The 230,686-nt window shown below is 65.3% G+C and carries 201 protein-coding genes, 2 tRNA genes and 1 other RNA gene (2 of these 204 only partly in view); 146 read left to right on the top strand and 58 right to left on the bottom strand.

The annotated features are described in order from the left end of the window. The 3 genes in view from IPI56_09775 to IPI56_09765 are tightly spaced (each overlapping or abutting the next) and all read left to right on the top strand, a layout consistent with a single transcriptional unit that may run on beyond the window. Window positions 1–349, top strand: the 3' portion of a protein-coding gene (locus tag IPI56_09775; protein ID MBK7546015.1) for a hypothetical protein. 2,150 nt of this gene lie to the left of the window's left edge; 349 of the gene's 2,499 nt are visible here — the last part of the coding sequence; its start codon lies off the left edge, out of view; it ends in the stop codon at window positions 347–349. Further along, window positions 346–2,577 (top strand): sulfatase-like hydrolase/transferase, encoded by a 2,232-nt coding sequence (locus tag IPI56_09770; GenBank protein ID MBK7546014.1) that lies wholly within the window; start codon window positions 346–348, stop codon window positions 2,575–2,577. Before IPI56_09775 ends, IPI56_09770 begins: the two co-directional genes overlap by 4 nt. Beyond that, window positions 2,567–3,586, top strand: a complete 1,020-nt coding sequence (locus tag IPI56_09765) for a hypothetical protein (protein ID MBK7546013.1) — start codon at window positions 2,567–2,569, stop codon at window positions 3,584–3,586. The genes IPI56_09770 and IPI56_09765 overlap by 11 nt, the downstream gene beginning before the upstream one ends. Here the strand turns inward: IPI56_09765 and IPI56_09760 are convergent. Genes IPI56_09760 through IPI56_09750 form a run of 3 tightly spaced genes read right to left on the bottom strand, consistent with a single transcriptional unit; the run spans window position 3,555 to window position 8,137 of the window. Continuing rightward, the gene (locus IPI56_09760) at window positions 3,555–4,751 is read right to left on the bottom strand and encodes a saccharopine dehydrogenase NADP-binding domain-containing protein (protein ID MBK7546012.1); all 1,197 of its coding nucleotides are present in this window, start codon (window positions 4,749–4,751) and stop codon (window positions 3,555–3,557) included. The two genes, IPI56_09765 and IPI56_09760, sit on opposite strands and share 32 nt — an antisense overlap. Window positions 4,752–4,754: 3 nt before the next feature. Next, complete coding sequence (locus IPI56_09755; GenBank protein ID MBK7546011.1) at window positions 4,755–6,995, bottom strand: EAL domain-containing protein; 2,241 nt, start codon at window positions 6,993–6,995, stop codon at window positions 4,755–4,757. Next, the gene (locus IPI56_09750; protein MBK7546010.1) at window positions 6,992–8,137 is read right to left on the bottom strand and encodes an FIST C-terminal domain-containing protein; all 1,146 of its coding nucleotides are present in this window, start codon (window positions 8,135–8,137) and stop codon (window positions 6,992–6,994) included. Before IPI56_09750 ends, IPI56_09755 begins: the two co-directional genes overlap by 4 nt. A 58-nt stretch (window positions 8,138–8,195) precedes the next feature. On the opposite strand from IPI56_09750, the gene IPI56_09745 reads away from it, so the two are divergent. The 5 genes from IPI56_09745 to IPI56_09725 are packed head-to-tail and all read left to right on the top strand — an operon-like array spanning window position 8,196 to window position 12,292. Next, the gene (locus tag IPI56_09745; GenBank protein MBK7546009.1) at window positions 8,196–9,002 is read left to right on the top strand and encodes a hypothetical protein; all 807 of its coding nucleotides are present in this window, start codon (window positions 8,196–8,198) and stop codon (window positions 9,000–9,002) included. A gap of 32 nt (window positions 9,003–9,034) precedes the next feature. Next, window positions 9,035–10,078 (top strand): ABC transporter ATP-binding protein, encoded by a 1,044-nt coding sequence (locus tag IPI56_09740; GenBank protein ID MBK7546008.1) that lies wholly within the window; start codon window positions 9,035–9,037, stop codon window positions 10,076–10,078. A gap of 17 nt (window positions 10,079–10,095) precedes the next feature. Continuing rightward, window positions 10,096–10,734, top strand: coding sequence for an adenylyl-sulfate kinase (gene cysC / locus IPI56_09735; protein ID MBK7546007.1), 639 nt, complete (start codon window positions 10,096–10,098; stop codon window positions 10,732–10,734). Further along, window positions 10,731–11,489: a phosphoadenylyl-sulfate reductase gene (locus tag IPI56_09730; protein ID MBK7546006.1), complete on the top strand. Its 759-nt coding sequence runs from the start codon at window positions 10,731–10,733 to the stop codon at window positions 11,487–11,489. Before cysC ends, IPI56_09730 begins: the two co-directional genes overlap by 4 nt. Next, window positions 11,453–12,292 (top strand): 3'(2'),5'-bisphosphate nucleotidase CysQ, encoded by an 840-nt coding sequence (locus IPI56_09725; GenBank protein MBK7546005.1) that lies wholly within the window; start codon window positions 11,453–11,455, stop codon window positions 12,290–12,292. The genes IPI56_09730 and IPI56_09725 overlap by 37 nt, the downstream gene beginning before the upstream one ends. 460 nt (window positions 12,293–12,752) lie before the next feature. Here the strand turns inward: IPI56_09725 and IPI56_09720 are convergent, their stop codons facing one another. The 17 genes from IPI56_09720 to IPI56_09640 all read right to left on the bottom strand — a co-directional run bounded on the left by IPI56_09720 (window position 12,753) and on the right by IPI56_09640 (window position 29,681). After that, entirely contained in the window at window positions 12,753–14,894 is a 2,142-nt protein-coding gene (locus IPI56_09720) for a hypothetical protein (protein MBK7546004.1), read from the bottom strand. A gap of 10 nt (window positions 14,895–14,904) precedes the next feature. After that, window positions 14,905–16,890 (bottom strand): primosomal protein N', encoded by a 1,986-nt coding sequence (gene priA / locus IPI56_09715; protein ID MBK7546003.1) that lies wholly within the window; start codon window positions 16,888–16,890, stop codon window positions 14,905–14,907. 2 nt (window positions 16,891–16,892) lie between these two features. Beyond that, window positions 16,893–17,732 (bottom strand): uracil-DNA glycosylase, encoded by an 840-nt coding sequence (locus tag IPI56_09710; GenBank protein ID MBK7546002.1) that lies wholly within the window; start codon window positions 17,730–17,732, stop codon window positions 16,893–16,895. Beyond that, window positions 17,725–18,369, bottom strand: a complete 645-nt coding sequence (locus tag IPI56_09705) for a hypothetical protein (protein MBK7546001.1) — start codon at window positions 18,367–18,369, stop codon at window positions 17,725–17,727. The genes IPI56_09710 and IPI56_09705 overlap by 8 nt, the downstream gene beginning before the upstream one ends. Before the next feature lie 4 nt (window positions 18,370–18,373). After that, window positions 18,374–18,919, bottom strand: a complete 546-nt coding sequence (locus IPI56_09700; protein ID MBK7546000.1) for a hypothetical protein — start codon at window positions 18,917–18,919, stop codon at window positions 18,374–18,376. A gap of 6 nt (window positions 18,920–18,925) precedes the next feature. Beyond that, complete coding sequence (locus IPI56_09695) at window positions 18,926–19,282, bottom strand: hypothetical protein (GenBank protein ID MBK7545999.1); 357 nt, start codon at window positions 19,280–19,282, stop codon at window positions 18,926–18,928. A gap of 11 nt (window positions 19,283–19,293) precedes the next feature. Then, window positions 19,294–19,899, bottom strand: a complete 606-nt coding sequence (gene gmk, locus IPI56_09690; GenBank protein ID MBK7545998.1) for a guanylate kinase — start codon at window positions 19,897–19,899, stop codon at window positions 19,294–19,296. Window positions 19,900–19,917: 18 nt separating this feature from the next. Further along, window positions 19,918–20,805 carry an RluA family pseudouridine synthase gene (locus tag IPI56_09685; protein MBK7545997.1) on the bottom strand — a complete coding sequence of 296 codons (888 nt, stop codon included), beginning with the start codon at window positions 20,803–20,805 and terminating at the stop codon, window positions 19,918–19,920. Beyond that, a complete protein-coding gene (gene lgt, locus IPI56_09680) occupies window positions 20,802–21,563 on the bottom strand; it encodes a prolipoprotein diacylglyceryl transferase (protein MBK7545996.1) in 762 nt (253 codons plus the stop codon). The genes IPI56_09685 and lgt overlap by 4 nt, the downstream gene beginning before the upstream one ends. Beyond that, window positions 21,563–22,024, bottom strand: a complete 462-nt coding sequence (lspA, locus tag IPI56_09675) for a signal peptidase II (protein ID MBK7545995.1) — start codon at window positions 22,022–22,024, stop codon at window positions 21,563–21,565. The genes lgt and lspA overlap by 1 nt, the downstream gene beginning before the upstream one ends. Further along, window positions 22,021–24,807 carry an isoleucine--tRNA ligase gene (gene ileS / locus IPI56_09670; GenBank protein ID MBK7545994.1) on the bottom strand — a complete coding sequence of 929 codons (2,787 nt, stop codon included), beginning with the start codon at window positions 24,805–24,807 and terminating at the stop codon, window positions 22,021–22,023. Before ileS ends, lspA begins: the two co-directional genes overlap by 4 nt. 44 nt (window positions 24,808–24,851) lie before the next feature. Next, window positions 24,852–26,285 carry an ammonia-forming cytochrome c nitrite reductase subunit c552 gene (locus IPI56_09665; protein ID MBK7545993.1) on the bottom strand — a complete coding sequence of 478 codons (1,434 nt, stop codon included), beginning with the start codon at window positions 26,283–26,285 and terminating at the stop codon, window positions 24,852–24,854. Further along, window positions 26,282–26,785: a cytochrome c nitrite reductase small subunit gene (gene nrfH, locus IPI56_09660; GenBank protein ID MBK7545992.1), complete on the bottom strand. Its 504-nt coding sequence runs from the start codon at window positions 26,783–26,785 to the stop codon at window positions 26,282–26,284. Before nrfH ends, IPI56_09665 begins: the two co-directional genes overlap by 4 nt. 11 nt (window positions 26,786–26,796) lie before the next feature. Beyond that, the gene (gene mtnA / locus IPI56_09655) at window positions 26,797–27,792 is read right to left on the bottom strand and encodes an S-methyl-5-thioribose-1-phosphate isomerase (protein ID MBK7545991.1); all 996 of its coding nucleotides are present in this window, start codon (window positions 27,790–27,792) and stop codon (window positions 26,797–26,799) included. Between the two features lie 17 nt (window positions 27,793–27,809). After that, on the bottom strand, window positions 27,810–28,073 hold the full coding sequence (locus tag IPI56_09650; GenBank protein ID MBK7545990.1) for a YggU family protein: 264 nt from the start codon (window positions 28,071–28,073) through the stop codon (window positions 27,810–27,812). 91 nt (window positions 28,074–28,164) lie between these two features. Continuing rightward, window positions 28,165–28,935, bottom strand: a complete 771-nt coding sequence (locus IPI56_09645) for a pyrroline-5-carboxylate reductase (protein ID MBK7545989.1) — start codon at window positions 28,933–28,935, stop codon at window positions 28,165–28,167. Between the two features lie 26 nt (window positions 28,936–28,961). After that, a complete protein-coding gene (locus IPI56_09640; GenBank protein MBK7545988.1) occupies window positions 28,962–29,681 on the bottom strand; it encodes a YggS family pyridoxal phosphate-dependent enzyme in 720 nt (239 codons plus the stop codon). Window positions 29,682–29,845: 164 nt separating this feature from the next. Between IPI56_09640 and IPI56_09635 the strand changes: the two genes are divergently transcribed. The 8 genes from IPI56_09635 to maf all read left to right on the top strand — a co-directional run bounded on the left by IPI56_09635 (window position 29,846) and on the right by maf (window position 38,089). Next, window positions 29,846–30,373 carry an OmpA family protein gene (locus IPI56_09635; protein ID MBK7545987.1) on the top strand — a complete coding sequence of 176 codons (528 nt, stop codon included), beginning with the start codon at window positions 29,846–29,848 and terminating at the stop codon, window positions 30,371–30,373. Between the two features lie 28 nt (window positions 30,374–30,401). Beyond that, window positions 30,402–31,238 carry a tol-pal system protein YbgF gene (ybgF, locus tag IPI56_09630; protein ID MBK7545986.1) on the top strand — a complete coding sequence of 279 codons (837 nt, stop codon included), beginning with the start codon at window positions 30,402–30,404 and terminating at the stop codon, window positions 31,236–31,238. Between the two features lie 10 nt (window positions 31,239–31,248). Then, complete coding sequence (locus tag IPI56_09625; protein MBK7545985.1) at window positions 31,249–32,520, top strand: PD40 domain-containing protein; 1,272 nt, start codon at window positions 31,249–31,251, stop codon at window positions 32,518–32,520. 22 nt (window positions 32,521–32,542) lie between these two features. After that, complete coding sequence (argF, locus tag IPI56_09620) at window positions 32,543–33,493, top strand: ornithine carbamoyltransferase (protein ID MBK7545984.1); 951 nt, start codon at window positions 32,543–32,545, stop codon at window positions 33,491–33,493. Further along, window positions 33,490–34,002 (top strand): gamma carbonic anhydrase family protein, encoded by a 513-nt coding sequence (locus tag IPI56_09615; GenBank protein MBK7545983.1) that lies wholly within the window; start codon window positions 33,490–33,492, stop codon window positions 34,000–34,002. Before argF ends, IPI56_09615 begins: the two co-directional genes overlap by 4 nt. 71 nt (window positions 34,003–34,073) lie before the next feature. Then, window positions 34,074–35,990, top strand: a complete 1,917-nt coding sequence (locus tag IPI56_09610; protein ID MBK7545982.1) for a GAF domain-containing protein — start codon at window positions 34,074–34,076, stop codon at window positions 35,988–35,990. Next, window positions 35,987–36,409, top strand: coding sequence for a divalent-cation tolerance protein CutA (locus tag IPI56_09605; protein ID MBK7545981.1), 423 nt, complete (start codon window positions 35,987–35,989; stop codon window positions 36,407–36,409). The genes IPI56_09610 and IPI56_09605 overlap by 4 nt, the downstream gene beginning before the upstream one ends. A gap of 960 nt (window positions 36,410–37,369) precedes the next feature. After that, complete coding sequence (gene maf, locus IPI56_09600) at window positions 37,370–38,089, top strand: septum formation protein Maf (protein ID MBK7545980.1); 720 nt, start codon at window positions 37,370–37,372, stop codon at window positions 38,087–38,089. Window positions 38,090–38,099: 10 nt separating this feature from the next. On the opposite strand, the gene IPI56_09595 is transcribed toward maf, so the two are convergent. From IPI56_09595 to IPI56_09585, 3 genes are read right to left on the bottom strand one after another with little or no spacing between them, the layout of a single operon-like run. Continuing rightward, window positions 38,100–38,852, bottom strand: coding sequence for a SurA N-terminal domain-containing protein (locus tag IPI56_09595; protein MBK7545979.1), 753 nt, complete (start codon window positions 38,850–38,852; stop codon window positions 38,100–38,102). A 7-nt stretch (window positions 38,853–38,859) separates the two neighbouring features. After that, window positions 38,860–39,252, bottom strand: a complete 393-nt coding sequence (locus tag IPI56_09590; GenBank protein MBK7545978.1) for a polymer-forming cytoskeletal protein — start codon at window positions 39,250–39,252, stop codon at window positions 38,860–38,862. Window positions 39,253–39,269: 17 nt separating this feature from the next. Continuing rightward, the gene (locus IPI56_09585) at window positions 39,270–40,271 is read right to left on the bottom strand and encodes a peptidoglycan DD-metalloendopeptidase family protein (protein MBK7545977.1); all 1,002 of its coding nucleotides are present in this window, start codon (window positions 40,269–40,271) and stop codon (window positions 39,270–39,272) included. Window positions 40,272–40,392: 121 nt separating this feature from the next. Here IPI56_09585 and IPI56_09580 point away from each other — a divergent pair, with 121 nt between their 5' ends. The 18 genes from IPI56_09580 (at window position 40,393) to IPI56_09495 (ending at window position 57,296) form a co-directional block, all read left to right on the top strand. After that, window positions 40,393–41,502: a hypothetical protein gene (locus IPI56_09580; protein MBK7545976.1), complete on the top strand. Its 1,110-nt coding sequence runs from the start codon at window positions 40,393–40,395 to the stop codon at window positions 41,500–41,502. A 119-nt stretch (window positions 41,503–41,621) separates the two neighbouring features. Next, complete coding sequence (gene rpsF / locus IPI56_09575) at window positions 41,622–42,101, top strand: 30S ribosomal protein S6 (GenBank protein MBK7545975.1); 480 nt, start codon at window positions 41,622–41,624, stop codon at window positions 42,099–42,101. Beyond that, a complete protein-coding gene (locus IPI56_09570) occupies window positions 42,067–42,513 on the top strand; it encodes a single-stranded DNA-binding protein (GenBank protein ID MBK7545974.1) in 447 nt (148 codons plus the stop codon). The genes rpsF and IPI56_09570 overlap by 35 nt, the downstream gene beginning before the upstream one ends. Window positions 42,514–42,524: 11 nt before the next feature. After that, window positions 42,525–42,914, top strand: a complete 390-nt coding sequence (locus IPI56_09565; protein MBK7545973.1) for a 30S ribosomal protein S18 — start codon at window positions 42,525–42,527, stop codon at window positions 42,912–42,914. A 4-nt stretch (window positions 42,915–42,918) separates the two neighbouring features. Next, window positions 42,919–43,371, top strand: coding sequence for a 50S ribosomal protein L9 (locus IPI56_09560; protein ID MBK7545972.1), 453 nt, complete (start codon window positions 42,919–42,921; stop codon window positions 43,369–43,371). A 16-nt stretch (window positions 43,372–43,387) separates the two neighbouring features. Beyond that, window positions 43,388–44,773 (top strand): replicative DNA helicase, encoded by a 1,386-nt coding sequence (dnaB, locus tag IPI56_09555; GenBank protein MBK7545971.1) that lies wholly within the window; start codon window positions 43,388–43,390, stop codon window positions 44,771–44,773. A 36-nt stretch (window positions 44,774–44,809) separates the two neighbouring features. After that, the gene (alr, locus tag IPI56_09550; protein MBK7545970.1) at window positions 44,810–45,931 is read left to right on the top strand and encodes an alanine racemase; all 1,122 of its coding nucleotides are present in this window, start codon (window positions 44,810–44,812) and stop codon (window positions 45,929–45,931) included. Then, window positions 45,928–46,722, top strand: a complete 795-nt coding sequence (locus IPI56_09545) for an ABC transporter permease (protein ID MBK7545969.1) — start codon at window positions 45,928–45,930, stop codon at window positions 46,720–46,722. Before alr ends, IPI56_09545 begins: the two co-directional genes overlap by 4 nt. Next, a complete protein-coding gene (locus tag IPI56_09540; protein MBK7545968.1) occupies window positions 46,719–47,483 on the top strand; it encodes an ATP-binding cassette domain-containing protein in 765 nt (254 codons plus the stop codon). The genes IPI56_09545 and IPI56_09540 overlap by 4 nt, the downstream gene beginning before the upstream one ends. Beyond that, on the top strand, window positions 47,480–48,844 hold the full coding sequence (locus IPI56_09535) for an MCE family protein (GenBank protein MBK7545967.1): 1,365 nt from the start codon (window positions 47,480–47,482) through the stop codon (window positions 48,842–48,844). The genes IPI56_09540 and IPI56_09535 overlap by 4 nt, the downstream gene beginning before the upstream one ends. A gap of 1 nt (window position 48,845) precedes the next feature. Next, complete coding sequence (locus IPI56_09530) at window positions 48,846–49,367, top strand: bifunctional nuclease family protein (GenBank protein MBK7545966.1); 522 nt, start codon at window positions 48,846–48,848, stop codon at window positions 49,365–49,367. Further along, window positions 49,364–50,740 (top strand): DNA repair protein RadA, encoded by a 1,377-nt coding sequence (gene radA, locus IPI56_09525; GenBank protein ID MBK7545965.1) that lies wholly within the window; start codon window positions 49,364–49,366, stop codon window positions 50,738–50,740. Before IPI56_09530 ends, radA begins: the two co-directional genes overlap by 4 nt. A gap of 41 nt (window positions 50,741–50,781) precedes the next feature. Continuing rightward, window positions 50,782–51,807: a PIN domain nuclease gene (locus IPI56_09520; protein ID MBK7545964.1), complete on the top strand. Its 1,026-nt coding sequence runs from the start codon at window positions 50,782–50,784 to the stop codon at window positions 51,805–51,807. A gap of 19 nt (window positions 51,808–51,826) precedes the next feature. Continuing rightward, entirely contained in the window at window positions 51,827–52,489 is a 663-nt protein-coding gene (ispD, locus tag IPI56_09515) for a 2-C-methyl-D-erythritol 4-phosphate cytidylyltransferase (protein ID MBK7545963.1), read from the top strand. Further along, entirely contained in the window at window positions 52,486–52,971 is a 486-nt protein-coding gene (locus tag IPI56_09510) for a 2-C-methyl-D-erythritol 2,4-cyclodiphosphate synthase (protein ID MBK7545962.1), read from the top strand. The genes ispD and IPI56_09510 overlap by 4 nt, the downstream gene beginning before the upstream one ends. Further along, entirely contained in the window at window positions 52,968–54,398 is a 1,431-nt protein-coding gene (locus tag IPI56_09505) for a cysteine--tRNA ligase (GenBank protein MBK7545961.1), read from the top strand. Before IPI56_09510 ends, IPI56_09505 begins: the two co-directional genes overlap by 4 nt. Beyond that, window positions 54,395–55,162 carry a 23S rRNA (guanosine(2251)-2'-O)-methyltransferase RlmB gene (rlmB, locus tag IPI56_09500; GenBank protein MBK7545960.1) on the top strand — a complete coding sequence of 256 codons (768 nt, stop codon included), beginning with the start codon at window positions 54,395–54,397 and terminating at the stop codon, window positions 55,160–55,162. The genes IPI56_09505 and rlmB overlap by 4 nt, the downstream gene beginning before the upstream one ends. A 28-nt stretch (window positions 55,163–55,190) precedes the next feature. Next, window positions 55,191–57,296 carry a hypothetical protein gene (locus IPI56_09495; protein ID MBK7545959.1) on the top strand — a complete coding sequence of 702 codons (2,106 nt, stop codon included), beginning with the start codon at window positions 55,191–55,193 and terminating at the stop codon, window positions 57,294–57,296. A 4-nt stretch (window positions 57,297–57,300) separates the two neighbouring features. Here the strand turns inward: IPI56_09495 and IPI56_09490 are convergent, their stop codons facing one another. After that, window positions 57,301–58,491, bottom strand: a complete 1,191-nt coding sequence (locus tag IPI56_09490) for a trans-2-enoyl-CoA reductase family protein (protein ID MBK7545958.1) — start codon at window positions 58,489–58,491, stop codon at window positions 57,301–57,303. Further along, window positions 58,488–60,329 (bottom strand): translational GTPase TypA, encoded by a 1,842-nt coding sequence (typA, locus tag IPI56_09485; protein MBK7545957.1) that lies wholly within the window; start codon window positions 60,327–60,329, stop codon window positions 58,488–58,490. The genes IPI56_09490 and typA overlap by 4 nt, the downstream gene beginning before the upstream one ends. A gap of 141 nt (window positions 60,330–60,470) precedes the next feature. On the opposite strand from typA, the gene IPI56_09480 reads away from it, so the two are divergent. From IPI56_09480 to IPI56_09460, 5 genes are read left to right on the top strand one after another with little or no spacing between them, the layout of a single operon-like run. Next, on the top strand, window positions 60,471–61,355 hold the full coding sequence (locus tag IPI56_09480) for a hypothetical protein (GenBank protein MBK7545956.1): 885 nt from the start codon (window positions 60,471–60,473) through the stop codon (window positions 61,353–61,355). Continuing rightward, window positions 61,352–61,885: a ribonuclease H-like domain-containing protein gene (locus tag IPI56_09475; protein MBK7545955.1), complete on the top strand. Its 534-nt coding sequence runs from the start codon at window positions 61,352–61,354 to the stop codon at window positions 61,883–61,885. The genes IPI56_09480 and IPI56_09475 overlap by 4 nt, the downstream gene beginning before the upstream one ends. Beyond that, window positions 61,866–62,741 (top strand): bifunctional methylenetetrahydrofolate dehydrogenase/methenyltetrahydrofolate cyclohydrolase FolD, encoded by an 876-nt coding sequence (folD, locus tag IPI56_09470; protein MBK7545954.1) that lies wholly within the window; start codon window positions 61,866–61,868, stop codon window positions 62,739–62,741. Before IPI56_09475 ends, folD begins: the two co-directional genes overlap by 20 nt. 37 nt (window positions 62,742–62,778) lie before the next feature. Further along, window positions 62,779–63,003 (top strand): cold-shock protein, encoded by a 225-nt coding sequence (locus tag IPI56_09465; protein ID MBK7545953.1) that lies wholly within the window; start codon window positions 62,779–62,781, stop codon window positions 63,001–63,003. A 57-nt stretch (window positions 63,004–63,060) separates the two neighbouring features. After that, entirely contained in the window at window positions 63,061–63,723 is a 663-nt protein-coding gene (locus tag IPI56_09460; protein ID MBK7545952.1) for a hypothetical protein, read from the top strand. On the opposite strand, the gene IPI56_09455 is transcribed toward IPI56_09460, so the two are convergent. After that, window positions 63,629–63,976, bottom strand: coding sequence for a hypothetical protein (locus IPI56_09455; protein MBK7545951.1), 348 nt, complete (start codon window positions 63,974–63,976; stop codon window positions 63,629–63,631). The two genes, IPI56_09460 and IPI56_09455, sit on opposite strands and share 95 nt — an antisense overlap. A gap of 132 nt (window positions 63,977–64,108) precedes the next feature. On the opposite strand from IPI56_09455, the gene IPI56_09450 reads away from it, so the two are divergent. From IPI56_09450 to IPI56_09385, 14 genes are all read left to right on the top strand, one after another. Next, the gene (locus IPI56_09450; protein ID MBK7545950.1) at window positions 64,109–64,309 is read left to right on the top strand and encodes an AtpZ/AtpI family protein; all 201 of its coding nucleotides are present in this window, start codon (window positions 64,109–64,111) and stop codon (window positions 64,307–64,309) included. Window positions 64,310–64,314: 5 nt separating this feature from the next. After that, window positions 64,315–65,052: a F0F1 ATP synthase subunit A gene (atpB, locus tag IPI56_09445; GenBank protein MBK7545949.1), complete on the top strand. Its 738-nt coding sequence runs from the start codon at window positions 64,315–64,317 to the stop codon at window positions 65,050–65,052. 52 nt (window positions 65,053–65,104) lie between these two features. After that, the gene (locus IPI56_09440) at window positions 65,105–65,422 is read left to right on the top strand and encodes a F0F1 ATP synthase subunit C (protein ID MBK7545948.1); all 318 of its coding nucleotides are present in this window, start codon (window positions 65,105–65,107) and stop codon (window positions 65,420–65,422) included. Window positions 65,423–65,429: 7 nt separating this feature from the next. Continuing rightward, window positions 65,430–65,936 carry a F0F1 ATP synthase subunit B gene (gene atpF, locus IPI56_09435; protein MBK7545947.1) on the top strand — a complete coding sequence of 169 codons (507 nt, stop codon included), beginning with the start codon at window positions 65,430–65,432 and terminating at the stop codon, window positions 65,934–65,936. Then, complete coding sequence (atpH, locus tag IPI56_09430) at window positions 65,936–66,484, top strand: ATP synthase F1 subunit delta (GenBank protein MBK7545946.1); 549 nt, start codon at window positions 65,936–65,938, stop codon at window positions 66,482–66,484. Before atpF ends, atpH begins: the two co-directional genes overlap by 1 nt. A gap of 13 nt (window positions 66,485–66,497) precedes the next feature. Next, a complete protein-coding gene (locus IPI56_09425; protein MBK7545945.1) occupies window positions 66,498–68,012 on the top strand; it encodes a F0F1 ATP synthase subunit alpha in 1,515 nt (504 codons plus the stop codon). An 11-nt stretch (window positions 68,013–68,023) separates the two neighbouring features. Next, a complete protein-coding gene (gene atpG, locus IPI56_09420) occupies window positions 68,024–68,917 on the top strand; it encodes an ATP synthase F1 subunit gamma (protein MBK7545944.1) in 894 nt (297 codons plus the stop codon). Further along, the gene (locus tag IPI56_09415; protein ID MBK7545943.1) at window positions 68,914–69,147 is read left to right on the top strand and encodes a hypothetical protein; all 234 of its coding nucleotides are present in this window, start codon (window positions 68,914–68,916) and stop codon (window positions 69,145–69,147) included. The genes atpG and IPI56_09415 overlap by 4 nt, the downstream gene beginning before the upstream one ends. Beyond that, window positions 69,116–69,499, top strand: a complete 384-nt coding sequence (locus tag IPI56_09410) for a hypothetical protein (protein ID MBK7545942.1) — start codon at window positions 69,116–69,118, stop codon at window positions 69,497–69,499. Before IPI56_09415 ends, IPI56_09410 begins: the two co-directional genes overlap by 32 nt. 10 nt (window positions 69,500–69,509) lie before the next feature. After that, window positions 69,510–70,178, top strand: coding sequence for a hypothetical protein (locus IPI56_09405; protein ID MBK7545941.1), 669 nt, complete (start codon window positions 69,510–69,512; stop codon window positions 70,176–70,178). Window positions 70,179–70,182: 4 nt separating this feature from the next. Further along, window positions 70,183–71,604: a F0F1 ATP synthase subunit beta gene (gene atpD, locus IPI56_09400; protein ID MBK7545940.1), complete on the top strand. Its 1,422-nt coding sequence runs from the start codon at window positions 70,183–70,185 to the stop codon at window positions 71,602–71,604. 21 nt (window positions 71,605–71,625) lie between these two features. Beyond that, a complete protein-coding gene (locus IPI56_09395; GenBank protein ID MBK7545939.1) occupies window positions 71,626–72,351 on the top strand; it encodes a hypothetical protein in 726 nt (241 codons plus the stop codon). A 102-nt stretch (window positions 72,352–72,453) separates the two neighbouring features. Continuing rightward, a complete protein-coding gene (gene atpC, locus IPI56_09390; GenBank protein ID MBK7545938.1) occupies window positions 72,454–72,798 on the top strand; it encodes a F0F1 ATP synthase subunit epsilon in 345 nt (114 codons plus the stop codon). Between the two features lie 118 nt (window positions 72,799–72,916). After that, window positions 72,917–73,264 carry a hypothetical protein gene (locus tag IPI56_09385; protein MBK7545937.1) on the top strand — a complete coding sequence of 116 codons (348 nt, stop codon included), beginning with the start codon at window positions 72,917–72,919 and terminating at the stop codon, window positions 73,262–73,264. On the opposite strand, the gene IPI56_09380 is transcribed toward IPI56_09385, so the two are convergent. From IPI56_09380 to IPI56_09365, 4 genes are all read right to left on the bottom strand, one after another. Next, complete coding sequence (locus tag IPI56_09380) at window positions 73,265–73,627, bottom strand: arsenate reductase (glutaredoxin) (GenBank protein ID MBK7545936.1); 363 nt, start codon at window positions 73,625–73,627, stop codon at window positions 73,265–73,267. It lies immediately after the preceding gene. Between the two features lie 182 nt (window positions 73,628–73,809). After that, on the bottom strand, window positions 73,810–75,276 hold the full coding sequence (locus tag IPI56_09375; GenBank protein MBK7545935.1) for a glycosyltransferase: 1,467 nt from the start codon (window positions 75,274–75,276) through the stop codon (window positions 73,810–73,812). Then, window positions 75,276–75,527, bottom strand: coding sequence for a zf-HC2 domain-containing protein (locus IPI56_09370; GenBank protein MBK7545934.1), 252 nt, complete (start codon window positions 75,525–75,527; stop codon window positions 75,276–75,278). Before IPI56_09370 ends, IPI56_09375 begins: the two co-directional genes overlap by 1 nt. Beyond that, the gene (locus IPI56_09365; protein MBK7545933.1) at window positions 75,524–76,099 is read right to left on the bottom strand and encodes a sigma-70 family RNA polymerase sigma factor; all 576 of its coding nucleotides are present in this window, start codon (window positions 76,097–76,099) and stop codon (window positions 75,524–75,526) included. The genes IPI56_09370 and IPI56_09365 overlap by 4 nt, the downstream gene beginning before the upstream one ends. A 236-nt stretch (window positions 76,100–76,335) precedes the next feature. On the opposite strand from IPI56_09365, the gene IPI56_09360 reads away from it, so the two are divergent. The 11 genes from IPI56_09360 to IPI56_09310 all read left to right on the top strand — a co-directional run bounded on the left by IPI56_09360 (window position 76,336) and on the right by IPI56_09310 (window position 93,793). Then, the gene (locus IPI56_09360; GenBank protein MBK7545932.1) at window positions 76,336–79,518 is read left to right on the top strand and encodes a carboxypeptidase regulatory-like domain-containing protein; all 3,183 of its coding nucleotides are present in this window, start codon (window positions 76,336–76,338) and stop codon (window positions 79,516–79,518) included. Further along, entirely contained in the window at window positions 79,515–80,054 is a 540-nt protein-coding gene (locus IPI56_09355; GenBank protein MBK7545931.1) for a type II secretion system protein, read from the top strand. Before IPI56_09360 ends, IPI56_09355 begins: the two co-directional genes overlap by 4 nt. Next, window positions 80,044–81,513, top strand: coding sequence for a hypothetical protein (locus IPI56_09350; protein MBK7545930.1), 1,470 nt, complete (start codon window positions 80,044–80,046; stop codon window positions 81,511–81,513). Before IPI56_09355 ends, IPI56_09350 begins: the two co-directional genes overlap by 11 nt. 158 nt (window positions 81,514–81,671) lie before the next feature. Further along, on the top strand, window positions 81,672–84,383 hold the full coding sequence (locus IPI56_09345) for a pyruvate, phosphate dikinase (GenBank protein MBK7545929.1): 2,712 nt from the start codon (window positions 81,672–81,674) through the stop codon (window positions 84,381–84,383). Between the two features lie 263 nt (window positions 84,384–84,646). Next, window positions 84,647–85,453 (top strand): PhzF family phenazine biosynthesis protein, encoded by an 807-nt coding sequence (locus IPI56_09340; GenBank protein ID MBK7545928.1) that lies wholly within the window; start codon window positions 84,647–84,649, stop codon window positions 85,451–85,453. Between the two features lie 6 nt (window positions 85,454–85,459). Beyond that, entirely contained in the window at window positions 85,460–88,993 is a 3,534-nt protein-coding gene (gene metH, locus IPI56_09335; GenBank protein MBK7545927.1) for a methionine synthase, read from the top strand. Between the two features lie 40 nt (window positions 88,994–89,033). Beyond that, complete coding sequence (nifS, locus tag IPI56_09330) at window positions 89,034–90,260, top strand: cysteine desulfurase NifS (GenBank protein MBK7545926.1); 1,227 nt, start codon at window positions 89,034–89,036, stop codon at window positions 90,258–90,260. Then, window positions 90,260–90,613 carry an iron-sulfur cluster assembly scaffold protein gene (locus IPI56_09325; protein ID MBK7545925.1) on the top strand — a complete coding sequence of 118 codons (354 nt, stop codon included), beginning with the start codon at window positions 90,260–90,262 and terminating at the stop codon, window positions 90,611–90,613. Before nifS ends, IPI56_09325 begins: the two co-directional genes overlap by 1 nt. Window positions 90,614–90,627: 14 nt before the next feature. Beyond that, window positions 90,628–91,716 carry a tRNA 2-thiouridine(34) synthase MnmA gene (gene mnmA / locus IPI56_09320; protein ID MBK7545924.1) on the top strand — a complete coding sequence of 363 codons (1,089 nt, stop codon included), beginning with the start codon at window positions 90,628–90,630 and terminating at the stop codon, window positions 91,714–91,716. Beyond that, a complete protein-coding gene (locus tag IPI56_09315) occupies window positions 91,713–92,891 on the top strand; it encodes a tyrosine--tRNA ligase (GenBank protein MBK7545923.1) in 1,179 nt (392 codons plus the stop codon). The genes mnmA and IPI56_09315 overlap by 4 nt, the downstream gene beginning before the upstream one ends. Next, window positions 92,888–93,793, top strand: a complete 906-nt coding sequence (locus tag IPI56_09310; GenBank protein MBK7545922.1) for a YihY/virulence factor BrkB family protein — start codon at window positions 92,888–92,890, stop codon at window positions 93,791–93,793. The genes IPI56_09315 and IPI56_09310 overlap by 4 nt, the downstream gene beginning before the upstream one ends. A gap of 183 nt (window positions 93,794–93,976) precedes the next feature. Here IPI56_09310 and IPI56_09305 read toward each other — a convergent pair whose 3' ends face one another. From IPI56_09305 to IPI56_09290, 4 genes are all read right to left on the bottom strand, one after another. Further along, window positions 93,977–96,460, bottom strand: coding sequence for a hypothetical protein (locus IPI56_09305; GenBank protein ID MBK7545921.1), 2,484 nt, complete (start codon window positions 96,458–96,460; stop codon window positions 93,977–93,979). Further along, window positions 96,457–98,841, bottom strand: coding sequence for a hypothetical protein (locus tag IPI56_09300; protein ID MBK7545920.1), 2,385 nt, complete (start codon window positions 98,839–98,841; stop codon window positions 96,457–96,459). The genes IPI56_09305 and IPI56_09300 overlap by 4 nt, the downstream gene beginning before the upstream one ends. A gap of 84 nt (window positions 98,842–98,925) precedes the next feature. Beyond that, window positions 98,926–100,032, bottom strand: coding sequence for a protease complex subunit PrcB family protein (locus IPI56_09295; GenBank protein ID MBK7545919.1), 1,107 nt, complete (start codon window positions 100,030–100,032; stop codon window positions 98,926–98,928). Then, a complete protein-coding gene (locus IPI56_09290; GenBank protein MBK7545918.1) occupies window positions 100,029–100,562 on the bottom strand; it encodes a sigma-70 family RNA polymerase sigma factor in 534 nt (177 codons plus the stop codon). The genes IPI56_09295 and IPI56_09290 overlap by 4 nt, the downstream gene beginning before the upstream one ends. A gap of 113 nt (window positions 100,563–100,675) precedes the next feature. On the opposite strand from IPI56_09290, the gene IPI56_09285 reads away from it, so the two are divergent. Next, complete coding sequence (locus IPI56_09285; GenBank protein MBK7545917.1) at window positions 100,676–101,314, top strand: 2,3-diphosphoglycerate-dependent phosphoglycerate mutase; 639 nt, start codon at window positions 100,676–100,678, stop codon at window positions 101,312–101,314. Here the strand turns inward: IPI56_09285 and IPI56_09280 are convergent. Next, complete coding sequence (locus IPI56_09280) at window positions 101,311–102,087, bottom strand: M48 family metallopeptidase (GenBank protein MBK7545916.1); 777 nt, start codon at window positions 102,085–102,087, stop codon at window positions 101,311–101,313. The two genes, IPI56_09285 and IPI56_09280, sit on opposite strands and share 4 nt — an antisense overlap. 32 nt (window positions 102,088–102,119) lie before the next feature. Between IPI56_09280 and IPI56_09275 the strand changes: the two genes are divergently transcribed. Further along, a complete protein-coding gene (locus IPI56_09275) occupies window positions 102,120–102,773 on the top strand; it encodes a VTT domain-containing protein (protein MBK7545915.1) in 654 nt (217 codons plus the stop codon). Between the two features lie 254 nt (window positions 102,774–103,027). On the opposite strand, the gene IPI56_09270 is transcribed toward IPI56_09275, so the two are convergent. Further along, window positions 103,028–104,722, bottom strand: coding sequence for a glycogen/starch/alpha-glucan phosphorylase (locus IPI56_09270; GenBank protein ID MBK7545914.1), 1,695 nt, complete (start codon window positions 104,720–104,722; stop codon window positions 103,028–103,030). 67 nt (window positions 104,723–104,789) lie between these two features. Here IPI56_09270 and IPI56_09265 point away from each other — a divergent pair, with 67 nt between their 5' ends. From IPI56_09265 to IPI56_09235, 7 genes are read left to right on the top strand one after another with little or no spacing between them, the layout of a single operon-like run. Next, window positions 104,790–106,202: a class II fumarate hydratase gene (locus IPI56_09265; protein MBK7545913.1), complete on the top strand. Its 1,413-nt coding sequence runs from the start codon at window positions 104,790–104,792 to the stop codon at window positions 106,200–106,202. A 50-nt stretch (window positions 106,203–106,252) separates the two neighbouring features. Further along, window positions 106,253–106,726 carry a transcription elongation factor GreA gene (gene greA / locus IPI56_09260; GenBank protein ID MBK7545912.1) on the top strand — a complete coding sequence of 158 codons (474 nt, stop codon included), beginning with the start codon at window positions 106,253–106,255 and terminating at the stop codon, window positions 106,724–106,726. 42 nt (window positions 106,727–106,768) lie between these two features. Further along, a complete protein-coding gene (locus IPI56_09255; protein ID MBK7545911.1) occupies window positions 106,769–107,908 on the top strand; it encodes a citrate synthase in 1,140 nt (379 codons plus the stop codon). Between the two features lie 42 nt (window positions 107,909–107,950). Further along, the gene (locus IPI56_09250) at window positions 107,951–108,508 is read left to right on the top strand and encodes a thermonuclease family protein (protein ID MBK7545910.1); all 558 of its coding nucleotides are present in this window, start codon (window positions 107,951–107,953) and stop codon (window positions 108,506–108,508) included. Next, entirely contained in the window at window positions 108,505–108,792 is a 288-nt protein-coding gene (locus tag IPI56_09245; protein MBK7545909.1) for a hypothetical protein, read from the top strand. Before IPI56_09250 ends, IPI56_09245 begins: the two co-directional genes overlap by 4 nt. Before the next feature lies 1 nt (window position 108,793). Beyond that, window positions 108,794–109,111: a quaternary ammonium compound efflux SMR transporter SugE gene (gene sugE / locus IPI56_09240; GenBank protein MBK7545908.1), complete on the top strand. Its 318-nt coding sequence runs from the start codon at window positions 108,794–108,796 to the stop codon at window positions 109,109–109,111. Then, window positions 109,111–110,649, top strand: a complete 1,539-nt coding sequence (locus tag IPI56_09235) for a YifB family Mg chelatase-like AAA ATPase (protein MBK7545907.1) — start codon at window positions 109,111–109,113, stop codon at window positions 110,647–110,649. Before sugE ends, IPI56_09235 begins: the two co-directional genes overlap by 1 nt. Here the strand turns inward: IPI56_09235 and IPI56_09230 are convergent. Then, window positions 110,624–111,190, bottom strand: coding sequence for a thioredoxin family protein (locus IPI56_09230; protein MBK7545906.1), 567 nt, complete (start codon window positions 111,188–111,190; stop codon window positions 110,624–110,626). The two genes, IPI56_09235 and IPI56_09230, sit on opposite strands and share 26 nt — an antisense overlap. 226 nt (window positions 111,191–111,416) lie before the next feature. Here IPI56_09230 and IPI56_09225 point away from each other — a divergent pair, with 226 nt between their 5' ends. The 5 genes from IPI56_09225 to IPI56_09205 all read left to right on the top strand — a co-directional run bounded on the left by IPI56_09225 (window position 111,417) and on the right by IPI56_09205 (window position 117,540). Further along, window positions 111,417–112,346: a DmsE family decaheme c-type cytochrome gene (locus IPI56_09225; protein ID MBK7545905.1), complete on the top strand. Its 930-nt coding sequence runs from the start codon at window positions 111,417–111,419 to the stop codon at window positions 112,344–112,346. 18 nt (window positions 112,347–112,364) lie between these two features. Beyond that, window positions 112,365–114,587: an MtrB/PioB family outer membrane beta-barrel protein gene (locus IPI56_09220; protein MBK7545904.1), complete on the top strand. Its 2,223-nt coding sequence runs from the start codon at window positions 112,365–112,367 to the stop codon at window positions 114,585–114,587. 133 nt (window positions 114,588–114,720) lie between these two features. Continuing rightward, window positions 114,721–114,804 (top strand) — tRNA-Tyr (locus tag IPI56_09215). A gap of 101 nt (window positions 114,805–114,905) precedes the next feature. Further along, entirely contained in the window at window positions 114,906–116,606 is a 1,701-nt protein-coding gene (locus tag IPI56_09210) for a 30S ribosomal protein S1 (GenBank protein ID MBK7545903.1), read from the top strand. A gap of 10 nt (window positions 116,607–116,616) precedes the next feature. Next, a complete protein-coding gene (locus IPI56_09205; GenBank protein MBK7545902.1) occupies window positions 116,617–117,540 on the top strand; it encodes a tetratricopeptide repeat protein in 924 nt (307 codons plus the stop codon). Between the two features lie 3 nt (window positions 117,541–117,543). Here IPI56_09205 and IPI56_09200 read toward each other — a convergent pair whose 3' ends face one another. Next, window positions 117,544–118,671, bottom strand: a complete 1,128-nt coding sequence (locus tag IPI56_09200; GenBank protein MBK7545901.1) for a response regulator — start codon at window positions 118,669–118,671, stop codon at window positions 117,544–117,546. A gap of 176 nt (window positions 118,672–118,847) precedes the next feature. Between IPI56_09200 and IPI56_09195 the strand changes: the two genes are divergently transcribed. The 8 genes from IPI56_09195 to serC are packed head-to-tail and all read left to right on the top strand — an operon-like array spanning window position 118,848 to window position 129,932. Beyond that, the gene (locus IPI56_09195; GenBank protein MBK7545900.1) at window positions 118,848–119,225 is read left to right on the top strand and encodes a response regulator; all 378 of its coding nucleotides are present in this window, start codon (window positions 118,848–118,850) and stop codon (window positions 119,223–119,225) included. Window positions 119,226–119,254: 29 nt separating this feature from the next. Further along, entirely contained in the window at window positions 119,255–120,982 is a 1,728-nt protein-coding gene (locus IPI56_09190; GenBank protein ID MBK7545899.1) for an AAA family ATPase, read from the top strand. Between the two features lie 34 nt (window positions 120,983–121,016). After that, window positions 121,017–121,811 (top strand): hypothetical protein, encoded by a 795-nt coding sequence (locus tag IPI56_09185; protein ID MBK7545898.1) that lies wholly within the window; start codon window positions 121,017–121,019, stop codon window positions 121,809–121,811. 44 nt (window positions 121,812–121,855) lie between these two features. Beyond that, a complete protein-coding gene (locus tag IPI56_09180) occupies window positions 121,856–123,109 on the top strand; it encodes a TolC family protein (protein ID MBK7545897.1) in 1,254 nt (417 codons plus the stop codon). Beyond that, complete coding sequence (locus tag IPI56_09175; protein ID MBK7545896.1) at window positions 123,106–126,237, top strand: efflux RND transporter permease subunit; 3,132 nt, start codon at window positions 123,106–123,108, stop codon at window positions 126,235–126,237. The genes IPI56_09180 and IPI56_09175 overlap by 4 nt, the downstream gene beginning before the upstream one ends. Continuing rightward, window positions 126,234–127,466, top strand: coding sequence for a M48 family metallopeptidase (locus IPI56_09170; protein MBK7545895.1), 1,233 nt, complete (start codon window positions 126,234–126,236; stop codon window positions 127,464–127,466). Before IPI56_09175 ends, IPI56_09170 begins: the two co-directional genes overlap by 4 nt. Before the next feature lie 32 nt (window positions 127,467–127,498). Next, window positions 127,499–128,842, top strand: coding sequence for an aminotransferase class I/II-fold pyridoxal phosphate-dependent enzyme (locus IPI56_09165; protein ID MBK7545894.1), 1,344 nt, complete (start codon window positions 127,499–127,501; stop codon window positions 128,840–128,842). Window positions 128,843–128,852: 10 nt separating this feature from the next. Further along, window positions 128,853–129,932 carry a 3-phosphoserine/phosphohydroxythreonine transaminase gene (serC, locus tag IPI56_09160; protein MBK7545893.1) on the top strand — a complete coding sequence of 360 codons (1,080 nt, stop codon included), beginning with the start codon at window positions 128,853–128,855 and terminating at the stop codon, window positions 129,930–129,932. 103 nt (window positions 129,933–130,035) lie between these two features. Here the strand turns inward: serC and IPI56_09155 are convergent, their stop codons facing one another. The 8 genes from IPI56_09155 to IPI56_09120 form a co-directional block, all read right to left on the bottom strand. Continuing rightward, window positions 130,036–130,581, bottom strand: a complete 546-nt coding sequence (locus IPI56_09155; GenBank protein ID MBK7545892.1) for a glutaredoxin family protein — start codon at window positions 130,579–130,581, stop codon at window positions 130,036–130,038. A gap of 8 nt (window positions 130,582–130,589) precedes the next feature. After that, the gene (locus tag IPI56_09150; protein ID MBK7545891.1) at window positions 130,590–131,081 is read right to left on the bottom strand and encodes a tryptophan-rich sensory protein; all 492 of its coding nucleotides are present in this window, start codon (window positions 131,079–131,081) and stop codon (window positions 130,590–130,592) included. Further along, complete coding sequence (locus IPI56_09145; protein MBK7545890.1) at window positions 131,078–131,641, bottom strand: hypothetical protein; 564 nt, start codon at window positions 131,639–131,641, stop codon at window positions 131,078–131,080. Before IPI56_09145 ends, IPI56_09150 begins: the two co-directional genes overlap by 4 nt. Window positions 131,642–131,650: 9 nt before the next feature. Next, on the bottom strand, window positions 131,651–131,968 hold the full coding sequence (locus IPI56_09140; GenBank protein MBK7545889.1) for a hypothetical protein: 318 nt from the start codon (window positions 131,966–131,968) through the stop codon (window positions 131,651–131,653). A gap of 75 nt (window positions 131,969–132,043) precedes the next feature. Continuing rightward, a complete protein-coding gene (locus IPI56_09135) occupies window positions 132,044–133,021 on the bottom strand; it encodes an N-acetyltransferase (GenBank protein MBK7545888.1) in 978 nt (325 codons plus the stop codon). An 11-nt stretch (window positions 133,022–133,032) separates the two neighbouring features. Then, window positions 133,033–133,587, bottom strand: a complete 555-nt coding sequence (locus IPI56_09130) for a hypothetical protein (protein MBK7545887.1) — start codon at window positions 133,585–133,587, stop codon at window positions 133,033–133,035. Window positions 133,588–133,595: 8 nt separating this feature from the next. Continuing rightward, window positions 133,596–133,913, bottom strand: a complete 318-nt coding sequence (locus IPI56_09125; GenBank protein MBK7545886.1) for a hypothetical protein — start codon at window positions 133,911–133,913, stop codon at window positions 133,596–133,598. Beyond that, complete coding sequence (locus tag IPI56_09120; protein MBK7545885.1) at window positions 133,910–134,686, bottom strand: hypothetical protein; 777 nt, start codon at window positions 134,684–134,686, stop codon at window positions 133,910–133,912. Before IPI56_09120 ends, IPI56_09125 begins: the two co-directional genes overlap by 4 nt. Window positions 134,687–135,323: 637 nt before the next feature. On the opposite strand from IPI56_09120, the gene IPI56_09115 reads away from it, so the two are divergent. The 6 genes from IPI56_09115 (at window position 135,324) to IPI56_09090 (ending at window position 139,443) form a co-directional block, all read left to right on the top strand. Then, window positions 135,324–136,265 (top strand): integron integrase, encoded by a 942-nt coding sequence (locus tag IPI56_09115; protein MBK7545884.1) that lies wholly within the window; start codon window positions 135,324–135,326, stop codon window positions 136,263–136,265. 12 nt (window positions 136,266–136,277) lie between these two features. Next, window positions 136,278–136,550, top strand: a complete 273-nt coding sequence (locus tag IPI56_09110) for a hypothetical protein (GenBank protein MBK7545883.1) — start codon at window positions 136,278–136,280, stop codon at window positions 136,548–136,550. Beyond that, on the top strand, window positions 136,544–137,014 hold the full coding sequence (gene tadA / locus IPI56_09105; protein ID MBK7545882.1) for a tRNA adenosine(34) deaminase TadA: 471 nt from the start codon (window positions 136,544–136,546) through the stop codon (window positions 137,012–137,014). Before IPI56_09110 ends, tadA begins: the two co-directional genes overlap by 7 nt. Then, window positions 137,011–137,346 (top strand): PilZ domain-containing protein, encoded by a 336-nt coding sequence (locus IPI56_09100; protein ID MBK7545881.1) that lies wholly within the window; start codon window positions 137,011–137,013, stop codon window positions 137,344–137,346. Before tadA ends, IPI56_09100 begins: the two co-directional genes overlap by 4 nt. Before the next feature lie 389 nt (window positions 137,347–137,735). Continuing rightward, window positions 137,736–138,083: a transfer-messenger RNA gene (gene ssrA, locus IPI56_09095) on the top strand. Window positions 138,084–138,231: 148 nt separating this feature from the next. Then, on the top strand, window positions 138,232–139,443 hold the full coding sequence (locus tag IPI56_09090) for a hypothetical protein (protein MBK7545880.1): 1,212 nt from the start codon (window positions 138,232–138,234) through the stop codon (window positions 139,441–139,443). Between the two features lie 88 nt (window positions 139,444–139,531). On the opposite strand, the gene IPI56_09085 is transcribed toward IPI56_09090, so the two are convergent. From IPI56_09085 to IPI56_09055, 7 genes are all read right to left on the bottom strand, one after another. Next, the gene (locus tag IPI56_09085; protein ID MBK7545879.1) at window positions 139,532–140,566 is read right to left on the bottom strand and encodes an OmpA family protein; all 1,035 of its coding nucleotides are present in this window, start codon (window positions 140,564–140,566) and stop codon (window positions 139,532–139,534) included. A 1-nt stretch (window position 140,567) separates the two neighbouring features. Then, window positions 140,568–141,584 (bottom strand): 4-hydroxythreonine-4-phosphate dehydrogenase PdxA, encoded by a 1,017-nt coding sequence (locus tag IPI56_09080; protein ID MBK7545878.1) that lies wholly within the window; start codon window positions 141,582–141,584, stop codon window positions 140,568–140,570. A gap of 7 nt (window positions 141,585–141,591) precedes the next feature. After that, a complete protein-coding gene (locus tag IPI56_09075; GenBank protein MBK7545877.1) occupies window positions 141,592–142,824 on the bottom strand; it encodes a peptidylprolyl isomerase in 1,233 nt (410 codons plus the stop codon). Window positions 142,825–142,914: 90 nt separating this feature from the next. Continuing rightward, window positions 142,915–143,799 (bottom strand): peptidylprolyl isomerase, encoded by an 885-nt coding sequence (locus IPI56_09070; protein ID MBK7545876.1) that lies wholly within the window; start codon window positions 143,797–143,799, stop codon window positions 142,915–142,917. Between the two features lie 9 nt (window positions 143,800–143,808). Continuing rightward, the gene (gene mfd, locus IPI56_09065) at window positions 143,809–146,931 is read right to left on the bottom strand and encodes a transcription-repair coupling factor (GenBank protein ID MBK7545875.1); all 3,123 of its coding nucleotides are present in this window, start codon (window positions 146,929–146,931) and stop codon (window positions 143,809–143,811) included. A gap of 79 nt (window positions 146,932–147,010) precedes the next feature. After that, complete coding sequence (gene rlmD, locus IPI56_09060; GenBank protein MBK7545874.1) at window positions 147,011–148,399, bottom strand: 23S rRNA (uracil(1939)-C(5))-methyltransferase RlmD; 1,389 nt, start codon at window positions 148,397–148,399, stop codon at window positions 147,011–147,013. Between the two features lie 7 nt (window positions 148,400–148,406). Next, window positions 148,407–148,694, bottom strand: a complete 288-nt coding sequence (locus IPI56_09055) for a DUF1805 domain-containing protein (GenBank protein ID MBK7545873.1) — start codon at window positions 148,692–148,694, stop codon at window positions 148,407–148,409. A gap of 66 nt (window positions 148,695–148,760) precedes the next feature. On the opposite strand from IPI56_09055, the gene IPI56_09050 reads away from it, so the two are divergent. From IPI56_09050 to IPI56_08950, 21 genes are read left to right on the top strand one after another with little or no spacing between them, the layout of a single operon-like run. After that, on the top strand, window positions 148,761–162,056 hold the full coding sequence (locus IPI56_09050) for a hypothetical protein (GenBank protein MBK7545872.1): 13,296 nt from the start codon (window positions 148,761–148,763) through the stop codon (window positions 162,054–162,056). A gap of 55 nt (window positions 162,057–162,111) precedes the next feature. Then, window positions 162,112–162,507 (top strand): succinate dehydrogenase, cytochrome b556 subunit, encoded by a 396-nt coding sequence (gene sdhC / locus IPI56_09045; protein ID MBK7545871.1) that lies wholly within the window; start codon window positions 162,112–162,114, stop codon window positions 162,505–162,507. A gap of 56 nt (window positions 162,508–162,563) precedes the next feature. Then, complete coding sequence (locus tag IPI56_09040) at window positions 162,564–162,914, top strand: succinate dehydrogenase (protein MBK7545870.1); 351 nt, start codon at window positions 162,564–162,566, stop codon at window positions 162,912–162,914. Then, the gene (locus IPI56_09035; protein ID MBK7545869.1) at window positions 162,911–164,644 is read left to right on the top strand and encodes a succinate dehydrogenase flavoprotein subunit; all 1,734 of its coding nucleotides are present in this window, start codon (window positions 162,911–162,913) and stop codon (window positions 164,642–164,644) included. Before IPI56_09040 ends, IPI56_09035 begins: the two co-directional genes overlap by 4 nt. Continuing rightward, complete coding sequence (locus IPI56_09030; GenBank protein ID MBK7545868.1) at window positions 164,644–165,348, top strand: succinate dehydrogenase iron-sulfur subunit; 705 nt, start codon at window positions 164,644–164,646, stop codon at window positions 165,346–165,348. Before IPI56_09035 ends, IPI56_09030 begins: the two co-directional genes overlap by 1 nt. Continuing rightward, complete coding sequence (locus IPI56_09025) at window positions 165,348–165,737, top strand: response regulator (GenBank protein ID MBK7545867.1); 390 nt, start codon at window positions 165,348–165,350, stop codon at window positions 165,735–165,737. Before IPI56_09030 ends, IPI56_09025 begins: the two co-directional genes overlap by 1 nt. After that, entirely contained in the window at window positions 165,734–166,480 is a 747-nt protein-coding gene (locus IPI56_09020; protein ID MBK7545866.1) for a hypothetical protein, read from the top strand. Before IPI56_09025 ends, IPI56_09020 begins: the two co-directional genes overlap by 4 nt. Beyond that, window positions 166,480–166,848 (top strand): aspartate 1-decarboxylase, encoded by a 369-nt coding sequence (locus IPI56_09015; GenBank protein MBK7545865.1) that lies wholly within the window; start codon window positions 166,480–166,482, stop codon window positions 166,846–166,848. Before IPI56_09020 ends, IPI56_09015 begins: the two co-directional genes overlap by 1 nt. 9 nt (window positions 166,849–166,857) lie before the next feature. Beyond that, window positions 166,858–167,619, top strand: a complete 762-nt coding sequence (locus tag IPI56_09010) for a hypothetical protein (protein MBK7545864.1) — start codon at window positions 166,858–166,860, stop codon at window positions 167,617–167,619. Further along, on the top strand, window positions 167,616–168,137 hold the full coding sequence (locus IPI56_09005) for a hypothetical protein (protein MBK7545863.1): 522 nt from the start codon (window positions 167,616–167,618) through the stop codon (window positions 168,135–168,137). Before IPI56_09010 ends, IPI56_09005 begins: the two co-directional genes overlap by 4 nt. Then, complete coding sequence (locus IPI56_09000; protein MBK7545862.1) at window positions 168,134–168,886, top strand: ABC transporter ATP-binding protein; 753 nt, start codon at window positions 168,134–168,136, stop codon at window positions 168,884–168,886. Before IPI56_09005 ends, IPI56_09000 begins: the two co-directional genes overlap by 4 nt. Continuing rightward, window positions 168,883–170,544 carry a hypothetical protein gene (locus IPI56_08995; GenBank protein MBK7545861.1) on the top strand — a complete coding sequence of 554 codons (1,662 nt, stop codon included), beginning with the start codon at window positions 168,883–168,885 and terminating at the stop codon, window positions 170,542–170,544. Before IPI56_09000 ends, IPI56_08995 begins: the two co-directional genes overlap by 4 nt. 40 nt (window positions 170,545–170,584) lie before the next feature. Beyond that, a complete protein-coding gene (gene hisD / locus IPI56_08990; GenBank protein MBK7545860.1) occupies window positions 170,585–171,751 on the top strand; it encodes a histidinol dehydrogenase in 1,167 nt (388 codons plus the stop codon). Beyond that, on the top strand, window positions 171,748–172,377 hold the full coding sequence (gene hisB, locus IPI56_08985) for an imidazoleglycerol-phosphate dehydratase HisB (GenBank protein MBK7545859.1): 630 nt from the start codon (window positions 171,748–171,750) through the stop codon (window positions 172,375–172,377). The genes hisD and hisB overlap by 4 nt, the downstream gene beginning before the upstream one ends. A 29-nt stretch (window positions 172,378–172,406) precedes the next feature. Next, a complete protein-coding gene (gene hisH / locus IPI56_08980; protein MBK7545858.1) occupies window positions 172,407–173,009 on the top strand; it encodes an imidazole glycerol phosphate synthase subunit HisH in 603 nt (200 codons plus the stop codon). A gap of 1 nt (window position 173,010) precedes the next feature. Continuing rightward, window positions 173,011–173,742 (top strand): 1-(5-phosphoribosyl)-5-[(5-phosphoribosylamino)methylideneamino]imidazole-4-carboxamide isomerase, encoded by a 732-nt coding sequence (gene hisA, locus IPI56_08975; protein MBK7545857.1) that lies wholly within the window; start codon window positions 173,011–173,013, stop codon window positions 173,740–173,742. Continuing rightward, window positions 173,723–174,496 (top strand): imidazole glycerol phosphate synthase subunit HisF, encoded by a 774-nt coding sequence (hisF, locus tag IPI56_08970; GenBank protein MBK7545856.1) that lies wholly within the window; start codon window positions 173,723–173,725, stop codon window positions 174,494–174,496. The genes hisA and hisF overlap by 20 nt, the downstream gene beginning before the upstream one ends. A gap of 1 nt (window position 174,497) precedes the next feature. Then, window positions 174,498–174,893, top strand: a complete 396-nt coding sequence (gene hisI / locus IPI56_08965; GenBank protein ID MBK7545855.1) for a phosphoribosyl-AMP cyclohydrolase — start codon at window positions 174,498–174,500, stop codon at window positions 174,891–174,893. Window positions 174,894–174,899: 6 nt separating this feature from the next. Next, window positions 174,900–175,397, top strand: coding sequence for a signal peptidase I (gene lepB, locus IPI56_08960; GenBank protein MBK7545854.1), 498 nt, complete (start codon window positions 174,900–174,902; stop codon window positions 175,395–175,397). After that, window positions 175,394–176,851, top strand: a complete 1,458-nt coding sequence (trpE, locus tag IPI56_08955; GenBank protein ID MBK7545853.1) for an anthranilate synthase component I — start codon at window positions 175,394–175,396, stop codon at window positions 176,849–176,851. Before lepB ends, trpE begins: the two co-directional genes overlap by 4 nt. Further along, on the top strand, window positions 176,848–177,420 hold the full coding sequence (locus tag IPI56_08950; GenBank protein MBK7545852.1) for an aminodeoxychorismate/anthranilate synthase component II: 573 nt from the start codon (window positions 176,848–176,850) through the stop codon (window positions 177,418–177,420). Before trpE ends, IPI56_08950 begins: the two co-directional genes overlap by 4 nt. Here the strand turns inward: IPI56_08950 and IPI56_08945 are convergent. Further along, window positions 177,417–179,681, bottom strand: coding sequence for a methyltransferase domain-containing protein (locus tag IPI56_08945; GenBank protein ID MBK7545851.1), 2,265 nt, complete (start codon window positions 179,679–179,681; stop codon window positions 177,417–177,419). The genes IPI56_08950 and IPI56_08945 overlap by 4 nt on opposite strands. A 107-nt stretch (window positions 179,682–179,788) precedes the next feature. Here IPI56_08945 and trpD point away from each other — a divergent pair, with 107 nt between their 5' ends. The 5 genes from trpD to IPI56_08920 are packed head-to-tail and all read left to right on the top strand — an operon-like array spanning window position 179,789 to window position 185,856. Further along, window positions 179,789–180,823, top strand: a complete 1,035-nt coding sequence (gene trpD / locus IPI56_08940; GenBank protein ID MBK7545850.1) for an anthranilate phosphoribosyltransferase — start codon at window positions 179,789–179,791, stop codon at window positions 180,821–180,823. Window positions 180,824–180,839: 16 nt separating this feature from the next. After that, window positions 180,840–181,631: an indole-3-glycerol phosphate synthase TrpC gene (gene trpC / locus IPI56_08935; protein MBK7545849.1), complete on the top strand. Its 792-nt coding sequence runs from the start codon at window positions 180,840–180,842 to the stop codon at window positions 181,629–181,631. A gap of 3 nt (window positions 181,632–181,634) precedes the next feature. After that, the gene (locus IPI56_08930; GenBank protein MBK7545848.1) at window positions 181,635–182,267 is read left to right on the top strand and encodes a phosphoribosylanthranilate isomerase; all 633 of its coding nucleotides are present in this window, start codon (window positions 181,635–181,637) and stop codon (window positions 182,265–182,267) included. Next, the gene (gene trpB, locus IPI56_08925; GenBank protein MBK7545847.1) at window positions 182,264–183,478 is read left to right on the top strand and encodes a tryptophan synthase subunit beta; all 1,215 of its coding nucleotides are present in this window, start codon (window positions 182,264–182,266) and stop codon (window positions 183,476–183,478) included. The genes IPI56_08930 and trpB overlap by 4 nt, the downstream gene beginning before the upstream one ends. A 41-nt stretch (window positions 183,479–183,519) precedes the next feature. Beyond that, on the top strand, window positions 183,520–185,856 hold the full coding sequence (locus IPI56_08920; protein MBK7545846.1) for a hypothetical protein: 2,337 nt from the start codon (window positions 183,520–183,522) through the stop codon (window positions 185,854–185,856). Here IPI56_08920 and IPI56_08915 read toward each other — a convergent pair. Beyond that, window positions 185,853–186,992: an NAD-dependent epimerase/dehydratase family protein gene (locus tag IPI56_08915; protein ID MBK7545845.1), complete on the bottom strand. Its 1,140-nt coding sequence runs from the start codon at window positions 186,990–186,992 to the stop codon at window positions 185,853–185,855. The two genes, IPI56_08920 and IPI56_08915, sit on opposite strands and share 4 nt — an antisense overlap. A 357-nt stretch (window positions 186,993–187,349) precedes the next feature. Here IPI56_08915 and IPI56_08910 point away from each other — a divergent pair, with 357 nt between their 5' ends. The 21 genes from IPI56_08910 to IPI56_08810 all read left to right on the top strand — a co-directional run bounded on the left by IPI56_08910 (window position 187,350) and on the right by IPI56_08810 (window position 217,958). Continuing rightward, complete coding sequence (locus IPI56_08910) at window positions 187,350–192,116, top strand: hypothetical protein (protein MBK7545844.1); 4,767 nt, start codon at window positions 187,350–187,352, stop codon at window positions 192,114–192,116. Between the two features lie 45 nt (window positions 192,117–192,161). Beyond that, window positions 192,162–192,989 carry a tryptophan synthase subunit alpha gene (locus IPI56_08905; GenBank protein MBK7545843.1) on the top strand — a complete coding sequence of 276 codons (828 nt, stop codon included), beginning with the start codon at window positions 192,162–192,164 and terminating at the stop codon, window positions 192,987–192,989. Then, the gene (locus IPI56_08900; GenBank protein MBK7545842.1) at window positions 192,979–193,818 is read left to right on the top strand and encodes an acetyl-CoA carboxylase carboxyltransferase subunit beta; all 840 of its coding nucleotides are present in this window, start codon (window positions 192,979–192,981) and stop codon (window positions 193,816–193,818) included. The genes IPI56_08905 and IPI56_08900 overlap by 11 nt, the downstream gene beginning before the upstream one ends. After that, window positions 193,819–195,033 carry a bifunctional folylpolyglutamate synthase/dihydrofolate synthase gene (locus IPI56_08895; GenBank protein ID MBK7545841.1) on the top strand — a complete coding sequence of 405 codons (1,215 nt, stop codon included), beginning with the start codon at window positions 193,819–193,821 and terminating at the stop codon, window positions 195,031–195,033. Further along, the gene (locus tag IPI56_08890) at window positions 195,030–195,935 is read left to right on the top strand and encodes an ROK family protein (protein ID MBK7545840.1); all 906 of its coding nucleotides are present in this window, start codon (window positions 195,030–195,032) and stop codon (window positions 195,933–195,935) included. Before IPI56_08895 ends, IPI56_08890 begins: the two co-directional genes overlap by 4 nt. Then, complete coding sequence (locus tag IPI56_08885; GenBank protein ID MBK7545839.1) at window positions 195,932–198,034, top strand: LPS-assembly protein LptD; 2,103 nt, start codon at window positions 195,932–195,934, stop codon at window positions 198,032–198,034. Before IPI56_08890 ends, IPI56_08885 begins: the two co-directional genes overlap by 4 nt. Then, window positions 198,034–199,035, top strand: a complete 1,002-nt coding sequence (gene rfbB / locus IPI56_08880) for a dTDP-glucose 4,6-dehydratase (protein MBK7545838.1) — start codon at window positions 198,034–198,036, stop codon at window positions 199,033–199,035. Before IPI56_08885 ends, rfbB begins: the two co-directional genes overlap by 1 nt. Window positions 199,036–199,042: 7 nt before the next feature. Further along, window positions 199,043–200,350: a UDP-glucose/GDP-mannose dehydrogenase family protein gene (locus tag IPI56_08875; GenBank protein ID MBK7545837.1), complete on the top strand. Its 1,308-nt coding sequence runs from the start codon at window positions 199,043–199,045 to the stop codon at window positions 200,348–200,350. Window positions 200,351–200,426: 76 nt separating this feature from the next. Further along, entirely contained in the window at window positions 200,427–202,220 is a 1,794-nt protein-coding gene (locus IPI56_08870; protein MBK7545836.1) for a thiamine pyrophosphate-binding protein, read from the top strand. Window positions 202,221–202,472: 252 nt separating this feature from the next. Then, window positions 202,473–205,721, top strand: coding sequence for a PAS domain S-box protein (locus IPI56_08865; protein ID MBK7545835.1), 3,249 nt, complete (start codon window positions 202,473–202,475; stop codon window positions 205,719–205,721). A gap of 35 nt (window positions 205,722–205,756) precedes the next feature. Then, on the top strand, window positions 205,757–206,878 hold the full coding sequence (gene ribD / locus IPI56_08860; GenBank protein ID MBK7545834.1) for a bifunctional diaminohydroxyphosphoribosylaminopyrimidine deaminase/5-amino-6-(5-phosphoribosylamino)uracil reductase RibD: 1,122 nt from the start codon (window positions 205,757–205,759) through the stop codon (window positions 206,876–206,878). Further along, window positions 206,878–207,471: a riboflavin synthase gene (locus IPI56_08855; protein MBK7545833.1), complete on the top strand. Its 594-nt coding sequence runs from the start codon at window positions 206,878–206,880 to the stop codon at window positions 207,469–207,471. Before ribD ends, IPI56_08855 begins: the two co-directional genes overlap by 1 nt. After that, window positions 207,468–208,667, top strand: coding sequence for a bifunctional 3,4-dihydroxy-2-butanone-4-phosphate synthase/GTP cyclohydrolase II (locus tag IPI56_08850; GenBank protein MBK7545832.1), 1,200 nt, complete (start codon window positions 207,468–207,470; stop codon window positions 208,665–208,667). Before IPI56_08855 ends, IPI56_08850 begins: the two co-directional genes overlap by 4 nt. 1 nt (window position 208,668) lies before the next feature. After that, the gene (locus tag IPI56_08845; protein ID MBK7545831.1) at window positions 208,669–209,133 is read left to right on the top strand and encodes a 6,7-dimethyl-8-ribityllumazine synthase; all 465 of its coding nucleotides are present in this window, start codon (window positions 208,669–208,671) and stop codon (window positions 209,131–209,133) included. Then, window positions 209,133–209,585, top strand: a complete 453-nt coding sequence (gene nusB / locus IPI56_08840) for a transcription antitermination factor NusB (protein ID MBK7545830.1) — start codon at window positions 209,133–209,135, stop codon at window positions 209,583–209,585. Before IPI56_08845 ends, nusB begins: the two co-directional genes overlap by 1 nt. Window positions 209,586–209,590: 5 nt before the next feature. Continuing rightward, window positions 209,591–211,597: an NAD-dependent DNA ligase LigA gene (ligA, locus tag IPI56_08835; GenBank protein ID MBK7545829.1), complete on the top strand. Its 2,007-nt coding sequence runs from the start codon at window positions 209,591–209,593 to the stop codon at window positions 211,595–211,597. A gap of 24 nt (window positions 211,598–211,621) precedes the next feature. Beyond that, the gene (locus IPI56_08830) at window positions 211,622–212,119 is read left to right on the top strand and encodes a RecX family transcriptional regulator (protein ID MBK7545828.1); all 498 of its coding nucleotides are present in this window, start codon (window positions 211,622–211,624) and stop codon (window positions 212,117–212,119) included. Then, complete coding sequence (purH, locus tag IPI56_08825; GenBank protein ID MBK7545827.1) at window positions 212,103–213,665, top strand: bifunctional phosphoribosylaminoimidazolecarboxamide formyltransferase/IMP cyclohydrolase; 1,563 nt, start codon at window positions 212,103–212,105, stop codon at window positions 213,663–213,665. Before IPI56_08830 ends, purH begins: the two co-directional genes overlap by 17 nt. A 7-nt stretch (window positions 213,666–213,672) precedes the next feature. Then, entirely contained in the window at window positions 213,673–216,330 is a 2,658-nt protein-coding gene (alaS, locus tag IPI56_08820; protein ID MBK7545826.1) for an alanine--tRNA ligase, read from the top strand. A gap of 147 nt (window positions 216,331–216,477) precedes the next feature. Next, window positions 216,478–216,551: transfer RNA gene (locus IPI56_08815), tRNA-Arg, on the top strand. 270 nt (window positions 216,552–216,821) lie between these two features. Continuing rightward, window positions 216,822–217,958 carry an SDR family oxidoreductase gene (locus IPI56_08810; GenBank protein ID MBK7545825.1) on the top strand — a complete coding sequence of 379 codons (1,137 nt, stop codon included), beginning with the start codon at window positions 216,822–216,824 and terminating at the stop codon, window positions 217,956–217,958. Here IPI56_08810 and IPI56_08805 read toward each other — a convergent pair. The 3 genes from IPI56_08805 to IPI56_08795 are packed head-to-tail and all read right to left on the bottom strand — an operon-like array spanning window position 217,943 to window position 225,036. Then, entirely contained in the window at window positions 217,943–220,186 is a 2,244-nt protein-coding gene (locus tag IPI56_08805) for a methyltransferase domain-containing protein (GenBank protein ID MBK7545824.1), read from the bottom strand. The two genes, IPI56_08810 and IPI56_08805, sit on opposite strands and share 16 nt — an antisense overlap. A gap of 2 nt (window positions 220,187–220,188) precedes the next feature. Further along, a complete protein-coding gene (locus IPI56_08800; protein MBK7545823.1) occupies window positions 220,189–221,817 on the bottom strand; it encodes an FAD-binding oxidoreductase in 1,629 nt (542 codons plus the stop codon). 12 nt (window positions 221,818–221,829) lie between these two features. Further along, complete coding sequence (locus IPI56_08795) at window positions 221,830–225,036, bottom strand: AMP-binding protein (protein ID MBK7545822.1); 3,207 nt, start codon at window positions 225,034–225,036, stop codon at window positions 221,830–221,832. Between the two features lie 29 nt (window positions 225,037–225,065). Here IPI56_08795 and IPI56_08790 point away from each other — a divergent pair, with 29 nt between their 5' ends. The 7 genes in view from IPI56_08790 to IPI56_08760 are tightly spaced (at most 59 nt apart) and all read left to right on the top strand, a layout consistent with a single transcriptional unit that may run on beyond the window. After that, a complete protein-coding gene (locus IPI56_08790; GenBank protein MBK7545821.1) occupies window positions 225,066–227,090 on the top strand; it encodes a hypothetical protein in 2,025 nt (674 codons plus the stop codon). Window positions 227,091–227,149: 59 nt separating this feature from the next. Beyond that, on the top strand, window positions 227,150–227,728 hold the full coding sequence (locus tag IPI56_08785) for a LemA family protein (GenBank protein ID MBK7545820.1): 579 nt from the start codon (window positions 227,150–227,152) through the stop codon (window positions 227,726–227,728). A 12-nt stretch (window positions 227,729–227,740) separates the two neighbouring features. Continuing rightward, entirely contained in the window at window positions 227,741–228,649 is a 909-nt protein-coding gene (locus tag IPI56_08780) for a hypothetical protein (GenBank protein ID MBK7545819.1), read from the top strand. Window positions 228,650–228,665: 16 nt separating this feature from the next. Next, window positions 228,666–228,902, top strand: a complete 237-nt coding sequence (locus IPI56_08775) for a hypothetical protein (protein MBK7545818.1) — start codon at window positions 228,666–228,668, stop codon at window positions 228,900–228,902. Continuing rightward, window positions 228,899–230,071: a DegT/DnrJ/EryC1/StrS family aminotransferase gene (locus tag IPI56_08770; protein ID MBK7545817.1), complete on the top strand. Its 1,173-nt coding sequence runs from the start codon at window positions 228,899–228,901 to the stop codon at window positions 230,069–230,071. Before IPI56_08775 ends, IPI56_08770 begins: the two co-directional genes overlap by 4 nt. Next, complete coding sequence (locus IPI56_08765) at window positions 230,068–230,661, top strand: hypothetical protein (GenBank protein MBK7545816.1); 594 nt, start codon at window positions 230,068–230,070, stop codon at window positions 230,659–230,661. Before IPI56_08770 ends, IPI56_08765 begins: the two co-directional genes overlap by 4 nt. After that, window positions 230,658–230,686, top strand: the 5' end (the start) of a protein-coding gene (locus tag IPI56_08760) for a hypothetical protein (GenBank protein MBK7545815.1). The gene runs 115 nt beyond the window's last position; 29 of the gene's 144 nt are visible here — the first part of the coding sequence; it begins with the start codon at window positions 230,658–230,660; its stop codon lies off the right edge, out of view. The genes IPI56_08765 and IPI56_08760 overlap by 4 nt, the downstream gene beginning before the upstream one ends.

The following is a 230,686-nucleotide window of genomic DNA, read 5'->3' as shown; positions in this document are numbered from 1 at the left end:
GCTTTTTGAAAGCGTCGGCGATCAATGGCACGACCGCACAAAATTCGCCTGGATGGAGGGCCCTCCGCCGCCTCTCCCATCGACGGGAACGCTTCCCCTGGTCGCGCTGGGCCGCGTGGCCCGGCCTCCGGCGGTCCTGGGGGAGGCCTTGGCGGCGGAGTGGATCGACGCCTGGGCGCTTGAGGCGCCCCCCCGCGCCGCGCCCCCCGCGGAGAGCCCCGCCCCGGCCGTTTCGGTGACATCGGCGATGGTGCCGGTGACCGCCGTTCCGATGGGCGTGGCCGCGCCGACCACCGCGGCGGTGGCGGTTTCGTCGCCGTCCGCGCCGACTCCCGGGGGAAACCCATGAAAAATTTCCGTCTTTCCGGACTGCCCCTCTGGGAATTGATCCGTCAGTGGGCCATTGTCAGCGGGCGCGACGCCGTGGCCACGACCCGGGCGTCTCTGGTGTCGGTGGAGGCCCGCGTGGGGGCGGTGGCCTTTGTGGTTTTGGCCCTTTGGAGCGGTCTGCGGGCGCCCGCCTGGACGGCGCTCGGACCGTCGATGGGGGGGGAGATCGTCGATGGGGCCCGGGCCTGGTGGAGCGGCCGTTTGATCCTTTGGAATTTGGGTTTGGGGGTCGTCCACGCGGTCCTGGGGGCGGGTTGGGGTTTGGTGGTCAAAAACGCCTGGGGGCTGCTGGGGCGCCTGGCGCCGCGGTGGGGGGCCGCCCGCTTTCGAACGGGACTGGTGGCCAGCGCCACGGCGGGCCTTCTTCTCCTTGCGCACGGGCTTCTGTTGTGGAGGGACATGGGTCGGCACCCGGCATTGTACGAAGCGCTTCGCCCCATCGGCGAGGGCCCCGGGTTTTGGCAGTGGATGGCTTTGGCGGGGGCCCCGGGGCTGGTGTCGGTGGCGGCGGTCCTGTTCGCGGGGGTTTTGGTCGGAGCCGCCCTGGTGTTCGTCGGGTGGAGGTGGCGGATCTGGTTCTGGGGATTCTCCCGTCCCACGCGGTTGGCCATCGGGGTTTTGGGCGGGGCCGCGATCCTGTTCGGCGTCGGGCTGTGGGGCGTGCGCCGCGCCCAGACCGAGCGGAACGCCGGTCCCAACGTCGTGTTGATCACGGTGGACGGCCTTCGATCGGCCGCGTTGCGGGACGCCGGGGCGCCCCGTCTCGCCGCCTGGGCAGCGGAAGGCCAGGTGTGGGCGCGTTGCGTGCCCGGCGTGGAAGCCCGCGCGCCCGCTTTCACGACGGCCCTGACGGGGCTGTCCCCTCTGGCGCACGGCGTCCGTCACGATTTCCCGCCCGCCGCCGATCGCACCCCTCCCCCGGCCGGGGACCTGGGTCCGGCCCCGGACACCCTGGTGGACATCTTTCAACGAAAAGGGGCGTGGGTGACCGTGCGCAGCGCGGCGGGGGGCGAATTTTTCGACCGGCTCGGGATTTTCTTCGAAGACCGCCGGGCGCCGCGCGGCGACCTGGGGTCGGTGTTGCGCCGCCGGTGCCTGGAACGGTCGGTTCATCTGCTCCCGTATTTTTCCGGCCGATGGGGGCGCGCGGTGTGGCCCGGATTGCGGGGCGCCCCGGCCCTCGCCGACCCGGCTCTTCTCGCCGACGAAGTCCGGGGAACCCTGCGCCGCGCGCGATTTCGCCCCCGTTTTTTCCTCTGGGTCCATTTCGCCGATCTCGCGGGCCCGGTGGCTTCCCCGGCCGCCGCCCGCCGTCTTTCGCCCGCCGGCCGCGGGTCCTTCCTGCCCGGGGGCGACGGACGGACGGCCGTCCCCTGGACCGCCGAACGCGAAGCGCGCCGGGCGCGGGTCTACGCCGCGAACCTCGCGGCCTGGGACCGGGCCTTTGGCGTGGTTTTGGACAGTCTGGACCGCTATCGCCTGCGGGATCGAACCACCGTGGCCCTCTGGTCGCCGACCGCGGCCGCTTTGACGGGCGCGGAGGAAGACGCCGCCCGCGCTTTGCGGGGCGGGACATTTCTGGCCGCCCCTTTCGCTTTTCAATCGCCGGGCGGCGCGCAGGGGATCTGGCGCGACGGCCCGGTCCGCGCGATCGACGTGCCCGCCACGTTGGTGGCGGCCGTCGGTGGAGGGATCCCGGAAGATTGGGAGGGAGTCTCCCTTTTGCGCGGGGTGGGCCTTCCCCCGGACGAGCGGGGAATTGTCTACGCGGAATCGCCGTCCCCGGTGACCCGGGGAATTCCCCCCGCGGAGGGGGACCCCCCCGCTCTGGTCGACGCATTGATCGAGGATCGGGACGCCCCCGGCCATTGGCGTGTCGACCCGGGTTGGGAGGACGACTTGATCGCCCGACGGTCCCGCCTCATCCAATGGGGCGCGGAGCGTCTTGTTTATCGCCCCGCGGGCGACCGGGTGATTTTTGAATATTACCGTCCGGGGATCAACGGGGCCCCGGGGCGCGACGAAGCGGCCACCCCCGCCGGCGCGGCGCGGGTGCGGGAACTCAAAGAGGTTTTTTATCGTTATCTGGCCCGCGAAGCGGGGGGCCGCCCCCAAAACGACTATTGGATTCCGGAAGCGTTGTTGCGGTGTTCCCCCGCCGCGAAAGGAACCGCGCATGACCGTTGAACACCCCCGCACGGGCGTCGCGTATTTCGGGAATCGGTTCCCGGGCCACGCCCGCGTGGATTTGCACCGGATCGCCCCGGTGTGCGATTACATCGTGCACACGGTAAGCGAGACCGATTTCTATTTTCACAAGCGCGCCCTGGAACAAATCGTCGGCGATTCGCGGCGATTGGGGCTGGAGGTTTGGGTCGATCCCTGGGGCCTCGGGGGGGTTTTTGGCGGCGAAAGTTTTTCCAAATTTCTTTTGGACCATCCGGGGGCCTGGCAGGTCCTCTCCGACGGGCGGCGTGTGCCCGCCGCCTGCCTTCGACGGCGGGAATTCCGCGATTTTGTCCGGGAGTGGTTGGACGTCGTGCGATCGCTCGGCGCGCAGACCGTTTTCTGGGACGAGCCGCATGTCCATTTCCATTGGGATCTTGAATGGGAGGGGATCTACGGCTGCGTCTGCGGTCTTTGCCGGGAAACGTTTCGCGGCGCGCACGGGCGGGACCTCCCGCCCCACCTGGACGAGGACGCCAAGGAATTCCGTCGAGAAACCCTGGCGGGGTTCCTCCAGGACATGGTGCGCGAAGCCGGCGATCGGGGGCTCAAAAGCGCGCTCTGTCTCTACGCGATCGACGGCTACGCCGAGTACGACCGCGTGTGGGAGCGTCTGGCGGGGTTGAAGGGGTTGAGCGTTTTCGGAACCGACCCGTATTGGCGGTGGCGCCCCACCCACCCGGACCCGGCGGCCCATGTGGCCCATTACACCCAAAAAGCCCTTCGGGCGGCGACACCGCACGGAGCGGGGGTTCAAGTGTGGGTGCAGGCCATGCGCTTGCCCCGCGGCGCGGAAGGCGAGATTGAAACCGCCTGTCGCGCGGCGGTGGCGGCCGGGGCGACCCATTTGGCGGCCTGGAGTTACGACGGGGGCGCTTTGTTGGACCCCGTTCTTTCGGAAGACCCCGCCCGCGTGTGGGCGGAAACCGAACGGGTTTTCAGCGCCCTTCGCCGGCCCAGGTTTCCTTAATCGCCAAGCCCCTTCGACGAAGCGCGTCGATCACGTCGGCCGCCGGAAATTTCTGTTCGACCGCCACGGCGCCGCGGGCGACCACCGCGCCCCCCACCAGCGTTTCCAAAATCACCGCCGCCGCCCCCCCGGCGACTTTCTGCGTGGCGGTCCAATCGGCCGAGCCGCGCTCCCACAAATCGTAGGCGACCGCGGCCGGACGGCCGTTTCGCCGGCCCCGCACCGTGACCCGCAGGACTACCTGATCCCGGTCCCCGGGGAACCGAAGACGCGGTTCGGCCAGGTGTGCGAAAAGACGGCGGGGCACCACCGAAACCCCGTCCACCCGGACGGGACGTTCATCCAACAACCCCAAGTCCTTTAAGGCGCGAATTTTTTCATAGTGGCCTGGGAAACGCAGGGTTTTGAAGACGTAGCTGGCCACTCGCCCTTCGTGGGTCCAGGGCGCCGTGGACGTCGCCCCGCCGGTGACGAAGGCTTCCAGAACCCCCAAAGGGGGGCCGAAATCGATTTCTTCGCGCTCCGAAAAAGGCACCAGATCGGTGACCCGACCGCGTTGCAACGCCACGGCGCGGCCGAAATAGTTTCCCAGCACGCCGTCCAAATTGAAGACCAGCTTGTATCCCAGGGGAGGGCGGGGGGTCTCCGGCAGCCCGCCGCAGTACAGGCGCACGTCCTCCGAGAACTCCATTTGCTCGATGCCGCGGGTCGCCAGAATATTGCAAAGCCCGGGGGCCAAACCGCAATCGGGCACCAGGGCGACGCCGCTCTTCTCGGCCCGGGCCGATAAACTGAGAATTTTTCGGGTGGTGTCGAAAGGACTCCCGAGGTCCACCCAATGGGAACGGGCCGCGATGGCGGCGCGCGCGGCCACGGGATTGAGGGCGTAAGGCAAAGCGCTCAGCACGCCGTCGTGCCCCCGCAGGACCGACGCGAGCGCGCTCGGACGGGAGGCGTCCACCGTTCGGCCCGCGAGGCGAGTGCCGTTGTCGGACAAAACGCGTCCCAGAACCCGTTTCAGGAATGCCTCCCCGGCCCGCACGGTCGCGCGGTCGATGTCCGCCAGCGTCACCCGGGCGGCGCGGCCGTAGACGCACAGGTCGTGGGCCACGGCGAGGCCCTGCGCGCCGGCGCCCAAAACGACGTAGGCGTGGCGGGCGGTCATTGGTTAAGCGGTTCCGTCGGAACCGTTGGCGGACGCTTTGGGCAGTCGGGGGGTGACGTCCTTGGCGCTGAGCGGGCGGCTCAACAGAAAGCCCTGCACCTCGTCGCACCCCTGTTGTTTCAGATAGGTGAGTTGTTCGTTGGTCTCCACGCCCTCGGCGACGACCGACAGGCCGAGGCTGTGACCGATGCCGATGATGGCGTTGGTGATGGAGGAGTTGTCTTTGACCTCGGGAATTCCTTCGACGAAACCGCGGTCGATTTTGAGCGTGTTGAGGGGGAAGAGGCGCAAACAGCTCAGCGAGGAATACCCCACGCCGAAATCATCGATCGAAATGCGCACGTCCATGTCCCGCAGGTTTTTCATGATTTTGACGGACAAATCCACGTCGTGCATGGCGGCGCTTTCGGTGATTTCGAGCTCCAGGGGAAACCCCGAATCCTTGAAGCGCGCCAGAGTGGCCCCCACCGTGGTCAACAGGTTCTGTTGCTGGAATTGGCGGGGCGAAAAATTGACCGCGATCGTCAAGGGCGCGACGCCGGATTGCCGCCAGCGCTTCGCCTGCTCGCTCACTTCCCGCAGGATCCAGTCCCCCAGGGCGAGAATCAGGCCGGTCTCCTCAGCGACCGGGATGAAGTCCGCCGGGGAGATCATGCCGCGCTGGGGGTGCCGCCATCGCAACAGGGACTCCGCCCGGATGATTTTCTGATCCGACAGCCGGTAAATGGGCTGATAAAAAATTTCGAGCTCCCCGCGCTCGGCCGCGTGGCGAAGCTCCGTCTCGATCCGAAGTTTGCTGACGAGATGGGCGTGGGTCTCCCGGTTGAAGAGCTCCTGCCGGTTCTTCCCGGTTTGCTTGGCCCGCTGCATCGCGCTTTCGGCTTCGTTCAGGAGGGTTTCGGCGTCGTTGGTCTCCGGCGAGTTGATGGCGATGCCCAGACTGGCGGTGACGCTGATTTCGTCGGGACTGAGATCGACGGGCGCCGCGATCAGCTCGCGCATGCGTTCAGCGAATATGACGGCGGCCCGTTCGTTGGCGATCCCGTCCAAGAGGACGGCGAATTCGTCGTCGCCCAGACGCGCGACGGTGTCGCCCACCCGCGCGTAGGACCTCAGGCGGGCGGCCACCGTCTGGAGCAGGCGGTCCGCCGCTTCGTGGCCGACCCGCTCGTTGATGGTGGAAAAGCGGTCCAAATCGACGTAGAGAACCGAGAACAAATACCCGGGTTGGCGTTTTACCCGGTCGAGAATGTTCGTGAGCCGGTCCAGGAAGAGGGCGCGGTTGGCCAGACCCGTCACCTTGTCGTGAAACGCCTCGTGGCGGAGTTGCTCCTCGACGGCCTTGTGGGGCGTGATGTCGGTCATGGACCCCACCAGGCGGTGCGTTTGGCCGGAAGCGTTGCGCACGGCGATGGCCCGCGTGGCCACCCACCGGTAGCTGTTGTCCCGGTGGCGGATCCGGTACTCCATTTCCAACGTGTCCCGCCCCGGTTCGCTCAAGGACGCCAAACCCCGCCGGAGGGGCTCCACGTCCTCGGGGTGCACGCGGTCCATCCAAGAATTGGACGTGTTGGCGATGTCCTCGTCGGTGTGACCCAAGATGGTTTTCCAGCGGGGCGAATAGATGATCCGATTCACCGGAAGGTCCCAGTCCCAGAGGCCGTCGTTGGCCGCCCGGGCGGCCAGGGCGAAACGCTCTTCGGCCGTGCGCAAGGCTTCCAACGCCAGGCGGTGCTCGCTGACGTCCCGCACCACCACGAGGACGTGCCCCTCCTCCAGGGGACGCAGACGGGCCTCGTGGAACGCAATTTCGGCGCCTTTGGCCAGGCTGTATTCGAAAGTCGCGGGGGTTCGGTTTTCCCGCACGCGGAGGAAAGCCTGGGAAAATCGGCGGCCGATGTCGGTGTTCGGGAATTCCGCCAGGGGACGGTCCAGCCAGGAGTAGGGCGCTCCCGGGTTCCCGATCGCTCCCGTCGCTTCCACAATCACCCCCGATGCGTCCACGACCAGAAACGCGTCGGGGTACATTTGGAAAACGCTGCGGATCTGCGCCGACCGCTGGGCGATTTCCTGGGACCCGATGTCGAGGGAGCGCTCCAGGACCCGCCGTTGTTCGTCCTCTTGTCGGTAGGTGTCGCTGATGGCCCGCAGGAGTCGGCGCACCATGTGGAAGGGGGAGCCGCGTCCTTCGCGGAAAAGGCGTGTGTATTGTTTTTTGAGAAGACGATGGATGGGGCTGGTCACGCGCGCCCGTCCGTTTCGGCGAAAGTGGTGATGGTCATGGTTTGGTTGTGGAGCTCGCAACGCCCCTGGGGCTTGAGCGGGGAGATCTCCCCGTAGGAATAAAATCCCGCCGCGGGCACGCGCGGCCCCAAAACGGTGCGGACGCCCTCGACCTCTTCCACGGTCCGGTGCTTCAAGACCATTTTCCGGCCCACGCAGCTGATCAGCAACGCCAGGCCCGGTTCCACCCCCAACCGGTTTTTGCCGCTGTCGGCGGCGGCCATCGCCCCGTCGATCAACCGGTCGAAGTTGGCGCGCATGAGGCGAGCGATGTGCCCCTCGGGCACGTCCCCGGCGAACGTCATGCTGCGTTCGTTTTCGTTAATGGCCAGGACCGTCCGCACCAGCCAATCGCGGGTGTCCGGTGGACGGACGCAAAGCGGGAAGAGCAGCGCCGACGCCGGGAGGTCCTGGGCGTGCTCTCCCAAATAGTTTTTGTAGAGGGCCAAAGCGCTTCGCCCGTCCAGTTCGAAGAGAACGTTGTTCTTGGACCGGGTGATGAGGCGTTCGGGGCCGAAGGGGTCCCAGCCCCCGAGGGACCCGTGCCCCACCCGCAACTGGTGGCCGTAAAAACCCGTCGCGACCACCCGGTTGGTTTCCGCCGGACCGTTGGCCATGACGAGGGTTTCTTTGAATCGGGTCCCGTCCCCCGCCAGCCCGCCGGTCACGCCCACGGACGGGGGGAGCGTTTGGACAAGGCCTTCGATCAACGCGGAGCCGTTGACGTGCAGTCCCTCCGCCAAAACGAAGACGTGCCGCAACTCCTCGGCCGGAAGCGTCCGGGCCAGGGCCACCCCCGCGGCGCGGCTGTCGGCGGCGTCGGCCAGGGGGGCGGACGCGCCCACCACGCGGGAGTGATCGAACTGGATCGCCGTGACCACCCGGTGATCGTCCAGCACGTCCGTGTCGAAAATTTCTCCCGCGGTGGAACAACCCATGATGAACGCGTTGGGATAGGCCAGGCGCAATTCATCGAACGCCCGGCGGGGGTGGAGGTGTTCGGGCGATCCGAAAACCAGAACCCACTGGGCGCCGCTCAGCCGCCCCGGGGGCGCCGGCGACCAGCCGCCCGCGGGGGTCCATTTGACCAGTTCCGTTTTCATGGTGTCGGTGACTTTCTATACTTATCCCCGAAGCGGCGATTGTTCAAGGGGGAAACGGATGCGATTGGCGGTGGTGCAAACGAACCCGGTCCCGGGCAACGGGGACCGGAACCGGGCCCGCGCGCGGGTGTGGATGGAACGGGTTCCGGCCGATTTGTACGTGCTTCCGGAACTGGCCTTTTCGGGATACAACTTCGCCTCCCGGAGACAGGTTCGGGCGCGCGCGGAGTCGGCGGACGGGCCCAGCGCCCGCTGGGCGGCGGATTTTTGCCGCGCCACGGGAGCCCATGTCCTCTATGGATTTCCGGAAGCCGCCGCGGGAGGGGTGTACAACGCCGCGGCCCTGGTGGGGCCGCGGGGGCGGAGGGGGGTTTATCGCAAGGTTCATTTGTTCGGCAAGGAAAAGCTTTTTTTTCGGTCCGGCGGCGCGCCGTTTCCTGTCTGGGACATAGGTCCCGCGCGCGTCGGCGTCCTGATTTGTTTTGATTGGTTTTTCCCGGAAGCGGCCCGTTCCCTGGCTTTGGCCGGGGCCGACGTGTTGCTCCACCCCGCCAACCTGGTCCTGCCGCACGGCCCAGACGCCATGATCACGCGGTGCCTGGAAAACCGGGTGTTCGCGGCCACGGCCAACCGCGTGGGTCGGGAGACCGGAGCGGCGGGACCGTTGTCATTTATCGGACGCAGTCAAATCGTTTCCCCGCGGGGGGAGCGCCTGGTCCGCCTTGGCCCCGCCCGGGAGGGCGTCGCCGTCGCGCGGATCGATCCCCGCACGGCCCGCGACAAGCGTTTGGGCAGCGGAAACGATTTGTTCCGCGAACGCCGCCCCGCGCTCTACCGCCTGTCCCCGGGGGGGAATGTTTACTAAAATAGGGGGATTTCATACCGTCAGGAGAGACCATGAGCATTGATGTGCGCGGATTGACCAAATCCTTTGGCCCGTTCAAAGCCGTGGACAACGTCTCGTTTCGGCTCGAGTCCGGGTCCCTGGTCGCCCTCTTGGGGCCCTCGGGATCGGGCAAGAGCACTCTGCTGCGCATGATCGCGGGGTTGGAGCGCCCCGACGCCGGGGACATCCGCCTGACCGATGCCGAGTCCACCACCCAATCGGCCCGGGAACGCAACGTGGGCTTCGTCTTCCAGCATTACGCCCTGTTCAAGCACATGACGGTGTGGGACAACATCGCCTTTGGCCTCGCCGTCCGAAAAACCCCCCGGGGGGACATCGCGGCGCGCGTCGACGAATTGCTGAAGCTGATCCAGATGCAAGGCTACGATCGCCGGTTCCCCGGCCAATTGTCGGGGGGACAGCGCCAACGGGTGGCCCTGGCCCGGGCGTTGGCGCCCCGGCCGCGCGTCCTCCTCTTGGACGAGCCCTTCGGCGCCCTGGACGCCAAGGTGCGCGACGAGCTGCGCACCTGGATCCGCCGCCTGCACGAGGAGGCCCACGTCACGACGCTTTTCGTCACGCACGACCAGCAGGAAGCCATGGAAATCTCCCAAAAGATCCTCGTGATGGCGGCCGGCCGCATCGAACAACAAGGCACCCCCCTGGAAATATTCGACCGTCCGGCCACCCAATTTGTGGCCCAATTCGTGGGCGAGACGAATTTCGTCGACTCGGTCGTGCGCCAGCCGGAACTGGCCCTGTGGGGCCCGTTTCGCTTCACCGTCAACGGACCCGCCGTGGGCTCCCGCGTGCGCATTTACTTTCGACCGAACGACGTTTATCTCACCTCGGCGCCCGAAACCCTGCAGGTCGAGGGAAAAATTGTGTCCAGCCGGTTCCGCGGTCCTTTGATCGAACACGCCGTCGAAGTCGGGGGGGACCGCCCGGTGGTGGCGCACGTGCCCAAAGGGGTTTCGATCGCCAGCGGTTTTGAGACGGGCCGGCGCGTGTACGTGGGCATCACCGCTTACCACGCCTTCGCGGTGCCCGCGTGAGAAAGGCGCGCGGCGGCCTGGCCATCCGGTGGCACGGCGGCGAACTGACGGACGCCGCCCGGGCCCGGCGATTGAAACAAAAAGGCGGCGTGGTGTGGCTGACGGGGCTTTCGGGGTCCGGCAAATCCACCGTGGCCCGGGCTTTGGAAAAAGCCCTGGTGGAACGGGGCGTGCACGCCGCCGTCCTGGACGGCGACAACCTGCGCCACGGCCTGAACCGGGACGCGGAACTTTTGCGGGCGGCGGGGCACACCCCGCGGGCCGCCCGCCGGTTCGGGTTGGGCTTTTCCGCCGAAGATCGCCGGGAGAACATTCGGCGCGCCGCCGAGGCCGCGGCCCTTTTCGCGCGCAACAACGTTTTGGCTCTGGTCGCCTTGATCTCCCCGTTCCGCGCCGACCGCGCCGCCGCGCGGGCCCTGGCGCCGAGGCGCTTCCTGGAAATCCATTGCGCGGCCCCGTTGTCGGTTTGTGAGGCCCGCGATCCCAAAGGCCTTTACAAAAAAGCCCGGGCCGGTGTTTTGCGGCAATTCACCGGACTGACTTCGCCCTACGAGCCGCCCCGTCGGCCCGATTTGACGCTGGCCACGGGAACGGAGCCCCTGGAGCGAAGCGTGGACCGCCTGCTCCGGCTGTTGAAGCGGCGGAGGTTCTTTTGAATTTCTCTCCGGCGGACCTCGCCGCCTGGAACGCCCTCACGGACCCTCGCGCGCTTTTGAAGGCGCTGCGCGACCGTTTCGGGGACCGTCTCGCCATCGGAACGAGCGGCCAGTTGTCGGGCGGCGCCTTGATCGCCCTGTGCGAGGAGGCGGGGTTCCGCCCCCGGGTGTTCACCAACGACACGGGGCGGTTGTTTCCCGAGACTTTGGATTTGTTTGAAAAATGGGAACGCCGCTTCGGCCTCGTCATCGAACGCTTCACCCCGGACCCGTCGGCCGTGGCGGCGATGACCGCGGCCTACGGCGAACACCTTTTCTTTGATTCCAAGGAACGCCAGGAATTGTGCTGCCGGGTGCGGAAAGTGGAGCCCAACGAACGGGCCCTGCGGGGTCTCGACGCCTGGCTGACGGGGCTGCGCTGGGACCAGTCGCCGGGCCGCGCCCGCGCCGCCCGGGTGGAGGTTCTGGACCGCGCGGAGGACGGACGAACCCGCGCGCTGGTCAAGGCCGCCCCCCTCGTCGACTGGACCGAGGCGCGCGTGCGGGAGTATCTGGCCGCCCGCGACGTGCCCGTCCACGCGCTCCTCGACAAGAAATTCCCCGGCGGATTCTATTACGAGTCCCTCGGGTGCGTGCTGTGCACCACGCCCATCGGCCCCGCCGAGCCCCGCCGCGCCGGCCGCTGGCGGTGGTTCAACACCACGGATGATAAAAAAGAATGCGGCCTCCATATGCCGCCCCCGTCGCCCCGGTGACCTTCGAAGACCGCCTCCCCGCGGTGTGCGAGCTGGTGGCCGCCGCGGGCCGCCGCGTCATGGAGCTTTTCCGCCTGCCCCTCGTCGCCGCGCGCAAGGAAGACAATTCCCTGGTCACCAACGCCGACCACGCGGCCAATGAAATCCTGACGACGGGCCTGCGGGGAGCGTTTCCCGGGGACATGATCTTGAGCGAAGAGACCGGCCTCGAGGGCCCGGCCGGCGCGGCGTTGACCTGGTTGGTGGATCCCCTCGACGGCACACGGGCCTACGCCAAGGGCGCGCCGGGATTCAGCGTGATGGTCGGTTTGTTGGAGGCGGGCCGCCCGGTCCTGGGGGTGGTCTTCGATCCTCTCAATCAGCGATTGTTCGCGGCCGCGCGCGGGGCCGGTGCCCGGGAATGGGCCCGCGGCGAATGGATCCCTTTGCGGGTGTCCGCGCGCAACGAGTGGAACGCCATGCCCTTGATCACGTCGACGGGATTCCCACCGGAGATGCGGCAAAATGTCGAGCGCGCCCTGCGGGTGCGGTTCCTGCACCCCATCAACAGCGTGGGCGTGAAAGTCGGTTACATCGTCCGGGGATTGGCCGACTTGTATTTGAACCACCACCCCGTCCACCACTGGGACACGGCCGCGCCCCTCGTCATCCTGGAGGAGGCCGGCGGGCGCATGACCCATTGGGACGGTTCGGCGCTCGATTACGCCGACCCCCGTCGGCTCCACACCCAACCCCCCATCGCTTCCAACGGGGCGCGCCACGAGGATCTCGTCCGCGCGCTCGCCGCCTTGCCCGTCCCATGAAAAAGCCCCTGTCCCTCGCGCGCTACGGGGAAACGGAACTCGCCCGGGCCTTGGCCGACCCCGGGGCGGGTCTGCGCTGGGCGGCGTTTGAGGAGTTGGTGCGGCGGGGGGAGAAGCGGGGGTGGGACGCCTACGGTCTCTTGACGCGCGATCCGGTTTTGGCGGGGCTCTTCGCCTCCCCAAAAAACCCCTTTGAGGCCGTCGGTGTGGTCGTGGGACCGGATCTTTTGGCCCGCGCGCGCGCCGCCTGGGCCGCGGACGCGGGCGACGATGGCGCGCCGGTTTTTCAAATTAAATTTCGCCACCGTCGGCTCGACGTGATGACCCTCGGTCCTGTTCACGGGCTGGAAGGCGAACTTCCGGTGCGCGAGGGCTGGGGGGAGGTGTCGTTCCGCGTGACCGACGTCGACGCGTTTGTCCGCCGGGCGGACACGCCCGCGCCCGAGACCCGGGGTCGCTATTATTTGGTGCCGAAGGGGCCCGGCCCCGACAGCCAATGGTTATTGGTCCACGCCCCCGGGGGACGCGGCGTCCGCACCGTCCTTGTGCGTTTGATTTCCGTCGGGGCCCCCCCCGTTCCGCCGGCCGGATGGTTTAAAGCGTCCAACAGAAGTCCGCGAAACGCCTCGCCGTCCCGCCGTTCCCGCTCGGACAACCCCAAAGACAGATAGGCTTCCACCCCCCGGTAGGCCTTGAGCGGTTTCCCCGCCCGCAGCCAGGCCTGGGTCAGTCGCCAGAGGATGAATTTGTCATCGGGTCGAAGATCCGCGGCGGCGCCCCAGGCCCGCGCCGCGTCCTCGGGGCGGTCCAATTTTTCCAACAGCTCGGCCCACTCCGTTTTAATATCGGCGTCACGGGGGAACCGTTGCGCGGCGGTGGCCAACCGTTCCAAGGCCAGGTGAAGGCGGCCCTCCTGGTATTCGGCCTTGGCGCTTTGGCTCCAAACACGCGGATCGCCCGCGCCCAAGCGCGTCGCGCGATCCAAGGCGGCGGCCGCCCGCGCGGTCTCCCCGTAATCCAGGAACAAACCGCCGAGCGCCGCGTTCAAATCGGGGTCCTCCGATCGGTGAGCCAACCCCTTGAGGTATTCCTCTTCGGCTTGATCGGGAACACGCAAATTGAAAAAAGCGTCCCCCAGGGCGCGGTGGGCGGACGCCAGCGCGTCCGGGTTCGACCCCTCCAGCCCGCTCTCCGCCAGCAACAAGGGCACGCGCCCGGTGGAAAGGGTCGCGGGCGATCGTTGCCGTTCTTCCCCGGGGCGGACGGGTTGTCGGAGGAACCCCACCGGCCGGCCGGTCGCGGCGCGGGAAACCGTGGACCCCCCCAGGACGAAAAGCGCGTCGGGATCGTCGGACGTCCAGCGGAGATCCGGCCGATCCCCCCAGACGCGTTGACGATAAATCGCCGCGGACCGAAGATTCGGCGTGCCCGCCGAAAGTCCCGCGCCGGGCGCCGCCGAGCGGAACACGTCGCCGGCGAGGGCCTCGGGGTCCTCGTGCCGGGGGAAAGCGCGGGGGATGAAGACGGGGAAGATCAAAGGAATGAGAAAAAGCGCCGGCCCCAGGGCCGGACGGATTCGAAGAACCTGTCGGGCGGCGCGCGCAAGCGGCGGAACGCACAACAGGAGCGCCAGGGATTGAAACACCTCCGGGCGGCGGCCGGAGACCAGGCCCGGCAAAAACAGGGCGGAGGCCCCGGCCAGGAGCCAAGCCCCCACGGTTCGGCGCTCCCGACGATCGGCGCCCCAAAACGCGAAAAGGGAAAGGGCGAGGGCGAGGGGCATCCGGATGTCCTCGGGCGACAACGCGGCCCGCGCGCGCGCGCCCCAGGGCGCTTCGGGACCGATCGCGCGGAGCCAGTTTTCGAGGACGACGCGGGCCGCGGTCACGGTTTGGCCGATGGTGGCCGATTCCCGCGCGGCGAGGAGCGCGGCGGGCAAAAGGAAAGCCGCGACGGCCGTCAGGACAAACGCGGCTCCAACGCCCCAACCGCGAAGCCGGGGGGACGGCGCGGGGCGAAGGCGGCCGTGAAGGAACGCCAGGGCCGCCAGCGCGGGAACGAGACAAAGGAACCGGGGGTCCGCCGCGACGGCAAGGCCCAGCGCCCCGCCGGCCGCCGCGGCTCTCAACACCGAGGGGGATCGCGCGACGGCCAGGGTTCGTTCGACCGACCACGCGCCGACGGTCAACAGCAACGCTTCCTCCCATTGGCCCCGGGCGGACAACCACGCGGGGCCGGCCAGGGCCCAGAACAGAAGAACCGCGGTTTCCGCCGTGGTCCAGCGCCGTTGTTCCTCCAGGGCCCACAACGCGGTCCCGCCCTCGGCGTCCCCCCGGGCGTGGCGCAAAAGCCGGGCGGCCACCAGGGCCGCGATTCCGGCCATCGCGGAGGTGGCCGCCGCCAACCGAAACGCGGGGGAGCCGAACGGGAAAAGCGCGAGGGCGAACCGGCCGAACCACACGGCCAACGGACCGGGGACATCGGGCGACGGGGCGAACGCGAGGGCGGCCAGCGCGCCCTGGGCCGTCGCCGCGTTGGGGGGCACCCCGGGGGACAAAGCCAAACCGAAGACGACCATCGACAAAAAAAGCAAAGGGGTCATGGCCGTCCCATCATGTCAAACCTTCGGGGTCCACGTCCACGGTCCAAACCGCCCCCGTCGGCGGCGCGAAGGACGACAAGCGCCCCAGGGTGTCGTCAGAAATCTCAGACGGGAACTTGACCACGACCTGCCATTGGTGCCAGCCCGCCTTTTGCCGGTGGAAGGCGGGCGCCGGCCCCAGGATCTCAACGCCGGGGCGCGGTCCGGCGGCCTCCAAATGATTGACCAACGCGTCCGCGGCCGCCTGGGCGGCTTCTTCGCGGCGCGCGCGAAGGACCACTTGGACGATTCGGGTGAAGGGCGGGTAGCGATTTTCCAACCGGAAACCGCGTTCCGCCTCGACGAAGGCCTCCGTGTCCCGGGCCGCCACGGCGGCCAAGGCGTAATGGTCCGGCCGTCGGGTTTGGATCAACACTTCCCCGGGGCGGTCGGCCCGGCCCGCCCGGCCCGCGACCTGCATGAGTTGCTGGAAGGTCCGCTCGGCGGCGCGGAAGTCGGGGAGGAGGAGCGAGCGGTCGGCGTCGATCACCCCCACCAAGGTCAAACGCGGGAAATCGTGCCCCTGGGCGATCATTTGGGTGCCGACGATGATGTCCACGTCCCCGTCGCGCACGCGGCGGTAGGCTTCCGCGTGGGCGCCCCGCGCGGCCATGGCGTCGGCGTCCCAGCGGAGGCAGCGCGCCGTCGGGAAAAGGGTCCCCAAGTCCGCGACCACGCGTTGGGTGCCGCGTCCGGCCAGGCGCAGAACCGCGTCGCCGCAGGCGGGGCATTGCGTCGCCAGGCCTTGACCGTGCCCGCAGGTGTGGCACCGCAGGGGCGGTTCGCCCGCGCGGTGGTGCACAAGGGGAATCGCGCAATGGGGGCAAACCGCTTCCCACCCGCAGGCCCGGCAGGCCACCCGGGTGGCGTAGCCGCGCCGGTTCAAGAACAGCAACGATTGTTCTTTGCGGTCCAAGCGGTCTTTCAGGGCCGCGACCAGCGCGTCCGAAAGGTACCAGCCCTCGTTGCGGGCGTCGATCCGCCGCACCGTCGGGAAGGGGCGGTCGTCGACCCGCTGGGCCAAAACGATCCGCTCGACCTCGCCGCGCCGGACGGCTTCGCGGGTTTCGAGGGACGGGGTGGCGCTGCCCAAGACGAGAACGGCCCCGTGCAAACGCGCTTTTTCCCGGGCGGCGTCGCGGGCGTGGTAGTGGGGGGCGTTGTCTTGTTTGAAAGAGGGATCGTGCTCTTCGTCCAGGAGGATGGCCCCGAGGGGTTCCACGGGAAGAAACAGGGCGGACCGGGGGCCGACGATCACCCGGGCGCGGCCCGCGCGGACGCGGTCCCAGACGCGCGACCGATCCCCGTCGCTCATCTCGCTGTGCCACAGGTCCAGGGCGTCGCCGAACCATCCCCGCAGACGGTCTTCCATTTGGGGGGTCAATCCGATCTCGGGCACCAACAGGATCGCGCCCCGCCCGTCGGCCAGAACGCGGGAGATCAACCGTCGGTACACTTCGGTTTTGCCCGACGCCGCGACGCCTTGGAGGAGGAAAACGCCGCCCCGCCCGGCCCGGTGCGCGGCGGTCAGGCGGTCGACCGCCCGGGCTTGGTCGTCGGTCAATTGAAAAGGTTCCGGCGGAACACCCGGGCGGAGCGGATCGGTTTTCACGCGACGGGGGGGCGCGCGTTTGCCCAGGGAGCACACCGTGAACAGGGCTTCGCCCAAGGAGCAGAATGTGCGCTCGGCCATCCATCGCGCCAAATCCATGTCGCGGGGCCCGAGCGCCGCGACGGGGTCCACGGCGCCGAGGAGGGATTTCAGGGCTTCCGGCGGCGGACCGCCCGGTTCCGGCGCGTGCAACCGCACCACCATCCCCATTTGGCGGGCGCGGGGACCGAAGGGCGCCCAAACGCGCCGACCGGCCTCCACCGACAGGCCGGGGGGAACGAGATAATCGAATTGGCGTCGAAGGGGGATGGGAAAGGCCACCTCGGCCAGGAGGGGCTCTCCCATGACTATTGAGACGCTTCCAGGGCCGCCTTGAGCTGTTTCATGTCTTCCCACACCTCTTTTTTAAGGTTGGGATTGCGCAGGAGCGCGGCCGGGTGGTACGTGGGCAGGAGACGGATCGCGGGACCGCCTTCGGGGAGCGTGAAATCCCGCCAGCGGCCACGGAACTTGGAAATGCCTTCGTCGGTCTGGAGCAGCGCTTTCCCCGCCGTGTTGCCGAGCGTCACCAGGAACGCGGGTTGAATGATGCGGATTTGGGCCATGAGGAAAGGGGCGCACACCGCCATTTCCTCCGGGGTGGGCGGACGGTCGTTGCCGCGCTTCGTGTTGTCCGTGGGGTCGATCATGGGGTGGCACTTGACGACGTTGGCGATGTACACCCACTTCCACGACGGAACGGCGGGCTGGCGCGACAGACCCGTGGCGGCCAATATTTTATCGAGCAGCTGGCCGGCCGGGCCGACGAAAGGTTCCCCCCGCCGGTCTTCGGCGTAGCCCGGGCCCTCGCCGATGAACATCGCCCGCGCTTGCGGGTTCCCGACGCCAAAGGCCAGTTGGATCCGCGAGGCGCCCAGGGGGCAGCGGCGGCAATCCCCGATGTGGGCGCGCAAGCGCTCCAGGCGGTCCGCGCGCGAAAGGGCGGGATCGTCCCGAAAGCCGGCGAGCACGTCGCCCGCTTTCGCCGGCGGCGGTTCCATCGCGGGGGTCGGGCGCTTTGCCGTCGCTTTGGGGGCCGCGGGGCGCACGGCGCCGCGGGGCGCGCGCAGGGCGTCCGCGCCGCCGTTTTTTACGCGCGCGCGAAGGCGGCGCACGATGTCGAGCATTTCGTCCCGGGGGTCAGTCACGTCGGCGCTCCAAGGTGTTGAGGATGAGGCGGGCCAGGGCTTTCTTGGAACCCGCGAAGGCCCGGACGGCCCCGTCGGTCGTCAGGAGCCAGGCGCGGGTCCGTTCCCCGCCCAAAGCGGCGGGCGGGTTGGCCACGATCAAATCGAGTTTCTTTTTCCGCATCTTTTCCCGCGCCCGGGCCAGCAGGCGGTGGGTTTCGAGGGCAAAACCGACCCGCAGCGCGCCGGGCCGGGCTTCGCGGGACAAGGTCGCCAGGATGTCCGGGTTGGGCACCAATCGCAGGACGGGCGCGGCCCGGCCTTTTTTCAATTTGGAACGGGCGGACCGGGCGGGACGCCAATCGGCCACCGCGGCCGCGCCGATGAGCACGTCCGCCGTTCGGCTCCCCCGGCGGGCGGCCGCGAGCATGTCCCGCGCCGACACGACGGGCACGGTCGTCACGCCCCGGGGGGCGGGGCGGCCGGTCGGGCCGGCCACCAGGGTCACGCGGGCGCCCGCGTCGCGGGCGGCCTCGGCCAAGGCCCAACCCATGGCGCCGGACGATTCGTTGGAAAGGAAGCGGACGGGATCGAGGTGTTCCCGGGTGGGCCCCGCCGTCACCAGGACGCGGCGGCCGCGCCAAAAAAACCGGCGCATAAAGCTAGGCGAGGGCCTTCCCCAGTTCGCGGACCAGATCGGCGGGTTCCATCAGGCGGCCGGCGCCGCGGTCCCCGGAAGCGAGCGCGCCGTCCACCGGTCCGAGAAAGCGTCGGCCGTCCGTCGTCAGGGTCGCGACGTTGCGGCGGGTGGCGGGGTGCGTCCACATGGGTTCGTGCATGGCCGGCGCCAGGAAAACGGGGGCGCGGGTCACCAAGAGGATCGCGCCCAGGAGGTCGTCGGCGGCGCCGTTCGCGAAGCGGGCCAGCGCGTTGGCGGAGGCCGGGGCCACCAGAACGGCGTCGGCCCAACGGGCCAGCTCGAGATGCGGCATTGAGCCGTCGGAGAGATCAAAGGCGTCCGTGGCGGTCGGACGGCCGGTCACGGCCGTGAGGGTGAGCGCGGGGAGGAACTTCTGGCCCCCCGCCGTGATCACCGCCCGGACCACCGCTCCGGCGTCGATCAGACGCCGCGCCACGTCGGGGGCCTTGTAGGCCGCGACGCTGCCGGTGACGCCGAGGAGGATTTTCCGACCAGGGAGGGACGCCACGAGGGGTTATTGGTCGCCGCTCGCCGGTTCCTCGCCCTTGGGGGCGTCGCCGTTGTCTTTCAGGATGATGGTCGGCAGGCCGATGTCCAGATCCTTCTTCTCGGGTTTCGGCGGGGGGGGCAGCTTTTCGATTTCTTCGAGGGACACTTTATTTCCCAAAATCTCCCGAAGGGATTGGGCCAGCAATTCCTGGGGGGGCAGCGCGGTGGCCTGGTCCCGTTGCTTGATTTCCTGGGCCCACCGGGTCGCCAGGGAGATCACGCGGTATTTGTCGTGGGTGACCACCTGCAGCAATTGGCTCAAGGGCGCGTCCAAGGGGATTTCGGCCGGCAATTCCTCAACGAACTTTTTCTTTTGGCTCACACGTTCCTCCTTCAATGAAAAAGCGGTCCCGACGCGCCCGGGGCGCAACGGGCGGTGCGGCGCCTCTCGGCCCGCAGGATCGCCGATAAATCGGCGAAGGCGTTCTCCAGGTCGTCGTTCACGACCAGGTAGTCGTAGCGGGCGGCCTCGCCCCACTCGCGGCGCGCGCCGAGCAAGCGCCGTTGGATGGTGGCCTCGTCGTCCTGGTTGCGGCGGCGCAGGCGTTCCTCCAGGACGGACCACGACGGGGGCGCGACGAACACCGTCACGCTGTCCGGCAGGGCTTGTTTGACCGCGCGGGCGCCCTGGACATCGATGTTCATCACCACGTCGTGCCCTTTGGCCAGATGTTCCTCCAGAGGGGAGCGGGGGGTGCCGTAAAAGTGGCCATGGACCTCGGCCCATTCGAGGAATTCGCCGGTTTCCCGTTTTTCCGCGAATTCGCGGGGGGTTAAAAAATAGTAATCGCGCCCGTGCGCTTCCGATGACCGCGGGGACCGCGTCGTGCAGGAGATGGACAGACGGGTGTTGGGCCGCCGTTCCGCCAGCGCCTGGCAAAGCGTCGACTTGCCGGCCCCGGAGGGCGCGGAAAGCACAAGGACGAGACCGCGGTTCATGGGAATGGAGACGTGGAATTATACCAAAAATGGACGCATATCCGGCGGCGGGGGGGCTTTGAAAATCAATCTTTTTCCCGTGGTCGGGTGGTCAAAGACCAGTTGGTGCGCGTGCAGGAGCGGGCGCGTCCCCGCGGGGCCGCCGTAGAGAGTGTCGCCCACCAGGGGGAAACCCAGGGCGGCGAGTTGGACCCGGATTTGGTGCGTGCGTCCGGTTTTGGGGCGCACTTCGAGAACGGACTGGTTTTTTTTGGGGAAGGTTTTGAGGACCTTGAAATCCGTTTCGGCCCAACGACCGGGCACCGTCGTCGTCATGCGGTGCGGTTCCTGGCGCGAACGGCCGACCATGGAGCGGACACGCCCCGATTTTTCCGTCGGGACACCGGCCACCACCGCCCAGTAGATTTTTTCGACCCGGCGTTCCGCGAACTGGCGGGCGAGGCGTTCGGCCGCCGCCGGGGTCTTGGCCACGACGATCACGCCGGTGGTGCCCCGGTCCAGGCGGTGGACGACCCCCGGGCGGTTTTGGGCGGCGTCGGCGCCCCAGCCGGCCGCGAGTTTCGGCCACAGCCGTTGCACCAGAGTGTCCGTTTGGTGGGGGCCCGCCGGGTGGACGACCCACCCCGCCGGTTTGTTCACCACAATCAGATCCCTGTCTTCGTGAAGGATCGGAACGGACCGCGCGGCGGAGGCCGGCAGGGTGGAAAATTCGGGCAGAACGATGGCGATCCGTTCGCCCGGGGCCAAAAGCCGTCGGCCCGGTTCGGGGTGACCCCCGACGGTGGCCAAGCCTTTTTTGATCAGAGCCTGCAGCCGCGTGCGCGACCAGCCCGGCAGCGACCGGGTTAAGAAACGGTCGAGCCGTTCGGGCGGTCCCGAAAAAACAAAGGCGCGTTCCGGGTTCACGTCGATCGCCGGGATCGCGTCCAGCCCGCCACGCCGAGCAGCAAAAGAACGACCGCGAGCACCGTCGTGGCGTTGAAAGGGCCCAGGAGCCCCCGCGCGTCGTCGCGAAAGGCCTCCATGCCCAAACGCGCCGCCGACGCCAGGGCCAGGTAGCCGAAGGCCAAGCGTCCGTGGCCCCGGGCGAAGCCCGGGCGCCGTCCCCAAAACCAAAGGGCGGCCGCGATGAAAAAATTCGCGGTGGCGTCGTAGAGTTGCGTCGGATGGAGAGGAACGCCCCGGGGCGCCAGGCTTTCCGGGGCGTGGAACGTCACCGCCCAGGGCCATCGGCAGACGGCCCCGTAGCAACACCCCGCGAAGAAACAGCCGATCCGGCCGAAGGCCTGGCCCAGGGCGACCCCGGGGGCCAAGACGTCCGCCGCGGCGCCGAGGGGGACGTTTCTCCGTCGAAAAAAAACGACCCCGGCCAACACGCCGCCGAGCAGTCCGCCCTGCCACATCAACCCGCCGCGCCACACTTTCAAAACGTCCAGGGGGGCGCCCGCGAACTCCCCGGCGTGGAAAAGGACGTAAAAAAGCCGGGCGCCCAGAAGACCGCCCAACAGCAGGGGCGCGCCCGCGTCCTGCACGACGGTTTTGGGCACGCCCGCGCGCGGCCCCCCCGCGGCGGCCAGGGCGAGGCCGGCGATGAAGCCGATCGCCGCGAACAGCCCGTAGGCGTGGAGGGCAAAGTCGCCGAAGCGGACCAGGATGGGGTGCATCACTCTTTCCCGAGACGGGGGGCGAAGTGTTGGACGATGAGGCAGGCGATGCCGACGGTGATGGCGCTGTCGGCGACGTTGAAAGCGGGCCAGTGCCAGCCCCGCCAATGGAAATCGAGGAAGTCGATGACCGCGCCGTGCCGGAGGCGGTCGATCAAATTGCCCAGGGCCCCGGCCCAAACGAAAGGGAGGCCGCTCCGGGCCCAGACGCCCTGCGCGGCGAAATCCTTGCCCATCTTCGCGAGCACCGCGAGAATGACGACCGTGACCCCGATAAAGAGCGCGTTCGATTGGGGGAGGATGCCGAACGCCGCGCCCGTGTTGCGCACGTGGACGAGGTTGAAGAACGGGAACACGTCGATGGCCCCGTGGAGCGGCAGGGCGCGCAGCGCCCATTCCTTCGTGATTTGGTCGAGGGCGAGGACGACGAGAACGAGGACCACCGCGGCGCGGCGTTTCACGCGGGTTGGACGGCCCGTTCGGCGTCGGCGCAGCGCGCGCAAAGGCCGGCGGGGGTGAGCTCGCGCCAGAGCCAGCACCGCGCGCACTTGGCCCCGGGGGCGGCCGTGACCGCGCCGGGAACGGGCGCCTCGACGGCGGCGAATTCCAGGCGGACCACCGCCACGCCCAGGAACGAGGCCAGCGCCGCGGGGGCCAGATCCGCCAAGGGGCCGCCCGCCGGAAGGGTGAGGGGCAGCGCGGCGTCGTTGGCGCTTTTGACCGCGCCGGATTGCCGGGCCTTTTCCACGGCTTCGTTGGCGGCCCGTCGGGCGCGCAAAAATTCGGCCATGGCCGGGGTTCGCGGCAGGTCCAAGGTCGTCGGAAACGGGTTCAGAAAGACGCTCTCGGGGTTGTCGTCGGCGCCGAGTTTGTTTTCCTCGCGCAGGGTTTGCCAGGTTTCCTCGGCGGTGAAGGAGAGAAGGGGCGCCAGGACCTTGGCCAGCCCGCGGGCGATGATCCAGAAGGCCGTCTGGGCGCTGCGGCGGCGCGGCGCGTCGGGCGCGTCGCAATACAGAACGTCCTTGCGGACGTCCAGGTAGAATTCGGAGAGGACGTTGATGCAAAAACCGTCGGCCAGGGTCGCGGTGACCAAGTGGAATTCGGCTTCGTCGTAATGACGGGCCGCGCGTTCGAGAGCGTCGTTGAACGCGCCCAGGGCGGCCAAATCGAGGGGCTCGAGGGCGTCCAGGGGGCGCGCGTGGCGGGCGGGATCAAAATCCCCCAAATTGCCGAGGAGGAACCGCAGGGTGTTGCGGATTTTTCGGTAGGTGTCGATGACGCGGTCCAGGATGTCCTGGGAAAGGCGCACGTCCTCGCGGTAGTCGGTGACGGCGACCCAGAGCCGCACGATGTCGGCGCCGTATTTTTGGATGAGCTCCTGCGGCGCGATCACGTTGCCGAGGGATTTCGACATGGCGCGGCCTTGACCGTCAAGGACGAACCCGTGGGTCAGCACGCGGCCGAAGGGGGGCTCGCCCGTCAAGGCCACCGCCGGCAGCAGGGAGGTCTGGAACCAGCCGCGGTGCTGGTCCGAGCCTTCCAGGTACATGACGTCGGCGCGCTTCGTGCCCCGGGTTTCCGGCCGCTGGCCGAGCACGGCCGCCCAGGACACGCCGGAATCGAACCACACGTCGACGATGTCTTCCTCTTTCCGGTGGCCTTTGTGCCCGCACTTGGGGCAGGGGCCGGTGGCGCCGAAATGGGCGGCGTCTTTTTCGTACCACACGTCGCCGCCGTGTTTGTGGAATTCCGCGACAACCCGGTCGAACACGGCGCGGTCGCGCAGGGGTTCCCGGCATTGTTCGCACAGGAACATGGGAATGGGCGTGCCCCAGAAGCGCTGGCGCGAGAGGCACCAGTCCGGGCGCGTGCGCAGCATGCCCAGGATGCGTTCCTGGCCGTATTCGGGGATCCATTCGACGTGGTTGGTGCTTTGGATGAGCGCCGTGCGGAAGGCGTCCCCCACTTTGAGAAACCATTGGAGCGCGGCGCGGAAGAGGATCGGGTTTTTGCACCGCCAGCAGTGGGGGTAGCTGTGGGAGATTTTGACTTCTTTCAAAAGCGTCTGGGCCTTGGCCAGGCGTTCGACGATCACGGGGTTGGCGTCCCAAACGGAAACCCCGGCCAGATCGTTGGGCAGGACCTCGGGGGTGAACCGCCCGCGGTCGTCCACCGGGGAAAGCACGGGCAGGCCGTAGGCTTTGCCCACGGCGTGGTCGTCCTCCCCGTGGCCCGGGGCGATGTGCACGACCCCGGTCCCCTCCTCGGCGGAAACGAAGTCGGCGAGCACGCCCTGGGAATCGTTGTTGTTGAGGGGGTTTTTGGCCACCAGACCTTCGAGGCTCAATCCCTCGACGGCCGGGGCGTTCGCCTTGCCGGGGCCGAACATTTCCTCCAACAGTTTCCAGCCGGGGTCGCCGACCAAAAAGCGTTCGTGGGTTTGGGCCGATTCGAAAAGCCGGTACCGTCCCTCCGGATGAAACGCCAGCGCCACGTTGGCCGGCAGGGTCCAGGGGGTGGTCGTCCACACCAGCACGGACACTTTTTTGCCCGGCGTCTTTGCCATCCGCTGGGCGTCTTCGTTGGCGGGCCATTCCACGACGGGGAATTTCACGAAGACCGAGGTGGAGGTCTTGTCCGCGTATTCCACCTCGGCCTCGGCCAGGGCGGTCTCGCAGGTCGGGCACCAATAAACCGGTTTCTTGTCTTGAACGATGTAGCCCTTTTCGAAAAGATCGTAGAAGGTCCGGGCGATGCCGGCCTCGTAATCGGGGGACAGCGTTTTGTAGGGGTGGTCCCAGTCACCCAGAACCCCCAGGCGTTTGAACTCCCGCTTTTGGGCTTCGACCCAATGCTCCGCGTAGCGCGTCGCCTCGTGGCGGAAAGGCACGCGGCCCACCTTGCGTTTGTCCCATCCTTTTTCCTTCATCAATTGGTGTTCGATGGGCAGGCCGTGGCAGTCCCATCCGGGGATGTAGGGCGAGCGGAACCCCCGCAGGCCTTTGTACTTAACGATGATGTCCTTCAAAATTTTGTTGAGCGCGTGGCCCACATGGATCGCCCCGTTGGCGTAGGGGGGACCGTCGTGCAGGACAAAGGGCGCTCCCCCGGCGTTGCGCTCCTGGATTTTCTTGTAGAGGTGGATTTTTTCCCAATGCGCCAAAAGGCCGGGCTCTCGCTGGGGGAGGTCGGCCTTCATGGGGAAATTGGTTTTGGGCAACTGAACGTTGAATTTGGGTTTCATGGAACGTTCATTTTAGCCAATTTCGATCATCGCGGGGCTCGGGTTCAAGATTTGCGGCGCGCGCGACGGGCGGCGATTTCGCCCTGGCGGGCGTAGTCGATGGCCTCCCCCAGGACCCGGGCGGCCTCCTGGGGCGCGTGGAACCCCATGGAGTTCTCCGAAGAGATGAAGTCCAGCCGCCACTGGGCCTTGCGCTGGAAATCGCGGGCGGCGGTCAGTTGGGCCTCGGGCACGCCGTCTTTTTTGGCCTCGACCATGGCGTCCAACTGGTCCATGAGGGCTTGAGCCGCCCGCTGCAACAAGGCGTGGTTGCGTCCCTGAATGAGGTCCACCCGTTCCCGTATTTCCTTTTCCGGGATGCGGTGGCAGGTTTGGCAGGCCCGGTTGATGTTCAGAAGCGGGCTGCGGACCCAGTGGTCGGAGACTTTGGTGGCGCCGTCGCGCATGTAAGGCATGTGGCAATCGGCGCAGGACACCCCGCTGCGGGCGTGCACGCCCTGGCTCCACAGCTCAAATTCCGGATGTTGGGCTTTGAAGACCGGCGCCCCGGTTTCGGCGTGTTTGTAATCGAAAAAGGGCTCTCCGTCAGGGAATTTGGACGTGCCCCAAAAATCTTCCAGGTTTTCGGCCCGCAGGCCCTTGCCCCAGGGGAAGGTGAGGGGCGCCTTCGTGCCGCAATAATATTCCACGTGGCACTGCCCGCAGACGAAGGAGCGCATTTCCGTTTGAACCGCCAGGGTGTTGGGGTCGTAGGGCGTCCGGCGGTCGCCGGCGCGCCAGCGTTCGATGGAGGGCAGGTGCGGCGCGGGGGCGTTGGAGGCCGCGAAAGCCTGGATGCCCAGCATGAACCCCGGTCGCGTGACCCGCAGTTTCATGCTTTTGGGATCGTGGCAGTCCACGCAACTCACCGGGTGCGCGTGGCCCAGATCGTGGAGTTGTTTGTTGGCTTCTTGATAACTCAATTTGTGGCTGGCCTCAAACCCTTTCAGGACGTCGCCGTCTCCGAGTTTCCGGTAAAGGGGCATCACGGAGGCGTGGCAATGCAGGCAGGAACCCGACTGGGGTTTCGTGAGCCGTTCGGTCTTTTCCTGGTCGGAAAGCATGTAAGCGTGCCCGCGCCGGTCGCGGTAGTCGATGGCGAAGGCGTAGCCCGCGAACATCCGCTTGAGCCAGGGGTCGCGGTCCAGTTTGTCCTGGGGCATGGCCTCGCTGCCGCCGTGGCCGCCGAAACGGGTGCGCGTCGAGAGCGCGGTGAGCTTGTAGGTGTCGTACTCCTTGGGCCAGTTGACGCCCCATTGGGCGGGGTCGGTGGTGTCTTCGGTGACTTCCACCAGGCGCACATAGGGGCGGCGCGCCTCCCCCTTGCGCTCGAAAATGTTCACGAGGAGCGCGGTCGCGCCGGCCGTCGCGACGACGAGGCCGAGCGCGACGAGCGCGACGGCTTTTTTGGATTTCAAGAGGTCGGGGGAGAGGGTCATGAGGCGGATCCTTTGGTTTCGTTTTCACTGTAAATTCGGCCCATCCCGGTTTTGTCGCCGTGGCCGACGTTGCGGTGGCAATGGACGCAGCGCAAGGCCTGGCGCCCCGCCGCCAGGCCCGTGCCGTGCACCAGGGCGTCGTGGCAGCGGAGGCAGTTGTCCTGAAGGATCGCGTCGTTGCGGGGGGTGACCCGGAGGGGTTCGTGGAAATCTTGAAAGGTGAATCCCTTGGAGTGGCGGTAGCCGTTGTCGGCCTTGGCCAGGTATTTCGGCACCAGCGCGTGGGGCAGGTGGCAGTCCACGCACTTGGCGACGTTGTGGTGGCTGGCTTTTTGCCAAGAGTCGAAGGACGGTTGCATGATGTGGCAGTTGACGCAGGCCTTGGGGTCGGCGCTGAAATAAGACAACCCCTCCGCGTAGCGGAAGGTGTAAGCGCCCACGCCCAAAAAGACGCTGCCCAGCACCAACAGAGCCCACACGCTTTTCTGACCGGTGTTCACGGGGGGCGATTTTACTTAAATCGGAACGGGGGGCGGACGACCCCGCGCTCGGTGACGATCGCGGCGATGAACGCGGCGGGGGTCACGTCGAAGGCGGGGTGACGGGCCCGGGCCCCAGCGGGGGCGACGCGGCGGCCGGCGAAGGACAGCACTTCGGCCGCGGGGCGCTCTTCGATCGGGATGCCGTCGCCGGTTTTTGTGGACGGGTCGATGGTGGACGCGGGGGCCGCGACGTAAAAAGGAACGCCGTGATGGCGCGACGCAATCGCCAGGGCGTAGGTGCCGATTTTGTTCGCCGTGTCGCCGTTGGCCGCGATGCGGTCCGCGCCGACGATCACGGCGTCGACTTTTTCGGTTTTGAGGATGTGCGCGGCGGCGTTGTCGGTAAGAATTTCGTAGGGGATCCGTTCCCGCGCGAGTTCCCAGGCGGTGAGTCGCGCTCCCTGGAGGTACGGGCGGGTCTCGTCGATGTACACTTTTTTTATATTCCCCCGGGCGTGAGCGGAGCGGACGATTCCCAGGGCGGTGCCGTAACCGGCCGTGGCGAGGGCGCCCGCGTTGCAGTGGGTGAGGACGACGGTGTTTGGGGGCAAGAGACCCGCGCCGTGATCGCCGATGAGACGGCAGGCGGCGCGGTCTTCGGCGGCGATGGCGACGGCTTCGTTCTCAAGTCGCGCGGAAAGAGCGCGGGAATCGGTTTTCCAGACCCGGGCCATGCGTTCGAGGGCTCCGAAAAGGTTAACGGCGGTGGGGCGGGTGGCGGCGAGCCGGCGGCGGGCCTTTTCCAGACGGTCCCGGCGAGCGCCGCCGGGGGCTCGGGCGGCCAAGGCGAGGCCGAAAGCGGCGGCGCAGCCGATGGCGGGCGCGCCCCGGATCGACATGTCGCGAATGGCGCGGGCCACGTCGTCGACGGTGCGGCAGGAAATCCAGCGGACCCGCGCGGGGAGGTCCCGCTGTTCCAGGACCTCCAGCCGGGACCCGCGCCAGCGGAAGGGAACGACCGGCACGCGGGTCCCCTTTCCGGTTAAGGGATCGTCTCCATCATGTCTTCGAGCTCTTCTTCGGCGCGGCCGGAGATTTCCACGGTCTTCTCCTTGCCCTTTTGGCCGCGGACGATCTTGACGCTACGGTTTTTGACCTCGAAAAATTCGGCCAGGTAGCTGGTCAGTTCGTTGTTGGCCTTCCCGTCGATGGCGGGGGCCGCGACTTTCACGCGCACGGTGGACCCGATGCGGCCCACCACTTCGCTGCGCACGGCGTTGGGAATCACACGCACTCGAATGATCATCGTTGACACTCCTTCGGGCCGCGCGCGGAGGACCCGGGCTAGAGGGTCGGCCGCGGCGCGGCGGGGATTCCGGGACAATCTCCGGATCGGATCACATCGCCGACAGTTCTTTGGACCGTCGGGCGGCGGCGGCCAGGGCTTTTTTCATCGTCCCCGGCCAATCGCCTTTCAACAAAACCTTCAACGCGGCTTCGGTGGTGCCCCCGGGGCTGGTGACCCGCCGGCGGAGTTCCGCCGGGGCCTCCGGGCTCTCGGTCAACATACGGCCGGCCCCGTAAATCGTTTGCCGCGCCAGGGCCTCGGCGGTGGCGGCCGGCAGCCCCAGGGCCGCGCCGGCGGCGGCCATCGCTTCGGCCAGCAAAAACACGTAGGCGGGTCCCGAGCCGGAAAGGGCGGTCACGGCGTCCATGCGCGCCTCGGTGGTTTTCCACACCGGACCCAGGGCCGACAAGAGCGCCCGGGCCGCCGCTTCGTTTTTGCGGCCGGCGCGGGCGCCGCGGCAATAAACCAGGGCGCCCGCCCGCAGAAGCGCCGGCGTGTTGGGCATGGCGCGCACCACCGGGACCCGGCCCAAAATTTTTTCGATCGTCGCGGTTTTAACCCCGGCGGCCACCGACAGCACGGTCTGTCGCGGCCCCACCGCCCCTCGGAGCCCCCGCAGAACCTCGCCCATAAGCTGGGGCTTGACGCAGAGGACCACCACGTCGGCCCAGGTCGCGGCGGCCCGGTTGTCCGTTCCGGCGCGCACGCCGAATTTTTTTTGCACCGCGCGCCGTTGGTCGTCGTTCGGGTCCGTCACCCAGAGGTCGCGCGGCCGGGCCCGGCGCGCCGCCAACAAACCGCCCACCAGGGCCCCGCCCATGTGGCCGGCGCCCAGAACGGCGATTTTCACGACCGGTCTCCGAACAGCGCCGTGCCCAGGCGAACGAGGGTGGCGCCTTCTTCGATGGCCACTTCGAAATCCGCCGACATGCCCATGGACAGGATGGGGGCGTCGTTTTGGAAAAACGCGCGGTGGTGGTCAAAAAGCTTTTTCAAATGACGAAAGTAGGGTCGCGTTTTTTCCGGGTCCGGGAACAACGGGGGCACCCCCATCAAACCCTCGATGCGGACGAAGGGGAAACGCGTGGCCCGTTCCAAGAAAGCCGTCAAAGATTCGGCCGGAAGCCCCTGTTTGGCCGGTTCCTCCGAGATCTTGATTTCCACCAGGCAACTCACGGGCTGGGCCCGCCGACCGCCTTCCGTGTCCAGCAATTCCATCAGCTTCAGACTGTCCACGGACTGAACGCAATCAAAAATTTCCAGGGCTTTTCGGGCTTTGTTCGACTGTAAATGGCCGATCAGATGCCAGCGGGGGTGGCGATTTTCGGGAAAGCGGTCCCCCAACGCGATTTTTTTGCGCTCCGCCTCTTGAACGCGACTTTCCCCGAATTGCCAAAGACCCAGCTCCCAGGCCTCCCACACACGTTCCGGCGGGAGCGTTTTCGTCACCGCTAGGATATCGATCTCGTTGGGGTTCTTTTTCGCCCGCTCGGCCGCCCGCCGCACGCGCGCTCGGACGTCTTCCAGGGCTTGGGCCAATGCGGGTGCGGTGGAAGGAAGCGCCATGGGAACCTTTGAATTGTATCAAATTTCGGCCATTCCCGAAACCCTTGCCACGCCATTCCGGAAATGGTTTACTCAACCCACATTTTTCCGAAAGCGCGGGATCGGAAATCAAGGAGAAAATTATGAAATCGTTGAATGACAAAACTTTTATTTCCCTGGCGTTGATGTCGCTGGGGTTCCTTTTGAGCGGTTGCCCCAAGGCGAAAGGCCCGGCTGTGGAACCGCCGCCGGTGGAAGACGAAGCCACCGCCCCCGAAACCCCCGTGGACGCCACCGGGGCGGCCCTGGACATCGGCACGGACTTCGCCGCGGTGCCCGGCGTGCTGGAATCCGTTTCTTTCTCTTATATGAGCGCCGAATTGTCCGACATGGCCCGCGCCAGCCTCAAAAAGAACGCCGCGGTTCTGAAGAGCGTTTTGAAAGACCAACCCTCGGTGAAGGTTCGCGTGGAAGGCCACTGCGACGAGCGGGGCACCCTGGAATACAACCTCGCCCTGGGGGAACGCCGGGCCACGGCGGTCCGGGGTTATTACGCCACTCTGGGCCTCTCCAAAGCCGCCCTGTCGACCATTTCCTACGGCGAAGAGCGCCCGGTTTGCACCGAGGCCGACGACGACTGCTGGGCCCAGAACCGGCGCGGAGAGACGACCTTGAAGGCCGCGACCGCCGTTCGGGTGCCGCTGGCCCAATAGGACCCGTCCGCCGTTCGGCGGGGTTGCCATGCGCGTCTCGGCGCTTCTCATCGCGGGTATCGCCCTGCCGGCCCTCTCCGGTTGCCTGGCCACGCGGCAGGAAATCGAAGACCTGCGGGCCGACATCATCCGCTTGAACACCACTCTTCAGTCCCAGCAGAAAAAAGAGGCGGAGTTCCAGTCCGCCCTGCGGGAGAACCAAGAGGGACTGCAGGGGAACCAGGCGGATTTGATGAACAAAATGGGCGAGCTCACTCACAGTTTGGAAGCCCTGTCGTCCCAGCTGGTGGAAAGCGACGACCGCATGACCACCCTGTCGACCCGTCTCGACGATCTCGACAAAAACGTATCGAACCGTTTGGACGCCGTGGTCAAAACCGTCCAAGGCGTCAAAAGCATTCCCGCCCCCTCGCCCTCGCGCTTTTACCAGGCGGGCTACGCGGAGTTCACCAAGCGGCGCTACGCTCAGGCCCTGCAGGTGTTCCAAAATTATTTGGATCAATACCCCGACACCGAGCAGGCGCCCCAGGCCCAGTATTACATGGGCGAGGCCCACCTGGCGGAAAAGAACACCGAGGAGGCCCTCGACGCCTTCGACGCGGTGATCAAGAATTACCCCAAATCCGGTTCCGTGCCGGCCGCCTACTTGCAAAAAGGCAAGATCCTGGAGGGGGAGGGAAAAATTTCCGAAGCCATCGCGATCTACGACGCCCTGGCCCGCAAATACCCGCACCGCAAAGAGGCGCAAACGGCGGCCCAACGTTTGCGGGCTCTGCGGGGGGACAAGGACCCCGCGCCCAAGCCCGCGGCCAAACCGGCCCCCAAACCCGCGCCCAAACCCAGCGACAGCGGCGCCGGCCGCTGACCCGTTTTTTATGAAACCGTTTTCCCTCCGTTGGTTGCTATTGATTTTGGCGAACGCCGCGCCGCTGGCGGCGGCGGATTCGCTTTATCTGGAACTCTCCGCCCGGGGGGAAAAAATTGACCTTGGACTTTCCGTCATCGGCGCCGACCGGGGCGTGGCCGAGGCCCCCGCCCTGGCCGTCGAAATCGCCCGGACCATCAAGAGCGATTTGGCCGTCACCGGCCTCTTCACTTTGATCGAGGGCGGTCCCGTGTACGACGGCCGTGCGGGCCAGGCCGAGGCCTGGTCGCGCCTCGGGGCCGATTTGGTGGCCGCCGGGCGGGTGGACAGGGCCGCGTTGGGCGGGCTGCGGTTCACGGCCACCCTGCACGAAACCAACACCGGCCGTGCGGTGGTGACGAAGAGCTACGCGCTCGGCGAGGGCGCGCGGCGGGCCGCCCACCTGTGGGCCGACGAGATCGTGCGTTATTTCACCGGCCAGGCCGGGTCGGCGGCGAGCCGGGTCGTTTTCGTCAACGACGCCACGGGCAAAAAAGAAGTGTGCGTCATCGACGCCGACGGCGAGGGGTTCCGCCGGTTGACCAACGACCGGTCCATCGCGCTGTTCCCGAAGCTGTCCCCCGACGGGTCCCAAATCCTTTTCACGAGTTTCCGGGACGGCGGGCCCGCCATCCACGTCATGAACGCCGACGGAACCTCCCGGCGCGTGCTGTGCCGCTACCCCGGCCTGAACGCCGCCGCGGCCTGGACGCCCGATGGCCGTTCCATCGTCGCCACCCTCTCCCTCGACCGGGAACCCAATTTGCACGTGGTCGACTTGCAGGGGCGGGTGATCCAGACGTTGACCCAATCGGCCGCCGCCGACACGGCGCCGACGGTGTCCCCGGACGGCCTGCGGGTGGCGTTCACGTCCGACCGGCCGGGCTCGCCCCAGATCTACACCGTGGACACGACCGGCGCCAACATCCGTCGGGCGGTCACCGGCGGACTGTGCGATTCGCCCCAGTGGTCGCCCCTGGGCCACCTGGTGGCCTTCACGATGCTGGAAAAACGTTACTTCGATCTGTGGACCCTCGAGGTCGCCACGGGCAAGACCGCCCGCCTGACCTTCGGCGAGGGGGACAACGAGAACGCCGCCTGGTCGCCCGATGGCCGGCGGCTGGCGTTCACCACGACCCGGCGCGGCAAGCCCGAGTTGTGGATCATGGGCGCCGACGGTTCGAACCCGCGCCCCCTGGCGGCCCTGCCGGGCCGCTCCTTTACACCCCACTGGGGCCGATGACCAAAAAAAGAGAGAGTTTTCCATGAACCCGACGCGCAAAGATTTCCTGTCCATGGCCGACGTTTCGGCCGCCGACATCGACGAGCTGTTGACGACCGCCCGCTACCTCAAGACGCGGCGCGGCGGCCCGTCCCAGGCCCTGGCCGGCAAGACCCTGGGCATGATCTTTCAAAAGCCCTCCACCCGCACCGCCGTGTCCTTCGCGGTGTCCATGTACGAGTTGGGCGGCTTCGCCCTCACCTTAAACGACCAACAACTGCAGATCGGGCGGGGCGAAACCATGGCCGACACGGCGCGCACGCTGTCGCGTTACCTGGCGGGGATCGTGATCCGCGCCCGGCGCCACGACGACGTGGAAGAGTTGGCCCGGGCCGCCACGGTCCCCGTGATCAACGGCTTGACGGAGCGGGAGCACCCCTGCCAGGTGCTGGCCGACCTGCAAACGGCCCTGGAAGCCTTTCGCTTGAAAAAAACGTCGGACCTCCGTAAACTAAAAATCGCCTACGTGGGCGACGGCAACAACATGGCCCAGTCGTGGATGCTGGCGGCCGCCCTCCTGGGACTGGAGTTCGTCGTGGCCAGCCCCGACGGCTACCAACCCCACCGTGAATTTCAACAACGCGCCGCCGCGATGGCGCGCGCGAGCAAGGCCCGGGTGAGCGTCGTCGAAGACCCCGCCGAGGCCGCCCGCGGCGCCGACGTGATCTACACCGATGTTTGGACCTCCATGGGCCAGGAGGCCGAGGCCGACAAGCGGCGCCGGGTGTTCCGCCCCTACCAGGTCAACGAGGCGTTGCTGGACAAGGCCGCGAAGCGCGCCGTCGTCATGCATTGCCTGCCGGCGCACCGCGACGAGGAAATCACCGCCGGCGTCCTCGAGGGGCCGCGCTCCGTCGTGTTCGAGCAGGCGGAGAACCGCCTGCACGCCCAAAAGGCCGTCCTGCTCAAGTTCCTCGGTCGCCGCCGCCGGTGATCCGCCCCCTGGGGGAGGACAGGCCGGTCGTTCCCGCCTCCGCCTTCGTCCACCCGGCCGCCGAGGTCATCGGCCGCGTGCGGCTCGGGGAAAACGCCTCCGTTTGGCCGGGGGCCGTCTTGCGGGGCGACATCGACCCCATCGAAATCGGGGACAATTCCAATATCCAGGACAACGTCGTCTGCCACACCGATCACGGCGTGCCCACGGTCATCGGGCGCGGCGTGACGGTGGGGCACGCGGCCGTGCTTCATTCCTGCACGGTGGAAGACGACGCCCTCATCGGCATCGGCGCGATTGTGTTGGGCCGCGCGGTGGTGCGCCGGGGCGCTTTGGTGGGCGCCGGGGCGGTGGTCCCCCCGGGGGCCGAAATCCCCGCGGGGGTGTTGGCCCTGGGATCGCCCGCCCGCGCCGTGCGTCCGTTGACCGAGGCCGAGCGCGACGGGATGCGCGCGAACGCCCGGAATTACCTCGCCCACGCCGCGCGCCACCGCGCCGCCGCGCAATAAACGCTGATTCTCGCCCGGGTTTTTCGCTACAATAGGAAAACAATGAAACGGACCCGTTCCGCCCCGCGGCCGTGAGCCGCGCGATCTATTTCGAGACGGTCAAGGCGCTGGAGCGCCAGGCCGCCGGCGTTCAAACCCTTTCCCGCTACGCCCGCTCCTCCGCCAAACGCGAGCAGGTCCTCACCGATCTGTTGGCCAAAACCCTCGAGATCGTCGGCGCCGACGCCGGCGCGGTGTTGTTGGCCGACGAGGGCGCGGGGGTTTTCGAATTCGCCGCCGTCCAGTGGGCGGGCCTCAACCCGACGGAAGCCTCCGCCCGGGAAAAAGCCCTGAAACTGTTCCGTTTGAAGCTCAACGACGGGATCATCGGCCAAGTGCATCAAACCCAGGAACCCGTCGCCCTGCCCGACGTCTCCAAAAACGCGGTCTTCCGCAAAGACATGGCCGAGGCCGTCAAATACGAAATCAAAAACCTGCTCGCCGTGCCGATCCAAACCGAGGACGCGCGCCTCGGGGTGCTGGAGCTTTTCAACAAGACACCCAAAGGCACGTTTTCGGCCAGCGACATGGGCATCGCGGTCGCCCTGGGCTATCAGATGGCCCTGGTGCTCGACATTCACCGATCGCGGAACGCCGCCATCGAGCTCGCCACCAAGGCGTCGTCCCCGGCGCCCGCTCCCGGCCCTTCGGCCGCGCCCCCGCCCGCGGTGTTGCCGACCGCGGCCATCGAGTTGCAAGAGGCGCGCCGCATCGCCCGGGACGCCCAGGCCCAATTGCAGGAAACCCGGCAACTCCTCGACACGGCGCTCCAGGTGCAGGAAGAGGCCACGCGCCGCGCCGCCGCTCTTTCGGAGGAATTGACCCGAGCCAAGGCCATGGCGGAAGCCGCCACCCCCGCCCAGCAGATGACGCGGCTGCTTCGTTCCGTGGAGCCCATCGCCTTCACCCTGTCGGTGGACCAAATTTTGAAGAATTTCGCCGAGTTGGTCGGGCGCCTCGTCAACGCCCAAGCCACCCAAATTTTCCTTTGGGACGAACGGGCCGAACAATTCACCCTGGCGCACTCCACCGTGTCCTCGTCCCTCAACAAAGGCCTCGTGGTCGCCTTCAAAAAGGGGGAAGGGCTCGCGGGGTTCGCGGGCGAGCGCATGGAACTGGTCCACGTCGATGACGTCACCCGCGACGACCATTTTTCCAAGTCCATCGACGAAGTCCCGGGGGTTTTGACCAAGGCGGTGTTGGCGGGTCCTCTCGCGGCCAACGGGCGGCTGGTGGGCGTCTTGGAAGTCATCAACCGGCGGGACGGCGAGTCGTTCACCGGGGAGGACGGCGTGTCCCTGGCGGGCATGGCCCTTTTGGGCGCGGCGGCCCTGGAAAAAGCCCTGACCCACCGCGCCCTGGCGGATTCCGCCCGTTTGACGTTGGCGGCCATCAGCGACCTGGTCGACGCGCGCTCTCCCGCGGAAAACGGCCGGGCGGAACGGATGCGGCAGGGCGTCCTCGCGCTGGGCGAGGCCCTTACGATGAAAGACAGGGAACTGAAAGATTTGGAATGGGCGGCTTTGCTGTACAACGTCGGGAAAATCGCCCTGCCCGCGGAACTGTTCACCAAAAGGGGGGAATTGAGCGCCAAGGACCGTGAGTTGCTCCAAAGCGTTCCGGTGGTCAGCGGCCAAATTTTGGGACCGATTCCCGCCCTGGGCGGCGTGGCCAAAATCGTGCGCCACGTCCAGGAACGCTGGGACGGCGCCGGGTCGCCGGACCGCCTGGCCGGTGTGGAAATCCCCGCGGGCGCCCGGATCCTGGCGGTGGTGGATTTGTTGGAAAATCTGCTCGCGGGGGGCCCCGGGCGGAAACCCCTGCCTCTCGAGGTGGCCCTCGATGAAGTCGAGGTTTGCGCCGAAAAACAATTGGACCCCGCGATGGTGGAAACCCTTTTGCGTTTGGCGCGCGCCCACCGCCTGCGCGCCCTCGGCCGCCCGCGGTGAGCGCGGTCGCCGTGTTCATCACGGCGGCGAACGCCCGGGAGGCCCGGCGACTGGCCGAGACCCTCGTGGCCGAAAAACTGGCCGCCTGCGTGACGGACGCCGGTGTCGTCCGTTCGGTGTACCGGTGGAAGGGCCGCGTGGAGCGGGCCCGCGAGCGTTTGCTGATCGCCAAGACCGCCCGCCGGCGCCTCGCCGCCCTCACGGCCCGCGTGAAAACCCTTCATTCCTACGAAGTGCCGGAGACGGTCGCCTTTCCCCTGGTCGGGGGCAACGCGGCCTATTTGGCTTGGGTGGAAAGGGAGACCGACCAGCGGGCCGCAATCCCGTCGGAACACAGGGGGGTTTTTAAGGCCGCCGAGAGGGCGACCACCTCGTCCAGAACCCGCCGTCCCTCCCCGTCTTCCAAAAACCGCGGTTGAAAGTGGACGCGCGCCGCGTCCACGAGCAGGGGGCGCAGTTCCACCTCGGGCGGGCCCTTCGACGGAAACGACAGGAGAAGGAAGAGCGCGTGCCGGGCCTTGGGGTTGCGGGTGCCGAAGGCGAAGTTGCCCAGGCTGTAAAGGACGGGGACGTTTTCGATGACCTCGACGCCTTGGTGGGTGTGGGGGTGGTGGCCGATCACCGCGTCGGCCCCCGCCGCGACGGCCGCCCGGGCCAGGGCCCGTTGGGAGTCGGTCGGGGTCGATTGGTATTCCTTGCCCCAATGGATGGACACGACCACCCGGTCGGCGATTTTTCGGGCGGCGGCCACGTCGGTCGCCACGACGGCCTCGGTGGGAAAGGCCGTTCCCGGTTTTTTCGGTCCCGCGTGGAATTCCATGGGGTGCGTGTGGCTGTAGGCCAGGAAGGCCACGGTCGTTCCGCGCACGACGAACAACGCGGGCGCGCGCGCGGCCGCGGCGTTGCGACCCCCGCCCACGGTTTTGATTTTTAATTTTTCAACGTGGCCCAAGGTGTCCAGGAACACCTCCGGCCCGAAATCCCCCGTGTGGTTGTTGGCCACCGAAAGCAGGTCGAAACCGGCCTCGGCCAACCCCGCGATGTGCGCCGGCCGGGTCACGAACCGGTATTCTTTTTTGGGGTGGGGTTTGCCGCGCCGGTCGGAAACCGGAGTTTCCAGATTGCCGAAGGCGATGTCGGCGGCGGCCAAGGCGTCCCGCGTGGCGGCGAAGGGGTAGCCCGTCCCGTGGGCCTCGAGAAAGGGCGGGGCGCGGTGGGCCAGCATGATGTCGCCCACGGCGGCGACGGTGACCGGCGGCGTCGCCGGTCCGGTGGACAGGGCGATCGGCGGCGGGAGGACCGCCGGGACAGGGCGGGGGCGGGGCGTGGCGCAGGCGGACAATCCGAGAGCGAGAACGATGAAAAAAAACCAAGAACCCATGGATGTTCCTTTTGTGTTGGCGTCGGGATCGCCGCGGCGGCGGGCGTTGCTGGCCCGCGTGCGACGGCGGTTTTCAATCAGGGAAAGCGGCGTGCCGGAACCCGTGCCCCGGCGGCCGGTCAAAGCGCGATTTTACGTTCTTCGCTCGGCCACCCGCAAGGCCCGCGCCGTCGCGCGGCGCGTGCCCCGCGGTTGGGTGTTGGGCGCCGACACCGAGGTGGTGCGGCGGGGCCGCGTTTTCGGCAAGCCCCGGGACGCCGCCGACGCCGCCCGCATGCTGACCGATTTGTCGGGCCGCTGGCACCAGGTGTTCACCGGGCTGGCGTTGATCGAGCGCCCGTCCAATCGGTTGTGGACGGCGGCGGCGCGCACGGACGTGAAGATCCGCGCCCTGTCCCCGGCGGCCATCGCGCGGCACGCGCAAACGAACCACGACAAGGCGGGGGCCTACGCCGCCCAGGCGCGGGGCAATCCGTTTGTGGAAAAGCACCGGGGTCCCTACGACAACATCGTGGGGTTGCCGCTCGCCGCCCTGCGGGCGCTTTTGCGGCGGGCGGAGAAAACGAAAAACCCGATCTTCTCAGTTGGCGCGAGGACCGCGAGGAGCGAGGCCGTGGATTTTTCGACGAAAAAAGCGAAGTCGATGCAGGGACATCGCAAGAACTTTTTGAGGAAGAAAAAGCCCGACATCGCTCCTCGAATTCCGCGGTCCAAATGAGAAATTCAGATTAAGGCGCGGGGGCGGCGGCGGGGGGCGCCGCGGGAACGTTCGACGGGGCCGCGGATTCGAGGAGCACGCGGGTCTTGAGGCGGGTGCTGACGGTGTTGTACCACTCCTGAAAGCTGGCCTGCGCTTCCCTTTGCCGCCATTGGTCCCGGGCGGCGGCGGGGTTTTCCCGAATGGTTTTCCGGTCTTCCTTCGACGCGGCGGCGAGGATGTCCGGCTCCCGGGCGGCCCACTCGAGGGAAGACACCCGGACCGGGGCGGACATCAAATACTGGGTTTTCTGCACGCGGATTTGCCGACGTTGTTCGTCCTCGAAATCGGCGGCGCGCATGCGGATCTGGGACAAGAAACGGCCGTACAATTCGGGATCGAAACGCCCGTCTTTCTGAAACGAAGGGGCCGAGTGGATGTATTGGGCCAGCTCCGCGTCCGTGACCCGCACGCCGAAGCGGTCCGCTTCGGTTTGAAACACCTCTTCCTGTATCAAGGACTGGACGACCTGCCGTTTGAGGAACTCCCGCGCGGCTTCGGGGTTGGCTTGGTACTGGGGGTTGTTGCGTTGTTGCTCGATCGCCTGGTCCAGGAAGAGGGTGAACCGCTTGCGCGTGATTTTGCGGTCGTTGACGATGATGGCCGCGTCCAGGGGCGAGCTTTGGGCGAAATTCAAGCCCAGGCTGCCGAGCACGACGCTGAGCGTGATGAAGACGGCGAGGTAAAGGAAAATCGTCCGCTGACGCTTCTGGAACCATTTCATGGGAGGCTCAGGCCGGGGTGTTTTCGAGGGCGGTTTGGATTTCAACGGCGCCGATCTTCTCGGCGCTCATGACGCAATTCCCCTCAAAGAGGGCGCCTTCGGCGATGGAGAGCTGGGCGGCGCGCACGTCCCCCGTGATCTGACCCTTGGGCTGAAGCTCCAGCGCGTTGGCGGCGGTGACGTTGCCGGTCACGCGCCCCGCGACAAAAACGGATTTGGCCACAATGTCCCCGGTGATGTGGGCCTTCTCCCCGACGATCACGCCCTCGGCCGACACCCCGCCCTCCACCGTGCCGTCGATCCGGACGAACCCTTTGGAGCGGATGTTGCCCTGGAAGCGGCTGCCCGCGCCGATCACGGTTTCCATGTGCGCTGATTCGATTTCTTTTTTTCCGAACACGGGGAGTCCTTTTGTTATTAGGAGGTGTGTTTCTTCAAAAACTTGCCGGGGTTGACGGCGCGGCCATTGTACCACACTTCGTAATGGCAATGGGGCCCGGTGGCGTTGCCGGTTTCGCCCATGGTGGCGACGATCTGGCCGCGTTTGACGCGGTCGCCGGTTTTCACGAGGATCTGCCGGTTGTGCCCGTAACGGGTCGAATAGCCCATGCCGTGGTCGACCACGACGACCTTGCCGTAGCCGCCCGCCCAACCGGCGAGCTTGACCACGCCGTCGGCCGTGGCGCGGATCGGCGTGCCGGGCGGGCCGGCGATGTCCATGCCCTTGTGGGCTTCAACGAATCCGTCAATGGGGGACAGTCGGCTGCCGAAATGGGAAGTCAGATAGCCCAGGGCCGGCCACAGGTTGGGGGTGGACTTGTAAAGTTGGCGCTCGTTTTCGATTTTTTGGGCGATTTCCCGGGCTCCGGCCAACCGGGTTTCGGCTTCCCGTCGGAGGGACTGGATGTCCTTGGCGATGTCGTCGAAAGAGAAATCGGTGTTGCCGTTGAGCATCCGTTCCAGGACGGCCGCGTCGGCGAGGGTGGGACCGCCGGAGGCCCGTGTTTCGTTGGTCGGGGCCGGCGCCCGGATGGCTTCGGTTTGGATGATGGCGTCCCGGCTGCCCAGGGCCATGAGGGCCCGGAGCTCGGATTCCAGCTCTTTGACCTCGTCGAGCATGGTCCGGGACTCGTTGAGCTGTTTGTTGAAAAATTCCAGCTTCAATTTCAGAAAATGGGTGTTGGCTTTGGCGCGCCAATAGTCGAACCGTTCGGACGCGACCAGGCCCGCCCACCCGGTGAAAGCTGTCCAGGCGACGAACATGAACACCACGAAGGGAACCGAGAACGACAGTTGACGTGGGCGGGCGATCCCGTGGGGGATCACCATGATGGTGAGGCGCCGTGAGATTTCCTTCCGCCACTGGCGCACGAGGCGGTCCATCGTAAACCTCCAAATCGGGTTGTCGAATGGCTTCACGCTCTTATGTAACAGATAAGACCCCGCCTGTCAAGGATTTCGCGTTTTAATCGTTTGTTGGATGTTTGAAAGCCCTTGAAAAGGCGATAAACCGGGTTTAAACTGAATAAACCAGACTCCTATGGACGCGCGACAACGACAGCCCCGTCTTTCCGCCCTGCAAAAGGTCAGCGTGCAACAACGCGCCACCCTCTTGGCGCGGCTCCAAACCGTTCAATTGCTCCAAATGTCGGAACGGGAGATCGCCGAGCTGGTTAAACAGGTCGAAGCCGACCCCCTCTTCCAAAAACTCTTATACGCCCCCACGTCCTCCTGGAAGGTCCTGCGCTTCCAGCCCCACCCGCGGACGCGGTTGACGGGATCCTTTTATGAAATGAACGAGGAAACCCTCCCCGCCGGGGCGCGGCCGGAGGCCGGCGCGGTGTTGGCCGAAGGCCGGGAGGCCCTGGCGTTGATCCGCAAAATCGGCCAGGAAAACTTCGAGAGGTACTTCTTAAGGGCCGACACCGATTTGGACCGGAGCGCTCTGGCGCAAACCCTGGGCGTGAACGAGTCGGACATTCAAAAAATCCGCGATTTCATGTTGTCGTACTCCATCCAGGCGGAGTTCTTCGATCCCCCGGCCCGGCCCGGCACGGCCCAGCGGGTGGTGCGTCTGGCCCGCCTGACTTTAAACGCCGAAGGGGAGCCGGAATTCGAGTTCCGTTCACCCCTTCTGGCGCGGGGCCGCTACGATATCCAATACGAGCGCCTGCAGGCCATATTAAAGGGCCCGCAGCTTGTTCCCCAGGAGCGGCGGCATTTGCGGGCCTTTGTGCGTCGCCTGGAACTCATCAATTGGCGGCAAAACACCCTTTATCGAATTTTGGACTATATTTGTCACGCCCAGCGCCGGTTCCTGGCGACCCGGGAGGCGGTTCACAAAACGCCGCTCACCCAGCGTTCCCTGGCGCGCCATCTGGCGGTGGCGCCGTCCACCATCAACCGGGCCATCCATGGGCGCAGCCTGGTCATGCCCTGGGGGGAGGAAGTGCTTTTGGAGGACCTTTTTTGCACCCGCAAAAGTTTGTGTGTGGACGCTCTGGAAATTCTGGAAGAGGAGGACAAGGATTTCGCGCAACGCACCGACGAAGAGCTCCAGGCCCGTTTGAAGGAACGGCTGGGGTTGCCCATCCCGCGGCGGACGGTCAACAGCTACCGGCGCCTGCTGGGCAAATCCACCGACGCTTAAAACCCGCCGTCCTGTTGTGATTTCCAGCCGAATTTGATATAAACTCGCCACTTCGGTTTCGGAAGCAACGCGCCGAAACCCACCCCGGCCCCGCCGGGAGTCCACGAAGGAGGAACACAGTGGTCCATTACGAGACCGTCTTTGTATTGCCCGGGGATCTTCAGCCCCAAAAAGTCGACGAGTACGTCGACAAAGTCAAATCCCTCATCGAAAAGAACGGCGGAGAAATCACCCTGTCCGATAAATGGGGACGCCGGCGCCTGGCTTACCCCATAGAACGCCAGAGGGAGGGTTTCTACACGTTCCTTCAGTTCAAGGCGCCGCCCACCGCGGTTGCCGAGCTGACCCAATTCTTCCGGGTGTCCGAGGAAGTCATCCGCCAGGTCGTGACGAAAGCCCTTAAGGGCAAACCGGCCTCGCCGATGATGTCCGTTCCACCGGCGGGCTTCCACGCCGCCGACGGCGCGCGCCCGGCTCCGGCCGCCTCGACCGCCGTTCCGATCGCCGCGCCCGCCGCCCCGACCGCCGCGGTCCCCGCGGACAGCGCCACCCCGGAGGCTTCCCATGCCAGCGCTCCTGCGCCTGCTCCAGCTCAATAACGCGCAACTGGTCGGCCGGCTCACCCGGGACCCGGAGCTGCGTTTCACCACCTCCGGATTGCCCGTCTGCCGGTTCGACCTGGCCGTCAACCGCCGCTACAAAGACAAAACCGGCGAATGGAAGGACGACACGTCCTTTATTCCCGTTGTCGTGTGGCGCGAAGCCGGCCAGCGTTGCGGCGAAAAATTAAAGAAAGGCAACCCCGTCTATGTGGAGGGGCGCCTTAAGAGCAAATCCTGGGAGACCAAGGACGGCCAAAAACGGTCCGGCCTCGAGATCGAAGCCCTGCGCGTGCAGTTTCTGGAGCGCGCCGAGGGCACCCCCGGCGAACCGGCCCCCGCGAGCGATGAAGCGCCCGCGGACGCGGCGATGGGCGACGCGCCCGTCACCACGGAAGACGTTCCCTTTTAAGGAGAGAAGCCATGAGCGAAACCAATCCCACCGCCCCCCAGGCGGACAAACCGGCGGCGCCGTCCGCGGCGCCGCGCCCCGGCGCCTCCGGCGCCCCCCGACCCGGCGGTCGTCCGGGTTTCGGCCCCCGACCCGGCGGACCCGGCGGTCGCCCCCAAGCGGGCGGTCCCGGCGGACGTCGCGGCCGGCCCCTGCCCCGTCGCAAGGTGTGCCGTTTTTGCGCGGAAAAAACCGCCGATGTGGATTACAAGGCGATTCCCGTCCTGCGCGGCTTTTTGACGGCCCGCGGGAAAATCCTGGGCGGCCGAACCACCGGCAACTGCGCCCGGCACCAGCGCCAACTGACGCGCGCCATCAAGCTCGCCCGCGCCCTGGCCCTGTTGCCCTACACGGGGGAATAGCGCCATGAAAACAAAAATCATCCTTCAACAAGACATTCCCAACCTCGGCGTCGCCGGCGACGTCAAGGAAGTGTCCCCGGGCTACGCCCGGAACTACCTGATTCCGCGCCGCCTGGCCGTACCGGCCAGCGAGCGGGCCCGCCTCATCTGGGACGCCAAGAAAGACAAGGTGGACGCCGAGCGGAAAGAAAAGCTCGCCGCCGCCCAGGAAAAGGCCAAGGGCATCCAGGACGTGACGATCGGCATCACCGCGCGCGCGGGCCAGGACGGCAAGTTGTTCGGCTCCGTGTCCACGGCCGATGTGGCCGACGCCTTCGCCAAGAGCGGCGTCACCGTGGACCGCCGCTGGGTGGAAATCCGCGAAATCATCCGGACCACCGGCGAGTTCCAGGGCGCGGTCCGCCTGCACCCCCAGGTCCGCGCGACCTTCAAGATCCAGGTCCAGGCCGCGGGGTAACCCCCCGCGGGGTCCCGTGGCCACGCCCGACACCTTCGCCCCGCCGCGCGCGCCCGCGGCCGCCGACGGCCTCCCGCCCCAAAGCCGGGAAGCCGAAATGGCGGTCCTGGGGAGCATGTTGGTGGAGAAGGAGTCGCTGCTCAAGGCCCTGGACCTCCTCCGCGAGGAGGACTTTTACGACGAGACCCACCGCCGGGTCTTTTCGGCCGTCCGCGCCCTCCACGACCGCAACGTCACCGCGGACGTGGTCACCGTGGGCGACGAGTTGGAGCGCACCGGCGGCGGCGCCGCCCGCCCGTTCCTTTTCGACCTGACCAACCTGGTGCCCTCGGCGCTCCACGTCGAGCACTACGCCCGCATCGTCCGCGAAAAATCCCTTCTGCGCCACATGATCGCCATCGCCCGCGAGGTGGCGGCCGAATCCCACGCGCCCCAGGACGACGCCCAGACGCTCCTCGACCGGGCCCAGCAGAAATTCTTCATCCTCGCCCAGGCCCGCGCCACCAAGGGCATGACCTCCGCGGGGACCCTCATGCAGACCGCGGTCACCACCCTCGAGAAAATGGCGGAGTCGAACAAGCTCATGACGGGCGTGCCCACCGGTTTCGCCGAGCTCGATAAAATGACCTCGGGCCTTCAGCCCGCCAACCTGGTCATCATCGCGGGCCGGCCCTCCATGGGCAAGACGGCCTTCTGCCTCAACATCGCCGAGCACGTGGCCATCAAGGAAAAACGGCCGGTGGTCTTTTTCTCCTTGGAAATGAGCGAGCAGGAAATCGGCCTCCGGCTCCTGTGCAGTCAGGCGCGCATCAACGTGCGCAGCGTGCGCGAGGGCTTCCTGTCGCGCAAGAGTTGGCCCACCATCACCAACGTCGCCAGCCAGATCGCCTCGGCGCCCCTCTATTTCGATTTTTCGACGAGCCCGTCGATCCTCGATATCCGCGGCTCGGCCCGCCGCTGGGCCCACGAGATGAACCAAAAGAACAACCCCCTGGCCCTGATCGTGATCGACTACATCCAGCTGTTGCACGGCGGCGGGGCCGTCGAGAGCCGCCAACAGGAAATTTCAGAAATTTCGCGTTCCATCAAAGCGCTTGCCCGGGAGCTCCAAGTGCCGGTGATCGCGCTGTCGCAGCTCAACCGGCGGCCCGAGGACCGCGGCCGCGAGGGGCGCCCCCAGTTGTCCGACCTGCGCGAATCGGGGGCCCTGGAACAGGACGCCGACGTCGTGGCCGCCATTTTCCGCGAAGAGGTGTACCGACGCGACGACCCGGACCTCAAGGGCAAGGCGAAGCTGTTCGTCCTCAAACAGCGGAACGGCCCCATCGGCGACGTGGACCTCAATTTCCTCTCGGAATACACCAAATTCGTCGACCCCGCTCCCGAAGGGGAAAATTTCTAGCGGCGCGTTGTTTGCCGAAAAAGCGATAATTCACCCATGGCCTCCTTCTGGCGCCCGACCTGGGCGGACATCGACCCGGGGGCATTCAAGCACAACCTGCGCGCCCTGGCGGCGTTCCTCCCCCGTCGGGTGAAATTGATGGCCGTTCTCAAGGCGGACGCCTACGGGCACGGGGCTTCGACCTTGGCGCGGGCCGCCGCCGGAGCCCAATTGGGCGAACGCCTGTGGGGGTTCGGCGTCTCTTCCGTGGAGGAGGGCGTCGCGCTCCGCGACGCCGGCGTCCGCGAGCGAATCCTCCTCCTGGGCAGCCTCTATCCCTTTGAGAGCTACGACGTCGTTTTGGAGCGGGGCTTGACGCCGACGGTGGCGGGCCGCGCGTCGGCCTTGGCTTTGTCGCGTCGCGCCGCCCGGCGCCGCCGCTCCGTGGCCTGCCACGTCAAAGTGGACACCGGCATGGGGCGGATCGGGCTCGCCCCGGCCACGGCCCGGGACGTCCTGCCCGTTTGGGCCGCCAACCCCTGGCTGCGCGTCGAGGGGGTGTTCACCCATCTGGCCTGCGCCGACAACCCCGCCGCCACGGCCGTCCAGCTCAAATCTTTTGGCGAAGCCGTCGCGGGTTTCTCCGGCGGCCTGCGGCACGTTGCCAATTCCCAGGGACTCTTGACCCAGCCCGCCACGTGGATGGATCTCGTCAGGCCGGGGCTCGCGCTTTACGGCGTGTCCCTGGGCGCGGCGCCCCGGCGGCCTCTGTTGCAACCCGTGTTGTCCTGGAAGAGCCGCGTGGTCTTTGTGAAGACGGTTCGGGCCGGCACCCCCCTGTCTTACGGGTGGGCTTGGCGGGCCCGACGCCGCTCGCGCATCGCCACCCTCCCGGTGGGCTACGCCGACGGCTACGCCCGCGCGCTCTCCAACCGAGGGACGGTCCTCGTCGGCGGACGCCGCTGCCCGGTGGTGGGGCGGGTCACCATGGATCAAATTTTGGTGGACGTGACGGGCGTGCCCGCCGTGGAACCCGGGGCCGAGGCCGTGCTGATCGGCGCCCAGGGCCGACACCGCCTCACCGTCGAAGACATGGCGGCGGCCGCGGGCACGATTCCCTACGAGACGCTCTGCGGGATTTCCCGCCGGGTGCCCCGCGTCGTGCGGGGGAGCGCGTGAGGCCCCTGCTCGCCCCCCTGAAACTGCTCGCCCGGCAGGTTCTGGACCTGGCGGAGACGATCGGCAACGTGGTGGCGTTGTTGCGGCGAACCGTCTATTGGATCGTCAAGGCGCCCCTCGACACGCGCAACATCTTCGCTCAAATGTTGGAGGTCGGCGTCCAATCCTTCCCCGTGACGAGCCTCACGGCGCTTTTCACGGGCATGGTGCTGGCCCTGCAGACCGGGTACTCCTTCGCCAAGGTGTTTAACGAACCCTTGTACGTGGGCTCCGTGGTGGGGCTGTCTCTGCTGAAAGAACTGGGACCGGTGTTGACGGCCGTCGTCGTGGCCGGCCGGGTGGGCGCCTCCATCGCAGCCGAAATCGGCACCATGAACGTGACGGAGCAGGTGGACGCCCTGCGCACCCTGGGGACCAACCCCGTGCGTTACCTGGTGGTCCCGCGCTTTTTGGCCTGCCTCCTCATGGTGCCCCTCCTTACGGTCTACGCCGACGTGATCGGCATCTTGGGCGGCTACCTGGTGGCGCATTTGCGTCTGGATGTGCCCACGTCTGTTTATTGGGACGAGATCAAAGCCATCGAATTGGAGGGCGCCATGCACGGATTGATAAAGTCCGTGGCCTACGCTCTCATCATCGTCACCACGGCCTGTTACAAAGGCCTGCGCACCTCCGGGGGCGCCGAGGGGGTGGGGCAGGCGACCACGAGCGCCGTCGTGGTCAGCATGGTCTTTATCTTGGTGAGCGACTATTTTTTGAGCGCGTTCCTGGTGTCGGTGGGCATCGGATGATCCGGCTCGAAGGGGTCCACAAGGCCTTCGGACAAAACCGTGTGTTGCGCGGTTTGGACCTGGAAGTCCGGCAGGGCGAAACGCTCACCATCATCGGCGGTTCCGGCACGGGCAAGAGCGTGACGCTCAAAATTATGGTGGGGTTGTTGAAGCCCGACCGCGGCCGCGTGTGGGTCGACAACGAAGAAACGACCGACATGGACGAAGAGGCCTTGGCGGCCGTGCAGCGCAAGTTCGGCTTTCTTTTCCAAGGCGCCGCGTTGTTCGATTCGTTGACGGTGGCCGAAAACATCCTGTTCGGGATCCGGAATTTGAAGCCCCAAGAATTGTCCCGCGGCGACGAAATCGTCGAGCGGTGCCTCGGGTTGGTGGGCCTGCGGTCCGAGGTGGCTTTTTTGAAACCGGCGGAATTGTCCGGCGGGATGAAAAAACGCGTGGGTTTGGCCCGGGCCATCGCCCACGAACCCGAATACATTATGTACGATGAGCCGACCACGGGGCTCGATCCCATCATGTCGGACGTGATCAACGATCTCATTGTGGGGATCCGGGAGAAGCTCAACATCACGTCCATCGTGGTCACGCACGACATGAAATCGGCCTACAAGGTGTCCAACCGCATCGCCATGGTGCACGAGGGGCGGTTGGTGCAGGCCGGAACGCCGGCGGAAATTCAATCCTCCGCCAACCCTTTGGTGCATCAGTTCATCACGGGATCGTCCCAGGGCCCGATCCAAATGCCGGTGAGGTCGCACGTATGAGCGTTTCCATAGAGACAAAAGTCGGACTGTTCACCTTGGCGGGGACCATGCTCTTCGCCTTCGGGGTGCTGGTGCTGGGGGACGTTCAGTTCCACGGCACGTACCCCCTGTACGTTCTGTTCGACAGCGCCGAAGGCCTTCCCGAAAAGGGGCCCGTAAAAGTCGCCGGGGTCGAGGTGGGCAAGGTCGAAACCATTGCCTTGGCGGGCAACCGCGCCCGGGTCAAGGTGCGGGTCCGCAAAACCATCGCCGTGCACCAGGGCGCCCGCGCCCGCGTGTCGTCCACGGGGCTGATCGGTTCAAAATACCTGGGCCTAACCCTGGGCGACCCCCAGGGCCGCGTGTTGGCCCCCGGCGAGGAGATTGAGGGCACGGCGTCCTTTTCTTTCGACGAAGTGATGTCCAAGCTGGGGGACCTTCTCAAAGACGATCCCGAGTACGGGTCTTTGACCAAGAACCTCCGTCAAACCGTCAATAATTTCCAGACGGTCTCGAAGGCCCTGGCCGACTCCATCGGCCAGCAACGGACCGAGATCGCCGACATCGTTCGCAACATCCGCGCGCTTTCGGCCAACGCCAACCGCGTCGCGGCGGACCTGCGGGAGATCACCGGCGAACGCAAAGAGGACGTGAAGATCGCCCTGGCCAATTTCCGGTCGATATCGGAACGCCTGGATCGCATCGCGGCCAACGTGGAGAAGGGCGAGGGCTTGCTGGGCCGTCTCGTCAACGACCCCGAGTTGGGCAAGAACCTCGACCAGACCATGAGCAACGTCAACAAGGCCACCAAGGACCTCCAGGGGTTCACCAACCGCATCGCTTCGATACAACTCTATTGGGACTACCGCCAGCGCTTTGATATGGAGGACGACCGCTGGCACCCGGACCTGGGCATTTACATGTATCCCCGCCCGGGCAAGTACTATTACCTTGGCGGAAACAATTTGGGCGAGCGGCAGGACCGGACCGAGCCCGACACCGACCTGGAAAAACGCAACACCATCACCGCCGTCATGGGCCACGAATTCGGGCCGCTGACGTTGTACGGCGGCCTTCTTCGATCGGCGGGGGGCGCGGGATTCAAGCTGCGTCCGTTGCCCGCGTCCACCGGGTGGAACCGGCGTCTCGAGCTGGAAGCCGAGGCCTACAATTTTGGCCGGGATGAGTCCTTCCAGGGCCAAACGTTCGACAAGCCCGTCTACAACGTGGGAGCGCGGGTGAAAGCCATCGACCCGTGGTTGTGGATCGGCGCCCAGGTGGAGGACGTGGCGGAGCGCAAAAATTTCACCGTCAACGCCAACCTGGTGTTCCAGGACAAGGACCTGGCCTTCCTTCTGGCGCTGGTCGGCTTGGCGCGTTGAAATGGCCGTTGAAACCCGTATCTATTCCCTGGCGAATGTTGGGGGACAGGCCGTGCTCGTGTTGGAGGAAGTGAGCGGCCCGCGCCTTCTGCCCGTCTGGATCGGCTTGTACGAAGGCGGGTCCATCGGCATGGCCCTGGCGGGCCAAAAATTTCCCCGCCCCTTGACCCACGATCTTTTGCTCGACGCCCTGGAAAAGCTGGGGGCGACCTTGGACAAGGTCGTCATCACGGAACTCAAGGACAGCACCTTCTTCGCCGAGGTCCACCTGGCTCGCCCGGCGGGACCGCTGGTGCTCGACGCGCGGCCGTCCGATTCCATCGCCCTGGCGGTGCGCCGCAACCGGCCGATCTTCGTGGCCGAGGCTGTTTTTGAGGCGTGTCCCCCGCTCCTTAAACCGATCAGCGACGAAGAGGTGGAGGATTTCAAGAAAAAGCTCGACACCATGACGCCCGAAGACTTTTTCCGCGATTTGAAGAAAAAGAGCGACGCCCCCGGAGAACCCGGGACCGAGGCGCCGTGAAGACCAAAACCCGCACGGTGTTCGTCTGCGGGGAATGCGGGGTCGACACGCCCAAATGGGCCGGGCAGTGCCCCGCCTGCGGGCGCTGGAACACCTTGAAAGAGCGCGCCGAGACCGCCGCGCGCCCGTCGGCGGGGCGTCGCCTCACGGACTTTTCTTCGGCGGTGGCCCCCCTGGCCAACATCCAATCGGTCACGCTGCCGCGGCGCGCCACGGGCCTCGGGGAGTTCGACCGGGTCCTGGGCGGCGGGCTGGTGCCGGGTTCTTTGGTTCTCCTGGGGGGGCCCCCGGGCATCGGCAAATCCACCCTGATCCTGCAGGCGGCGGACCGTTTGGCCAAGGCGGATTTTCGGGTGTTGTACGTTTCCGGGGAAGAATCGCCGGAGCAGGTGCGGGGCCGCGCGGCCCGCGTGGGGGTGGACAACCCGTCTTTGTTGTTCGCCTCCGAAACCGATTTGGGCCGGGTGATCGAAATGGTCAAAGACCTGCGCCCGGGCGCGGTGGTCGTCGATTCGGTCCAGACCCTGGTCAAGGGCGAGGTGCCCGGGGCGGCGGGGTCTGTCGCCCAGATTCGCGAATGCGCCGCCGAATTTGTTCACGTCGCCAAGAGCCAGGGGATCGGGGTGTTCCTGTTGGGCCATGTCACAAAAGACGGGGATTTGGCGGGCCCGCGGGTTTTGGAGCACATGGTGGACACCGTTTTGTATTTCGAGACGGAACGGCAGGACGTGTACCGGTTGTTGCGCGCCGTCAAAAACCGTTTCGGGCCGACCAATGAAATCGGCGTTTTTGAAATGACGGGGCAGGGCTTAATGGAGGTCGCCAACCCGTCCGCGCTGTTTTTGGGCGCGCGCGACGGGGCGGCCCCGACGGGCACCGCGGTCCTCGCCGCCCTGGAAGGCACCCGGCCGCTCTTGGCCGAGGTGCAGGCCCTGGTGGCCCGCACGCTCTTCGGGACGCCGCGCCGCCAAGTCGCGGGGGTGGATTACAACCGGGCGGTGTTGCTCGTCGCTGTTTTGGATCGGCGTTGCGGTTTTCATTTGGACGCGCAGGACGTTTACATCAAGGCGGCGGGGGGGATCGATCTGCGCGAGCCCGCCGCGGACTTGGCCCTGTGCGCGGCCGTGGCCAGCGCGGCTTTGGACCGCGCCGTCCCCGGCGGCGTCGTGTGGCTGGGCGAGGTGGGCCTGGGCGGGGAACTGCGCCCCGTGCCCCAGGTGACGGAGCGCCTCGCCGAGGCGGCCAAATTGGGGTTCACCCGGGCGATCGTGCCCCGGACCGGCGGATCGCGCGCGGCCCCTCCCGGATTGTCCATCGTCCCGACGGCCACCTTGGACGAGGCCCTGCGGGCGGCGGCGTTGTCGCCGCACTGAATTTTATTCGTGCCATTCATTCGTAAGACGGAGGGAACGTCATGATCCTGAACGTGATGCGGGGGTTGTTGCTGTTGGTGGGGCCGTTGGTCGGCTACACCCAGGTGTCGAAGGACGCCAAAGGCATTTTGATCGGCCTGGTGTTGGCGGGCGTGATCATCGGGTTGGAATTCTTGATCGAGCGCATTCCGCTCGACGCGCTGATCTCGGCCATCATCGGGGCCGTGGTCGGTTTGGTGGCCACCAAACTGATTCTGTTCGGGTTGTTCTCGGCGGGTTTGGAACAAGTTTATCAAACGGCCGAAAACCATTCCGTCATCGGCTACGTGGCCCTCGCTTTCCTGGGCATGATGATCGCCGTCCAGAAGCGATCGGAATTGGAAATGCTGGACCGGGACCTCATCGTCAAAGGCGGCAAGAAACGGTCGCTCACCACGTATTTGGTCGACACGTCGGTTTTGATCGACGGTCGCGTCGTGGACGTGTGCGACACCAAATTCATCGCCGGAACCCTGGTCGTGCCCCGGTTCGTTCTGCGGGAATTGCAAGCGGTCGCGGATTCCGGGGACGGCGCCAAACGGGCGCGCGGACGGCGGGGTTTGGACATTTTGACGCGCCTCCAGGAAAACCCCGACCTGCCCGTGCGCGTGTTCGACAAGGATTTCCCGGACATCAAGGAAGTCGACGGTAAATTGGTGGCCTTGGGCAAGGAGCTGGGGGCCCGGGTCCTGACCACGGACTTCAACCTCAACAAAGTCGCCGCGCTCCAGGGCGTGACCGTCCTCAACGTCAACGATCTGGCCAACGCGCTCAAACCCGTCGTCCTGCCCGGCGAGGGCATGAACGTGTTCGTGTTGAAAGAGGGCAAGGAGCGCGAGCAGGGCGTGGCTTATCTCGACGACGGAACCATGGTGGTGGTCGAAGAGGGCCGCCGCGCCATCGGCCAAAAAGTCCGGGTGACCGTCAGCTCCATCCTCCAAACGTCGGCGGGGCGCATGATTTTCACCAAAATGGTGAAAGGCCCCGAAAGCCCGGCGGCGGACGCGCCCGCCCACCCGGACCTGTAGGCGTTCCGTGGCGGTGGGCGTGGTGCTGGTCGCGGCGGGCCGCGGTCGGCGGTTCGGCAAACCCAAACAATTCCAACCGGTGGCGGGACGACCGCTCTACCAATGGCCCCTCCGCGTGTTTGAGCGGATGGCGGCGATCAAAGCCGTCGCGATCGTCGTCCCCGCCGAGCGCGCGGCCGCCGTGCGGCGCGCGGTGGCCCGGGCGGGTTTTCGCAAGGTGACGGCCGTTGTCCCCGGCGGCGCCGAACGCCTGGATTCGGTCCGCGCCGGCCTTCGCGCTCTCCCGCCCGTCGCCGACACCGTTTTGATTCACGACGCGGCGCGCGCCCTGGTGGACGCGGGCGTCGTGGCGCGGGTCATCGCCGGGGTCCGGCGATCGGGCGCGGCGTTGGCCGCGTGGCCCGTTCCCGACACCGTCAAGGAGGCGACGCTCCGCGGCGGACGTCCCTGGGTTCGGCGGACGGTTCCCCGGGCGGGCCTGTGGCTCGCGCAAACCCCGCAGGGTTTCCGGCGGGATTTGGCGCGGGCGCTTTTTGAAGCCGCCGGGCCATTGACGGACGACGCGCAGGCCCTGGAGCGTTCCGGCCGCCCGGTCGAATTGGTGCTCGGTTCGTCGCGCAATTTCAAAGTCACCGTCCGGGAGGACATCGCGCTGTGCCGCGCGTTGTTGCGGAAACGATGAGCGCCCGGTCCCCCGTCGCCCGGGTGGGTTTGGGTTACGACAGCCACCGGTTCAAAAAAGGCCGGCCGTTGATCCTGGGCGGGGTGACCGTTCCCCACGACCGGGGACTGGACGGCCATTCCGACGCGGACGTGGTCCTTCACGCCGTCATCGACGCCGTTCTGGGCGCGGCGGGTTTGGGCGACATCGGAACGTTTTTCCCCGACAGCGATCCCCGCTGGAAGGGCGCGGACAGCCTGAAACTTTTGGAAAACACGCGCGCGCGCCTCGGTCGCCGCCGCGTCGTCCACGTGGACGTGACGCTGTTGGCCGAAGCGCCGCGGATCGGTCCCTACAAGAACCGCATGCGAACCAAAATCGCGCGGGCCCTGCGCGTGCCGCTCGAAGGGGTGAGCGTCAAAGCGAAGACGAACGAAGGCATGGGGTTCGTCGGCCGTCGGGAGGGGCTGGCCGCCCTGGCGGTGGCCGGCGTCGTCGCGTGACCGCGCGCCCGGTTCGCTTCCACAACACCCTCTCGGGCAAGGAGGAGACTTTCCACCCCCTGACCCCGGGCCGGGTGAACATGTACGTCTGCGGCGTCACTCCCTACGACGCGTGCCATCTGGGGCACGCCCGCTGCTACGTTACCTTCGATTTTATCCGCCGGGCGTTGACGCGGTTGGGCCACGCGGTCACCCACGTCCAAAATTTCACCGACATCGACGATAAAATTATTCGCCGGGCCGCGGAGCGGGGGGAACCCCCCGCCGCGCTGGCCGACCGCTTCATCGCCGACTATTTTGAAAAAATGGACAGGCTCGGCGTGCGCCGGGCCGACGCCTACCCCCGGGTGACGGAAAGCTTGCCCGCCATCGTCGCGTTCATCGAGCGCCTGGTGGCGAAGGGCCTCGCCTACGCCGCGGGGGGCGACGTGTTTTTCGCCGTCCGCAAATTCCCCGGCTACGGCAAGTTGTCCAAGCGGTCTCCCGATGACCTCCAGGTGGGGGCCCGCGTCGAGGCGGACGATCGGAAAACCGACCCCTTGGATTTCGCCCTTTGGAAGGCCGCCAAACCGGGGGAGCCGGCGTGGCCTTCGCCCTGGGGGCCGGGGCGGCCCGGCTGGCACATCGAATGCTCGGCCATGAGCCGGACGGCTTTCGGTGCCGACACCTTCGATATTCACGGCGGGGGGCAGGACCTCGTGTTCCCCCATCACGAAAACGAAATCGCTCAATCGGAGGGGGCCAGCGGACGGCCCTTCGCCCGCTACTGGATCCACAACGGTTTTGTGACGGTGAACAAAGAAAAGATGTCCAAATCGCTGGGCAATTTCTTCACCCTCGAGGACATCTTCAAGAAGTTCGCGCCCCGCGCCGTGCGGTATTTCCTGTTGACGCACCATTACAAGGGCCCGCTGGAATTTTCCGACGAACAATTGGCCGCCGCCGCCGCCCGCTTGCGCGAGGTCGACGCCGACCTTCGGCGTCTGGACGCGGCCCTCAAAACCCCCCTGGACGCCAAGCCCAAGGAAGCGAAAGCGCTCGCCGCGGCGATCGACGCCTTTGATCCCACCGTGGACGCGGCCTTGGCCGACAATTTCAATTCCCCCAAGGTTTTGGCGGCCTTGTTCGCCCTTTTGGGGGATTTGAAGGAGCGGGTGGAAAAGCCCAGAGCCATCGACGGGGAAGGGTTGCGGCGTGGTTTGGAATCGGTGCGGGCCACCTTTCGGGATGTCATCGGAATCGAAGTGGGGGGCGGGGCGTCTTCGGACGGCGAAGCCGAGGCGGCCGTCGTCGAACGCGTGGCGCGGCGGGAGGCGGCGCGCAAATCCAAGAATTGGGCCGAGGCGGACCGCCTGCGCGCCGAACTGCTCGCCCTCGGCGTTACCGTGGAGGACACGCCGCAGGGGCCCCGGTGGTGGCGGCAATGACCTTTTCCCATCGAAACGAAGGCGCCGACCCGGCCGACACGGTCTGGGGGCGCCACGCGGTGATCGCGGCCCTGCGCGAAGGGCGCGTCCACAAGCTGTGGCTCCAGCGCGGCGTCGGCGCGGTGGACGACATCCTGCCGTTGGCCCGCGAGCACCGGATCGTTTTCCAATGGGTGGACCGCGCGCGCATCGCCGCCCTGGCGCCGGGCCAGACCCATCAGGGTGTCGTGGCCCGGGTGTCGCCCCACCGCTTGGCGGTGTTGGACGATTTGTGGGCGAAGGGCGCGCCGGGGTTGCTGTTGGTCCTGGACGGCATCACCGATCCGCACAATTTGGGGGCCATCGCCCGGAGCGCGGCTTTTTTCGGCGCCGGAGGGGTCTTGATCCCCCGGTGGCGGTCCGCCGGCGTCACCGGCGTCACGGCGAAGGCCGCGGCCGGAGCCCTTGAAGTCGTGCCCCTCGTGCAAGTGGCCAACACGGCCCAGGCGTTGCTGGATCTCAAAGCGAAGGGGTATTGGGTGTACGGGGCCGACGCGGCCGGGGCACCCGTCCACAAGATGGATTTCGCCCATCCCGCGGCGCTCGTGATCGGGGCCGAAGGGGAGGGCCTTCACCGTCTGGTGCGCGAACGTTGCGACGCGCTCGTCGGCATCCCCGGCGCCGGGGGGGTCCCCTCCCTCAACGCGTCCTGCGCGGCGGCCGCCCTGCTTTACGAATTCCATCGCCGGGGCTTGACCGCGGCCCAAACTCGCCCTAAGCTTTAAAGCGCGGGCGGTTGGCCGCGCCGACACCATGCCCTTGCTCATCCCTTTCGCCGAGGTCCAGGAGCTCACCCCCGCCGAGCTCGAACCGTTTAAAGACGCCTTGCTCGCGCATCTGCGCACGCGCGGCGCGCAGGTCCGTCAGCGGGTGGACTCCCACTTGCACGTGACCCGCGGGGAGCGCGTGCCGGGGTACCGATTTTCCCTCGAAGTCCTTTCCGAAACGCGGACCGGTCAGCTGGAGCGGGTCACCAAACCGCTCACGCCGGAGCTCGCGGCCACGATTCCGCCGGGGCCTCCCCCGGAGCCGCCCAAAGGTCCGACCGACGTCTGGTCTTACCCGTCTGAAAGCCGCGACGATTTCAAACCCCACGCCGAGGCCTATTTCGTCCCCGGGAGTTTTCAGGCCGAGGATTGCCGCGAGTGCTTCCAACGGGGCGAGATGGGATGCAAGACCTGTTTTGGAAAAGGCGAAGAAGCCTGCACGACTTGCCTGGGGGGCGGCGCCCAACCCTGTTTTTATTGCAAGGGGCTTGAAAAAGTCCATTGCATCAAGTGTTCGGGAGAGGGCCGTATCACCGCCGGCGGCGTGGGCGGTCATTCAACCCGCTGCGATGCCTGCAACGGGTCCGGGCGGTTTCCATGCACCCATTGCCAGGGGGGGCGCCTCACGTGCCCGCAATGCCAGGGCGGCGGAAAGGGCGTTTGCCACGTGTGCCAGGGAAAAGGGACCGCGCTTTGCTCCGCCTGCGCCGGCCACAAGAAAGTGGCTTTCGGCCAGGCCTTCCGATCGGATTTTCGCCCCGTGAAACTCGAGGGCCACGCGCTCGTGACCCCGGCCCCGAGGGAAGCCCTCGACATGGCGATGTCCAAAACCGTCCCGGTGGGGACAATAAATTTGCCGGCCGGGGAGCCGCTTGACAAGCAAGTCGCCGCGGCGGCTTTTCCGCCCTCGATCAAGGCCGCTTTTGTCGAATTGGCGGAACGCTTGAAATCCAAAATGCCCTTGGGCGCGCGCGGGGTGAAATACCGTTTGGAAGTCGAGGAGGGGAGCGTCGTTCGCGTCAGCGGGTACTGCGCGGGCCAGGAGTTCAGTTACTGGCTTCAGCCGGGCGACCCCGCGGTCGTGGCCGAAAAAGACCCCATTCTTTCCCTCGGGGACAACGTGGCCATGGCGGCGGAGGAGGCGCAACGGGCGGGCGATTGGCGGCGCGCCATCGATCTGGCCAAGGAAACCCTGTCCTACGCGCCGGAGAACGCCAGCGCCCAATTCATTCTTTCCGAATGGCGTTCCAAGGTGGTCCGGGAAACGGCGATCACCGCGGGGGCGGCCGCGATCGCCCTGGCCGCGGCCAACGCCGCTTGGATTTGGGGCATGGACAGGGGCCTCCACAAAGCCGGGGCCATTTTCCAAATGGCGGGGATGCAAATCGCCGCGGGGCTTCTGGTGGCGGCCGTGCTGCTGTTGCCCTTAATGAAACTTTACCGGGCGCAATTGCGTTGGGCCGTCTTGCTGGGGGGGGTGTTGTTGGGGTTGGGTTCCACCGTGGTGGCGACCCGTTGGGTTTTCGCTTGGAATCCCATCAAAGCGGCCGATCAAAAATCCTTGGACCGGGAATTGAGCGACCGGTTCAAATCGGGCGCTCCGGTCCTGTTTTACGAAAAGGACCTGCGGTTTTTGAATGAGTTGAAAGAAAAATACCGCGACAGCCAAGCCGATTTGTCGGCCGTGCGCGCGGCCATCGACCGGCAAAGCGACCTCAAAGCCAAGCGCGACCGCGAGCAGGCCGATTTCGACGCCCGCGTGGCCCGTGTTTTGTCGGGCAAACGTCCGGCGGCGGACCGGCGGACCCAACTGGAAAGGGCGATGGAAGAGGCGCGGTTGGGATCGCTGGATTTAACCCGCGCGGAAGAGGGATTGACGTGGTTGCGCGAGGAGGAAGTCCGCGAAGGTCTCGCGCGGAACGCGCGCAAACGGAGAATTCAAGTCACGCCGGAGAAAACCACCCGCCGGCCGTCGGCTTTTTCAACCAAAAAGAGCACCGGGAAATCAAAACCGGCGCCCAAGACCCCGAAAAAGACAATTCCGACCAAAAAAGGGACTCAACCCTCAACCGCCCCCGCCGTGTGGTGGTAGTCGCCTATCGGATGGACGGTATGGGCACCGCGGGGTCCAGGTCGGCTTCGTAATCCACCCCCGCAAAACCGAACCCGAACAACTTAAAAAATTCCTCGCGGTATCCGGCGAGATCGCAAAGGCGGTCGACGTTGTCCGGACGAACCTTGTCCCATCGACGGCCGACCTCCGTTTGAACGTCGGCCCTCATTTCCCAGTCGTCCACCCGAATCCGTTCGACTTCGTCCATCGGCGGGGGCGTGGCCGCGTAGAGGTGCTCCCCGAACAGCCGGGCCATCTGCTCCACGCAGCCCTCGTGAATCCCCCGGGCTTTCATGGATTTATAAAGCAGGGAAATGTAGAGCGGCATGACGGGGATCGCGGCGCTGGCCTGGGTCACCAGGGCCTTGTTGACCGACACGACGGCGCGGCCGCCGGTGCGCGCCAGCCGCCCCTCGAGGCGGTGAGCGGTGGCCTCCAAATGGTCCTTGGCGCGGCCGATGGTTCCGCGGCGGTATATGGCCGCCGTGGCCTCCGGGCCCGCGTATGAATAGGCGACGGTCACCGCGCCCGGCGCCAACAGGCCGGCGCCTTCGAGCGCGTCAATCCACAACGCCCAGTCGTCCCCGCCCATCACCGCCACCGTGTGGTTGATTTCGGCTTGGGTCGCGGGTTCGATGGTGACGTCCGCCATCTGGCCCGTTTGAAAGTTCAACGTCTTGGAGGTGTAGCTGCGCAAAATCGGTTTTAAGGTTGAGTTGAACACCTCGCCCGTGCGCGGGTGCGTGCGTCGCGGCGCGGCCAGGCTGTAGACGATCAGGTCGACCGGGCCCATCTTCTCTTTGATGAGCGCGAGGGTTTTCGCCTTCACTTCGTCGGAGTAGGCGTCGCCGTTCACGCTGGCGGCGAACAGTCCGGCGGCCGCGGCCTCTTTTTCGAAGGCCGCCGTGTTGTACCAACCGGGCGCGGCCGTGCGTTTGCCTTCGGCGGCGTTCGCGAAGAACACGCCGACGGTTTTGGCGCCGTGCCCGAAGGCGGCGGCGATCCGGCTCGAGAGCCCGTACCCGGTCGAAGAGCCGATCACCAAAACGTTTTTCGGTCCGGGGCCCTTCAGGCGGGCGCGCACGTGGGCGATTTGTTCGCGGACGTTCTGCGCGCACCCGTCCGGGTGCGCCGTCAAACAAATGAATCCTTTGGACTGGGGTCGAATGATCACGCGGCGTCCTCCTCTTCCTTTTCCGCCTTGCGTCGAAGGCTGTGGTCCAACTCTTTCTTCCGAAGCCGGATGTTTTTGGGGGTGATTTCCGCCAGCTCATCGTCTTCGATGTAGGCGATGGCCTGCTCCAGGGTGAAGACCCGGGGCGGTGTCAGCTGGACGAGGTCGTCGGAACCGGCGGCGCGCATGTTGGTGAGCGCCTTGCGTTTGCAGGGGTTGACCACCATGTCGTTCTCGCGGGCGTTTTGCCCGACGATCATGCCCGCGTAGATGTCGGTGCCCGGAGCGACAAAGAGAATGGACCGCGCCTGCAGGCCTTCCAGGGCGTAGGACGTGCCCAAGCCGGTTTCTTTGGCGATCAGGACGCCCGCGGCGCGCCCGGTGGGGGAGCCCGCCCGGGGGATGTACCCGTGGAAGCTGTGGTGCATGAGGCCCGTGCCTTTGGTTTGCGCCAGGAATTCCGCTTTAAACCCGATCAGGTTCCGCGCCGTGATCACGCCTTCGATCCGCAGGCGGCCGTGGTGGTCGGCGTGCATGTTTTTGATTTCCAATCCGCGCTTGCCGAGGTTTTCCATCACGACGCCCTGGTAGCCCTGTTCGATGTCCACCAGCAGGTATTCGGCGGGCTCCAGGGTTTGGCCGTTTTCGGTTTTGACGATGACCTGTGGCCGGGAAACGGCCAGCTCGAACCCTTCCCGCCGCATGGTTTCGATCAGGACCGACAGGTGCAATTCGCCGCGGCCCGACACCTTGAAGACGTTTTGATCCAATTCCTCCACGCGCAATCCCACGTTGGTCTTCAGTTCCTGTTCCAAGCGTTCGCGCAGGTGCCGGGAGGTGAGGAACTTCCCGTCCCGACCCGAAAAAGGGCTGTCGTTGACCATGAACTCCATCGACAGGGTGGGTTCGTCGATGAGCAGCGGGGGCAGCGCCGCGGGGTTTTCGGCGTCGGCCACGGTGTCTCCCACCCGGGCCTCCTCCATGCCCGCGATGGCGACGATGTCTCCGGCTTCGGCCGATTCGATTTCCCGCCGTTCGAGACCGAAAAACCCAAACAGCTTCGTGACCCGCAGGGGCAACCGTCGACCGTCCTGTTTCATCAGGAGGACGTTTTGCAGCCGCGACACCCGTCCGGCGTGAACCCGTCCGATGGCGATGCGACCCACGTAACTGTTGTAATCGACCATGGTGGTGAGCATTTGCAGGGGTTGGGTCGCGTCCACCGCGGGGCCCGGCACGTGGCGGAGGATCGTTTCAAACAGGGGCTTGAGGTCCGGGGTCGGTTGGTGGGCGTCGAGGCTGGCCCACCCGTTCTTGCCCGAAGCGTAGACGATGGGAAAATCCAGTTGTTTCTCGTTGGCGTCCAGGTCGACAAACAGATCGAACGTGTTGTTGAGCGCTTTCGCGGGGTCGGCGAAGGGGCGGTCGACCTTGTTGATGACGACGATCGGCCGCAGGCCTTGTTCGAGGGCCTTCCGCAGGACGAACCGCGTTTGAGGCATGGGGCCGTCCAGGGCGTCGATCAAAAGCAAAACCCCGTCCACCATCGTGAGGATGCGCTCGACCTCGCTGCCGAAATCGGCGTGGCCCGGGGTGTCGACGATGTTGATGCGCGCGTCCCCGAATTGCACGGAGGTGCATTTGGCCAGGATGGTGATGCCGCGCTCCCGCTCCTGCGGGTTGGAGTCCATGAGGCACTCCTGGGCGGCGTCGGCCTTCACTTTGAATTCGCCGGTTTGTCGGAACATGGCGTCCACCAGCGTGGTTTTGCCGTGATCGACGTGGGCGATGATGGCGATGTTGCGAACGTCCGTTCGGCGGGCCGTTGGCGAAGTCATATTACACCTCGGATAAAAAATGGGCCACCCACCGGGGCCGATCCTCAAGGACAGAAGGAATAGGGGTTTGTTCGGGCGGGACGGCTGTGAAGCGGTCGAATTATAGCACAGTTTCTCCTCGTATGGTTAAATAGGCTCTCTATGGCCGGCGTTTTCCATCTCATGAATCCGTCCTTGCGACAGGCGCCTTGGGTGACGGCGTTGACCACCTTCGGCCGAGACCTTTCGCAGTGGGCCCTGATCGACCGGCAAAACCCCCACCACACCGAAACGCTTTTGGATTGGGCGCTCAAGGCGAACATCGGCCGGTTGGTGGTGTGGGGGGGCGACGGCACCTTTCACCGCGTCGTGCGGGGCCTCTGGCAGCGCGACGCCCTGGACCGGGTGGAGTTGGCCCTTGTTCCGGCGGGGACGTGCAACGACCTGGCCCGTTACTACGGTCTGGCCAAAGAATCCTGGGGCCGCTGGGAAGCCTCCGCGCCGCAGGGGCGCCTCGCCGCGTTGTCCTTGGGGCGCGTGGCCTGGAAAACGTCGGCGCGGGCGCCGGCTTTCGACGGCGAAGACATTTTCATCAACAACGCCGGGTTCGGCCGTCCCCGTCCCTCCTACAATAAGAAGTCGCCCCCCTGGCGCGTCTTGACCGCCATGAAACCCATTTCCATCGACGCCCATTGGGACGCCGGGAAATTGGAGGGGTCCTACTACTTCACGCTCGCGGCGTTGGGGCCCTATTTCTCCGGGGGCCTGCATTTCGAGCGGAACGTGTCGCCGGAGGACGGGCGGTTGCGTTTGTACCTCGTTCCGGCCCGGAACAAGGCGCGCTTGGCGCTGCGGCTCGCGCGCGGGCGGCTCGGGCATCCCCTGTTCGACCGGAAAGTCACCAAAATCACCGCCCGAAAAATCGCCCTGGAGACGGACGCCCCCGTTTGGCCCCAGGCCGATGGGGAACCGCCGCCGGCGAAGGGGGCCTGTCACGTGGAATTTGAGGTTCTGCCGCAAAAAGCCCGCCTCTGGGTGACCCATTGATCCGCGCTTACGTCGATGTTGAAACCGACGAAATGAAGGCCCTGACGGTGGTCGGCGTGTTCCGTCCGGACCGGGGCGCCAAACAATGGGTGCGTCCGAATTTTTCCCGGTTCGATTTTTTGAATTTCCTGTCCGGCGTCGAGTCGGTGATGACCTACAACGGCGCCCGGTTCGACTTGCCTTTGATCAAGGAGCAATTGGGCGCGGACGTGGAGTCGCTCTTCCGCCACCGCGACCTCATGCTGGATTGTTGGGCCAACAATCTTTACGGCGGCCTCAAAAAAGTCGAAGCGCAACTCGGCATTCACCGCGACACCGAGGGCGTGGACGGCCTGCAGGCGATCCGTCTCTGGCACGCGCACCGACGGGGCGAGACGGGCGCTTTGGATTTGCTGTTGCGCTACAACCGCGAGGATGTTGAAAATTTGGAGGCCCTCGCCCTCAAGCTGGGCGTTGTGGGGAAGGTCGGTCCGGCCCCCGCCCGCCGGCCCGCCGGCCAAGGAGACGTTCATGAGCGCGCGCGTACTTGACGGGAAGGCCGCCGCGGCCCGGGTGCTCGACCGGGTGGCGGAAAAAGCGGCCGCGGTTAAAAAACGAACGGGCGTCGTCCCCGGGTTGGCCACCGTGTTGGTGGGCGACGACCCCGCCTCCCACGTTTACGTCGGCCAAAAAATAAAAAAGTGCGAAGCGGCCGGCATGACGTCGATACACGTGCCGCTGCCCGCGAACGTGTCCCAGGACGGGTTACGGGCCGAGGTGGAACGGTTGAACCGCGACCCCCGGGTCCACGGCGTCATCGTGCAGCTCCCTTTGCCCAAACCGCTCGACGCCGAACCCATCCTGTTGGCCCTGGACCCGGCCAAGGACGCCGACGGACTTCATCCTTCCAACCAGGGCCGGTGGATGGCCCTGCGGAGTTGGTCGGAGGTACGGGCCACGGGTCTGCCCCTGCCCTGCACGCCCGCCGGGGTCATGGAGATATTGGAACAGAACCAGGTGCCCATCGCTCGTCGGCGGGCGGTGGTGGTCGGCCGTTCGAATTTGGTGGGCAAACCGCTCGCCGCGCTTTTGCTGGCGGCCGACGCGACGGTGACCGTCGCCCATTCGCGCACCGAAAACATCGGGGACCTGTGCCGGGAAGCCGATATTTTGGTGGCGGCCATCGGTCAACCGCGCTTCGTTCGGGGCGATTGGGTGAAGCCCGGCGCCGTCGTCGTGGATGTGGGCATCAATCGGACGCCGGAGGGCCTTGTGGGGGATGTGGATTACGCGCCCGCGGCCGCGCGCGCTTCGGCGATCACGCCCGTGCCCGGCGGCGTGGGTCCCATGACCGTGGCCATGCTCTTGTGGAACACCGCGCAAGCCGCCGAAAAACAGTTATCATGAGAAAGCAGGCGTCCGTTCAACGCGCCCGGGAGGCTTCATGAAAGGCAAAGTGAAGTGGTACAACAGAGTGAAGGGATACGGCTTCCTGGTTCCGGAAGACGGCAGCCCGGAGGTGTTTGTCCACCATTCGGCCGTTCAGGCGAAGGGGAAAGACAAAGTCCTCGTCGAAGGGCAAGGCGTCGAATTTGAGGTGACCGCGGGCCCCAAAGGACCGTCGGCCGCCAACGTGAAGCCCGAGCCCAAACCGGCCCCGGCCTCTTAACCGGTCTTTTCCATCGGCCCCTTCCCCGCGCGCGGCGGAAGGGGCCGGTTTATTATTGTGTTCTCCCGTCGTCTCCGTTGGCCCGGCCTCGAAGGGCTCCCGCTCATCCTCGTGGGATCCCACGCACTGGTTTATTTGTTTGAAATGTTCCAACCCGGGCTGGTGGAGCGCCTCACGCTCTCCCGCGCCGACCTCGCCGCCGGGGAATGGTGGCGCCTGGCGACGTTCCTCTTTGTGCCTCCTTTTATCGACACGTTTTTGTTCTTTCGCGTCGATTTTCCCGCCAACGCCGTGCTCATGTTTTTCTGGTTCTCTTTCCTGTACACCATGGCGGCGTCCCTGGAGCACGTTTGGGGCACGGAACGGTTCACCTTTTATTTTTTCACGGGCGCCGTGGCCACGGCGGCGCTGGGTTTTTGGCCCGACGGCGGTTTGGTGACGAACGGTTATTTGCAGGCGAGCTTGTTTTTGGCGTTTGCGACCCTGTTCCCGGACACGGAGGTGCTTCTCTTTTTCTTCCTTCCGGTGAAGGTGCGATGGCTGGGGGGGGTGACGTGGTTGACCCTGGCGTGGACGGTGATCGCGGGGTCGGGGTGGTCGCGCCTCGGGGTGGGCGCGGGGTTGGTCAATTACTTTCTTCTTCTGGGTCCGGATCTGTGGACGACTCTTCGCCTTCGCTGGCAAGTCGTTCGGAATCGTCGCCGGTTTCGAGGAGATTGACCGGCTCGTCCTCGTCGACGGGTGGGCGCGGAACGGTCGGTTTTTCGGTCTCAAACTCCTGGATTTTCGCCAGATAGGTGTCGCCCTGGCGGCGCACGCCCTGGCGGCGGTCCACCCGGCGACGATCGGTGACCGCGCGGCGTTTCCCCGCCGCCGGGGCCTTCTTGGCCAAACGCCGGCGTCGTCCCCGGCGGTCGATCTGCCGGCGGTCGCCCAATCGCTTGTCGGTCCGGTTTTTTTTCTTTTTCGCCACGGCCTCGTTTTTACAAAACCCGGCTTCTTTTCGCAACGGTTTTGACACGTCCGGACGGTTTTGGTAATATTTTCGCCACGCCGGTGGTTCGCGGCGCGTTCCCTTTTCATTGTTTCTCGCGAGGTTTCCTCCATGACGATCCCGCCCGGTCCGCCGCCCCACGATCGGTCGGGGTTGTTCCACGGGATGCAGTTCGGGGTGTCCGTGGCGTTGGGGCTCGGCGCGGGGTTGTGGGTCGATCGCCGTTGGTCGACGGAACCTTGGGGGGTCGTCCTGGGGTTTCTGGGGGGGGCGGTGTTGGGCTTTTACCATCTCATTCGCAGCGACCATTGAGGAATATGGATTTCTCGAGTCTCATCATCCATCACCTGGCGGACGCGCCCTTGGCGCGATGGGGCGTTTTCACCTACACCAAGCACATGTTGATGATGACCATCGCGGGTCTCCTGACCGCCGCCGTGGTGTTTGGTGCCCGCGCGGGGGGGCGCCCGCGGGCCGCCCTCGAGGCGCTGGTCGAGTTCCTCCGCGTTGAAATCGTCGACCCCGCCCTCGGTCGCGAGGGGCGCGCGTTCCTCCCCTATTTTGTCACGCTGTTCCTTTTCATCATCTTCATGAACCTTCTGGGTCTGGTGCCCTGGGGGGCCTCGGCCACCGGCAACATCTCCGTCACGGCCGCCCTCAGCCTCACCACGTTTTTTTTGATCCACTTCACGGGCATTCGCCGCCATGGCTTTTTCCATCATTTCGGCAACATGGTTCCCCACGGTGTGCCCTGGCCCCTCCGGCCTTTTATTTTTCTCTTGGAGTTGAGCGGCTACTTCACCAAATCCCTCGCTCTCTGCGTCCGGCTTTTCGCCAACATGACGGCGGGGCACATCGTCGTCCTGGTGTTCTTGGGGTTGATTTTGCTGTTCGGGCAAGGCAGCCGGCCCGTGGGTCTAACGGTGGCGCCGGTGTTGGTGCTCCTCACCGTTGCCATTTATCTCTTGGAACTGATTGTGGCCTTCGTGCAGGCCTACGTGTTCACGATGTTGACGGCGATTTTCGTCGGCGGCGCGGTCCACCCCGACCATTGATCTCACCCCCGCCCCCGGCGGGGAGGTTGCACATCACAAAGGAGCTGTTCCTATGACCGAAATCATCACCACGCAGCAATTCTTCCTCGGGCTGGGCTACTTGGCCGCCGGCCTGGGCGCGGGCATCGTTGTGTACGCCGCCACCGGCGCCATCGCCAAGATCGTCGCCGCCGCGGTGGAAGGCACCGCCCGCCAGCCCGAAGCCGCCGACGCCATCAAAAAGAACATGCAGTTGAACGTGTTCTTGATCGAAGGTTTGGGCGTGGTCGGCCTGTTGGTCCTGATCATGATCGTTTTGAACCTCGGCTTGAAGGCGATCCCGTCCGTCACCGCCGCCGACGCGCCGGCCGCGACCGCCTCGGCCCACTAAGAATCGCGTGGAGCAGCTTTTCACGCCCCATGTGGGCCTCATGGTCTGGACGGTGGCCGCCTTCCTCGTTCTGGTGGGGGTGTTGGCCAAGTTCGGCTGGGGTCCCATTCTCAAAGGCCTGGACGAGCGCGAAGAGAACCTGCGCAAAACCCGGCAGGCCGCCGATGAGGCGCGTCGGGTGGCCGAGGACTTCCGGCGGGATTATGAAGAGCGGCTGTCGCGCGCCGAAGCCCAGGCTCAGCGACTGTTGACGGAAGCGGAAAACCGGGCCCGCGCGTTCAAGGACGACCTGATCAAGGCCGCCCAGGCGGAGAACGAGAAGATGGTCGCCGCCGCCCGCGTTAAGTTGGCCGAGGAGGAGCGTCGCCTTGCCCGGGAACTGCGGGCGGAAATGGCGGAGCTGTCGCTCAAGTCCACCGAGAAATTGTTGCGCCGGGAGCTCGGTGCGGCCGACCAGGAACGCTTGATGAAAGAGGCCCTGGCCGACTTCGAGAGTTGGGCCGCGAAAAAATAGTGCTCAAGCCCCAGGACCGCCCCATCATCGGTCGCTACGCCTGGGCGCTCTTCGCGGCCGCCCGGGCCCGGAAGGCCGTGGACGCGGTGCGCCGCGACCTGACCGACCTATTGAAAATCCTCGTCGACACCCCGGCCCTCGCGGAGGCCCTGCGCCACCCGCGGTTGCCCGGCGCGGTCAAGGCGGAGATCGTGGGAAAAGCCGGCGCGGCGCCCTTGCTGGCCGCTTTCGCCGGGTTGTTGTTTGAAAAGGGGCGCTGGGACGCTTTGCCCGAGATCGCCACGACCTTTGACGCCCTGGCCGATGAAGCGGCCGGCGTCTTGTCCGTGGGGGTCACCGCGGCGGCGCCCTGGACGGCGGTCGAGAGGGATCGTTGGCAAAAAACCCTCGAGACGGCCCACGGGGGTCCGGTGCGGGTGGACGCCCGGGTCGATCCCGCGCTCTTGGGCGGGACGACGATCCGGGTCGGCGACCGCGTGTGGGACAATTCGTTGCGAAACCAGTTGGAGCGGTTGCGGGTGTCTCTTGCCGCGACGCGCGCCGCTTAAAAAGGAAAAGGCCATGACGATCAAACCGGAAGAAATCACGCGCGTCCTCCAGGAACGCCTCGAAGGTTTTCACCTCTCGACGGAAACGAAGGAGGTCGGCACCGTGTTGCAGGTGGGCGACGGCATCGCCCGCGTGCACGGCCTCGACCGCGCCATGGCGGGGGAGATGCTCCAGTTCCCCCACGGGGTGGTGGGCATCGTTTTGAACCTGGAGCGCGAAAGCGTCGGCGCCGTGCTGTTGGGCGAATCCGCCTTGATCAAAGAGGGCGACGAGGTCCGCCGCACCGGCGCGGTGATGAGCGTGCCCGTGGGCCCGGCTTTGATCGGCCGGGTCGTCAACGCCCTCGGCCAGCCCATCGACGGCAAGGGGCCCCTCAAAACCGAGCGGACGCGTCCCATCGAGGTGGTCGCCCCCGGCGTCGTCGAACGCCAGCCCGTGCGGGAACCCCTGCAGACGGGCATCAAGGCCATCGACGCCATGATCCCCATCGGCCGCGGCCAGCGGGAGCTCATCATCGGCGACCGCCAAACCGGCAAGACGGCCATCGCCATCGACACCATCATCAACCAGAAAAGCGAACCGAACCGGCCGATCTGCATCTACGTGGCGGTGGGGCAAAAACAATCCACGGTGGCCCAGGTCGTCCAGAAGTTGACGGATTTCGGCGCCATGGACTACACGGTGGTGGTCAGCGCCACGGCCGCCGAAGCGGCGCCCCTCCAGTTCATCGCCCCCTACGCCGGTTGCGCCATGGGCGAGGAATTCATGTGGGCGGGCCAGCCCGTGTTGTGCGTTTACGACGATCTGTCGAAGCACGCGGCGGCCTACCGGCAATTGTCGCTCCTGTTGCGCCGCCCCCCGGGGCGGGAGGCCTTCCCGGGCGACGTGTTCTACCTCCACTCCCGCCTTTTGGAGCGGGCCTGCAAATTGTCCGACAAGAACGGCGGCGGCTCCCTCACCGCCCTTCCCATCATTGAAACCCAGGCGGGGGACGTTTCGGCGTACATCCCGACAAACGTCATTTCCATCACCGACGGGCAAATTTACCTGGAGTCGAACTTGTTTTATTCCGGTGTGCGTCCGGCCGTCAACGTCGGCCTGTCCGTGAGCCGCGTCGGCGGTTCGGCCCAGGTGAAGGCCATGAAAAAAACCGCCGGCAAATTGCGCCTCGACCTGGCGCAGTACAACGAACTGGCGGCCTTCGCCCAGTTCGGCTCGGACCTCGACAAGGCCTCCCAGGCCCAATTGGCCCGGGGCCAACGCATCGTGGAAATCTTGAAACAGGACCAATACCGGCCGATCCCCGTGGCCAAACAGGTGGCGCTGATTTTCGCCGCCACCAACGGCGTTTTGGACGATCTGGCGGTGGAATCCCTCCGTCGGTTCGAGACCGAATTTTTCGTCTGGTTGGACGGGGCCGGCGCGGGCGTGTTAAAGGCCCTCGGCGATAAAAAAGACGTGGACGACGCCCTGCGAACTCAATTGACCGAGGCGATCGCGACCTTCAAGGCCGGGTTCAAGGCCTAACCCCAAAACCCATGGCCTCCCTCCGGGAACTCCGCCGCAAGGTCAAAAGCGTCAAGTCGACGCAACAGATCACCAAGGCCATGAAAATGGTGGCCGCGGCGCGTCTTCGGAGGGCCCAGAGCCGTATCCTGGGCGCCCGGCCCTTCGCCGACAAAATGCGCGGGCTCCTGGCGGACATCCTTTGGCAGGTTTTTGACGTGAACCAAGACGGCGTGCTGACGGCCGAAGAGCTCGACCACCCCCTTCTGAGGGGAAAAGCGGACGGGCCGCGGGGCCTTTTGTTGATCACCGCCGATCGGGGCCTCTGCGGCGCCTTCAACACGAACCTCGTCAAGAAGGCCTTGGAATTCCTCAAAGAGAACGCCGACCGCAAAGTGGTCCTGTACGTTGTGGGACGCAAAGGGCGGGATTTTTTCCGGCGGGCCGGGGCCGCGGTGAAGAACGAGTACGTCGGCATTTTCAACCAACTCACCTACGCCCAGGCGGAGGTCATCGGCCAGGACCTCATTCACTTTTTCGGCGCGGCGGGCGCGGCGGACGTCACGGCCATTTACACCGAGTTCAAATCCGCCATACAGCAACAGGTCGTCACCGTGCCCCTTCTGCCCTTGACACCGCCCGGGCGACCGGCGGCGAAGCGGTGGGAACCGCCGTTCATTTACGAGCCGGCCGAGCAACAGTTGTTGGAAGGTCTCTTCCCACGGTATCTTAAGGGGCAAATATTCCGCGCGTTGCTGGAGTCCTACGCTTCCGAAATGGGCGCCCGCATGACGGCCATGGAGAACGCCTCGAAGAACGCGCGGGAATTGATCGCCGGTTTGACGCTCACGGCCAATAAAATCCGTCAGGCGGCGATCACCAAGGAGATCTCGGAGCTTGTGGGCGGCGCGGAGGCCCTCGCGTGAAAAAAAACGATCGGTGGATCCAAAAGAATTTCGGCACGCTCATCGACCTCTACGGTGGACGGTGCGTGGCGGTGGACGAAGGCCGCGTGGTCGCCGTGGGCGACCGGCCGGAAGCCGTCGAGCGCCGGGCGCGGGCGGCGGGCTGCAAGGGTCCGTCCCTGGTGCGGGTGCCGTCGGTGGGAAAAGCGGGCGGGACGATTGATCCGTTTCGACTATTCCGTTTTTCGTGACGCCAAGGCCCCGGTCATCCCCGTGGAGTTCTGGGGACGGGGCCGGTGGCACAATTTGTGGGTGTACGTCGATTCCGGCGCCAGCTTGACGGTGCTTCACACCTACGAGGCCCGGCGCCTCGGGATCAATTTGCGCGGGTGCAAAAAGTTTTACATCGTTTCGGCGGGGGACCGCCGCATTCCGATTTATCTCAAAACCCTGCGGTTGCGCCTCGGCCGCCGGGCGGTGACCGCCGAGGTGGGGTTTTGCGCGGCCCTGGGCGGGGCGTTCAACCTGTTGGGGCGCAAGGGCGTGTTTGACAAATTCAAAGTGACGTTCGACGACCGGCGGGAAACCGTTTCGTTCGCGTGAGGAGACTGCGATGAAAAAAACAGTGGGATTTTTGTTGTTGATCGCCGGGTCCGCCCAGGCCGCCTGGTTCGGCGACCCGGGCCGTCGGGGCGAGACGAGCGGTTCGTCCTTGGAGTTTTTCTACGAATCGGGCGACCGGGATTTTGAACAGGACAACAGCGGCGGCGAGGCGGAGCTCTCCTCCCACCGGCTCGTGATTCAATACGCCCGGGGGTTGGGCCAGGGGTTTGAATGGGTTTTGCGGGGCGCCCCCGCCACGGGCCGGCTGTCCCTCAGCAACAGCAATTTCGATCCGGACGTCTGGTCCGTCGGCAGCGGGTTTCTCTGGTCGCCGCCGGAACCCCTCGGCCCCGTGCGGGTGGGGATCTCTTTCACGGGGGATTACCAGGTCGGGCGTGAATCCAACGGCGACACCCTGCACCGGGGGGACATGTATCTGACGGGCGGCGTCGGCTGGCCGTTGCCCCGGGATTTTTCGTTGTACGGCGGCGCGGTGTACTCGAAGGCCGCCCTGCGTTTCGACACGGGCCCCGGCCACGTGAGTTTCCGGGAATCCACGGACACCGGCGGGTTCGTCGGCGGCGCCTGGTCGCCCGGGACGTCCTGGTCGGTGTCGACGGAAGCGCATTTCGGTTTCGAACGGGTCTGGGGCGTGTCCGCCCGGTATCATTTCCAATAGGGAGATCGTCATGAACGTCGGAAAAGTGGTGCAGGTGATCGGACCGGTGGTCGACGCGGAATTTCCCGCGGGGGCGCTGCCGGCGATCCACAACGCGGTCAAAATCAAGACGGGCGACAAGGACGGCAAGCCCCTCACCGCCGAAGTCGCGCAACATTTGGGCGACAACACGGTGCGTCTGTTGACGTTGGGGCCCACGGACGGCCTCCAGCGCGGAGCCCCGGCGGAAGACACGGGCGCCCCCATCCAAGTGCCGGTGGGTCCCGCCTGCCTCGGGCGCCTGATGGACGTGTTGGGCGAGCCCAAGGACTACCGCGGGGCCATCGCCGCCAAGGAGTTTTTCCCGATCCACCGACCGCCGCCGTCTTTCACCGATCAGGAAACGACGCCCCAAATCTTTGAAACCGGCATAAAGGTCATCGATCTGCTGGAGCCCTACATGAAGGGCGGCAAAGTGGGCCTCTTCGGCGGCGCCGGCGTGGGCAAGACCGTCGTCATCATGGAGCTCATCAACAACGTGGCCAAGCAGCACGGCGGCGTGTCGGTGTTCGGCGGCGTGGGCGAACGCACCCGCGAAGGCAACGACCTCTGGCTCGAAATGCAGCAGTCCAAACTGCAGGACGGGAATTCCGTGTTGTCCAAGGCCGTTCTGGTTTACGGTCAAATGAACGAGCCGCCGGGGTCCCGCCTGCGCGTCGCCCTCACCGCCCTCACCCAAGCCGAGTATTTCCGCGACCGCGCGGGTCAGGACGTGTTGCTCTTCATCGACAATATTTTCCGGTTCACCCAGGCGGGGTCCGAGGTGTCGGCGTTGTTGGGCCGCATGCCCTCGGCCGTGGGCTACCAGCCCACGCTTTCCACCGAAATGGGCGAACTGCAGGAGCGGATCACATCGACGAAAAAGGGCTCCGTCACCAGCGTGCAGGCGATCTACGTGCCCGCCGACGACCTCACGGACCCGGCGCCGGCGACGGCTTTCGCCCACCTGGACGCGACGACCGTGTTGTCGCGGCAAATCGCCGAGTTGGGCATTTACCCCGCGGTGGATCCTCTCGATTCCACGAGCCGCATTCTGGACCCCAAGATCGTCGGCGAAGACCACTACGCCACGGCCCGGGCCGTTCAACGGGTCCTCCAGCGCTACCGGGATCTCCAGGACATCATCGCCATTTTGGGCATCGACGAGCTCTCCGAGGATGATAAACTGTTGGTGGCCCGGGCCCGCAAGATTCAGCGGTTCCTGTCCCAGCCCTTCCACGTGGCGGAGCAGTTCACGGGGGTGCCGGGCCGGTACGTGGCGCTTAAAGACACCATCCGCGGGTTCCGCGAGCTGGTGGACGGCAAGTGGGACCACCTGCCGGAACAGGCTTTCTATATGGTGGGCGGCATCGACGAAGCGGTGGAAAAAGCCAAAACGCTGGCGTAAACCGGCGCAAAAGGAGCTCTTATGATCGGCGAAATGGGCGGTTTCAGCGGCGCGCATTACCTCGGCAACCTCGTTGGCCTGTTCCGGACGCCCCGGGAGTTGTTCCGGCGGATGGACCGGACGAGTTCCTGGGGCCCGGTGGTGGTCTACGCGATCGTTTGGCAGGTGTTGTCGATCGTTTTGACGGTGCTCTTGAGCTTCGTTCAACCGCGACTTTTGCCCCTGGGGCTGACGGGAAAATTCGTGTGGCTTTTTGTGGGGCCCCTCGTGGGCCTGGCGGGCCTGCTGATCATTTCCGCGGTCCTGTTTTTCCTTTGGCACGTGATGGGGTCGCCCCACCGTTACGGCGTGGCCCTTCGCGCCGTGGCGTTGTTGACCCCGCTGGAAGTCCTGCGCGCGGTCCTGGGCGTGGTGCCCTTCCTCCACGTGGTGGTCCTGGTGTTGACCGCCTACCTTCTGGTGGTGATCTCCGTTGAAATCCACGGCATCAAGCCGCGGGTGGCCTGGACGGTGTGGTCCACGCTTCTGGGCCTTTTCCTGTTGATCGGCGTCCTGGCCAGCCTGGCCGCGCGCGCCCGGTCCACCCCCTGGGAAAAACTGGGACAGCCCGGGGGGACCATCGAGGGAACGCCGCGTTTGGAGGGCCAGGGCATGATGCCGCCGGATCTCCAAAAACAGATGGAAGCCGAATTGAAAAAACACCAGGAGAATTTGAAGGAAATGCAAAAGGGCCGCGCCGGTCAATAACGTGAAGCGCATCGCCGTCAGCGTCATCACCCCGGACAAGCCCGTTTGGGAGGGGGACGTGGAATCCCTGGTGGTTCCGGCCCACGAGGGTCAATTGGGCGTGTGGCCCGGACACGCCCCCTCCTGGCGCAACTCAAGCCGGGCGCGGTGGTGCTGCGCGCCGGCGGGGAACCGGTGATCTTTTCCGTGTCCGGCGGGTTCATCGAGGTGAATCAGGGGCGGGTGGCGGTGTTCGTGGAAACGGCGGAACACGCCGAAGAAATCGACGCCGAGCGCGCCCGCCAGGCCGAAATGAAGGCCCGGGCGGCTCTTAAGGCGACCCCCGCGGATAAAATGGACCTCCAGGCCCTGGCCGCCCTGGAAAGGGCCTTGGCGCGATTGCGGGCCACCGAATTGGCCGCCCGTCGCGGGGGCAAACGGGGGGCGCCGTCCTCCCCGCAAGACTGAGGCCCCTTCTCCCCGGGTCCTCCGGACCTTTTCCAAAACCCTTCCTTTACAACAAATTTACATTTTCTTAATCAAAACCCAAGGCGGGTTGATTACACTTTTCTCATCGGAGCCGACGATGAGAAAAAAAGCCTTTGTGGTACGAACGCATTCCTTTGACGCGGCCGGGGATCCCTGGTCGGCGGAGGGTTTTGACGTGCGCGTCACGAGCAATTTGGCGACGGCACCGGGCGAGGCGCTCGCTTGGAGTCCCGATGTGGTGGTTTTGGATTTGGAAGGACGCGTGGCGGCGGTGGCGTCGTTTTTGCGGGAGTGGATGGCGCGGCCCGAGACACTGCGCACCCCGGTCGTCTTGATTTCCCCGGAAGAGAGGCGGTGTCTGTCGGACGTGTTGTTGCGGGGCCTGAGCGTGGTGCGGGAGATGGCCGCGGTCGAGGGCGGTCCGTCCCGCTCCCCGGCGGTCTAGCTATTGCGGACTAAAGAGGGTGTCGATTTCCTCCGCGGGGCGCGCCACCAGGGCGCGGCGGGGGGTTTCGACGATGGGGCGTTGAATTAAGAAGGGGTTTTCCGAAAGGATCTTGATCCAATCCTTCCGATCCAATGTTTCCGGATTCAATCCTTTTTCCTGCCAATAGGGTTCTTGAAAGCGCGTGATGACCGCCGGTCCCGCGCCCATTTTTTTTAACAGGCGATCGATGGTTTCCGGGGTTGGCGGGGTTTTTAAATATTCAACCACCCGGGGGTTCACGCCAAATGACGCCAACCGATCCCGCACCCTCAAGCAGGTTCCGCAACCGGGATTGTAATACAACGTCCAATCTTGGCCCATCGCGCCCTCCGGGATTGTATCAGTCAAAAAAAACCGGGGAATGAAAGAATCCTTTCATTCCCCGGGGCAATTAGCAACCGCAGCCAGGACCGAACATGTGGCCTCCTCGTACGTGAAACCGCTAACGATTCTAACGTCCCGCGCGTTAAAAAGTTCCCCGTTCTTTCCTCATTTTACCATATTCAAGCCCCGCGGAATCGATGCCGGAGGCTTAAAAAACCCACGTGGCCGAACCCCAGGACGAACACCGTGACGTAGGGGGCGGGCCACCAATACCCCGTTGAGGCGATCCAAAGCAGGACCGCCAAAAAATATCCCGCCGCCAGCAATTCCAGAGCGCCCCGGCCGCTTCCCCGGGTGCGGTAGCGTTTGTGGAACCAACTTTCCCCGTTCCGTTGAATGTTGAGCTTCGCCGTGCGCTTGAATTCGGTGGACACGTTGAACAGGGCCTCCAAAACGGCCCGGCTGTTGTTGAGGCCCATCCCGACCCCAAAGGCCATCAGGGTGGGCAAATCACGCCAGCGCAAAGGCCGGGAGCGGTCGGGGAAGGCCTCCCGGTGGGCGACGCCGTAGAACAGGGCGATGGAAAAGGCGGTGAGGCCGAAGGCCACGGCCTCGATCGCCGTGGCCCAGAGGGGCCAGCCGAGGGCCCGCCGTGCCAACAGGCTGGGAAACAAAAGAGCGGCAAACAAAATCGCCAGCAGGTAGGCCAAATTGGCCGTCAAATGCACAAGGCTTTCCAGCTTGACGAACCAGGGCAACGGACTGCGCCATAGGGTGGGCAACACTTTTTTCGCCACCTGCAGGGCCCCCTTGGTCCAGCGGTGTTGCTGGTCGCGGAAAGCGCCGATGTCCACGGGCAGTTCGGCGGGGCAGAGGATTTCGGGCAAAAACAAGAAACGCCAACCCTTGAGTTGCGCCCGGTAGGACAGGTCGAGGTCTTCCGTGAGGGTGTCGGCGTTCCAGCCGCCGGCTTCGTCGATGGCGCGCCGCCGCCACACCCCGGCGGTGCCGTTGAAGTTGAAGAAGGCCCCCGAGCGGTTGCGGGCGGTGTGTTCCAAAACAAAGTGCCCGTCCAGAAAGAGGGCCTGCAGACGCGTCAGGAGGGAATGGTCGGCGTTGATGTGGCCCCAGCGGGTCTGCACCATGCCGATCCGGGGGTCGCCGAACCACGGAATGGTTTTCATGAGGAAATCCGCCGGGGGGAGGAAATCGGCGTCAAAAATGGCGACATATTCCGCGTCGCTGAGCGCGAGGCCGTTGTCCAGGGCGCCGGCCTTGAACCCCCGCCGGTTGTCCCGTTGAACGAGGCGGACGTTGTGGCCCGCGGCGCGCTTTTTTTCGACCAGCGCGGCCGCCAGGGTTCGGCTCTCATCGGTGGAATCGTCCAAAAGCTGGATGTCCAACCGCTCGCGGGGGTAATCGAGAGCGGTCACCGCGTCCAAAAGCCGTTCGACCACGTAGTACTCGTTGTACACCGGCAGTTGCACCGTCACCCGCGGCCAGTCCGCCGGCGTCGGCGGCGGGGCGAGGCGGGGGGCGCGTTTGTAGTGGCGCCAGTAAAGGAACAAAATCCAATACCGGTGCAGGCCGTAGAGGGACAAGAGGGCCAGGACGGCCAGGTACGCGCCGAGGATCAGGGACGGCATCACGAAAGGTCGAGAAGGGCCCGAACCCGCGCGCGCAGTTTTTCCGGGCAGGAGCAGGGGGCGCTTTGGCGCAGCCGGTCGAGCAAGGCGTTTTCAAAGGCCGCGAGATCGCCGCAGGGGGGGCAGTCGGTCAAATGACGGCGGACCGTCTCTCGGTCGGCGACGGACAAATCCCGGCGGTTAAGGTAATCGTGCAGGCGGTCCAAAATTTCCTGGCAACAGGGGGCGGACATGGGGTCGTTCGGGGTCACGAGGGCACCTCCACCAGACCGGCGTCCCGGGCGTGCCGAAACAGGCTTTCTTGCATTCGGCGGCGGCCCCGGGCCAGGCGGGATCGGACCGTGCCCACGGGCACCTCCAGGGCCTGGGCCGTTTCATCGTAGGACAAGCCTTGAAGATCGTAGAGAAGCACGGCGGCGCGGTACTCCTCGGGAAGGGCGTCCAACGCTTTTTGAAAATCCTCGTTCGTCAGGCGGGCGACCACGTCTTTCACGGGGTCCGGGGCGCGGGACGCCTCGGAGGCGATCTTGTGGAAAAAATGGAAATCGTCCACCCGATCGTAGGCGTCCATGGACACTTTTTCCGGTTCGCGGCGCTTTTTCCGGAATTCGTTGATGAAGGCGTTGGTCATGATGCGGTACAACCAGGCGCGGATGTTGGTCCCCGCTTGGAACCGGTCGAGGTTTTTCCACGCCCGGGCGTAGGTTTCGGCGACGAGATCTTCGGCGGATTGGGGGTTGCGGGCCATGCGCAGAGCGACGCCGTAAAGCTCGTCCAGCAAAGGCAGGGCTTTTTCTTTGAATTCAGCGCGCGCGTCGGGCAAGGCGGATGTTTCCCATGGGAATGTTTGAGAGGATAACAATTCCCGCGCCGACGGGCAAATTCCGCGTTTAAGGGGCTTAGAACGAAGCTTTTCGTGGCTGAATCATCGCATGTGTTGTTTATGTAGGGTCGGAGACAGGCCGGGTGGAACTTTTCTCGAGGATGAAATGGATTGCGAAAGCGCCGAGTCGGTGATAAGATTGAGAGAGCCGGCCGAGATCGGGTGAGGGAGTTTTTATGCGGAAGGAAAACAGAACCCGTGGTTTGACGTTGACCGAGGTCGTCATTGCGAGCGCCATCATCGCCGTGGTGACCACCGCCGCCATGAAATACTTCACCCGGATCGGGACCACCATTTACCAAAGCCGCACGAAGCAGGTGGCGACCACCCTGGCCCGCGAAAAACTCGAAGCCCTTCAACGATACCCCTATTATCGCCTGCGCCCCTGGAACGATGCCACCCGGGTGACCCACGCCCAAACGGGCATCCAGTACGACTCCATTTTGGGGGCGCCGGAAATGATCAACGTCGGCGGTGTCCGGTACTTCCGGATGTTATCGATCCAAAAGGTGAAGAAAGACCCCACGGGGCCCAATCTCATCGACCTGCTGGATGACATTGCGGAGGGGTCGGACTTGTTGTCCACCCCGTATTATCAGGACACGGGGCTTAAACGGATCAACGTTCACGTGGCCTGGCAATCCGCCAACGGCTGGAAGAAAATACAGGTCGTGGGGTTAAAGGAGAACGCGGTTCGGTTGCAGAACAACTGCGTCCTCTGGGGGCTGGTCAAATCCACTTCGGGCGCGCTTTTGGACCAAATTTCCGTTGAGGTTGTGGAGTCCGGCCACACCGACGCCACCGTGACCGACGCCTCCGGTCGCTTTACTTTTAACGTCTCGCCCGGAACCTACACCCTGCGCGCCGTGGACACGCGCACCCCGGACTGGTTGTATTTCGGCGCGCGCAAATCGGTGGCTATCGACAATGACGATTCCCCGAAACAGGCCCCGGATTTTGAATTGAACGCGGTGGATGTGGTGTCGAGAGCCAACGCCACCTTCTGGTTTAACTCCGCCCCCGTCATCAGTCGAGTGTGCGGGAGTTCCGTCAGTTTCGTGGACCCGACTTTCGATCAGGAATGGGTCGAGATCTTCAATCCCACCACCTGGACCTGGAACGTGAAGGACGATCTGAGCCTGCAATATTACATTCAACACGCCTCGTTTCCGCTCGCGGCCTGGTCGGGAAACTTGTTGAATTCGAGCTTTGCGCCCTATTACCAAACAATCAGTGTGGACCACTTCAACAACACGATACCCCCGGGGGGGTACTACCTTTTCGCCAACACGCGCACGATCAATTTAGCCGGTAGCCCGACCATCTTGGCCGACGCGGTTTGGAAATACGGTGTTAACGTGCCCACAACGTCTTACGTGTGGTGGGATTTTTCTAACAACTATGTCTTTAAAATTTTCGGCCGTTTTGATCCCTACGGTAAGCTGGGCCTTCCAAACCCGGATTTGATCACCACGGCCCAAGTGGGAGTGCCGTTGCGGAACAACGGGTTCTACAACGGCGGCGGCGGCTATTTGCGCCTCGCCTATAAATTTTACGGTTATGACCCGGTCACCTTCAACTGGGTGTATCGAGGTTATTTGGACAGTGTGGGTTGGTTCGGGGGCAGAGACGCTGGCAACCCGGACCCCCCCATGTACGCTTGGATGGGACATTCCGACGCCAACAGAAGGGAAAGGGAAGGGTTGCTTTTGGTGGACAACGACATCGCCACCGGCCTGCGGGATCCCAAGGGGTTGGACGATGGCGAACAATGGATCCGCATCGCCAGCACGGCGAGCTGGATGGAAATGCGGGACGTGGGCCCGGCCTACGACAGCGACAACAACGAGCGCGATTTCGTGAAATTCACCACCGAGGCCGCGGCCGGTCCCAATTACCTGCGCTTTGCCCCGCGCAACAGCCTGTGGCCGACCTACAGCACGCACGTCGTTTCGGGACGGTACGCGGCGACCACCGTGAATCCCGGCGACGGCAATTGGCACAAAACGCCGTGGCACCGACACAACTTCGTTCGCACCTGGGTGGAAGATGGGATTTCCCGTCCCGACAGCGGTTGGAACGGGGCCAGCGGCACCCCTCATTGGATGAGCACCGGTCCTTGGAGCGGGCAGGAGCCCCCCTTCACCAATATGTTCTGTGAGGATTTTACCGTTACGCGGCATCAAAACTGCCGCCCGGGGAGGGCGTCCCTAAGCGTGTCGCGGATCGAGGACGGAACGTGGGCCTGGGGCCTCTACGCCCGGCACTTCCCCAATCCATTTTACGGGTACGTGGCATCGACCCAGGCGATCCTCAACGTGACGCCGGGAAGCTTCCACGGCTCCGCGGCGATTGTGCCCTCCGGGCTTTTGCGGGGCGAAACGGACGTCGTCTACAGTTTCGGGGAAATTCGGGATGTGTTCAGCATTCCACACTCCTCCATTCCCATCCGCCTCATGGCGGCGGCGGTCCTGGCCTCGACGGAAACCCGGGTCAGCGGGGCGTTTACGCTCCACGTCGCGAACCCCCCGACCCGGCCCTCTTCCCTGGATGTCAATAATCCCGCCGCCGTGGGCTACGAGCCGGCCCTGGGGTCCGCGGGACTGAATTTGCTGACGGGGTATCCCTTGCCGCCGCTTTACAAATGGTACGACTCCAACACCTTCAGTTATAAGGACTCCACCTTCACCTGGAAAAACTGGTTCAACGGGATCGGCTACCAAATCGCCACCCGCCTCCACTACGTGGGTTACATCGACGGCCATGTTTTGGATGCCGACACCAACGCGCCGGTCCCCGACGTGTCGGTGAGCGCCTTTAGCGCGGCCGCCGGGGACGAGCGGTCCACCGCCCTAACGAACGGCTCCGGGTATTTCCGCCTCTACGTGTCCACGGGCATGTACCGGGTGCGGGCGGTCCCGGAGTTTGAGGAAGTCGCCACGCCGGAGGTGGCGCCGCCTTTGAGCCTGGCCCCGGCCAACCTCGCCTCGGCGGGTTCGACCATTTACGTCGGGACGATCACCCTCTCGAACGCTTTCGGCAAACGCGACGGGCGTGTGACGCGGGGGGGGCAAAACATCGAAACCGGCGTGCTGGTGATCCTGACTTCCACGACCACGATCTTGGCCTCCACGGCGGCGATCTCGAACCTCGACGCGCTCTTCCGGAGCGGGGCCGGGCGGTATTACATGACGTCGTCCAACGCGGTGGGGACCTATTCGTTCGACGTGCGCAAGGGCACCTACAACCTGTTCGGGTTTTACAACGACGAAACCGCCGGCATCAGCCAGCGGCAGGCCCTGGACCAATACATCAACTCGGGGAACAACGGATCGAATTTCCCCGATCTGGCCTGGTGACGATGCGCCGCGGCGCCTTCCGTCGTTTTCACCCGGCCCCGGGGTTCACGTACATTGAAGTCATCGTGACCGCGGCGGTGATCGCGGTGTTGTTCGGCATTGTGCCGCCCCTCATCATGAACACAACCCGGTTTTTGAACATCAGCATGGCCCGCTTGGAACTCCAGCGGGATTCCCGCGATGTGTCCGAGGCGATCCTTTCGCGCCTGCGCCAGGCGGTGTCGACGACGGTGGTGGTGCGGGCCAAGCCCGACCAGCCCCCCTGCACGTGGATCCAGTTCAAAACACGGTCCGGCAACGTCGTGGATTTTTGGCAGCAGGGCAACGAACTGTGGGGCAGCGACAGCGTGAACTCCGCCGGCGGACGCCGGTTCACGCGCAATCTGCGTTACGTGGCGTTCACGTTTTACGACACCATGGACGACTCCTCCATGGGGGTCAATCTTTGTTTTCAAAAACAGGTGATGCGCATGTTCGGGGATCAACGCATTTACCACGTGGTCAGCGAGCGGGTCCGGATTCTCAATGACGCCTAAACCCACGCGGTCGGGGAAAGGCCGGGGGTCGGTTTTGATCCCGGCGGTCCTTTTGCTCGTGGTGCTCATGATCGTTTTTCCGGCGCTCGTCCGTCTGACCCGGGAGGACGTGCGGTCCTCCGTCCGCCGGGTCCACCGGGAAGAAGGCTTGGCCGTCGCCGAAGCCGGCCTTGACCGCGGCGCTTGGAAGTTGGGGGAATCGGACGTCCTCTGGTTCCAAGCGTCCACAACGACGATCCCCGTCCCCGATTACGATTTTGACCGGGAGTGGACGGACCTCGACCCCGATTACCGCTATAAAATTCGATTCGCCTCCGGCCCCGGCGGGGGGGAAGTCACCGTTCGGTGCCGCGTGCAGTCGGTCAAGAACCCCGATTTTACCCGGGAACTGGCGGGGGTTTACACCCGGGATTTTTCCGAGGCGCTGATTATGAAAAAGGATTTCAGCGGATCTTCCGACAATTTTCCGGAGGTTCATTGGGGGGCGATCAAGAGCTTCGACGATCTCAATGACCCCGCCAACAAACCCATGCCCCGGCACCCCCGCAAGTATTCCCGAAAAGGCATTCGGCGTCGGGACATGGTGGCCGACGCCGTCAACACGGACGGCAACGAATATTGGGCCTATGACAAAAAAGTGGTCACGCCGCCGGTTCTGGACTTGGATTACTACCGGAGCAGGGCAAAGAGATCTTCCGTTCCCGTGGCCCAGGCCACGAACGGTTGGGTCACCATGCGGGACGGGGCGACCCCGGCGTTGGCCGACCCCGTGGGGTCGGGCTATTTTACCTGCGGGAGCAACAACGCGGGGGGCAATCGGGGGATAAAGTTTGTGAGCGCACCCGCCCCCGGCAACAAGTATGAAATTCGGAATTCCTCCACTGTCATTTACATTGAAAACGACACCGCCGTGACCTGCGACAATTACTACGGGGACGCGAACAACCACAAGGTTTTTCTGGAAATTGAAGCGCTCATCCTGACCAGCGCGGGAGGGGGGGACAACCACCTCAATGTCAAAACGGATCAAACCATCGCGAACGGCCTGTTTTACGACATTCAATCTTCCATCCCCGTTCACGCGGAGATGGAATACGCGGTTGTTCCCGGAACCTGGACGGGGACGGGGTGGGGGGCCGGGGATGTGTTTGCTCCAGGAGGGCCCAACGCGGCCTCCATGTCCGCTGTTCACGGCGCCAGCGGATTGTTTACGGTGCCCCGGGTGGGTTTTCGCGGGTTGCTTCACGTTGATCAAGGACGAGTGTTTTTGGATATCAACCGGGATTTTGGACTTCTGGGCGTTGTCTATGTTCAACGGATGAAGACCGATTTTAACGCCGGCAGACAATTCCGCATTTGGCTGGACCCCATTGTCCAAAGCAAGCTCAAAATCCTTTACGCCCCTCTGCGTCGAAAGTCGTACCGGGAGGTCTTGGGCAACCTCTGGAACTCCCCTTGACCCCCGCGGGCCGTTGACCCTCCCCCCCGTCCTTTGCTAATATAGGCTCGAAACGCGCCGGGGGGTCCCCCCGGGGTTTGTCACCCAAGCCGGTCCTCGCTGTCTCTCTCGCGTTCTCGTATCTCAAATTCGCATTTCTTTTAAGGAGTTTCGTTCTTATGGCCACTAAATTCGTTTATTTCTTTGGCAACGGCAAAGCCGAAGGCAACGGCACGCAAAAAGATCTATTGGGCGGCAAAGGGGCCGGTTTGGCCGGCATGTCCAAAGCGGGTGTTCCGGTGCCCCCGGGTTACACCATCACCACGGACACATGCCGTTATTACTACGCCAACGGAAAAAAATTGCCCAAAGAGCTCGCCGCCCAACAAAAAGAAGCCATGGCCAAGCTCGAAAAGAGCCTCGGGAAAAAGTTCGGCGACAACAGCAACCCCATCCTGGTCTCCGTCCGCTCCGGCGCCAAGTTCTCCATGCCCGGCATGATGGACACGATCCTCAACCTCGGCTTGAACGACGAGGCCGTGCTCGGCTTGGCCGCGAAGACCGGCAACGAGCGTTTCGCCTGGGACGCCTACCGCCGCTTCATCTCCATGTTCGGCAACGTGGTCATGGAAATCGAAAAGGGCGAATTTGAAAAGGAACTGGAATCCGTCAAGCACAAAAAGGGCGTCCACCTGGACACGGAGCTCGGCGTGGGCGACCTCAAGAACGTCGTGGACCTCTTGAAGAAGCTGGTCAAACGCGAAACCGGCAAGGATTTTCCCCAGGACCCCTGGCGGCAGTTGGAGGACGCCCGGAACGCCGTCTTCCGCAGCTGGAACAACCCCCGCGCCATCACCTACCGCCGCCTGAACAAGATCTCCGACGACATCGGCACCGCCGTCAACGTCCAGGCCATGGTGTTCGGCAACATGGGCAACGACTCGGGCACCGGCGTGGGCTTCACCCGCAACCCCTCCTCCGGCGTGAAGGAATTCTTCGGCGAATACCTCACCAACGCCCAGGGCGAAGACGTGGTGGCCGGCATCCGGACCCCCAAGCCCATCAAAGAACTCGAGAACGACATGCCCAAAGTGTACAAGCAACTGCGGGACATCACCTCGAAGCTCGAGAAGCATTACCGCGACATGCAGGACTTTGAATTCACCATCGAAAAGGGCCAGTTGTTCATGCTCCAGACCCGCAACGGCAAGCGGACCGGCATCGCCGCCGTCCGCGTCGCCGTGGAAATGGTGAACGAGAAGTTGATTTCCAAGGAAGAGGCGCTCCTGCGCATCGAACCCGACCAGTTGGCCCAGTTGTTGGCCCCCGTGTTCGACAACAAGGAGAAGGCCGCCGCCGTGAAGGGGGGACGGTTCCTCGCGAAGGGCATCGACGCCGGTCCCGGCGCCGCCACCGGCCGCGTGGCCTTCACCTCCGAAAAGGCCGTGACCATGTCCAAGCAGGGCCCCGTGGTTTTGGTCCGCCCCGAAACGAACCCCGACGACATCGAAGGCATGGTCGTCGCGGAAGGCATTTTGACCGCCATCGGCGGCCGCACCAGCCACGCGGCGGTCGTTGCCCGCGGCATGGGCAAGCCCTGCGTGGTGGGTTGCGGTGTGTTGAAGATCGACCTGGACGCCGGCGTCCTGGCCGTGAACGGCACCCGCGTCAAGGAAGGGGACTATCTGTCGATCGACGGGTTCACCGGCGATGTCATCACCGGCCAGGTGCCCACCCTGCCCTCGGAAGTCGTGCGCGTCCTGCGCGGCGAGTTGGACAGGAAGGACGCCCCCCTCTACGGAACCTTTGAGACCGTCATGAAATGGGCCGACGTTTACCGGAAGATCAACGTCCGCGCCAACGCGGACATCCCCCGGGACGCCGTGATGGCCCGGGCCCTGGGCGCCGAAGGCATCGGCCTCTGCCGCACCGAGCACATGTTCTTCGCCCCCGAGCGCTTGCCCTTCATGCAGGAGATGATCCTGGCGGACACCGAGGAACAGCGCCGCGTCGCCCTCGACAAGCTCTTGCCCTTCCAGAAGGACGACTTCAAGGGCCTGCTCAAGGAGATGAAAGGCTACGGCGTGACGATCCGCACCCTGGACCCGCCCCTGCATGAGTTCTTGCCGAAGACGAAGGAAGACGCGACGGAGCTGTCCAAGAAAATCGGCATCCCGACCGACAAGATCCTTCAAAAGACCCAGGAACTCCACGAGTTCAACCCCATGCTGGGGCACCGCGGTTGCCGCCTGGGCATCACCTACCCGGAGATCACCGAAATGCAGGTGCGGGCGATCCTGCTCGCCGCCTGCGAGTTGAAAAAAGAGGGCGTGACGGTGGTGCCCGAGATCATGATCCCCTTGGTCGGGAACGTCAAGGAGCTCAAGGACCAGACCGCCATCGTCCGCCGCGTGGCCGAGGAAGTCCAAAAGGCCCAGGGCGTGAAGGTGAAATACCTGCTCGGCACCATGATCGAGGTGCCGCGCGCCGCCCTGACGGCGTCCGAGATCGCCGCGGAAGCGGAATTCTTCTCCTTCGGCACCAACGACCTGACCCAGATGACCCTCGGCTTCTCGCGCGATGACGCGGGCAAGTTCACCAAGGTCTACCTGGACAAGAAAATCTTCACCGACGATCCCTTCGCGACCCTCGACCAGACGGGCGTGGGGAAACTGATGGACATGGCCGTCAAAGACGGCCGCAAGACCCGCAAGGACCTCAAATGCGGCATTTGCGGCGAGCACGGCGGCGACGCGGCTTCGGTCAAGTTCTGTTACCGGGCCGGCCTCAATTACGTGTCGGCCAGCCCCTTCCGCGTCCCCGTGGCGCGACTCGCGGCGGCCCAGGCGGTCATCGAGGCGAAGTCCGGGAAAAGCTACTCGTCGAAATAACGGTTACCAAAAACGGGGGGCGGGCGCCGGCGAGGGCCCGCTCCCCGTTTTATTTTCTATGATCTACTAACCCGGCCCCGAAGGGGGAGCCCCCTTTTGCTCGGCTTCTGCGTTGCTCCTCGGTTACGATGGCCCGCATCGCGCCCTCGTCGCGCCTTGAACCCGGACAAAATAGGGCTCCCAGAATGTAGCCTAAATCAGGGACGGGTTAGTAAGAAGCACAATTCCTCGGGAGAATCACCGGCCCGGAAGGCGGACGGCGATTGGAATTGCCCTATTTCATTGTGGACGCCTTTACCGACCGCGTGTTCGGCGGCAACCCGGCGGGCGTCTGCCCGTTGACCGCATGGTTGCCCGACGAAACCTTGGCCCGGGTGGCGGCGGAAAACAGCCTGTCGGAAACCGCTTTTTTCGTCCCCGCCGAGGGGGGGTACCAATTGCGTTGGTTCGCCCCCGGGGGAGAGGTGACCCTTTGCGGGCACGCCACCATGGCGGCGGCCTATGTGTTGTGGGAGAAGTTGGGGGTCGCCGGCCCCCAGGTTTTTTTTCAGACCCAGAGCGGTCCTTTGTCGGTGTACCGGTCCAGCGGGTGGACCGTGCTGGATTTGCCGGCCTTTCCCCTGACGGAAACCCTGTCGGTCCCCGACGACCTGGTCGAGGGTTTGTGGGCGCGCCCCACCGAAGTTTACAGGGCCATGGATTATGTCGCCGTCTTTTCCGAGGAGGAGAAGGTCCGCGATTTGACCCCGCGCTTGGAGTTGCTGAAGCGGATTGAGACCCGGGGGGTCATCGCCACCGCCCCGGGGAAACAGGCGGACTACGTGTGCCGGTTTTTCGCGCCCCGGCTTGGGATCCCCGAGGACCCGGCCACGGGTTCCGCCCAATGCGTGTTGGCGCCCTATTGGGCGAAAAAATTGGGAAAAACGAGTTTGCGTGTACGGCAATTGTCCCCGCGCGGCGCCGAAATGTATTGCGAGGTGGCGGGAGACCGTGTTCGCGTCGCCGGACACGCCGCGCTCTACTTGGAGGGCCGCATTCACGTCCCGGACGCCCCCGCGTCCTCGAAATAACCCGTCATGAACGCCTTGTCAGAAATCCTCAAAGAGAAAATCCTTATTTTGGATGGCGCCACCGGGACCGCCCTTCAAAAAATGGACCTCACCGCGGCCGATTTCGGCGGGGCCGCCTACGAGGGATGCAACGAGCACCTCGTCCTCACCAAACCCGAGGCCATCACGGCCGTGCACGAAAGTTACCTGGCCGCGGGGGCCGACATCATCGAGACCAACTCCTTCGGTTCCACGCCGTTGGTGTTGGCCGAATACGGGCTTCAGGACAAGGCCGAAACCATCAGCCGCGTGTCCGCGGAGTTGGCCCGCGCCGCCGTCCGGAAACACGCCACCCCCGCCCGGCCGCGGTTTGTCGCCGGTTCGGTGGGCCCCACCACCAAATCGCTTTTCGTCACCGGCGGGGTCACCTTCGACGCGCTGGTCGAGACGTTCCACGTCCAGGCGCGCGGCCTGTTGGCCGGGGGTGTCGATCTCTTCCTCGTGGAAACGGCCCAGGACAGTCTTAATATCAAGGCCGCTTTGATTGGTCTCGACCGCGCCATGGCCGAGTGCGGCCGCCGGGTGCCTGTGAGCGTTTCGGCCACGGTGGAGCTCATGGGCACGACCCTGGCGGGGCAAGGCATCGAGGCCCTGTATTACTCTTTTCAACAGCGGGATCTGTTCAGTCTGGGGCTCAACTGCGCCACCGGGCCCGATTTCATGGCGGATCACATCCGCACCTTGGCCGACATTTGCCGCTTCGGCGTGTCCTGCTACCCCAACGCGGGGCTTCCCGACGAAGAGGGCCGCTACAACGAAACCCCCGAAGACATCGCCCAAAAGATGGCGCGCTTTGTGGACAAGGGGTGGGTCAATCTCATCGGCGGCTGTTGCGGCACCACCCCGGACCACATTCGCCGGCTGGCCCAAATGGCCGAGGGGAAACCCCCGCGCCGCGGCCGCGGCGCGCCCCGGTTCACGTTGTCGGGCTTGGACCCTTTTGTCTTGACCGAGGACATGCGTCCCGTCCCCGTGGGGGAGCGCACCAACGTCATCGGGAGCCGCAAGTTCAAGGAAATGATCGTCGCGGGATCCATTGAGGAGGCCGCGGAGATCGGCCGCAAACAGGCCCGGTCGGGCGCCCAAATCATCGACGTCTGTCTCGCCAACCCCGACCGCAACGAAGCCGCGGACATGGACGCGTTTTTGAACCACCTCACGCGAAAAGTCAAAACGCCGCTCATGATCGACTCCACGGACCCGTCGGTGATGGAGCTCGCCCTCAAAAAGTGCCCCGGCCGCTCGGTCATCAATTCCATCAATCTGGAAGACGGGGAGGAGCGGTTCGAGCGCGTCGTGCCTTTGTTGAAGACCTACGGCGCGGCGGTCGTGGTGGGCTGCATCGATGAGGACAAGACCCAGGGCATGGCCGTGACCCGGGAACGCAAATTGGCCGTGGCCCGACGGGCCCACGCCCTGCTGACGGGGAAATACGGTCTTGAGCCCGAGGACCTCGTGTTCGATCCCCTGGTTTTTCCCGCCGCCACGGGGGACGTCCATTACGTGGGGTCCGCCCGGGAGACCATCGAGGGACTTCGGCTCATCAAAAAGGAATTTCCCCGGTGCAAGACCGTCCTGGGGGTCAGCAACGTGTCTTTCGGACTGCCCGAGGCCGGGCGCGAGGTGTTGAACGCGGTGTTCCTCCACCACAACGTCGAGGCCGGCCTCGATTTCGCGATCGTCAATTCGGAAAAGCTGGCGCGCTACCCGTCAATCCCGGCGGAGGAACGGGCCCTGGCGGACCGTCTGCTCTTCGCTTCCCCGGCGGAGTCCAAGGCCGCGGTGGACGCGTTCGCGGCCTATTTCCGCAACAAGTCCGCGCGGCCCCCGGCGCCCAAGATCAAAGCCGGGACGCCGGCGGAACGCCTGCCGCGCAACGTTGTCGAGGGGTCCAAGGAGGGGTTGTTGGAAGACCTCGACGCCCTGCTCGCCGGGGGGGCGGCCCCCTTGGACATCGTGAACGGCCCCCTCATGAAAGGGATGGACGAGGTCGGCGGCCTGTTCGCCAAGAACGAGATGATTGTGGCGGAAGTCCTGCAGAGCGCCGAGGTGATGAAAGCCGCCGTCGCCCATCTTGAACCGCGCATGAGCGCGACCGACCGCGCGGCGCGGGGCACCATCGTGCTCGCCACGGTCAAAGGCGACGTGCACGACATCGGCAAAAACCTCGTGCACATCATTCTCAAAAACAACGGGTACCGCGTGGTCGATTTGGGGATCAAATGCCCGCCCGAAGACCTGGTCCGCGCCGTGCGCGAACACCGGCCCGACATGGTCGGGCTGTCGGGGCTTTTGGTCAAGTCCGCCCAACAGATGGTCGCGACCGCCGAAGACCTGGCCGCCGCGGGCATCGATTTGCCCCTGCTGGTGGGCGGCGCCGCGCTGTCTGAAAAATTCACCGCCACCAAAATCGCTCCCGGTTACACGGGGGCCGTCCTCTACGCCAAGGACGCCATGACGGGACTCGACCTTGCCAACCGGTTGGTCGACGCGGCCGGGCGGCCGGACCTGTTGAACAAAGTCCGGGCCCGCCAGGAGGAACTGCGCGCGGGGGCGCGCGCCGCCGCGGTGTCATCGGCCCCGATCGCGCCCGCCACCGTGGCGCGTCATTACGTCCCCCCGACCCCCCCGGACCTCAAACCCCACAACCTGACCGATTTTTCGGTGGAGGACATTTTCCGCTACATCAACCCCGTCATGCTTTACGGGAAACACTTGGGGTTGCGCGGGCAATTGGCCAAGCAATTGGCCGCCGGTGAGGAAAAAGCGGTCAAATTGCACCGGGAGGTCACGGCGCTTCAAGACGAGATCCTGGCCCGCCGGTTGATCCGCCCGGCCGCGGTGTGGCGTTTTTTCGCCGCCGACGCCGAGGGAAACCGATTGCGCCTGTACGGTTCGCCCGACGACCGGGACGCCGCCGCGACGTTCGATTTCCCGCGCCAAACCGGGGGGGAGGGCCTTTGCCTCAGCGATTTCGTTCTCCCCGCGGGCGACCGCATAAGCCGCTTTGCGGCCCCCGGTGCCGGGAGCTCCGCGACCGGCCGGCGCGACTACGTCGCCCTGTTTGTGGTCACCTGCGGGGACGGCGTGCTGGAGCTGTCCCGGGAATGGCGGGAAAAGGGGGATTACCTCAAATCCCACGCCCTTCAGTCCATCGCCATCGAGTCGGCCGAGGCCTTCGCCGAACTTCTCCACGAGCGGATTCGCGCCATGTGGGGGTTCCCCGACCCGGCCGGACTCTCCCTGTCGGAAAAATTCCAGGCCAAATACCGGGGCCTGCGGGTGAGTTTCGGCTACCCCGCGTGCCCCCATTTGGAGGACCAGCGTCCCCTGTTCCGTCTGTTGACTCCGGAATCCATCGGGGTTCGACTCACCGAGAATTGCATGATGGAGCCGGAAGCCTCCGTGTCGGCCCTGGTCTTCCACCACCCCGAAGCGCGCTACTTCTCCGTTGAGGGTTCGTCGCAGAGCTCCGGGGACCTGGGGCCGCCGGGCGGCTGACGCGGCCCCTCGTCGACGGAAATGGTAAAATAACACCCCCATGTCGTTTATCTATTTCGATAACAACGCGACGACGCCGGTGCGCCCCGAAGTGCTGGAGGCGTTGAGGCCCTTTTTGACGCCCGGGGGGGAATTCGGCAACCCCTCCAGCCTGCACACCACCGGCCAGCGCGCGCGCGCGGCCCTGGAAACGGCCCGGGAACGGGTGGCCGGCCTTTTGGGCGCCGCGGACCCGGAGGAGATCGTTTTCACCTCCTCGGGCACCGAGTCGGACAACATGGCCATCATTGGCGCGGCCTTCGCGCACCGCGACAAAGGCCGCCGGATCGTCACTTCCGCCGTCGAGCATCACGCCGTGCTCCACACATTGGATTACTTGGAAAAAGAGCACGGGTTCATCGTGACGCGCCTGCCGGTGGACCTCCACGGGCGCGTGTCCCCCGACGCCCTGGCCGCGGCGCTCACGCCGGACACGATTTTGGTCACCGTCATGGCCTCCAACAACGAAATCGGCACCGTCCAACCCCTGCGCGCCCTGGGCGAGGTGTGCCGCAAGGCGGGCGTGCTGTTCCACACGGACGCCGTGCAGAGCGCCGGCAAAACCCGCCTCGACCTTAAAAAAGAGCCCGTGGACATGGCGTCCATTTCCGGGCACAAAATTTACGCGCCCAAGGGCATCGGCGCCCTTTACCTGCGGCGCGGGGTGCGTCTGCACGCGATCTTGCACGGCGGGGCCCACGAAAAAAACCGCCGGGCGGGAACCGAGAACATTTCGGGGGCGGTGGGGTTGGGCGCGGCCTGCGCCTTGGCCGCGGCGGAACTGGACCGGGAGTCGGCCCGGGTGCGTGCCCTTCGCGACCGCCTGGAAAAAGGGCTCTTGGACCGCGTTCCCGCGGTGTTTGTCAATGGGCACCCCACGGAGCGTCTCGGCAACACCACGAACCTGACTTTCGAGTGCGTGGAAGGGGAGTCCTTGGTGTTGGCCCTCGACCAGGCGGGGTTCGCGCTCAAAAACACCGACACCCCCGGTGTCGAGGTGTCCACCGGCTCCGCCTGCGCGTCGGGGCTCCTGGAACCCTCCCACGTGCTCAAGGCCATCGGCGTGCCCCCGGAGCACATCCACGGAAGCGTGCGTTTTTCCCTCGGGCATTTCAACACCGACGCCGACGTCGACACCGCCTTGGAGATCGTCCCCGCGGTGGTGGCCCGTCTGCGGGCGCTCTCGCCGTTGTGGGAGGACCGCCTGAAAGGCGCGGGGAAACGCTGATGTATTCTCAAAAAGTCATGGACCATTTTCAAAACCCCCGGAACGTGGGGGAAATGCCCGACGCGGACGCCGTCGGCAAGGCCGGCAGCCCCACCTGCGGGGACATCCTGCGCCTCTACCTCAAGTTCGACAACGGCCGCGTGGCGAAAGCCAGCTTTAAAACGTTCGGCTGCGGCGCGGCGATCGCGGCGTCCTCCGTGCTGACGGAGTTGGCCCTGGGCAAAACCGCGGCGGAACTGCGCCGGATCACCAACCAAAACGTGGCCGACGCCCTGGGCGGACTGCCGCCCATCAAGATGCATTGCTCGGTGCTCGCCGAGCAGGCGCTCCACAGCGCCCTGGAGGGCCGGTGAACGTCGTCGTCGCCATGTCGGGCGGGGTCGACTCGTCGGTCGTGGCGGCGATCCTGAAAGAGGCCGGGCACCGCGTCATCGGCGTGACGTTGAAGCTCTTGGAGAAAACCACCGGTTTTGGTTGTTGCGGGTCCACCCGGGACATCGACGACGCCCGCGCCGTCTGCGCGCGCCTGGACGTGCCCCACTACGTTCTGGATTTTTCCGGCGAGTTCCGCAAAAACATCATCGCCCCGTTCGTCGACGATTACGTGAGCGGCCGCACGCCGAACCCCTGCATCGCCTGCAACCGCCACGTGAAGTTCGACGCCCTGCTGAAAAAAGCCCTGGCCCTGGGGGCCGACGCCGTGGCCACGGGCCACTACGCCCGGATCGTCCCGTTGGTGCGCGATGGGAAATCCCATCGTCGACTGCGGCGCGCGCGCCATCTGCCCAAGGACCAATCCTACGTGCTCTACCACCTCGGTCAGGCCGAGCTGGCCCGGTTGATGTTCCCCGTGGGGGAGCTGACCAAGGATCAGGTGCGCGACGCCGCGCGGCGCTGGGGCTTGAAAGTGGCCGAAAAGGACGAAAGCATGGAGATTTGTTTCGTGCCCGACGCCGACGCCGGCGGTTTCGTCGCCGCCGAGGCCAAAGCCGGCCCGACCCTGGCCGAAGGGCCGGTCCGCACCCTGGACGGCCGCGAGGTGGGCCGACACAAGGGCGTGGCCCGCTACACCCGGGGCCAGCGCAGCGGGTTGGGGGTGGCCCTGGGTCGGCCTGTCTATGTGGTCGACCTCGATCCCGCCACCAACACGGTTTTCGTCGGGGAGGACGCGGACACCCTCTCCCCGGAAGCCGCGATCGCCGAGGCTTTTTGGGCGGAGGGCGCGGCCCCGGCCGCGCCCGTCACGGTGGACGTGCAGATTCGCTCCCGCCACGGGGCCGCCCCGGCGGTCGTGACCCCGGTCAACGGGGGCGCCCGCGTGCGTTTTGTCGAGCCCCAGCGGGCCGTGACGCCGGGCCAGGCGGCCGTTTTTTACGAAGGGGACACGGTTTTGGGCGGCGGCGTCATCGCCGCGGCGACGCCCATCGGACGGACGAAGAGCGGGGGCCCGCGATGACCGACCTGTCTTTGCTCTTGCGCGGGACCGTGAAAGTGTTCTCGCGCGCGGAACTGGAGGAACGGTTGGCGGCGGGACGTCCCCTCCGTGTCAAGTTGGGCGTCGATCCCACGGCCCCGGACCTCCATCTGGGGCACACGGTCGTGCTCACGAAACTCCGGCAATTCCAACAGGCGGGGCATCACATCGTTTTCATCATCGGCGACGCCACCGCCCGGGTCGGCGACCCTTCGGGCCGATCCGAAACACGCCCTCCGCTCGATGCCGACGCCGTGAAAGCCAACGCCCGCACGTATCTCGCCCAGGTGTTCAAAATACTGGACGAGAAAAAAACCGAGGTGCGGTGGAACAGCGAATGGCTCCTGCCTCTTTTTTCAAACACCGACCCCGACCCGTCCAAACGGTTCCTGTCGATCATGGCCAGGCACACGGTTCAACAACTTTTGGAGCGGGAGGATTTTCAAAAACGCTTGGCCGCCAAAACCCCGATTTCCCTCCTCGAATTGTTTTACCCGCTGATGCAGGGCCACGATTCGGTGGCGGTGCGGGCCGACGTGGAACTCGGGGGAACCGACCAGCTGTTCAACCTGTTGATGGGGCGGGAACTGCAAAAAGACGCCGGCCAGCCGCCGCAGATCGTCATGACGTTGCCGTTGCTGGAAGGCACCGACGGCGTGCGGAAAATGTCCAAATCCTACGGCAACGCCATCGCCTTGAACGAACCCGCCAACGAGATGTTCGGTAAAGTCATGTCGCTTTCGGACGCGATGATGTGGAAGTTTTACGAGCTTTTGACGGAGGAAGACCTCGCCGCCGCGAAAGCGCTCCACCCCATGGAAGCCAAGAAGCGATTGGCGGGGCTCCTGGTCGAACGTTACCACGGCGCCGCGGCGGCGCCCGCCGCCCGGACCCATTTTGAAAACGTCTTTTCCCAACGTTCGGCGCCCGAAGACATCCCGACCCACCGCGCGACCCGGTCGCCGATCCGCCTGCCGGACCTTCTGGCGGAGGCGGGTTTGGCGCCTTCCAAGAACGAGGCCCGCCGGTTGATCCAGCAGGGGGCGGTCGAGGTCGCGGGCGAGCGGGTGACGGACGACCGCGACATCGTCGTCCACGCGCCGCTCTTGGTGAAAGTCGGCAAGCGGCAGTTCCGCAAAATCCTCACCCCGGAATGACCGCCCCCGTCGCCCCGCCGGGACGTTGGGTTTTGCGGCTCGTGGGGTTGACGCTGAAACATTGGCGTGAGGACAATTGTCCGCTGATCGCCGCCGGTTTGGCCTATTACACCATCATCTCCCTCGTCCCCTTGTTTTTGATCGCCCTGGCTCTCGGCGGTATGTTGCTGGGCCCCATCGCCTCCGTGAATCAATTGGCCCCCGCCCTTGAGGGACTACTCGGGGCCCAGATCGCGCGCCCCATCGAAAAAATGGTGCTCGACGCCGCGCAGCGGGAATGGGGTGGCGCGACCCTGGCCAGCGTGGCGATTCTTTTCTGGGTGGCGTCGATCGTGTTCAACCACCTGCAGCGCGCCTTGAATCTCGTTTGGGAATGCCCGGGACGCCGCGGGGTGGGCGGCGAGTTGCTCAACCGCCTGGTCGCCTTCGGCATGGTGATGGGCACGGGGCTCTTCGTTCTGGTTTTCGCGGTCATGATGGCGGGGCTCGGCCTGTTGCGCAACGTGCTCGACCCCTGGGTTCCGCTCCTCGAGAGCTTCCCTTTTTGGTGGGCCATGAACCTGGCAATTTTCTTCCTGCTGATGATGCTTTTTTGGGGAATGGTCTATCGGTTTTTGCCGACCTTGAAATTGCGCTGGCGGGACGTCGGCGTGGGGGCCCTGGTCACAACGGCGTTGATGACGGGGGGAATTTACGTTTTGGGTTACTATTTCAGCCGCGTTAAGTTTTGGTCGATCTTCGGCGCCGCGGCCTCGGTGATGGTCGTGCTGATTTGGATCTACTTCACCAACCAAATATTCCTGTTGGGCGCCGAATTCACCTGGGCGTGGGCCCACCGGCATGTGCTTTTGAACAACGCCGGCGTTTCCACTCCACCGCCGCCAGCGTCGCTCCGGCCATAAAAACCGCCCAAGGGTGCAGCAGGAAGGACGGGGGGCGGTGAAGCCCGCGCACCACCCAGGCCGCCGCGAACAACACCTCCACCGATAAAAACCCGATCAACAGCGCGGCGCCCCGCGCGCCCCAGCGCTCCCGCCAACCCCATTCCGCGAGAGGTTTTTGGACCATCCGCTCCACCGGGGACGTCATCGGGATTTCCCCGCTTTCGCCAGGGCCAGGAACCCCAGGACCCCCGCGCCCAGCACGGCGATCACGCCGAAAAAGCGCAGGAGGCCGAGGAAAGGCCAGCTTCCCATCACCACAAGACCCGCGCCGGCGGTGAACAGGAGGGCCGCCCGCCCGAAATCCGTTCGCGTCCACCCGAGGGCGGCGGGATGGAGGTCCACCCACGTGTTCCAGGTCGCCCAGACCTTGGCGATGTCGGCGCGGCGGCGGAGGGCCGTCCGCCCCAGACGGTAGAGACCGCCCAGAAGAAGCAGAACGACGCCCAGCTTCAAGAGGCTCACCACCGCCCGGTGCAGGTTCCAAGCGTTCAACGCCACCGGCTCGTTTTCCTGCACGAGCAGTTTCGAAAAACGGAAGATTTGACCGGCGTTGGGCACCTTGAGGCGGATCGGCAGGGTTCCCGCCTCCGGCGCGGACGCGCCCGCGACCTGTTGGCGATTGACGTCGCTGAAAAAGTTCAATTCGCGCTCCACTTGCTGGGCGTAGAGGTCCTCGCTGATGTTTTGGGATTCGTCGAAATCGCTGCGGAACTGGTAAACCTTGGACTGCCGGGCCATTTCCTTCCGCGAGGCGTAATCGCTGGAACTGCGCGACACTTTTCCCAGGGATTGGAACGACGCGGCCGAGTCCGCCAGTCCGCGCAGGACGCGCCGGTTCCCTCGGAGCACCTGTTCGAGGGGTTTCAGGCCGCCGGCCTGGACTTCTTTGTCGACCGTCCCGCCGAAATACACGTAGTCGCGTTCCGTGGGCAAGTAGACGGACCAGACCAGCTGGCTGATTTTTAAATCGACGTTGGGCAGGGTCAGGGCTTGACGCCCGCCGGGCCCGCCCGCGCCCGCGTTCCGAAAGTACATGACCTCGACGTCGAAGGCCGCGAGGTTCTGGCCCTCGATGCGCGAGCGGTTCAAGGGGATCAGGGTCGCGCCGTTCGCGGCTTTCGACGGTTTCACGGGGCGTCCCTCCACGAAGGCCGACCAGACCTCCGCGCCCGCGGGCAGGCGAACCTCCAAAAACTGTTTGGCCGTGTTCTTGACCGAGAGGGTCAGGTGGGTGACGCACTTGCCGTCTTTGAGGAGCAAGGTCACGGCGTTCGCCGTGTCGATGACCGAGGAGACCACCGCGATCTCCTCGTGGCGTTGGATGTCCAGCCCCAGGCGGAAGGGGGGGCGAACGTATTTGAACGCGTCGAGGAACGTGTTTTGACCCAAGGCCGAGAGGGGGCCCGGCACTTCGCGCGGGTCGAGGCGCACCAACCCGGCGGTGTCGACGATCTTGACCTCGCCGTTGGTGGTCTTTTCGATCAACAGGTCGCCGCTCTCCCGCACGGCGCCCAGCACCTGGAACCCGTCAAAGGGGACGACCCCGCCCTTGTCCTTGAAGGCGCGCTCGACGCGGACGGTGACGCTGAATTTGCCTTTCCGCGCGTACTCAAAGGGGATGAAGAGCGTTCGGTTGTCCGCGCCGCGTTGTTTCCATTCGCCGACCGCGTCGCCGGTCACGTCCAGCAGGGTGTATCCCTCGGGAAGTTGGAGAGAGAGATTGTTGATGGTGTTTTGCAGGACGTCCAGGTCGATCCGCGCGGTGGAGCGCACCGCGTCGTCCTGAACGGACAACACGGTGTGGGGCGCGGCGTAAACCTTGGCGGGGCCCTTCGCCTGTTCGGGTTCGACGGCGTTCCAGACGATCGACAACCGGGTGGTCAGGGGCAAGCTCGCGCGCACGCGGGTGCCGCCCTCGCTCGGAAGGGTTTCGACCCCCGAGGCGCCGCTGACCCGCGCGTCGAGGTTCGGCGCGCCCAACCAGAGGTCGACTTGCGTGATGGGGGTTTCGGGGATGGCGACGTCCAAACGGTAGGGTTCCTTGTCGAGAGCGGCGGGCAGGGAAAACACCGCCTGGATCTCGTGTTCGCCGGGTTTGGGCACGGTGACATAGGTTTGGCCGCCGTCCGATTCCACGAGGGCGGGCCGCCCGTCCATCAAAATGTCCTCGAAAGCCACGCCGCCCTGGAAGAGCGGCACGCGCAAGGGCGCGTAGGAAGGGCCGTCGCTCAAAATTTGAAGGCGCAGACGGGCCGTCACGGTCGCGCCTTTTCGGGTGACGCGGCCGGTGTAAGCGGCCTTGGTGAGGAACGCGCGGGCCCCTTCGCCGGCGGGCGCGCGCATGCGGTCGAGCAGTTTTTTGAACTCTTCCCGGGAGAGGGAGACCTTGCCGTCGCGCACCTCGTGGGCCGGCGTCTCGGTCACGCCGGTCTGCTTAAGCAGGCGTTGGAACTCGTCCCAGGTCAGCAACACGTCGTCCTGGTCCAGGCGCAGAAGTTTCTCGAAGGCCCCCCAGGGCAGGCTCAATTCGCCCTGGGGACCGTCGGGCCCTTCCGCCGCGCGGAGCCCGGAAGCCCCGAGGAGCGCCAACGACAACAGGCCCCGGAACAAATTTTTCAAGTTCATGGACGGTCTCCTGTGTGAAAGAGGGACAAGACCCAGCGGAGGACGGCGACGGCGTAGGCCCCCACCGCGAGAGCGAAAAGAGGTCGGGCCACCACGGCGGTCGCAAGGGCCGCCGTCAAGGCGAGAAAGACCCATTGAAAGGGCGTGGGGTGGAAGGCCAGGGCCTTGCGCGCGGCGGTGGTTTTTTCAAGGAACCATTTCTCCCCGGCCCGCAGGGGGGCGCGGAAACGGAACACCAAGAGAACCGCGCCGAGGAACAAAAGGCCCCGGGCGAGCGCCTCCACCCCGGTGGACCAATGCCACAGGGGCAGGGCGAGGGGGCCGTCCGAGGGGGGAAGGGTTTTGGAGAAAGAGAGCCGGACGCCGGTCTCCGGCACGTTGACCCGGACGGGCAAGGCCCCCGCGGGAAGGCCCGCAACTCCCGCGCTTTGTTCGAACTCGCCGCCGACAACCGGGGCCGCCGTCGGCGGGGGTTCTTCGGTCGCGGCGGACAGACCGTCGGCTTCCCCTTCCCATTTTTCCTCGAGCGAAGCGATTTCACGGGCCCGGTCCATGCGGTTGTCCTTGTCGTCCGCGAGCGCAGCGCGAATCCGCGGGCCCGCCTCGTTCTTGAATTTTAAACCGGCCGTTTTTCCCAAAGCCGCTCCGGTGATTTGGGTCGATGGCCGGTTCACGTCCTCAAAATCATTGCCGAGGTACCGGAAGTTCCAATCGGGGGGCACGACGACATTCCATTGCAGGCGGTTGACCAGAACGTCCGGCATGGGCAACCGCAATCGTTCCCGGCCGAGGGCGGGGAGGCGGGCCCGTTCTTCGTAAACCACGATTTCCACCGGGAAGAGGCCGGCGCGTCCGCCGGCGGAGCGGATGAGTGGAATCATGGTTTTTTTATCGGGGCCGACCACGGGTTTGACCGGGGCGCCGTCCACGAACACGCTCCACAGGGCGGCCCGGTCCGGCAGGGCCAGGCCCAGGAACTGCCGGGCGGAGCTCTGCACCCACAGCGCGACGCGGTGGACGCGTTTGCCGTCGGGGCGGATCACCGTGGTGCCGTCCACCCGATCGACGAAGGTCATGGGCACGTTGACGACGGCGTGCCGCGACAGCGTCAGCGCCAGCGACAGGGGCCCGCCGAGGTGTTGGTAGCCGTAGACCAGGCGGTCGCCCCGCGCGACGAGATCGACCGGCAACTCGCGGAAAGGGTCTTTGGGTTCAAGTCCGCCGACGACCGGGGCGGGCAGTTCCACGTCGCTTTTCAACTCCACACCGAGGTGTCCCCGCTGGCGTTGGGCGCCCAGGACGGTCAGGCCCGTGTACGTGGTGGTCGATTTTTCCCCGGGCAGCACGCGTTCCAGGGTCACGAAAAAGTCGACGCGTCCCTTGCGGGCGGATTTAAGGGACACGGCCAGCCGGGCGGGGTCGGCGCGCTCCTGCCAATCCTTGACGGCCTCTCCGTGCACGTCCAAGACGGCGAAGCCCGCCGGGGGGACGAGGAGCGTTTCGTTGATCGTGTTTTGCAGGACGTCCAGGGCGACGTGGACGGTGGCGCGGACCGCGTCTTCTTCGACGGACAAAAGATGATCGACGACGGCGTAGACCTGCGCCGGGCCCTTGGCCCGGTCGGGGGCGAGCGGGTTCCAGGTCATGCTGACCCAGTCCGTGGGGGGGAGGAGCGCCCGCACCCGCGTGCCGCCGGGCGCCGCCGACAACTCCCGGTGGAGCGCCCCGGGGACGGCGATGTCCAGGTTCGGCTCCGGCACCTCGAAAATCCATTCGGTGATGGGGGTGTTCGCCAGGGCGAGGCCCAGGGTTTGTCCCGCGGTCGCGTCCGGCACCGGCACGGTGAAACGAAGGTCCAGCCGGTGCGCGCCGGCGTCCGTCAGTGTGATATAAAGGCGTCCGTTCCGGACGGCCGCGAGAGCGGGTTTGCCGTCGAGGAAAATCGTTTGAAAGGCCGCTTGGGCGGGAAAGGCGTCCCAGGCGATGGGTTTCGCCGGTTTTTCCGGGACCTCCACATGGAGGGACGCTTCCACCACGGCGCTGTTTTTAAGGAGACGGCCGCGGTACACCGCCTTGGGGGCGAACACCGTGGCCGCGGGTTCCGCCGGCGGGATCAAGGATTGAATGAGGCGCGTGAACTCCGCCCGGGACAGAACCACGTCGCCGTCCGCCACCACGTGGGCGGGCGGATTCTTGCGGCTGGTGCGTTTGATCAAAGCGTCGAATTCCTCCGCGCTCAAGCGCACGCGGTCCTGGTCGATGCGAAGGACGTTTTTCAGCGCCTCCCAGGGCAAACGGAGGCGCGCTTGATCCGGTTTTTCGGCGGCGAGGAGGGGGGCCGCGAGGAGCCAGGCCCCCAGCAGGGCGGGGAGTCGTTTCATTCCCGTAAGAATAGCGGGAGGACGGGTGCGGATCAAGGCCTTTTTGTCCATAAGGCTTTGGACACCGGGGGCGCGGAAAAGTTCTTACTTTTTAATGAACCGGACAGGGCCGTCGCGGCGGGGGACGACCCGCAGGTGGTAAGGCTGGGTCAATACCGTGATTGGCATGGAATCCGCGGCCGGCCGGATTTCCCGGTGAATGACCACCCAACCCGGTCCCGCGGGGGCCACGGACAGGATGTCCACGGCGTAACCGCCCGACGGACGCGTGCCGAGGAAGATCCCGACGACCATGGATTCCGCGAAGTCGATGGAAGGCGCGGGCGGGGGCGGGACGCGGTTCGCGGCGTGTTCGGCCCACAACCGGCGCCAGGCCTCTTCCGAACGCACGGCCACTTCGCGGAACTCCGCGACCCCGCTGTCGTCCCCGCGCATGTCCGGAAGCGCGAAAGCCGATTTCTTCAGGTTCGGGGCCGCCGAAACCGCGCGATCCCGGCCGATGTCTTTATCGCTCATGGATCCCCCGCGCGCGCGGGCGCCGAATTCCTTTGTGCTCACGGGCGCCGCCCTCCGGATCCCGCCGCTTAACGCAACCCCTTCGGTCGTGGACTGTGCCCCATCGTCCTTCGCTTGGGCCACGCTCCCTGCCGCGGCGTCGAGGAGGGCCGGGGGAGCGATTCGCTCGGCCTCGACGTCCGTCCGGCGCGCGCCCACCCGGTTTTCGAGAATCTTGGATTCCTCCCGAGGAGGTTCCATCGCGCGTTCGGCCTTCTCTTTGAGGATGCGCTTGGGGGTTTTTTCAAAACGGAGGTCCTCGGAATCGGCAAACCCCAGGGACGACGGGGGCGTGGACGACGGCGTGGGGAAGTTTTTTCTTCGGGGGGACTCTTGGTGGATCACCAAAACCATCAAGACCGCCGTGGCCACGGCGCCGAAGGCCGAGGGGGCGATGACCCACCAATTCGTCCGGGCGCGGGGTCTTTGAAGGACCCGCAACACGCGTTGTTCAAAACCCGTCGGCACCGTGGGGGACGGCAACGCGCGCACCCAGGCTTGGGTTTGCTTCAAAGCGGCCAATTCCCCTCGAAGGACCGGGGAATTCGCCAGGGCCTTTTCAACGGCCGCGCGATCGTCCGGGGAGAGGGCGTCGTCCAGATAGGCCGACAGCTGTTCGTTGGAAATGTCGTTCATGGTTTTTCACCCAAAAAAGGAGCCAACCGCGCTTTGACCGCTTGCCGCGCCCGGGCGATCCGGGATTTGACCGTGCCGAGCGGCACCCCGAGAAGTTCGGCGATTTCCTCGTAGGACTTGTCTTCCATTTCCCGCAGGACCAAAGCGGCCCGTTCCTCCGGGTGCAAGCCGGCGATGGCGTCCCGCACCCACCGCCGGCGTTCCGACGCCTCCGCCGGGGCGTCGGTGACGTCCCGGGGATCGGCGATGTCCAAGGGCTTGGGGTCGCCGTCGTCCCGGTCGCCGCCGCCGAAAAACGGTATGTGCTTCCAAAACGCGCGGCGTTTTTCGTAGCGCACGCGGTTCTTCCACAGGTTCACGCAGATGCGGTAAGCCCAGGACCCGAAATCGGCGTCCCCGCGGAACTGGTCGAAGCGCCGGTAGGCGGCGATAAACGTTTCCTGCGCCAGGTCTTCGCCGTCGACGGGATTGCCGCAAAGGCGCAGGGCCAGGCCGAATATTTTCGGGGAATGGCGTCGCACGAGTTCCACAAAGTCCTCCGGAGACTTGGACACGGGATCGGGCGGAAAGTTCTCCACGCAAAAATCTTACCAAAGAACTTCGTATAATGACGGTTTTCCAAACCCAACCGAGGAGAAGAAACATGGGAACATTGATTTTGGTGCGCCACGGGCAGTCGCAATGGAACCTGGAGAACCGGTTCACGGGGTGGGTCGACGTGCCCCTGACGCCCCAGGGCGAAAGCGAGGCGCGCCGCGCGGGGGAGCATCTAAAGGGTTACCAATTCACCCGGGCCTTTGCCTCGGTCCTGCAGCGCGCCCAGCGCACGCTGGGCTTGATCCTCGAGGTCACCCAGCAAAAAAACGTGCCGGTCATTAAGGACAAGGCTCTCAACGAGCGTCACTACGGGGCCCTTCAGGGGCTCGATAAAAAGGAAACGGCGCGGAAGTACGGCGACGAGCAGGTGAAAATATGGCGGCGCAGTTACGACGTGCCTCCCCCGACCGACAAGACGGACATGAACCCCGAGGGCATCGCCGAAAGCCTCAAGGACACGGCCGCCCGGACCCTGCCTTACTTCTACAGCGACATCCTCCCGCACGTGAAGAAGGGCGAAACCGTGTTGGTGGCGGCCCACGGAAACAGCCTGCGCTCCATCGTGATGGATCTGGACAAGCTCACGAAGGAGCAGGTCCTGGAATTGAACCTCGACACGGGCGTGCCGATCGTTTACGAAATCGACGACCGCGGGCACGTCGTGTCGAAAAAGATTTTGAACTAGTTTTTGTTGGCGTTGTAGACCGCGACGGCGTCGGCCATCCACTTTTGGAGGTTGGTCACCCGCGTGTCGTGGTGGGGGTGGGTGGAAAGGAATTCGGGGGGCGCGCCGCCCTGGGACGCCGCGTCCATGCGTCGCCAAAAGGCCACGGCTTCCCGGGGGTCGTAGCCGGCCTTGGCCATGTAGATCAGACCGATGCGGTCGGCTTCCGATTCCTGTTTTCGGCCGAAGGGCAAAACGGCGCCGACGGTGGCGCCGAGGCCGAAGGCCTGCATGGCGAGCGCCTGGGTTTGGGCCGGTTTGTTGCGCATGGCGATGGACAGGGACTCCTGGCCCAGGGACAGCAGCAGGCCCTGGCTCATGCGTTCCGCCCCGTGTTTGGCGATGGCGTGGGCGATTTCGTGGCCGAGGACGACGGCCAATCCGGCCTCCGATTGGGTGATGGGCAAAATGCCCGAATAAACGGCCACTTTGCCGCCGGGCAAGCAAAAAGCGTTGGGGGTTTTGGGGTTCTCAATCAGGTTGTACTCCCAGGCGAAGTCCGGCCGGTCGGAGACTTTGGCGATCCGTTCGCCCACGCGCCGGACCATCGCGACCGCCGCCGTGTTCGTGGAGAGCTTGGCCGTCTTAAGGATTTGCTGGTAGGATTGAAGGCCCAGGGTCATCTCTTCCGACTCGGGCACGATGTTGAAAGACATCCGGTTCGTGACCGGAACCTTGGGGCAGGCGATCAGCAGCGGCGCCGCCAGAAGGAAGAGCGCGTGGGATTTTTTCATTTCACCGCTATTATATAAAAGGAGGCGCGAACGTGATCGGGGAAATCACCGCTTGGATTTTGGACGCCCTGCGGGCCCACGGGGGCTGGAGCGTCTTCATCGGGGTCTTAATCGAGCAGGTGATCGTGCCCATTCCGTCGCCGGCCATCATCATGGGGGCCGGGTTCATCCTGATCCCCGAGACGGCGACCTGGGGGGCGGCTTTCGCGCGGGCGTCGTTGCTCATCGTTCTGCCGGGGGTGGTCGCCTCGGCCGTGGGCGCCTGGGGGACTTACTTCATCGCGCGCTGGGGCGGCCGGGCCCTGGTGGATCGGTTTCAAAATTACTTGGGCTTCACCTGGGCCGACATCGAAAGCGTCGGCGCGCACTTCACCAAGCGCGGGGAGGAAATCTCCCTGTTCGCTCTGCGGGCGGTGCCGATCGTGCCTTTGTCATTGATCTCCGCGGCGGCGGGCATTTTGGAAATTCCCTTTCGGATTTTTATCGTGTGGACCGTGCTGGGGACCATCCCCCGCTGTTACCTGCTGGCCTTTTTGGGGTGGCAAATGGGCAGCCGCGCTTTGAACTTTTCAAAAGGCGTGGACCGGTTTGAATCGTTGATTTCGTTGACGATGGTGGGCGGCGTGGTGTTGGCGATCCTCTACCTGCGCCGTCGGGTGCGGAAGAAAATCGTTAAGGGTCCGTAAAGAAATAACCGGCCTATTTCCGAGGAGCCCAGGTGGGGGGAGTTCAAGGAACACCGAGGGAGCGATGCGGTGCCATCGTAACCGAGGAGTGACGCGGAAATTTCCCCGCACGGGCTCCTCCCTACGGGCCGAAGGCCTTCGGCCCGCCCTTTGCCAAATTCCCCTTACAGGCACACCCGCCTGCGCGGGGAACTTTGCTTCGGCTCGGCACGAATCCCCTCGGCGGAAATGGGCCAGTTATTTCTTTGCGGACCCTAAAGCCGGCTGAAAAAGGCTTCCATTTCCCGGGCGGTACGCTCCACGCTGACCTGGGGGGTGACGGCCAGGGACGCTCGGATGAGCCGCGCCCGTTGGGCGGGGTCTTGGTAAGCCGCCGAGAATTTCTCCAGCGCGGTCAAAAAGGAGTCCACGTCCGGCTGGCCGTTGGTGTAGGTTACGGTGAACCCGTTGGCCCGCGCCGGTTCCGATGCCGCGTCGAAAACGGATTCGGGCACGGCCCCGTCGGGGTTCGCGATCACCGCGGCGCCGTTCATCTGGGCTTTCATGAACCCCGTGGCCGAGGCCTCCCGCCCGTCGTCCGACAACATGATCGACGCGTCCGCGCCGTGGAACAGGCGGGGGGCCTCCCACACGTTGTAGTTGTTCAAAAAAACCACCCGCTCGCCCAACGCCTCGTCGTGGTTTAAATCCTCCACCAATTCGTAGACCATTTTTTCCGACGCGTTGTCCCGCTGGTACACCCGCCCCCCCACGATCAGCACCACGTTGGCGTCCAGAAACCGCTTCCGCCGGGCGGGATCGTCGAAGATTTTATCGAGGATGTCCAATCGCTTGTAGCTTGTGATGCGTCGCGTCCAAAGGAGGATCGGCAGGGTCCGGACTTTGTTGGCCCAATGGGGCCAGAGCATGGCGCGACGCCAGAACCAGTCGAGGAATTCCGCCTTCAAATCCTCTTTGGCCTTGAGCAGGTCGCCGTCGGAGATTTGGTCCGCCAGATGGAACACGCGTTCCTGCCAATAAGGGGTGTGCACGCCGTTGGTGATGTGCTGGATCTTCCCGGCGTAGGGCTTGAGCGACGGCATGGCCCGCATGACCCGGGCGTGCTTTTCGGCCACGCCGAAAACGCCTTCCGCCTCGGCGACCAGGGCCTGGGTGACGTCGATTTTGCCGTCCTTCAGGTAGGGGCCGTAAAAGGCCGGGTTCATTTTGGTCTGGTCGAGCACGGATTGGGGCCAAATGGGGTGCGCGTATTCGAGCGGCGTGTGGTCGTTGAAAACACAGCGGCTTTCGGCGAAGAACGGGTCCTTGGCGTGGACGTCCGCCGCGATCCGGGGGTGGGCGAACAGCGTGGGGGTTTCGCTCAAGACGATCACGTCCGGGGAAAACCCCACGTGTTTGGCGAGGGCCAGGGCGCCCCGGCCCACAACCCAGCTGTGTTTGAGGCGCTGCCGTTCCGCCCAATCGTTGGGGTTGGGGGTCTTGGGCGGCGCGTCCTCGGCGCACGGGTAGACCACGTCGGTGATTTCGGGGCAATCCAGGAAGTAAACCGTGGCTTTCCCGTAATCGGCCTTCCACACTTTGACGTCGACAATGGATTCGTCGAAGAGGGGCAATTTAAGGACGACGCCCGTGTCCGTGAGGACGCCGCGCAGGTATTGGCCCGCGGCCACCCGCTCGATGAAAAGGTGGTTCCAGTCGTGCCAGCCCTGGCTCCAGACGGTGTTGTAGAGGAGCGACACCCCCGCGACGGGCACGCCCCGGTCGGCCAGGGCGACGATGCGTTCGCGGAGCAATGGCCCGATGCCGCCCACCGAGGTGGACATGGCCGCGATTTGGGCGGCGGCGGGTCCGAATTTCTCATCAATGTCGTCGAGGATTTCGGGCGTCAGCGCCATTTCCATGGCGACTTCGAGGACCCGTTGTTTCGTCGAGGAGGACGCGGCGTTCATGGGAAACGTACTATACCAATTTCGGGAAGTGCTAAAATGGCCGCATCCCATTGTTCGCGAGGCGTCCATGAAAACCCGTCTTGAAAAAGATTCTCTCGGCACCAAAGAAGTCCCCGCCGACGCGCTGTTTGGCATCCAAACCCTGCGCGCGGTCGAAAACTTTCCCGTGAGCGGTTGGCGGTTCTCCCGGTCCTTCATCCGCGCCCTGGCGCTCATCAAGAAGGCCGCCGCCCAGGTCAACTTGGAGCGGGGGGGTCTGGAGGCCAAAAGCGGGGCGGCCATTGTCCAGGCCGCCCGGGAAGTCGCCGAGGGGAAATGGGACGATCAATTCCCGGTCGACATCTTCCAAACCGGTTCCGGCACGTCCACCAACATGAACGCCAACGAGGTGATCGCCAGCCGGGCCAACGAAATTTTGGGCGGCGCCCGCGGCGCCAAGAGCCCCGTTCACCCCAACGACCACGTGAACAAGGGGCAGTCTTCCAACGACGTGATCCCCTCGGCCATCCATGTGGCCGCGCTGGAGTCCTTGGTAAAAGATGTGATTCCGGCGTTGGAAATCCTCGGCGCCGCCCTGCGGGAGAAGGCCGCGGCTTTCGACGCCATTTTGAAAATCGGCCGCACCCATCTGCAGGACGCCGTGCCCATGCGGTTGGGGCAGGAATTCGGCGGGTACGCCAGCCAGATCGCCCACGGCGTCCAGCGTCTTAAGAACGTCCAACCCCATTTGGCGGAGCTGGCGTTGGGGGGCACGGCCGTGGGAACAGGGCTCAACGCGAACCCGGCTTTCATCGATGGAGTTATCGCAAATCTCGGCGCGGAAACCGGTTTGCCTTTTGTGGGCGCGCCCTCCCGCTTTGAGGCTCTCGCCGCGCGCGACGCCTGCGTCGAGGCGAGCGGTGCTCTGAAAACGGTGGCCGTGTCCCTCATGAAAATAGCCAACGACATCCGCTGGTTGTCATCGGGGCCGCGCTGCGGCATCGGGGAGATCGAAATTCCCTCGTTGCAACCGGGCAGTTCCATCATGCCCGGCAAGGTCAACCCCGTCATTCCCGAGGCCGTTTGCATGGCGGCGGCGCAGGTGATCGGCGCCGACGTCGCGATCACGATCGGCGGCCAGTCGGGAAATTTTGAGCTCAACGTCATGAAACCCATGATCGCCCACAACTTGCTGACCTCCATGACGATCGTGGCCAACGTCGCGCGGCTCTTCGCGGAGAAGTGCGTCAAAGGCATCAAGGCCAACAAGGACATCGCCGAAGGGTTCATCGAAAAAAGTTTGGCCATGTGCACCGCGCTCGCGCCCAAACTGGGTTACGACAAAGCGGCCGAAATCGCCAAGGAAGCCTACGCCACGGGCAAGACCGTCCGCCAGGTCGCCCTGGAGAAAAAACTGTTGAACGAAAAGGAACTGGCGACGGTGTTGGACGCGCGGGCCATGACCGAGCCGGGCATGACCTTGGAGGGCGCGGGGGGATAATTCTTGCCGGCGTGGTATAATTAAGTCTGAGTTTCATTCGGGAGGATGTCATGAGCGCGAGTTTTTTGACGCGGCAGGGTTACGAAAAGTTGCGGGACGAACTGGGGCGCATGAAAGAACGGCGCGCCCAGCTGGCCGTTGAAATCGGCGAGGCCCGGGAGAAGGGCGACCTGAAAGAAAACGCCGAATACCACGCCGCCAAAGAAGAACAAGCCAAAGTCCAGCACCGGATGAACGAGCTGGAACAGAAACTCCGATCCGCGCAGATCATCGACGAAAAAAACGTCCAGGCCGGGGAGATCCGCATCGGGGCCACCGCCCACTTGAAGAACGCCAAAACCGGCGAAGAGGTGGTCTACACCCTGGTGGACGCGGCCGAGGCCGATTTTTCCAAAGGCTGGATTTCCGTGCAGTCCCCGGTGGCCCAGGCCCTCCTGGGGCACAAAGAAGGCCAGACGGTGACCGTGCGCCTGGCGTCCGGGCCCATTCAATACGATGTGGCCCGCGTGACCCGTTTGAAATAAGGTGTTGAGCCCGCGCTTGTCCCGTTGTATAATCCACGCGCCATGACCGAAAACAAGGAAGTTCACGCCGCCAAGGGCCTCGAAGACGTGGTCGTCGGTCCGTCCACGATCACCTTCCTGGACGGCCTCCAAGGCCGCATGATCTACCGCGGTTACAGCGCGGTGGACCTGTCCACGCAAGTCACTTTTGAAGAGGTCGCCTACCTGTTGTGGGAGGGCGACCTGCCCAACCGGGCCATGCTCGCCCCCTTTGCAAAGGCCTTCGCCGACGCCCGCGCTTTGCCGCCGGCGGTGTTGGATTTGATGGCGAAGTTTCCCAAAACGGCCCACCCCATGGATGTCTTGCGCACGGGCGTGAGCCTGCTGGCGCTGACGGACCCCGACGTGGCCGTGCACACCCCCGAGGCCGTGCGCCGCAAGGCCATCCGCCTCGTCGCCCGCATCACCACCCTGGCCGCCGCCTGGGACCGCCTCCGCAAGGGGCAATCGCCCATCGCGCCGGACCCCGCGCTGGGCCATTCCGCCAATTTCCTCTACATGGTCACCGGCCAGAAACCCGACGCCGTGAGCGTCGAGGCCATGGACATGTACCTGACGCTGTTGGCCGATCACGACCTGAACGCCTCGACCTTCACCGCCCGGGTGGTGACCTCCACGCTCTCGGACATCTATTCCGCCGTGACCGCCGCCATCGGCGCCTTGAAAGGCCCGCTGCACGGCGGCGCCAACGAGAAAGCGATGGAAATGTTTTTGGAGATCGGCGACCCGGCCAAGGCCGACGCCTGGATTGAGAAAGCCATCGCCGAAAAACGGAAAATCATGGGCTTCGGCCACCGGGTGTACAAAGTGGACGATCCCCGCTCGACCCCGTTGCGCGCCATGTCGCACCGGTTGTCCCAGGTCAAGGGCGACATGCGTTGGTACAACATCTCTCTCAAGGTGGCCGAGGCGGTCCACCGGGCGAAGAACATCTACACCAACGTGGATTTTTATTCGGCCTCGGTCCTTTATTTGCTCGGCATTCCCATCGATCTCTTCACGACCGTGTTCGCCGCCTCCCGCGTCGCGGGCTGGTGCGCCCACGTCTTCGAGCAGTTGGCCGACAACCGCCTCATCCGCCCCCGCACCGAATACGCGGGGCCGGCGCTGCGCTCCATTGTTCCCCTGGCCCAACGGCCCTAAAGTTTCCCTCTTCGACGGCGCGTCAACGCCGCCTCACCGATCATGCCCCTGACCCGCCCCTGGAGGCGCGTCGGGGCGGCGCTCTTTTGGATGTCCCTCGGCGCGGCCGTGGCGTTGAACGGCCGCGCGCTGTTTCGCGGGGACCGGGCTCCCGGACCCGCCGTCAGGGATGTCGCGACGACCGGCGACGGCCCCTGGTCCGTGGTCGACGCGGACCGGCTGGCTTCCGTCGCTGTCACGGGCGTCGTGGACGGGGACACGTTGGAAATTCTTTGGGAGGGGCGACCCACCTTTCTTCGGTATTACGGCGTCAACACCCCGGAACGCGACCGTCCCTGTTATGAGGAAGCGCGGGAACGCAACCGGGCTTTGACGATCGACGGTGTGCGTCTGGCTTTCGACGAACGGCGGCAAGACAAACACGGCCGGTTGTTGGCCTATGTGTTCACGCCCGACGGACGCAGCGTCGACGCGGCCCTGGTCCACGAGGGGTTGGGGAAAGCCTGGCGCCGGGACGGCGCCTGGCGGGACCGGTTGGCCGCCCTCGAGGACCGCGCCCGTCTGGAGCGCCGCGGCTGTTTGTGGGTGGGGGGCCGGTGAAACTGTTCGTGGATGACCTTCGCCCCCCGCCCCCCGGTTGGCGACTCGCCCGCACGGTGGAAGAGGCCCGGCGGTGCCTGGACGCGGAACCCGTCGAAGAAGTGAGTTTGGATTACTTCATCGGGAACGGCGAAGGCGGGACCTTCCTGCCCGTGGCCCGGTACATCGCCGGTCTGGCCCCCGAACGCCGCCCCAAGCGGGTGCGCTTGCACACCGCTTCCGACGCGGGCGCGGCGCGCCTGGCGGCCGTTCTCGAAGGCGTCGTGGAAATCGAAAGGATCTGACATGGCCTGGGTTTTTCTTTTCATCGCGGGTTTGTTCGAGGTCCAATGGGCGGTCTGCCTCAAATTCGCCCAGGGGTTCACACGGCCGTGGCCGTCGGTCTTCAGCGTGGTCGGCATGGTGTTCAGCGTGGTGTTCCTCGCGCGCGCGCTCAAATCAATTCCCCTGGGCACGGGCTACGCGGTCTGGACGGGCATCGGCGCCCTGGGCACGGCGATCGCCGGCATGCTCCTCTTTCACGAACCGCGCGCGGTCGCCCGCCTCGTGTCCATGGGATTGATCGTGGCGGGCATCGTGGGGCTTAAGCTGGTGACGAAATAATGCTGGCCCGGGTCCAAAGCGCCGCCGTCGCCGGGATCGACGGTTTTCTTGTGCAGGTCGAGGTGGATTTGTCCCCCGGCCTGCCGGTTTTTTCCACGGTGGGCCTGCCCGACGCGGCGGTGCGGGAATCCAAGGACCGCGTGGTGGCGGCGGTGCGGAATTCGGGTTTCGATTTTCCGGTTCGGCGGGTCACGGTCAATTTGTCGCCCGCCGATGTTAAAAAAGAAGGCACGGCTTTTGATCTGCCCATCGCCCTCGGGGTCTTGGCCGCGGAGGAGAGACTGCCCGGGGCCGCGCTGTCCGCCGTGGTGGCCGTGGGGGAACTGGCCCTGGACGGCCGTCTGCGCCCGGTGCGGGGGGTGTTGCCCATCGCGCTCGCGGCGAAAAAGGCGGGGGCGGGGGCGCTCCTGTTGCCCGCGGGCAACGCCGCCGAAGCGGCCCTGGTGGTGGGGTTGACGGTGGTGCCCGTCACGAGTCTGGAGGACGCCGTGGCCCATTTGCGCGGGGAGCGCGCGCCGACGGCGGTGGTTCCTGCGGTGTCCGCGCCCGCATCCACCGGGGGCGGTGATTTCGCCGACGTGCGCGGCCAAATGTTCGCCAAACGCGCCTTGGAAGTCGCGGCGGCGGGCGGCCACAACGTTCTCTTGATGGGCCCGCCCGGCGCCGGGAAAACCATGCTCGCCCGGCGGTTCGCGGACCTGCTCCCGCCTCTGTCTTTCGAGGAGGCCCTGGAGTCCCGCAAAATCCACTCGGTGGCGGGCCTTGGGACGCCCCCGGCCCTGGGGCAGCGGCCGTTCCGCTCCCCCCACCACACCATTTCCAACATCGCGCTCATCGGCGGGGGCAGCACCCCGCGCCCCGGCGAGGTGTCCCTGGCGCACAACGGGGTTCTGTTTTTGGATGAGTTCCCGGAGTTTGATCGACAGGTTTTGGAAGTGTTGCGCCAGCCGTTGGAGGAGGGGTTTGTGACGGTGTCGCGGGCGGCGGGGTCGGTGACATTTCCGGCGCGGTTCGTGCTGGTGGCCGCCATGAACCCTTGTCCCTGCGGGTACGCCGGCCACCCCGACCGCGAATGCGTTTGCACGCCCTTCGCCGTGCAGAAATACCGGGCCAAGATATCGGGGCCGCTTTTGGACCGCATTGATTTGCACGTGGAGGTCCCGGCCCTGCGGGTGGCGGAATTGACCGAAGAGGCGCCCGCGGCGGAGCCCTCGGCCGCGGTGGGCGCGCGGGTGGCCGCGGCGCGCGCTCGGCAAGCCGAAAGGTTTGGGCCGGAGGGACCGCGCACCAACGCGGTCATGGGGCCGAAGGAGATAAAAACCCACATCCGTCCATCGGAGGGGGCCCGGACCCTTTTGAAGGCGGCCGTCTCCCGCTTGGGCTTGTCGGCCCGGTCCTACGATCGCGTCTTAAAGGTCGCGCGCACGATCGCCGACTTGGCGGGGGCGGCCGATGTCGGCGAGGACCACGTCGCCGAAGCCGTGGGCTACCGGACCCTCGACCGTCCGCCCGTCAACGACCGCTCGATTTCCATTTGATGTTGCAACCGGCGCTCGGCCGCTGGGGTTCGAGCGCGGGGCGGCCGGCCAGGGCGGCGTCGAGGGCGGCGCGCAGGTCCCGGCCGGTGACCGGTTTCCCGTTGCCCGGCCGGCTGTCGTCCAGTTGCCCCCGGTAGACCAGCTGCCGGTTGGCGTCGTAAACGAAAAAATCGGGTGTGCAGGCCGCGCCGAAGGCCTTGGCCACGGCCTGACTGTCGTCGTAAAGGTAGGGGAACGCGAATCCCTGCTCGCTTGCCTGTCGCCGAAGGCCCACCGGGCCGTCGTCCGGGTATTGCGCGGCGTCGTTGGCGCTGATGGCCACCACCGCGACCCCCCGCGCGGCGTATTCCCGTCCGATCCGCGCCAGCTCCGCCTGCACGTGGACCACGTAGGGGCAGTGTCGGCAGAGGAACATGACGAGGAGGACGTCTTTGTTTTTAAAAGATTCCAAGGACAATGGCTGTCCGCTGGAGACGTCGGGAAGATGAAAAGTCGGGCACGGGGTGCCGAGGGGCACCATGGTGGAGGGGGTGAGGGCCATAACAACTCCTTTGGGACGACGGAAGGTGTTCAAAAGAGTCGCCCGCGGGAACATCCTACAAAGATTTCGGCCCGGCAATCGACGGACCCGTCGAATTGTAAATTTTTTGTAAACAATGACGTGGATCATAATTGCTTATGTCAGGATCAGCTACAAAGTAACAAAGTTATTTTCATCTTCAATCACAAGATCGCGCGACGAACTTGGACCATTCCAGGGGAGAACTATGAGACCATTCAAAGCCAAACTTCTCAGCACCGCGTTGTGCGGCGCTCTCGGCGGGGGTGTGTTCGCCGCCACGGCGTTCGCCGAGGAAGCGGCCAAGGCGGAGTTCGTGGGCGCCAGCGTGTGCGCCAACTGCCACGGCGAACAGGTGGACGGTTTCAAAAACGCCAAGCACGGCATCGCCTTGCCCAAATTCAAAGGTTTGGAATTTGAAAAGTCCTGCGAAACCTGCCACGGGGCCGGTTCCCTCCACGTGGAAGCGGGGGGCGACAAGACCCTGCCGGCCTTCGCGACGGTCTCGAACCCGAAAAAATTGTCCGGCCGCGACGGCTCGGCCACCTGTTTGAAATGCCACGCCGACGCCGGGCGGTCCCACTGGGACGGCGGGGCCCACGACCGGGCCAACGTGTCCTGCGCCGCCTGCCACAGCGTGCACAAGGCCCAGGCCAAGCACGGTGAGTTGGTCAAAAAAACTGAAGCCGAAACCTGTTACCAATGCCACCGGGACATCAAATCCCAGATGCGGCGCTCGGCGCACATGCCGGTGGAGGAGGGCAAGATGGCCTGTTCCTCCTGCCACGATGTGCACGGCGGTCCGACGCCGAAACAGCTGAAGGCGGCGAGCGTCAACCAGTTGTGCTACTCCTGCCACCAGGACAAACGCGGTCCCTTTGTCTGGGAACACGCGCCTGTGCGCGAGAACTGCTTGAACTGCCATTCCCCGCACGGTTCGCACCACGACAAAATGCTGGTGGGCAAGCAACCTTTCCTGTGCCAGCGCTGCCACGCCTACACCCGGCACCCCGGCACGCTGTACGACGCCACCAACGTGAAGAACCAGCGCAGCCAGATCTTCGCCCAATCCTGCTACGAGTGCCATTCGAACATTCACGGTTCGAACCACCCGGCCGGCAAGGCGTTAGCGCGATAACCCCGAGGAGATGCCCCTATGAAAAGAATCCACACCCTGGTCGCGGCGGCCTTCCTGGCGGGAGTCTTCGGCGCGGCCCCGCTCGCGGCGGAGACGAATCAATCGGTTGAAGTCGGCCTGCAGGACGTCAGCCAAAACCAGGCCGAGGCGAAGTTTGAGGAGTACAAAGACGTCCCCCAGGGTTTGGTGTTCGAGGAATACGCCCTGGACGTCAACGCGGCCAACTACGACCTCGACGTGAAATTGGAAAACCTGTTTCAAGACGACCAGTCGGCGGCCTTGGACTACAACCGCAAAGGGAAATTGTGGTTCAAAGCCGGTTGGGATCAGGCCCCCCACCGCTGGGGGGAATCGGCGTTCAGTTTCTTTGACCAAACCGCCCCCGGCGTGTACGCGATCGATGACGCGATGCAGAGCTTTTTCCAGGCGAACCCCGGATCGGCGACGTGGTGGAACAACATCAGCACCTTCACCGACCGCGCCCGCGCGGTTCCCCTCGAAGCCCGGGCGGACACCCTGTCCCTCAACCTCGGCGGCGCTCTGTCGGAAGGGTGGAGCGTGGACTTCAACTTCTCCCAACAAGAAAAACACGGGAACCAATTGCTCCCCGTGGCTTTGGGCCGGAGTTTCGCCCTCGAGTTGGCCAAGGAAGTGGATCAAACCGTTTACGATTCCGGCGTCGCCCTCAATTACGCCTCCGAGAAGACCACCCTGGCGCTCTCCTACGGCATGAACGTCTATGAGAACGCCATCAACACCCTCGTTTGGGACAACCCCAAACGCCTGACCGACGCGGTCGGCGACGCCAGCCGCGGCGATGGCGCCGCCCAAGGCCGGTATTCGAACGCGCCCGACAACTTGGCGCACAACACCCGCCTGTCGGCCTCGGTTCAACTGCCGGCGCGCTCGCGGTTCGTGGCGGACATCAGCGCGACCCGCATGACCCAGGACGAGGACCTGTTGCCCTATTCGATCAACTCGGCGCTCAGCGCCGGGGCCGGGTTCGATGTGACCAACTCCTCCAACCTGCCGGCCAATTCGGCGGGGACGGAGATGACGCTCTGGACGCAAAATTACCAACTTTCCAACCGACTACTTAAAAATGTGGCGTTGGGCGTGCGGGCCCGTTCGGAACAGTTGGGGAACGATTCCGATGAGATCCTCTTCACGGGTCACACGGTTTTGGACCAAACCTGGTCCGGCACGGACGAAGAGACGATTCAGTTTGGTTACCGCAAATTGAATCTCGGCGCCTACGCGGACTGGAACTTGACGCCCTACATGGGGTTGGGCGTGGAGTACGCGCACGAAACCACCGACCGCCTGCACCGGGAATACGAGGAAACCAAAGAGCCCACCTGGACCGGCCGGTTGACCTACAATTCACCGTCCTGGTTCCGGCTTCGCGGCCGCGTGATCCACGCCGAACGCTACGCGGATGGCTTCGACATGGAACATTACATGAGCAACCCCACGACCTGGATCGAGAACCCCGGCATCCGGCGCTACGACATCGCCGCCCGCAACCGCAACGCCGGCGACCTCCAAATGACCGCCTGGGGCGGTCCCCTCACGGTCACGTTGAACGGTTCCTTCACCCAGGACCGGTTCAAACCCGGCGATGGCGATTTGTACATTGCCACGACGGCCATTTCGGCGACCAACCAGAACCTCCAATTCGGTCTCTTGTCTTCCCGGGTGGTGAACGGCGGAGCGGACTTCGGCTGGGACATTACCGAGAACGCGGACCTGTCGACCTACTATCAGATGTCTTTGGTGCGCAACGTTCAACGCCAAAACCAGAACACCGGCGGCACGGTCTCGCAGAACGTCGCCGACAACTACACCCTCTGGACGATCGATCGGTACGACGCCGTGGGGGTGGGGTTGAACACCGCCTTGACGGATCGGACGGGTCTGCGGTTGGGTTACGACCTGGCCTTTTCCCGGGGCGCCTTCGAGTACAAAGAACTGGGATCGGCCGTGGCCACCAAACAGTCCCTCCCCGATACCCGCACGTCCAAACAAGATTACTCGGTCAAAGCCGATTACAAGGCCTCCAAGGACGTGTCCCTCACCTTGGGCTATCTCTTCGAAATCTACAACATCACGGATTTCGCCACCGATGACATGCCTCTGGCCACGGGGCGCTTGGAAGCCCAGACCAACCTCACCTTGGGCGACACCAGCGAGGACTATAAAGCCCACGTGGTGAGCCTGATGATGAAGTACAAATGGTAAGCTGAACAACCGATCCATCGATTCCCGGACGCCCCCCTTGCCTTTGGGTAAGGGGGGCGTTTTTTTTGGCCATTTGATTTATCGTCTAAAACTCGCTAAAATGACCCGCACGCCTTCGGCAGGACCCCCTTTCGCACAGGTGGCAGAGCGGTCAAATGCACCAGACTGTAAATCTGGCGGGCCTCGCCCTTCGTAGGTTCGAATCCTACCCTGTGCAGATTTTTTCGGCGGCGTGATGCCCCCGGTAAAATTCGGGGGCGTCGGATTATTTGGCCCCGCACCGATTTTGAAGTCAACTTTCTTTTAAGGAGAGCTCTCATGATGAGCGATGTGCAAGACGAAATGACCATGGCGGAATTGTTGAACGAATCCGCCCCCCAATCCCGTTCCGGTTCCCTCGTGACGGCCCATGTCGTGGAAGTGTCCGCGACGGGCGTCCTGGTGGATGTCGGTTTGAAAGTGGAAGGTTTTATCCCCATCGCGGAATTTCGCGGCGCGGCGAAGCAGCCCGTCGTGGGCGACAGTTTCCCCGCGCTCATCAAGCGGGTCGCCGGCCCGGAGGGGCACCCGCTGGTTTCCTTTAAGGAAGCCCGGGACCGATCCCACATGACCCACGTCATCCAGGCGCGGGACACGGGCCACGCGTTGGAAGGCACCGTGGTTCGATCCGTGAAAGGGGGATTGATTGTGGATGTGGGCATGGAGGCCTTCTTGCCCGCGTCGCAGGTGGATCGACGTCCCGTGAAAGACCTGCAGGCCTGGGTCGGGCAGAAGATACAGGTTCAGGTGATTGAAATGGACGCCGGCAAAGGGAACGTGGTCGTGTCCCGGCGAAAAATTTTGGACAAAGCGGCCGCGCAAAAACGGGACGAAACGCTCAAAAACCTCCAGGTCGGCGGCGTGCACAAGGGCACGGTGACGAGCCTGACCGGTTTCGGCGCCTTCGTCGACATCGGCGGCGTTGAAGGCCTCCTGCGCATCACCGACGTGTCTTGGGGGTGGGTGGGGAAACTGTCCGACGCTCTGAAGGTCGGCCAGGAAATCGACGTCAAAGTGCTCAAGTTTGATCCCGCCACCGGTAAAATCGGCCTCGGGCGCAAGCAATTGCTTCCCAAGCCGTGGGATTCCATCGACACCAAATGCCCCGTCGGGTCCATTCAAAAGGGCAAGGTCTCCAGCATCGCGGACTTCGGGGCCTTTGTGGAAATCGAGCCCGGCATCGAGGGTTTGATTCACCAATCGGAATTTTCCTGGAAGGACCGGGGCGTCAAACCCAAGGACGTGTTGAAGGTGGGGGACGAAACGTACGTTTACATTCTGTCGATCAACAAGGCCGATGAAAAAATGGCCCTCAGCCTCAAGCGCGCGGGGGAAAACCCCTGGGTGGAGGCCGCCCAACAGTACCGTCCCGGCACCAAGGTGAAGGGGGTGGTGACGAACACCCTGCCCGTCGGGGCTTTCGTCCGCTTGCCCAGCGGGATTGAAGGCATGATCCGCCTCGCGGACCTGTCGTGGACGAAAACCCCGCAACACCCGAAGGAATTCCTGTCGGTCGGCCAAGAGGTGGAGGCGGTGGTTTTGGAAGTGAATCCCACGACGGAAAAAATGAATTTGGGCCTCAAACAGATGACGGAGGACCCTTTCGCGGCCTTCGCGGCCAACGCCGTTGTGGAAGCCAAGGTGGTCCGTTTGGCCGACCACGGGGCCTACTTGGAGTTGGCGCCCGACATCGAGGGGTACGTTCACGTCAGCGAGATCCCCTCCGAAGAACGTCTGAAACATCCGTCGGAAGTCCTGACGGTGGGCGAAACGGTCACCGCTTTGGTGATCAAAAACGACCGCAAAAAACGACGGATCGACTTGTCCATCAGCAAGCACGAAAAACGGGAGGAGCGCCGGTTGTTGAAACAGTACCGGGCGACCCCCGGCGGCGTGTCCTTGGGCGACGTGACCGATTGGGGCGCCGCCGAAAACCCCGCGGGCACCGAAACGGCTTCGACCGGCGAACCGGCTTCCTAAGGACTCCGGCGTGAGCGGCGCCCCGCGACGGCCCTTTCCCGTTTTTGACGTTTTGGCGGGTGCGCTGGCCGCGGCGGGGGTCGTCGCGGTGGCCTTTGTCGGACGGATTTACGGGCCGCCGCCCGTCCCGTTTTTCCCGCGCACGCCCGACGAATTCAAAACCGGCGCGCCCCTGGACGCCGACGAGTTGACCGCCCGCACCGCCTTGCGGGCCCTCCCCGAAAACATCGAAGCGATGGTGGACTTGGGCATCGTCCTTTACCAGCGCGGTCCGGACCGTTATCTGAACAAAGACGCCGCCCTCGACGCGCCCTGGGACATGGGGGCCCTCCAGCTTTTGGAGCGGGCCCGCCATTTGGGTTCCCTCGATGAACGGACATTTTTCTACTTGGCGTCCATGTACGAAGCCAAGGGTCTGCCCACCGACGCCGCCGACAATTACGAGCGGCATTTGCGGCTGCACACCGACGACGTGGAAACCCGACTGCGGCTGGGCAACCTTTATTATCGCCTGGAGGATTTTGACAAAAGCGCCGCCGCTTACCGTGGCGTTTTGGCGTCCCGGCCGGGGGACCCCCTGGTGTCCTACAACCTGGCCCTGGTCCTGCGCGACAAGAAATCCTGGACCGACGGCTTGGAAGCTTTGCGCCCGTTCACGCAAAACGCCCGGCCGCTGCCTTCCGGGGGGCACAAGCTGTTGGGGGATTTGTGGCGGGGCGCAGGGAACCCGACCGCGGCTGTTGAGAATTACGGAAAGGAAATGGAGGCGTCCGGGGAAAGCGTGGAGCTTCTGGCCGCCCTCGCCCAGGCCCGGGAGGATTTGAAGGAGAACGACGCGGCCATCGCCGCCTGGGAGCGGGTGTTGGTGTTGGACAAAGACCACCGGGACGCCCGGTCCCGCCTGCGGCGCCTTAAAAAACCTTCCCGACGGTAGAAATCACCCCGCCGGCGCCGGGAGGGTGAACCAAAACTGGGCGCCCTTCCCCACGCCCTCCGACGCCACGCCGATCTCCCCGTTGTGCGCGGTGATGATTTCCCGAGCGATCGTCAAACCCAAACCCAAGCCTTCCTTTTTGCTCGCGTGCGATTCCACTTGGAAGAACTGCTCGAAAACCCGCTCCAACGCCTCCGGGGGAATGCCCTCGCCGGTGTCGCTGACGGTGACGCGGACGGCCGCGCCCTCCCGGGCGGCGCGCACGGCGACGCGTCCGTCCTCCGGGGTGTGCTTGAACGCGTTGCCGATCAGGTTCGTTAACACCTGGTCGATCCGGCGTTTGTCGATGAGAAGCGGGGGCAAGGCGGTGTCCGTCGTCACCTCGAAACGGACTTTCCGTTGATTGGCCAAGGGGACCAGGCGTGATTGCACCGCCGCCAGCAGCTCCCCCAGGTCCGACAGGGCCCGCTCCACGCGCAGTTTTCCCGATTGGATGCTCACCACGTCCATCAAGTCGTTGATTAAATTTCCCAATTGGTCCGACTGGGAAATGATAATTTTGAGAAATTGCGTCAGGGACTCGGGGCCCATATCGGGTTTTTGGAGAATGAGTTGGGCGTAACCGCGGATGGACGTGAGGGGCGAGCGAAGGTCGTGGGTCACGATCGAGAAAAATTTGGATTTGAACTCGTTCAGCTGGGCCAATTCGCGGTTGGTCTTCTGAAGCGTGTCCACCAACCGCTGGTTTTCCGTCAACAGCCGGTATTGCTCCAGGGCGTTGGCCACCGACCGCTTCAGGTGGTTGGAATCGATGGGTTTGATCATGTAGTCGTACACGTCGGCCTGAATGGCCTTGACGGCCATGTCGAGGGACGCGTGCGCCGTCATGAGGATGACCTTGAGGTTCGGAGCGGCCCGTCGCAGCTCCTTGGACAACGCCAAGCCGGTCATGTCGCCCAATTGGTAATCCAAAAGGGCGACGTGGTATTCTTCGTTGCGCGCGATGTGGAGCGCGGCCGTCCCCGTGGCCACCCCGTCGACGTGGTAGCCCTCTTCGGAAATCACGTCCACGAGCAGGTCCAACAGGTGGGGTTCGTCGTCCACCACCAGGATGCGTCCGGTTTTGCTCATCGCCATAACCTAAAGGGTAATGGGAAACGGCCCTTTCGGCAAGGGGCAGTTGGCCGGTTTGTCGCATGATGAGGGAAGTCCTTGACGCGGGGGGGTTGGGGGTCTATAATTCATTGAACTCTTATCGTCGGGGAAAACACCGGCGCATTACAAAACCGCACCGCGCGAGGTTTCTCATGGCCGCCAAAATCCTGATTGCCGAAGACGACGCGAACATTTTGGGCTTGTTGTCCGTATTCTTGAGCGGGCTGGGTTACGAAGTCAGCCTCGCCCGGGACGGCCAGGAGGCGCTGGACATGGCGGGGCAAGTAAAGCCGGATTTGCTGATCGCCGACATCATGATGCCCCGCATGAACGGTTTCAAGCTCGTGAACACCCTCGCCATGGACCGGCACGACATTCCCATGCCGAAAGTGATCATGCTGACCTCCCTGGCGGACCAGGAAAACATCAACCGCGGTTTGAGCGTCGGCGCCGACGTCTACATCCCCAAGCCTTTTAACCTGGAGGACGTGGCCGCGCGGATCAAGGAATTGTTGGGCGAAAAAGCCTGACCCCTCGTTTTTAAGGAGCTTCCCCCCCCATGTTAACGCGCATCAAGCTATGGTTCGCCGAGCGGTGGTTCAAATGGATGATTTTCGCCCTCGTCGCGTTCGCCTTCCTTTTGTTCCTGATCAGTATTTTCGCTTTTTTCGCCATCGACTCCTACACGCGGCTCGTCATGCTGGCGCAGAACATGTTGATGATCCCGCTCACCTTCCTGAGCGCTTTGGTGTTTGTGTTCTTCTACACCAAGGGGTTCGGCCGCATGTTCGGGAACAACAAGGGGACGGTGAGGGGCGACAAGGTCAATATCCGCTTTAAAGACGTGGTCGGCCTGGACAACGCCAAAAAGGAAGCCCTGGAAGTGGTCAGCCTTCTCCGGGACCGGGCCAAACTCAAAGCCATTGGCGGTCAGGTGGTGAAGGGCCTGCTCTTTTTCGGACCTCCGGGCACGGGCAAGACGTTGTTGGCCAAGGCCATCGCCACGGAAGCGGGCATCCCCTTTATCAGCATGTCGGGCAGCGAATTCGTCGAGGTGTTCGTGGGCGTCGGCGCCAGCCGCGTTCGCAATTTGTTCAAAACGGCTCGCCTTCAGGCCCAGGCCCACGGGGGCTGCCTTATCTTCATCGACGAAATCGACGCCATCGGCCGATCCCGCAAGCTCAGTTGGTTCGGCAGCCAGGAAACAGACACCACGCTCAACCAATTGCTGACCGACATGGACGGCCTCAACGAGAGCGTCGGCAACGTCGTCGTCATCGGGGCCACCAACGCGCCGGAAGATTCCCTCGATCCGGCCCTGCTCCGCGCCGGCCGGTTCGATCGCCACGTTCACATCGACCGCCCCAACCTCCACGAGCGCGTGGAGGTGTTCCGCTACTACCTTCGCAAGGTCAAACACGATCCCAATTTGGACCTGGCGCGATTGGCGCGGCGGGCCGTGGGCCGCTCGCCCGCCGACATTATGAACATCTGCAAAGAAGCCGCTTTGATCGCCATGCGGGAGAAATCGCTCGTCGTGGAATACAACCACCTCTCCAAGGCGGTGGAACGCATCGATTTGGGGGTGGTGCGTCACCTCACCATGACCCTGCCCGAAAAGGAGGCGACCGCGTTCCACGAGGCGGGTCACCTCGTCACGCTCTACCAACTCCATCCCACGGAGGACGTGTTCAAGGCGACCATCATCCCCCGGGGCGGCGCCCTGGGCGTGGTTTGGCACAATCCCCGCGAGGAACGGCACTCCCACGACCGGAACAAATTGATCGCCGACATCAAAGTCTCCCTCGCCGGTTTTGTGGCGGAGAAAATCAAATACGGGGTCACCACCACCGGCGTGGCCCAGGATTTCAGCAACGCCACGTTCTTGGCCAGCCGGATGGTGTGGTCCCTGGGAATGGGTTCCGGCGGGTTCATCGGGGATTTCACGGTCATGCAGCGTAGCGGCACCACCCATTCCGATTTGTCGGAATCGCTCAAAACGGAACTCAACAAAGAGGTCAATCAAATCCTTTCTCAGTGCGCCAAGGAGGTCGAGGAATTCCTTCGGGCCGAGTGGGCGCTGGTGGAGCGGTTCGCTAAGGAGCTGTGCGACAAACACGAGCTCGAGTACGACGAAATCCACGCCATTTTCTCCGATTGCGGCAAGGGGCGCCGGGTGGTGCCCCTGGAGACCGTCACCGTCGGCGAAGACCCAACCCCCAACAATGCCCTGCCCCCCGCGACCCCGCCGGCGATTGCTCCCGGCGATCCCGCTCCTCGCGCTTAGCGCCTGTTTTCGTCCCAGTTATTCCCGGGACAAGGTGGCGGAACACGTCCAGGACATCTGTCGACGGGAATACAAGATGGACGTGACCGCCCGGTTTGTGGAAGGGACCCTGTATGTTCGCCATGTGCTCGACGACCTGGTGGGCGACAACCTGGAACTGAAGCCGAAAAAGCTGGACGCCCTGGACAATTTGCTCCGCGTCACCAACCGGGTGGGCCAATCCACCGACGCCAAAGTCGAACACCTCGTCCTCCAACTGCAGGACCACAAACTGGGCACGCGCCTGGATCTCATACAGCGGTTTGAGGATTACGAAAAGCTCCGGAATATTCGCATTTCCCAGGAGGAGTTCCAATCCCGCCTCGCCATCGAATGGGTGAAGGGGGGGGGCGAAGAACCGACGGAGGACGGCCTCACGTTGGCTGAATTCATGGCCCGATTGACGGCGGCCCGGTTGCACCACAATATGACGGGGAATCCTTTCGTGAATGTGCTGCTCGGCGTGCAAGCCGTCACGGGCGCCGTGAAGGACCAGACTCTGGTTTTGACGCTTCACGCCGGGGAAGACGATCCCGAGCGCGTGTCGGCGGAGGTCCTGTTCAACGCCGCCGCCGACGCCGCGCGGGAAGTGTGTCAAAAATACGATCCAACCCACGCCTTGATCGCGGTCGTCCGTCTCCAAAACCCCCGGGGAAAGCGTTTGTGGCAAAGCGATTTGGCCACACTGGACCGCGCCAAAGGCGGTGCCGGCGAGGAGCCCCTGGAACCCGTCGGTGGAGTGGCCGCCCCTGTGAAATCCGCGACGCCCCGCGGTCGCCCGGGCCTGTAAGTCCCTCAGCAACTGCTAAAATAGGTTTTCATTTCCGTCCGCCTATGCGATCCCTCCTGAGCGGTTTAATCATTCTTTTAATGGTCCCCCGCGCGCGCGCGGGAGACGTCTTGACGTTGTCTCGGATCACCGACGCCGCCCTCGCTCAAAGCGAAACCATCGGCCTTTCCGAAGAGGCCGTCCGCCGGGCGGAGGCGGGCGTCACGGAATTGCGCGCGGCTGTTTTGCCCCGCCTGGGCGTGCGCGGGACGGAGCGGATTCAAGACGTCAGCGGCGTGCCCGTCGGATCCAACAGCACTTTCACCCGGCGGGAGCGGCCCGAAGCCAGCGTGTACGCGCGCCAGACCCTGTTCGCGGGGTTCCGGGAATTCGCGGCTCTCAAAGCCCAAAACGCCCTCGCCGCGGCGCGCGCCGGGGACTTGGCCGCCGCCCGCTTGCGCCTGCGCGAGGACATCGCCCGGGTGTTCTACACCGTCGTGGAAAGCGATCTCGAAATCGTCAGTTTGGAATCCCTCGCGGCCTTAACCCGGGAGCGGGCGGTGGAACTGCGCAAGAGGACGACCATCGGCCGTTCCCGCCAAAGCGAAGTCCTTTCCACCGACGCCCAAATCGCCGACTTGGACGCACGCCTCGTCGCCGCGCGCGGACGACGGGCCGTGGGCCTGGAGATCCTGCGATCTTTTACGGGGAAAGACGTCGCGGGCGTGGCCGACGACGCTCCCCCCGCGGGACCGCCGCCCGCGCTGGCGGCGTGCCTCGCCGCCTTGCCCGCGCGGCCCGATTTGCTGGCCGCCCAAAACGAAGCGGCGGCCCAGCGCCAATGGGCGGCCTCGGTTCGACGCACGCGGTGGCCGACCGTGAGCGCCGAGGGAAATTATTATTTGAAGCGCACCGGTTTTAACGAACCCATCAACTGGGACGTCCTCCTTTCGTTGGACGCGCCCCTTTACACGGGTGGGGCCGTGACCGGTGCCGTGCGGGGCGCGGAATCCGACCGCCGCGCGGCGGACCTGCGCTTGCGCCGCGCCCGGCGCGAGGCCGAGCGCGAGCTCCGGGAGCGGTACCAAAATCTGTCGACCCTTCTGGCCCAGGCCGACGCTTTGGCCCGGGCCGCCGTCTTGGCCGAGAACCACCACCGCGAGTTGGCGCGGGAGTATCGGTTGGGTCTCGTGACCAACCTGGACGTGCTGAGCGCCATGAACAGTTGGCAGGAGGCCCGCCACGCCCTCGCGGTCGCCCGCACCGAGGCCAAAAACGCCCTGCTTTTGTTGGGTTTGTCGATGGGGCGGGTCCCGTGATCCTTTCCGACCTCTCCATCAAAAAACCCGTTTTCGCCTGGATGCTGATGATCGGGTTGATCGCTTTCGGCGCGGTCGGTTTCAACCGCATGGGCGTCAGTCAACTGCCGGACGTCGATTTCCCCGTCTTGTCTGTTTCCATCGATTGGGAGGGCGCGGCGCCGGAAGTGATCGAGACCGAAATCACCGACGTGATCGAGGACGCGGTCATGAGCGTCCAAGGTATCCAGGAGGTGTCCTCGACGTCCCGGCAGGGCAGCGCCCGGGTGACCCTCGAATTTGAATTGTCCAAGGACATCGACGTCGCCCTTCAGGAAGTTCAATCCAAGCTGGCCCAGGCCCAGCGGTTGTTGCCCCGGGACGCCGACCCGGCGGTGGTGTCGAAGTCGAACCCCGAGGACCAGCCCATCATGTGGTTGGCCGTCTCGGGGGACAAGCCCCGGCGGGACCTGATGGAATATGTCCGGGACCACGTGAAGGACCGGTTCACCACCGTGCCCGGGGTGGCCGAGGTTTTCCTGGGCGGTTATGTGGAGCCCAATCTGCGCGTCTGGCTGGACGCCGACCGGTTGCGCGCCCGGGAACTCGCCGCCGAGGACATTCTGCGCGCCATCGAAGCCCAGCACGCCGAGGTGCCCGCCGGGCGCATCGAGACCGGCCGGCAGGAGCTGAACGTCCGGGTCCTGGGCGAGGCGGCCACGGTCGACGAATTCCGCCGGATCATCGTCCCGTCCCGCAGCGGGTCGCCCATCTACCGCACCCTCCGCTTGGGCGACGTCGCCGAGGTGGAGGACGGCCTGGCGGACGTGCGGCGCATTTCCCGGGTAAACGGCGTTTCGGCGGTGGGGTTGGGCATCCGCAAACAGCGGGGGGCCAACGCCGTGTCCGTGGCCAAGGCCGTGAAGGAACGGATGGCGGCGGTTCAAAAAGACCTTCCGGCGGGTCTCACCGTGGGTGTCAATTTCGACACCACCCAATTCATTGAAGAGTCGGTCCACGAGTTGGTGACGACCTTGGTCCTCGCGGCCGTGCTCACCTCCATCGTCTGTTGGGTTTTTCTGGGGTCCTTCAGCTCCGCCTTGAACGTGATTCTGGCCATTCCGACGTCCATCATCGGGGCGTTCATCTTGCTGTATTTCTTCGGCTTCACCTTGAACACCTTCACCCTGCTGGGCCTGTCGTTGTGCGTGGGCATCGTCGTGGACGACGCCATCATGGTGTTGGAGAACATCGTGCGCCACCGGGAAGCGGGGCAGTCCCGCGTCAAAGCCGCCCTGATCGGCGCCCGCGAAATCACCTTCGCCGCCCTGGCGGCCACCGTCGCGATCCTCGCCATTTTCGTTCCCGTGATCTTCATGAAGGGCATCGTGGGCAAATTCCTTTACCAGTTCGGTGTCACGCTGTCCGTGGCGGTCTCCCTGTCGTTGCTGGAGGCCTTGACCCTGGCGCCCATGCGGTGTTCCCAGTTCCTCGAGGTGGGCCACAGCACCGCCCTGGGGCGCGGGGTGGACCGGGTGATGAAATCCCTGGCGCAACTCTACGCACGATCCCTCCATGCCGTCCTGGCGTGGCGGTGGACGGTGGTCGGGGTCGCCACGCTCGTTTTCGTCCTCTCGTTGGGGTTGGCCAAATCCCTGAAAAAAGAATTTGTGCCGTCCCAGGACCAGAGCCGGTTTCTGATCCGCGTTCAAACCGCTCTCGGCACCTCGCTGGAGGTCACCGACGAGGCCATGCGCCGGGTCGAGGCGGCCCTGGCCGCCCGTCCGGAAATCGAAAAGTATTTCGGCGCCGTGGGGGGCTTCGGCGGCGGGGACGTCAACAGCGGCATGATGTTCGTCACCATGAAACCCAAGGGCCGGCGGCCGGTCGCGGAGCCGTTCCGGCGGGCCCCGGGCCAGCCCGAACTCATCGACCATTTGCGCAAGGAATTGAAAAAGATCGAGGGCATCCAGCGCGTCAGCGTTCAAGACCTGTCCCAGTCGGGGTTCACGTCCCAACGGGGGTACCCGGTGGAATTTTCCCTGCGTGGGCGCGACTTCGACAAGATGGGGGAGATCACCGAGGGGCTCATGAAAAAAATGGTCGACTCCGGGCTCATGGTCGACATCGACACCGATTACCGGCTGGGCATGCCCGAAGTACGCGTCGCCCCCGACCGGGAAAAGGCCAACGAACGGGGCGTCACGGTGGCCTCCATCGCCAACACCATCAACGCCATGATCGGCGGCGTCCGCGCCGGCAAATACACCCGGGGCGGCAAACGCTACGACATCCGCCTCCGGCTGGCCGACGCCGACCGCCGCCGGCCCGCGGACATCGGGAAAATCTTTGTCCGCAACAACCGGGGCGAACTGGTTCGGTTGTCGGACGTGGTGTCCCTGGTGGAAAAACCCACGCTACTCACCATCACCCGCAAAAACCGGGAGCGATCCATCGGCTTGTTCGCCAACGTGGCGACGGGGAAATCCCAGGGCGAGGCGTTGGCGTTCGTCGAGGGGCTGGGCCGCTCCCTGCCGGAGGGCTACCGCATCGTCTTTTCGGGGAGTGCCCAGACCTACAAGGAATCCTTTCAAAGTTTGATGTTCGCCCTGGTGTTGGGCCTCTTCGTGGCCTACATGGTGCTGGGCGCGCAGTTCAACAGCTTTATCCACCCGTTCACGGTGCTCCTGGCGCTCCCTTTTAGCGTCACGGGGGCCTTCCTCGCGCTCAAGCTGACGGGCATCACGCTCAACATCTACAGTATGATCGGCCTTCTTCTCTTGATGGGCATCGTGAAAAAGAACTCCATTTTGCTCGTCGAGTTCACGAACGAACGGCGCAAATTGGGGCGGGACGTGCACTCCGCCCTGTTGGAGGCCTGTCCCGTCCGGCTGCGCCCGATCTTGATGACCTCGGTGTCCACGATCGCCGGGGCGATTCCGGCGGCCCTGTCCCTGGGGGCGGGGTCCGAAACCGTGCGGCCCATGGCCGTGGTCGTGATCGGGGGCATGATCGCCTCGACCCTCTTGACTCTCTTCGTGGTGCCCGCCGCCTACAGTTTGTTGGCGAGGCTCCAAAGCCACCGTCACGACAAAGATTTAAAGGAAGCCCTTGTCGAATTGGGTGAATTCGAGAGCGGCGGTCGATGACCCCCCTGGCCGCTGTTGTCCTGATCGGTCTTTTGGCCACCCAGGCCGTGGAATGGGTCGCGGAGGTTTTGAATTTGCGTTCCCTCCGGCGGGATCCCCCCCCGGGCTTCGAGGACGTTTACCCGCCCGACCGCTACGCGCGTTCCCAGGACTACACCCGCGCCAAGACGAAATTCGGGTTCGTTTCCTCGGCCGTGGGGTTGGGGGTGTTGGTTGGCTTTTGGTTCCTGGGCGGGTTCGGCACCCTGGACATCTGGTGCCGGGGGTGGGGGTTCGGGCCGGTGACGACGGGGACGCTGTTTTTGGGGACGTTGTTTTTTTTAAAACAACTCCTGGGAATTCCCTTCGCCGGGTACGCCACGTTTCGCTTGGAGGCCAAATTCGGCTTCAACCGAACCACGCTCAAAACATTTCTGTTGGATCGTCTGAAGGGGAATCTCTTGGCGGTTGTTATCGGCGGGCCCCTGGTGGCCCTGCTCCTTTGGCTGTTTGCTCGCCTGGGTTCCGGGGCCTGGCTGTGGGCCTGGGGAACGGTAGCCGCCTTTTCCCTGTTTTTGCAATTTATCGCTCCGACCCTCATCATGCCCCTGTTCAACAAATTCACGCCCTTGCCGGAGGGGGAACTGCGCGCGGCGATCTTCGACCTGGCGAAACGGTTGGATTACCCCCTCACCAACCTGTTCGTGATCGACGGGTCTCGCCGGTCCTCCAAGGCCAACGCTTTTTTCACGGGGTTCGGGAAAAACAAGCGCATCGCCCTTTTTGACACGCTGGTTCAAAAGCAAACCGTTCCGGAGTTGACGGGGGTTCTCGCCCACGAAATCGGCCACCACAAAAAGCACCATGTCTGGGTCGGGTTCGCTCTCGGCGTGTTGCAGAGCGGGGGGATGTTTTTCCTTTTGTCCCTGTCCCTGGGATGGGAGGCCCTGTTTGCCGCTTTCCGGGTGGACCTCCCCTCTGTGCACGCTGGGTTCGCGCTCTTCGGCGTTCTTTTTGCGCCCGTGAATTTACTCTTGACCCTGCCGCTTCTCGCCTATTCCCGCCGAAACGAGTTCGAGGCCGACCGGTTCGCGACGGAGGCCCTGGGCACGGGCCGCGATTTGGCCACGGGACTCAAAAAACTCTCCGCCGACAGTCTGGCCAATCTTACGCCGCACCCGTTTTACGTCTGGATCCACCACACGCACCCGCCGCTGGTGGAGCGCCTCGCCGCCCTTCATAAGTTATAATTTGCCCCCAACCTCAATGAGGAGATTGTTTTATGAGCCATTCCCTGGCTGTTGAATTGAACGGCCTCATCCAACGCGAAGCGCCGGAAACCTTCGCCGCTTTGTCGACCCTGGGCCGGGAGTTTTATTTTCCCAAGGGCATCCTGACTCAAACCGCCGAGGCCCGCCAGAAGGCCAAGAAGTTCAACGCCACCATCGGCATCGCCAAGGAAAAGGGCGAACCCATGTATTTGCCGTCCATCATGAAGCAATTGCCCGGGGTGTCCCCCCAGGACGCCTTGAACTACGCCCCGTCTTACGGGAGCTTGGAACTGCGCCAGGCCTGGCGCAAAGCCTTGCTGGAGAAAAACCCGTCCCTGAAGGCCGATGCCGTCGGCACCCCGGTGGTCGTGGGCGGCATCACCCACGGGCTGAGCGTCGCCGCCGACATGTTCGTCGACGCGGGGGACCCCGTGTACGTGCCGGACCAGCTCTGGGGCAACTACAACATGATCTTCGGCCTGCGCCGTGGCGGGCGGATCGTCCGTTACCCGCTTTTCGTCAACAACGCCGGGTTCGACACCGCCGGTTTCGCCCGGGCCCTGGGCGAGGTGAAGCCCGGCCAAAAGGCCGTCGTGGTCCTCAACTTCCCCAACAACCCCACGGGCTACACGCCGACGGAAACCGAGGCCGAGTCCATCGCCCGGGCGCTCACGGAACTGGCCCAGGCCGGTCGCCGCCTGGTGGTGCTCTGCGACGACGCCTATTTCGGTCTCGCCTATGAGGCCAACGTGGCCAAAGAATCGATTTTCGCCAAGTTGGCGGGTCGGCATCCGAACCTGATTCCCGTCAAACTGGACGGCGCCACCAAGGAAGATTACGTCTGGGGATTCCGCGTGGGCTTCGTCACTTTCACCGGGCCGGCCAAGGCCAACGAGGCGCTGGAGAAGAAAGCCGCCGGTTGCGTGCGCGGCGCCGTGTCCAACGTCTCTCAGCTGTCCCAGAGCGTCGTTTTGAAAGCCATGGCCTCGGCGGACTACAAGGCCGACAAGAAGCGTAAATACGACGTGATGAAGGCCCGCTACGACCAGGCCAAAAAAGCGTTGGCAAAGCCGGCCTACGCCGAGGTCTGGACGCCCTATCCATTCAACTCCGGCTATTTTTTCTGCGTGCGACTCAAGGGGCTCAACGCCGAGGCTTATCGGTTGCGCCTGTTGGACCAATACGGCGTCGGGCTCATCGCCACCGCGCCCACGGACATCCGCGTGGCCTTCTCCTGCCTTGAAGTCGAGGAGATCGAGCCCATGTTCGATTTGATGCGGCAATGCGCTTTGGACATGCGGGGCGACCCCGCGGCGGCCGATTTGTCCCGCCACGCGGAAGCCTTCGAAGAATAGGAGAGGGATCATGACACGGGTCAAATTTAATTTCAGCGCGGGTCCGGCGGTGTTGCCGGAAGACGTTTTAAAAGAGGCCTCCCAGGCCGTCGTCGAGTGCGGCGGTACGGGCATGTCCGTTCTTTGCATGAGCCACCGGGGCGGCGCCTACGAGGCCCTCCACATGGAGGCCCTGGCCGGTTTGCGGGAACTGCTGCGCGTGCCCGACAACTTCGCGGTCCTCCTCCTGCAGGGCGGGGCAACGCAACAGTTTTCCCAGGTCGCCATGAATTTGGCCCAGGGCAAGCCCGCCGATTACACGCTCACCGGCCAATGGGCGGAGGGCGCTTACAAGGAAGCCGGAAAAGTGGCGACGGTCCGCGTGGCCGCCGACAGTCGGACGGCTAAACCCGCGCGCATGCCCCTTCCGGCGGAGATTAAATCGGGCGCGGACGCGGCCTATCTGCACATCACTTCGAACGAAACGGTGGACGGCACCCAATGGAAGGAATTCCCGACGGCGCCGGTGCCGCTCGTGGGCGACATGAGTTCCGACATCATGGGCCGGGACATTCCTTGGGATCGCTTTGGCCTCGTGTACGCCGGGGCTCAAAAGAATCTGGGGCCCGCGGGCGTGACCGTGGTGATCGTCCGCAAGGACTTGGCGGAAAAGGCCCCCGCGTCGATCCCCGCCATGTTGCGGTACCAAACCCACGTGGAAAAAGACTCGCTCCACAACACGCCGCCGTGCTTTTCGATCTACGTGCTGGCGCTCGTGACGCGCTGGGTCAAGGCCCAGGGCGGCGTGGCCGTCCTGGCCGCCCGCAACAAGGCCAAGGCCGACAAACTTTACGCGGCCATCGACCGGACGGGGTTTTACCGCGGCACGGCCGACAAGGCCCACCGCTCGGTCATGAACGTGACCTTCCGCCTGCCCAGCGAGGATCTGGAAAAAGCGTTTCTCAAGGAAGCCGAGGCCGCGGGCTTAAGCGGTCTCAAAGGGCACCGCGCGGTGGGCGGTCTGCGGGCCTCGATCTACAACGCCATGCCCGCCGCCGGGGTCGACGCGCTGTTGTCCCTCATGGGGGATTTTGAAAAAAAACACGGTTAACGAGCCCCGAATTCCGGAAGTCCGGTCCCTCGCAGGGGGGGCCGGACTTTTTTTCCCCGGCGTTGTTAATAACGGTTGTCCGCCGATCGATTGAGTTGGCGCGTTAGTTGTTCCGGAGGGCGGTGTCGAACGCGGAGGGGTTGTAACCCCGGATGGTTTGGCCGTTGATCACGGTGACGGGGATGCCCTCGCTGGGATTGAGGGATTTTAAACGGGCGTGGGCCGCCGCATCGCGGTCGATGTCGTACTCCCGGTAGGACACCCCCTTGGACTGGAAATAGGCTTTGGCTTTTGTGCACCACCCGCACCAGGCCGCGCTGTAAATCTCCACCGAGAGACCGCCCTTGGGTTGCAGGTTGTCCAGCGGGCGGTCGGTTTTGGAGCCGTCGGGGCTGACCGGAAACGTGTTGATGGCCCCCGGCCCGGTCAACACCCCCGCGTCATTCAAAACGTTCCCGGTCGTTCTCGTCGGCGTCCCCTGTTTCGACGCGTGGCGGCTTTCGGTTTTTTTGATCTTCCCGGCGTTCGTCGGGGGCGGTTCGGTCGTGACGTGTTGGCTCCCCTCGGCGTCCGTCCAACGATAAAAATCCGCCCGCGCCGGCGCCGTCAACGCCAAGACCCCCAGGAACACCGCGCCGCGCGGAGTCACCCGTGTTCTCAGGCCCCGCCGCCCAGCAACGCGGGGTTTAACCGCCACACCGCGCGGCTTAAGAAAAGAGCGAAGGTGACCCACCCCAGGTAAGGGACCAGGAGGGCGCCGGCCAGCGGGCGGCGACGCCAAAAGAGCGCCGTCGTCGCCGCGATCAAAACCCACAGCACAAGGATATCCAGGAACGCGAGGGCGCCCCATTTCTTAACGAAAAACAGCCAGCTCCAGGCCGCGTTGAAAACCAGTTGAAGGACGAAGAGGCCCAGCGCCACCGGCGCCCCGCCGAACCCCTTGGGGCGCCAGACCAGCCACGCCGCGAGGGCCATCAGGACGAACAGCGTTGTCCACACCGGGCCGAACCATTCGGCCGGCGGCGCCCACACCGGGCGGACGAGGCTGTGGTAAAAATCGGCGGCACGGGCGGAGGCGACGGCCCCGACGCCCGCCGCCGTGAAAACCACCGCGGCCCAGCCCAATAGACCCAGGACGGCCCGCTTCACGACCGCTCCGCCTTGGTCACCAGGTCCATCAGCAGGGCCTCGGCGTGCTGGACGTCCTTGATGCCCAGGAAACCGATTTTGAGCCCGCGGCCGTTTCGCCCGGTGCGCCGCTCGGTGAAAATCAGAGATCCCGATCCATCGGGGGATTGGATCCGCTCGATGTTCTGAAGTTGTGGCGGCCCGAAGGATTGTATTTTCACGGTGGGGCCGTCCTCAAAAATCACCGCCCGGCGGTCGGTGATGATGTAGAAGGTGCGTTTCGCCTTGCGGTACAGGAAAATCGGCGAGGCCAGCATGGCCAGGCCGATGAGCACGAAGGGCAGCCCAAAGAGAGGGAACAGCGCCGCCGGGCTTTTGAAGTTCGGCGTCTTGAACCCGGCCGCCCCGGCCATCCAAAACAACGCGAAGGCCGTCCAGGGGATGGCGAACAGCCAGAGGGCCAGCCCGCCCATCAAGGCCATGCGGGGGTTGGCGGGGGCGATCCAGCGGATCCCCTCGCCGCCCTGGAGTTGGGGCTGCACGCGTTGAATCAAATCAAACGGGATGTCGTTGGTGTTCATGGCGATCTCCTAATTGACGTGAATGAGGAACGGGATTCCCATCAGGACGAGCCAGAGGGCCAACAGCGCCCCGCCCGTCCACGCCACCGGCCGAGCCGAAGGCGTCCGCCGGTACATGCCGAGCGCGAGCGCCTCGCCCGCCGCCAGAAGCGGCGGGGGAACGGGCAGGCCTTCGCGGATCCAATAGGTCCCCATTAAATCCAACAATCGGACGAGGTTGTTTCCCGACTCTTGCGGGTCCCCGAGGGGATGCAAAACGGCCAGCGCGCCGAAGGCGAGCACGGGCGAAAGCACCAACAGCCATCCCCAAACAACGGATTTTTTCATCGCGGGGTCCATGCCCGTAAGCATACCACAACCCGGCGGACCCAGCGGGCGCAAGGGTCGGGGGCCAAGCCCCGCTCAACCGGCGTGGCATCCAAACTTGTACACCGCCCAGCGATCTTCCTCCGTGCGCAACAAATGAATTCCCAGCAAGCACCCGCCGGTGTATTCGATGGTGAGTCGCGCCATGTTCACGTCCTGCCCCGTAAGCCATCGTCGGAGGCGGTTCCCATTCGTTTGCGGCGGGTGGGTGGATTGGAAAATCGGGGATGGATCAAAGTTCTCTTTTTGAACTTTGAGGACGAAATCCTCTAGCGAGCCCCCCACGTAACCGGTTTTCACCGTTAAGGCATGGGCGTTTTTGTAATCCCGGTCCTGGCAGAGTTGGACAAACGCGTCGGAAACCCGGCGGGCGGGGCCTTGCCGGTGGGGAAGCGCCAACCACCCGCGCGCGACCATCGCCAGGGCCAAGGCGGCCGCCGCGAGGAACAAGGCCGGCTTTCTCCAGGAATTACCGGATTTCGCAGGGGAAGGGCTTTCCCGCGGGCCCTCCGCCGTGAACCCTTTGTGGAAAGCCACGGTCCCCTGTGGAACGCGTCCATCAAAAGACAGGGCGAAAAAAACCTCGGGCGGTACGCCCGGAAGGGAAAGCCCCGTCGGGTTTTTAAAGCCGAATTTGGCGTAGTATCCGGGATGGCCCACAAGGCAGCAGCCTCGCGCTTTCATGGCCTTCAAACGCGCCAGGCCCTCATGAATCAACGCCGCGCCAATGCCCCGCCGTTGATGCCCCGGCAGAACAGAGACAGGGCCCAGGCCATACCAGCTCGGCGTCCCGCCGGAAAGAGTCACGGGCGAAAAGGCGATGTGCCCGATCACCCGGCCCCCGGTCTCCGCGACCAGGGACAGCGCGAGCGCCTTGTCAGCGCGCAGTGCGTCGATGATGAACTGTTCCGTGTGACGGCTGACTTCCAGGGTTTTGAACGCCGCGACCGTCACCTCGGTGATGGCGCGGTGATCTTTGGGAGTCTCGGCCCTGATGACAACCCCGGGAATCATCGGTTCATGCCCTAGGCATCCAGGCCAGAGGGCGCGCGCTTCAACCGCAACTCGGCCTGAAATTGTTGTCGGCCCGCCCCGTCCTTCAGGGCCCGAAGGATCACGCCGTCACTGGTTTCTTCAATGGACCCGTCGAAGGCGGGCAGGCCCTTTTCCGCCCGCCGCAAGGCCGCTAAAAGCTGAGCCTGGACCGTGCCGGAGAATTGTGCGCGAATGTATTCCGTCGCATCCACCCATTCCGTTTCCCCGGGTCGGGCGTTCGCCAACGGCACATCGAGGCCGAATTTCACGAAGCGTTCTCGGAGCGCCGCCGGTGGTTCCTTTTTTGAGGAGAGAGGGCTTATGTAGAGCACGAAGTTGTGCCGATCCCCTTTCTCGTCTTCCAACCAAACGGACCAATCGCCATTTTCGTGGCGGTAGGCACGCGGGGCGTCAATGGCGAGTTGAGTTGATAGTTGTTGGACCAGCGTGGCGAAAGCGTTTTTAAGCGCGGGCGACAGGGCGGCGATAAAGTCGTCGGCTTTGACGGGGCCTTCGGGGGTTTTAACGAAAACGATTTGATTCATAAATTCGCTCAACCTTGGGATCGCGCGGGGTTCGTCCAACGGACGCGGCAAATCGGGCAGGGGTAGTGGAGCGAGGGGGTTTCCGCGCGGCGGGTTTCAAACCCGCATCCCGGGCAACGGGCGGTCTGGAGTATGTTTCGAATGATGAACACTTCGACAACGCCCACCGCCGCCAAGACCAGGGCCACCCCGGTCGGGGACAGCTTCTTCTCGATCAAGGTCAGGGTCGCGCCCAGACCGCCCAAAAGGGAAATCGGCAACAGCGTGGTCAAGATTCGCCGCCGGAACGGGTTCGCGGGGAAAACGCGCGTTGTCCCATCGATCATTCGGGTTTCGCCATGGGTTTAAAAAGTTTTTTGAGCACGGTTTTCGCGTCGTCCCCCGGCTCGATGCCCGCCTGTTCGCCCAGGCCGCCGGTCATGTGTTTCTTGTTGATCTCCTCCACGGCGGCGGGGGCGGGCAACCGGGGGCCCAGGTCGTTCACAATCAGCGCGCGGGTCTCCACCGCCAGTTTTTTCACCATTTGTGTGGTCTGCAGAAGGTTGCCGAGCTCCTTGGCTTCCTTGCCGTCCGCCGCGTAGGGGGAAAACACCCGGGCCTTGTAGACGATGGCCTGGCCCACGGCCCGCTTGCCGTCTTTTTTGCGTCCCAGGGCGGCCTCGGTGCCGAGGAAGGTGGACACGAAAACGTCGCCGCCCTTGCCCCGGCGGGAGGCCTCGGCCGCCAAGTCGGTGTCCGCGCCGGAATCGCGCCCCGTGGCGCGGGGGATCGTGACCTGCGTCACCCGCAGGACGGGGTCGTTTTTGAATTCGTTCAAGAGCATTTGGTTCGCCCGCTCGTGGTTTTCGTTGCGGTACTCGCCGTCCCAGACGGGGGTGAGCAGGGTGACGGCGATGGGGTCGGTGGGCCCGCGCCGCGGCGCCGAGGCGATGTCCTTCTCGTAGGCGGCGCGCGCCCGCTCTTGATTTTCATGGCGGGCCATGGTTTCGGCGTCGCCGGTAACGGTGGTCTTGCCGCCTTTCGTCACGGTCTTTTTCCACCCGGCGTGCAGCGGCGCCAGGGCGATCAAGGCAAGAACAAGGGCGAAGGCTTTCTTCATGGGATCTCCTAACATCAAATTTCAGCGGCGGGTCGCCGCGTGATCCGTCCGCTGAAACGACTGGTTAGGGGACAAGTTGCATCTGCAATTTTTTCAGAACGTCTCCATATCCGAGTAGTTCGACACCTCGGATTCGGCCAAAATTATCCGCATCCACATTCAATGAGGCAGTATCGTCAAGCAGTATGGTTTCGCCGTGCTTTAGGCCAATTACACTAGCCTCAACCGAGTTAAGTGGGCGCGAAGATTCAAGACATATGTATCCGGCGCCAACCGACGAATCGTATGTGACGCGAGTGACGATGGCCTGCGCCAGGTCGTTTGCTAATGCTGTGTGGCCAACCGCATTTAGTCGCCGAACCAAGTCGGCTCCCAAATTGGGATCAAGGTCCGAAAGCCTTTTCAAATTTTTCCCCTAACGTTAGAATTCAGCGGCGGGCCGCATTGTTTTTTTATAAACGCTATCCGAACAGATTTATATACTCTAATGCTGTGAAATTATACAGCATATTTAGTAGTATGCAAGGGAGATCCCCAGGAGGTTCCTTTGTCCTCAGCACGGATTATTCCTTTTCTTCCCAATCAACGGGTGCCCATCCAGGGGCTGGAATCCGAGCCCGCCCGCGCGCCCCAGCTATTGGACCAGGCGCGGGAAAAGATTCGAACCCTTCAATACTCCCTGCGAACCGAACAAACCTATCTGGATTGGGTGAAGCGGTATCTTTTGTTCACCCAAGCGAAACGTTCTCCCAAGGACATGGGGGCGGTGGAGGTGCGGGCCTTTTTAACCCATTTGGCCGTTGACCAAAAAGTGTCGGCGGCGACGCAGAACCAGGCCTTGAACGCGCTCCTTTTCCTCTACAAGCGGGTCTTGCAAAAAGACCTCGGTGACATCGGTGAATTCGATCGGGCCCCAAAGACCGACCGGCGGCCCTTGGTGTTGTCCCCGGAGGAAGCGCGGAAAGTCATCGACTGTCTGGAGGGGCGTTTCCACCTGATGGGGGTGTTGCTTTACGGGACAGGCCTTCGGCTCATGGAGTTGGTGCGCCTGCGGGTGCGGGACGTGGATTTCCAGCTCAATCAAATCGTCGTCCGCGACGGGAAAGGGGAAAAAGACCGGTTCACGATGCTCCCGCGGACCTCCCGCACCGAACTTGAGGCCCACCTCGCCCAGGTAAAGCGGTTGCACGAAATGGATCTGGCCGAAGGGAACGGTGCGGTGGCGCTGCCCCTCGCGTTGGAGCAAAAGCCCCCGACCGTGCTCAAGGATTGGGGATGGCAGTACGTGTTCCCCTCCAAATCCCTATCGGAAGACGCCCCGGGCGTGGTCCGCCGGCACCACATCCACGAGACGACCCTGCAAACCGCGGTCAAAAAAGCCGTCCGCCGGGCGGGCCTCGAGAAGCCCGCCACCGTGCACACCTTCCGCCACAGTTTCGCCACCCATTTGTTGGAAGCCGGTTACGACGTCCGCACGGTTCAAGAATTGTTGGGGCACAAGGCCGTGAGCACGACGATGGTTTACACCCGTGTTTTGAACAGCGGCGCCAAAGGGGTTCGAAGCCCCGCCGATTTTTAAGGTGGGGACCCCGTGAAGCTCGCGCTGGCGCTCTTGGCCCTGTCGACGCAGGCCCTGGTGTATTTCATGATGATCGTCTTCTCCGCTCCGGGGGCGGAGGCCGGACGGCGGTTGGAAACGTTTTTGACGGCGTCGATCTACGTCCTGCTGGGCGTTTGTTTCGTCGGCGCGGCGGTGATGGTGGGGGCCTACGCCCATCGGTGGGAGCACGTGTACACCTGGGCGCTGTTGCCGCTGCCCTTCGCGGTGTCTTTCGTGGTGTTGCGGTTCGCGGTTCGATGGTGAAGGGCACGGGGGCTGCGGACCGGAAGTTCATGCGGGCGGCCCTGGCCGAGGCGCGAAAAGCCGCCCGGGCCGAGGAAGTGCCGGTGGGCGCGGTGGTGGTCCGGGAGGGGCAAATCATCGCGCGCGGGCGAAACCGCATTCGGGAATTAAAAGACCCCTCCGCCCACGCCGAGGTGCTGGCCCTGCGGGCGGCGGGAAAGGCGCTCAGGCACGAGCGGCTGTTGGACACGACGCTCTACACCTCCCTGGAACCCTGCGTCATGTGCGCCGGGGCCATCGTGCTGGGGCGGGTGCCGCGGGTGGTTTATGGGGCCGTGGACCCCAAGGCCGGGGCCGGGGGATCGGTGATGGACCTGTTGCGGCACCGGTCGCTCAACCACCGGGCGGAGGTGACGGGTGGGGTTTTGGCGGGGATGTCCCGCCGAATGTTGCGGCAATTTTTCAAAGCGCGGAGGGGACCATGATCCTGGATCAACGCACCAACAATCGCGTCAGTTTCTTCGTGGGGGGGGACCTGTACCGGGACGCCCAGGGCGAAAAGCTCGGGCGGGTCGTCATCCGCGACATCAGCTACTCCGGGTTGTGCATCGAAACCCTGGAACCGTTGGAAGCCGGACAGACGGCCTACTTGGACTTCGAAATCGCGGGGCGGTTTTCGTTCCGCCGCGTGCCGGTGATGGTGGCGCGCACGACGCCGGGGGCGGGTTCCTACGTGACCGGGCTCAACTTCCACCATGGCGAGGACCGTCGGAAAATCCGCCACGCGCTGGCCTTCACCATCGAAAGCTCGTCGTAAAAATGCTAGAATGAGAGGCGTTCTCCGGCGGTTGTAGCCGGGGCACGACCACGGGTTGGGTTCCCCTTCGGGGGAGTTCAGCGAGCCGCCCCGCGAAGCGGGGAAGGCGAGCGTGGACGAATGAGGGGGCGGAGCCCCCTCTTCAGGAGTGCCGGGCCGAAGCAAGACCATCGGAGGCCCGGCCTTCAGGCCCCGGCGGTTGTAGCCGGGGCACGACCACGGGTTGGGTTCCCCTTCGGGGGAGTTCAGCGAGCCGCCCCGCGAAGCGGGGAAGGCGAGCGTGGACGAATGAGGGGGCGGAGCCCCCTCTTCAGGAGTGCCGGGCCGAAGCAAGACCATCGGAGGCCCGGCCTTCAGGCCCCGGCGGTTGTAGCCGGGGCACGACAGTTGGGGGTGAACTGGGCTCGACGAGCGCGCTCGAGGCCTCGGTGGCAGGTCGAAGTCGTCCGCGCTTCGCTAAAAAACGGGCAAACACACACAAGCCAACACTGAGTTGGCCCTCGCGGCCTAAACAGCCGTGACGTTCATCCCTTGACGCCGGCTGGAGGGAATGGACGTCATTAGCCGGCTGGCCGTCTCCCGCGCGCTTCGTCGGGACCGGCGAGACCATAACGGAGCTGGCGGGAGGGTGGTTCTGTCTAGGGACAACCCACTCGCGAGACCAAACCTAGGCTAAGCCTGTAGACACTGGGCCGACACACGCCCGGACGGGGGTTCGACTCCCCCCACCTCCATTTGATTTGACCCTTTTCAAGGGCGAAATTGGGCTGAACGGTTTCTACCGTTCAGCCCAATTTGTTTGTATTTGAACACTTTTAAATCGATGGGCCAATGTGTTGCATGTACTACGATTGAGAAGCTTTAATAAATAGGGAGTAGAATCCAATGAAAACGGGATTGAGCCACAAGGGACAGATGCGAATGGGGATTCTGGGGGGGCTTTTGGGCGCTCTTCTGGTCGGCCCCGCGCACTTCATTGCGGCCGAAATTGATTTTTCCGAAACCGCCTCCCAATCCTGGACTTCCTCCGAGCGCGCCCATCAGGACGCGGCCACGGCCCAAACAGCCGTCCGGCGATTGAACCAATCCCGGGGTGGGGAAGGGCACGCGCTCCCTCCCTTTGCCGGAGCGCGGGCCGCGGCGGAACTTCAACAGACCATCAAAACCGCCCGCTTGACCGCCCCTGAAAAAGACCTTGATGCCCGCCCGTCTTTCCCCATTGAAGACGGCGTCGGCGCGATTGGAACTTTGGTGAGTTTTCGTGCCCTGGGCCCCGCCATTGTGGGAACGGTTCGCACCCACGAGGGGAACAGCGTGACGTTCAACGCCGAACGCCGTTCATCGGCCGGGGACGCCCCCGACGTGCTTCGCCACAGCACCCGACTCACTTTGTCGGACGGGCGGAAAATCACCTGGAACAGCGTTGAGGCCGACCTGTCGGGCACCGGCGGGCGAACCTTGAGCCCCGCCGCCCAGGCGCTCCTCGACCCCTTCGCCTCCCGGGACGTGTCCATCACCGTCACCTACCCGAACGGCATGCACCTGTCGCAGACGGTCCACCACCCCGGCGGGACCGAAGCGGCCACGGGCGTGACCATGCGTTCATCGCTCTTGACCAAGGACGGCAAGGTGGTGCTCACGAGCCAGCGAACCGAACAGGGTGTTTTGGGCCCGGTGGAAACCGTGACCCGCTTTGACGGGAAAACGACGCGGTCGGTCACGAAGGGGATGGAAACGTCAACGGAAGTCCGCACCGACACGGGCAAATTGCTCGAAAAAAGCGTGGCCACCACCGCGCGGCGGACCGGCCCGAACGGCAAATCGGAGTTTGTCACCACAACGAAAACAACGCGCTACAGCTTGACCGGTTTGGTCATCGCCACCGTCACGACGGAAACGCTCGGGAACGAGACCCGCGGCGAGGTCAAGAACACCGCGGGGGGAATCACCCGGTCGCTCACGCGGGTGGAGAACAACGCCTTCGCGAGCGTCACCCAAACGGACCCGACCACGGGACGGGAGCTCGTCCTGGCGCGGCACGGCATTCACGTGTATTTGGGCCCCCAACAACCGGCGTTTTTCGTTCCGCGGGGATAGCGGGGCGAAGACCTCACCCGAAATCCCCTGAGGATTTCGGGCCAACGATTCGCATCGGCCCGGGCGGGAAATTCCCCGCCCGGGTTTTTTATTCGTTAACGGGAAGACACTCGAATTCGAGTTGGTAGGAGGGTTCCGGCTCCGGGGCCCCCTGTTCGGCGGGCGGCAGGGGTTTCTCGCCCTCGGTGAAGAGGCGCGAATCGAGCAAGCGGAAGTTCTGGGATAAATAGGTTTTCACTACCTCGGCCCGCGCGAAGGCCAGGGACTGACGCGCGTCGCCGCTGTAATTCTTTTCCGCGTAGCCGAAAATCTTGACCCGCACGTCGGGGTGAAGCCGAAGGATGGCCCCGAGTTGGTCCAGGGCGTTGAAAGCCGTTGTCAGGAAAATCACGCCGCCCGTTTCGAAGGACATGGGGGCGAACTCCCCGTCCTTGATTTGCTGCTGCAGGCGGTGGATTTTTCCTTGGAGCACCAGGGACTCGTCCAATTCGGGGAGGTCGTCCTGCCGGACGATGGGGATTTCAAGGTCCTCCAGGCCCAAATCCTCGGGGGCTTTGCGGGGAACCCAGCTTTCGGGGAGGTAAAACTGGAAGAGCAGGGCCGCGTCCGCCACCATCAGGTTTTTATTGTCGAGGGTGGCTTTGGCGAATTGGCGGGCGCCCACCTCAATCGCCAAATCGCCGAATTCCGAAAACCGCAGGCGCAGTCCCGCGCCGGCCCCCGCCGTCCACCCGGTTTGAATGATGCGTCGTCCAAAGTAATCCAAATGGTTGCGGCTGACGCCCACGTTGGCCACCACGTAAGGGGTGAAGTACCACGTCCAGGGCCAATCCCACTCGAAAAATGCGGTGATGGGTTGCAGGCGGACGCCCTGAGCGGGCTCGGTGTCGGAGGCGATGGTGTAATTGGAGAACTGCCCGCCGATCGCCGATCGGTAGGAGGTTTGGTAACCCACCCGCGCTCCGGCGGCCACGGCCTGTTTGTGGAGGTCGGTGAAATCCTTGGAGCCGAGGGGCATTCCCGCGCCCGCTTGGATGGTTACAAAAACCGGGGAGCGGTCTTCCGCGCGGGCGGCGAAGACGCCCAGAAGGGTGACCCCCCAAAGCAACGCGAGCCGTTTCATGTCAGTTCATTCCTTTCAGGGCCAGGGCCCAGCGGGCGGCCTGAATTGTGGCGCTGGGATCCGCCCCGGCGTAGGGCCGCGCGCCCTTTGACAAATCAAACGCGGTGCCGTGGCCCGGGGAGGTGCGAACAAAGGGCAGCCCGGCCGTGATGTTCACCACCGCCCGGGGGGCCGCCATTTTTAGCGGAATCATGCCCTGGTCGTGGTAGAGGCTGCCCACCAAATCGAATTCCCCGGCGGCGTGGCGGGCCCAGGCCGTGTCCGCCGGCAAGGGACCTTCCACCCGAATCCCCGCCCGGCGCAAGGCCGCCGCGGCGGGCCGGATCACGCGGATTTCCTCCCGGCCGATAAGGCCGTTGTCGCCCGCGTGGGGGTTGAGCCCCGCGAGGACCCAGCGCGGCGCGCGGATCCCCGCTTCGCGCCGCGCCCACCCGTCGACGCGCCGCACCGAATCCACGATGACTTTTTCCGTCAAGGCCCCGGGCACCCGCGCCAAGGGGAGGTGCCGCGTGATCAAAACCGTCAAAAGGCGCCGGCCGCGCGGGCCGGGGGCGCCCATCACCATCTCCACCGGGCCCGAACCCGCCAGGGCGCGCAACATTTCGGTGTGTCCCGGGAAAGGGAGCCCGGCGGCGTTCAAAGATTCCTTCGACACCGGCCCGGTCACGACCCCGGCCACCCGTCCGCTCAAGGCCAACCCGACGGCCGTGCGGATCGACAAGGCGGCGGATTCGCCCCCGATGCGCTGGGGCGCGCCCAGGACCAGAGCGGTGATCTCCGGATGGGGAACATGCAGCACATTGACCACGCCGGGACGGTCCACGTAATCGGACAGTTCCATCAGGGGTTTGACGCTCACGCGGGGGAACCGCACGTGGCGGTGGACCACCCAGGCGTCTCCGATCAAAAGAGGCCGCGCCGCCCGCCGAACGTCGGGGTCGAGAGCCGCCCGCACCGACACCCACGGCCCGCAACCCGCGGGGTCCCCGAGCGTGAAGGCGAGGAGCGGACGGTTCATCAATCGGTCAGAGGTCGGACAATTCCTCGGGTTTGACCAAAACTTTGACGTCGGCGGTTTTGCGCAGCTCGTCGGTCAACGCCTCGAAGGATTTTTGCTGGGCCGCCTGAAACAGGTAGTCCCGCAGGTCGTCCTCGGCGTCCTCGAAGGCGAGCTTTGTGGCGGCTTTCTTTTCCACCACCTGGATCAGGTGCAGGCCGAAACGGGTTTCCACGAGGTCGGAGAGCCCGCCCACCGGCAGGGCGAAGGCCGCCTTTTCGAAGGGGGGAACCATTTGGCCGCGGGCGAAAAAGCCCAAATCGCCGCCCCGGGCGCCGGTGGCCTTGTCGATGGAATGCTCTTTGGCCAAATCCCCGAACTCCGCGCCGGCTTGAATTTTCTTGCGCAGATCGCTCAATGTCTTGCGGAAGGCGGCTTTTTTATCGGCGGGCAACGCTTCCCAGCCATCCGGGCGGCCGGCGACGTCCAGAGGGCCGACCAAAATGTGCCGCGCGCGGACCCGCTCGGCGTTGCGCATGTTGAAGAACTTGGCCATGGCGTCCAAGTCCTTGGCGTCTTCCTCGGCCAGGCCGGCCAAGGTCTTGCCTTTCATTTTGTTGGTCAGACGCTCGAAAAGGGACTTCACATCGGTTTCCGTCGGTGGTTCGGTCCGGCGTTGGACCTCTTCCCGGGACAACTGGATCACGCTCAGGCGGTCCCGGATTTTGTCCTGAAATTTTTTCTCGTCCAGGCCCTCTTTAACCAACTCCTTTTTGAAAAGGGCGAGCGCCTCTTTCACGGCCGACGGGTTGGCTTTTTCCAGCTCTTTCCACGCCAAGGTCAGATCCGGGGGGGTGGCGTGTTCCGGGTCCTGCGCTCCGGCCTGGCGGCGGAGGATCGCCTGAAGTTCTTTCTGGGCCGCCGGAGACAAAAACTGGGCTTTGAACTGGAGAAGCCCCGTTTCGAATTCGCGCTGGGGCACTTTGACCTTCCGTTTCTTGGCCTCGGACAGGAGAACCTTGTCGTCGATCATTTGTTCGAAAAGTTCCCGTTGGATTTTGGCTTTGCCGGCCGCGTCCATTTTTTCCTCGGGTTGCCGTTCTTTTTGTTGTTCCTGGAAGGCGGTCCAGTTTTTCTGGAAATCGGACAGGAGGATGGTTTCTCCGTTGATGATGGCGATGGGGCGGTTGGTGAGGGTCGCGGCGACAACCCCGGTCGCGGCGGCGGACAAGAGAATGAGAGACAAGGCGTTTCGTTTCAAGGCGAATCCTCCTCGTGAAATGGCCAGAAAACTATACCAAATTGGTTGGGTCCCTCTTTCCCCGGACGGCCGCCGAAGCCGAAAAGGACCCTATTGTTCGGGGGTTTTGGTCGGGATCGAAAGATCGGCCAACGCGGCGTCGTTGGTCCGGACGGGAACGCGTCGGCGGGCGTCGGCAAACCAGGCCGAGAGGCGCTGGCTTTGAAGGGCCTGACGGATCCGCGTCTTGAGCGCGTCGTCCAGGGGTTGCTCGGACAGGCGCCGTTCGCCGGTCCGGCGGATGATGTGAAACCCGTAGGGGGACGTGACCACGTCGGACACCGCCCCTGTTTTCAACCCGGACAAGGCGTCCTCGAATTCCCCCACAAGGGAGCCGCGCAACAAATAGCCGGTGTCGCCCCCCCGGACCGCGGTGCCGGGGTCTTCCGAATGGGCCTTGGCGAGGGCCGTGAAATCCTCTTTTTTGTTTAACAGCCGCGCGTGGATGTCGTCGGCCTTCGCTCGGTCCGCCAGCAGAATGTGGCTCGCCCGGACTTCGCTCTCGGTTTTCCAGAACGCGAGGATCCCCTCGTCCGTCACGTGCAACGGCCCCCCGGGGCGGCTGAGCTTTTCCATAAAATCCGCCGTGATGAGGCGTTCGCGGTTCTCAAAATATTTTTTGTCGAGGGCCCGTTGGCCCTCCGCCCGAAGCGCTTTGAGTTCTTTGAGGCGTTGCGCCAGGCCGCCGTCGATGGGGGCTTTGGCCGCTTCCACCAACATGAGTTTGCGGCGGACGAGAAGTTCCAGCAATTCCTTCCGGCCGGCCGCCGAGGTCAGGTATTTTTGGCTGGTGAAAGGGACCCCTTGCACTTCCTTGATGAAAGCCGAAGAGCGGATGGCGTCGGGCCCGACCCGGGCCAGGGCGGGGTCGGAGCGCCCGCAGGCGGCCAAGAGCGTTCCGGCCAGGGCCGCGAGGAAAAGGGGAAATTTTAACATGGGCGGACGTTATCCTTTTTGCGGCGGTGTGTCCAGGGGGAGCGCGTCGAGGAATTCCCGGGACCAGACCGGCAAGTCCGCCGGCAACGGTTCCTCGAATCGCAGTCCCGCGCCGAGGCCGTCCGCGGGCGGAAGAAACCGAAACCGTTCGCCGTGGGCCTCGATGAGCCGCGGGATCCATTCCGGGGGCAGCCGCGCCCCGGGCGCGAAACGGAATTCCAAGGCCCCGCTTTCCAAAAGAATGTGGGTCACGTTTTTGGCGCGCGCCGCGTGGCGCAGGCGCGCCACGTCGAAGAGCCGCCGCGCCGGTTCCGGCGGTCGGCCGCAACGGTCCTCCAGTTCGGCGGCCAGGGCGTCGATGTCCCCGGGGGCGGCGTCCAATAAACGCTTGTAGAAAAGCACCCGGTCCGCCTCGGAGGGCATGAACCCCGGCGGCAGATAAGCCGAGATCGGGAGGTCCAGGGCGGGGTCGTTGACCGGCGGCGGGGCCGCGGCCCCGCCGGATTTTTGTTTTTCGATTTCCTCGGACAGCAACTGGCCGTAAAGGTCCAACCCCACGGCGTTGACGAATCCGTGCTGTTGGGGGCCGAGCAGGTTGCCCGCCCCGCGGATTTCCAAATCACGCATGGCCAATTTAAACCCCGCACCGAGCGCGGCGAATTCCTTCAAAGCGGCGAGGCGTTTTTGGGCCTCCTCGCTCAACGCCGCGTCGGGGGAATGGAACAGGAAGCAGTAGGCCTTTTGCCGTTCCCGCCCCACGCGGCCCCGCAATTGGTACAGCTGGGCGAGGCCGAAATCCTCCGCCTCCTCCACGATCAGGGTGTTCACCGTCGGGATGTCGAGGCCCGATTCGATGATGCTGGTCGCGATCAAAATGTCGAATTGGCGGTGCAGGAAGTCCCACATCACCTTCTCCATGGCCGGGCCGCTCATTTGCCCGTGGGCCAGGGCGATTCGGGCCGTGAGGCCGTGATCCCGCAGGGCGTCCGTCAGCCATTGACGCCGTTTTTCGATGGACCCCACGCGGTTGTGCACATAAAACACCTGCCCGCCCCGGCGCAACTCCTGTTCCACGGCGGCCGCCACGATTTTGGGGTCGAAGGGCCCGACGTGCGTGGCGATGGGCAGGCGTCCCTCCGGCGGCGATTCGATCACCGACAGGCCCTTGAGGCCGCCCAGGGCCGATCCCAGGGTCCGGGGGATGGGCGTGGCCGACAGGGCCAGGACGTCAACAGTGTCGCGAAAAGCTTTGATGCGCTCTTTTTGTTTGACCCCGAAGCGGTGTTCCTCGTCGATGATGATGAGGCCGAGGTCCTTGAACGCGACGTCGGGCGACAGCAGGCGGTGCGTGCCCACGGCCACGTCCACGACCCCGCGGCGGATGTCGAGGGCGATCCGCTTTTGTTCCGCCGGCTTGGAAAAGCGCGACAGCACGGCCACGCTCACCGGGTAGTCGGCGAACCGGTCGCGGAAGTTGCGCCCGTGTTGTTCGGCCAAAATCGTGGTCGGCACCAGGACGGCCACCTGCTTGCCCGCGCAGACGGCCTTGAACGCCGCGCGCAGGGCCACTTCGGTTTTCCCGTAGCCGACGTCGCCGCAGACGAGCCGGTCCATGGGCAAGGGGCGCATCATGTCGCGCTTGGTTTCCTCGATGGCGCGGGCCTGGTCGGGGGTGAGGTCGTACAGGAACGACGCCCCGAACTCCTGCTCCAAATGGGTGTCGGGGGGGAAGGCGAAACCGGGGGCCCGTTGCCGCGCGGCGGCGCGGGCCAGGAGCTCCCGAGCCATCTCGGCGACGGCGGCCTCGACCTGGGCTTTGGAACGGTCCCAGGCGGAGGTGTCGAGGGAGGACAACACCGGCCGCTTGCCCTCGGTGCCGATGAACTTGCGCACCTGGCGGAATTCGAACAGAGGGACGAACACCCGGTCGCCGCCTTTGTATTCGAGCCGGAGGTAATCGCTTTCGGTGCCGCCGGCGTTTTTGTGTTCGAGGGTCACGTAGCGGCCGATGCCGAAGCGCTCGTGCACGACGTAGTCGCCCTTCCGCAGTTCGGCCACGCCCTGGAGGGCCGCGCCCCCCACAAATTTGGGCAGGCGCAGGCGTCGCCGGGCCCGGCCGAAGATTTCCCCGTGGGCCAGAACCGCCCTTTTTTCCCTTTGGTCGAGGAACCCCCGCGTCAAAGGGCCCAGCGGCAGATCGATGCGGCGGCTTTCGAAATCGGCGGCGAGGCCGCGGTTTTCCAGGAGAAGGAGCTCTTCAAGCCGCTCTTGTTCGCCCGCGTTGTGGCAGAACACCCGGACGGTCCAGCCGTCGTTCAGCCAGCCGCGGATTTCTTTGGCCAAGAAGTCCATTCGCCCCGCGACCGGCGGGGCGGGCGCGAAGCGGTCCGCCCCGGAGGGGGCCAGCGGGTCGTGGACCACGCGCCGGCCCGCCCAGGCGAGGGGCCGGTCGGCCGCGGGGCGAGACTCGAAGAGCAGGCCCGCGGGTCCCAAGTAATCGAGGAGCCCGGCGTCGCCGTCGGCCAGCCGCGCGGGCCCGACGCGGACTTCGTCCAACAGGTCGGTGGAACGTTGGGTCGTCAGGTCGATTTTTCGCAGGGATTCGATTTGGTCGAAGGGCCACAGGGCCCGAACGGGGCCCTCGGCCCCCGGGGCCCAGAGGTCCAGCACTTCGCCCCGGACGGCCACTTCCCCCGGGCGTTCCACCGTGTCCACCCGTTCGTAACCGTGCGTGAGGGCGTGGGCAAAAAAAGCGTCGCGATCCAGGCGGTCGCCGCGCCGCAGGACGCGGTGGGCGGCCGCGAAAGCCGCCGGCGGGGGACAGCGCCCGTCCAACGCGTCGCGCGGGGCCACCAGCGCCCGCGACCGCCCCGCGGTCCAGTCGGAGAGGGCGGCCAGCCGTTCCTCATCGTCTTCCGAAAAAAGAACGGCCGTCGGGGCGTCGGGGGTCCGCTCGCGGCCCAACGCCGCGAGATCGTCGGCCAGAAGCCCCGCGGACTCTTCGGTGGGCGTCACGAACAGCACCGGGCCGCCGGGGGCGGACAACAGGTGTTCCAACGCCCAGGCGGCCTCCGCCCCGCCGGGCAGAGGGCCCGGGGCGAGTTCAAGGGTTGGCGCCTTGGTTTGGGTCATGGGTTCCGTGATCCCCTCGCTCCGGTCCTGGTTTCCGGGCGAGCGCCCTCCAACCCTTTCCGCGCCTCCCACGGCTTGGTCATTTCCGTTCGAAGAGGGAGACGCTTTCGATGTGCGCGGTTTGGGGGAAGAGGTCGACCGGGACGCTTTTCTGGAGGAGATAGCCGCCGGTCGACAAGTAAGCGGCGTCGCGGGCGAGGGTGCCCGGGTCGCAGGACACGTAGACCACCCGGCGGGGGGCGGCCTTCATCACGGCTTTGAGCACGGTGCGCTCGCACCCCGCCCGGGGCGGGTCGAGCACCACCACCGTTGGCGCGTCCGGCAAAAGACGCCGGGCCAACACCAGCTCGCAGCGGCCTTGGCGAAATCGCAGGTTGTCGATGCCGTTCAGGGCGAGGCTCCCGATGCCGTCGCGGACGGCGCGGTGGTTTTCCTCAACGGCCCAGACCGTTTTCGCGCGGCGCGCGATGAGTTGGCCCATGGCCCCCACCCCGGCGTAAAGTTCCCAAACCACATCCGCGGGCCCGGCGGCGGCCATGTCGACGGCGAGCCCGTAGAGTTTTTCCGCCATGGCGTGGTTCACCTGGAAAAACGCTCCCGGCGAAAGGCGGAAACGCAAACCCAGAAGCGATTCCTCGAGATGGTCTTTGCCGCCCAAATGGACCCACCGCGGTCCCAGGACCACGTTGCCCTCCCGGTCGTTCACGTTGTGGAAGACCGCCGTCACGAAGGGGAGGGCCTTCTTCAAATCCCGGGCGAAGGTCGACAGCGCCGGGGCCCGTTCCGAGGTGGTGACCAGGGCGACCAAGACGTCCCGGGCCGCGGTCCGGACGAGCAGGTGGCGCGCCCCGCCCCGGCCCGTCCGCGCGTCGTAAAGAGGGAGGTGCGTCCGCTCCGCCCAGCCGCGGACGGCCCGCACCACCGCCACGGAACGTTCGTCCTGCACCGGGCAGTCGTCAAAGGGCACCACGGTGTGGGACCCCGGGGCGTAAAACCCCGCGACCACCCTGTGGCCGGACCGCGCGAGAGGGACCTGCACTTTGTTGCGGTATCGCCAAGCGGCCTCGGGACTGTCGGCCCCCACGGTGGGGAGCACGTTCGGCCGGGGGATTTTGGCGATCCGTTGAAAGGTTTCCGACAGGAGATTCCGTTTGGCGTCGATTTGGGCCGGGTAGGCCAGGTGCTGCCAATCGCAACCGCCGCAGACGTCGGCGGGGGCCCGCCCGGGACGGAAAAAATGGGGGCAACGCGGTTCCACGCGGTCGGGGCCGGGGGCGACGAGGGAGGCGATCCCCGCGCGGGCGAAACTCTTTTCATTTTTGATTCGGTCCAGGACGGCCCGGTCCCCGGGCGCCCCGTGGGCCACGAACACCACCCGCCCGGGGCGGCCCTCGCCTTCGGGCGGCAGGCGGCCCACGGCCTCGCCGCCCAGGGACAGTCGCTCCAAAGCGATGTCGGGAAGGGTCACAAAAAAATCAGAGGAATTTTTCGAGGGCCTGTCGGCCCGTCATGCCGACGGTCACGCCCAGGGCGGCGGCCGAGGCGCTCACGTCCGTGACGGTTTTCACGAGCAACTCGTCGACGTCTTTGACGCCCCGGACGACGGCCGCCGCGCATTGAAATTTGTCGGCCGACCGGATGTCGAGGAACCCGCACATGACGAACCCGTTCGCGGCCCGGGCCACGAGCAGAGGGGCGCCGGGCAAGGCGATGTGGTGCGCGCTGGCGCGGCCTTCGAAAAGGGAGGATTCGGTATGGTTCATATTGTTACAACTTTGTTACAGAGTCTTAAGAGCACATTCTGGAACGGGGATTATACTAATTCCTGCATGGGCTCCCTCCGAGCTATTTTTAGCGGCGCGCTGAGCGCCGCCTACTTTTTCACGAACGTGGCCGCCGCGCACGCGGGCGAAACGGGTTTTTGGGAACAGCGCCGCGCCGCCCGGCGGCCCGACCGCGACGCGGGGTTGTTCGCCGCCACCGGCGCGGCCGCGTCTTTGCCGTTCGACCGTCTTTTCGGCGAGGGAGCAACCTCCTCCCAACCCTCGCCGAAAATTTTGAACACCCCGCTCGGGCCGGACCTGGGCGCCGCCCTCCAGCCCTTCGGGGCCGTGGGGGACGTTCGCGCGGGGGCGCCGGGGGCTCCCCTCGTTGTGCTCATCCAAGACGTGCACACCGAAGACGCCGCGCAGGTGAACATCGGTCGTCTGTTGGGGGCCCTCGCGGAAAAAGGGGTGACCACCGCCGCCCTGGAGGGCGCCTGGGTCCCCTTGGAGACCGAACGCTTCCGTCGACATCCCAGCCCCCCGCACCTCGCGCGCGCCGCCGAATATTTCCGCGCGGAAGGGTACCTGAGCGGCCCCGAATGGGCGGCCCTCGCGTTGCCCCAAGCGCCGGCCCTGACCGGCGTCGAGGACAAGGCGCTCTACTACGACAACGTGCGCGTCGCCCGGCGCTGCGTGGCCGAGGGCCCGCGCGCCCGGGCCGCCGTGGAGGATTTGCGCCGACGGCTCGCGCCCCTTAAGAAGCGCGTTTACACACCGGCCCTGGTGGATTGGGACGCCCGACGCGCGGATTTCCACGCCGGCCGAGGGAAAATCGGCGATTACGCCCGTTTCCTGGCGCCGCACGCGACCGGTCCGTCGCTGCGGATGTTCATCGAAGCCCTGGACGCCGAAGCCCGACTGGACTTTGCCCGCGCCGAAAGGGAACGCCGCCGCGTCCTCGAGCAACTGACGGCCCGATCGTCCCCCGAGGACCTCACCGCTCTTTTGCGCGAAGCCCAAAGCCACCGCGCCGGGGCGCTCACGGCGGGGGAGTTCAACGAACGGTTGCGCCGCGCCCAAGCGCGCGCCGGGCTTGACCCGCGGGACACCCCCGCTTTCGCCGCTTATCTGGACTACGTCGCGCGGGTGGAATCCATCCAGCGGGCCCGCCTTTTGGACGAGCTGCTCGCCGCCGAGAAAGCCGCCGGCCGGGCCTTGGCGCCCGGCGCGGATCAACGTCGGCTCATGGACCTGGCGAACGATGTCGACCTCCTCGCGCGTTTGACCGAGAGCGCGATGACGCCGTCCGATTGGGCGGCCTACGCCGAGCGCCGCCGGGACATCGCGGCCTTGGGACCGCGGGTGGCCGCCTTCGCGGGGGCGGCGGTGGCGTCTTTGCCGGATTGGGCGCCCTTTGAGGCGTTCTGTGAAAAGGCCCTCGCCCGCAACGACGCCTTGGTGGCCAACACGCTGCGGCTTTCCCGACGGGGCCACCCGCGGACCCTGGCCCTGGTGGCGGGGGGATTTCACACAGAAGGGATTTTGGCTCGCCTCAAGGCGGCCGGGGCTTCCGTGGCCGTGGTCACGCCACGGTTTGACAAGGCGACCTCCCCACCGCTCGACGTTTTCGCGCGCGACCCGTTGCCCCTCGAGAAAATTTTTGCCGGGCAGCGCATCAACCTGCCCCGGGCGCGGGTGTTGGTGCCGCTGGAGGCCCTGGACCCTTCCATCGACGGGCCACGGGCCGCGGGGGTTCAAGCGGCGCTCTTGCCCACGGCCGACGCCCTCGCACAAAAGGACGGTGCCCCGACGATGGCCGGGGCGGAGGCGCCGGCCGTGACGGTGGCTTTGGACGCCGCTGGCCAACCCCGTTTCTCGCCGATCGATGACGGCGGCGTGGCCGGGGTTTTGGCCCGGCTCGGAAAGGTCGCGCGGGAATGGGGGTCCGGTTCCGCCACACCGAAGGCGGATCCCATTCGGGGGATGGCCGCCCGTTGGTTGTGGGAGGTCCCCCCCGGACCGTTGCGGACGGCGGTTTTAACGGATCGTGAAGAGCCTTTATTGGCCGGGTTGTCGGACGCCCTGGCGCTCACCGGGCACCGGGTCGCCCCCGACAGCCGGGAGGAACGTCTCGGCGTCGGCCGCCCCGTCGCGGATTGGATGTCGTCGGCCTCTTTCGACGTGGCCGTGGTGGACGTCGAGAGCGTGGACCCCGTTTGGTTGCGCGCCGCCGCGAGCGCCATAAAGAGCAACGGCGTCTTGGCGATCGTGTTGCCCGGCGGCACCGAGGCCGACGCCGTCCACCGAATGAGTGAGCTTCGGGCGGTCCTGGACCCCCTGCCGTTGGCACCCGCCGAGGGAGGGAAACGGTTCGGTTTTGAGATCGGCTCGACCTCTCTGCCCGGCGACTATCCCGTTCGGTCCGGCGGGCGCGACGGCACCGCTTACATCGTGCGTCGAAAGCCCGTGCCGCCGCCGCCGCTCGTCATCGCCTCGGATGTTCTCGGGCCCCGCGTTCAACGCTTTGACTTATTCGTTCATCAAAAAGTGAATCCCGGCAATCGGCCTTTGACGGTCTTGGAGGGGGCGGGGGGCAACGACATCGTCCGTCCTTTTTTGAGCCTCAACCCGGGGCGGTTGTTCGCCGTCACGCGCGACCCCCGTTTCCGCGACGTTCCCGAGATCCGGGCTCAATTAACGAGGCCGTTGTCGACCGGAGAACGCAAGATCCTCGACCGCTATGTCAAGTCCAAAGGGGTTCTCGGGTGGTCGACGGCCTTCGAGGTGGAGGGCGTTCCTTTCGGACTGGCTTTGAGGGCCGAACTTCGAGGCCTCGGCGTGGACCCCGCGCGCGCGGAGGTCTCGGGCAGCGCCGTGAAAACGGGCGCCCTGGTGGTCCGTTTCCCGTGGCGACACCCCACCGAACACGAAGAAACGACGCGGGCAATCATTTATTGGCGCGGGGACATCACCGACCCCTCGACCTTCGAAGGGTTGTTGGAGTCCTACGACGCCTCGATCGACGTGTACCGCCATTCCGCGGCCATGGACGTGCCCGCGGTGGACTACCCGCGGGGGGAATCGTCCTTCCTTAATTTCATCGCCCGGCGCGAAGCCGCCCGCCGGAACGGGACGCTGACTTTCGTCACCGGGGACGTGGCCGCCATCGGCAACGATTTCAGCGATCACGCCCATCAATTCCCCGTGCCCGGGACGCGGTTGATCCCCCGGTCGGATTTCGAGACCGCCGTGCCCAAAGGGGAGCGGGAATCGTGGAGCCCCGGTGTGGCCTACGGCACTTATCAAAACATTCGCACCCTGGCGTTGGGCGGTCCGATTTCGACCCCGGGCGAAGAAGGCGTTGTTGCCCCGGCGTTCCGCGCCCGGCCTCTCTTCGTTTTCGACGGCTTGTTTGAGCGGTGGAAATCCCGGGGGGGCGGGTGGTACGCCGCCTATGTTTTTCTCGCGGTGCTGGTGGCGCCGGTGGTCGAGGAGTATCTTTTCCGACATCTGGTTTTTGGCGGCGCGTTGGAGGCGGTGGTGCGCGCGGTCGCCGGGGAGGTCCCCGGCGTGCGGGAAACCGCTTTTGCTTTGGGGGTTCTTTTGAGCGTCCCCCTTTTCGCCCACCTGCACGAAGGGGTGGAGCGTTGGGCCCGGCGGGACCGGGTCGCTCTTTATCCTGAAGAAGAATCCATAGCCGAAACCACGCGGCTCGCGGTGCGTTACATCGGGGGTGCCTTCGCGGCGATCTTCTATTTTGCGGCGCCGGGAGCCGCGTTTGTCCAGGGGCTTGGCGCCCTGGCCCCGGGTGTTTTTGGCTCGGCCGTTGGATCGGCCCTGGCCCTCAATGTGCTGCCCCTCGTGGGTTTGGTCGGCCTCAACACCCTGTTTCACATCGGCTGGAACCTGGCGGGATTGGTGTGGAACGATTGGGCGGGTCCGCGGTTGTTCAATTCTCTCCGGCGGGTGCCGATGTTGTCGTTGATCGTGCGGCCGGGTCCCGCGGTCTCCACGGACGGGGCGGTCACCGACCAGCGTCCGGTTCAGGCGGGACTGCTGCACCCCGCGATGGTGAAATATCGGACGGCCACCCGCCGTCACATCAACCCGGACAACCGCCCCACCACCGTTCTTTACGGCGGCGCGGGGGCCGATGTGTCCGGCGCCCTGTTGGACACCAACGGATCCCTGTTTTATTTCTTGGACACCTACGGCCCTTTGACGGTGGAGGATTTGAACGCCCTGAAAAATCCACCGGCCAATGCCGCCGCTTACGCGGATTTCGCCAAGGAATACCGGCGTCTTAAGAAGCGCAACGGGTACACCCCCGTGGGCCAATTGCAAACCGTGTTGCAGCGGGGTTGGGCCCTTCGCACTGAATTGGCGGACATGGGGGTGGATCTGGAAAGCTTCACGGCCGAGGAATACCACGGCCGACCTTCTTTGGCGTTTTCCTGGGCTTACGCCGGGCAGTCGTCGCGCCGCCGCCGATTGGTTTTCGTCAACGCCAATTTATTCCGCCCGGAAACCTACCAAGACGTCCTGGGGCGCGGCGTGGATGTCTATCTGCAACGGGCCGCGCTGACCGTTCCCAATGAATACAAACACCCGCCGACCTTCTTGCGGGACATCGCGGCGGTGATGTCCCCCGGCGGGGTGATGGCGACCGATGACGTTTCGGTGGATAGCATGGGCAGCCACGCGGACCATCGGGCCGAATTCCCGCTCGCGATGCCGATCTCGCGGATGCCGGGGGAGGAACGGTTGTTCGCCGATGTCCAAGCCGCCCTCCGGGAGGGGCGCGCGGGGTCGCCCGTCCCCGAGCTCTCCGGCTACGGCAATCGGCTGAACATCCGCTTCGCCCCTTTCGGAAAAATCCCCCTGTCGCGCCCCTCCGCCGCGCCGGGTTCCCCGCCTCGGTCGGCGGGCCAATCTCCGGTCACCCAGAATAAATTGTTGGCGACGCCCTTCGTGGAGCACGATTTGGCGGTTCGCGCGGTGGTCAACCCCCGCCGCGCGGACACCACGGTCCTTTACGGGGGCGCCGGCGCCGACGTGACGAACGTGATGTTGACCTGGGACCCGGCCCGGGTCTACATGATCGCGCCTTACCCGGGTTTGACCGTGGAATCGCTGCGCGCCGCTCTCTCCGAGGGGCCTCCACCCATCGACACGGTGTACAGCCGAGAAAAATTCTCGGTGGGTTATTCCCGACGGACTTTTTTGAGCGCGCCCCCCAACGTGGCCCTGGCGATCGCCATTGAAATCGCGGCGTTGGATGTGCCCTTCCAAGCGGTGGAGGTGCTGGAGGTCGGGGGCCGGCCGGCGGTTCGGTTCCCTTGGGAGGGGCGCGAACGCACGGTGGTGTTCCACGACGGTTTGTTGGAAAACACGGCGGCCTATCGGGATGTTCTTGATAAAGGATTGGACGGGTTCTACACCCGCGCGGGGATGACTTTGGCCACCGCCTATGTCGAAAAAGCCGATTTTCTTTTCGCGATTGCCGCGGTCTGCCGTCCCGGCGGGTTCTTGGTCACCGATGACGCGGCGTGGCAGGACACCTGGGTGGCGCGGGATTACGGGGCCTCCTTCCCCTTCCCCGCGGAGGAAATTCCGATCCCCCGGGAGGAGGTGTGGGGTCCCTTGATGGACGCTTGGATCGAGGATTTGTCCGGCGGCCAAATCGGCAATCGGAACGAATACCGTTACGGTTGGGGTGTGCGCGTGCGGCGGCTGACAAGTCCGGTTCAGAGCCCGCCGGCGCACCCCGCCCCGGACACGGAGGAAGATCTCAGCGATTTCGGGACGCTGGCCGTGCGGCCCGTTTCCGATGCGGAAAGTCAGAAGTACGACATTTTGTTGAACAACGAGCCGGTCGGCACGTTTCGATGGGTTCCCCAGGACGAAGGGGTTTGGTCCGTTGAAGATATGAACATTCAATTGCGTTTTCGCATGTCCCCTCGGTTCCGGGGGGCCCTGTTCCGGCATCTCGCCCGGCACGCCCCGGATCGGGAGCTTCAATTTTCGGCCGGTTTGTGGATTATGGCTTTGTACAACATGCCCCAGTATTTCGATGGGCAGGGCCTGCGCGCCATGTTTCAGAAAGACCTCCAGGCGGGAATCCCCTGGGATCACGCGCCGGCCTGGAATAGCGCGGCCTTTTTGGAACGTTTGAAGGCCGAGGGGATTCCCTTTCTGTCCAACGAAGTCCTGTCCCAATTGGTCCTTCGGGGGCGGGTGACCGAACCGCGCGGCCCGCCCGCGGGCGCCCCGACCGAGGCCGAGCGGATCGCCCGGATCCAGCGCTTCAAACCCAGCGATGTACCGATCCGGTTGTTGGCCCGCGCTTCCTCTTCCTCGGCGCTGGGACCGAACCACCGGGTGGTTGCGCTCGATGGACAAACCATCGCTTGGATGCGCCTTGAGTTGGACCGTTCCATCGTGACTTTGTCCGGCCTTCGATTGCGCCCGGGTTGGCCCTATCCGGCGGACATCGCCCGGGTGTTCGATCTCGCGCTCGCCTGGGCCCGGCGCCAGGGGGCACGGGAAATGGTTTTTAAAGACGTTCAACGTCCCGCCCAATTCAAATTGATGGAGGGACAATTCGGGCCGGGTCAAATGTCGGTCCGTTCCACCGCGGACTCCCACTGGCGGCGATTGGACCGGGAAGACTTCCGCCCCGTACTTGAGGGCCTGGCCACCAGCGCCGATCCCGCCGTTTCCCCGGGTCAATCGGTTCACTTGCGGGCGCCGTTGGAGGGAATCCTGTACCGGGGCACCACGGTTTCCCATTTGCGAAAAAATCTGGCCGAGCGGCCGGGCGGGGGCGTTCGTTTGGTGGGCGGTCGAGCCGCCTTCCACGACGCGCCGTTCTTTTCCTACAAGTGGGAGGAAGCGCGCGGGTACGCTTTCAATCGCCGATCGGGGGAAGATCCGGCCGTCGTCATCGAGGTCGGCCACGACGCCCTCGCCGCTTGGGGCGTGAATTTGCCGTCCTTGACGGACGACCACTTGCCCGCGCAATCCTTGGCCGGCGGGGTGCCCTTGGAAACGGTGCGCGCCCTCTCGGTTTACAACGAGGCCCTCGCGCGGTGGGAACGCATCACGGGGGTGGAGAAAATCCGTGCTTTTGTCTTCGCCAAGGCGGCCCCTTTGCGCGAAGTGAAGCCCCGTTCGGTCTTCGTGTCGCCGGCGTTGGAAGTCAACCCGCCCCACGAATTGGACGCCGCCATCGATCGGTTGGGGATCCGCCCCGCTTGGGACGAGCTGTCCATCGCCGTGGGGTTGGATCAAGCGTCCCGCTATTTCAACGGGCTTTACGAACGGTTGCAGGGGAAATTATCCGACCCATCGCCCTTGATACGACGGCAGGTTCGAACGGTGCTGTCGGCCCTTCCGGTGGCGGGGGGGCGGTTGTCCCGGCCGACCCAACGCCGCGAGGAGCGGCGTCTTTGGCGTCATGTGATGAGGGACCCGTTATCCGAGGAGGGACAACGCGCCCTGGAAACGTTGCGGGTTTGGGGCGGCGTTCCCACCACCGAAAGGGCCGTTTTGGTTCGGTTGCCGGATTTGGCCCCGCTGGAAGCCGCGCTGTGGGAAGCCGCCGAGCGGACGTCGGAATACGACGCCCTGGGTTTCCCCGTCCGTGCCGACATCATTGGTGGAAGCCGTTACCGGTTCTCCGAGCATCGGCCGGACGTGGATGTCCTGTTGAGTTACCAACCGGACGATCCGGTCGTGGCCAATTGGATTCAGCCCCGCACGGTCTATAACGTGTTTCTCCGGGAACTCTCGGAATCGCTGCCCGCGGGGTCCCGCGTGGAGACGGATCGTTACGGCGCCATCGTCACGTTGCGGGTCTCCGAGGAGCGGTTTGTCCGGTTCGAGTTGAATATCCACCCCCACCCGGGGTCCTCCACCGACGGGGTGACGACGGCCTTAAGAACGCTCGCTTTGTCCAGCGGCCGGGACCCGGAAGCTTTGGATCTCGAACGGGAATATTACTTGGGCGAAAATTGGGTGTCCAAATCCCGGATTTTTGACAGCGCGCCGTCGGTCCCGGGGATTTTCGAACCCTTGCGAAAGCGGGCCGCGGCGTTGCCCGAGGATCCGGGCGACACCCCCGCCATCACGCGCGAACAAATAGAAAAGAGATTGAACCGCCCAGCGAGCGTGCTGCTTTTGCCAGCGCGGTGGGTCGATCCCAAGCCGATGTTGATTCTGGAGCCCTTTCTGTCGCCTCTGCGTGGCCTGGGCCGGTCGGGGAGCGCGTTGTACGCGGGCGCGGTTCTGATTTTCAGCGCGGCCGAGGAATGGTTTTTCCGCCAACTCCTTTTGGGGGACGCCGTCGCCGGCGCGGCGCCGCTTTGGCTTGGATTTTTGGGCGAAGGGTTCGTCTACACGGGGGTCGTCCTTTTGGCTTTCGTGTTCCTCCATCCGATCCTCCGGGGCGTTGCCTCCGCTCTGTTCAACCCACCCGGCCGGAGGGTGGTTCCCCCCGAAGGTTTGATCGACACCGTTTGGCGGACGTATTTCGGGGGCCTGTTTACCGTCCTGTATTTCATGAACCCCGAGGGAATCGCGAATATTCTCGCCCACACGCTGGTGAACCTTTGGGTGATGTCCCAGCACCGGGAAGTGGCCGAAGGCCGGACGCCAAGCCGTCCCTGGCCGCTGATGTCGATCCTGATGGGAACACCCCCCGAGGCCAAACCCGCGCCCATCGCCGAGATGAAGAAAAGCCAATTCGATTTGGAGCGCTTCGTGGCCGTGGCCCGGCGATCCGCCCCGAGGGGGACCGACGCCGAGGGGCGTTCCGTTCCGGCCAAGCTGGTGGTGATGGGGGGCGATTGGGACGCGACCATGGGGCCGCCGGCGGAGGTGCGGCTGATCCTGGACCTGGGGGAAAAAGCCAACAGCGCGGAAACGGACCAGAAGATCATGATCTTCCTCAAGGATTGGTTGGCGGAATTGAAAACAACCGATGTCGTCGAATCCGCCGACACGGTGGTGGGTCCCCGCACCTATTTCCGACTGGTGTTCCCCAGCCAAGGGGGCAAGCGGGTCTGGTCCATCCCGGTTCACGTGCGGGTCGTGGCGGGGGACCCCCTGGCGGCGGCGGTGTCCGACTTGGAGTTTCAGCCCCGGGATTTTTGGGACCGGATCCGCCGCGTCCTGCGGGCCGAGTGGCTGTTCGGTAACCCCGCCGACCACGCGCGCTGGTTGAAAACTTTTCATGAGCAGAAGAAGTTGAACCGCGCGGGCGAGGTCTTTGACGCCGACCCCGCCTTCCGCGCCGCGATGGACAAATGGCGCAATCCCCGCGCGGCGGTGGCGTCGCTGGGACTCGACCGCGCGAAGGCGGTTTTGGAGGAGGCACGGGACCGACGGTTGCCGGGCACCGGCGCCCCGCCCACCCCGCGGCCGGCCGGGCCGCTGCTGCGGGAAAACCCCGACGCGGTGCGCGGTTTCTTGGATTTGCTGATGGAAGGAAGCCGCTTGGACAAAAATCTTCCCACCGCGGAATTGCCGGCGGAATTTCGGGACGCCCTGGCCGCTTTTTCCCAGGAAGGTTTCGTGGCGAACCCCTCGGGTTCGGGGCGGTGGGATTTGTTTTACCGGGGCTTTCGGCGGTACTTCCGTTTCGTGAAATTGGCGGGCGCGCCCTATTGGACCTTGGCCCTCGAATGGCGTCCCGGCTGGGGGCTGTTGTTGAGCATGACGGACGGGAAGGAAACACGGATTTTTCTGGTGAACAATTACACGGGGGCCATGGCCGCCAAGCCGACGGTGGTCCTCTCGCCCCAGGCGGCGCCGGATTTGGGCGCGGTCGCGGAAGAAACCCGTTTGCAAAACGCCCGCGTCGAGGCCTTGCGTATTTTGGAGCGCGCCGTACGCGCCGTTCGGGAGGGCCGGGAAGCGGTGGCCCGGGATGAAATCGAAAAAGACATGGACGCGTTCAACGCCTCGGCGCCACCCCTTCCCGTGGGAGCCCGCCGCAAGGGGGCCCGGGAAAGCGAGCGCCTCCTGACGCTGGTGCGGGGCGACAACCGACGGCTTAATTTTCAAAACCAATTCCTGACGGACGAGTCCGTCCGTGTGCGCTTGTTGTGGCCCCGGGGTCACCATCCCGTGGCGCTGGTCACCCGGGGGGACGGCCGGACATTGGTGTTCGCCGTGGAGCGGTATTTTGAATCCACCGATAAGAACCGGGAGATCGGCGCCCCCCCGCTGTGGGAGTTCGCGACGATGGACGAGGCGCGCCAGCGCGTGCCGCGTTATTTTGATCTGGCGGCCGGGATCGACGCCGCCTTGGCGGTCCCCGCGCCGGAGGACGTCCGCGGGCGGTTGGACGCTTTGAATGGGGCGACAGTTTTCGCCGAAACAACGTCGTTCCCCCTGTTCCGGTCGGACGGAAGCCGGGTCACGACGTTGGTCCTGCGCGCCGCCGGGGAATACGGCCTGCGTTTTGCCCTCCCCAAGTCCGGTTTGGAGTTGGTTTTGTCGGCGCGGGGGGAGAAATGGGTGTTCGCCCTGGGGCGTTTCCACCGGGCCCATCAATTCGAGGCGGTTGTGGGAACGACGGCGGGGCACACCTCCCGGGCCCAAAAAAGTCTTTTCAGCGAGGCGCTGGAGCCCCTGCTCGCCGCGCTCGGGGCGCCCGCGTTCTTGAATTATTGGGATGAGCCGCCCAAGGCGGCGGAGCTCCGGGAGGTTTTCAATCGGGCGGCGTGGACCGTCCGGACGGACAACCGGGGGCGGGTTCCGATCACCTTGCCGACGCGTTTGGGACAGCTGGGTCAGATCGACATCCCCGCCGTGTTGGTTCCCGATGCCCTTTACACCGTCAAGGTGGAATGGTTCCGGGCCGGGGGGTATGTCCTGAGCTTGGAAGGCAAGGACGGCGTCCACGCCTTCGCCCTGGGGCGGTTCCGGAGGGCGGTTTTCGCCAGGGACGATCGTCGGTCGGTCTCCGCGACGCTGTTGGGGATTTACCCCAACCGAACCGAAATGCGCGCCGCGGTCCACGCCCTTCCCTCTCTTCTTCTTCGCCGGGCGGATCTGGCGGGACGGCAGAGGATCGCCGATCCCGCGCTGATTTCGATTTTGCCTAAAGGGGGGTGGGTCCTCACCAACACCCGCGGCGGGAAATATTTGTGGGACGACCCCTTTGAGGACGTGCGCTGGCATTTCCACGGCGTGGGCGAGCGGGGCCGGGAGCACCGCGTTCGAATTCACGTTGTGGATGGGATCGGGGCCGTGTCGGTGTTTGAATACGAGGGTTCCGAGAACGTTAAATCCCGATTCAAAATCTATTCCCGTTTCACCCCCGCCGCGCGGCGGAACGGGGCCCGCGAAGTTCAAATATTCCCCCACAAGGGAGTCTATTTCCATCCCGACGAGGTCGCTCGCGCGATCGGGGGAATGAAACCGGCGGCGGCCGACCCCGCCGCCTGGGAGGGTGTTCCCGACAGTCCCGAAAAAATGCAGCGCGCTCTGGAGCGGCTGGTGATGGCGTACACCCCCCCGGCGGAGCTTCGCGGGGCCGGAGCGATGGTGTTCCCGTTGGAAGGGCCCCGGGCGACGCGGGGCCGGGGGCGTTCCTCCGGCCGTTTCCTTGTCTCACTGAACCGCAATGGGGTGGCCGGTTTTTCCGAGTTTCTGTCCCAGCGCCTCGGCGAATTCGCCGAAGTGCGCTCCCTCAACGGGGGCCGGGATCTCCACGTGATTTACCACGGCGGACAAACACGATCAACTTTCTTGGCCCACATCCGTTTGAGCCCCGGGCGGTTGTTGGACGCCCTGGTCGAATGGTCCGAAGAACTGTTGCAAATCAATTGGGACGAGCGGTTGAAACTCCAAGCCCAATTTCAGTTGAACGCCGACGCGAACGGGGACTCCGGCGTTCGCATCCTCCGCATGATCGAGCGCGCGTGGCTGGTCCGCCAATATTTCAATCGCCTGGGGCCCCTGTCCGCCCAATTCGAGCGGCCGGAGGCGGGCGAGCTCAACTACCGCTTCAAGGCCTGGTCCTACGTGAACAGCGACGCTTTCCTTTCTTCGGAAAAGAAGTTGCGGGCCATCCTCGCCCGAATAAAAACCGTCTTGACCGATAGCGACAAGGCGGAATACGAAAAACGCTTGCTCGCCAAGGTCCGGAGCCAAAAGCCCCTCTCCGCCATCGCCGGTAAAGTCCTTGCGGCGGGGACGATGATTTTGATGGGAAGCAACGCCCTCGGCGCCGAGACCGCCCTCGCCGTTTCCCCGGAACCGTTGGGGATTTTGGTGTCGGCCGGGGCGGCCCTCTTGGTTTGGGCCGCGGTGTCGGTCGGTCGTCGGGTGATGGGCGCTTTGAAGGGGGCGGTGGTCCCGCCGCCCCCCCTGGCGGAACGCACCGTCCCGCTGGACAACCAAACCGTGGCCGCGTTGTTGGCCGATATGTCCCCCGGCCCCCGCGACATGGCCCCGTTGGAAGTGTCGATCGATTGGCGGCGGGTGCCGACCGCGGCCCGGCGCGAGGACCCGGCGCCCCTCCCCAGCGATCGGGTCGAGGAACTGGACGCCCTGGCCCGGGGGGACGCGCGGGTGTTGAGCGGGTGGACGGGGCCGGACCTCGAGGAGAGATTGACCGAGGTGTCCCAAGCCGCTCTCGCGCGCGCCGCCGAAGGCGACCGATCGGCCTGGATCGCCGGCGCCGCTCTGGGCGCGCGGGATGGGCTTCGTCCCGAAAGGGCGGCGGCCCGGCTGCGCTGGTCGGTGGCCGCCTGGGCGGCGGCGGTCAAGGAGCGGCCCGCCGCGGACCGAACGCGAATGTTGGCGGCCTTTGAAAAGGGCTACAACGCCCTCCGCCGCGAGGTCCTGCGGGCGCGGGCGGTCGGCGCGGCGGTTCTGGGGCGCGACGCGGTGGTCGACCTGACGCCCCTCTTCGAACCGGGGGCCGAAGAGGCCCGCGCCGTCATCGGGCCGATGGTGGCGATTTTGTTGAGCCGGTTGCGGTCGACGCCGGAGGCCCGCGCGACCTTCGTCGTGCGGACGCCGGTGGACCGAGGGACGGTGGAGAAATCGCTCGCGGCTTTGGTGCCCGGCGGGGCCGCCGCGCCGCGCGCGACCCTTCTCTTGGCGTCCGAAAAAGAAGGCGCGTCCCATTTGATTGGCGGGCGGTTCTCGGTGGCGATCTACACGGAGAAACGCGGCCGGCCGGGGTCCTTGGCCCTCGTCGGGTTTACCCCCGACACCCTGGCGGAAAGCATGGAGACCGTGGCGGCCCTGGGCGCGCGGCTGGTGCCGTTCGTAAAACCGCTCGGCGACGAATTGGAAAACGCCCTTCGTCAAATCCGTTTCCTTTCGGTCAACGCGTAGGGGCGGGGTCGGGATTGACGCTGCCTCCGGGGGTTGATAGACTTCTCCTTCTCCGATGAAACGACTCCTTAACGAAACCTACGACATCGTTCGGTACCGCGGCGGTTCCGGCCATTGGTCCTATTTGTTGCACCGCCTCACGGGCCTCGGCGTTCTGCTGTTCCTCTGTGTCCATATCATTGACACGGTCCTCATCGGTTGGGGCCCGGAGCTCTTCAACAAAGTCATTTCGGTTTACCGCCATCCCTTTTTTCGTGTCAGCGAGATCTTCCTTTTCGGGGCGGTCCTTTACCATTCCCTGAACGGGGTGCGGATCACCTTGGTGGACCTCTGGCCCGGCGCCACGCGTCGACACCGTCTCTGGGCGCACCTCACCTGGGGGGTCTTCGTGGCCGGCATGATTCCGGTTGTTCTTATCATGTGGCACCACTGGCGGGAGGCCCGTCCGTGAGCCTGTCTTCCCGCCCTCTGCCGCCCGGCGGTTTCGACCGTTTCGCCTGGTTTTTCATGCGGATCAGCGGGCTGGCCCTGCTGTTCCTCGCCCTCGGGCACCTCACGGTCATGCACTTGGTGAACAGCATCGACACGGTGGACTACGCTTTCGTCGCCGCGCGTTACGCCACGCCCTTTTGGCGGACGTACGATGGTTTGCTGTTGGTCCTGGCGCTCCTGCACGGATTCAACGGCCTGCGGGTGATCGCCCAGGATTACCTCGCCGGCGGGAAACGCCTCGCGCTTCAGTGGGCGGCCGGGTTTTTGTGCCTGGCGCTCATGATGGCGGGCCTTTACATCGTTTTCACCTTTCAACCGGAAACCGCGGCCGTGATGTCCGCCGGCGACCCGGGGATCGCGCCATGACGGTCCACCGCTACGACTGCCTCATCGTTGGCGCGGGGGGCGCGGGACTCTACGCGGCCTTGGCCCTGGCGCAGAAAAAAGTCAACGTGGCCGTTTTGACCAAGCTGTATCCCACGCGGTCCCACACCGGCGCCGCCCAGGGCGGGGTGTCGGCGGCCCTCGGCAACACCGAGCCCGACAACCCCGAATGGCACATGTTCGACACGGTCAAGGGCGGCGACTACCTCGTCGACCAGGACGCCGCGGAAATCCTCTGCCGCGAAGCCGTGGACACGGTGATCGAGCTGGAGCATCTGGGTCTGCCGTTCAACCGCACGCCCGACGGGCGCATCGACCAGCGCTTTTTCGGCGGCCACACGAAGGACCACGGCAAGGGCCCCGTGCGCCGGGCCTGCTACGCGGCCGACCGCACCGGCCACATGATTCTCCAGACCCTTTACCAACAGTGCATCAAAAACGACGTCACCTTTTTCGACGAGTTCCATGTGGTCGACTTGATCCTGTCGGAGGGGCGTTGCGCCGGGGTCGTGGCTTACCGAATTCGAACGGGCGAACTGCACGTGTTCCACGCCAAGGCGGTCCTCTTCGCCACCGGTGGTTCGGGACGGATGTTCAAGATCACCTCCAACGCCCACGCGCTCACGGGCGACGGCATGGCCATCGCCTACCGGCGGGGGGTTCCGCTCGAGGACATGGAGTTTTTCCAGTTCCACCCCACGGGCATCTACAAGATGGGCATCCTCCTTTCGGAGGCCTGCCGCGGCGAAGGGGGGAAATTGTTGAATGGAAAGGGCGAGCGTTTCATGGAGCGTTACGCGCCGACGATGCTCGATTTGGCGCCCCGGGACATGATTTCCCGGTTCATCCATCAGGAAGTGCGGGAGGGCCGCGGCGTCGACGGAAAAGATTACGTTCATTTGGACCTCCGCCATCTCGGCAAGAAAAAGATTGAGGAAAAACTGCCCGACATCACGGATTTCGTCCGCACGTATATGGGGCTGGATCCCGTGACCGACTTGATCCCCATCCAGCCCACGGCCCACTACGCCATGGGCGGGATCCCCACCAACAAAGACGGCGCCGTGGTGGGGGACACCCAAAACACCGTTTTGCCTGGGTTTTACGCCGCCGGCGAGGTGGCCTGCGTGTCCGTCCACGGCGCGAACCGGCTGGGCACGAACTCGCTCGTGGATATTTTGGTTTTCGGCCGGCGGGCGGGGTTGGCCATGGCCGAATTCGCGGCGCGGGCCTCTTTCGCCCCGTTGCCCGCCGACCCCGCCGGGGACATTCGGCGGCGGATTGAATCTCTCTTGACGCGCCCCGGACGGGAATCGGCCGCGACCCTGCGGGCCGATTTGCAGGCCGAGATGATGGACAACTGCGGGGTGTACCGGAACGCGTCCGGTTTGGAGCACGCCCGGACCCGCGTGGCCGACGAATTCCGCCGCCGTTTCGAGGGCGTGGCCGTGGCCGACAAGGGCCAAGAATTCAACACCGAGTTGCTCGAGGCCCTGGAGTTGGAGAACCTTCTGGATTTGGCGGAATGCACCGTCGCGAGCGCCCTGGCGCGCCAAGAGTCCCGGGGCGCCCACGCCCGGGAGGATTTCCCCAAACGCGACGACGCCCGTTACCTGAGCCACACCTTCGCGGCGAAGAAGGACCGCGGGGTGGCCCTCACCTACAAGCCGGTGGTCATCACCAAATTCCAGCCGCAGGAACGGAAATACTGATGAAAATAACGCTCCGGGTGACGCGCTTTGATCCCGCCAAGGACACGGCCTCCCGTTGGGAGGAGTTCGACGTGGAGGTGGCCCCCACCGACCGGGTTTTGGACGCCTTGAACGAGGCCAAATGGCGGTGTGACGGAAGCCTCACCTACCGGCGCTCCTGCGCCCACGGCATCTGCGGCTCCGACGCCTTGCGGATCAACGGGCGCAACCGCCTGGCCTGCAAAGTGTTGGTGAAGGACGTCGTGGAAGGCGGCCGCATCACCATCGAGCCCATGAAAGGTTTTCGGGTGATCAAGGACTTGGTCGTGGATATGGAGCCCTTTTTCGCCAAGTTCAAATCCCTGAAGCCTTTTTTGATCAACGACGAGCCCGTTTCGACAGAGGAACGGCGGCAGTCCCCGGAGGCCCGCGCCCGTTACGACGACACGACGAAGTGTATTTTGTGCGGCGCCTGCACCACGAGTTGCCCGTCGTATTGGGCCGATGGGAATTACCTGGGCCCGGCCGCCTTCGTCAACGCGCACCGGTTCGTTTTCGACGACCGCGACCGCGCGGGCGCCGAGCGACTGGCGCTCATGGACGGGCCGGACGGCGTTTGGAAATGCCGGACGGTTTTCAACTGCGTCGAGGCCTGTCCCCGGGACATCGACATCACGGGCGCCATCGCCGACGTCAAACGGGCGTTGCTCTTCCGGAGGGAATAATGGACGCACTCAAAAAGACCATCGCGATTGTGGTGGAAGACGACGAGGCCATCTCCGATTTTTTCGTGCAAACCCTTGAAGCCGAAGGGTTTGAGGTGCACGTCGCCCGGAACGGGCTGGAAGGCTTGAAGATGATCCAAACGGAACAGCCCGCGGCCGTTCTGCTCGACCTCGCCCTGCCCGAAATGGACGGCCTCACGGTCCTGCGCAAGTTGGGCGATGCGCCCGAAACCGCCACCATCCCCGTGGTGGTGGTGAGCGCCTACGCCGACGCCGACGACACCCGAACTGTTTTGGACCACAGCCGCAACGTTCGCAAAGTGTTCACCAAACCCGTCCGCACCGAGGACCTCTTGAAGCAAGTGCGGGCGATCGTCGCCGGCCGGTGACCCCGCGGCGGTCCGGCGCGGTCCGGCCGGCGGTGCGCCGCTTGTCCTTCCGTTGGACGGGGCCGTTTCTCCTTTCCCTTCTCGGGCTCTACGCGGTCTTGGCTTTGGAGACCTTGGCCCGGGCCCGCCGCCTCTGCCACCGGGCCGACACGGCCTGGGCCGAGGCCCTCGACCCGGCCCGACGGCGCGAGGCTCTGGAGCGGGCCTTCGCCCGGGAAGCGGACCGATGGGCCGCCGGCCGCGCCCGCGCGCCTGGTTCCCGCGACATCCTCCGCTTGGAAACGGACATCCTGCAGGCCCGGCACGAGATTCGATCGGCCGAATCCCCGGCAAAGCTTGCGTTCTACAATTACCGCGCCGTTTACCGGCACGCCGCGCCGCCGGAATCCCCCTGGTCGCGCCGGGCGCGCCTGCGGGCGCCGGCGGCCCGGGAATTGTGGCGGCGGGATTTGGCTCAGCGGCGCCTGCCCGTGGAACCTTGGATGCTCGATCCGGATCCGGGCGATACCGACGATCGGCGCGTGGTGTTTTCCACCCGGGGCCGCCGCACCGCGAACGGCGCGGTCGCCCTCCTTAAAGCCGCCGGGTTCGACGTCGCCGTCGTCGGCGGACCGGTCCGGTACGGGGATCGTCCCGGCGATTGGTGGATCACGGTGCCCGCGGCGTCTTTTTGGCCCGCCCACGAACGCCTGCGGGCGTGGATCGACCCCGACGGGGCTTCCGCTTTGGTACAATCCCGTTGATGCGAATTTTTCTCAACGCGAAAATCCACAACGCCACCGTCACCGACGCCAACCTGCATTACGTTGGCTCCATGACGGTCGATGGCGATTTGTTGGACAAGGCGGGCATGTTGGAACACGAAAAGGTCTTGGTCGTGGACAACACGAACGGCGCCCGCCTCGAGACCTACCTGATTCGCGGGCGCCCCGGCGGCGGAGACATCTGCGCCAACGGCGCGGCCAGCCGCCTGATCAAAAAAGGGCACGAGGTGATTTTGATGACCTTCGCGGTCGCGCCCCGTCCCCCCCGGGCGCGGGTGGTTCTGGTTGATAAAAAAAACCGGTTCCTCAAATTCCTCCGCGAAAAACCGGGCGCCGCCGCCGGCTAACACCCCCCCGTGGCCCGTCGGCAACGGTTTCGCAAGAAAAGCCCCCTTCCCCGATTCCTTTCCGCGCGCGCGGTCGTTTATCCCGCGCTCGGCCTGCTTCTCGCGGTGCCAACCGTGGGGGCCTGGGTCGCCCTCGCCCGCCAAGTTCGCGCGGTGGCGCCCCTCTGGATGGACGCTTTGCCCTTCCTGGCGGGCGCCGGTCTTTACCTCCTTTTGCAGTGGGTGTTTCGCCGTCCCATGACGCTCTATGTCTTCGGCCATGAACTGACCCACGCCGTGGCCGCGGCGTTTTCCGGTTACAAAGTGAAATCCCTGTTCGTTTCGGACAAAGGCGGCGAAGTCCGTTTGTCGGGTTCCAACGTCGCCGTGGCCCTGGCGCCCTATTGCGTTCCGATTTACGCCGTGGGGGTGCTGGGTCTCTACGCCCTGGTCCGGCGGTACGCGGATTTGGCGGCGCCGCCCCTGTGGGTCGGCGCCGGCCTCGGCTTTACGCTGGCCTTTCACGCGGCCCTGACGGTCCACGCCCTGCGGCAGGACCAGCCGGATCTCCGTCAGGCGGGACGCTTCTTCTCCCTCGTTTTGATTGCCCTGGCGAACGCGCTCGTCCTCGCGCTGGTGGCCAAGGCGCTTTTTCCCCGGGCGGTGTCCCTCGCGGCTTTCCGTGACGCCTGGGCGCTGAACACGTTTTTGTTGATCGATCGCGCCGGGGACGCGCTGTCCGGGATCGGCCGGTGGGTCGCGGCGGTCCTGGCCGGACGGCGGGGGCCGTGAATTATTTACGCGCCAAAGGATTTCACGGCATCGGCTTGATCGCGGCCGTCGTTCTCGGGACGGCGGGGCGCTGGGGAGCGATCGGCTTTTTGGCGGCGGGCTGGGGGGTTCAAACCGTTTTTGAAATCCGGCGCCGCTCCGAAACCCGGCCGGGCCCGTCGGGGGCCTGGTGGACGTGGGCGGGGTGCCTGGGCGCGGCGGTGTGTTTCCCCGCGCCCGACATCGCGCGCGCGGCGTTTTTGTTCTCGGCGGTGGCCGATCCCGTGGGGGAATGGGTGGGACGGACCGTCGGCCATTTGCGGATCGGCGCGAAAAGCGCCGAAGGCACGTTGGCCGTTTTTTTAAGCGCTTGGGCGGTGGGCGTCTGGGGCCTGACGGCGGGGGCCGGCGGGGCCGAGCCCCTTTTGGCCGCCCTGGCGGTGGCCGTGGTGGAAGCGTTTTCGACCCGCTGGAACGACAACGTCACCGTGCCGCTGGCCGGCGGCGCGGTGCTGACGGCGCTTCGTCTTTGGGTATGATCCGCGCCGAGGGCCTCACCAAACGGTTCGGCGACGTCACCGCGGTCGACGCCCTCGACCTCGACATCGCCCCCGGCGAGATCTTCGGTTATCTCGGCCCCAACGGGGCCGGCAAAACCACGACCGTCAAGCTGCTCACCGGCCTTCTGCGGCCGACCGCGGGTCGGGTTTTTATCGGCGGCCACGACGTGCAGGCCGACCCGCGCGCCGCCAAAAAAATCCTCGGACTCGTGCCGGACCAGCCCTACGTGTACCCCCACCTCACCGGCCACGAATTCCTCCGTTTCGTGGGCGACCTCTACGAGGTGGATGGGGGGTATCAAAAGAAGAAAATCCCCGAATTGCTCGAGATGTTCGAGATCGCCGATCGCGGCGACGAGTTGGTGGAAACGTTTTCCCACGGCATGCGGCAAAAGTTGGTGCTGGCCGGGGTTCTCCTCCATCAACCCAAGGTCCTGTTCTTGGACGAGCCCATGGTGGGACTGGATCCCAAAAGCGCGCGGTTGGTGAAGGATATTTTTCAGACGCTCGCCCGCCGGGGCGTGACGCTGTTCATGTGCACGCACGTGCTGGAAATCGCCGAGCGGCTTTGCCACCGGGTGGGCATCGTGGAACGGGGGCGGGTGACGCGCGCGGGCACGCTGGCGGAACTGCGCGCCCAGTCTTCGAGTGGGGGCAGTTTGGAGGATGTGTTCCTGTCGTTGACCGGCGGCGACCGTGACAAAGACCTTTTGCGCGCCCTCGATTGATCCTCCTTCTCAAAATCCAATTTCTGAAACTGAAAAACCGGATCGTTCGCAGCACGGGCCCGGAACGATGGAAGGCGGCGGCCTTTGCCGCCCTGGGCATTTTGTTTTTTGTTTTCCTCCATTGGGGCGCGTTGCGATTCCTGCGGGCGGTCCACGGGGTGGAATTGGCGGGGCCGCTTCTTTTGGTCAAGATCCTGTCGATGGCCCTTCTGACCGCGTTTTTCATGATCCTCTTTTCCGCCACCATCACGTCTTTCACGACGCTTTTTTTCGCACGGGATCTGGCGCTCCTGGTCCACACGCCTCTGCCCCACCGCACGCTGTTCGCCTTCAAATCCCTCGAAACCGCCGTTTTCTCTTCCTGGATGATGGTTTTGGCTCTGCTCCCCTTCCTGGCGGCCTACGGCCGGGTGACGGGGCAGGGGGCCGGTTTTTATTTATTGCTCGCGGTTTTGGGAATGCCCTTTGCGTGGTTGGCGAGCGCGGGCGGGATCGGCCTGTCCCTGGGCCTCATGCGGGTGTTTCCCGCCCGGCGGGTCCGCGACATCATGCTGGCCGTCGCGATGGGGATCTGCACGGGGCTCTTTCTGTGGGTCCGGTGGTTGGCCCCGGCGAAGTTTTTACGGGCGGACACCATGTCCGCGACCCTGGAATACATCGCCCTGCTTGAGGCGCCGTCGTCCCCCTGGTTGCCTTCGACCTGGTACGCCCAGGCGGTGGCGGCGTTTCTGAACGGTTCGGCTCGGGAGGCGGTGTTTTACGGCGCCGCGCTGGTGTTCGCGGCCGCGCTGGCCTTCGCGCTTCTCGTCGCGGCGGGGGAGCGGTCGTACTACGCCGGATGGGTCGCGGCCCAGGAATGCGACCGACGGAAAAAGCGCCGCCCCCTCGGCGCGGAGTGGCGGGGGGTGCCCGGTTTTTTTGGAACGCGGTTTCGGGCGATCCTGGGCAAGGATCTGGCCGTTTTTTTTCGGGACCCCAACCAATGGTCCCAGCTCTTGATGCTGGCCTCGGTGGCCGCCGTTTATCTCCTGAGCATCCACAAGCTTCCTTTGGATTCCCGGTTCCTGAAAGGGCTGGTGTCCTTCCTGAACATCGGGATGACGGGATTCGTTTTGGCCTCGGTGGCCCTGCGGTTCGTGTTTCCCGCCGTCAGCCTGGAGGGCCGATCCTGGTGGGCCCTGCGGTCGGCGCCGCTGAGCCTCTGGGAAATACTCTGGAGCAAATTTTTGGGTGGGGTGGCGCCCATCGCGGTTTTGGGCGTGGTGCTGGTGGGTGTGTCGAACCATTTTCTCGGCGTGGATCCCTTCGTGACCCGGCTGTCCAACCTCACGGTGCTCGTCATGGCGGTGACGCTCGCGGGCATGGGCGTGGGTTTCGGCGCCTTGTTTCCCCGGTTCGGTGTGGAAAACGTGGCGCAAATTCAAACCTCCGCCGGGGGCGTGCTGTTTATGGTCACGGGGCTCCTGTACGTGGCCTTGACGCTGGCCCTGGAGGCGGTTTTGATGCGCATGCATTATTTTTCAGCCGTGGTGGGGCGGTCCCTGTGGTCCGGGCCGGTCGTGGCGGCGGTCCTCGCGGTTATGGCCCTTTTGAACCTTCTGGCCTTCTTCCTGCCCTTGGTGTGGGGGCACCGCCACTTGTCGCGGGCCGACGTCTGACTTCCGACGGACGTATTTTCCCATTTGATATAATTTTCCCGTGAAAAACACCGTGGCCCGTTACTTGGAAGACATCCGTCGGCGGGGGGACCGCGCCGTGGCGGTGTTGTTGCGCCGTTTTGACGGGCTCGCCCTGGGGCCCCGGGCGTGGCGCGTGACCGCCGACGCCCCGCGCCGGGCCCTGCGGGGCTTGCCCCGCGACCGGCGGCGCGCCCTTGAAGGGGCGGCCGGAAACATTCGATTTTTTCACGAGGCCGAAAAACGTCACGGAGCCCGCTCCTGGCGCGTCACGGCCGGGGGTCGCACCCTGGGCCAGGACGTCCGCCCGGTGGCCTCCGCCGGTCTCTACGTGCCGGGGGGGCGCTTCGCTTACCCATCGACGGTGTTGATGACGGCCATTCCGGCCGCCGTCGCCGGCGTGCCCCGGATAGTCGTCGCCACGCCGCCGCGCCACTTGACGCCCGAGGTGCTAGCGGCCTGCGCCCTGGCCGGGGTGCACGAGATTTACCGCATCGGGGGCGTCGCCGCCATCGGGGCCCTGGCCTTCGGCACGGCCACGGTCCCCGCGGTGGATTTGATCGCCGGTCCGGGCGGGGCCTGGGTGACCGAGGCCAAGCGCCAGGTGTTCGGCGCCGTGGGCATCGACATGCTGGCGGGCCCCAGCGAAATCGCGGTGGTGGCCGACGGGTCCGTGCCGGCGGCGTATGTCGCAGCGGATTTGATGGCCCAGGCCGAACACGACCCCCTGGCGCGGGCGGTGTTGATTTCCACCGACGGGCGCGCCCTGGCGGCCATCCGTGCCGCCGTGGCGCCGGGGTTCCGCGCCCAGTGCGATTTTGTGAAAGTCCCCACCCTCGCGGCGGCCGCTCGGGCGGCCTCGCGGCGGGCCCCCGAGCATTTGTCGCTGGCGGTGCGAAACCCCGCCGCCCTTTTGGAGAAAATTCCCAACGCCGGCGCGGCGTTCCTGGGGCCGTGGTCGCCGGTGGCCGTCGGGGATTATTGGGCGGGACCCTCGCACGTCTTGCCCACGGGCCGTTCGGCCCGGTTCGCCTCGGGGCTCTCGGTGCAGACCTTTTTAAAACGGACGAGCGTCATCGCTTTCTCCCGCCCCGCGTTGCGGCGCGCCGCGACGGACGCGGCGCTCTTCGCGGAGGCGGAGGGGTTGGCGCACCACGCCCGGTCCTTGGAAGTGAGGTTTTCGTCATGAATCGCACCGCCCGGAAAAAACGCGCGACAAAGGAAACCACCGTCGACCTGGCCTTGGGGCTGGACGGTCGGGGGCGTTACCGCGTGTCGACCACGCTGCCCTTTTTGGACCACATGCTGGAGCTGTTCGCCAAACACGGCAACTTTGACCTGACCCTCAAAGCCAAAGGCGACACACACATCGACGACCACCATTTGGTCGAGGACATCGGCTTGACCTTCGGCGAGGTGTTGGCGGCCGCCTTGGGCGATAAACGGGGAATCGTCCGCTACGGCCAGGCCCTGCGCCCGGACGGCCGCGGGGTCGGCCGCGCCCTGACGCCCATGGACGAAACGCTTTCCTACATCGCCCTCGACCTCTCGGGCCGGCCCTATTTCGATTTTAAAGTGAAGTTCACGGTTCAAAACAAGCCGCCCTTCGCGTTCGAATTGTTCGACGACTTTTTTCAGGCCATCGCCATGAGCGCGCGGATGAACTTGCACATGAAACTGCTTCAGGGACGGAACAACCATCACATCGCCGAATCGCTTTTCAAGGGTTTCGGTCGCGCCCTGGCGCAGGCCGTCGCCGTGGATCCGCGCCGCGCGGCGACCGTGCCCTCCACCAAAGGAACGCTCGTCGATTGAAAACGACCGTCGGCGTCCTCGATTACGCCATGGGCAACCTGCGGTCGGTCGAGAAGGCCTTCGACGCCGCCGGGGCGCGGGCCTTCGTGTCCGAGGAGCCGCGCCGTCTTGAAAAGGCCGATTTGCTGGTCGTGCCCGGGGTCGGGGCCTTTGACGCCGCCGCCCGCGTGTTGCGGCGGCGGGGCGTGGACCGGTTCCTAAAGGAGTGGATCGGCGGCGGCCGTCCCTACTTCGGCATTTGCCTCGGCCTGCAGTTGCTGTTCGAATCGAGCGAGGAGGCCCCCGGCGTGAAGGGGCTTGGCGTCCTGCCGGGCCGGGTGGTCAAATTCCGCCCCGCGCGGAAAAGCACCAAAGTGCCGCACATGGGGTGGAACCGCGCCGTGGCGCGCCCCGGGGGGATCGGGCGCGACTGGTTCCGTCCGGCCCATTACTATTTCGTCCATTCGTATTATCCGGTGCCCGCGGATCGGCGGGACGTCTGGACGCGCACGGTGCATGAAAAACCGTTTTGTTCGGCCGTCGCCCGCGACCGGGTGTCGGCGACCCAATTCCACCCGGAAAAAAGCGGGGCCGCGGGCCTCGCGTTTCTTCGGGGGCTGCTCGCTTCACAACGTTCGACTCGGGGAGGATGACATGCTCGTGATACCGGCGATCGACATCAAGGCGGGGTCCGTGGTGCGCTTGATCCACGGCGATCCCAAGCAACAAACGGTTTATTCCACCGACCCGGTGGAAATGGCCAAGCACTGGGTTTCGCTCGGGGCCCAGCGATTGCACGTCGTCGATTTGGACGGCGCTTTCACCGGTCACGCCGCCAACCTCGACTTGGTCCATCGGATCAAGGACGCGGTCAACATCGTCGTCCAATTCGGCGGCGGTCTCCGCGACCCGGACACCGTGCGCGCGCTGTTGGACAAGGGGATCGGCCGGGTGATCGTCGGCACCGCGATTTTGAAAAGCCCCGCGTGGATCCAGGACATCGTTCGGGATTACCCCAGCCGCGTCATGGCCGCCGTCGACGCGGTGAACGGCGAGGTCATGATCGAAGGGTGGCAGGCCGATTCGGGCCACCAATTGGCCGACGTCATCAAGACCATCGACCGTCTGGGCATACGGGAGATCGTCTACACGGACATCAAGCAGGACGGCACACTCAAAGGCCCGAACTTCGAATCGATTGAAAAAGTCCTCGGCATGACCCACATGGGCGTCTACGCTTCGGGGGGGCTGTCCTCCATCGCCGACGTCAAGGCGCTCAAGGCGCTCGCCCCCAAAGGGTTGCGCGGTTGCATCCTCGGCAAGTCCCTCTACGCCGGAAAAATCCAACTGCCGGAGGCCCTCGCCGTTGCCCAGGCGCCCGCCTAATCTCACGCGGCGCGTCATCCCCTGCCTCGACGTCAACGCCGGGCGGGTGGTGAAGGGCACGCGCTTTTTGAACCTGCGGGACGCCGGCGACCCGGTGGCGGTGGCCCGCCGCTACAACGCCGAGGGGGCCGACGAGCTGGTGTTTTTGGACATCACGGCGTCCTCGGACAAACGGCCGATCCTCCTGGACGTCGTCCGGCGCACCGCCGAGCAGGTGTTCATCCCCTTGACCGTGGGCGGCGGCGTACGCACCGTCGAAGACATCCGCGTCCTGCTGAGCGCGGGGGCCGACAAGGTGTCCATCAACACCGCCGGGGTGAAGCGGCCGGCCTTTTTCACGGAGGCCGCGCGCCGGTTCGGCGCCCAGTGCGTCGTTGCCGCCATCGACGCCAAACGCACCCGCCCAGGCCGTTGGGAGGTCTTCATCCACGGCGGTCGCACCCCGACGGGGAAGGACGCCGTCGCCTGGGCGCGCGAAACCGTGCGCCGGGGCGCGGGGGAGATTTTGTTGACCAGCATGGACGCCGACGGGACCAAGGCCGGTTACGACACGGCCCTCCTGGCGGCGGTGGCGCGGGCGGTGCGCGTGCCCGTGATCGCCTCGGGCGGGGCGGGCGCGGTGGACCATTTCGTCGACGCCTTCCGCGCGGGCGCGGACGCCGCTTTGGCGGCGTCGCTTTTCCATTTTCGTGAACTCGCCATCGGGCGCCTCAAGGCCCGCTTGGCCCAAAAAAACATACCCGTGAGGTTGTGAGATGAACAAACCCGATTGGATCGACAGCGTGAAATACGACGCCCAGGGACTCGTCCCGGCGGTGGTCCAGGACGACGCCGACGGCACCGTCCTGATGGTGGCCTACATGAACAAAGAGGCGCTGCTGGAAACGGTGGAGCGGCGTCGGGGGGTTTTCTTCAGCCGGTCGCGCAACAAAATGTGGCGCAAAGGCGAGGAAAGCGGCAACCACCAGGAAGTCAAATCCATCGCCCTGGATTGCGACAAGGACTGCGTGCTGATCCGCGTCAACCAGATCGGCGGGGCGGCCTGCCACACCGGGCGCAAGTCGTGTTTTTTCCACCACGTGGGGAAGGAAAACGCCCTGGACATCCGCGGCGAAATCCTTTTTGACCCGGCGAAGGTGTACAAGAAGTAAGCCGACGTGCGACGAATCCTTTTTTTATTGGCGCTGGGCGCGGTCGGCGCGGCGGTTTTTCGGGTGTTCTTGTTCGAAAACGTCGTGATCGCTTCGGCGTCCATGGAACCCACCTTGCCGGTGGGGCGGACCTATTGGGTCAACAAGTCCGTTTACCGCTGGGGCGCCCCCCGCCGGGGCGAGTTGATCGTGTTCCAGGGACCGGACGGGCAAAAAGGGATGGTCAAGCGGGCCGTCGCCGTCGCCGGCGACGCGGTGCGGTTCAAGGACAAGGAGTTGTATTTGAACGGCGTGCGTCAATTGGAGTCCTACGTGCGGTACACCCGGGCCGGGGAAATCCTGGTGGGGGACAATCTCGATTTGGGTGTCGTGCCGCCCGGCCACGTGGTGGTGCTCGGCGACAACCGCGACGAATCCGGGGACAGCCGCGATTGGAAGGACGCGAAAGGACAGCGGACGCCGTTCCTTCCGTTGGTCCGCGTGAAAGGACGGTTGGTGCGATGATCACCCCCGCGTTGCCGGAATTCAAGCGCTTGAGCCGGCGGTTCCCCGTCGTGCCCATCGCCGTCGAATGCCCGGCCGACGAAGTCACCCCCCTGGGCCTCTTTCACGCGCTTTACCGGCGCAGCCCCCAGTGTTTCCTGTTGGAAAGCGTGGAGGGCGGCGAACACCTGGGACGCTATTCTTTCGCCGCGTTTGAACCCCGGCTGGTTTTGCGATCCCGTTCGGCGTCCCCCGCGGTGGACGCGACCGGGGTCGGTCCGCTGGCCCCCCTGCGCGAGGCTCTCGCCCACCGGCGCGGGCCGGAGATCCCGGGTTTGCCCCGGTTCTACGGCGGCGCGGTGGGGTTCATCGCTTACGACATCGTTCGCCATTTTGAACGATTGCCCGTTCGCGCCAAAGACGACCTCGGCCTTCCGGATTTCGTTTTTTTCCTGACCGGGGACCTCTTTATTTTTGACCATGTGGCCCACACCCTGCGCCTCGTGCGGACGGTGCGCGTGCCGCGGGGGGCGTCCGCCGAAAAGATCCATCGCGAGACGGTTCGCGACCTCACGGCCCGCCTGGCGCGACTGCGCCCGGCGGCGCCGCCCTTGACGCCGACCCTGGACCCGGACCGGCGCCCGTTGCCCGCGGACTCCGCCGAACGGCGGCGGTACATCGAGGCGGTCAAGAAAGCCAAGGGCTACATCGCGGCCGGGGACATCATTCAAGTGGTGCCCTCCCGCCGGGTGAGCGTGGAAACGAAAGCGCACCCCTTGGAACTTTACCGGGCGCTGCGGCGCGTCAACCCGTCGCCCTACATGTATTTTTTCCGTGACGGCGATCGCCACATCGTCGGTTCCAGCCCCGAGATGCTCGTGCGATTGGAGGACGGCCGGGCCGAGACCCGGCCCATCGCCGGGACCCGGCCGCGGGGCGCGACCCCCGCCGCGGACGAACGGCTGGCCCGCGAACTGTTGGCGGACCCCAAAGAACGCGCCGAGCACGTGATGCTGGTGGATCTCGCGCGCAACGATTTGGGGCGGGTGTCGCGGCCCGGCAGCGTTCGCGTCGATCAATTCATGGACATCGAACGCTACAGCCACGTCATGCACATCGTCTCGAAAGTGACCGGCGCCTTGCGGCCGGGGTTGGACGCTTTCGACCTTTTCCGGGCGACGTTCCCCGCGGGAACGCTGTCCGGCGCGCCCAAGATCCGCGCGATGGAGATCATTGAGGAGCTGGAACCGTTCCGGCGTGGCCTTTACGGCGGCGCCGTGGGGTATTTTTCCTACACCGGGAATATGGACGTGGCCATCGCGATCCGCACTTTGCTTTTGGAAAAAGGCCGCGTCCATTTCCAGGCCGGCGCCGGCGTGGTGGCCGATTCGGTGCCGGGAAAGGAATTCGAGGAAACCCAAAACAAAATGGCGGCGCTGGTGGCGGCGCTCCGCTTGGCGGAGGGCCGCGCGTGATTTTGGTCATCGACAATTACGATTCGTTCACGTTCAACCTGGTTCAATACCTGGGCGAGCTCAAGCAAAAAGTCAAAGTGGTCCGGAACGACGCGCTGACGGTGGCGGACGTGGAGCGCTGGTCGCCCGATCGCATCCTGGTGTCCCCCGGTCCCTGCACGCCCAAAGAAGCGGGGGTCTCCGTCGACGTCATTCGTGCTTACGGCGGGCGCATCCCGATCCTCGGGGTGTGCCTGGGCCATCAATCCCTGGGACACGCTTTCGGGGGGAACATTGTCCGCGCGAAAAAGCTGATGCATGGCAAAACTTCCCGCATCCGCCACGACGGCAAGGGCGTGTTCCGGGGCCTCAAAAACCCCTTCACGGCCACGCGCTATCATTCCTTGGTGATCGAGCGGAAAACCTGCCCCCGGGATTTGATCGTCACGGCCTCCAGCGAGGACGGGGAAATCATGGGGGTCCGGCACCGGACCTTGCCCGCGCTCGAGGGCGTGCAGTTCCACCCGGAAAGCATCCTCACCGAGGGCGGCCGGGATTTGCTGAAAAACTTTCTGGGGTTCCGGGTTTAGGAATTCTTCGGATCGTCGGGCAGCGTCGCCCTCAGGAGCGGCAGGAGGACGCGGTGCAGGTTGAAGCGGGCGTCCAGGTCCGCGAACAGGGCGTGGTGACCCCACATCACGCGTTGAACGATGAGATGTTCCGGCGAGAGGCGCAGGCGGCCGGCCCGTCGTGAAAATTCGGCCACCTTTCCCATTTCGTTGTGAAGGAAAGACCGGGTGTAATGGAAGTCCCGGTCTTCGATCCATGGGGCGTAGGGCCCGCTCCGCAAGAGCTCCAGGAATTCCCGGTAATCCTCCGTTCGGTCGAACTCGTAGCCCATCAGGCGCGCCATGGCGGTGAACGTCTCCAAATCCCGATCGTGGGCCGCGAGCGCCTGCCGTTTGGACGCGTTGATGAACGCCGCCGGCCACCGGCGGCTGAATCCGAAATCCAGGCAGGCGACGCGGCCGTCGGCCAGAAAAAGATAATTGCCCGGGTGCGGGTCGCCGTTGTAGATCGCGTGGCGGTGGATGGCGGTGACGGCGAACCGCGCGATCGCCAGCGCGGCGCGGTTTTTCTCCTCGGCGGACGCGGCGTCGCGGAAGTCGACGAACGAGCGCCCTTCGATGTAATCCATGGTCAACACGTCCCGGGACGAAGCGTCGGCGTGCACCCGCGGAATCACGAGCGCCGGGTCGTCCCGGAACGCCTCCCGAAACAAAGTTTGATTCTCGGCCTCCTTGGCGAAATCGCATTCCGCCGCGAGCAGGGCGCTGGTTTCCTTCAGCAACGATCGCGTGTTGGACACGACGCGCAGGCGGCGGTCGACCCACGGCGACAAGACCCGGAGGAGGCGCAGGTCCGACCGCACCGCCGACTCGATGCCGGGGTACTTCACTTTAACGACCACCCGCTCGCCCGTTTTTCGCCGGGCGATGTGGATCTGGGCGATGCTCGCGGCGGCCAAGGGAGCGTCCTCCCAATCCGTGAAAAGCGCTTCGAGGGAATTCCCGAGCGAGAGTTCGGCGTGGGCCCGGATCGCCCGGGCGTTCATCGCGGGAGCGTGGTCCTGCAACGACGCCAAGAACGCCCGCGCCTCGGGCGGCCAACGGTCGTTGAGGTAACTCGCCATCTGGCCGAATTTCATGAGCGGCCCCTTCAGCGCCCCCAATCGTTTTTGAAGGAACCGGCTCAGAGCCGCCGTGTCCTTTCGCTCGGCCTCGGCGCGGTGTTCGGCGACGCGCGCCGACGCCCACGACCAGAATTTGGCCCTCAGGCCGTGCGCGGCGATCCGGAGCGCCACCTCGGCGGCCACTCCCCAACGCCCAAGCCCGGTGCGCGGGCCCCGCGTGGCGGGCCCGGTCGATCGCTGGCGCGCCCATTGGCGGTAGACCTCAAGGGGCCAGGCCGGGGCGCCTCCGAACGGATCGTGGTCCAGGCCGCCCAATTGCAGGAAAACGCGCAGGTCGTCCATGTCCCGCCGTTGGTCCCGGGGCAGGTTTTCGACCTTGTCCCGCAGGCGCTCCCGAAGGGGTCCGGGCAAGGGCCGATCCGGCGTCTGGATGACCACCAGCATGGGGACCTTGAACGTGCTGTGAACGGTCGTTTCCGGCAGGCATTCGCCGGCGATGGCGCGGTAATCCTCCAAACGAAAAGCGGCCCGCAGGGACCGTTCGTAATCCAAGGTCAAAAGCGGCGATTGCGCGTCCGCTTTGTCGAAGGCGAAGGTCAGCATGGAGAAGGGGGACTTTAAACGCCCAAAATCCACAAGGAACACGGCGCCCCCGGGGGTCCGCACCCGGGCGATTTCGCGGAACACGGCGCGCAGCTCTTTGTCCGTGGGCATGTGGTGCAGCGCCATGACGCTCATGACCCCGTCGAAGCTGTGATCGGGGAATTCCAGCCGCGTGGCGTCGCCCCGAACGAAGTTCACGTTGCGCACACCCCGCTCGGCGGCGTACCGGCGGGCCTCCGCCAGCATGCTTTCCGAGAGGTCGACCCCCGTGAAGGCGACGTCGGGGCAGAGCTCCGCCAATTGAACCAACTGGGTGCCCGGGCCGCACCCCAGGTCAAGGACCCGCCGTGCGCCGTGCAGCGCGACGCAAGCGCGGCCGCAATAAAAGAGGTAGTAGGCCTCGGCCGGGCCCCCCCGCCGACCCGCGTGGGTGAACGCGCGGACCGCCTCCGGATCGTCCATGACGAGGTCCGGTTCGGGCTCCCGGGGGTGGACGCGGGTGGAAAAGATTTCCCGCAGGAACGTCGGCAGAAGGGACAGGCGCGGCAGATTCACGGTCCTTCATTCTAAGTCGAATCCCGCCGCGCGTCCACCCCCGGGCGCGGGTTCCGGCGCCGGGGGGAAGTTGGTATGATATGGTTTTAATCCCTTCGGAGAGGTCCATGATCCAGGCGGCGTTATCGAAATTGATCGAGAGGTCCGATTTGACCTTCGATGAGGCCCGCGCGTCGGTGCTGGATATTTTTTCCGGCGCCACACCGCCCTCGGTGATCGCGGGGTTTTTAATCGCCCTGCGCGCCAAAGGCGAGACCGTGGATGAAATCGCCGGCGCGGCGGACGCCATGCGACACGCGGCCACGCGCATTCACCCCGCCGGCCGGCCGGTGGTGGTGGACACCTGCGGGACGGGCGGGGACCGGCAGGGGAGTTTCAATATCTCCACCGCGGCGGCGTTCGTGGTGGCCGGCGCGGGGGTGCCCGTGGCCAAGCACGGCAACCGCTCCATCTCGTCCAAATGCGGCAGCGCCGATGTGTTGGAAGCCCTGGGCGTGAACATCGACCCCGGTCCGGCCGTCGTGGAAAAGTGCCTGCGGGACATCGGGATCGCCTTCCTGTTCGCTCCGGCGTTCCATCCGGCCATGAAACACGCGATGCCCGTTCGCCGGGAATTGGGGGTCCGGACGGTGTTCAACCTCCTGGGTCCTCTCACGAACCCGGCGGGCGCCACGGCCCAGGTGATCGGGGTGTTCTCGGCGGCCATGGCCGAAACCATCGCCCGGGTGTTGGTGCGGTTGGGCACACGGTATTCCCTGGTGGTGCACGGGTCCGGGCACGACGAAATCGTGCTCTCCGGCACGACCGATTGCGTCGAAATTATGGACGGGCGGGTCCGCAAAAGAAAGCTTGCGCCCGCCGATTTCGGTTTTAAGCGCCACGCCCCCGGCCTGCTGGCCGGGGGGGACAAAGAAGACAACGCCGAGATCCTCCGCCGTGTGTTGTCCGGCGCGCCGGGCCCGGAGCGGGACGCGGTCGTCGCGAACGCGGCGGCCGCCCTGTGGGTGGCGGCCCGGGCGGGCGGGCGCGCCGACCTCAAAACCCTCAAGGAGGCCCGCCGGGTGGCGGAAGCCTCCATCGACAGCGGAGAGGCCCGGGGAAAATTGAAGAAATTGGCCGCTCTGAGCAATGCCCCCCGGTGAGGGGGAACCGTCGTCCATGAACGCGATCCTGAACGACATCCTTCAGCGAACCCGCGCGGATTTGGCCGGGCGGCGAGCGGGGCGGCCCGCGGCGATTGTGGAAAAAGCGGCCGCGACGGCGCCTCCGCCCCGTTCGTTCTCGGAAGCGGTGCGGCGCGGCGGGGGCATCGGTGTGATCGCCGAGTTAAAGGCCCAAAGCCCCTCCGCCGGCCATTTGCGGCCGGATTACGACGTGGCCGCCGGCGCGGCGGCGTACGCCCGGGCGGGAGCGCGGGCGTTGTCGATTTTAACGGAGCCGCATTTTTTCGGGGGTCGTCCGGAACACCTCGCGGAGGCCCGGCGCGCGTGCGATCGGCCGTTGTTGCGGAAGGATTTTGTGATCGATTCCTACCAGGTGGTCGAAGCCCGCGCTCACGGAGCCGACGCGGTGTTGTTGATCGTTCGGCTTCTGGATGACGCGATGTTGACGGTCCTTCTGGCCGAAACCCATCGGTGGGGCATGGAAGCCCTGGTGGAGGCGCACACCGCGCCGGAGGTGGAGAGGGCCCTCCGGACGGGGGCCCGGATCATCGGCCTCAACAGCCGCGACCTCGACACGCTGCGCATGGATCCGGGAGCTTTCGCCCGTTTGGCGGTGGGTGTCCCCGCGGACCGCACCCTCGTGGCCGAAAGCGGCATCAAAACCCCGGACGACGTCCGCGCGTTAAAGCCGTTGGGGATCCACGCGGTTCTCGTCGGCGAATCGTTGCTTCGGCAGCCCGATTTGGAAAAGGCGGCCCGCGTTTTGGTGGACGCCGGAAAGAGTTGACCCATGACAAAAATAAAAATATGCGGCGTGACCAACGAAGAGGACGCGACCTGGGCCGTCAACCTGGGGGCCCATTACATCGGCCTCAATTTTTGCAAGGAGAGCCCCCGCAAGGTGTCCCCCGAACAGGCGGCCAAAATCGCGCGGAAGGTGCCTTCCTTTGTGCCCACGGTCGGCGTATTTGTCGAGCACACCGTGCCCGAAATACTCAAGATCGCGCAAAAGGTGGGGTTGACGGGCGTTCAACTGCACGGCGACCAGACCCCCGAGGACGCGCGGGCCCTCTCCGAAAAACTGGAGGTTCTTCTGATCAAGGCCTTCCGCGTGGGCGGGGAGGCCGACCTCGAACAACTGGCGGCGTACAAAGACGTCGTCGGGTATTTCCTGTTGGACGCGCGCGTGGAGGGGGTCGCGGGGGGAACCGGGCAGACCTTTCCCTGGGATTTGGCCGTCCGGGCTCGGGCCTTCGGGAAACCCCTCTTTCTGGCCGGCGGCCTCACGCCGGACAATGTGGCCCAGGCGGTCGAGGCGGCCCAACCGTTCGCCGTGGACGTGGCCAGCGGGGTGGAGAAATCCCCCAAGCGGAAGGATTTCGATCGCATGAAAAAATTTATCGACGAGGCGAAGAACGCATGAAGCTCAAAGACCTTCCCGATCGCCGCGGGTATTTCGGCGCCTACGGGGGCCGGTGGGTCCCCGAAACCTTGATGGCGCCCCTGGCCGAGTTGGAAGCGGCCTTCCGTCGTTTTCGGCGGGACCCCGCGTTCCGAGCGGAATTGGATGGGTTGTTGCGGCGCTTCGCCGGCCGGCCCACGCCGTTGCTGCTCGCAAAAAACCTGACGACCCGTTTGCGCGGTCCCCGGATTTATTTGAAGCGCGAGGATCTCTGCCACACCGGGGCCCACAAGGTCAACAACACCCTGGGGCAAACCCTGCTCGCCAAGCGACTGGGCAAGCGGCGCGTGATCGCCGAGACCGGCGCGGGGCAGCACGGTGTCGGAACGGCAACGGCCTGTGCGCTTTTGGGGATGGACTGCGAGGTGTACATGGGCGCCGAGGACATGAAGCGCCAGGCCCTCAACGTGTTACGCATGCGCAGCATGGGCGCCAAAGTCATCCCCGTTCTGTCGGGGTCCCGCACTTTGAAAGACGCGGTGAACGAGGCCATGCGCGATTGGGTGACCAACGTGCGCACGACGTTTTACTGCCTGGGCTCCGTCGTCGGGCCCCACCCGTACCCGTGGATGGTGCGCGAATTTCAAAGCGTGATCGGCCGCGAGGCGTTGCGCCAACACCGGGCCGCCGAAGGCCGCGACCCCGACGCCCTCGTGGCCTGCGTGGGGGGGGGGTCGAACGCCATCGGCCTTTTCGCCCCGTTTTACAACTTGCCGAAGGTTAAGTTTTTCGGGGTCGAGGCCGGGGGCGACGGGCTGTCCACCGGTCGCCATTCCGCGACCTTGTGCACGGGTTCGCCCGGGGTGTTGCACGGCGCGCGCACGTATTTGATGCAGGACGCCGACGGCCAGGTTCTGGAGACGCATTCGATTTCGGCCGGGTTGGACTACCCCGCGGTGGGGCCGGAGCACGCCTTTTACAAGGATTCCGGTCGCGCCACCTATGTCGCCGCGACGGACAGGGAGGCTCTGGCGGGTTTTCGCCTCCTTAGCGAAGCCGAGGGCATCGCCCCCGCCCTGGAATCCGCCCACGCCCTGGGGTTCCTTCCCCGGTTGGCCCGTCGGATGGGCGCTCGGCAGACGGTCGTCCTTTGTCTCTCCGGTCGCGGCGACAAAGACATGGAACAGATCGGCCAAAACCTTAAGGACCTCGCCAACCCACCCGCCCAATAATTTCCCTTGCGGGGGCCCTTCGCCCAAGGTAAAAGTAAAGGATGCCCCCCGCACGCGTCCTCTTTGTGGCCGAAGCGGTCAGTCCCATCCACCCCGGATGGATGCTGACGCTGGCCCGCTCACTGGACCCGGCCCGGTTTTCACCGGTGCTGGCTTGGCACCCCCGCTACAACGCCCAATTGGGACCGCTGGAGTTCCCTTTCTTCCCCTTGCCCACCATTTTGCCGCGGCAGTTTTTCGGCGGCCTGTCCCAGTTCCATTTCTATTTCGGGGACGCGAACATCGAGCATTACGTCGCCTGGGACCTCGAGGTGTTCCGGGAAGCCGCGCCCGATGTGGTGGTCGGGGGGGTTCGGCCTTCCTTGGTCACAAGCACGGCGGTGGCGCGTCTGCCTTACGTCAATATCGTCGGCGCCCACTGGAGCCCCTACGCCCGTGATTTTTGGTCTTGGCTGAACCGACGGGTGGAGCACCGCCTGCGGACGTTGTCCCGCCAAATCGTGCTGAGTTTGTTGCAGCCCTTCATCTCCCATCGGGCATCGCGGGGGCTCATTCGCGTCGGAGCCCAATTCGGCTACGAGCCCAAAGAGCAGGAAATATCCCGTTTGCTTTCCCGGGGGGATTGGGTCCTCTACCCCGATGTTCCCGAAGTCGTGCCGACCCGCGGCGCCCCCGCGAACCATCGGTACATGGGGCCCGTGGTCTGGCGCCCCCCCGTCGCGGGCGGCTCGCCTCCCGTCCCCGCCGGGGAGGGACCGTTGGTCTATGTCGATTTATCTCCCGCGGGGACGGACGCCTTGATGGAAAAAGTCCTGCGCGCCTTGGACCGTTTGGGGGCGCGGGCCCTGGTCGCTTCACCGGACCGATCCCTTTTTGGGGGTCACCGCCGGGCCCATTTTCAGTTTCCGTTGCCGGGTCCGGACGTCGTGCCCGGGGTGGACGTCGTTGTTTGCGGCGGGGGCATCGGCACGGCGATCCCCGCCCTGCTGGCGGGAATTCCGCTTTTGGGGTTGAGCGGCAACATTGATCAAGGCATTTACATGCAGCATGTCGTTTCGAAAGGGTTGGGATTGCATCTGCCCGCCGCGCGGGTCACGGAGGACGGCGTTGTCGCCGCCCTGCGGACCCTTCTGGACAAACCGGCGTTTCGCGATCGCGCGAAGAAGGTCTCGGCCGCCATGAAAACCCGGCGGGACCGGAATATCCTGGCGGAAACGCTTGACCGATGCTTGGAAAACCGCGGCCATCGCGCGCCCCCTTGTTTGGAACGGGTTTTGGGAACGCCGGCGCCCGTCCGGCCGCTGTCCGACAAGGAGGCCCACGAGCTCGCCAACGCGGCGCTTTGGGCTCCCAGCGCCGGCAACAGCCAACCTCTCTTGTTCCGGGAGGTGGACGGCGGCCTGGAGGTACGCGTCGACCCGTTGCGCAACAACCGGTTTATGGACACGGCCAACAGCGATTTGTGGATCGCGCTCGGCGCCGCCATCGCCAACATGGAAGCGGTGGCGAATCAGAGGGGGGAGGGAGTGGTGACGCGGCTGTTCCCCCGGGACGCCCGCGGTGGCCTCTTGGCCCACGTCGACCGCACCGACCTCGGGGGAGACGCCGGCGCGCTGGCCCCGTGGATTGAGCGAAGGGTGACCAACCGCCGTCCCTACGCCCCGGACCCCTTGCCCAAGGATCTCTTGTCGGCTCTGGGGGTCTGGGCCATTTCCTCGGACGTGCGATTGGCGTGGATCACCGACCGCGCCGCGGTCGACGACACGGCGGGGGCGTTGTCGGTCTTCGACCGCATGACGCTGCACAACCGTCTGGTGGGAAGAACGATTTTGCGGTGGGTGCGCACGCCCACCGAAGAAGGACGGGGGGACGGGTTGAGTTACGATTCCCTGGAGCTCGGCCCCTTGGAGCGTGCCGTCATGGGGTTTGTTCAGTCCCGTGGGGGCGCGTGGGTCGGGCGTTGGGTGGCGGGGCGGGTGGCGGCGAACTCCCGGGATCGTTGCTCCGCCAGCGGCGCCCTCGGGGTCCTGACCGTCGGGAATTGGGACGCCGGCGCGATGGTGGAAGGCGGGCGGGCGTTTCAGCGGTTGTGGCTCGCCGCCGCGCGCGCGGGTCTTTCGGTCCACCCGTTGGTGGGTATGGTGCTTTTTGAAATGCGCCGACGGCTCGCGGCCGAAGCCGGCGTGTCGCCCCGAGAAAAAGAGTGGCTGGAGGCGGCGCGGGCCACGATCGTGCGGCACGCCCCGGAATTCGCCGATCGCGTCCCCTTGGTTGTCTTTCGATTGGGGTATTCGTCGGCGCCGACGGGACGCTCCTACCGCCGTCCTTTGGAAGACGTCTACGGTTCACGGTCCATCGAGATCGCTCCCCTCGGTTAGGAATCCCGGGCCTTTCCCAGCAAACCGAAACGCGCGAGCTCCCGCAGTGTCCGCGCGTAGGGGAGCCCTCCGCGCGGGACTTGCCGCATCGCCCATTCCGCAAATTCTTTGAGGCCGCGTTCCAACGATACCCGGGGACGGAACCCCAACATCCGTCGCGCCCGCCGGAGGTCCGCCGTGCAGGCGAGGATGTCGCCCACCCGATAGAGACCTTCGTCGCGGAAGACCGCCGGGCGGCCGATGGCCCGCCCGAGCGCCGCGGCCAGGGTTCGCACGGAGACCGCCCGCCCGCCGCCGATGTTGATCGGACCGTCGGTGGCGGCGCGCCGCGACAAGGCGGCGTGGTTGGCCCGGACCACGTCGTTCACGTGAACGAAATCCCGGGTCGGTCGGCCGCGCTCGTAAAGATCGACGGGCGCGCCCGCCATGAGACGATTAAAAAAAACGGTCGCCACACCGGTGTAGGGGTTGTGGAGCGACTGGCCGGCCCCGTAAACGTTGAAATACCGGAGGATCACCACCGGAACACCGTGGCTCCGGGCCGCTTCCCGGCAGAGGTCTTCTTGGTGTTTTTTCGTCACCGCGTAAAGGGAGCGGGGGTCGGTGGGCTGGTTTTCGTCGCAGAGGGCCGAATCGACGCGGGATCCGCACCGCGGGCATTTCAAATCAAAATCGCCGCGGGCGAGGTCCCCGGGGTTTCGTTCCGCGGGGCGGATCGGGCCGTGTCGCGGGCAACGGACAGGGCCTTCCCCGTAAACCGCCCGCGAAGAAGCGAGGATCAACCGGGGGGGGCGGGCCCGGCGCACGATCCCGTTCAGGAGGGCGGCGGTTCCCCCGACGTTCGTGTCGACGTATTCGGCGATTTGGTATTGGCCTTGGCCCGTGCCGGTGCGGGCCGCGAAATGAAACACCGCGTCGATGTCCCCCAGCGCCCGGTTCACCGTTCGGGCGTCGCGCACATCGCCGCGGACGGTCTCGACCCCCCGCGGCAGGTCCCGGGGAAAACCCGCGCGCGGGCCGTGTATCTGCGGGTCGAGGACGTCCAAAACGCGGACGCGGTGGCCGGCCGCGTCGAGGCGGCCGGCCGTGCGCGCGCCGATGAAACCGGCGCCTCCGGTGATCAAAACGCGGGCCATGCGACCCCAGTATACTAACCCGTCCCTGATTTCGGCTATATTCTGGGAGCCCCCTTTTGCCCGGGTTCAAGGCGCGACGAGGGCGCGATGCGGGCCATCGTAACCGAGGAGCAACGCAGAAGCAGGGCAAAAGGGGGCTCCCCCTTCGGGGCCGGGCGCTTTTGCGCGGCGAGCGGCGTCGCTCGTCAGTTACATACTCCCGGTATGCGCCTTCCTCGCTCCTTGTCGCCACACAAAATCGCCCGGCCAGAATGTAACCTAAATCAGGGACGGGTTAGTAAAGCGGGGTCGATCGCCCGGCAAGGGGCGCGCCGACCCGCCCTTGCGGATCGTCGGAGCCCGTGTTAGGCTTGAACGGTGAGCGTCGCCCGAATTCTGTTCGTCGCGGAAGCCGTCACCCTGGCCCACGTGGGGCGCGCCCTCGCCTTGGCGCGCCTGTTGGACCGGTCCCGGTTTGAGCCGCTCTTCGCGTGGCACCCCCGGTTCAACCGTCTTTTGGGGCCGCTGCCGGGCGAATACTACCCCATCCACAGCGTCTCGGCCGAATTCTTTCTCGATCGTCTCCGGGCCGGGCGCCCCCTGTACGACGCCCGCACCATCGAAATTTACGCCGCCTGGGAACTGGAAATTTTTCGTGAAGCGCGGCCGGACGTGGTGGTCGGGGATTTTCGGCTGTCCCTATTGACCAGCGCGGCCGTGACGCGGTTGCCGTACGTGAACGTCGTCAACGCCCATTGGAGCCCCCACGCCGCGCCGCGGTTCCGGGTGCCCGAGACGTCCTTGGCGCGTCGGGTTCCGCTGCCGCTGGCGCAAACCGCTTTCGATCTTGTCCGTCCCTGGGCCTTTCGCGCCCACGCGCGGGACTTCAACCGGTTGAGCCGCAAATTCGGAGGACCCCATTGCGGAGGGGACCTCAGGGCCATTTATTGCGCCGGCGACCGGACCCTTTATCCGGACATACCGGAAATCACCCCGACGCGCGACTTGCCGTCCTCCCACCGTTACCTCGGTCCGGTGGTCTGGTCCCCCGCGGTGGCGACGCCGCCGATCCTGCGGGGGCTCCCCCGGGACAAACCGGTGGTCTACGTGGCGTTGGGTTCTTCCGGTAACGAGAGGCTGCTGCCGTTGATCCTGAAGGCGCTGGCCGGTCTTCCGGTCCGCGTGTTGGCGGCGACGGGGGGGAAAATTCGAACCGAGCCGGCGGGACCGGACCAGCACCTCGTCGATTTCCTTCCGGGCGACGCGGCCTGCGCCGCGGCCGATCTCCTTGTTTGCAACGGCGGGGTGGCCAGCGCGCAGCAAGCGTTGGTCGCGGGGATTCCGGTCGTGGGCATCGCCTCCAACATGGACCAATTCCTTTATATGGAGTTTGTGGAGAAATCCGGGACCGGGGTGCTGTTGCGATCCGATCGACTGACACCCGCCGCCGTGACCCACGCCGTGCGGGAGGCCCTCGCCAACGGGTCGCGGCGGGACCGCGCCCGCGCCTTGGCGGCCGTGGCCGGGCGATACCGGCCCGGGGAAATACTGAACGAGACCGTCGACGAGCTCGCGCGACGGGGCGGCGCGCGTTCGTCGGTTTCGCCGACGCCCCCGGCCGCGCCCTCCCCCGAGGAGGCTTTGCCGTTGGAAGCGCCGGAAATCGTCCAGGAATTGGTCCGGGCGGCGATCCTGGCTCCGTCCTCGGCCAACTGCCAACCCTGGCGGTTCGCCTGGGACGGGGATGCCCTGGAGATTTTCATCGATCCCATGCGATCGAACCCGTTTTTTGATTTTGTCAACGTCGACACTTGGATCGCCTTGGGGGGGGTGTTGGCGAACATGGAGGCCGTCGCCGCCCGCCGCGGTTTGGGTTTGTGGGTGGAGACGTTTCCCGAGGACGCCCGCAACGGATTGTGGGCCCGGGTCCGGGCCACCAACCGTCCGTCGGAGTCGGGCCCTCTCGCGGACATGATCCCGGCGCGCGCGACGAACCGGCGGCCCTATCGTCGGACCCCGGTGCCACCGGACGCGCGGGCCGAGTTGGAGCGTTGGGCGGCGGCCCCGGGGCTCCGTTTGGATTGGATCGACACCCCCGCGGGCATCTCGGAAGCCGCCCGCGCCCACGGGTTGTTCCACCGGCTTCTGTTCGACAACCCCGGCATTTGGCTCAGCATCGCCCCCTGGATCCGCCGCACCGAGGACGAAGAGTACTCCCGAAGGGACGGCATGGGGCTGCGCTCCCTGGAACTGGGCCCGGTGGTTCGGTGGATTTTTCGTCGTCTCCTGGGCCCCGGGGGGGGCTTGTTGGCTCGCTGGCTGGGGGCGGCGCGCTGGGCCGAGGCCGGGGCCCGACGGGTGGGGGAGGCGGGGGGCCTTTACGGGTTGATCACGGCCGAGGCCATGGCCCCCGGTCCCTTCTTGGATGGGGGGCGCGCGTTTCAGCGGCTGTGGCTCGCCGCCACGGCGCGGGGTCTGTCGATTCAACCGCTGGCGGGCGTTTTGTTGCTCGATTACCGGCGACGGTTCGCCGACGGAGGGGGGTTCAGCGACCGCCAACGCGCGGTCGTCGAAGAGGCCGCGGCGGCCCTGACGCGCGGGACACCGGCGTTCGCCCAACGGGTCCCGGTGATGTTTTTCCGCGTGGGCTACGCCGACCCGCCGTCCGCGCGGGCGATGCGCCTGCCCCTCGAGTCCGTCTTCCTCGACAAACGGGGGAAATGGGGGACTTTCCTGCCGGCGGCCTCCCCGGCGCGGCGGGTGACCCCCGCCTTGCCCGGGCCGGCGCCGCGGCAGCGGCCGCGCCGGGTGCTCTTCATGGCCGAGGCCGTGACGGTCACTCACGTCGGGCGTCTTTTTAAATTGGCGGCCGGTCTCGATCGCTCGCGCTTCACGCCGCTCTTTGCCTGGGACCCCCGTTACAACACATGGCTGGGGAATTTCACCAATGAATTTTATCCTCTCCGGACCGTGTCGACCACCGACTTCCGCCAACGCCTCTACCGCGGGGCGCCCGTTTACGACTTCGCCCTGCTGGAGCGGTACGTCAGTTGGGATTTGGAGATTTTTCGCGAGAGCCGCCCCGATGTCGTGGTCGGGGATTACCGCCTGTCCCTGGGCACGAGCGCCCAATTCGCCGGCATCCCTTACGTTAATATTATCAACGCCCATTGGAGCCCTTACGCGCGGCCGCGCTTTCGCGTTCCCGAAGGCCCCGTGACCCATCGGTTCGGTGTGTGGCCGGCCCAACTTGTTTTCGACGCGTTGCGGCCGATTTTTTTCCTGCGCTACGCCCACGACTTCAATCGGCTGAACGCGAAATTCGGACGTCCGGAGTTTGGCCACAGTTTGCAAGAAATATATTGTCACGGGGACATCACCCTGTACCCGGACTTCCCGAGCGTGGTGCCCGTCGAATGGTTGCCGGTGTCCCACCGTTACATGGGGCCTGTGGTCTGGTCACCGAATTTGCCTTTTCCCGAGGAATTGTCGCGGCCGGCGGCCGGGAAAAGAACCGTCTACGTGAATTTGGGAACCTCGGGGAACGCGACCGTCTTGCCGGCGGTGCTTGCGGCCCTCGCGCGCCGGCCGACCCGGGTGGTTCTCGCCACCGCGGGGGCGGAGCCGCCGGCCAATCCCGATCCGTCCCGGTTGGAATTGCACGTCCTTCCTTTCGTCCCGGGCGACAAGGCCTGCGCGGGCGCGGATCTGGTGGTTTTCAACGGCGGATCCGCGGGGGGACAGCAGGCGTTGTTGGCCGGAAAACCCGTTTTGGGTTTGCCGTCCAATTTGGACCAGTTCCTTAACATGCATTTTATCGAAGCCGCGGGGTTGGGGCGCCTGCTCCGTCCGGAATGGGCAACCCCGGCGCGGATCGCGGCCGTTTTGGACCAAATGTTCGAGGACACCGGCTTGTTCGAGCGCGCGCGGCTTTTCGCCGCCCGCGGCACTCCCATGGACGCCGACCGGGTTCTGGCCGAGGCGTTGGAGGGGGTCTTGGCGGGGCGTCCCGCCATGGACAGTCCCGTTCCTCGCCCGGCGCCCGCCGCGTCCCCCGCCGTCCCCCCGCTTCCCCCCGCTTTGGGGCGCGCTCTCGTGGAAGCGGCCGTGCGGGCCCCCTCCGTGGGCAACAGCCAGCCCTGGCGGTTCTCCTGGGACGGGACCTCCGTCGGCGTCCACGTTCAACCCGACCGCGCCAACCCTTTTCTCAACTACACGAACCCCGACACCTGGGTCGGCCTGGGGTGTGCTTTGGCCAACATGGAGGTGGCCGCGGCGGCCCGCGGGTACCGCACGGAGGTGGAGATGCCCGAGGACGCCCGGGGCGCTCTGGTCGCGCGGGTGCGACCCGTGCCCGGATCGCGCACGGACCCGTCGTTGGAGGCCGTGTTGTCGGCGCGGGTGACCAACCGGTTGGCTTACGACGCGCGGCCTTTGTCCGCGGCCCACCGCGACGCGCTTTTTTCAGCGGTGGCGCCGTTTGAACCGGACGTGCGCATGGAGTGGGTGGACACCCCGGCGTCCCGCGATGTCGTGGCCAACGCCATGGCGGTCTACAACCGGGTGTTGTTTGAAAACGACGGTTTGTTGACGTCCTTTCTCACCTGGTTGCGCCGGACGCCGGCCGAGGCCGAGGCCACCCGAGACGGTCTTTCTTTGGAAAGTCTGGAGTTGGGGCGTTTGGGCGGGGCGCTGTTCACCCTGGCCGCCTCGACCTGGCGGGCGCCTTTGTTGGCGTGGACAGGCCTGTTCTCCCTGTTTCAAAAAGGGTCCGCCGCCCGGTCCCGCCGCTCCGCGGCCTTCGGCATGCTCAGCATCCCGCTGAACGATGTCGAGAGCCTGGTCACGGCCGGCCGAGCCCTGGAGATCCTCTGGCTCAAAGCCACCCAACGGGGGCTGGCGTTCCAACCCTTGGCGGGTCCGCTGCTATTGATGTCGCGCATGCGGTTTTCCGGCGGGGCGGGGCTCACGGCCCGGCAACAACGCCTGGCCCACCGCATGATGGCCGACCTGGGCCGCGTCTTCCCGTTTTTTGACACCCGGTGCCCGGCCGTCTTCTTCCGGGTGGGCCACGCCCCGGCGCCCACGGCCCGGTCCCTGCGGCATTCGGTCGACAGCCTTTTCACCGATCTCACGACGAAGTGACGTTGTTCCGGCGGCGGATTCTTACTAGAATACGCTCCCGTCGACATGAGAACCCTTTCGAACCGCATCGACCGCGCCTTTGACGCCCTGCGCCGCCAAAAGCGCAAGGCGCTCATCGCCTATCTCACCGGGGGTTTCCCGACCCTGGCGGCCACGGACCGCGCGGCGCGAAACTTGGCCGCCGCCGGGGTGGATTTGCTGGAAATCGGCGTGCCGTTTTCGGACCCCATCGCCGACGGGCCGACGCTCCAATATTCCGCTCACAAAGCGCTGGAGAACGGAACGACCCTGGCGCGCCTGTTGGAATGGGCGGGGCGATTTCGCCGTCGGTCGTCGATCCCCTTGGTGTTCATGACGTACATGAACCCCGTCCATCGGTTCGGTGTCGCCCGGTTCGCGGCGGCCGCCCGCCGGGCGGGCGTCGACGGGGTCATTGTCCCCGATTTGCCCCTGGAGGAGGCCGCCGTCCTTGAAAAGCCGCTCGCCGCGGCCGGTCTGGCGCTGATCCATCTGGTGGCCCCCACGACGCCCCCGGCGCGCCGCGCGCGGATCGCCGCCCGGACCCGGGGGTTCCTCTACGCGGTTTCCCTCACCGGAGTCACGGGCGCCCGGGCCGCCCTGCCCCGGGATCTGGAGGCGTTCGTTCGGGACGTGAAGCGCCGGTCCCCGGCGCCGGTGGCCGTGGGCTTCGGCATTTCGACCCCGGCGGCCGCGGCGCGCGTGGCCCGGGTTGCCGACGGCGTCATCGTCGGTTCCGCCCTCGTCCAGCGCCTGCGGGACCGGCGGCCGCTGCTCCCTTTTGTGCGTTCCTTGCGCCGCGCGTTGGACGGCGCTCCATCTTCTTTCTATCGAGGAGGCCCCCATGGCCGTTGATGAATCGGGACAAAAGAAACGTGTGCCCCACGGACTTTGGACGAAATGCCCCAAGTGCGAGCAAATCATTTACAACAAAGAGCTCGCCAAAAACCTGAAAGTGTGCCCGAAGTGCCATTACCCCCTGCGCACCAGCGCTCGGGAACGGCTGGCGCAACTGGTGGACGAGGGCACCTTCGAAGAGATCGGCGCTTCCCTGGCGGCCGCGGACCCGTTGGGGTTCGTCGACACGGCGGCCTACGCGGACCGCATCAAGGAAAGCCGTAAAAAAACCGGGGAGCGCGACGCCATCCTGGCCGGGGTCGGCGCCGTCGCCGGCCAGCGGGTGGCCCTCGCGGTGTTGGATTTCGGGTTCATGGGCGGCAGCATGGGCAGCGTGGTGGGGGAGAAAGTGACCGAAACCATCGAACGCGCCATCGCCGACAAAATCCCCGCCCTGGTGGTCTCCGCCTCGGGCGGCGCCCGCATGCAGGAAGGCATCTTGTCGTTGTTCCAAATGGCCAAAACCAGCGCGGCCCTGGGGCGGTTGGAGAAGGCCCGCTTGCCGTTCATTTCTCTCGTGACCGACCCCACCACCGGGGGGGTGACCGCCAGTTTCGCCATGCTGGGCGACGTCATCCTCGCGGAGCCCAAGGCCCTGGTGGCCTTCGCGGGGCCCCGGGTGATCGAACAGACCATTCGGCAAACCTTGCCCCAGGGTTTCCAGCAATCCGAGTTCCTTCTGAAACACGGCATGGTCGACATGGTGGTCGACCGGGCCCACTTGAAAGAACGTCTCGGTCGTTTGTTGGCCTTTTTCATGGACGCCCGAAAAAACCTCGCCAAGTAGGTGGCCGCCCCGGCCCCCGTCATCCGGCCCGGCCTTTCCCGCGTGCGGGCCGCCCTGGACCGGCTGGGCCACCCCGAAGATTCTTTCGCCGCCGTTTTGGTGGCGGGCACCAACGGAAAGGGTTCCGTGGCGGCCCTCACGGCGTCCGCGCTCCGCGCCGCCGGACACCGCGCGGGACTCTACACCTCGCCCCATTTGGTCGCGCCGCAAGAGCGGATCCGGGTGGACGACCGGACCATCCCTCCCTCCGACGCGGCCCGTCTCGCGCGGAGGGCCCGCGCCGCCGCCCGCGGACTCACGGAATTCGAGGTCCAAACCCTCGTCGCTTTTCTTTGGTTCGCTGAAACCGGGGTTGACATCGCCGTTTTAGAGGCCGGCCTGGGCGGCCGATGGGACGCCACCAACGCCTTCCCCGCCCCCGAGGTTGCGGTGATCACCTCCATCGGCCACGATCACCGCGATTGGTTGGGGCCCACCTTGCGGCACATCTACCGCGAGAAACGGGAAATCGCCCGGCCGGGGACGGCCTTGATTCAAAATTTGCCCCGTTTTTTGTGGCCCGAAGCGCGCCGGTGGGCCGCGGCGACCGGGGTGCCGACCGAAACCCTGGGGTTGGATTTTCGCTGGTCGGCGGGTCGTTCGACCCCGGCGGGAGAAGCGTTCGCGCTGGACCCCGGCCGGCGGCCCCTGCGTGTGCCTTTTCGAGGGCCGCACCAGCGGGACAACGCGGCGATCGCCGCGCGGGTCATCGGCGCCCTGCGTCGCCGGGGGTGGTTCGTGCCGGACCGGGCGATGCGGCGGGGTTTCGCCGCGGCCCGTTGGCCGGGACGGTTCCAGGTCATCCGTCGGCGTCCCCCCGTCGTGGTGGACGGCGCGCACAACGCCGAGGCCGCGACGGCCCTGGCCCGCGCCTGGAAGACCGCCTTCGGTCCCCGCCGCGCGGCCTTGGTGTTCGCCTGCCTGAACGACAAGGACGCCCCGGCGATCGCGCGGGCGTTGTCCGGCGTGGTGGCGCGCGCGGTGACGATGGATTTGCCGACGCCCCGGGGGCGGTCGGCCCGGGACCTGGCGGCGCTGTGGTCCCGCCGCGTCCCGGCGGAAACCGCGCCCTCGTTCGCCGCGGCCTGGGAGCGGGTGAAAGGCGAGCCCGTCTTGATCGCGGGCTCGTTGTACCTGGCCGGGGCGGCGTTGAAACATTTCGGGAGGTGTCCATGAGGAAGGGCTTGCGGTTGGGCGTCGATCTGGGCGGCACGCGCGTCAAATTGGGGTTGGTCGACGAACGCGGGCGCGTTCTGGATCGCCGCGCCGTGGACACGGTGGCGGATCCCCGGGCCCTCGCGCGGGCGGTGTGGATCGCCGCCCGGCCCTGGATGGAGCGGGGGGTTCGGGGGACGGGGGTGGGCGTGGCGGGCGACGTGGACGCCGCCCGGGGTGTGGTCCGGTTGGCGCCCAATCTGGGATGGCGCGGGGTGTCGGTGGCCCGCCATTTCCGGGCGGCGGGGTGGACGGGTCCCCTTTGTTTCGAGAACGACGCCACGGCCGCGGCCTGGGGCGCCTACCATATGGAATTGCATTGCCGCGTGGGGTCGCTGGTGTTGATCGCCCTGGGGACGGGGGTGGGGGGCGGGTTGGTTTTTAACGGGGCTCTGTACCGCGGGGCCACCGGCTCGGCGGGCGAAATCGGCCACCTGGTGGTCGATCCGAAAGGGCCGCGCTGCGGGTGCGGCGGACGGGGTTGCCTGGAAACCTATTTGGGGGCGGTGGGGCTGTCCGCCGAGGCCGCGCGGCGCGACGCCGCGCGCGGCCGCAAAAACACCGACGTGACCCCGCTCGACTTGGCCCGCCGCGCCCGGCGGGGCGATCCGGTGGCCCGCGCCGTCTGGGACCGGGCCGGACGGGCCCTGGGCGCGGCCCTCGCCAATCTCGTCAACACGCTCAATCCGGAAGTGATCCTGTTCACGGGCGGGGTGGCGCGGGCGGCCCCGTTGTTCCTGCCCACCGCGCGACGGATTCTGCGCGCGACGGCTTTCCCCGCGCCGGCCCGGGCGGCGCGCTTTCGCGTCAGTCGGGACCCGGAGTCCCTGGGCCTGGTGGGCGCGGCGCTCCTGGTCGAATGAAAACATTTTGGCTCCTTTCGGTATTGGTCCTGGCCGGCGTGGGCGCGCGGGGCGCCGCTTCCGTCGATCTGTCAACGGGGACGGCCCTGTCCACGGCCACCCTCACCTGCGACGAGCTCGATTATTTCACCGAGGCCAACCGGCTCGAGGCGCGCGGAAACGCCGTTCTGACCTCGAGCGGCACCCGCCTTCGGGCCGACGCCTTGACCCTGGTCCCCGCCGCCCGGACGGCGGAGGCGTCGGGTCGGGTGGTTTTGAAGGACGATGTATTGACGCTGTTCGCGGACCGCGTTTCCTACGATTGGGCCCAAAGCACCGGATCGCTGCGGGAGGTCTTTATCCGTCAGGGATCCTGGCGCGTTTGGGGGCGCGAGGTCGAGCGCCTGGGGCCGGATCTCTTCCGTTTGCGCCGCGCCGCTTTCACGAGTTGCGACCGCGATCCGCCCCACTACCATTTCCGGGGGGGGAGCGCCGTCTACCGCGTCGACAAGCGGATGTCGGTGTCCAACGTCCGGTTCGCCCTGGAGAAAACCCCGCTGCTTTACATCCCTTTCTATTCCCGTTCGCTTCAGGACAACCGGTGGACTTTGACCATCGATCCGGGCAACAGCGCGCGGAACGGCCTGACCACCAAAACCCTTTTTTCCTACCCCCTCGGCAAGAGCGCGCGCGCCGGCGTCCTCTGGGACTACTTTTCGCGGGCCGGTCAGGGGCTGGGGGGCGAATTGACCTACGCCGATCCCGCCGCCCGCGGCTCCCTCAGCGCCTACATGATCCGCGATCGCATCGTGGACGAACAGCGGTGGAATGTGCGGTTCGCCCACTGGCAGCGGTGGTCGCCCCGCTGGCAGGTGCAATCCAACGTCGCGTTCCAGTCGGATGAGGAGGTGAACAACACCTTCGTCCGGGACGATTACCAGCGCCGCCGCCAGTTGGGCGAGTCCGATATCGCCTTCACCCACACGGCCCCCTGGTTCACGGCGCGGATCGTCGCCGAGCACGACCGGGCGCTGGACGACGCCCGGGACCGCTTCGTCACCGCGCGCACGGTCTTGCCCCGGTTGACGGCCCAAACGTCGGCACTGCGGGTGGGGCGCAGCAGTCTCTATTTCCAAGGATCGGCCAATTTTGAAAGTTTTTACGACCGCCCGGAGGCGGTCGCGGGCACGCCCAACCCCATCCTGCCGGGCAAGGACGCCGTCCGCCAAACGGCGGACACGACCGCGTCCCTCCGGTGGCGATGGCCCCTGGGCAAAACGATTTCGATCGAGCCGTCCGCGGGTTTGACGGAGCAATGGCAGTCCCACCGGGAGGAGGCGACCGCGCTGAATCCCAAGGATCTGTTGCAAGGGCGCGGGTTCACCGGGCTCAACTGGCGGCACCGCCTGACCCCCGCGCTGGATTACGACCTCACCCACCGATATCAGGTGCGTTGGCGGCCCGACACCTGGACACGCGACCACGCGGCGGTCGACGCGGGGCTGGAACGGAACGAAGTGTCTTTTTTCGGTTCGTGGCGGCCCTCGTCGGCGGCCTGGGCGCGATTGACCACCGCCTACGATTTTCGCGATGCCCCGGGGTTGGGGTTTCAATCGCCCCGCCAGCGGGTGACCCCGCCGAGCCTCGATGTGACGGTTCGCCCGTCACGCGCTTGGAGCGCCACGTGGCGGGAAACCCTGCAGCTTTACCCCACGCGAAAAACCCAAAGCCGTCAAATGGCGCTCCGCGCCGGGGCGACCGACCGGGCCTACCTTTCCTCGGGTTTCAGCTATAATGTGGGCCGAGCCGGGCAGTTGGATTTGAACCACGGGGCCGCTTTCTCGCTCACCCGGGGCTGGTGGCTCAGCGGGGACATTCATTACACGGCCGAGGGCGGCGGCCGGTTGCGCTACAACCACGTGGCGTTCAAAGAAAAGAATTTCGTCGTCCGCCGCGACCTGCACTGTTGGGTGGTGCGCGTGACCTACCGGGAGCGCCCGGGCGTGAACGAATTGTATTTTCGATTGGATTTGAAAACCAACGCGCAAGCGCGCGCGGCGCGGCCGTCGGCGGGCGAAGAGCAGTATTACCCCGCCCGCGACAACCGGGGGGATTACTGATGCGATTGCTCGTGACGGGCGGCGCCGGGTTCATCGGTTCCCATTTCGTCCTTCATCGACTGGCCACCCACCCGCGGGACCGGGTGGTCACGCTCGACAAGCTGACCTACGCGGGCAATTTGGCCAATCTGGGCGAGGCGCGCCGTTCCCCACGCCACCGTTTTGTTCGCGGGGACATCGGCCACGCCGCGACGGTCCGGCGGGCCCTCGCGGGGGTGGACGCGGTGGTCCACTTCGCGGCCGAAACCCACGTCGACCGGTCGCTCCTCGACGCCGACGTGTTCCTCCAAACCAACGTGCAAGGCACCTACACCTTGGCCCACGCCGCCCGGGCCGCCGGGGTGCGCCGGTTTGTGCACGTGTCCACGGACGAAGTCTACGGGTCGGTGCCCCGGGGCCGGTCCCGCGAAACCGACGTTTTGGCTCCCACCAGTCCCTACGCCGCTTCCAAAGCCGCCTCCGACCAAATGGTCCTCAGCCTGTGGCGGACCTTCGGCGCCCCCGCGATCGTCACCCGCTGCACCAACAATTTCGGCCCCCGCCAGCACCCGGAAAAATTCTTGCCCCTCTTCATCACGAACGCGTTGGCGGGGCTCCCGCTGCCGCTCTACGGTCGGGGGGACAACGTGCGCAACTGGATCCACGTGCTGGACCACTGCGAAGCCATCGGCCGGGTGTTGGAGCGCGGCCGGCCCGGCGAAATTTACAACATCGCGGCGGACCGGGAACACCGCAACATCGACGTGGCGCGGGCCATCCTGCGCTGGACGGGCCGCCCGTCGTCGTTGTTGACGTTCGTGACGGACCGCACCGGCCACGACGCCCGCTACGCGCCGGACGCCTCCAAAATTCGGCGGCAATTGGGCTGGCGGCCGCGGCGTCCTTTTTCTTCGGAGTTGCCGCGGTTGATCGAATGGTACCGAACGAACGAATCCTGGTGGCGGCCCGTTCGCGGCGCGGCCTTCCGCCGGTATTACAAAAAACAATACGGAAAGCGGTGAAGACAACATGAAGCCGAAAAACGTGGCGGTCATCGGGGCGGGGTACGTGGGGTTGGTGACGGGCGCTTGCCTGGCCGAATTGGGGCACCGCGTCGTGTGCGTCGATTCGGACAAAAAGAAGGTGCAAACCCTGCGCAAGGGCGGGGTGCCGATTTACGAACCGGGCCTGCCGGAGCTGGTCGCGGTCCACCGCAAAGCCCGCCGGTTGACGTTCACGGGCCGCATCGAGGACGCCCTGCGGACGGCCGACGTCGTTTTCATCGCCGTCAACACGCCCCCGTCCCCCGACGGCGGCGCCGACCTCTCCTACGTGGAGGCCGTGGCGCGCCGGGTGGGGCAATTGCTCCACCGCTACACCGTCATCGTCGAAAAATCGACCGTCCCCGTGAACACGGGCGACCGCGTCCGCCAGACGCTCCTCCTGCACGGGAAAAAGAACGTTCCCTTCGATGTGGTGTCGAACCCGGAATTCCTGCGTGAAGGCACGGCGGTCTCCGATTTCATGAAACCCGACCGGGTCGTGATCGGCGTCGAATCGGCCCGGGCCGAGGCGGTGATGCGGGAGCTCTACGCCCCGTTGAAAGCGCCCCTGCTCGTGACCGACATTAAAAGCGCCGAGTTGATCAAGCACGCGTCGAACTCCTTTCTGGCCTTGAAAATCTCCTACGCCAACGCCTTGGCGACGCTCTGCGACCGCGTCGGCGCCGACGTTCAGCTCGTCACCAAGGGCATGGGGCTGGACCCCCGGATCGGCCCGTCCTTCCTGCGCGCCGGCCTGGGCTACGGGGGGTCCTGCTTCCCCAAAGACGTCGCCGCCTTCATCCACATGGCCGACGGCGTCGGATTGGACTTCAAGATTTTAAAGGCGGTGCGGGAGATCAACGACGCCGCCCGGGCCTGGGCGGTCGACGCCCTCAAAAAATCCCTGTGGACCCTGCGGGACAAGACGATCGCCGTCTGGGGTTTGGCTTTTAAACCCGACACGGACGACCTGCGGAACGCCCCCGCGCTCGACATCATCGCGCGGATCCAAGCCGAGGGAGGGCGCGTCAACGCCTACGACCCGGTGGCCATGACCAAGGCGCGGGCCCTCTTGAAGGACGTGCGTTTTTGCCGCAACCCCTACGACGCCGCCCGGGGGGTGGACGCGGTGGTGCTGGCCACGGAGTGGAAGGAATTCCGCGATGCGGACCTGGCCCGTCTGAAAGCGTTGGTGCGGACTCCGGTCTTTGTGGACGGGCGCAACGCCCTGTCCCCCGCGGCCCTGAGCGCGGCGGGGTTTCACGTTCACGCGGTGGGCCGGTCGGGCCGCTGATCCCCGCCGCCGTTCGGTTTTGTGAGTCGGCGCGCGCCGGCGAGTTTGGCCGGGGCGACGCTTTCGGGAGTGTGCGATGAGCCGATCCTCGAAGCCCAAATCCACGCGCGCCGGGAACGCCGGGGCCCTTCCGCGGCCCGCCGCCCGCACCGCCGTCCAATTGCTGCTCGCCTATCTGGAACAGGAGGGGGTCGACACCGTTTTCGGCATCCCGGGCGGGCCCTTGATGCCCTTTTACGAAGCGATGTTCGCCGGCGGGAAAATCCGTCCCGTGATCACCAAGCACGAGGAAGGCGCCGCGTTCATGGCCGACGGTTACGCCCGGGTGTCCGGACGGCTCGGCGTCTGCTGCGCCACCACGGGCCCCGGCGCCACCAACGCGCTGACCGGCATCGCTTGCGCCTACCGCGATTCGGTCCCCGTGCTGTTGCTCACCGCCCAGATCGCCCTGTCCGCCTTCGGCAAAGGGGCCGCCCAGGAAAGCTCGCCCCTCGGCATCGACATCGTCGACATGTACAAGGACGTCACCAAGGCCAGCGTGATGCTGATGGCCCCCGAAAAAATCGCCGAGGTGACGCGGCATCTTTTGCGCACCAGCCTCTCGGGCCGGTCGGGGCCGATTCATTTGAGTTTGCCCGCGGACATGATGGGACGCCCCGTTCCCGACGACCTGCGCAAACCCCAGCAATACCGCCCCCCGTCGGAATTGTTCGACCGCCGCTCGGTCAAAGAGGCGGCCAAATTGTTGCTCCAAGCCCGCCGACCGGTGCTTTTGGCGGGCTACGGCGTCCATCTTTCCCGGGCCTACGACGAACTTCGCGGCCTGGCCGAACGACTGAAAATCCCGGTGGCCACGACCCAAAAAGGGAAAGGGGTGTTCCCCGAAGACCACGCCCTCTCCCTGGGCGTGTTCGGTTTCGCGGGTTCCCCCCAGGCGGACGCGGTGATTCTCTCCGCGGAGACGGACCTGCTCCTGGGCGTCGGCACGAGTTTCGGCGAATTGTCCACCCACGCCTGGGACCCGCGGGTCGGGGCCGGGCGCCGTATCCTCCATATTGACGTGGACCCCAACGAGATCGGTAAGAATTATTCGGTGGACGCGGGGCTCGTGGGCGACGCGCGCCACGTGCTGCGCGAAATCAATTTCCAGTTGGAACGCGACGCCCGTTGGTTGGAGCAAACCCAGGACCTGGGTCCGCGGTTGGCGGCCCTGCGCGCCCTCAAGGCCATCACCCCCCGGTTTATCGACGAAGCGAGCGGCCAATCCACGGCCGTGCCGCTTCTGCCCCAGCGCGTGGTGGCGGAAATGCGGAAAGCCCTCCCGGCGGACACCATCCTCTTCGTCGACATAGGAAACGTCATGGCGTGGGCCCTCCACTACTACACGGTCCGGGAACCCGGGGGCTTTTTCATCAACATGGGGTTCGGTTCCATGGGGCACGGGGTGGCCGCGGCCATCGGCGGCAAACTGGCCGCGCCGGACCGCCCCGTCGTGGCCCTCACCGGGGACGCCGCCTTCGCCATGAACGGCCTGGAGGTCCACACCGCGGTCGAAAACGACGTGCCGGTCGTCTGGGTGGTGCTCAACAACGGCGGTCACGGCATGGTGCACCTGGGCGAAACCCAGCAGTTCCAGGGCCGGTTCAATACCTCCCTCTTTCGACGGAAATTGAACGTCGCCCAGATCGCCGACGCGGTGGGCGCTTTGTCGTTCGTCGTGGAGAAGCCGGGGGACACGGAGCGCGCCCTGGCGGCGGCCCTCGCCGCCAAACGCCCCGCCGTCATCGACGCGCGCGTGGACCCCGCGGCCGTCCCGCCGACAGGCATGCGTTTGGCGACTTTGGAAAAGTTTTTCAGCGCGCCCCAATAAGCGGGCGCCCCAAAGTCCCGGTTAAACCTGAATTTTGCAAGAGGACGCGGCATTCGACGAAGGCGGCCGGACTTTTTCTCCCTCAAAAAGTTCGTCCGATGTCCCCGCATCGACCTCACTTTTTTCGTTGAAAAAGCCGCGGCCCCCCTCGTCTCGGTGCCCGCGCCTATTGCAAAGTTCAGGTTGAAATCCGGTGGGACCTCCTCTATAGTTATTAAGCGTTCCGGGGTTTGGGAACGGACGAATCAAACGATGACTCGCCGCCCGGGCACCGGCGGCGGTCAGCCGCCGCTCGCGGCGCGGGAAGGACGATCGGTGCTGAAGGCAATAGGGGACGCGGCGCGGCGGTTCGCCCGCTCCGTCTCGGGACGTTTCACGAACGTGTTCCAGGGACGGACCCTGGGCCGCCAGGTCCTCATGACGGTGATCCCCGTCGTAATGTTCGTCACCGTCTTTTCGGGTTTCACCACCTACCGGTTGGTCCGAAAACCCATCGTCGCGAGCGTGCGCCAATTGGCGGGGGGGGAAGCCGCCCACCTGGCCGCGACAATCACCGCCTATTTCAACGAGCGGCTTGAGGACATGGAGTCCCTCGTCCAAGGCCCCTTGTTTTCGGAGTTCCACCGCGCGCGCGCCGCCGGCGACGCCCGGGAAACGGCGGCCCGCCGCCGCGTCCTCGAACGCGTGCTGACCGGAATTGCGGAGCGGACGCGGTACGAGGGCGCGCGGGTTTATCGGGACGCCGCCTACTTCGACGCCGCGGGGGTTCCCCTGCATTTCGCCCGCAAGGACGGCGCCCTCGCGAACGCGCCGTTGCCGCCGGGTTTTTTCGCCCACGTCAAACGGGGGCAACCCCTGGATTTTCCTGTCGAAGGCGGTGCCGGGGGGGTTCCCACCAAACGGCTGGCCAAGCCCGCCTTCGATGACGCCGGTAATTTCTTGGGCGTCCTGTTGATGGATTGCGACTTGACCCCCGTGGTGGATTTGTTGCGGGGCGTGCGCGTGAGCGGGGACGGCGCGGCTTTTTTGGCGGACGCGGACGGGAAGAATATCCTCGACCTGCCCCATCACGCCGGGCAACGCACCGTGCGTGCGGAAGCGCCGCTCAAAGAAACCCAGACCCGGTGGAATTGGCGCGTGGTGGTGGAGGTCCCCGAAAAAGGGTTTCTGGTGAAGGCCCTTTGGCAAAGCCTGGGCGCCACGGTGGCCCTGTCGGTCATCGCCACCCTCCTCATCACTTTCCTCGTGGCCGTCCGTGTTTCCGATCTCATGAGCCCCGTCAAAAGTCTGGTGGAAGGGACGCGTCGGTTCGCCGCCGGGGACATGTCGTTCCGGTTCGCCCGGTTTCCCAGCATCGAACTCAACACCCTCGGGGCGTCCTTCAACAGGATGGCCGAGACCCTGGAGGGCCGCGGCAAAGAATTGGAGCAGCGCCTCCGCCAGTTGACCGCCTTGAAGGACATGGAGGAGGCGGTCATCCAGCGTCAGGAGGAGGACACCGTCTTGCGGTTGTGCATTGAAGCCGTGGCGCGGGGGTTCACTTTCGATCGCGTCGGTTTGTATTGGGTGGACCAATCCCACAAGGAGATCGTCGGGCGCTTCCTTTACGGCTCGGATCTCGGCGGTTTTTCCGAGGCGGCGTTCCGCAAGCGGCGGGTGCCCGTGGGGGGCGTCGATATTTTGAACGAAGTGTTGCGGTCCCGAACGGCGGTGTGGCTGCGTTCCGCCGACGAGGACCCCCGGGTCAACCGGTTGTTCGTCGACGAAGCCCGCACCCGCGAGTTCGTGATGGCCCCCATTTGCGGCAAAGACAAAGCCCTCGGCGTCCTCACCGCCGATAACCTCCACAGCGGCCGGCCCTTGTCGGAGTCCGACCGCGAGGGGTTGATGCTCTACGCCCACGCGGTCGGACTCGCCCTCGAGAACGCGGGGCTCTTCCAGGTCGTGGCGGAGAACGAATCGCGACTGCGGACGGTGCTGGAAAACTCCCCCGAAGCCATCATCGGTTTGTCGCGGGAGCATTGGATCGGAACGTGGAACCGCGGGGCGGAAAAAATCTTCGGGTTCACGGCCCCCGAGGTTATTGGGAAACCCCTTACCATATTGTTCCCGAAGTCCACCGCCGGGGAGTTTAAGAAGCTCCTGGCGCGGGTGATGGAGAAGGGGTCCGTCCGCGATTTCACCATGGCGGCCCAGGCCAAGGAGGGACGCCCCTTGGATCTTTCGGTGTCCTGGGGCGGCCAGCACGCCGATTTCTGGATGAACAAGGAATGGACCCTCGTGATCCGCGACATCACGGAGGCCCGTCGGATGCAGCAACAGCTGATCCGTTCGGAAAAGTTGTCCGCCGTGGGGCAATTGATCTCGGGCATCGCGCACGAGTTGAACAACCCCCTGCAGGCCGTGGTCGGCTACTCCGACATCCTGGGTGACGACGTCCGCCAAAAAGCCGACCGGCAGGCGGGGGGCACCATCGCCGTCGACGCGAAGGACGTCTTGAACGATTTGCGGATCATCACCGAAAACGCCATGCGGTGCCAAAAAATCATCGAAAACCTTTTGCTCTTCGTGCGCCAGGGCGAAATTGAAAAAAAGCCCGTCGATTTGGCCAAGGTCGTGCAGTCCTCCCGGGAGCTGCTTCAATACAAATTGAAAAAAGCCGCCCACATCCAGGTGGACGTGGATTTCCCCGAACCCTGCCCGCGCGTCCGCGGCAACTTCCAACAAATTCAGCAGGTGTTCGTGAATTTGATGAACAACGCCTGCGACGCCATGATGGCGGCCGGGGGCGACCGGCCCAAGGCCATCCGCATCGCGGCGCGCGAGACCGTCGCGGGGGTGCTGCGCGTGGAAATCGCCGACACCGGGCCGGGCATCCCGCCCGAAGCCCGCGATCATGTTTTCGAGCCGTTTTTCACCACCAAACCGGAAGGGCGCGGCACGGGGCTGGGTTTGCCCGTCTGCCGGCAAATCGTGGAAGAGCACGGCGGGCGTTTGGATTTCGTGACCGAAGTGAACCGCGGCACCACGTTTTGGTTTGAATTGCCCGTGGCCAAGGACGAGCTGGCCCTCGCCCCCTCCGCCGCCCCGACCCTGCCCCCGGTGCGGGGCCGCACGATTCTGTTGGTCGATGACGAGCCCGATGTGTTGGGGTTTTTGAGCAAAGCGATTCAGGCCGAGGGCAACACGCTGGACGTGGCGGGCGGTCTGCGGGACGCCATCGCGCGGGCGTCGTCGCGGCCCTACGACTTGGTGATCACCGATGTCCGGTTGGGCGAGGGCACGGGCCTGTCCCTTTATGAAAATTGGGGTCTGTGGTCGACGCATCCCCGGCCGCCTTTCCTGTTCATGACGGGGGACGTTTTGAACGGCGCGGCGGTCCTCGATATTGAAAAAAAAGGGTTGCCGCTTTTGCGCAAACCCATCGATTTGTCGACTTTCCAGAACGCCGTGCGAAAAATCCTTGCCGCGGCGTTGAACAACCCGCCCTCAAAAAGCTAAAATAAAGAGATATCGGCCGACGAAGGCCGCTGTCTATGAAACCCCGCTCCTTCTCCTTACGCCGGGGCGCCGATGCGCCCCGGCCCGACGACATCCGTTGGATGGCCCGCGCCCTGGCTTTGGCCGAGCGCGGACGTCCGCACGCCCACCCCAACCCGATCGTGGGCGCGGTGGTGGCCCGGGAAAACCGGTGCGTCGGGGAAGGCGCGCACGAGCGCTTCGGCGGTCCCCACGCGGAAGTGATCGCCCTCCATCGGGCGGGCGACCGCGCGCGCGGCGCCACCCTCTACGTGACGCTGGAACCCTGCCACCGTTTCGGCAAAACCCCGCCCTGTTGCGACGCCATTCTGCGTTCCGGCGTGCGCCGTGTGGTCGTGGCGGCGTCGGACGCGAGCGTCCGCGGGGGCGGTGTGTCCCGTCTGCGGGCGCGCGGACTCCGCGTTGACACCGGCCTGTTGGAAGGCCCCGCCCGCGATCTTAACCCCGGTTTTCATTCCCGCCTCGAAAAAAAACGCCCCCACGTTCTGTTAAAAATCGCCCAAACTATCGACGGCAAAATCGCCACCGCCCACGGCCGTTCCCGGTGGATCACCGGCCCCGCCGCCCGGCGCCTCGGTCACCGGTTGCGCGCCCAGTGCGACGCCCTGTTGGTGGGGGCGGGCACCGTGCGGCGGGACAACCCCGCTCTCGACGCCCACGGCGAGGGGCCCGATCCGATCCGAACGGTTTTGTCGGCCTCGCTGGACTTGCCCCCCGCCGCCCGGGTGTTCCGCCCCGCGGGGTTGACTTGGGTGTTGACCCGGCCCGACGCGCCCCGATCCCGGCGTTTGGTTTTGCAAGCGCGCGGCGTGACCTTGATCGACGCGCCGGGCGGCGCGCCCGGACGGCTGGATCTTCGGCGTGCCCTGGCGGCCCTGGCCCGGCGCGGGGTCGGCCGTTTGATGGTGGAGGGCGGGGGGACGACGGCCGCCGCGTTCCTGGAGGCGGGGCTTGTCGACGAAGTCTATTGTTTTGTGGCGCCGGGGTTTCTGGGCGGCGTCGACGCGCCGACTTCGGTCGAGGGGCGGGGCGTCCCGACCCCCGCGGCTCTGCGCCGCCTGTCCCGGGTTAACGTTTCCCGCGTGGGGACGGATCTCCTGCTTCACGGGGAATTTTGATGTTCACCGGACTGATTCAAGACGTCGGTCGTGTGGCGCGCCGGGAGGGCCTTCGCCTCTGGGTGGAAGGGTCGCTTTGCCGTTTGCGCCGGGGCGATTCGGTGGCGGTCAACGGGGTGTGCCTGACGGTGACGGGGGCCGCGGCCGCCGGACGCCGTACGGTGTGGCGCTTTGATTTATCGGAGGAGACGGCGCGCCTCACCACCTTGGGAACCTGCGTTCCCGGCCGGCCGGTCAACCTGGAGGCCGCGCTGAAAATCGGCGACGCCCTGGGGGGCCACATCGTGCAGGGGCACGTCGACGGGATCGGGCGCGTCGAAGCCGTTCGGCCGGAAAAAGGCGGCCGCCTCCTCACGTTTTCCTTCCCGCCGGCCTTGAAGGATTTCCTGGTGTCCAAGGGGTCGATCGCCGTCGACGGCATCAGCCTCACGGTGGTCCGTCCGCGGGGCGCGCGCTTCGACGCGGCCATCATTCCGCACACCGACGCCCACACCACCCTGGGGACGGCCCGGGTGGGGGACGCCGTGAACATTGAAGCCGACCCCCTGGCCAAACACGTGGCGGGCCTGCTGGCCGCCTGGAGAAAAAAATGACGTTTGTTTCCATTCCCGAAGCGTTGAAAGAATTCCGCGCGGGCCGCGCGTTGGTCGTCGTGGACGATCCCGGCCGCGAGAACGAGGGCGACGTGGTGATCGCCGCCGAAAAGGTGACGCCCGCGGCCATCAACTTCATGGCCAAAGAGGGGCGCGGCCTGATTTGCGTGCCCATGTTGGGCGACCGGTTGGATTCGTTGCGCATCAACCCCATGGTCGAGCGCGGCGAGCCGCGCGAGGCGGCGTTCACGGTGTCCGTGGACGCCAAACGCGGGGTGACGACGGGGATTTCCGCCCACGACCGCGCGCGAACCGTGCGGGCTCTCATCGACCCCAAAACGCGGCCCGCGGACCTCTCGCGGCCCGGCCACATTTTCCCGTTGCGTTACCGCGAGGGCGGGGTGTTGGTTCGTTCCGGCCACACCGAGGCCGCCGTCGATCTCGCGCGGCTCGCGGGGCTCACTCCCGCCGCCGTGATATGCGAGATCATGAACGAGGACGGTTCCATGAGCCGGTTGCCGACCTTGAAGCGTTTCGCGCGCAAGCACAAGCTCAAGATGGTGACCATCGAGGACTTGATTTCCCACCGTCGGCGTCACGAGAAGCTCGTGCGGCGTCTGGCCACGGCCAACCTGCCGACCCGGGCGGGACTGTTTCAAATCCATCTCTACGAGGACGTCCCCACGGGGGACAAGCACGTCGCCCTGGTGCGCGGCGAAGTGGTGGGACGAAAAAACGTCTTGGTTCGGGTGCACTCCTCCTGCTTCACGGGCGACGTCCTTCATTCCCTCCGCTGCGATTGCGGCGAACAGTTGGAACAGGCGATGAAGCGGATCAACGACGACGGCACCGGCGTTTTGCTCTACATGCACCAAGAGGGGCGCGGCATCGGCTTGGTGAACAAGCTGCACGCCTACGCGCTGCAGGAGCAGGGGCTCGACACCGTTGAAGCCAATCAGAAACTGGGGTTTGCCCCGGACCTCCGGGAATACGGGATCGGCGCCCAAATCCTGGCCGACCTGGGCCTCACCAGCGTTCGGCTTTTGACCAACAACCCCAAGAAAATCGTCGGATTGGATGGGTACGGACTGCGCGTGAGCGAGCGCGTGCCGCTTCAGATAACGCCCAACCGGCACAATCAGCGCTACCTGTCGGCCAAACGCCGGAAGCTGGGCCATCTTTTGGATGGTCGATAAAATGAAACTGTCCTCGCCCTCCACCGCCCTCCCCGTCGGCCGCGGCAAACGGTTCGCCGTCGTTGTGTCGCGCTTCAACAGCGACGTCACCGACCGCTTGTTGGCGGGGTGCCGGGCCACCTTTCGCGCGGCCGGGGTGGCCGACCGCGATGTCCGGGTGATCCACGCCCCCGGTGCGTTCGAACTCCCGTTTCTCTGCCGTCGCTTGGCGACTTCGCGGCGTTACCACGCCGTGGTGGCTCTCGGTTGCATTGTCCGCGGTCAGACGCCCCACGACCGTTACATCGCCCAGGCGGTGGCCCAGGGGATCATGGCCGTCGGGTTGGAGACCGGCGTGCCCGTCGTGTTCGGCGTGCTGACGCCCCTCAACGCCCGCCAGGCCAGGGCGCGGTCCGGCGCGGGCGACGCCAACAAGGGCGTCGAATCGGCGCGGGCGGCGCTCGAAATGGCGTCGGGGGATTTCTAATGGGCCTGCGGCGCCAGGCGCGGGAAGCCGCGCTTCAAATCCTTTACTTGGCGGACATCGCCCGCCTGCCCGGCGAGGTCGCCGCGCGGATCATTTGGGAGGGCTCCGAAGCCCCGCCGCGCACCAAGGCCTTCGGTGACACCCTGGCCAAGGGCACCTTGACGCACCGGCCGCTCCTGGACCAGTTGATCGCCAAATACGCCGAAAACTGGGAGATCGGCCGCATGGCGGCCATCGACCGCAACGTTCTGCGTTTGGCGGCCTTCGAACTCTTGAACGAACTGGACACCCCCGTGTCGGTGGTCATCGACGAGGCCGTGGAAATCGCCAAAACCTATTCCACCCAGGACTCCGGCAAGTTTGTGAACGGCATTTTGGACAAAATCAAGTCCGAGCGTCCCGTCGCGCCGCCCGCGCCGCCCCGCGAAGGCCAGCGCGAACTGTTCGGCTGACCGGCATGTCCGCCGCGCCTTCCCCCCGGGCGGAAATCGAAGAGCTTCGACGGGCCATTCGCCGCCACGACCGCCTCTACCACAACGACGACGCCCCTGAAATTTCCGACCGCGCGTACGACGCGCTCTTCGCGCGCTTAAAAGCGCTGGAGGAGGAGCACCCCGACCTGCAATCGCCGGACTCCCCCACGCGGCGCGTGGGGGGCGGCGTGTCCAACGATTTCGCCTCCGTCCGGCACGCGGTGCCCATGTTGTCCCTCGACAACACCTACGACGCCGAGGACCTGGTGGCTTGGCGCGACCGCGCCCAAAAAGGCCTCGCCGCTGGCGACGCGCCCCATTTCGTCGTGGAACTCAAAATCGACGGACTCGGATTGGCCCTCCTTTACGAAGACGGGGTCTTGACGCGCGCGGCGACCCGGGGGGACGGCGAAACGGGCGAGGACGTGACCGCCAACGCCCGCACCATCCGCGCCATCCCCCTGCGCCTGGAGGGCACGCCCCCCCGTCGACTGGAAGTCCGCGGCGAGGTCTACGTGTCCCGGCGGGATTTCGACCGCTACGTAAAAACGCTCGCCGAAAGGGGGGAGGACGCCCCCCCGGCCAACCCGCGCAATTTCGCGGCGGGCAGTCTGCGTCAGAAAGACCCAACGGTCACCGCCCGGCGCCCCCTCCGGTATTACGTCCATTCCTACGGCGCGGTGGAGGGCCGGGTCTACGAATCCCACCATCAGTTTTTGGAGGACTGCCGCGCCTGGGGGCTGCCGGTGGACCCGGAGACCCGCCTGTGCCGCGCTTTCGACGAGGTTTTGCGGACCTGCCGGACCTTCGAGAAAAAACGCGACGCCTGGCCCTTTGACGCCGATGGGGCGGTCGTGAAAATCGACCAGATTCCCCTGCAGCGGCGGCTGGGGTTCACCTTCCGGTCCCCGCGGTGGGCCGTCGCCTACAAATTCCCGGGCGCCCGCGCGCTGACCCGCGTGCGGGCCGTGGACATGTCGGTGGGACGCACCGGCGCTGTGACGCCCGTGGCCAAACTCGACCCCGTCGCCTGCGGGGGGGTGACGATCGCCAGCGCGTCCCTCTTCAATTTCGACGAGGTGCGCCGGCTGGACGTGCGCGTGGGGGACTGGGTGTGGATCGAACGCGCCGGGGAGGTGATCCCCCGGGTGGTCGAGGTGGTGGAGTCCAAACGCACCGGCGCGGAAACCCCCGTGACCCTTCCGGTCGCTTGTCCGGCGTGCGGCGGCTCCACCGCCAAATCCAAGGAAGGGGAAGTTGTCTACCGCTGCCAAAACCCCGCCTGCCCCGCCCAATTGGAGAAAAGCCTGCTGCACTTCGCTTCCCGGGACGCCATGGACATTCGGGGCCTCGGCGAAGCGGTGGTTCAAGGGACGCTGGCGAAAAACTGGGTCCGCGATTTGGCGGACGTTTTCACGTTGACCCGGGACCAACTTTTGACCCTGGAAGGCTTTAAAGGCAAAAAGGCCGACAATCTCTTGGCCGCCCTGGCCGACGCCCGGGGACGGTCCCTGGCCCGGTTTTTGCACGGGCTGGGCGTTCGGGACGTGGGGGAGAAAGGCGCGCGGCTCCTGGCCGAGCGGTTCGGGTCTTTGGACGCCTTGGCGGCCGCGGAAAAAGGGGAACTCGAATCGATCCACGAGGTGGGTCCGGTGGTGGCGGAGTCTGTCCACGGTTATTTCCGTCAGCCCGCCGTGCGCGCTCTCCTCGCCAAGTTCAAGGGCCTCGGGATCGACCCCCGGGAGGCGCCCCGGCCCACCGGGCCCCTGACCGGAAAAACCGTTGTTTTCACCGGGACCCTGTCCCGCTTCTCCCGGGCCGAGGCCGAGCGCCTTGTCCGCGAACGGGGGGGGAACGCGGCCCCCAGCGTCTCCAAGGCCACGGATTTCGTGGTCGCCGGGGCCGACGCGGGGTCCAAACGCGCGAGGGCCGAAAAGCTCGGCGTGCCGATCCTCACCGAAGAGGAATTCGAAAAACGCCTCCGGCTGTGATTTGTTACAATGGCCGACTTACCGGTGACGGAACCCACTGAAGACGCTCTTTATCGTTCGGCCATGGACCGGGCCCTGTATTGGCTCAAGTTCCGCGCGCGCGCCGCGAAGGAAATGGCCGCGCGGTTGGCGGAAAAAGGATTCCCGGTTCCGGTGGTGGACCGGACCGTCGCGCGCCTTAAAGAGCTTCGGCTTTTGGACGACGCGGCGTTGGCCCGGGGACTGACGGAGAGCCACCGGCGGTCCGGTCGCGGGGATCCCCGCGTGCGCCGCGAGTTGCTGCGGCGGGGGTTGCCGAAAGACGACGTGGAGGCCGCTCTGGCCTCGCCGGGAACGGAATCCGTGGAAGACCGAATCCGCCGGGTCCTGGACAAGAAAAAAAAATCATTCGCGCGCCTGGACGCGCGCACCGCGGAACGGCGGGCTTTTGGTGCCTTGGCGCGACAGGGGTTCGACGCGGACGACATTCGGCGGGTGTTGCGGACTTTTCTCAAAGGGGACGACAATGGCGAAGACCTGTGAAATACGACGGGCGTTGATTTCGGTGTCCAGCAAGGACGGCGTGGTCGAGTTGGCCCACGGGCTGTCCAACCTCGGGGTGGAGATCCTCTCCACCGGCGGCACCGCGAAATCCCTGCGCCAGGCCGAAATCAAGGTCACCGAGGTCTCGGACCTCACCGGTTTCCCCGAAATCCTCGATGGTCGCGTCAAAACGCTCCACCCCAAAGTCTTTGGCGGTCTGCTGGCCCTGCGCAACAAGGAAACCCACAGCCGGGACATGGAAAAACACGGCATTCCGCCCATCGACCTGGTCGTCGTCAACCTTTACCCCTTTGAAAGCGTCTGCGGCGACTCGACCCTGCCCGAAGACGAAATGCTGGAGTACATCGACATCGGCGGCTCGGCCCTGATCCGCGCCTCGGCCAAAAACCACACCCACGTGGCGACCCTCTGCGACCCCGAGGATTACCCGGGGGTTCTCGAGGAGCTCAACGAGCGCGGCAAGCTGTCCCAGGAGACCCGCCGCCGGCTGGCGGCCAAGGCTTTCGGGCACACGGCCCATTACGACGCGGTGATCGCCGGGGTCTTCCGTCAAAAGGCCCAGGTGAAGGAGTTCCCCGCGGAGCTGGCGCCGGCCCTGCGCAAAAAGCAGGAGCTTCGCTACGGCGAAAACCCCCATCAGAAAGCCGCGTTGTACCAGGAGTCGGGCACCCGCGCCTGGGGCGTGGTGGGGGCGAAAGTCCTGCAGGGCAAGCAGGTGTCTTTCAACAACTACATGGACTGCGACGCCGCCTGGCGGCTGGTTTCCTCGTTCGCGAACCCGGCGGCCGTGGTCATCAAACACAACAACCCCTGCGGGGTCGCCGAGGCCGACGGGTTGGCCGACGCCTTCCGCCAGGCTCACGGCGCCGATTCCCTCTCGGCGTTCGGCGGCATCGTGGGGTTCAACCGCTCCGTGGACGGCGAGACCGCCCAGGAGCTCGCGAAGCTCTTTTTGGAGTGCGTGATCGCCCCGGGCTTCCACGCCGACGCCCGGGACATTCTCGGCAAGAAAGCCAATTTGCGTTTGCTGGAACAGCCGACCCTTTTGGCCGACCCCTACGAATGGGACATCCGCCGCATCTCGGGCGGGTTCCTGGTGCAGGAGCAGGACGCGCCGCGCCCCCTGGAAATGAAGGTCGTCTCCCGCCGGGCGCCGTCGCCCGAGGAGCAGCTCTCCCTGGCCTTCGCCTGGCAGGTGGCCAAACAGGTCAAATCCAACGCCATCGTGCTCGCCCGGGGCCGCGTCACGGCGGGCATCGGCGCGGGGCAAATGTCGCGGATCGATTCCCTCAAGGTGGCGCACATGAAGTTGCAGGTGCCCGCCGTGGGCAAAACGCCGCCGCCGCTGGTCCTGGCCTCGGACGGGTTCTTCCCCTTCCGGGACACGGTGGACGAGGCGGCGAAAATGGGCGTTTCGGCCATCATTCAACCCGGCGGCAGCGTGCGCGATGAGGATTCCGTGGCCGCCGCCAACGAGCACGGGCTGGCCATGGTGATCACCAACGTCCGGCACTTCCGCCATTGAGCCGCCCATGAACGGCAACGTCATCCGCGAAAAATTCCTTTCCTTTTTCGAGGCGGCGCCCCGGCGCCACACCCGCGTCCCCTCGGACAGCCTCATCCCGTCGTCGGACCCGACGCTCCTCTTCACCTCGGCCGGCATGGTGCAGTTCAAACCCTACTTCCTCGGGCAAAAGGTGCTGAAGGGCGGCCGGGCGGTGTCCTCGCAGAAATGCCTGCGCACAACCGACATCGAACGGGTGGGCTTCACCGCGCGCCATTTGACTTTTTTTGAAATGCTCGGCAATTTTTCCTTCGGCGATTATTTCAAGACCGAGGCCGTCGCCTGGGCGTGGGATTTCCTGACCCGGGAGATGGGGTTGGACGGGAAACGGTTGTATTCCACGGTTTACAACGAGGACGACGAGGCCTTCGACCTGTGGAAGAAATTCCAACCCGAATCGAAAATCGTGCGCATGGGGGCCGACACCAATTTTTGGAACATGGGTCCCACGGGTCCCTGCGGCCCGTGCTCGGAGATCCTTTACGACAAGGGCCCCGCGCTCTGCACCTGCGGCGCCGGCGCCGCCTGCCGCCCGGAAAACGATTGCGACCGCTGGATGGAAGTGTGGAACAACGTGTTCACGCAGTTTGACCGCCAGGAGGACGGCTCGCTCAAACCCCTGCCGAAAAAGAACATCGACACCGGCATGGGCCTTGAGCGCCTCACGGCGGTGGTCCAGGGGGTGTTCACCAATTTTGAAACGGACCTGTTCCAGCCCTTGATCCGCCAAACGGAACAGATTTTGGGCAAGTCCTCGGAGGGCCTCGCGGGCAACGCCCTGGCGCCCTTTCGTCTGATCCCCGACCACGCCCGGGCCTCGACCTTCATGATCGCCGACGGCATCATTCCTTCCAACGAGGGCCGCGGGTACGTCCTTCGCCGGCTTATTCGCCGCGCGGTCCGCCACGGCCGCCAGAACGGCCGCGCGACCCCCTTTCTGCATCTTTTGGCCGACGCGGTTGTGACGCAAATGAGCGGGGCCTATCCCGACTTGACGGCCAAGCGACCCAACATCGTGGCCCTGGTCCGCCAGGAAGAGGAGCGCTTCTTCGAAACCCTCGAGAGCGGCACCGCCCGCCTGGAGGATTTGGCGAAAGAGGCCCGGGCCGCGGGCCGCAAAACCGTTTCGGGCGCGGAGGTCTTCCGCCTCTACGACACGCACGGGTTTCCGCCCGACATGACGCGCGACATGTTGGCGGAGCGCGGCCTGTCGTTTGACGAAAAGGAATTGGAGACCGCCCGCCGGGACGCCCAGGAAACCGCGCGCGGGGCCTGGAAGGGTTCGGGCCAGGAGGACACCGGATTTTACGCCGGACTTCATCGGCGCGTCGGTGACACGGCGTTTAAAGGATACGACACTTCCCTGATTCCCAAAACCCGTGTCCTCGCGATCCTTAAAGACGGCAAAGAAATTGATGACCTGGCTCAAGGCGAGGAGGGGGAGATTGTTTTAAGCGAAACCCCCTTTTATCCCGAAGGCGGCGGGCCGGTGGGCGATACCGGGACAATTGCCAACGCCCACGGGAAGGCCGATGTTCTCGATACTCAAAAGCCCGTCGAAGGATTGATTGTTCATCGCGTTCGAGTCACCAGCGGTCGGTTTACAAAAAGGGCGGGTCCCGAAACAGGAGAACCCACCGTAACGGCCACGGTGGCGGGTTCGAGGCGTGAGTCGATTATGCGCCACCACACCGCGACCCACTTGTTGCACGCGGCCCTGCGGCGGGTGTTGGGCGCCCACGTCACCCAGGCCGGCTCCACGGTCACGCCGGAGAAATTGCGTTTCGACTATACCCACACGGGCACGCCCACGGCGGAGGAGATTCAAAAGATTGAAGCCGACGCCAACGCGAACGTCCTGCGCGACATCGCGCGCCCCGAACGGGTGCCCGAAATGTCCCTGCCCGAGGCCCAGTCCGCCGGGGCCATGGCGTTTTTCGGCGACAAATACGGCGACAAGGTCCGCGTGGTGAAGTTCGGCGAGGCGACCACGGAAGTGTGCGGCGGGATTCACGTTCTGCGCACCGGCGAGATCGGTTTGATCAAAATCGTCGCGGAATCCTCCATCGGGGCCGGCGTCCGGCGGTTGGAGGCGGTGGCCGGGCTGAAAGCCTTGGAGTATGTTTACGGTTTGGAACGGGACGTCAACGAGGTGGCGGGGCGGTTCAAGGTGTCCCGGACCGATATGATCAAGCGCCTCGACCAAGCCCTGGACAGGAACCGGCAATTGGCGAAGGAACTGGAAGAGGCCAAATTGAAATCCGCCCAGGGCGGCGCGTCCGGTTCGTCCGAGGCCAAGGACATCGGCGGTGCCCGTTGGGTGGTTCAGGCGGCGGCGGATCTGGATGAGAAATCCCTGCGGTCTTTATCGGACCGACTCAAGGAAAAGTCCCCCGACGCGGGCGTCATCGTCGTCAGCGGGGGCGCGGAGAAAATCGCTTTCGTGGTGGCCTTGCCCGCCGGACACACCCAGGCCGGGTGGCACGCCGGAAAAATCGCCCAAGCCTTGGCGGGGAAGATCAGCGGCCGCGGCGGCGGGCGCCCCGACTTCGCCCAGGGCGGCGGCAAGGCGACGGTCTCCGTCGACGACCTGCTCAAGCAGCTGCCCGAAATCCTAAGGAAATAGTAAAATCCAAAAGTTCCCCGGAACCGGAATGATGTTCGTGGCGGGAACAACCGAAGCAACCTTTCATTTTGTGCCTGTGACCGACGCGGGGGAGCGGAGGGAATGGTTGGAGCGCGATAGCGCGGAAACCAGATGTACCTTGATTTTGTGCCTGTAGCTCAATTGGATAGAGCGTTGGCCTCCGGAGCCAAAGGCTGAGGGTTCAAGTCCCCCCAGGCACGCATATTGGAACGCATCTTCCCCACCGGAATGACTGGGGGACTTGAAGCCGAGTCCGCCGCTGCCACGGAAGGCAGAAAAGCCCGGCGAAAGCCGGGCGGCAGGCGGACCGGCCGGGTCTGGCGGAGCGCCGAAGGCGCGGGGGAGGACAAGTCCCCCCCGGCACGCATTTTATTTTCAATTCGGGAGTGCCTGGGGAGACCCTGCCTCGCTAAAGCGAGGCGCGCCCCGCGCGTGCCATCCTTCGCGGACCCTTCCTCTCCTTTTCTCCCATGAAAAAAATCCTCATCACCGGCGGCGCCGGCGTGATCGGTTCCGCGGTGGCCGCGGAGTTGCTGAAAGACCCTCAATGGGAGATCGTGCTCCTTCTCCGGCCCGCCCCGAATCAAACCGTTCCCCAGCGGCTGGACGACCTGCGCGATTACTGGCGAGAGGACGGGGCGACCGAAGAGCAACTGGCGCGCGTGACCGCTGTGGCGGGGGATGTGACCGCCGAGAATTTGGGCCTTTCGCCCCGGGATCACACCGCGTTGCTCCAAACGACGACCCACATGCTCCACGGGGCGGCCAACGTCAAGGTCAACATGTCCCGCGAAGAGGCCCATCGGTCCTCGGTGGCCACCACCCTCCGCGCCTTGGAATTCGCGGCCGTCGCCCCCCTTCAAAAATTTGAATACATCAGCACCGTTGGCGTTGGTGGAAAGCTCAAGGGCCCTTTACCCGAAGATTGGATCTTGGGGTCCCGCGATTTCCACAACACCTACGAATCCTCCAAGGCGGAAGCGGAGGATCAAGTGATGATGGCCGCCGAAGGCGGTCTCCCGGTCACCGTCCACCGGCCCAGCATGGTGGTCGGGGATTCCCGAACGGGCCGGGTGCGGAGCTTCCAAATTTTCTACCACTTGATGGAAATGTTGAGCGGCCGCGCGGGCGGGGGATGGGTGCCCCGCTTGCCGGGGTTCCGGCTGGATGTGGTTCCCGCCGATTACGTGGCGCGGGCCGTGACGGCGTCGCTGGGCCGGCCGGGGTGGATCGGCCGCGTCTTGAATTTGAGCGCCGGCCCCGACGGGGCCTGGCCCCTCGAAACCTATGTGGAGCGCCTGCCCGCGCTTTACCGGGAGAACGGGGTCGCCGTGCGCGACCCCCGACGCATTCCGTGGGCCTTCTTCCAGGCGATGGTGCCCCTGTTGGCCCGGGTGGGCCCCCAAAAACAACGAACGCAATTCAAGAACCTCCCACATTTTTTGAGTTACTTGGGTTCCCGGCTGGTGTTCGACAACACGCGGTCGCGACAAACCCTGGAAGCGGCGGGGGTGCCTTTGCCGCCCATGGACACGGTGTTGCCCGCGATCGTGCGTTATTACCTCGCGCGGTGGAAAATCCGCCCCGGGGCTCAGACCGGGGTGTAAGGTTCTTTCAACAGGGGAAACACGATGCGGTGCCAGTTGGATTCGGCGCCGAGGTCGGCCAGGAGCGCGTGCTGGCCCCAGAGCAGGCGGAGAATCGCGACGAATTCCACCGGCATGCGGAGGGCCCCCTTCGCGCCCCGTTGCAAGGCCAGGAGGGAACGAATCTCCTGACGCACGAAATCGCGCGTGAATCGAAAGGACCGGTCGTCCATCCACGCCCGGTAGACGACACGGCGGTAGGTGTCGTACATGGCGCGGTGATCCATGGATCGCCCCGGTCGCTCGTACCCCAACCGGCGGTTGACATCGCGGAAACGTTCGAAATCCGCCGCGCATCCGGCCAGGGACTGTTCCTTCCAAAGGGCCAAAAAGGCCGGTAAAAACCGTTTGGTGAATCCGAAATCGAGGAACGCGACCTTCCCGTCCACGAAGAGATAATTCCCGGGGTGCGGGTCGGCGTTGTAAAGGCCGTGCCGGTTGATGGAAACGGCCGCCATGCGCCACACGATCTCGGCCGCCTTGTTTTTCTGTTCCGGCGTGGCCGACGCCTTGAATTCCTCGTAGGTTTTTCCTTCCACACAATCCATGGTCAGCACATCCGGGGTGGTGAGATCCGTGTACACCCGCGGGACGATCATGTCCGGGTCGTCCGCGAAGGCCCGGCGGAACTCCTCCTGATACGCCCCCGCTTTTTGAAAATCGCATTCCGTGGTGATCAGTTCCTCCAATTCGCCCAAAAGCTCCCGCGCGTTGGGCAACCCCCACAGCCCGCGCAGCAGCGGGGCAAAACAACGGAGGAGGAAAAAATCCGATTTCACCGCCCGGAGAAGGCCCGGGTAGCGCACTTTGACGACGACCCAGCGGCCGTTCGGCAGACGGGCCAAATGCAATTGACTGACGCTGGCCGCCGCGATGGGCGTGTCGTGCCATTCGGCGAAAATCTCCCCCAACGGCCGACGCAGGGATTCCTCGACGGTCCGCCGAATCACCGCCGGGTCCAAAGGGGGGGAACGACGTTGCAGGGGGCGGAGCGCGCGCTGAAGCGGGCGCGGCAGGTCCTCGGTCAAATAGCTGGCCATTTGACCGAATTTCATCACCGGCCCTTTCAAAGCGCCCAGGTCCTCCCGCAGGACAGCGGCGAGGCGCACGATAAACCGGCGCCGCCGCGCCGCCGCGGACCGCCGAAACCCCCCGCCCCGCCAGAGCGCCCAAAGCCCGAGGACGCGCGCGGCCAAGCGGAGGATCCGGACGGTGCGCGTGACCCGCGCGGTGTGCACGGTCCCGATGACGGGCAGGGTGGCAAAATCGAGCATGCGCAGTTTCGCGATCTGCCCCGCCAAAGGGGAAAAGGGGCCGAAGGGGTCCTCGGTCACGCCGCTGAGCCGGAAAAAGAACCGGAGATCGTCGAGGTCGCTCCGTTCGCGCGCGGGCCGGGCTTCCCGCCGGGCGCGAAATTCTTCGGCCACGCTTTCGGGCAAGGGCCGCGGGGGCGTTCGAAGCAGGACAACGAGCGGCACCTTGAACGTGCCGCGCACCTCGATGCGGTCGCCCCAGTGCCGTTTGGCCAGGGCGCGGAAGTCGTCCAAGGTGAAGGCGGCGCGCATCGACCGTTCCTTGTCCAGCGTGAACAGGTAGGGTTCGTCGCGCGAAGTCAGGTACGCCATGTGGACCACCGACTTGACGGATTTCAGCCGGCCAAAATCGTTGATGAACAGGGCCCCCTCGGGCCGCAGCACCCGCTTGATTTCCCCGAAGCACCGGTCCAAATCCTCGCGGCGGGGCAAATGGTGGAGCGCGAAAGACGAGATGACCCCGTCGAAAGAAGCCGTGCCGAAATCGGTCAAGCGCGTGATGTCGCCCTGCACCAGGCGCACGTTGTCCAGCCGATGGCGTTGGACCGTCTTCCGCGCCTCCGCGAGCATCGGCGCCGATAGGTCCACGCCCGTGAAATGAATGGACGGGTTCATGGCGGCGATTTGGCAGAGCAGGGTGGCCGGGCCGCACCCCAGATCCAAGACCGCGCGGCAACCCGGCACGGTCTGCGTGGTGTGCGCGTTCATGAAGAGGTAGGTGCCGGCCATGGTCGGGGTGTGGCCGCCCGCCACGTAGGCGTCGACTTCGGTGGGATCGTCCATGACCAGGGCCGTTTCCGGCTCGCGGCGCAACGTCCGGCGGGCGAGCAGTTCCCGAAGGAAAGGCGGCAGGAGGGCGAGGCGGGGAAGATGCATTTTTATTTCGGGTCGATGCCGTATTTCCCGGGGGCCAGAATATTGCGGGGATCGAGCGCGGTTTTGAGGCGCTCGGCCAGCGCCTGGAACTCCGGCGCGGTACGGTAAATCCGGCCCATGAAAGCGGTGCTGGTGCGGTACTGTTGATACCCCAAGGCCTGGGTCGTTTCCGCGATTTCGTTGTAAAGCGCGAGCACCCGGCGGGTTTCCTCGGCGTCGCGCTTGTCGTAGAACAGCGACGTCAGCAGGATGACCGAGCGGGGGTTCGAGACCATCAGGGCGAAATTGATGTCCAATTGCCGTCGCCGCGCCAACGCGCGGCAATGGTCCACCAGCCCCGCAACCGCCCGCCCCTCCAGGGGCACGACGGGCCCGGCCCAGATGCCCCCGCACCCGTCGCGGGCGGGGTCGATGTCGGTGTCCGGGGGTTTCGTTCCGTGGCGTTTCATGTAGGCGTGTTTCACGAAATAATCGCTGGGCCGGCCCTGCTCGATGGCGTGCATTTCGGGAAGGGCGGCCGCGCAGGCCAACGGCTTTCGAAAGAGGAGCATGGACAGCCGATGGGCCGTTGCCGGGGGTCGTTTCTTGAGAAACGCCACGGCGCGTCGGATCCAGCGGTTGAGCGTGTCGCCGATGAACCACAGTCGCCCCAGGGGCGCGAGTTCCCGTCGGATCAGCGCCTTGGCCGCCCGCACCTGGCCCGCCGAACCGTAAAGCCCGGCGGCGAAGGTCCAGGGGGCGATGTTGAATTGTTTCCGAAGGGCCGCCCGCCGTTCCTCCGTCAAGCAGGGGGCGCCGTCCAGGAGGTCGCGGGGGTTTTTGGCCACCACCCCGAAGGTGGTCACGTCGTTGATGAGGTGGATTTTGCTGCGCAACGCCCCCGCGAAGGCCAGGCGGCGGAGCGCGTCGATCAAGTGGGGGAAATCCTCCTCCCGACGCAATTCGAAAAGGCACGAGGCGAACCGCTCCGGCGTGGGCATGAGCCAGAGCCCGATTTTTGTGACGACGCCGAAGTTGGATTGACTGAAGAGCCCCTCCAGGTACGGGCCGACCCCCCATTTGTGGACGTTCCAGGTTTTGTTGCCCTCCAGGGACCCCCCGCCGGTGCGCACGAGGGTTCCGTCGGCCAACACGGCTTCGATGCCGCAGATGTTCTCAAAATGATCGCCGTAGGGGGTCTCCCCGATGCCCCGCTCCAGGGCGTTTCCGACGACGCTGCCGTCGGCCGGTCCGTCGGTGCAATCGGTCCAGAGGCGGACGCCGCGGGACTCCAGATGCGCGTGCAATTGGCGGTAGGTTACTCCCGGTTCGATCACCGCGTAGGCCAGTTTTTCGTTCACCTCCAAAATCCGGTTCATGCGTTCCAGCACCATCACCGCGCCCCCGGCCCGGGCGGGCGTGGCGGAACCGTAACCCCAGTTTTTCCCTTTGCCGCAGGGCCAAACGGAGAACCCTTTTTCGTTGGCCAGACGAAGGACGGCCCGAATGTCTTCGATGGACCCGGGGTAGACGAAAACTTCGGGGGGTTGGACTTCGGGAATGAGGCAACGCGCGCGGCGCTCCACCTCCGCGGGGTCGGACACCACGCGGTCGGGGCCGAGAATTTTTTTTAAGGCGTCCTGATCAATCATGTTCCCTCCGTTTTATTCGCGGCGCAGTCCGTAAAGCTTTCGACCGGCCTGGTCCCAGTCCGGTTGCGGGCCGAGGTGGTCCATGGGTTCGATCGGGGATTTCAAATAGGGCACAATGAGGCGGTGCCAATTGGCCTCCGCCTCCATATCGCAAAGGAGCGCGTATTGGCCGAAGAAGAGGCGCGAAACGGCGACGAATTCGGGCGGCACCCGCAGTCGACCCACCCGGTCGCTGTAGACCACCAGGTTGTCCATGGTTCCGAGAAAAGCGGCGTCGAAGCGGAAAAGTCCGTCCCGGCGCCAGGGCCTGTACGCGCAGGCCTGGTATTGCTCCATCAGGGCTTTGTAATTGACCCGGCCGCGTTTCGCGGTGAAACCCAGGGCGCGGGTCGCCTTTTCAAAATCGGTCAAGTTGTTGGTCATGCCCGCGATGCTTTGTTGTTTCCACAATTCGATGAACGACGCCGGCCACCGTTTGACAAACCCGAAATCGATGAAACACACCCGCCCATCCAGGAAAAGGTAATTGCCCGGGTGCGGATCGGCGTTGAAGATCCCGAAGCGGTTGGCCGAAAGGGCCGCCAGCTCGAAAATCGCGGCCCCCGCCTGATTCTTTTCCGCTTGCGACGCCGCCTCCTTGAACCGATCGTAGGACACGCCGTTCACAAAATCCATCGTCAACAAGCGCGGCCCGCTGTGACTCGTGTGCACCCGGGGGATCAAAACGCGGGGGTCGTCGCGAAACATGGCCCGGAAAATTTCCTGGACCTTGGCTTCGGCTTCCAGGTCGCATTCCCCCGCGAACAACCGGCCCAACTCCACCACCAAATCCCCCGCGTTGGTGATGCCGACGAACCGGCCGAGGAGGGGCAGGATCCAGCGGAGCACGTGCAGGTCGGCCGCGATCACGCGCGTGATGTCGGGGAAGAGAACCTTGACCACCACCTCCTCGCCGGTGCGCAGGCGCGCCCGGTGAATCTGGCTCATGCTGCCCACCGCCATCGGGGTCGCGGACCACTCGGCGAAGGCCCGGTCGATGGGGCGCTGGAGGCTGTCCTCCACGATGTCGCGAATGCGGTGTCCGGCCAGGGGGGTGGCCGCCGCCTGCAGGGTCGCCATGGAGCGTCGCAGGGCCTCCGGCGCCTGGGGCGCCACGTAGCTGATCATTTGGCCGAGTTTGACCGCCGGGCCCTTGAGGGCGCCCAGTTCCTTCGCGAGCAGGTTGCCGGCCCGCACCAACGACTCGTGCCGACGGCGCGCGCGCCAGGCCACGCCCAGATCGCCCCAATGCAAACGGTCGGCCAGGCGGCTCCAGGCGAACCGAAGGCCCATGGCCAGCAACCGGCGGAAACGGGTCCCGCTGCCCCGCGGCGGGGGGGGCGCGGGGGTCAGGGCGCCCAGGCGCTTTTCCCGGACGGCGCTTTCCGTCAACGGCAAATAAATCGGTCCCTCGCCTTCGGTTCGGTCCACGATGGAGAAGAGGTCCTCCAGCCAGGGTTTGTAACGGTCCTCGATTTTGCCGCGGCGCAATTTGAGGTTGGACGTCAACTCGCCGGCGTCGATGGAAAAACGGTTCGCCAAGATCAGGTAACCCCCGGGCCTTTCGTGGGCGGGCAGATCGGCCGCGCAGCGGGCGAGGTCTTCTTTGATCCTTTCCCACGTGGGCGGGGGGATGACGCCGTCCGTTCCGGGACGGGCCTCGGTCGGCAGTTTCGTCCAGTCGAGGGTGACCAGGGCGGCCAGGCGTTTGTGGTTGGCGCCGAACACCACCGCCTGGTCGATCAGCACGGATCGTTGGAACGCCTCCTCCACTTTGCTGGGGGCGATTCGCCGTCCCGTGGAGGTCTTGATCAACGCCGATCGCCGGCCCGTAAGAGTCAGAAACCCCTCCGCGTCCAGGGACCCGTTGTCGCCGGTGTCGAAAAACCCGTCGGGCGTGAAAGGGAGGACCAAGGCGTCCCCGTGATAGCCGTGGAACACCCCCGGGCCCTTTATGAAAATCTCGCCGGCGGAGCCCAGTCGAATCTCGTTTGGCGGCAACGGGAGGCCCACGGTGCCGAAACGGTAGAGTTCCGGACGGTTCATGGCGACGGGGATCACGTTTTCCGATAGGCCATAGGCTTCCAAGACGAGAAGACCGAGGGCGTGGTAATACTCCAACAGCCAGGCCGGCATGGGCGCGGACCCGGAGACAAGGAACCGCACACGGTCGCCCATCACGCGGCGAAGACGCCTGAGAATCAGGCGATCGGCCAACCCCCGGGCGAGCCGCAACCCCCACCCCGGGGATCGACCCTCGCGCACGGCCACCGCCCAGCGGCCCCCGATGGCGATGGCCAGGCGGGCGACCGCGCGCAGGGGGAAAGACAGGGAGCCGATCGCGGCCTCGATGCCGGCGTACACCTTTTCATAAAAGCGGGGCACGCTGATGAACACGTCCGGGTGAACCTCCTTCACCCCCTCCAGGACGCGCCGGGGATCTTCCCAGATCCAGGTCTCGCAGCCCCGTTGGACCGCGGCCAGGTTTGTCATTCGTTGAAAGAGGTTCGAAAGGGGCAGCCAACAGAGGAGCCGACTCTCGGCCCCCAAGGCCGCGTAATTGTCGGCGATGGCCCGGACGGCCTGGACGATTTGCCGGTGCGAGTAAGCGACGCCCTTCGCGTCGCCCGTGGTGCCGGAGGTGTAGAGGAGCGTCGCCGTTCGCGCCCCGTCCGCCGGGGGCAACTCCACGGGGGCGGTGGGGGAGAACAGGTCTTCGGTCCAGGGGTCGGGCCCGGCCGGGGAAAACCGCTTGGTCTCCCCCTCGAAAGACACGATCCAAGCGAAAGGGCGGATTTCTTCGAAAGAAAGGAAGGCGAGGAGATCGACCCGCTCGACGAAAAAAAACCGGGGTTTCGCGTTGTCGAGGATTTGGCGCACCCGGTCGTGCGGGTCGTGGGCGTCGATCGCCACGAGGACGCCGCCGGCGCGGGCGACGGCGTGGTGGACCAGTTCCCATCGAAGGTCGTTGGCCGCCATCAAGGCCACCCGGTCCCCGGGGGACAACCCCCGGGCCAACAGAGCCCCCGCCAGGGCGTCCGACCGTTCGCGGAATTCCTTCCACGAGACATTCCGCCAAGGGCCGTCGGCCCGGGGTTTGTGCCGAAAAGCGACGACGTCGGGGGACAAGCGGGCGCGTTCGTCCAGGAGCCCGGGGATGTGTTCCTCTTTTACGCTCATTCTGTTGTTAGTATAATGCGCCGACTTCCATGAAACCAGGGAATTTCCACCCTCAAACCGTTTTCGCGCGGATCCCGCGCGCGCTCCGTTCCGGCGGGGCGATTCTGGGGTTCCTCCTTTGCGCGGGGACCCTTGCGGGGTTCGCCTATTGGAAAAACCACGGGGCCGCGCTGATCGCCGGACCGGCGGCGGCGCCCGAGTTCGATTTGGTGCTTCGGCCGGACCGCGAAATTTACGCCCACGACGCGTTGGTGGAGTTCCTTCTTGAACCGGCTTCCCCGAAAATCACGGCCGCTCTGCGGGCGTCGACCGCGCCGTTCCACGGGTGGGTCGAACGCGGGGGGCGTCCGGTGGAGACCGTCGGCGTGTTGACCCAAGTGCGTCTGCGTTACGACGCGACGTCCGGAATTTGGCGCGCGCGCTGGCCGGTGCCCTGGAACGCCCCCGACGGCGATTACAATTTGCGGTTGGACACGTCCGCTCTGCCGTCGGGGATCACCGCCGTCCGCCAAAGCGGCTTCCGTTTGGCGTCGCGGACTTTTGACCCGGTGCCGGCGGGGCTCGGCGTGCTGACGCTCGAGGGGCAGGGGTCCCTGGCCCGCTTCGCCGGGCCCGACGGCGGCGAACCGCGCCTCTCCGCTTTGGCGGAATGGGCCGATTACATCGGCGCGGACACGGTGTTGATCCAGGGGGCGGAATCGAGCGGGTTCACCGCGAAATTGCCTTCGGATTTTCCCTGGCATTCCCGCCCCCGCGGCCCGGTGACCGACCTGGCCAAAGAGTGCCACCGTCGGGGAATTCGTCTGGGCGTTTACATCCTGTCCTTCATGGTGGGCGGCCCGCCGGAATATTCGCCCGATTACCAATACGGCGTCCACTACCAAAAAGGCCAGGCCATCGCGGGTTTGGACTTGCCCAAGCGCCGCGGCGTTTCCATCCGGGAGGAAAAGCGGCCCGGGGACATCGTGAAAATTCTGAACCATTGGGCCGCGGTCGAGGGCGTCGATTTCCTCGGTTTGGACTACATCCGCCCCGTTTTTGGCAGTCAGGAGTTGGTCGACGATTTTGTCCGCGAAATGCCGGGCGTGGAAAAGCCGGCGGGGTACGACGATTGGACGCCGCAACAACGCATGGTCTGGATCGGGCGGGGTCGCATGCTGGCGCCGCGGGCCGATCAACGGACGGAGCCCCGCTACCGGACCTCCGACCAATGGTTCTGGTACCGGGCCCATCGGACGGCGGCGGTGGTGCGTCAAATCACCGCGGGATTTGCCGGCAAAAAGCCCATTTGGGCGTTCACCTTGTCCTGGCAAAAAGGGTGGGAACACGGCCAGGACCCGGCCATGATGCGCGACGCGGGCATCGACATCAACGCCATCATGTTGTACGAAGCCGACGCGGCCCAATACCGCGGCTTGGTTCGACAATGGAACGCCTACACCCGGGGCGCTCCATTCAACCTCGTGGTCGGCAACACCTTCGACTGGCGCCTCCATCAAAAAACCCTCGATCCGGCGGGTCCCGAGGCCATGGTTCAGCGCGTCTTGGCCGCCGTGGAACGGTTTCAAGACCAACGGCCCGTGCGGGGCATTTTCCTGCACGACCTGCCGCGCGCCCTGCGCGGGTCGATTGGTCCCTACCCGCCCAAGGAATGGATGTTGGCCGGCGGGTCGGCCATCACCCGCTTAAGGGAAATCCACGATGTTCTTCCCTACCGGGTGAATTGGGTTTGCCCCGAATCCCTGAAACCGGGGGTGCTCGGCACGGCGACCGTTTCGCTCGTTCGCGGGACCGGCCCGGTCCGGGCGGACATTTACACGTCCGCCGACTTGACGGCCTCGCCCGTCGAGGTGGTCCTCTCTTCGGCGACGCCCACGGCCACGGTTCGGCTCACCTGGAAACCCACCGATCGGTCGACGGTTCGGGGCGACCGTGTGTTTGCCGCCGTCCGCACGACACGGCCCGAAGCGCGCGGCGATCGGGCCCAAATCCACGCCTCCTATTTGAGGGGCGAACGCGCCGCCTCCGCCCCCGCGGCGGCCCCTTCGGAGTGAAGGGCCTTGCGGGGTTTCCGATTTGACCCCATAATAAAACCGATTCCCAGGAGGATTCCATGACATTGTTGGTTTTTTCATTCGTGGCGGGCGCGGCGCTGATCGTGTTCTTTTACGGTGTGGGGATTTACAACGCCCTGGTCCGGGTGAAAAACAACGTTCGGCAGGCCTGGTCCAACATCGACGTGATCCTCAAGCAACGCCACGACGAGTTGCCCAAGCTGATCGAAACCTGCAAGCAGTACATGAAGTACGAAGCGGAGACGTTGGAGAAGGTGATGCGGGCCCGGGCGGCGGTGTCCCAGGCCCAGTCCACGGGCAACGTCGGAGCCCTCGGGACCGCCGAAGGGCAACTCCGCGGGGTGCTGGGCGGGTTGTTCGCGGTCGCGGAGAATTACCCCGATCTCAAAGCCAACGCCTCCTTCCAAAGCCTGCACGCGCGCATTTCCCAATTGGAAAACACGATTTCCGACCGTCGGGAACTCTACAACCAAGCCGTGACGATCAACAACACGCGTCTGGAGCAGTTCCCCGACAACCTCATCGCGGGTTTGGGTTCCTTTGAAAAGTTCGAGGTGTTGAAGTTCGACGCGACCGAAACCGCCGACGTCAGCGTCGGGGCCCTCTTTAATAGATAGCCGCCCGGCCCGATGTCCAACGATGCCATCGGGTTGGTGTTGGGCGCCCTGCTCACCGGGGGCTTCACGGTCACCGGCGGTCTTTGGGCGTGGCGGGGGTGGCGGCGCGCCCGTTCGGTGGAAGACACCCCCCTGGCAAAAATCGCCAGCGTGGCCCAGGGGGACGTCCATCTGGAAGGCCGCGCCCGCCCCCTCAGCAACAAAACCGCCGTCTGCCCTCTCACCGGCACCCCGTGCCTCTGGTACGCCTACCGCGTGGAGCGCTACCAGCGCTCGGGAAAAAATTCCCGTTGGGTCATCGTCTCCCAGGGGCGGAGTTTGGATTTGTTCGGGTTGGAGGATGAAACCGGCTTCGCCGTCGTGCATCCGGCTCGGGCGGAGGTGATCCCCGCCCGCCGGCGCGTGTGGCGGGGGCATTCCCCCTCGCCGCTCGCCGAACCCGCGGGTTTTTTGGGGGCGCTGTTTGCCCCCACTTACCGCTACACCGAGGAATTGATTGTCCCGGAGGAAACGTTGCGGGTTCTGGGCTGGTTTCAGTCCCTCGACGGCACGGTGCGGGGGCCTTCGGTGAACGACCGGCTGCGGCAATTGAAAGCCGATCCGGCCGCTCTTTTGGCCCGGTTCGACACGGACCGGGACGGGCAAATCAGCCTTGAGGAATGGGACGCCGCCCGCGCCGTGGTGGAGGCCGAGGCCCGGGACGCCGCCCTGCGCGCGCCCGCCGGGCCCGTGGTGCACACCGTCACTTTTCCGCCGGATTCGGGCCACCCTTTCGTCGTCTCGGCGTTGCCGGCGGCCGCCCTGGTGCGTCGTTACCGCTGGTCGGCTTTCGGGGCGGCGTTGGGCTTTATCGCCGCCTTGACCGCCTCGGCCTGGCTGGTCCGGGCGCTTTTCGCGACCGCCCCCGGCGTCCTTCCATAAACGCTAAAATCCCGGCGTGACCGAGCCCGACGCCGACCTCTACGCCTACCAACGGGACGAACTGCTTTCCCGCCTTCAAAAACTTTTCGACGATCACGCCCCCTGGGTGGTGCACGGCCGGGCCCTTTTGGATCCGGACGACATCGCCCGCCTGCGGCAAAAAATCCGCCAGGGTTACGGGTTTTCCCGTCGGGAGAGGACGGCGTTGACCGAAGCCGGTTTCCACGTGGACGCCCTTTTCCCGGGCCGATGAGCGGCGCCCGGGCGGAGGTCGCGGATTATCTTCAACGGCGCTTCGGCCGCCGTTTTTGCGTCTTAACGAACCGCGGCACCACCGCCTTGACGGCGGCGCTGCGCGCGCTGGACCGCCCGACGGGTGCCGCCGCCCTGTTCCCCGCCGTCCTGTGCTCGATTCCTGTTTTTGCGGCCCGCTTCGCGGGGTGGACCCCGGTCTTCGCCGACGTGAACCTGACGGACGCGAACTTTGACCCGACGGACGTGGCGCGCGTTTTGAGGGAATGCAACGGCCGCGTGGGGGCGGTGGTTCCCGTGCACATGTTCGGCAGAATGGACGACGTGGAGCGGCTCGAAAAAATGGCCGCGGCGGCGGGGGCGGCTGTGATCGAAGACCTCGCGCTTTCCCTCGGGGCGGAGCGCGACGGCCGTCCGGCGGGGTCGGTCGGGACGATGGCCTGTTTGAGCTTTGTGCGCAAAATGATCCCGCTCGAAATGGGCGGCGCGGTGATGACCGACGATCCCGAACTCGCCCGCCGCGCCCGCGATTTCATCGAATCGCTGCCTCCCCTGCGCCCCGGCGAAGGGGCCGAAACCGCGGCCGCGCTCCGCGCCTTTCACGCGTTGACCGGTTTCGTGGCCGCCGGCGACTGGCGTCGCCGGGAACTGCTCGATGGGTTCGAGGGGGAGTTTCGGCGTTTGTTTCTGGCCCGCACGGCCGACGCCGATTGGGACGCGCGCACCGTCGTCGCGGAAATCGAGAAATTGGACGACGTGCTGCGCGCCCGCCGCGCCCGCGCCGAAGTTTATGAGACGGCGCTGCACCACCCCGGGGCGGTGCCCCTCGATCGCGGCGGGTCGGCGCTCTTCGCCTATCCGGTGCGGCTGAAGGGCTGGACCGCCGAGGACCTCCTGGATTTTGCGGCCGAACAGGGGTATACTTTTCGTCGGATCGCCTACCCGGACATCCACCCGGTGTTCGGGCCCCGCCGGCCGATGCCCAACGCGGCGACGATCGAACGGGAAATCGTGGGATTGCCTTTGGACGACGATCGGCCGGTTTCGGAATTCTGGGGCTACGCGGCCGACTTCGATAAAATGTTGGGGGCGTATGAAAGCGTGGCCCCCCATCGGACACCCCCGGATACGCGGGGCCGGTTGGAAATGCGCATGGGAGGATTATCATGAAAACAGCGATTTTTGCGTGGGCGGTGTTGGCCGCCTTGGTCGTGACCGGTTGCGACCGGCCTTCGAAGGACACCGCGGCCCCCGCCGCCGCGCCGAGCGGCGAGGGACCAACGAACGGGACCGAAACGGCCACCGACGGGGCTCCGGCCTCCGACGCGGACCGGGACACGAAAGGCGCATCGACGCCCACCGCCGCGGAAGCTAAAACGCCCCCGGCGCCCGCCGCCGCGCCCGCCCCCGCAAAGTCCGGTTGGTTCGATCGCTTCGCGACCGCCGTGCGCCGACGCTTGAGCGTGATGACCGGGGGGTGGATTCGTCCCCCCGTGGCAACCCCGGAGCAACAAGCTCAAACCAAAAAGGACGTCACCGAAACCCAAAAGAAAAACCAGGAGTTGATGCGGCAAATCGAGGACCAATCCAAAAAGCAGATGGAAATGATCCAGATGCAAAATCAAATGATGCTCCAACAGATGCAGATGATGCGTCAGCAGCAACAAGCGTTGCAGAACACCCTCCAAGCGCAACAGCAAACGCGGCAATCCCTGGACGCGGCCAACCAGGCCCGTCAACAGCAGCAAAACAACCGGTGAAGACCAAGACGACCTCCCCGGTGGA

It is taken from the genome of Elusimicrobiota bacterium (assembly GCA_016706425.1).
Lineage (GTDB): Bacteria > Elusimicrobiota > Elusimicrobia > FEN-1173 > FEN-1173 > JADJJR01.
Note: the sequence above shows the minus strand (reverse complement) of the source record. Positions and strands in the feature narration are given on the sequence as shown.

What these genes read in the sequence shown, in the direction of transcription:
- IPI56_09770 (MBK7546014.1), top strand. Translation starts at nt 346, where the DNA reads ATGAAAAATTTCCGTCTTTCCGGACTGCCCCTCTGGGAATTGATCCGT.
- IPI56_09765 (MBK7546013.1), top strand. Translation starts at nt 2,567, where the DNA reads ATGACCGTTGAACACCCCCGCACGGGCGTCGCGTATTTCGGGAATCGG.
- IPI56_09760 (MBK7546012.1), bottom strand. Translation starts at nt 4,751, where the DNA reads ATGACCGCCCGCCACGCCTACGTCGTTTTGGGCGCCGGCGCGCAGGGC.
- IPI56_09750 (MBK7546010.1), bottom strand. Translation starts at nt 8,137, where the DNA reads ATGAAAACGGAACTGGTCAAATGGACCCCCGCGGGCGGCTGGTCGCCG.
- IPI56_09745 (MBK7546009.1), top strand. Translation starts at nt 8,196, where the DNA reads ATGCGATTGGCGGTGGTGCAAACGAACCCGGTCCCGGGCAACGGGGAC.
- IPI56_09740 (MBK7546008.1), top strand. Translation starts at nt 9,035, where the DNA reads ATGAGCATTGATGTGCGCGGATTGACCAAATCCTTTGGCCCGTTCAAA.
- IPI56_09725 (MBK7546005.1), top strand. Translation starts at nt 11,453, where the DNA reads ATGCGGCCTCCATATGCCGCCCCCGTCGCCCCGGTGACCTTCGAAGAC.
- IPI56_09720 (MBK7546004.1), bottom strand. Translation starts at nt 14,894, where the DNA reads ATGACCCCTTTGCTTTTTTTGTCGATGGTCGTCTTCGGTTTGGCTTTG.
- priA (MBK7546003.1), bottom strand. Translation starts at nt 16,890, where the DNA reads ATGGGAGAGCCCCTCCTGGCCGAGGTGGCCTTTCCCATCCCCCTTCGA.
- IPI56_09705 (MBK7546001.1), bottom strand. Translation starts at nt 18,369, where the DNA reads ATGCGCCGGTTTTTTTGGCGCGGCCGCCGCGTCCTGGTGACGGCGGGG.
- gmk (MBK7545998.1), bottom strand. Translation starts at nt 19,899, where the DNA reads ATGAACCGCGGTCTCGTCCTTGTGCTTTCCGCGCCCTCCGGGGCCGGC.
- lgt (MBK7545996.1), bottom strand. Translation starts at nt 21,563, where the DNA reads ATGCACCCCATCCTGGTCCGCTTCGGCGACTTTGCCCTCCACGCCTAC.
- ileS (MBK7545994.1), bottom strand. Translation starts at nt 24,807, where the DNA reads ATGAAACCCAAATTCAACGTTCAGTTGCCCAAAACCAATTTCCCCATG.
- IPI56_09665 (MBK7545993.1), bottom strand. Translation starts at nt 26,285, where the DNA reads ATGACCCTCTCCCCCGACCTCTTGAAATCCAAAAAAGCCGTCGCGCTC.
- IPI56_09650 (MBK7545990.1), bottom strand. Translation starts at nt 28,073, where the DNA reads ATGATCATTCGAGTGCGTGTGATTCCCAACGCCGTGCGCAGCGAAGTG.
- IPI56_09645 (MBK7545989.1), bottom strand. Translation starts at nt 28,935, where the DNA reads ATGGGCGGGGCCCTGGTGGGCGGTTTGTTGGCGGCGCGCCGGGCCCGG.
- IPI56_09640 (MBK7545988.1), bottom strand. Translation starts at nt 29,681, where the DNA reads ATGGCGCTTCCTTCCACCGCACCCGCATTGGCCCAAGCCCTGGAAGAC.
- IPI56_09635 (MBK7545987.1), top strand. Translation starts at nt 29,846, where the DNA reads ATGTCGCTGGGGTTCCTTTTGAGCGGTTGCCCCAAGGCGAAAGGCCCG.
- ybgF (MBK7545986.1), top strand. Translation starts at nt 30,402, where the DNA reads ATGCGCGTCTCGGCGCTTCTCATCGCGGGTATCGCCCTGCCGGCCCTC.
- IPI56_09625 (MBK7545985.1), top strand. Translation starts at nt 31,249, where the DNA reads ATGAAACCGTTTTCCCTCCGTTGGTTGCTATTGATTTTGGCGAACGCC.
- argF (MBK7545984.1), top strand. Translation starts at nt 32,543, where the DNA reads ATGAACCCGACGCGCAAAGATTTCCTGTCCATGGCCGACGTTTCGGCC.
- maf (MBK7545980.1), top strand. Translation starts at nt 37,370, where the DNA reads ATGGATGTTCCTTTTGTGTTGGCGTCGGGATCGCCGCGGCGGCGGGCG.
- IPI56_09595 (MBK7545979.1), bottom strand. Translation starts at nt 38,852, where the DNA reads ATGAAATGGTTCCAGAAGCGTCAGCGGACGATTTTCCTTTACCTCGCC.
- IPI56_09580 (MBK7545976.1), top strand. Translation starts at nt 40,393, where the DNA reads ATGGACGCGCGACAACGACAGCCCCGTCTTTCCGCCCTGCAAAAGGTC.
- IPI56_09570 (MBK7545974.1), top strand. Translation starts at nt 42,067, where the DNA reads ATGCCAGCGCTCCTGCGCCTGCTCCAGCTCAATAACGCGCAACTGGTC.
- IPI56_09565 (MBK7545973.1), top strand. Translation starts at nt 42,525, where the DNA reads ATGAGCGAAACCAATCCCACCGCCCCCCAGGCGGACAAACCGGCGGCG.
- IPI56_09560 (MBK7545972.1), top strand. Translation starts at nt 42,919, where the DNA reads ATGAAAACAAAAATCATCCTTCAACAAGACATTCCCAACCTCGGCGTC.
- alr (MBK7545970.1), top strand. Translation starts at nt 44,810, where the DNA reads ATGGCCTCCTTCTGGCGCCCGACCTGGGCGGACATCGACCCGGGGGCA.
- IPI56_09540 (MBK7545968.1), top strand. Translation starts at nt 46,719, where the DNA reads ATGATCCGGCTCGAAGGGGTCCACAAGGCCTTCGGACAAAACCGTGTG.
- IPI56_09535 (MBK7545967.1), top strand. Translation starts at nt 47,480, where the DNA reads ATGAGCGTTTCCATAGAGACAAAAGTCGGACTGTTCACCTTGGCGGGG.
- IPI56_09530 (MBK7545966.1), top strand. Translation starts at nt 48,846, where the DNA reads ATGGCCGTTGAAACCCGTATCTATTCCCTGGCGAATGTTGGGGGACAG.
- IPI56_09520 (MBK7545964.1), top strand. Translation starts at nt 50,782, where the DNA reads ATGATCCTGAACGTGATGCGGGGGTTGTTGCTGTTGGTGGGGCCGTTG.
- IPI56_09510 (MBK7545962.1), top strand. Translation starts at nt 52,486, where the DNA reads ATGAGCGCCCGGTCCCCCGTCGCCCGGGTGGGTTTGGGTTACGACAGC.
- rlmB (MBK7545960.1), top strand. Translation starts at nt 54,395, where the DNA reads ATGACCTTTTCCCATCGAAACGAAGGCGCCGACCCGGCCGACACGGTC.
- IPI56_09495 (MBK7545959.1), top strand. Translation starts at nt 55,191, where the DNA reads ATGCCCTTGCTCATCCCTTTCGCCGAGGTCCAGGAGCTCACCCCCGCC.
- typA (MBK7545957.1), bottom strand. Translation starts at nt 60,329, where the DNA reads ATGACTTCGCCAACGGCCCGCCGAACGGACGTTCGCAACATCGCCATC.
- IPI56_09480 (MBK7545956.1), top strand. Translation starts at nt 60,471, where the DNA reads ATGGCCGGCGTTTTCCATCTCATGAATCCGTCCTTGCGACAGGCGCCT.
- folD (MBK7545954.1), top strand. Translation starts at nt 61,866, where the DNA reads ATGAGCGCGCGCGTACTTGACGGGAAGGCCGCCGCGGCCCGGGTGCTC.
- IPI56_09465 (MBK7545953.1), top strand. Translation starts at nt 62,779, where the DNA reads ATGAAAGGCAAAGTGAAGTGGTACAACAGAGTGAAGGGATACGGCTTC.
- IPI56_09450 (MBK7545950.1), top strand. Translation starts at nt 64,109, where the DNA reads ATGACGATCCCGCCCGGTCCGCCGCCCCACGATCGGTCGGGGTTGTTC.
- atpB (MBK7545949.1), top strand. Translation starts at nt 64,315, where the DNA reads ATGGATTTCTCGAGTCTCATCATCCATCACCTGGCGGACGCGCCCTTG.
- IPI56_09440 (MBK7545948.1), top strand. Translation starts at nt 65,105, where the DNA reads ATGACCGAAATCATCACCACGCAGCAATTCTTCCTCGGGCTGGGCTAC.
- IPI56_09425 (MBK7545945.1), top strand. Translation starts at nt 66,498, where the DNA reads ATGACGATCAAACCGGAAGAAATCACGCGCGTCCTCCAGGAACGCCTC.
- atpG (MBK7545944.1), top strand. Translation starts at nt 68,024, where the DNA reads ATGGCCTCCCTCCGGGAACTCCGCCGCAAGGTCAAAAGCGTCAAGTCG.
- IPI56_09405 (MBK7545941.1), top strand. Translation starts at nt 69,510, where the DNA reads ATGAAAAAAACAGTGGGATTTTTGTTGTTGATCGCCGGGTCCGCCCAG.
- IPI56_09395 (MBK7545939.1), top strand. Translation starts at nt 71,626, where the DNA reads ATGATCGGCGAAATGGGCGGTTTCAGCGGCGCGCATTACCTCGGCAAC.
- IPI56_09385 (MBK7545937.1), top strand. Translation starts at nt 72,917, where the DNA reads ATGAGAAAAAAAGCCTTTGTGGTACGAACGCATTCCTTTGACGCGGCC.
- IPI56_09380 (MBK7545936.1), bottom strand. Translation starts at nt 73,627, where the DNA reads ATGGGCCAAGATTGGACGTTGTATTACAATCCCGGTTGCGGAACCTGC.
- IPI56_09375 (MBK7545935.1), bottom strand. Translation starts at nt 75,276, where the DNA reads ATGCCGTCCCTGATCCTCGGCGCGTACCTGGCCGTCCTGGCCCTCTTG.
- IPI56_09360 (MBK7545932.1), top strand. Translation starts at nt 76,336, where the DNA reads ATGCGGAAGGAAAACAGAACCCGTGGTTTGACGTTGACCGAGGTCGTC.
- IPI56_09350 (MBK7545930.1), top strand. Translation starts at nt 80,044, where the DNA reads ATGACGCCTAAACCCACGCGGTCGGGGAAAGGCCGGGGGTCGGTTTTG.
- IPI56_09345 (MBK7545929.1), top strand. Translation starts at nt 81,672, where the DNA reads ATGGCCACTAAATTCGTTTATTTCTTTGGCAACGGCAAAGCCGAAGGC.
- metH (MBK7545927.1), top strand. Translation starts at nt 85,460, where the DNA reads ATGAACGCCTTGTCAGAAATCCTCAAAGAGAAAATCCTTATTTTGGAT.
- nifS (MBK7545926.1), top strand. Translation starts at nt 89,034, where the DNA reads ATGTCGTTTATCTATTTCGATAACAACGCGACGACGCCGGTGCGCCCC.
- IPI56_09325 (MBK7545925.1), top strand. Translation starts at nt 90,260, where the DNA reads ATGTATTCTCAAAAAGTCATGGACCATTTTCAAAACCCCCGGAACGTG.
- mnmA (MBK7545924.1), top strand. Translation starts at nt 90,628, where the DNA reads ATGTCGGGCGGGGTCGACTCGTCGGTCGTGGCGGCGATCCTGAAAGAG.
- IPI56_09315 (MBK7545923.1), top strand. Translation starts at nt 91,713, where the DNA reads ATGACCGACCTGTCTTTGCTCTTGCGCGGGACCGTGAAAGTGTTCTCG.
- IPI56_09310 (MBK7545922.1), top strand. Translation starts at nt 92,888, where the DNA reads ATGACCGCCCCCGTCGCCCCGCCGGGACGTTGGGTTTTGCGGCTCGTG.
- IPI56_09305 (MBK7545921.1), bottom strand. Translation starts at nt 96,460, where the DNA reads ATGAACTTGAAAAATTTGTTCCGGGGCCTGTTGTCGTTGGCGCTCCTC.
- IPI56_09300 (MBK7545920.1), bottom strand. Translation starts at nt 98,841, where the DNA reads ATGAAACGACTCCCCGCCCTGCTGGGGGCCTGGCTCCTCGCGGCCCCC.
- IPI56_09295 (MBK7545919.1), bottom strand. Translation starts at nt 100,032, where the DNA reads ATGAACGACATTTCCAACGAACAGCTGTCGGCCTATCTGGACGACGCC.
- IPI56_09285 (MBK7545917.1), top strand. Translation starts at nt 100,676, where the DNA reads ATGGGAACATTGATTTTGGTGCGCCACGGGCAGTCGCAATGGAACCTG.
- IPI56_09280 (MBK7545916.1), bottom strand. Translation starts at nt 102,087, where the DNA reads ATGAAAAAATCCCACGCGCTCTTCCTTCTGGCGGCGCCGCTGCTGATC.
- IPI56_09270 (MBK7545914.1), bottom strand. Translation starts at nt 104,722, where the DNA reads ATGAACGCCGCGTCCTCCTCGACGAAACAACGGGTCCTCGAAGTCGCC.
- IPI56_09265 (MBK7545913.1), top strand. Translation starts at nt 104,790, where the DNA reads ATGAAAACCCGTCTTGAAAAAGATTCTCTCGGCACCAAAGAAGTCCCC.
- greA (MBK7545912.1), top strand. Translation starts at nt 106,253, where the DNA reads ATGAGCGCGAGTTTTTTGACGCGGCAGGGTTACGAAAAGTTGCGGGAC.
- IPI56_09255 (MBK7545911.1), top strand. Translation starts at nt 106,769, where the DNA reads ATGACCGAAAACAAGGAAGTTCACGCCGCCAAGGGCCTCGAAGACGTG.
- IPI56_09250 (MBK7545910.1), top strand. Translation starts at nt 107,951, where the DNA reads ATGCCCCTGACCCGCCCCTGGAGGCGCGTCGGGGCGGCGCTCTTTTGG.
- sugE (MBK7545908.1), top strand. Translation starts at nt 108,794, where the DNA reads ATGGCCTGGGTTTTTCTTTTCATCGCGGGTTTGTTCGAGGTCCAATGG.
- IPI56_09235 (MBK7545907.1), top strand. Translation starts at nt 109,111, where the DNA reads ATGCTGGCCCGGGTCCAAAGCGCCGCCGTCGCCGGGATCGACGGTTTT.
- IPI56_09230 (MBK7545906.1), bottom strand. Translation starts at nt 111,190, where the DNA reads ATGGCCCTCACCCCCTCCACCATGGTGCCCCTCGGCACCCCGTGCCCG.
- IPI56_09225 (MBK7545905.1), top strand. Translation starts at nt 111,417, where the DNA reads ATGAGACCATTCAAAGCCAAACTTCTCAGCACCGCGTTGTGCGGCGCT.
- IPI56_09220 (MBK7545904.1), top strand. Translation starts at nt 112,365, where the DNA reads ATGAAAAGAATCCACACCCTGGTCGCGGCGGCCTTCCTGGCGGGAGTC.
- IPI56_09210 (MBK7545903.1), top strand. Translation starts at nt 114,906, where the DNA reads ATGATGAGCGATGTGCAAGACGAAATGACCATGGCGGAATTGTTGAAC.
- IPI56_09200 (MBK7545901.1), bottom strand. Translation starts at nt 118,671, where the DNA reads ATGAGCAAAACCGGACGCATCCTGGTGGTGGACGACGAACCCCACCTG.
- IPI56_09195 (MBK7545900.1), top strand. Translation starts at nt 118,848, where the DNA reads ATGGCCGCCAAAATCCTGATTGCCGAAGACGACGCGAACATTTTGGGC.
- IPI56_09190 (MBK7545899.1), top strand. Translation starts at nt 119,255, where the DNA reads ATGTTAACGCGCATCAAGCTATGGTTCGCCGAGCGGTGGTTCAAATGG.
- IPI56_09180 (MBK7545897.1), top strand. Translation starts at nt 121,856, where the DNA reads ATGCGATCCCTCCTGAGCGGTTTAATCATTCTTTTAATGGTCCCCCGC.
- IPI56_09170 (MBK7545895.1), top strand. Translation starts at nt 126,234, where the DNA reads ATGACCCCCCTGGCCGCTGTTGTCCTGATCGGTCTTTTGGCCACCCAG.
- IPI56_09165 (MBK7545894.1), top strand. Translation starts at nt 127,499, where the DNA reads ATGAGCCATTCCCTGGCTGTTGAATTGAACGGCCTCATCCAACGCGAA.
- serC (MBK7545893.1), top strand. Translation starts at nt 128,853, where the DNA reads ATGACACGGGTCAAATTTAATTTCAGCGCGGGTCCGGCGGTGTTGCCG.
- IPI56_09145 (MBK7545890.1), bottom strand. Translation starts at nt 131,641, where the DNA reads ATGAACACCAACGACATCCCGTTTGATTTGATTCAACGCGTGCAGCCC.
- IPI56_09140 (MBK7545889.1), bottom strand. Translation starts at nt 131,968, where the DNA reads ATGAAAAAATCCGTTGTTTGGGGATGGCTGTTGGTGCTTTCGCCCGTG.
- IPI56_09135 (MBK7545888.1), bottom strand. Translation starts at nt 133,021, where the DNA reads ATGATTCCCGGGGTTGTCATCAGGGCCGAGACTCCCAAAGATCACCGC.
- IPI56_09130 (MBK7545887.1), bottom strand. Translation starts at nt 133,587, where the DNA reads ATGAATCAAATCGTTTTCGTTAAAACCCCCGAAGGCCCCGTCAAAGCC.
- IPI56_09125 (MBK7545886.1), bottom strand. Translation starts at nt 133,913, where the DNA reads ATGATCGATGGGACAACGCGCGTTTTCCCCGCGAACCCGTTCCGGCGG.
- IPI56_09120 (MBK7545885.1), bottom strand. Translation starts at nt 134,686, where the DNA reads ATGAAGAAAGCCTTCGCCCTTGTTCTTGCCTTGATCGCCCTGGCGCCG.
- tadA (MBK7545882.1), top strand. Translation starts at nt 136,544, where the DNA reads ATGGTGAAGGGCACGGGGGCTGCGGACCGGAAGTTCATGCGGGCGGCC.
- IPI56_09100 (MBK7545881.1), top strand. Translation starts at nt 137,011, where the DNA reads ATGATCCTGGATCAACGCACCAACAATCGCGTCAGTTTCTTCGTGGGG.
- IPI56_09090 (MBK7545880.1), top strand. Translation starts at nt 138,232, where the DNA reads ATGAAAACGGGATTGAGCCACAAGGGACAGATGCGAATGGGGATTCTG.
- IPI56_09085 (MBK7545879.1), bottom strand. Translation starts at nt 140,566, where the DNA reads ATGAAACGGCTCGCGTTGCTTTGGGGGGTCACCCTTCTGGGCGTCTTC.
- IPI56_09080 (MBK7545878.1), bottom strand. Translation starts at nt 141,584, where the DNA reads ATGAACCGTCCGCTCCTCGCCTTCACGCTCGGGGACCCCGCGGGTTGC.
- IPI56_09070 (MBK7545876.1), bottom strand. Translation starts at nt 143,799, where the DNA reads ATGTTAAAATTTCCCCTTTTCCTCGCGGCCCTGGCCGGAACGCTCTTG.
- mfd (MBK7545875.1), bottom strand. Translation starts at nt 146,931, where the DNA reads ATGACCCAAACCAAGGCGCCAACCCTTGAACTCGCCCCGGGCCCTCTG.
- IPI56_09055 (MBK7545873.1), bottom strand. Translation starts at nt 148,694, where the DNA reads ATGAACCATACCGAATCCTCCCTTTTCGAAGGCCGCGCCAGCGCGCAC.
- IPI56_09050 (MBK7545872.1), top strand. Translation starts at nt 148,761, where the DNA reads ATGGGCTCCCTCCGAGCTATTTTTAGCGGCGCGCTGAGCGCCGCCTAC.
- sdhC (MBK7545871.1), top strand. Translation starts at nt 162,112, where the DNA reads ATGAAACGACTCCTTAACGAAACCTACGACATCGTTCGGTACCGCGGC.
- IPI56_09040 (MBK7545870.1), top strand. Translation starts at nt 162,564, where the DNA reads ATGCGGATCAGCGGGCTGGCCCTGCTGTTCCTCGCCCTCGGGCACCTC.
- IPI56_09035 (MBK7545869.1), top strand. Translation starts at nt 162,911, where the DNA reads ATGACGGTCCACCGCTACGACTGCCTCATCGTTGGCGCGGGGGGCGCG.
- IPI56_09030 (MBK7545868.1), top strand. Translation starts at nt 164,644, where the DNA reads ATGAAAATAACGCTCCGGGTGACGCGCTTTGATCCCGCCAAGGACACG.
- IPI56_09025 (MBK7545867.1), top strand. Translation starts at nt 165,348, where the DNA reads ATGGACGCACTCAAAAAGACCATCGCGATTGTGGTGGAAGACGACGAG.
- IPI56_09015 (MBK7545865.1), top strand. Translation starts at nt 166,480, where the DNA reads ATGCGAATTTTTCTCAACGCGAAAATCCACAACGCCACCGTCACCGAC.
- IPI56_09000 (MBK7545862.1), top strand. Translation starts at nt 168,134, where the DNA reads ATGATCCGCGCCGAGGGCCTCACCAAACGGTTCGGCGACGTCACCGCG.
- hisB (MBK7545859.1), top strand. Translation starts at nt 171,748, where the DNA reads ATGAATCGCACCGCCCGGAAAAAACGCGCGACAAAGGAAACCACCGTC.
- hisH (MBK7545858.1), top strand. Translation starts at nt 172,407, where the DNA reads ATGGGCAACCTGCGGTCGGTCGAGAAGGCCTTCGACGCCGCCGGGGCG.
- hisA (MBK7545857.1), top strand. Translation starts at nt 173,011, where the DNA reads ATGCTCGTGATACCGGCGATCGACATCAAGGCGGGGTCCGTGGTGCGC.
- hisI (MBK7545855.1), top strand. Translation starts at nt 174,498, where the DNA reads ATGAACAAACCCGATTGGATCGACAGCGTGAAATACGACGCCCAGGGA.
- trpE (MBK7545853.1), top strand. Translation starts at nt 175,394, where the DNA reads ATGATCACCCCCGCGTTGCCGGAATTCAAGCGCTTGAGCCGGCGGTTC.
- trpD (MBK7545850.1), top strand. Translation starts at nt 179,789, where the DNA reads ATGATCCAGGCGGCGTTATCGAAATTGATCGAGAGGTCCGATTTGACC.
- trpC (MBK7545849.1), top strand. Translation starts at nt 180,840, where the DNA reads ATGAACGCGATCCTGAACGACATCCTTCAGCGAACCCGCGCGGATTTG.
- IPI56_08930 (MBK7545848.1), top strand. Translation starts at nt 181,635, where the DNA reads ATGACAAAAATAAAAATATGCGGCGTGACCAACGAAGAGGACGCGACC.
- trpB (MBK7545847.1), top strand. Translation starts at nt 182,264, where the DNA reads ATGAAGCTCAAAGACCTTCCCGATCGCCGCGGGTATTTCGGCGCCTAC.
- IPI56_08920 (MBK7545846.1), top strand. Translation starts at nt 183,520, where the DNA reads ATGCCCCCCGCACGCGTCCTCTTTGTGGCCGAAGCGGTCAGTCCCATC.
- IPI56_08915 (MBK7545845.1), bottom strand. Translation starts at nt 186,992, where the DNA reads ATGGCCCGCGTTTTGATCACCGGAGGCGCCGGTTTCATCGGCGCGCGC.
- IPI56_08905 (MBK7545843.1), top strand. Translation starts at nt 192,162, where the DNA reads ATGAGAACCCTTTCGAACCGCATCGACCGCGCCTTTGACGCCCTGCGC.
- IPI56_08900 (MBK7545842.1), top strand. Translation starts at nt 192,979, where the DNA reads ATGGCCGTTGATGAATCGGGACAAAAGAAACGTGTGCCCCACGGACTT.
- IPI56_08890 (MBK7545840.1), top strand. Translation starts at nt 195,030, where the DNA reads ATGAGGAAGGGCTTGCGGTTGGGCGTCGATCTGGGCGGCACGCGCGTC.
- IPI56_08885 (MBK7545839.1), top strand. Translation starts at nt 195,932, where the DNA reads ATGAAAACATTTTGGCTCCTTTCGGTATTGGTCCTGGCCGGCGTGGGC.
- rfbB (MBK7545838.1), top strand. Translation starts at nt 198,034, where the DNA reads ATGCGATTGCTCGTGACGGGCGGCGCCGGGTTCATCGGTTCCCATTTC.
- IPI56_08875 (MBK7545837.1), top strand. Translation starts at nt 199,043, where the DNA reads ATGAAGCCGAAAAACGTGGCGGTCATCGGGGCGGGGTACGTGGGGTTG.
- IPI56_08870 (MBK7545836.1), top strand. Translation starts at nt 200,427, where the DNA reads ATGAGCCGATCCTCGAAGCCCAAATCCACGCGCGCCGGGAACGCCGGG.
- IPI56_08865 (MBK7545835.1), top strand. Translation starts at nt 202,473, where the DNA reads ATGACTCGCCGCCCGGGCACCGGCGGCGGTCAGCCGCCGCTCGCGGCG.
- ribD (MBK7545834.1), top strand. Translation starts at nt 205,757, where the DNA reads ATGAAACCCCGCTCCTTCTCCTTACGCCGGGGCGCCGATGCGCCCCGG.
- IPI56_08855 (MBK7545833.1), top strand. Translation starts at nt 206,878, where the DNA reads ATGTTCACCGGACTGATTCAAGACGTCGGTCGTGTGGCGCGCCGGGAG.
- IPI56_08850 (MBK7545832.1), top strand. Translation starts at nt 207,468, where the DNA reads ATGACGTTTGTTTCCATTCCCGAAGCGTTGAAAGAATTCCGCGCGGGC.
- IPI56_08845 (MBK7545831.1), top strand. Translation starts at nt 208,669, where the DNA reads ATGAAACTGTCCTCGCCCTCCACCGCCCTCCCCGTCGGCCGCGGCAAA.
- nusB (MBK7545830.1), top strand. Translation starts at nt 209,133, where the DNA reads ATGGGCCTGCGGCGCCAGGCGCGGGAAGCCGCGCTTCAAATCCTTTAC.
- ligA (MBK7545829.1), top strand. Translation starts at nt 209,591, where the DNA reads ATGTCCGCCGCGCCTTCCCCCCGGGCGGAAATCGAAGAGCTTCGACGG.
- purH (MBK7545827.1), top strand. Translation starts at nt 212,103, where the DNA reads ATGGCGAAGACCTGTGAAATACGACGGGCGTTGATTTCGGTGTCCAGC.
- alaS (MBK7545826.1), top strand. Translation starts at nt 213,673, where the DNA reads ATGAACGGCAACGTCATCCGCGAAAAATTCCTTTCCTTTTTCGAGGCG.
- IPI56_08810 (MBK7545825.1), top strand. Translation starts at nt 216,822, where the DNA reads ATGAAAAAAATCCTCATCACCGGCGGCGCCGGCGTGATCGGTTCCGCG.
- IPI56_08805 (MBK7545824.1), bottom strand. Translation starts at nt 220,186, where the DNA reads ATGCATCTTCCCCGCCTCGCCCTCCTGCCGCCTTTCCTTCGGGAACTG.
- IPI56_08800 (MBK7545823.1), bottom strand. Translation starts at nt 221,817, where the DNA reads ATGATTGATCAGGACGCCTTAAAAAAAATTCTCGGCCCCGACCGCGTG.
- IPI56_08795 (MBK7545822.1), bottom strand. Translation starts at nt 225,036, where the DNA reads ATGAGCGTAAAAGAGGAACACATCCCCGGGCTCCTGGACGAACGCGCC.
- IPI56_08790 (MBK7545821.1), top strand. Translation starts at nt 225,066, where the DNA reads ATGAAACCAGGGAATTTCCACCCTCAAACCGTTTTCGCGCGGATCCCG.
- IPI56_08785 (MBK7545820.1), top strand. Translation starts at nt 227,150, where the DNA reads ATGACATTGTTGGTTTTTTCATTCGTGGCGGGCGCGGCGCTGATCGTG.
- IPI56_08780 (MBK7545819.1), top strand. Translation starts at nt 227,741, where the DNA reads ATGTCCAACGATGCCATCGGGTTGGTGTTGGGCGCCCTGCTCACCGGG.
- IPI56_08770 (MBK7545817.1), top strand. Translation starts at nt 228,899, where the DNA reads ATGAGCGGCGCCCGGGCGGAGGTCGCGGATTATCTTCAACGGCGCTTC.
- IPI56_08765 (MBK7545816.1), top strand. Translation starts at nt 230,068, where the DNA reads ATGAAAACAGCGATTTTTGCGTGGGCGGTGTTGGCCGCCTTGGTCGTG.